Below are 229,895 nucleotides of genomic sequence, written 5' to 3'. Positions count from 1 at the left end.
CCGCGGCCTCCCGCACGATCGTGTCGGGGTCGTGCAGGTCCGCGTCCACGTACTGGGTGACGCCCTCGGGGGTGCTGGTGAGCAGGGCACGTGCGTGTGCTAGTACCAGGGGGTCGTTGTCGACGTAGACGATGCGTGCCCGCGGGTTGACCGACTGGGCGATCTGATGGGTGTTGTCGACGTTGGGCAGGCCGGTGCCGATGTCGAGGAACTGGGTCACTCCAGCTTCGCCCGCCAGATGGCGCACCGCGCGGGCGAGGAAGTAGCGGGCCGCGCGGGCGCCGTCCTCGATGTCCGGGTAGATCTGGCGGAACTCGTCACCGGCGCGCTGGTCGACCTCGTAGTTGTCCTTGCCGCCGAGCCAGTAGTTCCAGATGCGGGCCGAGTGCGGCACGGTGACGTCGATCTTGGCTTGGACTTCCGGGTCGCGGGTGGGCTCGTCCGACATGGAGTACCTCTTCTCGGGAGTGGGCCGGGCTCTGCGCCGTCACGATCGTAGAGGCCAACTGCCCTGCCGATGAGGGAGTTTGCGGGCGTGACGAGCGCGGGCCCGCCCGCGTCCCCGGCCCGGCCGCGGCGGTCCGGCCCGCACGCGGAGCGGTGAGGACGGTTCCGATTAACCCCGTTACGACCGATCCGACCCGAACCGGCGTTGTTCCCGGGGTTCTTCTGGTTTCCCGTCGTTTCTGAGTTTCCTCTGATTTCTCTCGGTGGCCGCTGTTGCCAAGGTGGGCAACACTGTCACCCAGGTGTGCAGAATTGTTCCTTTTGGTCTGCGATTTCTGCGGGTGAAGCCGCCGCGATTTGCCGTGCCCGGAACGTTCGCGGGCAATGCCGGGCAGCATCCGCCAGGTTCCGCTCACCAGCGGCGACAGAATGCGAGTGCCGAAGACGCGGCTGGAAGACGACCCCCGTACCGCCCGGATCACGCCCACTCCGCCGATTGCTGCAGGAACGAATCGCTTGGCACGTACATCCGGTAAAGCGGCAGGTCAAATACGTAAGAAATTTGAGCCAACGGTCCGGGCGCCGGCACTCGCCCCGCGTTCTCAACTTCCCTCAGCCCGCGCTTCCCACGCAGGGTGACGGCATCTACACTGACGCCGCGTCAACCGGCTCCACTTCTCATCGATATGTGAAAGCTGCGGTCAACCTATTGAGTACCCAATCTTTAACTGGCCGGACAGGGTTCAGACGTCAGACGGTGTGGCCCGCCGCCCTTTTACTGGCGGCTGTCGCGGTCATCGCGCAGATGGTCAGCTGGTGGACGCGGTCTCCCGCCGTAATGGCGAGCGGATCGGTCGCGGCCGTTGCGCTGCTGGCATGTCTGCCGCACCTGTGGCGGATGCACCGCGCGGACATCGACCATGCCGACCGCTCCGCTGAGCAGGCCGAGCATGCACGACGCGCCGCCGACGCCCAAGTCGCGTCGGAGAGGGCGCACTTGACGGAACAGTGGCAGACCTGGTCGCAGTCGCAGTTCGAGGCTTTCCACGAGTCGGTGGACACATGGTGCCGCGATCTGCGCACCGTGCTGACCGAGCGGCGGAAGCCGGAGGTCTCACTCCCCAGCCTGAGCCCGCAGACGGCGAAGCTGCTCAGCGGCGCACTCGACGAGGTCGACGAGGAGCTCGTGGACGTCCAGGACGCCTGCGAGCACGCGATCGTCTTCCTGGCACAGCGCCTGCAGACGGGCGGCCTGCAGATCCAGGAGAAGGCCGGCGGCCTGATGGACCGGCCCGAGCCGGGACTGCCCGAACTCGGCATCGAGATCGACCACTTGGCGACCACGTTCGCCCACCACGCGCAGAGCCTCCGCATCCTCGGCGGCTCGTGGACCGGCCAGCAGTGGCAGGAGACGGTCCCGCTCACGGACATCGTCCGTGCCGCGGGCGGCCAGATCACCGACTACCAGCGTGTGGTGATCGGCGGCGAACCCGACCTGGGCGTCAAGGACTTCGCAGCCGAGTGGCTCATCCACCTCGTCGCCGAACTCCTCGGGAACGCGACCACCTACAGCCCGAGCAGCAAGGAGGTCACCGCGCAGCTCGAGGCCGTGCCGTCGGGAGCGGTCATCCAGATCGACGACCGGGGCACCGGCATGACGGAGGCGCGCCTCCAGAAGGCCCTGGAACTGGTCGCGGGGCAGCGCGACGTCAGCATCCGCGATCTGCAGACGCCGCAGGTCGGCCTGGCGGTGGTCGGCAACATCGCGCGGCGCCTGAAGCTCCGTGTGAGCCTGGGACGTTCACCGTACGGGGGCATCCGTGCCGTCGTACTCGTGCCCATGGACCTGCTCGAAGCGATCGACCCGGTGTACACGATGCCCGTACCGGAAGGCACCGCAGGCCCGGCGGTGGACGAAGAGCCGGCCGAGCGTGCCGAGCGTGCCGAGCGTGCCGAGCGTGCCGAGCGGCGGCAGGAGAGCCCCCTCCCCGTCCGCAACCGGGCGCAGCGCGAGTCCTTCGCGCCCGCGCCGGCTCCCGAGCCCGAGCCGGCTCCCGCACTCGCCCCCGAACCCTCCGGGACCGGCGAGTCCCCGTCGGACGCCGAGCCCCCCGCGGTGGGACTGCCGCGACGGCGCTCCCCGCGTCACCAGCGCCCGGAGGCTCCCGCGGAAGCACAGCAGAACAGCATCGGCAGCGAGGACGACCCGGAGGCCGCCGCTTCGTTCATGAGCTCCTTCGTGCTGGGGGGCCGGACCTCTTCGCCCGATGACGAAACCGATTCGCCCCAGGGGGACGACGCCCGATGAGTCACGAAGCAGCTACGCACGACCAGTCCTGGATGCTCAGTGACGTAGCTGACGTCCCCGGTGTCCAGCACGCGGTGGTCCTCAGCGCCGACGGCCTCGTCCGGGCCCGCACCAGCGAACTGGGCATCGACGAGGCCGACACCCTGGCCGCGGCGGCGGCCGGGCTGCAGTCGCTGGGCATCAGCCTGGCGGGGCGCTTCGGCGAAGGGGGACTGAAGCAGCACATGGTCGAGTGGAAAGGCGGTTTTCTCTTCCTGCGCGGCGCCGGCGACGGTTCGAGACTCGCGGTGATCACCAGCAACAAGGTCGATCCGGGAGTGATCGCCTCACAGATGGTGCTGCAGGTGCAGCGGTTCGGCGACCACCAGGGCAGTCCTCCGAGGAGGCACTCCGTAACGTGACCGGACCGAGAGGACCGAGAAGGGGACCTGTACGCCCCTACGTGCTGACCGGCGGCCGTGCCCGTCCCCGTCAACGGCTGGCCGTGGAGACACTGCTGGAGACCGTCGACCCCGAGGGCACCGATCTCCCGGTGACCGCGAGCAGGCAGGAACGGATGCTGTGGCGGATGTGCCGGCACAGACTCTCCGTTGCGGAGTCCGCCGCGCACCTGGGCCTCTCGGTCAGCGTCGTCACGATCCTCGCCTGCGACCTGATCGACGCCGGCTACCTCGTCACACGTTCTCAGGTCCCCAAGGCGCAGCTTCCCGACGTGCACATACTCCAAGAGGTACTGGATGGACTCCGCAGACAACTCAGCGCCTGACGGGCGCTATCTGGCCCCCACCGTCGACCAGGCGCTGAAGATCCTCGTCGTCGGCTCGTTCGGGGTCGGCAAGACGACGCTCGTGGGGAGCGTCAGCGAGATAGACCCGCTGCGCACCGAGGAGACCATCACCCAGGCCAGCACGGGCGTGGACGACCTCTCCGGCCTCTCGGGGAAGACCGCCACGACCGTCGCGATGGACTTCGGGCGTATCACGCTCAACTCCAGGATGGTCCTGTACCTCTTCGGCACACCGGGGCAGCGGAGATTCTGGGACCTGTGGGAGGGGCTGGTCATCGGCTCGATCGGTCTGCTGGTCGTCATCGACACGCGCAGGATCGAGGACAGCTTCGAGATCCTCGACCAACTCGACGTGCGCAGCCTTCCGTTCGCCGTTGCCATCAACCAGTTCCCGGACTCCGTCCGCTACGAGGAAGCGGACCTGCGTGAGGCCCTCGATCTGCTTCCGGAGACCCCGCTCGTACACATCGACGCCCGTAGCCACCATTCGTCGACGCAGGCGCTGATCACCCTCGTCGAGTACGCCGCCCGCATCAAGGCCCAGGAGAAGGTTGCGTGACCACACCGGCACCGACGCGCCCGTACGGCTCGGAGAAGCTCGTCTCGCTGACGGAGATAACCCAGTCCCGGGACCCGCACAGCATCTACCACCAACTCCGTCTGCAGCACGGCCCGGTGGCACCCGTCGAACTGGAACCCGGAGTGCCCGGGTGGCTGGTGATGGGTGTGGACCAGCTGCGCATCATCACCGAACGCGAGGCGCTCTTCTCGCGGGACGCCCGCAACTGGCGCGACCTCAACGACGGAATCGTCTCGCCCGACTCGGGGCTGCTGCCGATGATGGCCTACCGGCCCAACGTCATCGGCGCCGACCAGCAGGAGCACCGGCGTCTGCGCCAGCCGCTGGACGACGGAGTCGGACGCATCAACCACCGCGCGCTGCGCCGTCAGGTGCAGCGGATCTGCAGTGAACTCATCGGCAGTTTCGCCCAGTTGGGCAAGGCGGACCTTGTCGCGGACTACGCGGCGTACGTGCCGATGCTGGCCGTCGCGAGCCTCTTCGGGCTGGACACCCGTCAGGGCCACGAGCTGCGGGCCGCTCTGATCGCGCTGTTCAGCAGCCAGACCGACTCCCAGGTCGGAAACCGCAGCTTCGAGCAGATCCTCTTCGACACGCTGCGGGAGCGGCAGCAGAACCCCACGGAGGATCTGACGACCGCCCTGATGAACCACCCGAACCTCCAGGACGATCCCGAAGTGCTCCAGTCCATGGTGGTGATGATCTCCGCGGGGAACGAGACCACCACGTGCTGGATCGCCCACACCCTCTACCGGATGATCACGGACACCTCGTTCGACGACCGTCTGCGCAGCGGCCAGCTCGGCGTCGACGACGCGCTCGACGAGGTGCTGTGGCGCGAACCGCCGATGACGCACATGCCCGCACGGTACGCGCTGCGCGACATCGAGCTCGGCGGCCAGTCCATCCGCCACGGCGACGTGCTCATCCTCGGGCTGTCGGCGGCCAATTCGGACCCGGCGCTCGCGCCGGGCGGACGGCGTCCGCCCAACAACCGTGCGCACATGGCCTATTCGGCGGGTCCGCACATGTGCCCGGCGCAGGACACCTCGCGCGTGATCACCCGTACCGCCGTGGACACCGCGCTGCACCTGCTGCCGGGCCTGCGGCTCACCGTCACGCCCGGCGAGATCAGCTGGAACCCCTCGCCCTGGACCCGCTGCCCGACCCAATTGCCCGTCGAATTCGCCGTTCCTCACGAGATCACCGCGCCGCCCGCAGCCCCCCGCCACATTGGAGAGACCGCATGACGGCAGACCAGGCATCGCCGACGTCCGGCGTACCGACCCTCGAACTCGACCCGCACGGCCGCGACCACATGGGAGAGGCCGCGAGACTGCGCGGGCTGGGACCGGTCGTGCGCGTCAAGCTGCCGGGCGACGTGGAGGCGTGGAGCGTCACGCGCCACGACCTGCTGGGCAAGCTGGTGATGGACCCGCGCATCTCCAAGGACTGGCACAACTGGGGCGCCATGCAGCGTGGCGAGATCCCCGACGACTGGCCGCTGATCGGCATGGTCAAGGTCACCAACATGGTCACGGCGGACGGCGCCGAGCACCGCCGGCTGCGCAAGCTCGTGAGCCAGACCTTCACGGCACGCCGCGTGGAGGACCTGCGTCCCGGCACGACCGAGATCGTCGAGAACCTGCTGGACGCGCTGCCCTCGCACGCCGACGCAGACGGCACCGTCGACCTGCGCAAGCACTTCGCGTACCCCGTGCCGATGCAGGTCATCAGCGACCTCTTCGGCATCCCCGACCACGAACGGCCGGAGCTGCGCGAGGCGGTGGACAAGATCTTCCGCTCCGACCTCTCGCCCGAGGTGGTCGGCGCCAACCAGATCGCCGTCTACCAGCTTCTCGCCCGCGTCGTCGAACTCCGCGGCAGGGAACGCGGGGACGACCTGACCAGCGCGCTCATCTCCGCGCGTGAGGCGGAGCCGGACGCGCTGACGGAGGAGGAACTCGTCGGCACCCTCCTCGTGATGCTCTCGGCGGGCCACGAGACGACGCTCAGCCTCATCGTCAACGCCGTACGGGCCCTGCTCACGCACCCCGACCAACTGGCCCTCACCCGGGGCGAGAAGGACATGTGGCCCGAGGTCGTCGAGGAGACGCTGCGGTGGGAGGCGCCCATCGGCAACTTCCCCTTCCGCTACGCGACGGAGGACATCGACGTCGCCGGCGTGACCATCCCCGCGGGCGAACCGATCATGGCGCCGTACAGCGCGGTCGGCAGGGACCCGCAGCAGCACGGTCCGGACGCGGACAGCTTCGACATCGCCCGTGAACAGGCACGGCACCTCTCCTTCGGGCACGGCGCCCACGCCTGTCTCGGGGCACCGCTCGCACGGCTGGAGGCCACCATCGCGCTGCGTGAACTCTTCGCGCGCTACCCGGACATGATCCTCGGGGCCGTCCCGGGCACCCTCGATCCGGTGCCCTCGATGTTCTCCAACAGCGTCACCACGCTGCCCGTGCGGCTGGGGAGGCCCGCCGGGTGAACCGGGCGGGGAGCGGCGGACGGAGCGGCTGACCCCGCGCCGTCCGCCGTCTCCCTGTCCCGGGCCACCGGCCCGGGGCGTCCCGGAACGGGGCCGGTTCGCCGGCCCGGTCGTACGTGGAGGGGGAACAGCGCCGCCGAGCGCCTGTCCCGCGTACGTACCGAAGAACGCACGTCCGCACGTAGCAGCTGCCAGAAGCACCACCCCAGGTTCTTCACGGAAGGCGCGACGACCATGCTCGACGGACAGGATCGCCCGGACAGAACTGCACCGCCCGGCCCCCCGCCGCGCCCGGGCCCGGCGGGAAGCCGCAGCAGACCACCCCGCCGCGGCCGGCCCGGCGGGCGACGCAGGGAGGCGGCCGCCGGAACCGTCACGGGGCCGCACGAGGCAGCGCTGGAGAGCCTCGAAGGCTGGCTGGCGTCACGGGGCCAGGGTCACGACCCGCTCGCCGAACAGCACCGCTGGGCGCTGCTGCCGCCCGGCAAGCTGCTGAGACCGGTGCTGCTGATGGAGTCGGCGGCGGCCGTCGGCGGCAGCATCGAGCAAGTCCGGCCCGTGGCAACGGGGTTCGAGCTGATGCACGCCGGCAGTCTCATACACGACGACATCATCGACGGGGACGAGGTGCGGCGCGGGCGCGAGGCCACCCACTGCCGCTACGGCGTGGACCGCGCCGTCGTCGGTGCCGACGCTCTCTTCTTCGCCGTCTTCGCGACGCTGGGGGAGTGCCGCCGGCGCGGCGTCCCCGACCGGCTGATCGCGGACGCCACGGCGGTCATCGCCGAAGCCGGACTGCGCATCACCCGCGGTGCCACGCTGGAGCTGGATCTCAGCGGCACGCTCCACGACGACACCGACGCGTATCTGGAAGTGGCACGGCTGAAGACCGCGGCCCTCCTGCGCGCGGCATGTCGCACGGGTGCCGTACTGGCCGGCGCGACCGCCGAACAGACCGCCGCGCTCACGGAGTTCGGGGAGGCGCTGGGAATCGCGTTCCAGATACGGGACGACCTGCTGCCGTACGGACGCGAACGCCGGCCGGGGACGAGGACGGAGACCGCGGCCGCCGGGAAGCCGCGCACCAGCGATCTGCGCAACGGCCGCCCCGTCCTCCCGCTGCTGCTGGCCCACCGGTACGGCGACGACGCCGAGCGGGCGCTCCTCGCAGAGCTGCTCGGCGCCGGGCAGGAGCGGTCAGGGGAGCGGTCGGGGGAGCGGGCGACGGTCCGCGCGTACGCCTCGCAGGAGGCCGGGGCGGATGAGGAGTCCCGGCAGGAACGCCTGCATCAACTCCTGGAGCGCACCGGTGCGTTGAAGGCCGCGCAGCACACCGCCGACACCCATCTGGACCGCTGCCGCGAGGCCCTCGAAGCCCTGCCGCCCAGTTCGCACCGGCAGCGTCTGGCCGCGCTGGCAGCCCGGTGCCACAGCCGCCGGCAGGCCGGGGACGAGGGGGCCGGGCGATGACGACGACCACCCGCCCGTCCGGGAAGGCGGCACCGGCCACCGCGGGAGCCGTCCTGTGGCTGCCGCGCCGGATCTGGCGCGAGATCTTCATCAGCTACCGCTTCAACAGCAACGACCTGTGGTCGACCGTCGTACCGGCCTCCTGTTTCGCCGCCGCGGCCGTCCGGTACGCGGGACTCGGGCCGTACGAAGCCGCGGTGACCCTCGCGGGTGCCGTGCCCTACTTCTGGCTCTTCATCTACGGATCGAGCCTCATCAACCAGATCACCGGAGTGGAGGAGGACCGCCTCAACAAGCCCTTCCGGCCACTGGTCACGGGCGACAGCAGCTTGGCCGGGGCGAAGCGCCGGCTCGCCGCCGTCCACGTCCTCTTCCCGGCGCTGGGCTGGCTCCTGGGCGTACTGGAGTGGGCACTGCTGTGGCAGCTGCTCTTCATGCTCCACTACGCGTGGGGCGGGCACCGTCACTGGTTCGCCAAGAACCTGCTGATCGCGCTCGGTGTCGTCGCGCAGCTCGCGGCGGCCTGGCAGATGGCGGCGCCCGTGACGGCTGCCGTGTGGCCGTGGATCGTCACCATGTGCGCGATGACGTTCCTGATCATCGGCGTGCAGGACCTGCGGGACGTGGAGGGCGACCGGGCCCTGGGCCGCCGCACGATGCCGATCGTCCTGGGTGATCTGCCGTGCCGCGTCTACTTCGCCGCGAGCTTCGTGGGGCTGCTGCCCGTCACACACCTCGTGATGGTGGCGCCCGCCGGGTTCCACTGGTGGACGGTCGCCATAGACGCCGCGCTGGCCGGGCTGAACCTGCTGCTGGCGGCCCGGGTGCTGCTGCTGCGCACACCTGCGCAGGATCACCGCACGCAGCGGGTGGTGGAGTGGTGGTACACCTTCGTGCTCGCCACGGCGGTCGTGCTGCTGTGACGAGGCCGCTCACGTGACGTCGGGGCGCGGGGGCGGGCCGATCGCCCCCCGCGCCCCGGCGCCCGTCTGAGAGGTCCGCCGCCGGGTACGCGGGTACGCGTCACACGGAACCGGACCAGCGACGCGACACCTTGAGGAGCGCCACCGCATGTCGAAGCCACCGCTTCCCGACGCCGCAGCCGATGTGCTGAAGAAGGCCAACCCGGCCGTCGTCACGACGCTGCGCCCCGACGGCCAGCCCGTCTCCGCGGCCACCTGGTACCTGTGGGAGCAGGGCCGCGTGCTGGTCAACATGGACGAGGGCCGCAAGCGGCTGGAGCACATCCGGGGCGACCCCCGCGTCACGCTCACCGTGCTCGACGAGAGCAACTGGTACACGCACCTCACCCTCATCGGACGGGTCGCCGAACTCCGTGACGACGAGGGCCTGACCGACATCGACCGGCTCGCCCGGCACTACCTCGGCAAGCAGTACCCGCAGCGGGACCGCCGCAGGGTGAGCGCCTGGATCGAGATCGACCGCTGGCACGGCTGGGGATCGATGAAGGACAGCGGCCAGGCGGGCTGACGCCCCCGGCCCGCGCCGGTGTCTACCGCCGGCCGGTGTCTACCGTCCGCCGCGGCGTCACCGTCCCTGCCGCGGCGCGCGGTTGAGAAGCCCCTCCCCGAACGGGGCTAACCCCGCCCCTTCCGCACGTACATCACCGTCCGGCCGGGTACGCGGGGACTCCCAGCACCAGTGCGCACGGGTGCACACCAGCACCGCAGCAGGAGGGAGCCGGACATGGCCAGCGCGGACGAGGAGGCGGTCACGACGGTCACGGGCCGCGCTGCCCGGGGAACGGTGGCGCAGCGCCTCATCGACGACCACCTGGTCGAGGGCGAGGCGGAGCCGGGCCGCGAGATCGGTCTGCGCATCGACCAGACCCTGACGCAGGACGCCACCGGCACGCTGGTGATGCAGGAACTCGAGTCGCTGGGCCTGGACCGGGTCCGTACCGAGGTCAGCGTCCAGTACGTGGACCACAACATCCTCCAGGCCGACGAGCGCAACGCCGAGGACCACGCCTTCCTGCGCTCCGCCGCCCGTCGATTCGGCCTCTGGTACTCCAAGCCGGGCAACGGCGTCTCGCACCCCACACACATGCAGCGCTTCGGTGTGCCCGGCAAGACCCTCGCCGGCTCCGACTCCCATACGTGCGCGGCGGGTTCGCTCGGCATGCTCGCCATCGGCGTCGGCGGCCTGGAGGTGGCGCTGGCCATGGCGGGGCGGCCCCTGTACGTACGCATGCCGCGGATCTGGGGCGTGCGGCTGACGGGGGAGCTGGCGCCCTGGGTGAGTGCGAAGGACGTCATCCTGGAGCTGCTGCGCCGGCACGGCGTGAAGGGCGCCGTCAACCGCGTCCTCGAATACCACGGCCCCGGACTCGACTCGCTCACCGCGATGGACCGGCACGTCATCGCCAACATGGGTGCGGAGCTCGGCGCCACGGCGAGCGTCTTCCCGTCCGACGAGGCCGTACGGACGTTCCTGCGAGCCGAGGGGCGCGAGGAGGACTTCACCCCTCTCGCGGCTGAACCCGGCGCCGTCTACGACCTGGACGAGGAGATCGACCTCTCCTCGCTCGAACCCCTGATCGCCCGCCCGTCCTCGCCGGGCAACGTGGTGCCCGTACGGGAGGTGGCCGGCCGGCCCGTCGACCAGTGCGTGATCGGCTCCTCCGCCAACCCGGGGCTGCGCGACTTCGCCGTCACCGCCGCCATGGTCGCCGGGCGGCGCACGGCCGACGGCGTCAGCCTCGACATCAATCCGACGTCACGCGAGATCCTCCAGGACCTCACCCGCGGCGGCGGCACCTTCGACCTCGTCGCCGCGGGTGCGCGGCTGCACCAGAGCGGCTGCCTCGGCTGCATCGGCATGGGCCAGGCGCCGGCGGTGGGACGCAACTCGCTGCGTACCTTCCCCCGCAACTTCCCCGGACGTTCGGGCACGGAGGAGGACTCCGTGTGGCTGTGCTCCCCGGAGACCGCGACCGCGTCCGCTCTGACCGGCGTCATCACCGACCCCCGCGACTGGGCGGCCGACGCCGGGGCCGAGGCACCGCAGATCACGCTGCCGGAGCGCGCGAGCGTGAACAGGCAGATGCTGGAGGCGCCCCTTCCCTTCGAGGAGGCCGTCAACGTCGAGCTGGAGCGCGGGCCCAACGTCTCGGCGCTGCCCGTGCTCGACGCGCTGCCGGACACGCTGGAGGGCCCGGTGCTGCTGAAGACGGGCGACGACGTCTCCACCGACGAGATCTCCCCGGCGGGCGCGCGGGCGCTGCCGTACCGCTCGAACATCCCCAAGCTCGCCGAATTCACCTTCACCCGCCTCGATCCTGACTACCCGCGGCGGGCGGCAGAGTTGGCTGCAGCGGACACGGGGGGCGGGCACTTCGTTGTCGGCGGCGACAACTACGGCCAGGGCTCCTCACGCGAGCACGCCGCGATCACGCCGCGCCACCTGGGGCTGCGTGCCGTCGTCGCCAAATCCTTCGCACGCATCCACTGGCAGAACCTCGTCAACTTCGGTGTGCTGCCGCTGGAGTTCCAGGACGGCGGCGACAGCGAGCGGATCAGCACGGGCGACGTGCTGCGCCTCGACGGGCTGCACGAGGTCTTCGGCCCCGACGGGGACGCGCGAGGCACGGAGCTGCGGCTGCGGAACGTCACCCGCGACGAGGAGTACGCCGTGCGGCACCGGCTCTCCGCCCGGCAGCGCGAGGCCGTACGGGCGGGCGGCATCATCCCGGCACTCGCCGCGGCGGACCCGGCGCGGTAACAGGCGGGCCGTCCTCCGGCCACCGGGATTCCGCGAGGCTTCCGTGGGCCACCGGGCTTCCGCCCCTCGTCCGTGCCGCGTCTACCGGGCCTCTTCGCGGCGCCTGCGCGGTCTGCTCGGCAGGGACACGTGGATGCGTTCGGCGACCCTGGCCAGCAGGGGATGGCGGTCCGACGTCTCGTGCGTGTAGCGGTCGAGTTCCTCCGCGAGCCGCGTGGAGCGCTTCTCCACGTCCAGTTCGTCGAGCATCCTGTCGATCTCGGCGAGCAGGGCGCCGTGCAGCTGCCACTGGCGGGGGTGGTTCTGCACGCCGGTGAGAAGCAGGTGAGCGATCCGGTCGCGGGCGTCCCGGGCGCCGGCGAGCTCCTCCACCAGCCGGGCCTCGGCCGTGTCCGCGTCGGAGCTGACGTCGCTGGTGATGAGGACGGCGAACGCCTTCACGGCGCCCGCCAGATGTGCGAAGAGCTCCTCCAGGGCGGCGGCCTCCTGGGGCGGGAAGAGCGGTTCGTTCAGCCGGCTCCTGGCGAGGTCTGTGAGTGTACGGGCCGTGACGCGGAGCACCACCACACAGATCTCCAGAGTGTCCAGGCCGGTCCGCAGTACGACCCGGGAGAGCAGGCCCTCCTTGACCCGGGGGTTGAGCTTCAGGCTCTCCTCGGCCTGCGCGAGCGAGGCGTCCACCTGCACGATGTCGTGGTCGAGGCGGCGTGCCTCCTCCAGCCGCGCCGCTGCGTCCTCCACCGGGGTGTGGCCGCCGAGCTCCTCGCCGATCCGCCGGAGCAGGCTGCGGAGGCGGCCGGCGAGGTCCTCGATGGACTCGCTCGCGGAGCGTGTCCAGACCGGCGGCACGAAGACCACGTTGAACAGCAGGCCCACCGCCGCGCCGATGAGCGTCTCCACCACCCGGTCCAGGGCGGTCTCCGCGACACGGCCCACGCTCACACCGAGGACGAGCATGGCGCTGATGGCGACCTCCGGCACGAACTCCTTCACCCGTACGAGATGACCGGCCGTCAGGGAGGCGAGGATCAGCACCCCCAGAGACCACCAGCTCAGCCCCACCAGAGTGCTGAAACCGACGGCGACCAGCACCCCCGCCACCACGGCGTTCACGCGCCGGACGCCGCGGGTGAGCGTGGCGTAGAGGGTGACCTGGACGACGAGGAGCGTGGTCAGCGGAGCCAGCAGCGGAACCTGGGCCTTGCTCAGCCAGAGAGCGGCCAGGTAGCTGAGTACGGCTGCCGCGGTGGACCGGAGGGTCTGGGTGACCGCGGGTTCGTTGCGGCGCCGGACGAGTTCGGCGAGGGGTTCGGGAACAGCCGGCACGCGGTGGCCCTTCCCGCTCCCGCACGGAAGCGGGCGCACGCCGGGCGCGTGCCACCCGAGTGGGCTTCGCCGCGGCCCTCCGTGGGGTGAGGAGAGCGGAGTGTCCCGGACGCCGCCGAGGGTCGGTACGTAATAAGGATCAGCCACTGATCTGCTGCGTCCGGCACGGGCGCGAGGGTGATGTCACATGAATCCCGTACGCACCGGGCGCCCCGTTCGTGCTTCTTCGCGCAGGCGTACACCGCCGCGGCGGCGGCAGGCTTCAACCCGGGGGGCGCAGGCGGGGGGACCGTCCGCAGCGCCCCGGTGCTCCGTACGGCGGGACACCGGGGACCCGCCCGCCCGCCCGCTCGCTCGCGAGTGCTGAGGACTGGAGCCATGACCAGAAGCGGACCGCAGAAGTACCCGGGTGCATCCACCTCGTACTGGTACGGCAAGAAGTATCCGGGCTCGGCGATGGAGACGAACGTCGTCGTCTGGCACTCCACCGAGGGCAGGAGCCTGCCGTCCTACGGGGGCGGCGGCTCGGCTCCCAACCTCACCGCCGTGCCCGACTTCGCGGCGGAGCGGCTGAAGTGGTATCAGCACTTCGACTTCGACGTCTCCAGCCGTGCCCTGGTGAACAAGGCGGGCGGCGTGGAGACGAACACGCTGAACGTGTGCCAGGTCGAGCTGGCCGGTACGTGCGACCGCAGGAATGCCGAGACGTGGAGGCTCGGCGGCCGCACGTACAGGGCGGGGACCGACTACCTCTACACCGGCGACCTGCCGGGCTGGGCCGTGCGCGATCTCGGGGCGTTCTGCCGGTGGGCAGGCGAGAAGCACGGCGTACCGCTCTCCAGCGGACTGACCTTCAAGACGTACCCGGACTCCTACGGCGCCAACGGCGTGCGCATGTCCGGGAGTCGCTGGAGCGGATTCCGCGGACACTGCGGGCACCAGCACGTACCGGAGAACGACCACGGCGATCCGGGTTCGTTCCCGATGACCGCCATCCTGAACGCCGCGAAGGGCGGCGCCCCGGACAGCGAGGAGGGCGACGGGATGCCCAGGCACAACAACCCGAAGGTGAAGGCCGCCAAGGGCCGCGTCGCGAACGACTGGCACACCCTCACCTTCACCAGCACGCCTCTCAGCGGCGGAGCGCACTACTCCGGCACGGTCTTCTTCCGGCTCAGGGGCGTCCCCGCGGGCGCCTCCGTCCAGGCCCGGTTCTTCGAGACCACAGGAGGCAGGCGGTCCAAGACGGGCGACATCGTCGAGCGGGCCGGCACCGAGGGCGACACGTTCGTCGACCTCAGCAACGCCGGTGCCTACTGCGACGCGAAGGCGACACTCGGCGCGGAGTACGTCGTCTTCGACCCGCGCGGCGGACGGCACGACCTGGTCTCCGGCCTCGGGCAGATCAACTACTGGAAGTGAGCGCGGTGAGCGCCGCCCCGGCCGCGTGCGTGCATGGCCGCCCGGGGGCTCCGGCCCGCGGCGTACCGGCTGCCGGATAAGGAGCGGTCCCTTGGACGCCACCACCTTCGGCGGGCTGCTCGGCGCTTTCGGCGGACTGGCCGCCGCGGTGGTGGCGTTCGTCGGGAAGCGGGGCGAGAACGCCCTCAACGGCTATTCGAGCCTCACCGACAACCTCCAGGAGGAACGCGACCGGCTCGACCGCCAAGTCGCCGAGAAGAACGCCGCACTTGCCGAACTCGCCGCCCAACGCGCCGCGGACCAGGTGGAGATAGCGCGCCTGCGCGGCCTCGTCATCCGACTCGGAGGGGATCTGCCGTGACCCGCGCACAGCGTGTACTCGCTCGCCGCTGGAGGCCCGTACTGCTGGCGTGCGTGCTGTTGGCCCTCGCCGGAGCCGTCGTCGCGATCTGGGCGCGCATCGACGAAGAGGCAGGCCGGGCACAGGAGTTGGCGGCCGAGGCCGAGCGGCGCGGTTCGGCCGTGACGACCCTCGCCGGGGACGTGCGGACGCTGCGCGCGCAGCTCCAGGCCGAGGGCGAGACGCCCAGGGCGCCCGACCCGTCGCGCGCGGTCGAGGACCTGCCGGACCGTACGGAGGTGCCCGTGCCGATGCCCGGCCGCCCCGGTGAGCGGGGCGCCGCGGGAGCGGACGGCGAGGACGGGGCTCCGGGCGAGGACGGCGCCCCCGGCGAGGCCGGTCCCCCGGGCGAGGACGGCCTCCCCGGTGCGCAGGGCCCGCAGGGTGAGCGCGGCCTGGCCGGGCACGACGGACGGGACGGCGCAACGGGCCCGCAGGGGCCGCCCGGTGAAGCGGGCGAGGACGGGAAGGACGGCGCCAGCGGTGAACAGGGCCCGCGCGGGGAGCAGGGGCCGCCCGGTCCCGCCTGCCCGGACGGCTACACGCTCCAGCCCCCGCCGGGAGACCCGGAGGCCCTGGTCTGCCGCCGCACCCCGGCCCCGGACGAGTCCCCTCCCGAGAGCCGGCCCTGAGCAGCCCCGGCGCGCTCACCTCCGTACACGGGCGCGGGCACCTCGACGCGGTGGCCCGGGACTCCCGGAACTCCCGGGCCTTCAGGACCGGAACCGTCCTCAAGGGTTCGTAGCGTCGCTGCCATGACGGACTCGCAGCAGGACATCCGGCCCTTCCGCATCGGCATACCGCAGGCTCAGCTCGACGACCTTCACGCACGGCTCGCCGGCACCCGCTGGCCGGACGAGCTGCCGGGTGTCGGCTGGAGCCGCGGGGTGCCCCTGAAGTATCTGCAGGAGCTCGCCGAGTACTGGCGGACGGTCTACGACTGGCGTGAGCACGAGGCGGCGCTCAACGAGCACCCGCAGTACACCACCACGGTCGACGGGCAGAACATCCACTTCCTGCACGTCCGTTCACCCGAGCCCGGCGCCACTCCGCTGATGCTTCTGCACGGCTGGCCCGGCGGCTTCACAGACTTCCTCGACGTCATCGGTCCGCTGTCGGACCCGGCGGCGCACGGCGGCGACCGGGCCGACGCCTTCCATCTGGTCGTGCCGTCGCTGCCCGGGTTCGGCTTCTCCACGCCACTGGCCGGGCCGGGCATGGGCTCGGCAAGAATGGCGGAGGTGCTGGCGGGAGTGATGTCCCGGCTGGGGTACGGGCGTTACGGAGTCCAGGGGTACGACACGGGCGCACTCGTCGGCCCCGGGATCGGCCGGCAGAACCCGGACCGTGTCATCGGCGTCCATGTGAACTCGCTGCTCACCTTCCCGGCAGGAGTGCCGGGGGAGATGGACGGTCTCAGCGACGTCGAGCAGCGGCGCCGGCATGCGATGGAGACCTTCAACGACGGCTATCTGCAGTGCAATTCCAAGCGTCCGCAGACGGTGACGTACGGGCTGCACGACTCGCCCGTGGGTCAACTCGCCTGGATCACCGAGAAGTTCAAGGAGCTCACCGATCCGGAGGACGGGCTCCCCGAGGACAGCGTCGACCGTGACCGGATGCTGACGGATGTCTCCCTCTACTGGCTCACGGGCACGGCCGGGACGGCGGCACAGATCTACTACGAGGAGATGTCCGCGAGCTCCTGGGACGACGGCACCGGCGACTGGGGCGACGGCTCCGGCGACTGGAGCGCCGCCGACGGTGACCGGGGCGCGGCCGGTTCCCCCGCGCCCGCCGTGCCGGGAACGCCGACCGGTGTGCTGGTCTCCGCCCGCGACGTGACCATCCGCCGCTGGGCGGAGCGCGACCACAACGTGGTGCGCTGGACGGAGTTGAGCCGGGGCGGCCATTTCCTCGCGATGGAGGCGCCGGATCTGCTGGTGGACGACGTCCGCGGGTTCTTCCGTGGGAGGACCTGAGGCGGCCGCCCGCGTGACGGGCCGCCGCACGTCCTGACCGGGCGGCGGGCGTGGCTGCGGACCGGGCATCGGGCCCGGGCAGCACGCGAGGGCGGCAGGCTTCCGGCTCGGTACCGTGCAGCGTTGCCGGCCCGGCACCCGGTAACGGGGCAGGGCCGGCACCCGGGCCCGGCCCTCAGTCCCGGTCGCGCAGCAACGCCAGCAGCAGACGGACGAGTTCGTCCACGACCTCGTCGAGTGTGGCGTCCACCCAGCCCGCGCCCCAGTCGTGCAGAAGTCCGTTCACGCTGCCGATGAAGGCTGCCGCGGCGATGCGGTAGTCGCGGTCGGCGGCCTCACCGCGCTCGACCGCGGCTGCCGCCTCTGTCCGTATCAGATCGACCCACCGTGCGCGGCGGGCCAGCCGTTGCTCGTCCATGCGCGCGCTCACGCCGACGATCTCGGTGAAGGTGATCCGCAGCCGGCGCGGGTCCTCGGTGAGGCTCGCCGCGTACGCGCGGAAGACGCGGCCGTAGCGTTCGGCGTACGGCATGCCCTCCGTGTCGGTGAGGGCTTCGACGACGGCCTTCTCGGACCAGTCGTTGACCTGCAGGTGAAGCATCGCGAGTACGTCCTCGAGGGTGCGGAACTCCTCGTAGAACTGACGGGTGGACAGCCCCGCCGCCTCGCAGAGGGCGGCGACGGACGTCGACCGGTAGCCGGGGCCGGCTCCGAAGAGCTGCAGCGCCGCGTCGAGAAACCTCTGCCGCCGCTCGGCCTGCCGCTCGCCGGCCGCCTTGCCCGCGTAGCGGCCGGTCGGCCGCCTGAGCCGTTCCACCACCGTTCTCCCTCGCTCGGGTGCGGGACATCTTCTCCCCCATGGGGGGTTGAAGAACCCCGGGGTCGACGTTACCTTCGGTAGTCCCAATGTGAAGAGGTTCCTTTTCACATTGGTCCGGCTGGGCGCCTCGCATGAAAACACCCGCTCAGACAGCATGCGGCGCCGACCTTGCACGGGAAGTCGCAGCCCAGCCGCCGGCCCTCTCCGCAGAGCCCCGCCGAACTCTGCGGAGAGGGTCAGGCACTCCCGTGCCCGCGCCGGTTCCGCTCGCAGCCGGCGGACGCAAGAGCCGCTACGCGAAGGAGAGCCATGCCCGTTTCCAGGACGTACTGCGCGGACGCGGGGACTCCCGCCTCCCTCCGTCCGCCGTGTGCGGCGCGCGTCAGGACCCGCCGCCTGCTGCCGTTCGCCGTCGCGACGGCCCTGCTCGCCCTGACCGCCACCACCGGCGTGGCCGCCGCCGCGCCCGGCCCCGGCGGCAAGGACGCGCCTGGCTCCGGCGGCAAGGACGCGCCGGGCCTGCAGGAAGTGATGTTCGTCGGCAACAACTGGGACGGCACCGCGGACGTGATCAAGTCCAAGGGCTCCTTCGAGAAGCTCGGGCGCATCAACGTCGTACCCGACAAGGAGGAGCGCCTGCGGGAGATCTACGCCAACCCCATCAAGCTCGCGGCCTTCCTCATCATCCGCAACGGCCCGGGGGAGGGGCACGACCAGCTCGTCGACGACATGTACTCGACCCCCGACGGGTCGGCGATGGTGGTCTCCCGCCCGAGCTTCGCCGACGTCGTCTCCATCGACGTCGGGACGGGAGAGCTCAACTGGCGCTTCCCCGTCTCCGGTTTCCGTTCCGACCACATGGCCGTCTCGCCCGACGGCCGGCGCGTGGCCGTCTCGGCGTCGACCTCCAACACGGTCCACGTACTCGACATCGAGACGGGGAAGGAAGCCGGGAACTTCAAGACCGGCGACAAGCCGCACGAGAACGTCTTCGCCAACGGAGGCAAGCACCTGTGGAACATGTCCATCGGCGATGTGCAGACCGACACCGACGACCCCTGGCTGGACTGGACGAAGGGCGACCGCAAGATCACGGTCGTCGACGCCGAGACCTTCGAAGAGGTCAAGGTCATCGACATGCGCGAAAGGCTCGATGCCTTCGGCCGCAAGGACTTCTCCGATGCGGTGCGCCCGGTGGCCTTCACGCCGGATGAGTCCAAGCTCTACTTCCAGGTCTCCTTCTTCAACGGCTTCTTCGAGTACGACGTGGCCGCGGACAAGATCACGCGTGAGAAGGTCCTGCCGAAGAACCCCGACACCAGCGAGGACCGCACCACCTGGGTCAACGACTCCCGCCACCACGGCATGTCGATGAGTCCGGAGGGCGACAAGCTCTGCATCGCCGGGACCATGGACGACTACGCCACCGTCGTGGACCGCGAAACCCTGGAGGAGGGCCCGGTGGTCACCGCCTCCAAGCCCTACTGGGCCACGGTCAGCGGCGACGGCAAGTCCTGCGTGATCTCGGAGGCGGGCAGCGACCAGGTCAGCGCCATCGACTTCGCCACCGGCGAGAAGACGGTCTCCGTGCCCGTCGGGGACCATCCGCAGCGCGTACGCATCGCCCATGTGCCGGAGGACTGGACGAGCCCGGCCGCACGCGACTGAGGACCTCGGCCGGACGCCGGTCCGGGCGCTTCGGCGCGCCGGACCGGCGGACGGATTCCGTTACGTGACCGTGTTGTTGAGTATGTAACCAAACACCTTCCGGATGTGTCTGAGTTGTGAAGGCTGCGGCCGGCTTCCTGCCCGGAGCAGGAGGCCGGGCCGGAGCGCCCCCCACAACTTCATAAGGAGAGACATGTTCCGGAGAGCCGTCGTCACCGCTGCCGCCCTGGCGGCCGCCGTCGCCTGGTCGGTCTTCCCCGCGAGCGCGGCCGCCGTCACCACGAAGGGCACCGGCTGGAAGCTCACGTCCGACCTGGGGGTCACGTCCGCCAGCCCGAGCAGGACGTACACCGTGACCTTCAAGACGGAGGCCCTGCGCAAGCGTTACACCCCGTATCTGCAGCCGGCCGTGCGCCAGGTCGAGGCCGCCGGTCTGCATCTGAGGATCGGCGGTGTCGAGCCCAACGACCCGTCCAGGTGCGGCCCCGCCTACCACATCCAGTTCATGGAGCTGTACCGGCCGCTGGGCACGCCGGGCTGGTCGCAGGGCATGCCCTGTCCCGGCCAGCCCCGCGGACTGGGCCGCGGCGGGCTCGTCGCCATCGACTCCGAGTACTGGGACGGCAGTTGGGTCATCGCGGACCACGTGCTGCGCAACACGGTCGTGCACGAGATGCTCCACGCGCTCGGCCTCGACCATCCCAACTCCGACCTCGACAAGGACGGTCGCGCCGAGCCCTACGAGTGCGTGGCCACCAGGTACGGCAACAGGCCGGTCATGTGCTCCCCGAACGGCGGCTACAGAACGGCCGCGAACAAGGGGCGGCTCACCGGCTACGACATCGACGGGATCAAGGCCCTGCTCAAGAACGCCAGGGCCCAGGGGATCAAGTAGCGCCGGTACGGCCGCCGGTGCCGTGAAGCCGCCGGTGGCCGTACCGCGGACGCGAGTCCTACAGCAGCCCGAAGTGCCGCAGATCGTCGGTGTACTTGGCGATCAGCGACGGCGGGAGGACGGGGATGCCGCCGTCCCCGCCCACCCCGGCGTCCCGCACCGCGGCGCCGAACCGGTCGGCGGGCACGCCCGCTCCGGCCACGGGCGTCATCGGTTCACGGAAGGCGTCCAGGAGCGGGAGCAGGGAGTGCCGCCGCTGCTCCGCCGGCAGACCCCGCAGGGCGGTCTCGAAGCGTGCGAACCACTCGGCGTGCCCTTCGATGTGCTGGATGCGCTGTCCGCTCTCGGCCAGCCAGTCCACGAAGGTGTCGAGCGAGACGCCGTCGTCGTGCGGATTGACGACGTTGTAGGTGTGGAAGCCGTCCGTCGTGCGCTCGCCGATCGAGGTGACGGCCTCGGCGGTGAAGTCGGCAGGCAGTCCGTCGAAGTGCGCGCGGGGGCGCCCGCCTTCGGGGCCGGCGCGGTAGAAGGAACGTGGCGCGACCCCCGTTGCGACGAGGCTGAGCAGCAGGCGCGTGAACATGTCGGGCACGTTGAGCTGCCCGCGGTACCGGCTGTGCGCGAGGATCATGTCGGAGCGGAAGACCGCGCAGGGCAGCCCGCACAGGTCGTGTGCCTCCCGGAGCAGCACCTCCGCCGCCCACTTGCTCGTGCCGTAGCCGCCGGCGTACGCCCCGTCGAGAGAGCGCACCGGGACGGCCGTACGGATGTCGCCGTCCTCGGCGAGGACCCCTGCCGGCTGCCCGGTGCCCACCGCCACGCTGGAGAGGAGGACGAAGCGCTTGATCCGGGTGGTGACGGCCATCCGGATCAGCTCGGCGGTGCCCGCCACGTTGGGGCCGAAGAGCTGGTCGTACGGGAGGACGTGGTTGACCAGGGCCGCCGGATGGACGATGAGGCCGACGTCCGCGGCGAGCCGCTGCCAGGTCTCCTCGTCCAGGCCCAGGCGGGGCTCGCCGATGTCACCGGCCAGCACCTGCAGCCGCGTACCGGACGCCAAGTCCCGGTAGCGGGCGAGGAGTTCCGCGTCGCCGCTGTCGAAGGCAGCGTCCAGCCGGCGGCGGGCGGCCTCGGCGCTGCTGCCGCGGACCAGGCAGACGAGGGTGCCGTCGGTCCCGGCCAGCCGCTGAAGCCATTCGAGGCACAGGAAGCGGCCGAGGTAGCCGTTGGCTCCCGTGAGCAGGACCGTGCGTGCGGGGCCGCTCCGCCGGGGGAGCTGCTTGGCGTCGTCGAGGACCCCGGCGTCGATGAACGCCCCGAGACTCAGGTCCTCGGCGCGTACCTCCTCGGCGTCCTGTCCGTGCACGGAGGCGAACGCGGGCCGGCCCGGGCCGGAGACCGGCCGGGCCTCGACGTACCGCGCGAGTTGCCGCAGGGCGGTTCCGGGGCTGATGACGGCCGAGACGGGGACGTCCACCTCGTAGATCTCCTGGAGGAGCCGGGAGAAGGAGAGCGCCGAGAGCGAGTCGCCGCCGAGCCCGGTGAAGTCGAGGTCCGGATCGACGTCGGTGTACGGGCAGCCCAGCAGGCTGCCGGCGGCACGCGCGACCGTCTCCAGCACCGGCCGGTCCCGTCCGTCGCGGCGCAGGGCGCGCAGCTCGTCCCGCTGCTGCGAGGCGAGGTCCGCGTACATCTGCTCCAGGCGCTCACCGTAGCGTTCCCTCGCCCGGGGGCGGGCCAGCTTTCCCGCGTCCGAGAGGAGGCCGTTCCCGACGCTGAAGGGCTCGGTCTCGACGACGAAGTCCCGTGGAATCTCATAGGACTTCAGGCCCGCCTCCTTCGCGGCCCGGCGGAGTGCCGTGCTCAGCGACGACTTGAGCGCGGCGGCGCTGCCGCCCGCCTGCTCGGCCGCCTCCGGCGTGGGCACGACGACGGCGAGGACGCAGGAGCGTTCGCTGCTTCCGTGTACGAAGATCTGCCGGACCAGCGGGCTGGCGGCGAAGACGGTCTCCAGGCGTGAGAGGGCCACCAACTCGCCCTGAGAGAGCTTCAGTACGTTCTTGGTGCGGTCCACGTAGACGAGTTCGCCGGGGCCGGTGCGGGCCATGATGTCGCCGGTCTTGTAGAAGCCGTCCTCGTCGAAGGCCTCCGCGGTCGCCTCGGGACGGTTGTAGTAGCCAGCCATGATCATTTCGGTCTTGACTCTCAACTCCCCCCGCGGATAGGGGGAATCGGTCCCGAAGTAACCCAACTCCGGTACGTCGACGAGCTTGTGGTCGATCACCGGGGGAGCCAACTTGTGGCCGGTGGTGATCATCCCGGCTTCCGTCGCGCCGTAGCCGTTCAGCGGCTTCAGCTCCAGACACGCCTCCAGGAAGGCCGCCGTCTCGGCGTCCAGCGGCGCGCTGCCGCTCATGACGCGCACGATCCGGCCGCCGAGGACCTTCTCCCGCATCTCGGTGAGCAACTCCGCCTCCACCGTGGGCGGGTCGCCGCCGGCGGCCAGGCGGCGGTCCACTTCGCTCCGGTACTGCTGGAAGATCATCTCCGAGACGCGGGGCACCAGCATGAGGTCCGTCGGGCGGGCGAGCGACAGGTCCTCGAACAGGGTGGACAGGTCGCTTCTCGCGGTGAAGTGGACGGTGCCGCCCGCGCTGAGCGTGCTGAAGAGCATGTAGCGCCCGGCGAGATGGCTCATCGGGAGGAAGTTGAGAGTGATCACCGGCGTGTCGGTGGTACGCCACGACGCGCCCCAGAGGTAGGTGGCCAGCCGCTGCGTGTACATGGCCCCCTTCGGCGTGCCCGTGCTCCCGGAGGTGTAGAGGAGCGAGCTCAGCGACTCCTGGTCCGTGTCGGTGCGCAGCGGCGCGTACGGCAGGGTGCGTCCGCGTTCGAGAATCGCGGCCAGCGGGTCGAGTGTCACCGGGGAACCGGCGGCCGCCAGCCGCCCCGCCGCCGCCTCGAAGCGCTCGCGGTGCTCGTCGGCGCCCATTTCGCAGTCGAGGACGAGCAGGCGCCGCAGCGACCCACTGCCCAGCGCCAACTCGACGGCGCCGTCGAGGAGTTCGAGGCTCGTCGCAAGTACGGACGGGTCCGTCTCCGCGACGAGCGGCTTCAACTCGGCGACGGTGGCACCGGCATGGAGCGGTACGGAGACGAGGCCCAGGTGGATGCATGCCATGTCGACCGTCGCGTAGTCGCCGCTGGTGAAGCCCAGCGTGCAGACGAAGTCCCCGGCATTCACAGGGGTCTTCGGGCATCCGGCTAAGTCGTTCGCGAGCGCCTGGACCCGTTCCGCCACGTCGCGGTAGGTGAGGGTGCGGAACTCCGGGAGCAGCTCGGCCGTCGTGCGGCCGGTCCGCGGGTCCGTCACCAGATTCTTCGCGCGCTCCGCGAAGGCAGGCCGTGCGGCATAGCCCTCCATGACCGTCGCCATGATCCGCGCGAGTCCGATGCCCGGCTCCCGTACCGCCGCGGTGACCTCGTCCAGCGGTACCGCTTCCCGGAACTGCCGGTCGCCGGCGAAGAGTTCGGCCATGCGGCGCTCGACCGGCGTGGGGTCCGCCGTCCTGCCGTCCACTCGGTGATCACCGTCGTTCCCGGGCCGCGCGTTCAATGCCATGCCGTCTCCTGCTCGGTGTCGGGGCGGTAGCGGTCGAACGGGAGACCCTATGCAATGAGCGACGCGGTGTGGCGGGACCGTGGCCGTTGTGCGCAGCCGGCGGGAGAGCGGCCCCGGCCGGAGCGCGGAGCCCCGCCTGCCCCGGACCGGGACCTCGCCGGGATGCGAGGGCGGAGGCGGAATGGTGCACTGGGGGCAGGGGCGTTCTTCGTCGTGCTCCCTGCGAATCGCACACGAAACGAGTGGACAGCGGCGACAGTCCTTTTCCCGGGCCTTCTGTCATGGCTGCTGTACGCCGCTCCACTGGAGCGGAGGTGCTTATGACCGGCCGCGTGGGAAAGACCAGGAACGTGTTCCTGGTGTGGCTCGTCTGGCCGTTGATCACCTTGGGCGTCTACCACCTCGTCTGGTATTTCAAGGTGAACCGCGAGGCGCATTCCCTGGATGAACGCATCGAGGTCAATCCCTGGCTGTCCGTGCTGGCCATAGCCCTCGGCTGGGTGCTGATCGTGCCTCCCTTCGTATCGGTCTACCGGACGGGCAGGCGCATCGGGCAGATGCAGCGCTCGGCCGGGACGGAGCCGACCTGCAACGGGTGGATCGGGCTTGCTCTCGTGTTCGTCTTCCACCTGACTCCGCTCTACTACCAGAGCGAGCTGAACCGGATCTGGGATCAGTACGAGTACGTCGCGGAGGGCGAGCGCATCACTTTGGCCGCCTGACGGGACGGGGCCTGCCCGCGGGCCGACTGCCCGCGTACGTCCCCTTCTTGGCGAACCGGCCGTCAAGGGGCGACGCCGGAGCCGGCCGGCGGGAGAGCATGCCGTGCACCAGCCCAGAACTCGGAGCCGGGAAGTCGCAGGGCATTCAGCCCCCCTCTGCCGTGTCAGCGGAGACAGGGCGGATCACCTGGTCCGGTCCGACGAGCCACACCCGTTCGCCCTGCGGACTCACCGTCAGCCCGAACGCTTCCGGCTCGGGCCGCCCGAGGTCGACATATTCGGCGTGCGCCGCTTCGACCTCGGACCACAGGTCGCGCGGCCCGTACTGCCACACCGGATCACCGACGTCGGCGATGGCTCCGGAGCCCGCCCGGTCCGTCAGCCACACCCGCACCCCGCCCTCGGTCTCGCCGTGCACGAGCTTCACGTCAGGCAGCCGCGCCCCGCCGTACAGGGCAAAGCCCAGCGTCAGCAGCGACCGCGGATCGACCGAGGACTCAGCCGTACGGGGCGGCGTCTCCTGATCCACCGGAACAGCCGCCGGCAGGCGGTGCGAGCGCATCGGCATGTAAGAGGCGCCGCCGCGGAAGTGCCCGGAGGCGGTGCCGTCGTCCTGCACGATCAGCTGTACCACCGCGCCTGACCAGAACTCGCGCGCCATGGGCGCCACGAGCACACCGCCCGGCCGCACTTGATCCATCAGGTCGAGCGGCACGTGCCGCAGCGCGCACGTGGCAATCAGCCGGTCGTACGGCGCGGCCTCCGGCCAGCCTTGCCCGCCGTCGCCGACGATCAGCGTCGGCGCGTACCCGGCGAGCCGAAGATGTGCGCGCGCCTGTTCCGCCAGTTCCGGGGCCAGCTCGATGCTCAACACCCGCTCGTCCCCGAGCCGTTCACACAGCAACGCCGCGACGTACCCGGTCGCCGTGCCGATCTCCAGCACCCGGTCGCCGTCGCGCACGTCCAGCAGGTGCAGCATCTGCGCGACCATCGACGGCATGCTGTTCGACGACGTCGCGACGCCGGGCCCGCCTTCCTGCCCGTCGTCGACCTGCGTCACCACGGGCCTGTCGCTGTAGATCAACGACAGCCGGTCGTGGTCCCGGATGACCGGCTCGCAACGCTCCGGGCCCTGCCGCCAGATCTTCGGCGGGATGAACAGCTCGCGCGGCACCTGCTCCCACACCTTGCGCCACTCCGGGGTCAGGAGGCCGCGCCCGCCCAGCAGGCGGACGAGCGCGGCGTGCCCCGGGTGACCCTGGGCTGTGCTGCTCATATCAGGCGCCGGCCTCGCTGTTGCTCGGACCGCCACCGTCGGGTGACGGGGGCTCGGGCGGCGGGGTCCACGGCTTGTCGGAGGGCCGGCCTCCGTGCTTGCCACCACTGTCGGCGGCAGTCGGGCATGTGAGCATCTGCTTCCTCCCTGTGTCGGTTGTACTCCTGTGCATCCCGCCCCGGGGGCGCGTCCGGTTTCCCCGGGGCGGGGGTCTGTGGGATCACTTGCGGGTCGTTGCCGTGCGGCAGCCCTTGCAGCGGTGGACTCCTCCGCCGAGGTCTTCCAACTGCCCGCCGCAGTGGGCGCAGTTCGCAGGCAGGTTCCGGTCGTCACGGCTGGGGCGGGTGGTGGCGTAGAGGATCGCGAGGCCGGTCAACAGGGCGCAGTAAGCGACTTGAGCGATTCGCTGCCTCATCGCGCGGCCTCTTGAGCCTCGAACTTGGCGATGTCCCCGGCCAACCAGTCGGGGGCGTCAAGGCGTTGGGCGCGACGGCGGGCATGCGTGATGCACGCGTAGAGGATGGCGCCGCCTGAACCTGTTTCGATCTGGCCGACCATGATGGCGCCGTTGCTGAGCGAGCCGCAGTCAATGCACGCCTTGGACATCACGACCCGGCCACCTGCGGCAGTTATGCGGGCAGACGCAGCGCGTCCCAGTGCATCCCTGCGTCCATCACTTCGGAGTCGAGCCCTTGGGGCAGCGACATCCATAGCGGTTCAGTGGATCTGGGCATGGAGAGCACGGCACACCCCTGGTCGCGTTCGCGGTTGGTGACGCGACCCACATTGGACCGGTGGACCGGTCCAGTCAAGGGATTCCGTTACTTCAAGAGCCCATTGTGTAGCGCTCTGTTACTTCCCACTGGGTGCTGTCCGTGATGCCCTCCTCGCAGACGAGGGCCCTTCCTTCCTGGTCGTACGCGGTGTGCAGAGTGATCCCCACCGCGCACGGCAGCGTCAGCGCGAGCAAGTCCGCCTCGTCTCGTGAAGCGAGGCGCACGGTGTACGTATCCGCGCCCTGGGCCGGCGGTCGGCCCGTCGCCCGAGTCACATAGTGGGTCGTGCCCTCGGCGATCGGCCCTTCGTCCGACAGCCGCGGGCATGCGTCAGCGATGTCCGGCGGGAACCAGGCAACGACGTAGCTGTGCGGCGAACCATCGTGCTCGACGACGAGGCGCGCCCGCCGCAACGCATCGCTGCCCACGGCGAGTTGCAGGGCCTCCCGGATGCGCTCAGGGGGAGTCTCCCGGGTCGGCTTGCCCAGCCGCTTGAACGGTCGCCCACCCGCGATGCGTGACCGGCTAGCACGGCGGCCCGCTGGCCGAGCTACCGACGTATCAACCACAGAGAAGCCGCTACCTTGCTTCGCGACCACAACGCCGTCGTGACGCAGGATGTCCATGGCCTTGATGACCGTGGCCCGCGAGACCTCGAACTGCTCGCACAGATCGCGCCCCGACGGCAGTACATCGCCAGGGCCGAACTCGCCCTCGGTGATCCTTCCCCGAAGGTGGTCGGCGATTTGCTCGTACTTCAGCTGCGGCATGGCTGACAGGTTAACCGGTCAGGTGATCGGTATTTCCGGGACGGATGCGGAGCGGCAGAATGCGCGCATGGCGATCGAGATTGCACCCGAGGTCATGCGCTTCTATGCAGCCACGATCAACGAGGCCGACCGTCTGTCGACCTCGGCGGACGGGACGCTGGAGATGGTGCGCACGCAGGAGCTGCTGCGCCGCTACCTGCCTGCGGCTCCGGCGAGTGTCCTCGACGTGGGTGGAGGCCCCGGTGCTCACGCGAAGTGGCTCGTCGACGACGGGTACACGGTGCATCTCGTCGACCCCGTGCCGCGACACATCGAGGCGGCCAAGCAGCTATCCGGGTGCACGGTCGAACTCGGCGACGCACGCGAACTCACCGCCGCCGATGCCTCGTTCGACGTGGTGCTGCTCCTCGGCCCGCTGTACCACCTTCTCGAACGCGACCAGCGTGACCGCGCGTTGGCCGAAGCCTGGCGCGTGCTACGCCCCGGCGGGCTCCTCGCCGCAGCCGGCATCAACCGGTACGCCTCGCTGTTCGAGCACACCGCATTCGCGCATCTACACAAGGACAGCGTCCGCGAGAGCATCGGAAACATCCTGGCCACGCGTATCCACGACGGTAAGAAGGCGTTCACTGCGGCGTACTTCCACAGTGGAGCCGAGCTGCGGGACGAGGTCGCCGAGGCGGGATTCGAGCACGCAGAGGTGTTCGGGATCGAGGGCCCCACGTGGGGGATGCTGAAGGCGACCGAGCAGTTCACCGGAGATTCCATCGTCGACTCGCCGCTGTTTGCGTCTGCGCTGACCGCGGCCCGGATGGCGGAGCCGTATCCGGATCTGCTGGCAGCCAGCTCGCACTTGCTCACCGTGGGGCGTCGTCCGGTGTAGCGAACGGCATGTGACAGATGAAATGCGTGGCGCAAGAATTCTGTTGCTTGTGGCACCCAATAGTTCAAGAGTCAGCTCTCCTTTCCAGGGCTCACTCACGCATTGCTCGGCCAAGCGAGATAAAAATGCTACAGAACCGTTGACAGTCGGTATGACCATGTAGAGAGTTTCCTCCATCGCACCCAGCCGGGACGCGGAACCGTCGCCCTCGCCGGACGGCGGGACGCCCCGCGGGCGGACGCCCGCGACGAGGCGCAGCGAGGAGGAGCGGTGAGTCAGTCCAGCGCACCGAGACAGAAGATGAGCAGGATCGCCGTCGCGAGCCTGGTCGGCACGACCATCGAGTTCTACGACTTCTTCATCTACGGCACCGCCGCGGCCCTGGTGTTCGAGAGCGTCTTCTTCCCCGCTCTCGGTACCGCGGCCGGTACGGCTGCCGCGCTCGCGACCTTCGGTGTCGCCTTCGTCGCCCGCCCGTTCGGGTCCGTCCTCTTCGGGCACTTCGGTGACCGCCTGGGACGCAAGAAGACCCTGGTCTCGACGCTGCTGCTGATGGGCCTGGCGACGGTTGCGGTCGGCCTCCTGCCGAGCACGGAGTCCATCGGTGCGGCGGCACCCGTCCTGCTGATCGCTCTGCGGATATGCCAGGGAGTGGCCGTCGGCGGCGAGTGGGCGGGGGCGACGCTGCTCACGGCGGAGAACGCGCCACGCGAGAAGCGCGGGTTCTACGCGCTCTTCCCCCAGCTCGGACCTTCCCTGGCGTTCATGCTGTCCAGCGCGACGTTCCTGGTGATCACGCTCTCGATGAGCAAGGCGTCCTTCGCCGCGTGGGGCTGGCGCATTCCCTTCCTGATCAGCATCGTGCTCGTCGTCGTCGGGCTCTATGTGCGGCTGAGGATCGAGGAGTCCGCCGTGTTCACCGCGACCGCCGTCGACAGGAGGTCCGACAGGCTGCCGATCGCCGCGGCGCTGACCCGTCAGCCTCGTGAAATTCTGTTCGGTGCGGGGGCCGTGGTCATGACGTTCGCGTTCTTCTACGTGAGCATGACCTACCTGACCACGTACGGCGTCGAGAAGCTCGGCCTGTCACTGTCGACCGTGCTCAGCATCGGCATCGTCGCCGGGCTGGCGTTCGCCGTGACCACGGTCATCGGATCGGTATGCTCCGACCGTTTCGGGCGGCGGAAGGTCATCATGACGGCCAACGCGCTGGCCGTTCCGGTCGCGTTGGCGCTGTTCCCCATACTCGATCTCGGGACACCGACGGCGTTCGCGGTCGGCATGTGCCTCCCCCTGGCCGTGGTGGGGTTGGGCTACGGGCCCGCCGGAGCGCTGCTGCCGGAGATCTTCTCCACCCGTCACCGCTACACGGGGGCGGGCATCGCGTACAACCTCGCGGGGGTGCTGGGCGGGGCCGTCACGCCCCTGGTCTCCTCGCAGCTCGCGGTGTCGTTCGGCGGGTCCGCCATGGGCTTCTACCTCGCCGCGATCGGGCTGGTCAGCCTGCTGAGCATACTCGCGCTACGGGAGAGCAAGGACAACGCGCTGGAGGGCACAGCGCTGCGGGAGGCCGCCACGGCGCCGGCCTCCACATGAGTCGCGGTGCCGTCGGCTCGCCTCTGCTGCTCACGCGGGCAGGGAGGCGAGCCAGCCGGTCAGGATGCGGTTGACCTCGTCGGGACGCTCCTGCTGGATCCAGTGCCCGCAGCCGTCGAGGACGTGGGACGAGACAAGGCCGGGCAGCGTGGTCGGGTACGCCTCGATCGCATCGGCCAGCCAGGTGGTGGAGGCGTCCAGACCGCCGCCGATGAACAGGGACGGCTGGGTCACGGGGGCGCCGTCGAAGCCGGCGAGGTCCTCCCAGTCCCTGTCCATGTTCCGGTAGCGGGCGAGCGGCCCGCTCATGCCGGTCCGCTCGAACTCCCCGGCGTAGATGTCGAGATCGTCCTCACCGAGCCATGCGGGCAGCCGGCCGGCGGGGAACCGGTCGCGCAGCGTCCCGCCCCGGCCGACGAAGTGCGGGTCCGGTGTGCCGGGTCCGGGCATGGTGTCGGCGGACAGGGCGGCGTAGAGGCCCGCGAGCCACCCGCGCACGTCGGGCTCGATCTCCGCCTCGGCCCGGCCGGGCTCCTGGAAGTAGGACACGTAGAACTCCTCTTCGCCGCCCATCCGCGCGAAGATCTCGCTGGGCCTCGGCCCGCCGCGCGGGGCGTACGGAACACTGAGCAGCCCCACCGCGGTGAACACGTCAGGCCTGACCAGGGCCGAGTTGGCGGCGATGGCAGATCCCCAGTCGTGGCCGACGATCACCGCGGACCGTTCGCCCAGGGCGTGCACCACCGCGGCGTTGTCCTCCACCAGCTCCAGCATCCGGTACGCGTCGGTCTGCCCGGGCTTGGAGGAACGGCCGTAGCCGCGTACGTCGACGGCGGCCGCGCGGTACCCGGCGGCGGCCAGCACCGGCAGCTGGCCGCGCCAGGAGTACCAGGACTCCGGGAAGCCGTGCACGAGCAGGACGAGCGGCCCGGTGCCCTGTTCCACCAGGTGGATCCGGCCCGCGGGGGAGGGGACCGACCTGTGAATGACGTCCGGGGCGGGATGCGGCATGAGACCTCCAGGGGCTCCCGGTCCGCGATGCGCCGTGACCGGTGAACCGATCATGCGGGGCCCCGAACGTGCGGCGCGAGTTCTGTTGCCGCTTCGGCAAACGGAGAGGCGGAGGCCCGGGCGGCCTTCTCGCGCCCGTTCCGCGTCGTTCCACGCGTCGTTCCAGCCGTCAGTAGAGGTGTCAGTCCACCTGTCAGCCCAGGTGTCAGTCCACGCGGCAGTCCGCCAGGTCGACCCGGGTCATCGCCTCCGGATAGCGGCGGGCGAATCCGGTGTAGACGCCGACCGCGTAGTCGATCCAGCCGTCCTCCCAGTCGTCCGGCAGCGGCTTCACCCGGGCCCGGGACCCCCAGCACCATGGAACGTTCCGGCACGGTGAGCCCCTCGGGCACCAGCGCCGCCGCTCCGACGACCGAACCGCCGTGCACGGCGGCCCGGTTGAGCACAGCCGACATCGAACCGACGAGACAGCGGTCCGCGATCGTGCAGCCCTCCAGATGGGCGTTGTGGCCGACCACGCTTCTCTGCACTTCACCCGGAAGGATGACAGGCTTCGGTTCACGTCATTCGCGGAGCCAAGCCACCAAGCGTCGTGGAGTCGGTCGCGACGTACTGGCGACCGCGGCTCGGGCTGCCGACTTGGCTCTCCTGACTTGTTGGGCGAGTCGGAATTCGTCGGCTTCACGGATGAGTTACTCAGAGCGGAACTCGTGCAACTCGAATCGCATGCCGCTCACTCCTCCTTAAGCCGAGCACGTCGCCCGGCCCCACTGATGCTGTGGGCTGCCCCAAGGTGAAGGTCAACTGGCGGACTCGGGCACGTCTTTGGGGCAGTCAGAGGCCATCCACTGACCGATCAAACGGGCTCGTCTGGTCGAAAGGGTCCTGATCGGTGATCGCGGGGCGATCGGCGCATGAAGCAGGGCTCGCGGTTGCTCGGGGTCGTCGAAGCCAACGAGCTGTTCCGGAGGCCCTGTTGCTGAAGTCTTTTCGTGCTCGCCTGTGTGGAGCCCAACTCGGGTTCTCTTTGGAGCTGGAGACTTGGCAGTCCGGCATCGAGGTTGATGTCAGTGGGTTCTGCGATCGTGTGCGTCGTGGATGAAGTCGTGGAACGTGTCGATGCACAGGACCGTGTGCTGGGGCCAGTGAGTCGGAGAGACGCCGTCCGGGAGGGCTGGCTGCACCGGATTGCTGTGGTCGTTTGTCACGACCTGCAGGGTCGGATCCTCGTCCATCGGCGTGCTGAGCAGGTGCCCCGATTCCCGGGACATTACGAGGTCGGAGTGGGTGGAGCCCTGGTAGCCGGGGAGTCTTATGAGCAGGCAGCTATCCGTGAGCTGGAGGAGGAACTGGGGGTGTCGGCGGCAGTACGCTTTCGGTTCAAGTTCCTTAACCGAAGTGGGCTGAGCCCTCACTGGCTTGGGGTGTGCGATGCCGTCGTTCCGCGGGCTGTCATCCCGAACACAAATGAGGTGGCCTGGCATCGCTGGCTGAGTGAGTCCGACCTTCCGCGGATCCTTCAGGAATGGTCTTTCACTCCCGATAGTCCGGAGATTCTGGATCGGTATTTCGCCGGTCGTGCCGATGGGACGTCTGCGCAGTGACCGTGCTTTTGAGCTGGGTCAGAAGGCTTCTGCTTACCGATGAACAGGGCTTTCTGGTCGGACGAGGTTCCTGATCGGATGATCGCCGGGAGCGGTGCATGCCGGCAGGGCCTCTTGGTAGTTCGGGGGGTGCGATCCCGTCCGAGCGTCCCAGGAGGCACTGTTGCCGTCCCCCTTCGCGCTCACGTGCGTGGGGTCCCGCTCGCCGTCACAAGCCGCGCGAGGAGTATGAGCTTCTCCGCGCGCGAGTCGCGGAGAAGCTCGGTCAGCAGCAGACTCTGGGGCTGCCATCGTTAGTCGGCCTCAGTGGGTAAGTGGATGGTCACGGCGTCTCCGGGGCACGAGGCTGAGGGATGCCCCCATCGACGGTTGGTCGGTGGACCCGCCGCTGGGTGTCGTCACGCTTTGCGCGCAGGAACGTGAGGGTGAGGTCGATACCTTCGATCTCGCCGACCCAGCCTTCGGCCTCGGCCCGTGCGCGACGTTCCAGAAGATCGGCTTCCAACTCATTCAGCCGGGTGAGCATCTTGGGATTGACGTGCAGCATCGGGCAGCGGATGCAAGCGTGCTCGTGCTGGCAAGCGAGGACTGCGCCCCCACGGTGACGTGGCCGATCAGCACGGCGTCGGGATGGATGTAGGCGTCGGCGCTCACCCGCGGGCTGACCCCGTCGAACGCGTAGACCGGCATGGGCTGTTCACTCCCTCTCGGGTTCGATCCCGTGGTAGACGCGGACGGCGTTCTCCCCGAGGACCAGCGGCACCGTGTCGTCGGACAGCCCGAGCCCCGCGACCGCGCGGGCGTTGACCGCGGTGCCGGGCACCCCCGGCCAGTCCGTACCGAAGATCCACTTACGGGCGAGCCTGTTCAGGTCGTGCCGCGCGTAGTACGACGGCAGGCGCTTGGGCGGCAGTCCCGACAGCTCGATCCACACATTGGCGTGGGAGAGCGCGAGGAAGGCCGCGGCGTCGTACCACCATCCGCGGCCCCCGTGCGCGAGCACGACGGTGAGGTCCGGGAAGTGCCTGAGCACCGGGTAGAGCTGCGCCGGGTCGGCGAGTTCGTTCATCGACCCCGGGAACGACGACGTACCGCAGTGGGTCACGAGCGGGACGTTCCGCTCGACGAGCAGCGAGTAGGCAGGGAAGAGGGCCGGGTCGTCCAGGCGGAACCCGCCGTGCACGGGGTGCAGTTTGAGCGCCGCAGCTCCGAGGTCGAGCTGCCGGCGCAGCTCCCGGTCGACGGGGAAGTGCAGATGCGGATTGACGTTCGCCACCGGGCGGAAGCGCCGCGGATTGTGCCCGACCAGGGGCAGCAGATCGTCGAACTCCTGGTAGCCCGTTGCCTTCGGGCTGTATTCGCAGAACAGCAGCGCGGTGTCGACGCCCTCGGCGGCGAACAGCTCGTCCAGCTTGGCCGGGTCCGGGTTCCCGTCCGCGTCCCATGCGAGTCCGAGTACGTTGTCGGGCCCGAAGTCGCGTGCCCACTGCGACCACGCCGGAGCGATCGACGACAGCAGCGGCACGTGCACATGGGCGTCGACCAGGAGATGGCCGTCCAGCATCGTGAACTCCCTCCGGTTGCGGGCCGGTTGTCCTAGTTTCCCGAGTGCTTCGCGACGAGCGGTGTGTCCACGCCGATGTCGCCTGTCAGCCGCGAGCCGCCGGGAGTGCCGATCGGTTCGTCACGTCCGGGCAGCGTCTCGGTGAAGAAGGTCTTGTTGTCCTCGATGAACTCCTGCTGCTCCTCCGGGACCCGGCGGTCCTGGGATATGGCCTCCACCGGGCAGACGGGTTCGCAGGCGCCGCAGTCGATGCACTCCTTGCCGTTGATGTACAGCTTGCGCTCGCCGACATAGATGCAGTCGACGGGGCATTCCTCGACGCAGGACTGGTCGGTGATGTCGATGCAGTCCGACATGATCACGTAGGGCATGGTTCCTCCTCCTGCTCAGGCCGCTGCCACGGTCGCAGTTCGTGGGGGTGCCTCGTCGGTGCTGTGACCGGGGAACAGCGAAGCCCCGGGGTCGAGGTGCACCGCCGCGTTGTTGACCGCGGTGGCCACTTCGCCGAAGCCGACAGAGATCAGCCGGACCTTGCCCGGGTACTGAGAGATGTCGCCCGCCGCGTACACACCGGCCATGTCGGTGGCCATCCTCGAATCCACCACGAGATGCCGGTTGTCGTGCAGGTCGAAGCCCCACTCACGCATCGGTCCCAGGTCGGCCAGGAAGCCGAGCGCCGCCACGACGCGCTGGGCGGGCAGCACGACGCGATCCTGGTTCTTGCCGGTGACCTCGACCCTCTCGATCGTTCCGTTGCCCGCGATCCCGGTCACCTGCGCGTCGGTGAGCACCGTGGCGCCGCAGGCGCGGACCGCGTCGACCGTGGCCGCGTGGGCCCGGAAGGCCGTCCGCCGGTGTACGAGCGTCACCGACCTGGCCACCGGCTTCAGCGCGAGCACCCAGTCGCACGCGCTGTCGCCGCCGCCGACCACGACCACGTCGGAGCCGGTGAAGTCGGCGAGTGAGGGCACGAAGTACGACAGTCCGCGGCCGAGGAAGTCCTCGCCCGCCGGCAGCGGCCTGGGCGTGAAGGTCCCGATGCCGCCGGTGACCACCACCGCTCCGCAGTCGACCACCGTGCCGTCGGACGCCGTCAGCCGGAAGCGGTCCGGGCCGTCGCCGCCCGGGAGGCGTTCCAGCTTCGTCGCCTGCCGGCCGAGGAGGTACAACGGGCCGTACCTGTCGGCCTGTTCGACGAGGTTGTCGACGAGTTCCCGCCCCCTGACGCTCGGGAAGCCGGCGATGTCGTAGATGGGTTTCTCCGGATACATCGCCGTCACCTGGCCGCCCGGCTCGGGCAGCGAGTCCACCAGCGCGACGCGCAGCCCGCGCACGCCGGCGTAGTAGGCGCCGTAGAGGCCGACCGGTCCCGCGCCGACCAGTACGAGGTCGACCTCGTGGCGGCCGCCGGGCCCGGTCTGCTCTCCGTCGGTCATCTGCTCCTCCTGCTCGGTCCTCGCGCTTCTCGCGCTTCTCGCGCTCACGCGGTGCTCGCCGCGCCGGACTCCTCGGCGGCGAGCCGGCGGATCTTGAAGCGCTGCAGCTTGCCGGTCGCCGTACGGGGCAGCGCGTCCACGCACACCACACGCCGGGGCGCCTTGAAGTGGGCGAGGCCGTCCCGGCAGAAGCCGATCAGCTCCTCCGGCGTGGCGGTGGCGCCCTTCCCGAGCACCACGTAGGCCACCGGCTTGTCCAGGCCCTCACCGTCCGGAACGCCCACCACGGCGGCCTCCGAGACGTCCTCGTGCTCGGCCAGCCGGTCCTCGACCTCGGCCGGGGACACCCAGATCCCGCCCGCCTTGAGCATGTCGTTGGACCGCCCCAGGCATGTGTAGCGGCCCTCCTCGTCCTGTACGTAGGTGTCGCCGGTGGCCAGCCAGTCGCCCTGGAACACGTGCCGGCTCGTCTCGGTGCGGCACCAGTAGCCGGACGCGATCGACTCGCCCTTGACGTACAGCGAACCGGGCTCGCCGGGCGGCCGGACGGCGCCGTGCTCGTCCCGTATCTGCAACTCGTAGCCGGGCACCGGGAATCCGCTGGTTCCGGGGCCGACGTCACCGGGCCGGTTCGACAGGAAGATGTGCAGGGCCTCGGTCGAGCCCAGGCCGTCGATGATCTCGACGCCGAAGCGGTCCCGCCAGCGCCGCAGCAGCGGCGCGGGCAGAGCCTCACCGGCCGAGACGGCCAGCCGAACCGACGACATCAGCTCCTCGGGCAGGTCCGCGGCGAGCATCCCGGCGTAGAAGGTCGGTACGCCGAAGAAAAGGGTGGGCCGGTCGGCGCTCACCCGTTCGGCGATCACGTCCGGCGTGGGACGGCGGGGCTCCAGGATCGTGGTGGCGCCGGCCGAGAGGGGGAAGAACGCCGAGTTGCCGATCCCGTAGGCGAAGAAGAGCTTCGCGACGGACAGGCACCGGTCCTCGGCACGAATCCCCAGCACCTGCCGCCCGTACGTCTCGCACACGTGCCGGATGTTGGCGTGCCGGTGCATGGCCGCCTTGGGCATGCCGGTCGTACCGGAGGTGTAGAGCCACAGCGCGGGTGTGTCCTCGCCCGTGGCGGCGGCCGGGCCGCCGTCGTCCGGTGCGACGCCGTCCAGCGCCTCGTCCCAGGCCAGCCGCACAACCCGCGCCGGCACCTCGGGTCGGGCCCCGCCCACCACGACGAGGTGGCTCACGTCGGGCGAGGCCGAGAGCGCCTCCGCGCACGCGTCGGCGAACTCGGACGTGCACACCAGTACGCGGGCGCCGCAGTCGGCGAGAATCGAACCGAGTTCCCTGCCGGTCAGCATCGTGCTCACGGGTACGGCGACCAGCCCCGCGCGGAACGCGCCCAGGACGGTGGTCAGCAGCTCCGGGGTGTCGGACATGCAGCACATCACCCGCTCGTCGCGGTGCATGCCCAGGCGCAGCAGCGCACCGGCCACGCGGGCGACGTCGCCGGACAGCTGCCCGTAGCTGATGTCAGCTCCCGCGTGACGCACCGCGGGACGGTCACCCAGGCCGCTGCCGAGATGCCGGTCGACGAGGTAGGTGGCGGCGTTGAAGGACCGTGGGGACTGCGGCGGCCGGGACGGCGTGGACATGGGCTGTTCGCCTCCTTCTTCCTCGGCGGCGGCCGCCGGTCAGACCCGCTTGACGTCGAAGTCGGCGCGCTTTCCCGTGCCGTAGCGTCGCAGCGCGCCCTCGGTGCCGGACGCGTTGGGACGGTTGAAGATCCAGTTCTGCCAGGCGGTCAGCCGCCCGAAGATCTTGGTCTCCACCGTCTCGGGGCCCACGAAACGGTGGTTGGCCTCCATGCCGGTCAACGCGTCCGGGGAGAGGGACGCGCGCTCCTCCAGGACGATCCGCAGTTCGTCCTCGTAGTCGATGTCGTCCAGCGCCATGGTGACGAGGCCGAGCCCGTCGGCCTCGTCGGCCGTCAGCCGTTCGCCGGTGCGGTCGAGCACCGTCCGCAGTTCCCCGTCGGCCGCGTAGAAGCGCGACTGCAGCCGCGTCAGGCCGTTGCCCATCGGGTAGGCGCCGTCGTTGGCGGTGCCGACGACGAGGGACGCCGGGTCGGCGCCGGGGTCGACGTCCTCGAACACCCCCGCCAGCATGTACTGCCGGTCGCAGGCCAGGGCGAGCTCCAGCAGCGTCCCCGCGAAGCAGCTGCCCGGCTCGATCAGCGCGACGAGGCTGCGGCTGGTGACGTCCAGGCGCTTGAAGGTGCGCTTGAGGTAGTGCCGGATCTCGTTGACGAACCAGTCGCCGGCGAGCGTGTCGAGCTGTGCGTCGTACGCCAGCACGGCGTCGGCGTCGCCCTTGGCGCGGAACACCCAGGTGCCGAGCTCCAGTTCGTTGGTGCGCAGCCGCAGGATCAGGTCGTCGAGCTCGCGGGCGAGCGCGAGCGGCCAGTAGTCCGCGCCCTGTTCGCGCACGGCGTCGGCGTCGGCGGGCGGCGCCCCGGCGGGCGCCTCGACGGTGATCTCGACCCGCCGCTGGTCGCGCAGCAGCTCCGCCTCGACGTGCGGGTACGTGATCGAGTCGCCGCTCTCCGTCCGGTCCAGGGCCGGCAGTGCGACGCCCTTCCCGTCCGCCGGGCGGTGGGAGGTCCTGGCGGCCTCCTCGGCGCGGGAGCGCACCTCTTCGTCGAACCGGCCGCGCGGAACCGCGGCGTCGACCAGCCGCCACTCGACGGCGGTCCTGCCCTTGATGCCCTCGCTCTTGGTGGCGAAGACGTCGGCCCGGTCCTTGCGGACGTGCCGCTTGTCCACCACCCGCGTCAGTCCCCCGGTGCCGGGCAGCACGCCCAGCAGCGGCACCTCCGGGAGGGCGACCGCCGAGGAGCCGTCGTCGACGAGGACGATCTGGTCGCAGGCGAGGGCGAGTTCGTAGCCGCCGCCGGCGGAGGTGCCGTTGACCGCGGCGATGTAGGTCTGCCCGGAGTGCCGTGTCGCGTCCTCGAAGCCGTTGCGGGTCTCGTTGGTGAACTTGCAGAAGTTCACCTTCCAGGCGTGGCTGGACTGGGCGAGCATCTTGATGTTCGCTCCCGCGCAGAACATCCGCTCCAGCCCGCCGGTGAGCACCACGGACTTGACCCGGGGGTGCTCGAAGCGCAGCCGCTGGACGGCGTCGTAGAGCTCGATGTCGACGCCGAGGTCGTAGGAGTTGCTCTTCAGCTCGTAGCCCGGGACGATCCCGCCGTCCTGGTCGACCAGCAGCGTGAGCGTGGCGACCTCGCCGTCGACCTCGAGCTTCCAGTGCCGGTAGCGCTCGGGCGAGGTGTCGAAGGAGACCGTGGGCGCGCCCTCGGCGGCCGGTGCCGCCTCCGGGCTCCCGGCGCCGGGGCCGGTGCCCTTGCCGGTCGGCTGGGTGCTGCTTTCGACCGCGGCGGTCATCTCGCTCCTCCAAGCGATCGGTGCCGTCTTCAGTCCATGACTCTACATTGCCATGGTTGGTCGTCAACAGTACGTAGCATGTTTTTACGTGCGGACGTCTGCGGTGCCGCAGGTCCGGGCTAGAATTCCGGTGCCCCTGACCCTTCCGAAAGGACTCATGGCCGTGGCCCCTGCCGGTACGTCTGTAGACGGAGCGTCTGTGGACGGTAAGTCCGTGGACCGTAAGTCCGCGGAGAGTGCGCCGCGCCCCCGGCGTTCCGGGCCGGGCTCGACCAGCGCGCGCTCCCTGCTGCTGACCGTGCTCGGCGAGTTCGTCCTGCCGAGCCGGGAGCCGGTCTGGACGGGCGCCCTGCTCGGGGCGCTGGACTCCCTCGGCATCGAGGAGAAGGCGGCACGGCAGGCACTGGCACGCTCGTCCACCGAAGGCCTGCTCGTGGCCGACCGGGTCGGCCGCCGTACCCGCTGGAGCCTGACGCAGAGCGGCGAGCAGCTGCTGGAGGAGGGCACCGAGCGGATCTATTCGTTCATGCGGCACAGCCGCCGCTGGGACGGCCGCTGGCTCGTGCTCGCGGTCACGGTGCCCGAGAGCCGGCGACGGCTGCGGCACAAGCTGCGCACCAGGCTCACCTGGGCGGGCATGGGATCACCCGCGCCCGGCCTGTGGGTGGTGCCCGACGCGGGACGGGCCGACGAGGTCCGCGCCATCGTGCAGGAGCTCGGCATCGAGGCCAGCACCATGTCGTGGAGCGGTCCTTCGGCCGGCATCGGCGACCCGCAGGACGTCGTGGCCGCCGCGTGGCCGCTCGACAAGATCGAGGTGGCCTACGGCGACTTCGTCGGACGGTTCGGCGGCATGCAGGTGGGCGACCAGCGGGAGGCGTTCGTGGCACAGGTGAACCTGGTGCACGAGTGGCGGCGCTTTCCAGCTCTGGACCCGGCTCTCCCGGCTGAACTGCTCGACCACGACTGGCCGGGCCCGGACGCCGCCACCGTCTTCCACCGCTGCCACGAACGCTGGCACCGCAGGGCGCAGACGTACTGGCAGCGCCTGTGCACCGGCGCGGACGACCGGTCCTGAACGCGGAGGGCCGTTCCCAGCCGAGGGCGGCCGGTCCTGAACGTGGCGGCGTCCGGCCCTCCGACGAGGGCCGGGCGCCGCCACGTTCAGGCGCTGAACGGTGCCTGGTGCTGTGACCGGAAAGGCTCGCCGGCTCGCGACGCCGGCGCGACACCTCGGCCCCCGGACTGCGTCCGGGCGGGGTCGCCCGGCGAAGCCAGGGGGCGTGCCCCCGGTGTTGTCGGAGTCGCCCGAGTACTCCCTCCCCCTGGCTTCGCATGGGGGACCCGAGGGTTTCGCATGGGGGACCCCAGTCCTGTGGCATGGGGGCGCCGGTACGAGAACGGCCCTCCGCCTTGCGATGCGTCCCCAGGGCCTGCGGCCCGGGGAGACCTCATGCACGGGACGCCGCGGGCTTCCGCAAACCTTCCCGGCAACAGCACCAGTGGCCCTCCCGGCAGGCTTTGCCCGTCGCGCCGCCCCGCGCGCCCCTCAGCCTTCGGCCGGGGGCGCCCCCACTCCGTGGGTGAGGTCCTCCCGTGCAGCGAGGGGGCTGCCCTCAGCGTCACCACGGACCGGACGACGCTCCTGGGTCCCCGGGCCGTGAGGCCCAGGGGGAGGCGAACGTCGCCGGTCACGGCGCTAGTTGTCCTCCTGCCAGAAGCGCACGTAGTCGAACTCGACGCCCATCTTGTTGATGCCCTGCGCGGGCGGCGCGATCCAGCCGGCGAACCTGCCCGGCTCGTACTCGGGCTTCATCAGTGACCGCACGTCGGCCCGGTCCTGGTCCGACGGGAGCCACTCCTCGACCCTGTCGTCCCACTGCTCCCGCGTCAGCACTTCGCCCTCGGGGCTCACATGCGCGCCGGCGTACACGCCGACCTCGCGGTTGAAGCCCTCGTGCGGCAGCGTCAGCCGGTGCGGCAGCCCCGCGTCCTCGAGCGCCTGGTTCCAGCGGCGGATGCCGTTCTCGCAGTCGGCGACGTACTCGTCGCGCAGGTCGAGGTTCAGCGCATTCAGCAGCGGGACGGTCTCGGTGACCAGCCGGCCGTTCTCGGGCTTGGTCATCTCCCGCGTCTGGTCCTGCAGTTGGTGGTCGTCCTTGCGGCGCCGCTCCTGCCAGCGGCCCTTGAGGCCCGCGGTGTAATAGGCGGCCGCGTTGGAGGACAGCTCGGAACCGAACAGGTCCATGGAGACCGAGAACTGCTGGTTCAGGTACTTCTGAATCACCGTGAGCGGGATGCCGCCGTGCTGCACGATGTCGTCGGTGCCGTGCTCCTTCATCAGCTCGGCGGTCCGCTCGACCACACGCTGGATGCCGGTGGTGCCCACGAACATGTGGTGGGCCTCTTCCTTCAGCATGAACTCGCAGGTGCGCGCCAGCGGGTCGAAGCCGCTCTCCTTCAACGTGCCGAGCTGGTACTTGCCGTCGCGGTCGGTGAAGTAGGTGAACATGAAGAAGTTCAGCCAGTCGGTCGTGTCCTCGTTGAAGGCGCCGAGGATGCGCGGGTTGTCGTAGTCCCCGCTGTTGCGGCGGAGCAGCTCCTCCGCCTCCTCGCGCCCCTCACGTCCGAAGTAGGCCTGCAGCAGGTAGACCATCGCCCAGAGGTGACGGCCCTCCTCGACGTTGATCTGGAAGAGGTTCCGCATGTCGTAGAGGCTGGGCGCGGTCGCCCCGAGCTGGCGCTGCTGCTCCACGCTGGCGGGCTCGGTGTCGCCCTGTACGACGATGAGCCGCTGCAGCTCGGCGCGGTACTCGCCGGGGACCTCGGTCCACTGCTTCTCGCCCTTGTGCTGGCCGAAGCTGATCTCGCGGTCGGGGTCGGTCTCGGCGAGGAAGACGCCCCAGCGGTACTCCTCCATGGGCACGAAGTCGTAGACGGCCCATCCGTCGCGGTCGATGGCGACCGCCGTACGCAGATAGACATCCTTGGTCGGCACCTGGGGGCCGAGGCTCTTCCACCACTCGATGAACTTCGGCTGCCAGCGCTCCAGCGCCCGCTGGAGCTTGCGGTCCCCGGCCAGGTCGACGTTGTTGGGAATCCGCTCGGTGTAGTCGATCCTGCTCACCGGGCCGGTGGGCTCGGGTGCGGCTCCGAGGCGGCCGTCAGTGGTCGTCATCCGCTCTTGCCCTTCTCTCCGGGGTCAGCCGTCAGCCGTTGGTCCACGGCATCGGTGCACGACAAAGGTCCACTGGAAAGTCCACTGCAATAGTCCACGACGAGGCACCGTCACGTCAATGGAATGTAGCACGTCGGATCAGTGCACAGTCCCCGTCAGCGCATCGAGGACGCGCGGGGACGCCTGCACGGCCGTGCGCTGCAGATGGTGCGTCACCGCACGCAGGCCGCCTTCCTCCTCGCCGCCTCCCGCCCGGCCGGGCCCGCCGTGCACAAGCTGCGGCATCGGCGTCCCGTGGCCCGTGCTCTCCGCGGCGTCCTCCCGGTCGAGTACGAGAATCCGCCCGTGGTGGGCGGCCGCGCCGAGCACCACCTCGCGTACGGCGTCCTCGTCGCAGGAGACCACCGAGGCGACCAGTGAGCCCTCGCCGCGGGCGAGCAGCTCCACCGCGTGCGCGGGGTCGCGGTAACCGATGAGCGTGCTCACCGGGCCGAAGGCCTCGACGGCATGCGGCTCCGCGCGGTCCGGGTCGTCGCAGCGAAGCAGCGTGGGTGCCATGAACGCACCCGTCGCGGCGTCCGCCCCGGCCACTTCGGCGGGCGGCCCGCCGCCGGCGACCACCGTTGCGGCGTTCTTCAGCCGTTCCACGGCCGCGAGTACGTCCCGGCGCTGTGCCTGTCCGGCCAGGGCGCCCATGGTCACGCCCTCGGCGCCCGGCGCCCCGACGACGGTCTTCGCCAGCCGCCCGTCGACCGCGCCGGACACCTGGTCCAGCAGCGCTTCGGGCACCAGCGCGCGCCGGATCGCCGTGCACCTCTGGCCCGCCTTGCAGGTCATCTCGTGCACGAGGGCGTCGGTGAAGAGCTCGAACTCGGGGGTACCCGGCACCGCGTCCGGTCCCAGCACGGAGCCGTTGAGCGAGTCGGCCTCGGCGTTGAAACGCACCGAGCGTGCGGTCACCGCTTCGTGCCCGCGCAGCTTTGCGGCCGTCGCGGCCGAGCCGGTGAAGGAGACCAGGTCCTGGCCGCCGAGGTGGTCGAGCAGGTCGCCGAGCCCGCCGCACACGAGCTGCAGCGCCCCGTCGGGGAGCAGCCCCGACTCGTCGAGGACGCGCACGGCGTGCACGGTGACGTAGGCGGTCTGCGTGGCCGGCTTGACGATGCTGGGCACACCGGCGATCAGCGCGGGAGCCAGCTTCTCCAGCATGCCCCAGACGGGGAAGTTGAAGGCGTTGATCTCGACCGCCGCGCCACGTCGCGGCGAGAGAAGGTGACGGCCGGCGAACGTGCCGCCCTTGCCGAGCGGTTCGGCCTCGTCCTCGGCGAGCACGTTGCCGTCCGGCAGCCGCCCCGCGCCCTTGCTCGCGAAGACCAGAGCCGTGCCGATGCCTCCGTCGACGTCGACGGAGGCGTCCGCCGCGGTGGCGCCCGTACGCGCGGACAGCTCGACCAACTCGCCGCGCCTCTCCTTCAGTGCGAGCGCGAGCTGCTTGACGAGTGCGGCGCGTGCGGCGAATCCGCTCCGCCTCAGCTCCGGGCCTCCCACTTCCCGCGCGTACGCCACGGTCGCCGCGGTGTCGAGGCCGTCGCTGGAGACGCTGACCACCGGCTCGCCGGTGACGGCGTCGCTCACCTCGGTTCCGAGGCCGCCGCCGGCCCACCACTCGCCCCGGGTCCAGCTCTGCAGTGTCCGTGCCACGAACTGCTCCTTCGTCGGAATCGCGGGTGGCCGCGGGCGGCTCTCCGGCCACCTCGACCCCGAAACACGCTACATATTCATGACGCTTCGCGTAAACAACGTGGCATTAAGAGTGCGCGTGCGGCTGTCCGCGCGGCACGCCGCCCCCGGGTCGCCCCTGACGCCCCTTTCGCCGGGACCCCGCCCCCGCTGCGTGGTAAGGAGATTCCATGGCATTGACCCGTGAGGAACGTGCAGAGTTTCTGGCCGAGCCGCTGATCGCCGCGCTGTCGGTGGACGCGGGAGAGAAAGGGCGCGCGCCGCTCTCCGTACCGGTCTGGTACGAGTACGAGCCGGGCGGCGAATTCTGGATCCTGACCGGGCGGGATTCACGCAAGGACCAACTGATCGCCAAGGCGGGCCGGTTCACGCTGATGATGGACCGCCTCGAACCCACCATCCGGTACGTGTCCGTCGAAGGCCCCGTCACCGGGCGGGAGCCGGCGACCCGTGACCGCCTCCATGCGCTCGCGGCCCGGTACCTTCCCGCCGACAAGGTGGACGCGTACGTCGACTTCGCCTGGGACGACCACGGAGAGCAGGTCATCCTGCGGATGCGGCCCGAGCGCTGGCTCTCCTCGGACCTCGGGCGGATCTGAACGGCACGCACGCCCCGTCCGGCAACGGGCGGGGCGTGCTCATTCATTGCACTGGTCGGTCTGCCTGCCTGTTCTGCCCGCGGGTCAGTCGAGCTTCGTGACGGCCGTCTTCGTCGTCTGCTTGAACGCGTCGACGGGGGCGTGCCCGAGGTTGCCCATCTCGCCCCAGCGGACCACGGTCACGGTCCTGCCGTCGCGCCCGACGCCGAAGAGGTGGACGCCGGGCTCGGAGTCGGGGATGGAGGTGTGCACACCGTAGACGTGCGCGCCGTCGCCGGCCGCAAGCCCGCCGTAGTCCTCCCACGAGGCGGTGCCGCCCGGTGTCTCACGCAGCCAGTCGGCGGCGCACGCGGCGACCGCCTTCCTCAGCGAGGCCGCCAGCCTGCTCGCCGCGGTGTTGTTCTTCGCGGTGACGGCGACCTGGGTGGCGTTGGTGTCGAACTCGGTGTGGAACTCGCGGTGGTGGCTCCTGCCGGCGGGCAGCGCACCGTCGACGCAGAAGGCCTCCGGGTCCGGCAGCCCGGCCGTCACCTTGCCCGCCCACCAGGGGGAGGACGAGTGCGGCGGCAGATCCGCGGCTGCCAGGAATCCCGGCACCGGGGCCTTCTTCCCCGTGCCGGCGGCCGCGGCGCCCGGGCTGCTCGCGGCGAGCGTGAGCCCCAGCGCGGAGAGCGCCGCGAGTGCGCCGAGAGCCGCGGAACGGAATCGATGTACGCGCATTTCGGAACCTTTCCCCCGTATCGGTACTGACGTCATGACAGACCATCAAGCATCCCGAAGGGTTGTGCACCGTGCGGCCGCGGCCCCGTCCGGCGGGCGGCACCGTTCCGCGTGCACCGTCCCGCGCGGCACCGCCCGCTCAGCGGCCGCAGCCCCCGTCCCGCGAGGGACGGATGTGCGGCCGGACGACGTCGGCGTACCCCTTCCACGCGTACGGATCGGTTCCGGCGACCAGCGTCACGTCCCGGAAGTCCCACTTCGCGGTGTGCGTCCCTTCCGGCGGGCCCTGCCAGGGCAGCAGCGACTGCGCGCTCATGTAGTGGTTGACCAGCGCCCGGCGCAGCCCGTGCCGGCCGGTGTTGGGCAGCGAGCGGTGCAGCAGGTAGCCGTCGAAGAAGACCACCGAGCCGGCCTCCACCTCCAGCGGCACGGCGTCCTCGTCCCGGTAGGGGAAGTCGTACGCCTCGATGGCGCAGTCGAACCGCTCGTCGTCGTGCTCACGGTCGGGATAGATCACGCCGGGGCGGTGGGAGCCGGGCAGCGCCCACAGGGCTCCGTTCTCGACGGTGGCGTCGTCGAGGGCGATCCAGGCGGCCGTGAGCGAGCGGTCACGGGTGGGGATGAAGTACTCGTCCTGGTGCCAGGCCTGCCCGGGCTTGCCCTCCCCCTTGGTGAAGAGCATGGACTGCATGGACTTCACGTCCGGGCCGATGAGCCGTGTCAGCACACGGACCAGCTCCGGGTGGGAGAGCGCCTGCCGGAGCACGGGTGAGATCTTGTGCGGCTGGTGTATGCACGCATAGCGGCGGAGGACCTCGCCGTCGTCGTCCCCCTCGTGTGACGCGGCGAGGCCGGTGATGTCGCCCGCCTCGCCGCGGAAGATGCGCAGCGCCTCGTCGTTGAGTCCGTCGACCTCGTCCCGCGTGAGGCAGCCGACGACGACGTAGCCGTCCCGGTCGAAGCGTCCGGTCAGGTCGTCGGGGGTGCCGGTCCCGGTGGGGGCTGGGGTGCCGGCGAGGCCGTACCTCGCCTTCCTCGTCGCTGTGGTCATGGACATACCGTGACCCGCCCCGGCCCCCGTATCCATGGCCGGAGCGCGCCTTAACATGGCGATTCGTGACCTGTTCCGTGGCGAAGGATCCCGCGCTGGCCGACTATCCGCCGGGGGCGACCTTCGGCCCCCGCCGGACGGACGACTTCGAGTTCGTCTGGCTGCTCTCCGGCTCCGCGCGCTGGCTGGAGCCGGAAGCCGGCCGGGAGCGGCCGCTCACCCCGGGCGAGGTGCTGCTGATACCGCCGGGCACTTATGACGCGTTCCACTGGAGCCCGGACGGACCGACCCGGCACGGGTACGTGCACTTCACCGCCGACTCGCCGGTGCGCGAACCCGTGGTCCGCCCGCTGGCGCCGCCCGCACCCACCGCGGGGCTGCTCGAGTATCTGCTCTGGCTTGCCGAGGAGCCTTCGCCGGACTGGCGCAGGCGTACGGAGGAGGTGCTGGCCCTGCTGCTCGACCTGTGCACCGCGGGACCGCTGCCGGGACCCGCGCCGTCGCCCGAACCGCCCGCCGTCGCCGCCGCGCTGGCACACGTGCGGCAGGTGTGGAGTGGCCGGATGCGGGCGATCCCGCTGGGCGAACTGGCCAGGGCCGCCGCGGTGTCCGACGCCCACCTCGCACGGCAGTTCAGAGCGGCCTTCGGGCTGACCCCGGTGGCCGCTCTGGAGGCGGTACGCCTGGAGAGGGCGGGGCTGCTGCTCTCCCGGAGCAACCTGTCGGTGACGGAGGCCGGGCGGGAGTGCGGCTTCGCCGACCCCCTCCACTTCTCCCGGCGGTTCCGTGCCGCGTACGGCCGGTCACCCCGCTCGTACCGGTCCGCCTTCGCGCCGGGCGCGGGCCCGGCGGGATCACCAGCGCTGCGGCGGCTCTCCCACCGGCTGGGCCTGGCCGGCGGTGCCGCGCCCTGACCGGCCCCGGGCAGCCTGCGGTCACGCCGGCCGTCACGCAGTGCGCGAGGAGTACGGTCGGGAAGAGAGTCCTCGCAGGCCCGACCGCCGCCGTGGTGGAGGGGATCATGACGGTCGACACCGAGCGCCGCCGTCCGGTTGAGCGCTTCGAGTTCAGTACATCCGACCCGGCAGTCGCCGCGTCCGTGACCAAGGACGCGTATTGCGACTGCAGGCAGTGGGCTGCGCCGGCCGATGACTTCACTTTCCGCTTCTGCCGTACGAGTGCCGGGGGCGTGAGCCTGGACCACCTCGTGCATTCGAACGACACGATCGCCGACTGCGACGTCATCGACGGTCTGATGTTCGTCTTCCTCGCGGGGGGCAGTTTCTCCGTCACATCGGGTGACCAGGAGGCGACGCTCTCCGTCGGCGGCACCGCCCTCTACCCCCCGGGAGTCCCGATCCGGCTCAGCTGGAACCGCCTGCGGGCGGAGTTCCTCAGGGTGCCCGCCGACGCCGCGGAACGTGCGGCCGCCGACCACGGCGCGGGCGGCGGGGTGCGCTTCCTCGGCACGCTGCCGGTCTCCGCGCAGATGGACAGGTTCTGGCGCTCCACGGTCGGCTTCGTCAGCCACCAGCTGGAGATGCCCGACAGCCCGCTGTCCTCTCCGCTGGTCAGGGACGAGATGGTCAATCTCCTCGGCGCGGCGGCGGTGCGGACGTTCCCGAACACCACCATGACCGCCGACTACCGGCCCGGGCCCGGCCAGGCCTCACCGGCCGCCGTGCGCCGTGCGGCCGACTTCGTCGAAGCCCACGCCGACCGTCCCCTCACGACGGCCGACATCGCGGCCGCGGCTTCCACCTCGCCTTCGGCCCTGCAGGCGGCCTTCGAGCGGCAATACGGCACCACGCCGCTCGGCTATCTGCGCCGGGTGCGCCTGGAGCACGCGCACCGCGAACTCCAGGCCACCGACCCCACCGGCGGGGCGACGGTCGCCGGCATCGCCACCCGCTGGGGGTTCCCCGAAGCCGGTGCCTTCGCCGCCCACTACCACGATGTGTACGGACAGCAGCCCGGGCACACCCTGCGAACCTGATTCCTCGGTGCGAGAAGCCCATGGCCATCACGACCGCGGATACGAAACCCCCGAGCCACGCGTTGCGACGGGACGTGTTCGAGACCACTGACCTCGACGCGGGCCGGGACTTCATGAGCGCCGCCTACGGCTCCTCCCTGCGGATGAAGGGCACGGAGCACAACCAGCTCGTCCGGCACGCCCGTTACGACTTCGGCTCGTTCTGGGTGGACGACGTGACGCTCTCCATGGAGACCGGCTACGACGCCGATCCGCTGGAACGCCTCGCGGTCGTACAGCCGAGGGCGGGCTGGGTGGAGCACGGCTGGGAAGGCGGCAGCGAACGCATCCTGCCGGGGGACGTCGCCGTCATCGCCCCGCCGGACCGGCCGTTCACCGCGCAGGCGCACAACCTGCACTTCGGCTCTGTCGTGCTGGACCTGCCGCTCCTCGAGCGGGCCGCCGGCTTCGCGGGCGACGAGCCGGGTGCCTCCCTCCGCTTCACCGGGATGAGGCCCGCTTCCGACGACCTCGCCGCGCACTGGGGGGAGACCGTCGAGGATCTGCGGGGCGTCCTCTCCGAGGCCCCGGACGCGATGCGTGAACCGCTCGCGGTCGGCAACGTGGCCCGTACCCTCGCGGCGAGCGCGCTGGACACATTCCCCAACACCGGGGGTCCCGAGCCCACTTCGGCGGACGGCGGGGACGCCACGGCCGGCGCCGTGCGCAGGGCGGTCGCCTTCATCGAGCAGAACGCGCACATCGACATCGGTCTGACCGAGATCGCCGAGGCGGCGCGTGTGTCGCCCCGGGCGCTGCGTGCGGCCTTCGCCCGTCATCACGACACCGGCGTATTGGGCTGCCTGAGGCGCGTCCGTCTGGACCGTGCGCACTTCGACCTTCTCGACGCCGTCCCCGGCGCGGGTGCCGGCACGGATGCAGCCGCCGCTCTCGATGCGGATGCGACGGTGGCGGCGGTCGCGGCGCGTTGGGGATTCGTGAGGCCGTCGAACTTCGCCGCCCACTACCACGACACCTTCGGCGTCAGCCCCGACGACACACTCCTGAGGTGAGGCACGGCGAGCTGCCCGCACGTACGCCACGGCCCGCGGCCACCTCGCGCAGGGCCGTGCGGTGCCCGGCGTCCGATCAGTTCGCTCCGAAGCGGTGGAGGCGCATCACGAAGCCCGTCGGCGGAGCACAATTCGGCGGAGCACGATCAGGACGCGAGAACTCCGAGCGGGAACAGCCCGAGAGGACGGGAAGAGGCCATGGCGGACGAAGAGTGGACGTGCGGCAAAGGGCTGGCCGCCAGTGCCGAACTGCCCGCGAGAATGGGTGAGTTGACGGACCGGCTGGCGAACGTGCTGCAGAACCACATGGGAGCCCTGCCCGTCGCGGATCCGGACGGCAAGCAGGAGCACGACGCCTACGGGCGGCTGGTGCGCGAGTACCGGGCGATCGCCTCGCAACTGGCCGCGGCTGCCGAGGCGATGGAGTCGTACCGCGGTCTGCCTGCGTGCCCTCACGACGAGGCCGTGATGGCGGAGCCGGCGGCACAAGAGGTCTTCGAGGCCCTGGTGCGCGCGGAGGACGAGCTTCTCGCGCTCCTGAAGCAGCGCTCCGAGGAGAATCACGCGATGCTCGGCGAGTGGGGCAGCCAGGGCGACGCGCCGCCGGGCGACGCCCGGTGACCCGCGAAACGCGTGCGGGCCACCGGGCGTACGAGTGGCGGGGTCACCGGGTCACCGGGTAACCGGTCAGCGGGTCACCTTGCGTCACCCGGCCGTCGGTGACGGTGCCGTCCTGCTGATCAGTCCTGGAAGACCAGGGTCCGCTGCCGGTCCGCCGCGCCCGCCGCGCCTTCGGCGAAGTTCTCCTCGACCTCGGCCTTCTCCGCCGCGTCGGGGTTGGGGTTGGTGCAGGACGGCCCGGCGGTCGACCCGGACATCAGGCTGGAGCACGGACCCGGCTTGATGTCGGGCAGACCGAGGATGTGGCCCAGCTCGTGCGAGGCGATCCGGGTCGTGTCGTACCCCTGCTGCACCGCCTCGCGGCCCATGTAGACGGTGCCGTTGCCGAGGCTGGTGGTGACGGCGCGCGGCCAGCCGTCGTCGGCGACGATTCGTACGTTTGCCTCCTCACCGGCCGCGGCCGGTTCGAGACGTACGCCGGTGACGCTGTCGTTCCATACCTTCACACCGTTGTCGACGGCCTCGGCGAACTCGGCGGACTCGCCGGCGTCGTAGGTGAGGACCTTGGGCGCGGCCGCCTTCTGGGGCGCTTCCGCCGGGCTGGCCACTGCCTGGCCGCCGAACAGGGCGAGAGCGGCCAGCGCCCCGACGATCGCCGCCCGGGCGCCATTACGGATCAACACATCAGCCTCCTGGTGGGGGACAGAGCTCAGGTGTTGCGTATTGGCGTGTTCATGCCCTGAAATGAGCGGGGGACTCCTGCCGGACGCAACTCGGCAGGCGGATTCTCAGCCACGCCCTCGCCGGCCGGAAGGGCTATTCACACTTGCGTCACGGAAAGTTGAGATTCCGTGACTCCTCCGTTGGTTGGCGCACGGCAGCGTTCGCCGTATGTCTGCAAGGCGTCGTCGTACCGCGCTCCTGGCCACCGCCGTCCCACTCACCGCCTGCACCGCACTGCTGGCAGGCTGCGGTGCGGTCCCGTCCACCGGCGACGGCGACGACGACACGGTCACCGTGATGACATGGGCGCCGGAGGGCACCCAGGCGACGAACATGCCCGGCATGCCCGCGATGGCACAGGCGTACGCGCGCTGGGTCAACGCCGAAGGCGGCATCAACGGCCGCCGGCTGCGGGTGCTGACGTGCAACGACCACAACGACACCGTGCGAGCCGCTCGTTGCGGCGCACGCGCCAAGAAGGAAGGCGTCGTCGCGGTCGTCGGTTCGTACAGCCAGCACGGCCGCTCCTTCATGCCCGCCCTTGAGAGTGCCGGCATCCCGTACATCGGCGGATACGGCGTCGCGGACCAGGAGTTCAGCAGCCCGTTCTCCTACCCCGTCAACGGCGGACTGCCGGCGCTCGTCGCGGGGAACGGCCGCCAACTGGCCGCCGGGGACTGCTCGCACGTCTCTCTCGTACGGCCCGACACCACCGTCGGGGACCAGCTCCCCAGGCTCATCGACGCCGGCCTCGCGGAGGGCGGCGCCGGGCCGGTCACGGACGTACGGGCGCCGGAGGACGCCACCGCTTACGGACGTCACGCACGCAAGGCCCTTGCCGACGCGAACGCCTACGGCGGCGGGACGGTCGGCACGGCGGCCCAGGGCGCCGCGGCGAACGGGCCGTGTGTCACGGCCGTACTGGGCGGACGCACGAACATCTTCTTCGACTCGTTCAGGCACCTGCAGAAGGACAGCCCGCCCGTGCGGACGGCGTCCGTGCTCGGCAGCGTGCGGCAGTCCCTCGTCGACCAGACGGGCGGTGCGAAGAGCCCCCTGGAGGGCGCTTTCGCGACAGGCTGGTACCCCGCGGACGGCGACCCCCGCTGGAAACCGATGAAGCACGTCATCCAGGAGCACGCCTTCGGCGACAACCGGGTGGACAGCTCGGACCCCGGCGTACAGACGACGTGGATCGCCTACACGGTGCTGAAACAGGTGCTGGAGTCCATGGACGACGGTGAGGACGTCACCGCCAAGTCCGTGCGGGGCGCGCTGGACAGGGGCGGGCCGGTCGACACGGGCGGCCTGACGCCGAAGCTGAACTGGAACTACGACAACATGCTCGCCGCTCGTGACTTCCCGCGCATCGTGAACACGATGGTGACCTACCAGCGGGTGCGGAACGGCCGCCTGACGAAGGTGCACGACGGCTTCGTGGACGTCCAGAAGACGCTGGAGCGAGGGTCTCCCGCATCCTGACGGCCCAGGTGTCCTCGGCGGAAACGCCGAGTCCGTACAACCATGGACGAACCTCGGATGTCTCTTGGATGACAGCAATACGGGCATCGGGTGCATTCGCGGCCACGGCATTCCACTCGCCGCGCCACCCGAGGGGCGTCGGCCGGTCCGCCGGTGGCTGAAGCAGGACGCGAACACGCGGCCCACGACACGTGACACGCGGCCTGGGAGACCAAGGAGGTTCTCCTGTGCGTTACCTGAGAAGCGTGGCCCTGACGGCCACGGCACTCCTCACCGTCGGCGGCGCCGTGATCGCGGCGCCCGCCGCACGGGCCGCCGTGCCCTTCCCGTCCATCGGCTGGCAGCAGCGCAACTGCGACTACGACGGGAACGGCTTCGACGACGTGCTGACCGGCGCCCCGGGCGCCACCGTGAGCGGCGCACGGGGCGCCGGATACGTCACCGTGCAGTACAGCTCGTCGAGCGGTCTCAGCACCACCGGCAAGCGCGTCCTCAACCAGAACACCGCGGGCGTCCCGGGCGGTTCCGAGGCCGGGGACGGCTTCGGGCGTGCGGTGGCCTCCGGCGACCTGGACAACGACGGTTACGACGACGCGATCGTCGGCATCCCCGGCGAGGACCTGGCGGGGTTGTCGGACGCGGGCGGCGCCACCGTCTTCTGGGGGTCGCCGAGCGGGTTGCGGGGGACCGACAGCACCTGGCTGGAGAACCCCGGACAGCCGCGGGCCGGCGCCGGCTTCGGGCGGGCGATCGAGGCGGCCCGGTACTTCTCCCCGGACCCGGCGGATCCGGACGCGGGCCTGCGCGACAGCATCGCCGTCCTGGAGAACGACACGCTGCTGTTCTTCACCTCACCGCCGGGAGCGGCGGCCGGGCAGCTGAAGCCGGCGGGCGACGGACGGACTCTGGAGGTCTCCCCGGGGGCCGGCCTCGCCCTCCGGAGCCTGACCCACGGCAACTACAACGAGGACCCGTGGGCGGACCTGGCCGTCTCCGGGGTGACCACCGGCGACCAGCCGGGCGCCGGCGCCACGCAGGTGCTCCACGGAGCCCCCGACATCGAGGAGATGGGTGACGGCGGCACCTTCGAGGGCGGTCCCGCGGCGGTCAGCAGCGACTTCAACCACGACGGCCAGGACGACCTGGCCATCGGCGACACGGGCGCCGGTTCGGCCCTCGGCGGATCCGTCTCCGTCCACCTGGGCCAGGGCGACCTGTCCGGACTCGGCCCGGACCCGGCGCAGACGTGGACGCAGGACTCCCCGGGCGTCCCCGGTAAGGCCGAGGCAGGCGACCTGTGGGGAGCCGAGATGTCCTCCGGCGACACCGACGGCGACGGACGCCCCGACCTCGCCGTCGGCGCTCCCGGGGAGGACATCGGCTCCGTCTCCGACGCGGGTGCGGTGTGGGCGCTGCGCGGCGCACCGGGCGGGCTCACGGCCACCGGAGCACGCAGCTTCGACCAGAACCACGGCAGCATCCCCGGCGTGGCGGAGGCCTCGGACCGCTGGGGCGGCCAGGTACGGCTGGTCGACGCCAACAAGGACGGCCTCTTCGGCCTGCTGGCGGCGGCACCGGGCGAGAACACCGACGACGGTTTCATATGGGTCCTCCCCGCGACGACGTCGGGGCTCGCCGCGAACGGCACGTGGACGTACGACGGCGCCCGCCTCGGCGCACCGGCCGCCGGCGCGCTGTTCGGCGCGGCGATCGACGAATAGCGGGCGGGTGTCGGGCGGGACGAAGAGCGGACGGGCGGCGTACGTCTCGCGAGCCCGGGTCCGTGATCGCCGGGATCACGGCCCCGGGGCGGGGGATCAGCGAACGCCGGGAGTGGTACCGGCCTCGCGCCAGGGCGCGAGGTCGAGCCCGGGATATCGCAGCGCCGTCCCGGCCAGTGTCTCCGCCGTCCAGTACGGATGCCCCGGCGGCGGGAAACCGAATGCCCCCAGCTGGCGCGGAGTGGCCCGCTCGACGAACCTGGACCAGTCCTCCTGTACGGCGGAATAGGCCCAGCCCCGTCGCTGGCCCCAATCGACGCCGGAGGAACGGAAGTTCAGGTGCATCGTGTACCGCGCGCCGCGCGGCGCGGCCATGGCCGTGGCCCGGTGGACGGTTCCGATCTCGAAGGCGACGACGGTCCCCGCCGGGCCCGACGCGGACACCTCCGCTCCGTACAGGTGCGGCCCTGCCTCGGAGCAGCCGCCGCTGCCGTCGGGGGAGCGGCTGCCGCTTTCGCGGCCGGGCCGCGGATAGCGGTCGGGCAGGGCGGGAAGGCCGGCTGTGTGCTTCCGGGAGACGAGGTGCGCCGGGCCGCACTCCTCGGGCACGTCCGCCAGGTACACGAACATCTCCAGCTGGCGGAAGCGCGGTTCGGTGCTGGGGACCACGAGGCTGTGTCCGAGGTAGTCGCGGTGCAGATCCTGCTCGTAGTCACTGGCGCCGGTGTACTTGGCCCAGGCCTCCGCTCCGTAGATCCGGCAGCCGTCGTCCTCCAGCAGCGTCCCGGCGAGCGCCAGGATGCGGTGGTGTACGGCGAGCAGGCTGATCTCCGTGCTCGCGAACGGGAAGTAGTCGATACCGGCGAACTGGTCGCCGATGAAGCGTTCGCGCCGCGGGTCGGTCGCGTCGTGGAAGCCGTCGGGTGACGGGAAGAGCAAGCCCAGTTCGTCCGTTGCCGGCTTCAGCTCCCCGGCCGGGATGAAGGCCGGCAGGATCACGAAGCCGTCCTCGGCCCACGCCTGTGCGGCTCCGCTGAGTTCCATCAGGCCAGGGTGATCACGGCAGGAGGCGCGGGCAACCGGTTTTCCCGGGGGTGCGCCGGAGCTGAAGCGGCGCCCGGGCGGCGGCCGTTGGGCGTGCGGGCGGCGCACGAAGAGTGGGCGGGCAGCGCGTGGCAGGGCCAGTTCAGCGCGTGGTCAGTGCGCGCGGAAGGCCTCCTTCAGCCACCAGGAGCCCTCCGTCGATGTGATCTTGGCGTCGACCAGCAGCGGGGTGCTTCGCGGTCCGTCCACCCAGCTGGCGACGGCCTCCAGATCGTCCTCGCCGCGCACGGTGACCCCGGTGTAGCCGAGGCCCCGGGCGAGGGCCGCGATGTCGGTGTCGGGGAACGTCACGGTGCTCAAGTCGGCGCCGTCACCGGCGAAATGGTGCACCTCGGCGCCGTACGCACGGTCGTTGTAGACGACGACCGCCATCGGCAGGCCCAGCCTGACGACGGTCTCCAGCTCCGATACGCCCATGAGCGCACCGCCGTCGCCGAGCGCGGCCACCGGAAGGCGGTCCGGTCTGGCGAGGGCGGCTCCGATCGCGGTGGCCAGGCCGAGCCCGATCGACTGGAACGCCTGCGTGAAGCAGAAGCCCTGTTCGTCCGGTACGGAGAGGAACATGGCCGGGTAGCCCATGAAGTTGCCGGAGTCGACGGCGAGCACGCGCTCGCGCGGCAGCAGTCCGTCGAGCCGGACGGACAGGGTGCGCGGATCGATGTTCCCGTCCGTGTTGCCGTCCGTGCTTCCGTTGGTGTTCCCGTCCGTCGAATCGTCCGTGTACGGCACGGTGTTCCAGGCCAGTTCGCTGCCGATGCGTGCCCGCAGCTCCTCGGAGCGGTAGCCCCGAAGGCCGTCCGCCGGCGGGTCCTCCGCGGCCGGCTGTCCGCCGCCGCCGGCGAGGAACACCGTCACCGCCGAAGCTGTCGCCGCCGTGTCGCCCACGATGCCGAGGGTGACGGGGCGGTGCGCGCCGATCGCCTCGGCGTCGAGGTCGACCTGCACCAAGGACGCGTCGGGGGCGATCAGCGCGCCGTGGCGCGTCGTCCACTTGTTCAGAGCGCAGCCCCAGCCGACGACGAGGTCGGCTCCCGAGATCAGTTCGGCGGCCAGCGGTGAGGAGAAGCCCCCAGAGACGTCCAGGGACCACGGGTCGCCGTGGAAGAGACCGCGTGCGACGGCCGACGTCGCGAGCAACGCACCGGTGGCGGCGCCGAGTTCACGTAGGGCATCCGCGGCGGGCCTTTCCCCCGCGGAGGGTCCCGGCCCGGACAGCGCGCCGCGTCCCGCGATGAATACGGGACGGCGCGATCGCATGAGCAGCCTGCCGAGCTCGGCCACCGCCTCCGCCGCGGGAGCGGGCCGGTGAAGCCGGGGCGGTTCGGGTTCGGGTTCGGTCAGCGGCAGGGGGACCTGACGGCTCTGCACGTCGACGGGGAGGTTCAGCACGACCGTGCGCCGCCCCGAGACGGCCAGCCGGCAGGCCCGTACGGTGTCGGCGACGGCCGTTTCCGGGCCGTGCACGCGCTCCGCCCGCGCGCCCACGGCGTGTGCCAACGCGTCCTGGTCGACGCGGAAGTTGGAGCGCAGGTCCGCCGCGGGTGTGTCCGCGGCCAGGACGATCAGCGGGGTACGGCTCTTGGCCGCTTCGGTGATGCCCGTCAGCGCGTTGGTCAGGCCGCAGCCCTGATGCACCGTGACGACACCGAGCTTGCCGGAGACTCTCGCGTAGGCGTCGGCCATGACCGCCGCGCCGCTCTCGTGCCGCGCCGCGACGTACCGGGCGCCCGCGGCGACCATGGCGCCGGTGACGTGGAAGTTTCCGCTGCCCACGACGCCGAACGCCCTGTCGGCACCGAGCCGGACGAGCGTACGGCCCACGGCCTCCGCGACGATCACCGGCGTCTCTCCCTTCCTCGCGCTCCGGGCGCGGCTACTTGCGCAGTGCGGGGATCAGCAGCATGGCGGCGGCTCCCAGCAGGGCGGGCGCCGCGAACGCGTAGAAGTTCGCGTCCAGTCCCCACCCGGAGGCGAGGATGAAGGCGCCGTAGATCGGCCCGAGGATGGCCCCCAGCCGCCCCACGCCGAGTGCCCAGCCGAGGCCGGTGGCCCGCATGTGGGCCGGGTAGAAGTTCGCCGTGTAGGCGTTCACCAGGATCGTCGTCCCGATCGTGCAGGCGCCCGCGATGCCCACCAGTACGAACAGCAGGAAGCTCGGCAGTTCGAAGCTCAGCAGGAAGATGCACACCGCGGCGGCGAGGAACATGCCCACCGTCACCGGTTTCGACCCGACGCGGTCGGCGAGGGCGCCGAACAGCGGAGTGCCGAGGATGGCGCCCAGGTTGAGCACGAGCAGGAAGGCCAGAGCCGATCCCAGCGGATAGCCCGCCTCCCGCATGATCTGCGCGAGCCAGGTGTTCAGGCCGTACACGAGCAGCAGCCCCACGCCGGTGCCGAGCCAGAACAGCAGCGTGCCGGCCACGTAGCGCGGGACGAACAGGGCCTTCAGCGTGGACAGTCCGCGAGGGGCGCTGTCCTGAGCCGGCGGCGGTTCCTCCAGCGTCAGGCCGTAGCGGGCGGCGAGGCTCTCGGCCTCCTCCCTGCGGCCCCGTGCGAGCAGGAAGCTCGCCGACTCGGGCAGCAGCCGCCACGCGACCGGGAGGAGCAGGACGCCCAGCACGACGCCGACCCAGAACATCGCGCGCCAGCCCAGTTGCGGGATCACGGCGATCGCCGTGAGCGCGGCCAGGATGCCGCCGACCGAATAGCCGGAGAACATCAGGCCGTTGGTACGGCTGCGGTGCCGCGGGTGTGCGTACTCGATGGTCAGCGCGATGGCGGTGGGTACGACGCCGCCGAGCCCCAGACCGGCCAGGAACCGCGCGAAACCGAAGAACTCCGGCGTCGGCGCGACCGCCGCCAGCGCCATGGCCGTCGTGAACCAGGCGACGCAGCCGAGCATGATGCGCCGGCGGCCCACGAGGTCGGTGACCGTGCCGGTCATCATGGCGCCGAAGAGCATGCCGACGAGCGCGTAGGCGCCGATGCGTCCCGTCTCGGCCTCCGACAGCTTCCACTCGGCCGAGCCGTCCAGGAGGGTGGGCACGACGGTGCCGTACACGATCAGGTCGTAGCCGTCGATGATGATCGTCGCGCAGCACAGGGCGACGACGAGGGCTCTGGAGCCGGTAGGGGCGGCAGGCTGCGGCTGCGGTGTCGTGGGGGAGGGGTCCGCGGAAGCAGGGTCAGAAGTCACGCGATCTCCGACTGGAGCGGTGCGTGCGCTCGTATGCGGCGCGCGCTGGGGACGGCATGGCCGGTGGAGGCCCTGGTGAGGCGCGTGGGGGGCCACAGGTAACCACGCACGGGCCCGGGGCGGAAGACTCCGCGTTCACCGGACCTGGCGGGGCGGGCGCCGGGTGCGGGCGGGCCCGGATCTCGCAGCGCCCCGCGTGCGGATGCGCCTGCCGGCGGTCGGTCGTACCTGTCCGTGCCTGTCCGTGCCTGTCCGTACCGGTCCGGCCCTGCCCGGCCGGCCCCGCCCGGCGCTGCGCGGTCCGGTCGTACCCGGCCCTGCCCGGCCTGGCGCGGGTCCGCCGGGTCCGCCGGTCAGTCGGGCCAGTCCGGCTTGCGCTTCTCCAGGAACGCCGCCATGCCCTCACGTGCCCCGGGCAGCCGGGAGGCCGCAGCCATCACCTCGAGTGCCAGCTGGTAGGCGTCGGCTTCGGGCCGGTCCAGCTGGGCGTAGAGAGTCTGCTTGCCGAGCGCCTTGCTCGCCCGGCTGCCCCGGGTCGCACGTGCGAGCAACTCCGCGACGGCGTCGTCGAGTTCGTCGTCGGGCACCACGCGGTTCACCAGGCCCCACCGTTCGGCTGTCGCCGCGTCGACGGCGTCGCCCGTGAGAGCCATCTCCATCAGCCGCTTCCTGCCGATGGAGCGGGCCACCGGCACGGCCGGCGTGTGGCAGAACCAGCCGCCCTGCCCGCCCGGCAGCGCGAAACCGGCGGACTCCGTGGCCACCGCCAGGTCGCAGGAGGCGACGAGCTGGCAGCCGGCGGCGGTGGCCAGACCGTGCACCCGTGCGACCACGACCTGCGGCACCGACTGGACGGTGTTCATCAGCTCGGTGCACAGCTGCAGCAGCTCGCGTACTCCCAGCAGGTCCCGGGACGAGACGTCGCCGAAGTCGTGGCCGGCGGAGAAGACCGGACCGTCCGCGGCCAGCACGATTCCGGTCGCGTCGCTCTCACCGGCCTCGGCGAACGCGTCGCGCAGCTCGGTGAGGTGTGCGGCGGTCAACGAGTTCCGGCGTCTGGCGCGGTTCATCGTGATCGTCACGGTGCCGTCGTCGCGCTTCACCAGGATGTGCTCGTAGTCAGCCACGCTTCCACCGTATCCCTCCGTGTCCCTCCGCGGCCTGGCCCGGCCGCGCCTGCCCGGCCGGGTCCGGTCCGGCGGCGTCGCTGCCGGCGGCGCTCGCGTACTGCTCTCCTCCGGGCTCTGTCCAGATGTGAGTGGTTTCCGCCCCTCGGGCTCCACGCCCTGCCCTGAGTGCGACGATGGCCAGGTCATGCATGCGGGAAGCGTTCTCAGGGCGTTGCGGGCGGGCTCGTTCGCGGCGGTCTGCGTGCTGCTCGCATCCGTGGGACACACGCTGATGTCCGGCGCTTCCGTGCCCGGCTGGATGCTGCTGCTCGCCTGGCTGGGGGCGGCGCTCCTGGGGTGGTCCCTCGCCGACCGCGAGCGCGGCCCGCTCCTCGTCGGCGCGTTGACGGTCGGTACGCAGGCGCTGCTGCACTGCGTCTTCTCGCTCGGTCAGGCGATGGCAGGCCACGGCGTTCCGAAGCATGGCCCGCTCGCCGACCGTTGGACCACGGCCCTGCTGGGTCATTCCGGCCAGTCCGGTCGCCCGGAGCCCGGTCTGCCTGCCGGTCATGGGTCGTCGCACTCCATGCACGGCGGCGGTGGCATGGAGCATCACGCGCCGTCCGCCGGTATGGACGGAATGGCGGCCGACGCGCATCACGCCCAGCACACCGGGGCGGCGCTGCCCGACCCCGGGAGCATGGACGGGATGGCGCACGGCGGCATGGCGCACGGCGGGATACCGGGCGGCACGACGGGGATGCTCGCGGCCCACCTTCTGGTGGCGCTGCTCAGCGCGTGGTGGCTGTGGGGCGGGGAGCGGGCCGTCTTCCGTGCCGTACGGGCGGCGTCGGTGCGGCTCTTCGCGCCGCTGGTGTCCGTCGTCGACGTGGTGCTGCCGGCTCCCGCCCCCGCGGTGTTCGCAGGCTGGCGGGAGCGTTCCCGTACACCACGGAAGCTGTTTCTGAGTCATGTCATCTGGCTGAGAGGTCCGCCGCGCGGCCGCGCTGTCTGACGGCAGCACGGCCCTGCGCCCCCGGCGACGACGTCCGGCTTTACCGGCCCGCCGCGCCGGAGCGCGACTTCACCGGTTCCGCCCCCATGCGGCGGCCGGACGACACGAAGGACTTCAGATGACGATGACCCCTGTCCGCGTGCGGGTGCGGTCCGCACCTGCCGCGCGGCCACTGACGACAAGAGCGGCCTGTTGCGCCTCAGCAAGCGTGCCGGCCCGGGCCTCCGGTCCCGTGCTCTTCGGGGCCGGACGGGCAGCGCTCGTCGGGGCCGGAGAGGCCCTCGGGGCGGCGCAGCCGGTCCAGCGGGCGTCCCACCGGCTCCGCGCCCGCGCCCGGTTCGCCGGCAGGCATGCGCTCGAGCTGCTCGGCCCGGTCCTGCCACCGGCGGCAGTCCGGGCATTCCGCGAGGTGTTCCCCGAGCCTCCGTTCTGTGACGCCGGGGGGCAGTGCCTCCTGGTCGAGCCGGGCGGAGAGCGCGGTGCGGGCTCGGGAGCAGTGCATGCCCCCATCCTCCCCGATCCCTGTGACAACGGGTGCGGGAGGAAACGGAATGCGTGAGGAGGTGGACGCGGAGGCGACCGCGTGGGCGCTTGCCGCCCGAGCCGGAGACGGGGAGGCGGCGCAGGAGTTCGTACGCGCGACGCAGCTCGACGTGCGCCGCTACGTCACGCACCTGAGCGGCGACGTTCAGGCGGCTGACGACCTCGTGCAGGACACCTATCTGCGTGCGCTGCGCAGCCTCCCGGGTTTCGAGGGAAGGTCCTCGGCCCGTACGTGGCTGCTGACCATCGCCCGCAGAACGGTGGCCGACCGTATCCGCACCAGTGCCTGCCGCCCGCGGCCGGCCGACACGGACGACTGGCAGACGGCGGTGGAGCGGACGCAGCCGCGCGGTCTGCCGGGGTTCGAGGAAGGGATAGCGCTGAGCGAACTGCTGGCGCTGATCGATGCGCCGCGGCGTGAGGCGTTCGTGCTCACGCAACTGCTCGGGTTGCCCTATGCCCAGGCTGCCGCGGTCATCGACTGCCCGGTGGGCACGGTGCGTTCCCGGGTGGCCCGGGCACGCGAGTCCCTCATCTCGCTGCTGGAGGAGGCGGAGGAGTCGGACCGCGCCGGAACGGGCGGCAGAGGTGCCGCCCTGGCCGGCTCGGCGGCGTGAACGGCACGGTGCCGTAACGGCACGGCGGTGGTCGCCCGGGGCGTGTTTCACGTGCCCGGGGACCACCGCCGCGTATCCGCGTCCGTCACGCCCTACCGGCCTCCCGCTTCCTCCAGCCCACCGAGCGCGGCGGGCAGATCGCCGGTGTGCAGTACGCCGAGTCGCTGCGTGGCCCGGGTCAGCGCGACGTACAGATCGCTCACCCCGTACTCGGCCGGTTCCACGACCAGCACCGTGTCGAACTCCAGCCCCTTCGCCTGCCGTGCGTCCAGCAGCACCACGTCGCGGGTGAGGTCGGGTTCGGGACCGTGCTCCGCGTCCGGAAGCTCCGCGGCGATCGAGGCGTGCAGAGCCGCCGGGGCGATGACCGCGACCCGTCCCGCCCCGTCACGGGCCTCCGCGGCCTCCCGTGCCACCGCTGCGGCGAGACCGCCCCCGGCCACCCGCAGGGCCCAGGGCCGCACTCCGGTCGACCGCACCGACTCCGGCGGCGTGAACGACGGGTCGTGTGCCCGCAGGAACCCGGCCGCGACCTCCATGATCTCGGCGGGCGTACGGTAGTTGACGCCCAGTCGTACCTGCTCCCAGCGGTCGCCGACGTACGGCTCGAGGATGCGTTCCCAGGAGCCGAGCCCGGCCGTCTCCGCCGTCTGCGCCGGGTCCCCGACGAGCGTCATCGAGCGCGTCGGGATGCGCCGCATCAGCAACCGCCAGGCCATCGCCGAGAGTTCCTGCGCCTCGTCGACGACGATGTGGCCGAACGCCCAGGTACGGTCGGCCGCCGCCCGCTCGGCCGCGCTGCGGCGGTCGGCCTCCTCGTGCCGTTCGGCCATCCGTTCGGCGTCGATGATGTCGTGCGCGGCGAGGACCTCGGACTCCTCGTCCTCGAACTCGTACGTCTCGGAGCCCCGGGACAGCTCCAGCACGCCCTGTGCGTAGGCGATCTGCTCCTGGCGTTCGGCCTCGGCCGCGGCGCGGGCCGCGCTGTCGTCCTCGCCCAGCAGCTCGGCGGCCTCGTCGAGCAGCGGCACGTCGGCCTCGGTCCACGCCCCGCCCTGCCGGCGGATCAGCCCGGCCGGCTCCTCGTCCAGGTGGACCGGCTCCGCGAGGAAGTCCGCGACGAACTCCTGCGGGGTCAGCTGCGGCCACAGCTCGTCGATGGCCGCGTGGACCCGCGGACTCGTCGCGATCTCCTTGCCCATCTGGGCGACGTCGTCGGGTTGCAGCAGGTTGGGGCCGCCGTACGGATCGGCGCCGATCCGCTCGGTCAGCTGCGCGGTCAGCTCGTCGATGACGTGGAAGGCGAAGACGGGCCTGGCCAGGTTGTGGGGCAGCTCGCTCGCGCGCGCACGGTGGCGCGCGTCCTCCGCCATGGCCCGCTCCAGGTAGAGCGTCCCGTAGTCGTCGTGGTCGATCTCCGTGGCCCACTCGGGCACGGTCTGCCGGTCGCGCAGCGCCTTCGCCAGCACACCGGCCATCGCGGCACGTCCCTTGACCTCGGCGGCGGCCGGGCTGTCGGTGCCGGTGGCCCGTACACCGGGGAAGAGTTCGCCGACGGTCGCCGGCAGCACGCCGGTCTCGCCCAGGGACGGCAGCACTTCGCCGATGTAGCTCAGGAAGGCCGGGTTGGGGCCGACGATCAGCACCGCCCTGCGGGCCAGCAACTCCCGGTGCTCGTAGAGCAGATACGCCGCCCGGTGCAGCGCGACGACGGTCTTGCCGGTGCCGGGGCCGCCCTCGACCACCATGACGCCCTGGTGGGGCGCCCGGATGATGTGGTCCTGCTCGGCCTGGATGGTCCGGACGATGTCGTGCATCCGCCCGGTGCGGGCCGCGTCCAGCGCGGCCAGCAGGACCTCGTCGGCGTCGGCGCCCTCGTGGCCGGTACGGGTCGGGTCGCTGAGGTCCATCAACTCGTCGTGGAGCGCGGTGACGGTGCGTCCTTCGGTGGTGATGTGCCGTCTGCGCCGCAGGCCCATGGGGGAGTGTCCCGTGGCGAGGTAGAAGGGACGCGCCACCTCTGCCCGCCAGTCGATCACCAGGGGTGTACGGGACGCGTCGTCCTGCCGGATTCCGATGCGCCCGATGTGGTGGGTACGGCCGTCCCGGAAGTCGAGGCGTCCGAAACAGAGCCCGTTCTCCTCCGCGTTGATCGCACTGAGCAGCCCGGACTGTTCCGCCACCAGCACATCCCGCTCGAGCCTGGCCTGGAAATTGTTCCCGGCCTGCGCGAGTGCGCCGCGTACCGACCGCTCGGCCTGCTCTCTCAGCTGATCGAGCCGGGTGTAGAGGCGGGTGATGAATTGCTGTTCCTGCCGCATTTCTTTGGTTGACAATTCTACTCCCGACGCGATATGGTGACCCTGTTGAACTTCTCCTCATGCCCCTTTTGAAGGACGCGAGTTGAGAGTCGCGAGCCGTGAAGGCATAAGGATTGAATATACGCAGAATCAAGCCCTGGATGTCAATTCATCCGGGGCTTGTTCTTTGAGGATTTCTTGAGGATTCACGCCCTGTGCGGGAGCGGCGCGCGGCAGCCCGGCCGTGACGTACCGGCGCTCCCGCCGGTACGGAGAGTGCCGAGGAGGCCACCGAGGCGAGCTGTCGGGGCAGATTCTCTGAGCCCTTGTCACATTCGGCGCCGGGCGCATTCACAAGCCCCGGTCGTTCAACGGGAAAGGAATTCCCGGAGCGGGAGCGGCATGTCTCCACCTGCCCGGAGCTGCTGTTTTGACATCCGTTCAACTCCCGTTGCATTCTCTCGGCTGGTCCCTGGGCCGAGTGCCCGCTCTTCCGAAGAGGTGTTTTTGTGAATCGGGTCACTCGCCCCGCCCTGCTTTCCATGATCTGCATATCCGCGCTGCTCGCCACGGGCTGGGGCAGCACGGCTCTGCAGGCCGCCGTCCCGGGTCAGGTTTCCGACGGGGGTTCTCCTCGGACGAACGGCGAACGAAGCGCCACTCCCGAACTCGCCGTCACCCGGGGCGGATCGGGGTCCGCCAAGGTCAGCCGCCCCTCGGCGGACGGGCGGCCGACCTCCCGCACGGAGCGGGACGTCACGCTCTCCTCCTACGACGCGAAGGCCGGCCGTGCGGTCCTGACCCACGGCGGGACCCGCGCCCCCGGAATCCGCAAGGGCGACGTGATCGCGAGCCCGCCCGCCGCCGCGGCACCCGCCGGCGCCCTCGTCAAGGTCACGCGGGTGCGTTCCGAGAGCGCCGGGAGGACCGAAGTCGCCACCGCCCCCGCGAAGTTGGCGGACGTGCTCGGCAGCTCGAAGGCCGAGGGGAAGATCCCGGTGGCGCCCTCCGCGTGGGACGTGACCCCGCAGCTCAAGAGTCTCGACGTGACGCGCGGCATCGCGGGGCGCGCGCAGGAGAGCTCCCCCCGGGGCATCGGCGGCGGAGCCGACGGCAGGAAGCTGCGCATCGAATTCGGCACCGAACTACCCATGTTCGGGGGGAAGCCCGGGCTGGAGCGCGAGACGAAGGTCGGCGGCTTCCTGGAGATGGCCCCCTCGGTCGGGTTCTCCTACGACGGCAAGGGCTCCGCCGACCCCGCGGACGCGTCCGCCTCGGTGAACGTCTCCGGTCCCTGGAAGGCAGGCTGGCGGATCAAGGGTCCCGTCAAGCTCCCTCGTACCGCGCCGCGCATCCCCATCGCCACGCTCGCCGCGTATCCCGTGGTCATGGTCGGCACGGTCCCCGTGGTCGTCGCCCTGAAGCTCAGCCTCGTCCTGGAGGTGCGCGCCGACGGCACGTTGAACGTCGACGTCGACCAGACCTCGGGCGGCTCGATGAAGGTCGGCACGCGGCACACCGAAGCAGCGGGGTGGAAGCCCGACAGGCACGCCGACGGCAAGACCCGTACGGGCGGAACCGCAAAGGTCTCCGGCAACGGCGAACTGCGCACGATGCTCGGCCCGGAGGCAAGCATCAGCCTCTACGACACCGTGGGCGTGGACGCGTTCTTCGGCCCGTACCTGCGCGCGAAGGCCCGGCAGCCCGAGCCGGCGTCCACGGTCGGCGAGAAGCGCGGCGGTACCTGGAAACTGAACGGCGGGGTCACCCTGGAGACCTCGCTCTTCGCGGGGCTGCCCTTCACGGTCATCGGAATCCGGCCGCAGGACCGCGTCGTCTTCCCGGTCGTCACCCGTGAGTGGCCGATCGCCGACGGCCGGATTCCGCCCGGCGCCTGACACTTGTCGGCCCGTTTCCCCGTAGCCCTGATGTCCCACGCCGTCCGACGCGACAATGGGAAAGCCGGGACGGCACAGGGGACTTGAGGGGGAAGGCATGCTGCCGGAGGCGTTGACGACGTTGGCGGGCACGGGTGCGGGGGCCTTGGTCGCGGCCATGGCGACGGATGTCTGGCAGGGGGCCCGGGGAGCGGTGGTGCGGCTGTACCGGCGCGGGGGCGAGGAACAACAGGCCGCTGTGGAGGGACAGTTGCACCATCACGACCTGATCGTGCAACGGGCGGACGACCCCGACCAGGCCAGGCAGCTGCTGTTGGGGCAGTGGCAGCGGGACTTCGCCCGGTTGCTGGACGATCACCCCGATGCGGCAGCCGAGTTGAGCGACCTGGTCGAGCAGATCCGGCGCGAGCTTCCGCAGGGGCGGGACCAGTGGGTGCAGACGAACATCGCGCGTGACCAGGGCACGGTGTACGGAGTGCAGGGCGGGAACGTCAATCACTACCACCAAGGGCTGCCTCCAGCGCCCGGCTCCAACGGCGGGGACGGCCAGTAGCGGTGGCGCCCGACTCCGCTGAGGAACGGGCGGGTTACGTGCAGGAAGTACGTGCCGAGGCCGGCTACGCCTATGGTGCGATGGGTGCGGACATCCACGTCTTCGGTGACGGCACGCCCGTGTATCTGCTGTTCGAGCGCGCACAGGTCACCGCTCCGGACTCCGCATGGCTGAGGGCCCAGCCCAGCCGGATGCTCGACGCACGCGCGGAGGTCGTCGGTTTCACCGGCCGTGAAGCGGAACTGCGGGCGCTGGTGGACTGGCGTGACGCGGAGGGCGCATTCGCGGTGCGCTGGCTGCATGGCGAGGGCGGCCAGGGGAAGACACGGCTCGCCACGGAGCTGGCCGCCGATGCACAGCGGGCGGGGTGGAAGGTGGTGGATGCCGTCCACGGCACGGACACCCATCCACCGGCCGAGGACAGCCAGGATCTCCGTCTCGACGGTTGCGCGGGGGTACTGGTTCTCGTCGACTACGCCGACCGGTGGCCCGTCACGCATCTGAGCTGGCTGTTCCATAACCGGCTGCTGCGGCACCGGGTTCCGGCCCGGGTCCTGCTGCTTGCACGCTCGGCCGGCGGCTGGCCGGCCGTCCGCGGCCGGCTCAACCGGCTCCGCGCGGGCGTCGACACCTCTGATCAGCATCTGCCGCCCTTGCCGGGCACCGGTACCGAGCGGGCGCAGCTGTTCGGTGCCGCCCGTGACAGCTTCGTGCGCCACTACCCTCAAGTGGAAAGGCCGGAGGCGACCGGACCGCCGGGGGCGCTGACCCAGCCGGACTTCGGGCTGACGCTGGCCGTGCTGATGGCCGCCCTGGTCGCCGTGGACGCTACGGCCAACGGCCGCCGGGCGCCGGGCGACATGGTCGGTCTGACCACGTATCTGCTGGACCGCGAACACGAGAACTGGCAGCAGCTGTACGAGAACTCCAGCGTGGGGCTCGACTACGGAACACCGTCCGAGGTGATGAAGCGCCTGGTGTTCACCGCCGGCCTCACCGGCCTCACCAGCCGGCCGGCCGCCGAAGCGCTCTTACGGAGCCTGCTGCCCGGCCTGCCGGCCGGGGAGCTGCTCGCGGATCACGCCGTCTGCTATCCGCCTCCCGGACCGGCGGGTGCCGGTGTGCTCCAGCCGCTGCTGCCCGACCGGCTCGCGGAGGACTACGTGGCACTCACCCTGCCCGGCAGCCCTGTCACCGCATACGCCACGGACAGCTGGGCTGCCACGGGCTGCGCCACGCTGCTGGCCCGCGATCGGGACGGCGTCGCGCCGACGTGGATCGCGCGTACGGTCACCTTCCTTGCCGCCGCCGCTGACCGGTGGCCGCATGTAGGCCATCGGCATCTCTACCCGGCGCTGGACCGTGACCCCGATCTGGCGGCCGCCGCCGGGAGCGCGGCTCTGGTGCACCTGGCCCAGGTCGAGGACGTGGACATGGCGATGCTGGAGGCGGTCGACGGCACGCTGAACAGCCGTACAGGAGATGCCGGCCACGCCGACCTGGATGTCGGAGCGGCGGCGACGTGCGAGCGGGTCACCCGGCACCAGCTGGTCACGGTCTCCGAACCCGGCCCGCGGATACGGCTGCTGAGCAGGCTGGGGCTGCGCCTGGCGTACGCGGGACGGCAGATGGATGCGCTCAACCCCTTGGAGGAGGCGGTGCAGACCGGCCGGCACCGAATGGCCGAGGGTGACCCCGACGTCATGCCGGGGCAGGCCGTCGCCCTGAACCGCCTCAGTCGCGTGGCGGCCGAACTGGGCATGACCGTGGAGGCGTTCCGCTTGGCCGCCGAGGCGGGCAGCATCGGGAAAGCGCTGGTCGGACACGATCCCGAAACTCACCTGCCCGCCCTCGCCGAGACCCTCTCGGGCGCCAGTGACCTGGCGGAGGCGCTGGGCCGGCCGGAGCTGGCCCTGGACCTCGCCGAGGAAGCCGTCGCCACCCATCGGCTCTTCCTGCGGACCGGCACCGGCACCGACTCCGCGCCTCTGCTGCACCGGCTTGCCGGGGCGTTGAGCATCCAGGGAGCACGGCTCCGCGAGCTCGGACGCTTCCTGGAAGCGGCGCAACCCACCATGGACGCGCTGGCGATCCACCGGAAGCTCGTGGAGTACAAACCGGCCGCCCATCTGGCCGACTTCGCACATTCCCTTCGTGATTTCGGCATCACGCAGTCCCAACTGGACAGGCGGGAGGGCGCGGCCGAATCCTTCGAGCACGCGTCAACCGTGCTGCGCCGCCTGGTCGAGCGCAATCCGGCCGCTCACCTGTCCGACCTGGCCGACGTCCTCGGCAGGCTCGGCAGCGAGCTTGCGGCACAAGGCCGTACGGGCGACGCGCTGAGCGTGACCGAGGAGGCGGTCGCGATCCACCGGCGGGAGGCGGAAGGCTCCTTGTCCCACACCGCCGGCCTCGCTGACGCCCTGCGTCTGCTCGGCCTCCGGCTGGCCGAATCGGACCGCACGGTGCAGGCCGCCGACGCGGCCACGGAGGCGATCACACTCCGCTGGGGGCTGGCGCGCACCAACCCGGTGGTCCATTCCCCCGCCCTGGCTGAGGACTTGGCCACCCACGGGCGTCTTCTGAGGCGTCTGGGGCGGTCCACGGAAGCGGAGAGCGTCCTGCGGCAGGCGGTGGACATTCAGCGCCTGGCGTGCGAACACGATCCGGGCCGGCAGCGGCCTCCGCTCGCCGGAATCCTGGACGAACTGGCAAATGCGCTCACTGACTTGGGCCGGGCGGACGAGGCCCGGACCGCCACCCAGGAGGCCACCGGAATCCGGCGGGACAACGCCCGGCGTTCTGTGCCCCGCCCGTCTGCCGCCGCTGCCTCCTCCGGCCTGGCCGGCTCCGGCTCACGGGAGCCGTCGAACCCGGCCGGAGGAACGATCGACGCCTCGGTGGCGCTGGAGACCGCCATCAGCACCAGCCGCCGGCTGGCGGAGGAGCACCCGAGCAGGCATCTTCCCGTGCTCGCCTGCGCTCTGAGCAACCTTGCCCAGCACCATTTCTCCGCCGGCCGGCCCGACGCGGCAGTCGAACCGGTGCGGGAGGCCACCGAGATGTACCGGCGGCTGGCCCAGGAGGACAGCGGGTACGTGCCGTTGCTCGCGCAGACACTGAACGGCCTGGGCTCCGCGCTGTACGCGCTGGACCGCTACGAGCCGGCCCTGGTTCCCATCGAGGAGGCCGGGACGATCTACCGCGGGCTCGCCGAGACCGACCCCGGCACGTACAAGGCGAACCTCGCCTCGTCGCTGGGGCGGATCGGCCTGATACTCGACAAGCTCGGCTTCGCCGACCGAGCGCGGAAGGCGCTGCTGGAATCGGCGGCACTGCGCAGATCGTTGCCGCCCGGCGAGGTGCCGGCTCCCTGAGGGCGTCTCCCGTGAAACAACGCGAGCGCGGAACCTTTGCGGAAGCCGGCACTTCGAGGACCCCGTGGTGCAGGGCCTCCCGCTTCAGCCCGTGCTCGCCAGCAGACCGGCGAAGCGAGTGACCGTCAGGTCGCCCAGATACGGGCCGATGATCTGGACCGCGAGCGGCAGGCCGTCGGAGGTGAAGCCCAGCGGGACGGTCGCGGCGGGCAGCTGCACCGGACCGGCCAGGTTCAGCCAGGTCGTCTGGTCCCAGTACGCGCGGCGCTCGCCGTCCACGATGATGTACCGCTCGGGCACGGGGAGTTCGGTCTGGTCCGGTGGGGCTGCCGTCGGGGCGGCGGGTGTGACGAGCACGTCGACGTCGCGGAAGTACGCGGCCCACTGCTGCCGCACGCGCCGGCGTTCGTCGTCGGCGAGCAGCCAGTCCCGGTGCCGGATCGTACGGGCCCGCAGGAACTGCGCCCCCGGTGACTGCTCACCGGGCGTCAGGGCACCGGCGGCCTGCACCTCCGCGGCGAAGGCGTCCGCGGAAGCGGAGGCCGACGTGGCGGAGAACATCAGGGTGCGGAAGAGGCGGTCGGACTCGGCCATGTCGACCGGCCTGGTGGTGGCCTCGATGCTCGCTCCCGCGTTCTGCAGGCGCTTGGCGACGCCTTCGAGCAGCTCACGGGTCGCCGCGTCCACGCTGCAGTACGGGTCGTCCGCCCACAGGCCGACCCTGAACTCGCCCAGATTGCCGTGGCGCGCGGCGGGGAGCGTCAGCTGCCAGCCGGCGCTGTCCTCCGGCGAAGGCCCCGCCAGCACCCCGAGAGCGAGTTCGAGATCGGCCGAACTGCGCGCGAGAGGACCGATGCTGAGCATGTCCGATGTCGCCAGCCAGCCGGGAGGCCGGGGGATGTGCCCCCTCGCGGGGACCACGCCGTAGCTGGGACGCAGCGAGTGGACACCGCAGTAGTGGGCGGGCAGCCGCAGCGAACCGGCCAGGTCGCTGCCGATGTCCAGAGGGCTCAGACGAGCCGCGACGGCCGCGGCCGGGCCGCCGGAGGAACCACCGGCCGTCCGCTGCGGGTCGTGCGGGTTCGGCGTCGTACCGAAGAGCGGATTGCCGGTCTGGATGTCCTGGCACATCGACGGTGTGTTGGTCTTGCCGATGATCACCGCGCCGGCCTGCCGCAGCCGGACCACGGCGTCGGCGTCCCGGTCCGGCACGTGCCCTTCCAGCTCGGCGGCGCCGCACGCGGTGCGCAGGCCTTCGGTCTCCAGCGAGTCCTTGACGGTGACGGGCAGCCCGAGCAGCGGACCGCCGGAGCCGCCACGCGAACGCTGCTCGTCCGCCCGGGCCGCCGCGTCCAGGGCGCCTTCGCGGTCGAGCGTCACCACCGCGTTGTGTTCGGGGTGGCGTGCGACGCGCTCCAGGTGGGCTTCCGTGAGCTCCCGGCTGGAGACCTCCCCCCGGTCGAGGGCGCGGAGTTGGCCGAGAGCCGTGTCGTGCGTCAGGTCCATGAAGGTGCGTTTTCCCCTCTTGCGGGTGCGGTCTCGAAGTGGGTGGCCATACGCAGCAGAGCCCGGACGTCGTCGTCCGGTGTGCGCACTTCCTCCCGTGTGTGTGCGTCGGCGTACTCCACCGGGTTCTGCGCCGTCTCCTCGCGCGCGGACGCGGTCAGCGCCGCGCGGATCTGGTCGGCGGTGACGGCGGATACCAGGTCGGCACCGGTGAGGCCGGCATCCCGCCGGTGCCGCTCGGAGGCATCCTTCACGGCCGCCTCCAGGAAGGGCTGCAGGGCCCATTGGCCGTCCCGGATCTCCACCGCCCGCCGGTAGAGATGCCAGGTGATGGCACGGACGCGCATCCGTGAACCCCGGACGGTACGGGTGGAGTTCAGGGCGATGGTGGGGACGGCCTCGTGCACCGCCTCCCACAGGGGTGCGAGACGCCGGTAGTCCCGCTGGGCGCGGAGCCAGGCACGTACGTGCGGAACGGCGTGCAGGGCCAGCGTCGGCACGAAGAAGCCGACCAGGGAGAGAGTGGTGCCGCCGTCGGCGCACAGCCAGGCGAACTCCTCGGCTGCGGGCGAGGGTTGGGGAAGCCCGGACAGCACGGCGACGACGTAGGCCAGCCGGACGGCGCTGTAGCCGAACGTCACGACCGCGCCCACTCCCACGATGCGCAGTCCGCGGGCGATCCAGATCTCGTCCGTACGGCGGGCGGCCCTCCAGCAGCCCACCGCGAGCACCGTCTCACCGACCGTGTAGGCCACGATGTACAGCGTCAGGTACGCCTGATAGGCGCCCGTGTGCACGTAGTTGACGGTGAAGCCCTGAGGAGTCGACCGGCCGGTCGGCGTGAGCTGGAAGAAGATCACCGCCAGCGCCGCGATGACGACCGCTCCGAGGGCCAGGCACAGCCGGGTCCGCCTGCGGGCCCGCTCCTGCGGCAGCGCCCAGTGGGCGAGCACGACGGGTTGCAGGGCGAGGAGGGCGACCACCGAGCCGAAGGCCGCGAGGATGCCTGTGGAGGGGCGTCCCGTCGCCTCGTCGAGTGCTCTCCAGACGGGTTCGAGCGACACCAGGAACGAGAGCGCCGAGAACCCGTAGACACCGGCGAGAGCCGCCAGCGCACGGTCTCTGACGAGGCGCCGGGGCGGCCAGAGAAGCAGCAGCAGACCGGTGACGGCCAGCGTGAGACATATGGGATGGAGCAGCTGTTGCACGGTTACCTCTGCCTCCTGCGGCGCAGCAGGGTCTCAGCGATGCGGTCGTCGCCGCCGATGTCAGGGCCCGGGTGGTGGATGTGCCGTTGCAGGTGTGAGGCGATCAGTTCGGCTTCCCTCTCGTCATGGAACTCGTAGTCGCTGCGGCCCAGCATCATCTTCACCACACCCGGATCGAGAGTGGTGACGAGACGGTCCGTCACCGGGTTCACGTCGCCAAGTGCCCGGCCCCCCTGGTGATTTCGCAGGATGTGAGCCGCCTCGTGCGCGATGATGTGGTCCTGGTGGGCACGGCTGGTCTCTTCGTTGACGAAGATGTAGTCGATGCCCTCCGCCGTGCGTATCCACATCCCGCACAGGCCGTCTCCGCTGTTCAGCGGCGCGGGTTCCAGCCGTATCGACCGGCCCGAACGTGACTCGATCGCGGGCAGCAGCTCGCGGATGCTCTCCGCCGGTGGGAGACCGAGGTCACGCACGAAGCGGCGGCATTCCCGCCGCAGGCTGCGCCGGCGTATCAAGCGGTGTCCCCCTCGCCCGAACCGGAATCCAAGCCTTCCTTCTCCCTTATGTGCTCGATGGTGGCGAGGACTTGCTCCACGCTCTGCGGCGACAGCCCTGCCGCACGGGCCGCCACGCGCTGCACGCCGCTGTCGCGGATGCGCCGGATGATCTCCAGCTCCTCGGAGACCTTCAGGGCCGTGCCCTCGTCGAAGAAATACGCGACCGGGACGCCGAAGAACTCGGCAAGCCCCTCAAGGTGCCGACGGGTCGGGTTGTCGCGCCGTCCGGTGCGCAACTGCCACAGGTAGACGTGGGAGAGCGTCGGTCCGCCGCGTTCCCGGAGCAGAGCGGCGACCTCCTGGTTCGTGTACGGGCCACGGTCAGGGGGGTGCACCATCTCGAAGAGCCTGTTCAGACGCTCACTGAAAGCATCCGCCGGCATACGACCTCCCGGGTGCCGAGATTAACGTGAGTTGACACTGTGAAGCAGGGCGTGCCATGTTGACGTCCTGCGATTAACTGAGGTTAATCGAGGCCTGGTTGGCCGTGCACCGCAGGAACACTACCGACGCCGTCCGTCCGGTGCCGCACCGCCCGGCGGCCCAGGGGGGAGCCGAGCGCACGACGCTCGTGATGCAGAGCCAAGGCCGCCCAGGCCAGCAGGACCCGGAGCACCGCCCGCACGGCCACGGGCCCCGCGCGGGGATGTACGGACCCCGCGCTCCACAGCGGGCTGCCGGGACTCCGCGGACCACGGGGGAGTCCGCGGAGTCCCCGGCAGCGCCCCGCTTGCGGCGCGGGCTTCTCAGGCCGACGTCCCGTGCGGGCTTCCCGTATCGGCTGTGCCCTTCTCGGCGACGCCGAAGGCGGCGACCTTGCGGACGGCGATGATCGCGACCGTCAGCAGGATGCCGCCCCAGGACAGGTCACCCGCGAGGCGCATCAGGCCGGCCGCCATGAGGAAGTCCAGCAGCAGCGGCAGGGCGACACGGATCGTGCGCGTGGCGGCGTAGGCCGCCAGGAAGGACACCACGCCCGCTGCGGTGATCAGCAGCGCGGCCGCCTCGATCGCCGCCCTCACCCGACGGCGCCCTGCGCCCGTCCGGGTCCGGCTCCCGCGTCCCGCTGTGGCTCTCCTTCAGCCTCGCGTTCGAGTTCGGCACGTTCATGGGCGATCTCACGGCCCAGGAAGTAGTTCAGCGCCGTCCGGATCGCGGCGATGGCGGCGAGCTGTCCGATCTCGGTGAAACTGGGCGCCACCGCGGTACGCAGCACATCGCCCGCCAACTGGAATTCGAGCCCCAGCACGAGAAACCTGCCCAGCGTCAGCCGGATCCGGTTGAAGCCCTTCACATGGCCCCTGCCACGCACCACGGTCACGATGAAACGGACGAACGCCCAGACCGCTCCCACAAAGATGATCAACGCGCCGGCGGTCTCCACCACCTGTACAAGGACCCCGATCGCCTCACGCAGATCCGACTCCGGCAATACCTCCCACGACAGGACCATGCATCGCGGATACCCGCCCGCCGCAGCCCGCTCCACCGAACGCCTGCCAGGCCCTTCCAATGGCAGACACCCGGCAACGGAGGCCGGGCACCGGGCGCCGGCCGTCCCGTTCCGGGTTCGGGGAGTGCCCGTACGCCGAGAGGTCAGCCGTCCCGTACGGGGCCGCTCGACCCCCTGGTGACGAGCCGGATGCTGAGCATCTCCTCCTTGGCGGGCCCCCCTTGCACGAGGTCGAGCAGCAGCCGCCCGGCGGCTGTGCCCTTCTCCACCAGCGGCTGCTGAACGGTCGTGAGCGGCGGGTCCGAGGCCGCCGCCTCGGGGATGTCGTCGAAGCCGGTGACCGTCAGATCGCCGGGCACGGAAAGCCCCCGTGCCCGGGCGGCGCGCAGTGCGCCGAGCGCCAGTTGGTCGGTGAGGCCGAGGAGGGCCGTGGGCCGGGGCTCGCTGTCCAGCAGCATGTGTGCGCCGGCCTCCCCTTCCTCGGGTGTGTTGCCGCGTTCCTGGGTGGTGATCGAGACATCCGGGACGGGGCCTTGGAGGAGCGCGTCGCGGATACCGCTGAAGCGTTCCTTGAAGATGCGGAAGGTGCTGGCCGCGAGCCTCTCGTCGCTGACCGGGCCCACGTAGTCGTCCGGGAGGAGCCGCGGGGTCAGGATGCCGACGTGGTGGTGTCCCAGCGCGGTGACGTGCTCGCCGATCAGACGCCCGCCGTGCCGGTCGTCGACGCCCACGAACGCGGTGCCGCGGATGCGCGGCTGGTCCACGAAGACGGTCGGCAACTGCCGTTCGAGTACGGCGTTCACCGCCTCGTGGTCCTCCGGCATCGAGTAGATGCACATGGAGTCGACCACCGCCTGCCGCAGCGTGCCGGCGATGTCGGCGTCCGGCGGTGACGGGAGCAGCAGCAGGCCGGCGTTCGCGCTCTCGCACTCGCGGGCCACGGCGCCGAGGAAGAGCACCGCGGCCGGATCGGAGAACGCGTAGGACAGCGGCTCGGTGAACAGGAGGCCGACCACGCCCGACCGGCCCAGCCGGAGCCGCCGGGCCGCCGGGTCGGGGCCCGGATAGCCGAGCCGGCGCGCCGCGTCGAGGATCTGCTCGCGCAGCTCGGGGCTGAGCCTCTCCGGCCGGTTGTAGGCGTTGGACACCGTGGCCCGGGAGACCCCGGTCATGTCCGCGACCGTCTGCAGCGTTACCCGTGAGCCGCCGCCGGCTCCTCTTGTGCGCATGTGGTGAGTGCTTACTACGAGGTGGGAGCCAGCCGGTCGGCCAGCGAGTGCAGGGCGCAGGCGAGCCGGAAGCGCATGCTCCGTCGCTTCTTGCGGGCAACGGACTTGCGGCTGCCGGGAGTTGGGTCCTCCTGCGTCGGGGCGTGCGGCAGCGCCGAGTGCGCGACGTCTTCCACGGCGCTCCGTACGAAAGAACCAGCCATGGAGTCGAACATAGCGCTTCCCCTTCGGTCGGGTTCAGTCGAGTTGTATCAATCGATTTACTAGATCGGTACACTTGTAGCCCTCGTGGCCCGGCCCTGTCAAACCGTATTCGTGCCATGAACACCCTATGTGCGGCACCGTGCACGGCCCCTTGACGCTCCGGCACAGTGCGCTATATCAATTTAGTAGATCGATTAACTGACTGGTTATGGCTGCTGCGGCAGCGGAGAGAGGAGCGTTCCGGATGACGTGGACACGGGCAGGCGAACTCGGCCGTCTCGGCGGCGAGTTGCTGCCCCTCGGCATGGGCTGCTGGGCGATCGGCGGCCCCTGGACCTTCGACGGCGCGTCCGCCGGCTGGGGAGACGTGGACGACGAGGAGTCCGTACGCGCCGTACGCACCGCCGTCGAGTCGGGCGTGACCCTGTTCGACACGGCGGACGTCTACGGCTGCGGGCACAGTGAACGTGTCCTCGGCAGGGCGCTCGCCCCGGTGCGGGACGACGTACTGATCGCCACCAAGGGCGGGTTGCTGTTCGACGAGGAGTCGCGCTCGGGCAGCGGTGCGGACGCCGCTCCCCGGTATCTCCGCGAGGCGGTGCGCGGCAGCCTCCGGCGGCTGGGCACCGACCGCGTTGACGTGTACCAGCTGCACGCCGGGGCGGACACCCCGCAGCAGGCGGAGGACGTGGTCGCCGTCTTCGAGGAGCTGGTGGCCGAGGGCGTGATCCGGGCGTACGGCACCAGCATCGACGACCCCGCGATCGTCGAGGTGTTCGCCGCGGGTGAGCACTGCGCCACCGCCCAGCACGAGTGCAACGTCTTCGGGGTGGACGACAGGGTCCTGGACGTCTGCCGTGCGTCCGGGGTGACGAGCCTGGGCCGGAGCCCGCTGGCCATGGGGCTGCTGACGGGCAAGTACAGCTCTCCCGGTGAGCTGGCGGAGAGCGACGTGCGGCGGGTGACCCCGCACTGGGACTACTTCAAGCCCGGCGCGATGGACGGCTGGCTGGACCGGCTCGCGCGGGTCCGCGAGGTCCTCACCAGTGAGGGGCGTTCGCTCGCCCAGGGCGCGCTGGCCTGGGTGTGGGCGCGCAGCGGGATCACCGTCCCGATCCCCGGGTTCCGTACGGCCGAGCAGGTGCGCGAGAACGCCGCGGCCCTCGGTTCCGGTCCGCTCGGCGAGCCCCAGCTCGCCCAGATCGACAAGCTCCTGGGCAGGTGACGGCGCGCCGGGCGGCGGGTGCGGGAACGCAACGACGTCGTCGGCATCGTGAACGCAGGAGGCCCGCGAGGCAGTTCGGCACGCGGACCGGCTGCCCGGCCGGCGACCTGGGGCCGGCTGACCATGGGGGTTGTGCCGGATCTGGATGCCGAAGCCCCGGACCTTGATCACAGGCTGGGGTCGCCCTTGCCAAACCCATCGAATATCGATAGATTCCCATCGTAGCTCGATGGAGGGGGAGGCATGGGAAAGCTGACAGTGCGTGCGCTGCGCGTCGTGATCGTGGCGCTGTTCAGCGGCTCGGCGTTCGTACAGGCGCTGATGGTGGCGCTGCTGGCCACCGGCTCGGAGGACGGGGAGCTCGCGCACCTGCGCGTCCCGATCGCCCTGATCATGGTTCTCGGCATCGTGACGGCCCAGGTCGTCATGGTCTGCGTGTGGCGGCTGGTGACGATGGCGCAACGCGGCACGGTCTTCTCCCACGCCGCCTTCCAGTACGTGCACATCGTGATCGGCGCGTTCGTGGCCGCCGCCCTCCTGGTGTTCACGCTCGCGGCCGTCCTGGCCCCGGGCGAGGCGGTCCCCCCGGGCGCGATCCTCATCATGGGCGGGGTCGGCGTGGCCGTCCTGGGGGTCGCACTCATCGTGCTCGTACTGCGGATGCTGCTCGCTCAGGCCGTCGCGCGCGACGCTGAAGCGGCACAGATGCAGGCCGAGTTGGAAGAAGTGATCTGATGCCGATCGCCGTCGACATCGACGTGATGATGGCCAAGCGCAAGATGTCCGTGGGCGAGCTCGCCGAGCGCGTCGGGATCACACCCGCCAACCTGGCGGTCCTCAAGAACGGCCGCGCCAAGGCCGTGCGCTTCGCGACTCTCGCCGCGCTCTGCGAGGCGCTCGACTGCCAGCCGGGAGATCTGCTGCGCTGGGAGCCCGAGGACGCGGCGGACGGCCAAGACGCATCCGGTGCCACGCGCCCCGGTGCCACGCAGGGGGTGCACCCATGACCGACGTACGCGGCAAGCGTGGCGGGAGCAGACCATGAACACAGCCGGCACCTCCTTCTCCTACCGGCCCGGGGTCACGGCCACCGCCGACGTACTGGTGGTCGGGGCAGGGCTGGCCGGGCTACACGTCGCCACGCTGCTCGCCCGGCAAGGCCATGACGTACTCCTGGCCGAACGGCGAAGCAGCCTCGGTCACGCGATCCGCACCACGGGAATCTTCGTGCGGAAGACGCTCGACGACTTTCCGCTGCCCCCGGAGCACCTCGGGCCGCCGATCCGGCGAGTGGTGCTCTACCCCCCTGGCCTGCGCCGCCCGGTCAGTCTGGTCAGTGACCGCGACGAGTACCGGGTGGGCGACATGGCGCCGCTCTATGCGGCCGCGGCAGATGTCGCCGCCGACGCCGGTGTGCGCATCGCACTGGGCACGAGCTACGCCGGCCGGCAGGGCGACACCTTCCGCCTGGTCGGCCGCGAAGGGCCGGCCTCGGTACGGGCACGCTTCGTCGTCGGTGCCGACGGAGCCCGGTCGAGGGTCGCCCGCGACCTTTCCCTCGACCTCAACCACCATGTGCTGGTCGGTGCCGAGGAGGTCTTCGGGCTGCCGGGGAACGACGACGGCGAGCCGCCGACCTTCCACTGCGTGCTCGACCCCTCGCTCGCCCCCGGCTACCTGGCTTGGGTGGTCAACGACGGGCAGCACGCCCACGTCGGCATCGCGGGCTATGCCGACCGCTATCCGCAGGGTCTCCGCGCGGCCTTGCAGCGGTTCAGTGCCTCGGCGCCCGGGCTGGCGGGCGTGGACCGTCCCGAGGTGGTGGAGCGCCGCGGAGGCCCGATCCCCGTCGGAGGCATGCTGCGCCGGGTCAGCTGCGCCGATGGGCTTCTTGTGGGGGACGCGGCAGGCGCGGTCTCCCCGCTCACCGCCGGCGGCCTCGACCCCTGCCTGCGGCTGTCGGAACTGGCAGCCACGGTCCTCGACGAGGCGCTGCGGGCCGGGAATCCGGAGGAGGTGCTGGCCGGCTACGACGGAGCCGCGCTGCGCGCCCACTTCCGGGGGCGGCTCATGATGCGCAGAGGGCTGGCCCAGGTGCGGACCCCGGCCATGGCGAGCGCGGCGTTCACGCTCCTGCGCACGCGGTTCGGCCGGGCCGCCGCCGGCCGTGTCCTCTTCGGCGACAGGTCCTTCCCCGCCCCCGTACACGAGTTCACGTGAGCGCACCTGGGTGCGCCGTTCAACCCCGCATGAACGGCTGTCTGAGGGATCATTGACGCCAGGAGCAGGAGGTCCGGCAGCGGAGGCCACGGTCATGATCACCATCGACGACATCCGTGACATCGCCTCGGGCCTGCCGGGTGCCTACGAACAGGCGTCCTACGGCGGGCAGCCGTCCTGGCGGACCAAGCCACGGGGGTTCGCCTGGGTGCGCGACGAGCCGGAGGCGCTCGTCGTGTGGGTGGGATCGGTCGAGGAGAAGCTCGCGCTGGTCGGCTCCGAGCCCGCCAAGTTCTTCACCACCTCCCACTACGACGGCTACCCGGTCCTCCTCGTCCGCCTCGAAGGCGTCGACCGTGCCGAGGCGGCCGAGCTGATCGAGGAGTCGTTCCGCCTCCGGGCCCCGAAGCGCCTCGTGTCCGAACTCGACGCCGGCTAGGGGGGCCCGGTGCGCCGCGCGGCTGGTCGCCCGCCACCCGCCCCTCGGCGGCCCTAACGCAGCCGTGCCGCGAAGCTCCGCCCGTACGCGTGCCGCGTGGCGACCTCGATGCGGGTGGCGCCGGGCAGCCTGGTGACGCGGACACCGTCGTCCGCGGAGACCGCGCGCAGGGAGCGGCCGTGCAGGGTGACCGTGACCGTGTCCCGTTCGGTGGTCGGATCCGCGACGGCGACCGTGGTGACGCCGTCACCGCCGCGCCGTACGAGCACCGACGCGGGACCGTCCATGGCGAGCGGCCCGGCGAAACAGGTGCCCGGCGCGAAGCTGTTGGCCGCGAGCAGTTCCAGGCCGCGGTGTCGGATCGCCTGGACGTCAGGGGTGTTGGCGAGGACCGTCAGCGGGCCGTGTGCGTAGCGGCGCAACTGCCGTTCGGTGGCGCCCGGGACCAGCGCGTAGGCCAGGGTGGTGGCGGGCGCGCCGGGCGGCTGCTCGAAGAGGACGCTGAAGACCTGCTTGGTGATCCGGGTGTCGGGGTTGGCGGCGTTGACGTCCTGGAGGCTGCGGGTGACGGTTTCGAGCGAGACGGTGGCCCGGGGGCCGCGGGGTGCGCCCGGGGCGTCGAGGAAGACGTAGCCGACGGCCGTCTTCTCGTCGGCGTTGGCGTACCGCAGCCACGCGAGATGCGCCGGGCCCGGGCGCCGCCAGGGCGTGCCCTCGCGCAGGCGTCCCGTGAGGGTGACGTCGTCCGATTCGGCGGCGATCCGGCTGTCCACGGTGGTGGTCACCGCCCGGCCCGCGGGGTCGTGCACCCCGGCCGCCAGCACCACGATCTCGTCGTCCAGCAGGAACCACGACTTGGTGGCGCCGGCGTTGCGGTAGGCCACGAAGTCGTCCGGCAGCCGCCCGGCCTGCTTCGCCGCCCAGGCGACGTCGTCGGACTGCACGAGCGACGCCGTTCCGTAGGCGCCCAGGGTGGCCCCGCCGGAGTGGGAGTCCGTGGCGCACGGGAAGTAGACGTAGGTGTTCTGCTTCTCGGACGAGGCGGTGAACCCGGCGTCCGGGTTGTCGTACCACTGGCTGCCGTACAGCTCGGGGACCGTCCTGCGGGTCTCCACCGGGGCGGTGACACCGGCCAGCCGGTACGGGGAGACGGCCGCGAAGTAGTCGACGCCGAAGGCGTGACTCTGGTCCTGCTCCGACAGGTACAGGTAGTGCGCTCCGTCGCCCTGGAACCACGGCTTGAGGTTCTCGCCGCTCATGTACTCGTACTTGCTGATCCGCCGTGAACTGCGGGCCAGTGCGAACGCCCAGCCGGGGCGGTGGTGGACGGTGCGGTCCATGGCGTTGAACGCCGTCGTGTACGAGGCCTCCCTGAGGTCTCTGGCGGGGACGGAGCCGTCGGCGAGGATGTCGGCGTAGCGGGCGACCGTCACGGGGGAGACGAACGCGGTCGGGTCCGGCGGCACCTTCACGGCCTCCCGGACGAACTTCACATACCCCTTGAGCGCTGTGGCGTCGTCGCCGGAGGAGTGGGCCGCGAGGTCGGTCACGGCCTCCAGCACGGTGGTCGCGTCGGCGTACCCGTTCTTGGCGCGGGACACCCCGCGGCCCTTGACCGCCTCCATCATCCAGCCTTCGAAGATCACCGGCGCGAAGCCGTCCACCACCCAGCCGCGCACCACCCCGGCCATGTCGTCCCGCGGCAGGTAGGCCGTACCGTCCAGGATCTTCAGCGTCTGCACGACACGGCTGAGCAGCCCGGTGCCGTACGTGCCGGTGTAGGCGACGGAGGCGTGCTGGATGAAGGAGCCGTCGGCGTAGAAGCCGTCGGTGACGCCGTGCCGGAGTTCGTACGGGTCGATCGTGGCGAGCACGGTGAGCTGGTCGGCGACGGCCTTGCTGACGCGGGCGTCGTCGCCGAGGGCGGCGCCCTGCATGATCCGGTCGGTGGTGATGTCGGCGAGGTTGGCGCCGGTGTGGAAGCGGGAGTCGAGGTCGACGTCGCCGTCCTTGCCGTTGCGCAAGTAGCCGTCCATCGCGGCGACGTAGGTGGCGGTGAGGTCCGGGCGGTGGGCGGCGAGCTGGTCCCGCAGCAGCACCAGGATCTTGCTGACCTGCTGGGAGATGCCGATCTCCCAGTTGTGCCAGTTGCCGTAGTACCCCTTGGACTGGTCGCCGTAGTAGTGGTCGTGGAGCCAGGTCAGGCCGTCGATGACGCGCCGCTGAACGGCCTCGTCGCCGTGCAGGGGGTTGGAGTCCGCGGGGGTGCGGGTGGCCAGCGCGATCTCGTAGAGGTACTGGAAGGACTTCGTCAGGTTCTTGTCGCTGGTGCCGAGGTCGCCGAGCCCCTGGAACAGCTCGCCGTCGCCTGCCGCGTCCATCGCCTCCAGACGGTCCTGCGCGGCGCCGGTGATGGCGGCCACCTTGCCGGCCACCTCGGGACGGGCGTCGACCTCGGCGGTGCCGGCCAGGACGGCGACGGTGTTGGCGGCAAGCCGGGCGAGATCTCCCCCCGGCCCTGCAGGGAGGTGCCCCGTGGACGGTTCCCCGGTGGCCGGGTCGCGCGGGACGCCTGCCGCCCGGGCGCGCAGCGGCTCGGCGAGGGCGAGCAGGGCGCTCGCGGGAACCATGGACAACAGGGCGCGGCGCGACAGCTCCATGGGGCTCTCCACTTTTCGACCAAATGCCGGAAAGGCTCGCCGTATCCAAGCAACGGGGTCCGGTGGTGTCAACGCGTCGGCACCGCCGGCACGGTCCGTTCCGGCCGCGGACCGCGGTTCGGGCCGGGGAAGTCCGCCCGTCTCAACTCTCCCCAGGCGCCGGGGCGTTGAACAAACGGAGCGAGGCCGCCGTGCCGCAGCGGGAGAGCTCGCGGAGCATCCGCAGCCGGTTCAGGGAGCCGAATCCCGATCCGTGTCCGCATTACGGCCACAACTCGCCACAGCCCTGGGCCGCGTTACGCCGTGGACCAGGGAAGTCCCTTCGCCAGGAAGAGAGTTGCATGGGCAGCACAGAGCACGGACGGCAAGGAGGGCACGGGGATACAGCCCCGAGGTCACCCGGCTCGGCGGCGCCGCGTCGCCGGGCTGGCTGACGGGACAGTCAGGAGGCGTGATCGTCCGCCGGGCGGATTCAGCCCCGCAGGACGGAGACCTTCCACGGCAGGCCCGCGCATCCGTGCGGGCCGGAGACTCGCACGGCGACCTCCGGCCAGGTGTGGTCCAGGTCGTGCTCGTCGACCAGTGAACCGGCGATCTTCTGGGGCGTGTTCGACGCGACCACCCGGCCGGTCGCGTTCACCAGTGCCGTCGGCGGATCGGTCGCCCCGACGGCGCCGAGCAGCAGTGATTCGAACGCGTCGGCCCGGATGTCGGTGGCCGCCACCCCGAGGAACCGTTCGCCGCAGCTCACCGGGTTGGCCAGCGTGAGCATGTACTCGTCGGTGCCCGAGTAGTCCACGTAGGGGCCGACGACCACCCGGTTCCCGGTCCGCCTCGGCAGCGCGAACCATGCGGCGGAGACGTAGTCGTAGAAGCCGACGCTGGCCGGATTGTGGTCCACCTCGAGGAAGGCCGGGGGGCCGTCGGGCCGGTTCTGCCACCACTCCAGCCAGTGCGACCGGTCCGCGAGCACGTCCTCGGCCAGGATCACACCGGTGCCGGCGATCAGCTTCGGCTGCTCCCGCAACCGCGCGAAGATCGGCTTCCGCAACGCGGTGAGCTCGTCGGCGCACAGAGCCCGGCCCTCGGCTTGCGACTGCTGGTGCAGCGCGCGCAGCGGGTCGGACAGCAGATCCAGCCAGCTGAAGACGTCGTCCAGCACCGCGGCGACCCGGTCGGCCGCGGTACGGATCTCCACCCCTTGAACGTCGGTCACTCCTCGCCCCCCTTCCCGGGCCGGCGGATGTGATGCACAGACATTTCTCCGGACAGGTCTCACGCGCCGGCAAGCCGAAGGTGGAACTCGATCAGCCGGTCGATGCCACGCCCGATGTGCCGCTCCACGATAGAGCGTGCGCGCGATCCGTCACCGTCCTCGACGGCCTGCAGAATCGCGAGGTGATCGGCGACCGCGTCCTTGTGCGCGACGGCCTCGCCGGAGGGCATCCACAGCAGCTCACCGATCTCCGCTTGAAGGGCGATCTCCTGGCGGGTGAGCCGGGAGGACTGCGCGGCGGCGGCGGTCTCGATGTGGAAGCGGCCGTCCGCCCGCCTGCGGTCACCCGGCGTACGGGCCGACTCCAGCTGGGCCACCAGCCGGTGCAGTGTGGCGACATCGTCGGGGCCGGCGCGTTCCGCGGCCAGCAGTGCGGCCGTCCCGGCTATCGCGAGGTGCTGGTCGCCGGTCTCCCGCAGCTCGTGCACGCTGCGTTCGCGCAATGTCTTGCGCAGCCGCTCCAGCGAAGCCTCGGCCGGTGAGCGGGCGAAGCTTCCGCCGCCTCTGCCGCGCCGCGTCTCCACCAACCCGTGGTGCCGCAGGGAGGAGAGCGCTTCGCGCAGCGTGACGGTGGCGACCTTGAGCTGCGCGGCCAGATCGGCCTCGCTCGGCAACTGCTCGCCGTCGCCGAGCAGACCGAGCGCGATGGCCTCACCCAGCCGCCGGGCCACCACCTCGGCGCGGCCGCCGTCCTCGAGCGGCGCGAAGGCCGCGTGCCGTGCCGCACCGGAAACGCCCTTGTCGTCCACGCACACCTCCTTCGCCCCGGCGGACGGCGTCCGAGTTGAGTCTGCGTTACGGCCGCACCGATCCTCCCATCGGGGGTTGCGGTTTGAAAGCTGGTTTCATATGTTTCAGCTGAAGCCAGTGACCCAAGTCACGCCCGGCGCCGCACAGTCAGTACCGATCCGTCGCCCACCACCACAGGCGTTCCTCGCCGCTTTGGAGTGGACCCATGACTGACACCCCTGCCAGGCACGAAACGGACGATCCGCCCCGGTCCGACGGTCACGGCAGTACCGAGGAGTTCGTCGAGCAGTGGAGCAACGCCGCGTACAACTGCTTCTCCTCCGGCCACAAGTTCTGCCGCGAGGTCTGCCCGGTCATGCAGGTGACCCGCAACGAGTCGTGGACGCCCACCGCGTTCCACGCCAACGTCGTGGCGATGGAGCAGGGCGAGCTCGAGATCGCCGACATCGCCGAGGACTACGTGAACTGCACCGGTTGCGGCGCTTGTGAACTGCGCTGCCCGAACACCTTGTTCACCGGCGACTTCTACCGGTTCCGTACCCGCACCGTGGACCTCGTGAAGGCGGTGCGCGCGCTGGCCGTGGACAACGACGTGCACCAGCAGGGGTGGCAGCGCTGGAACCTGCTCACCGACGAGCGCACCCACGAGCCGGTGCTCGGTGACACACCCGTCAGCCAGGAGCACGTGCGCGACTGGTCGGACGGGCTGAACATCCCGGTCGGCGGGGAGACGATCCTGTTCGTGGACTGCGAGGCGGCGTTCTACCGCACTTCGGTTCCCCGCGCGGTGGCACAGCTCCTCCAGCACGCCGGCTACGAGTTCGGGCTGATGAACGAGCAGTGGTGTTGCGGCGGACCGGCCGCGGAGATGGGCTACGTGGAACAGTCGAAGCGGTTCGCCCGGCACAACCTGGAGGACTGGCGGGCAGGCGGGGTCAAGCGCGTGCTGGTGCTCGACCCGCACGACTACATCACGTTCACCGAGGACTATCCGAAGTATTTCGGCGACGACTACGACATCGAGATCGTGCTGGTAGTCGAAGTGCTCGCCGAGATGATCCGGGACGGAAGGCTGAAGCCGGCGGTGCCCGTGGAACGGACCGTCACGTATCACGATCCGTGCCGGCTGAACAAGCGCAAAGGGGTCTGGAAGGAGCCGCGGCAGATCCTCTCCGCGATCCCAGGGCTCGTCTTCCACGACGTCGACCGGGTCACCCAGTGGTCCTACTGCTCGGGCGGCGGCGGAGGGCTGCCGATCGAGAAGCCCGAACTCACCGCGAGGATCAGCGAGTCCAGGGTGGACAAGGCGGCGGAGCTCGGCGTGGACACGCTGGTGTCCGCCTGTCCCTGGTCGGAGCGCCCGCTGAGCGAGGCGGGCGACGCCAGGCAGATCGACGTGACCGACATCCATGAACTGCTCGCCGAGTCACTCGGCATCGAGGTCGGGGGGAGTCGAGGACGATGACGGTCGCCCCGCAGCTCGCCGAACCGGTGCTGGACGACCTGCGCCAGGTCCTCGGCGACGAACACGTACTGACCGGCAAGGCGGCCCGCTTCAACCGGGCCAGGGTGCCGGCGCCGTTCCCCGTGCACCGCTGGGCCGAGCGCGTGCCCGACCTGGTCGTGCTGCCCGGCTCCACCGAAGAGGTCTCCGAGGTGGTGCGTATCGCGAACGCGCACCGCATCCCGATCGTGCCGCGGGACGGCGGCACCGGACTCACCGACGGAGCCGTGCCCCTGCGGCGCGGCATCGTCGTCGACGTCAAGCGGATGAACGGCATCCTGGAGATCGACGAGGTCAACCGCACCTGCACGGTGGGCGCGGGCATCAACATGCTCAAGCTGAACGAGGTGCTCGCGGCGTACGGGCTGATCTATCCCGACGACCCTGCCTCCTACCCGTGTTCGCTGGTCGGCGGCCGGATCGGCACCAGCGGCTGGTCGCTGATCGGCAGCCGCTACGGGCACTCCCGGGACCTGGTGCTGAGCTTCGACTTCGTACTGCCGACCGGCAAGGTGATCCACGTCGGCGACGGCGCGGGCCGCAAGCTCTCCAAGAGCTCCAGCGGATACCAGCTAAAGCACCTCTTCATGGGCCACCAGGGCACCCTAGGCATCGCCACGGAGGCCACGCTCAAGCTGTTCCCGAAACCGGAGGCGGAGCTCTCCCCGTTCTTCGCGTTCCCCGATTACGACAGCGCGTACCGGACCGTCGGCGAGCTGGCGCGCGCCGGAGTCGCCACCTTCGCCGGCGCGGTGCTGTTCGACGAGTGGAAGGTCGACTACCTGCGCCGGGACGACGAGGCGTACATTCCGCAGCCCGCCGACGTGCGGGCGCTGGTGTGCGCGGTGGCGTACGGCTACGAGGACGAAGTGATCGCGGGCGGCAGGCGGTTGATGCGCATCGCCAAGGAGAACGGCGCGCGCTACCTCGGCGACGAGGTGTCCGAAGGGGACTGGGCGGCCCGGCACGACCGCTACGCCACGCCGCTGCACGGGCGGGTCAGGTCGGGGCAGGTGGTGCCGATGAGCTGGCACTGCGAGGACGCCGCCATCAACTACAGCGAGCTGCCCCAAGTCCGCCTGGAATGGCACGAGATCGTGCGCAGGCTGCGCGAGCGTTTCGACATGTTCGACGACTGGGGCATGTTCACGTACACCAGCGCGAACACGGGCGTGGACTACCTCACCGAGATCGATGTCGGCATCTGGGAGCAGCGGCTCGACGACGAGTCCTGGGCCGCGTGGGTGCGGGCGAAGCGGGACATCGCGGAGGTCGCACTCCGCTACGGCGGCTCCATCAGCGCGTGCCACGGGTCGTGCCGGGAGGGCGAGGTCGACCTGGTGCCGCAGGAACTCGGCGGCGGATACGACGTGATGCTCGACGTCAAGCGAGCCATCGACCCGAACAACATCATGAACCCCGGCAAGTACGGACTGGACCGTGCCTACGAACCGGATGGAGGGAGCGGCTCATGAGCGCCTACCGCCACTCCGAGCAGTCCCGGCCGCCGGAGGCGAGACAGATCACCGAGGTCGCGATCGAGCGCTTCGACGACGTCTTCGAAGTCGACCCGAAGCTGATGAGCGTGCATGTGGTGCAACAGGTGTTCCCGAACTGGGACACCTTGCGCATCGTTGCGAGCCGGCACGATCACCTGGACTGGATGCACAGCCACTGGGCGGCCAAGGTGATCTCGGCGCAGGCTCTGCTGGACGAGATCGACGACTAGCACCCCGCCCACGGCCTTCGGCGTGGGTGGAGTGCCCCCTGCGAAGAACGAATTCCGCCACGAGTCCGACACGAGGACCGCACATGGTAGATCACGTCTCGCGCCGAGAGTCTCCCGCTGAGGAGCAGGCACCGTCCGGCCAGGATGACGCGTCCCAGCTCGAAGCACTCGGCTACCGTTCCGAATTCCGCAGGGAGATGAGCCTGTGGGCGAACTTCTCCCTCGGCTTCACGTATCTGTCGCCCGTGGTCGGCATCTACACGCTGTTCGGCTTCGCGCTGGCCACCGCGGGCCCGCCGATGATCTGGACCCTGCTGATCGTGGGGCTCGGCCAGTTGCTGGTGGCACTGGTCTTCGGCGAGGTGGTGTCCCAGTACCCGCTGGCCGGCGGGGTGTATCCGTGGGCCCGGCGGCTGTGGGGCAAGCGCTGGGCGTGGCTGAACGGCTGGGTGTACATGATCGCCCTGCTTGTGACGATCGCCAGTGTCGCGTACGGCTCCGGGCCCTACGCGTCGATGCTGTTCGGCCTGGAGTCCGGCACCGGCAACACGATCCTTTGTGCCCTGCTGGTGCTGCTGGTCGCCACTGTGATCAATCTCGGCGGCACCCGGACGCTCGGGATCGCCGCGATCATCGGTTTCGGCATGGAGATCCTGGGCGCGCTCGCGGTGGGCGGCTGGTTGCTGCTCAGCGAGCGGCATCACGGACTCGGCGTGCTCTTCCAGGACTTCGGCTCCGGGGGCGGCGGCTCCTACTTCACGGCGTTCCTGGCCGCGGGGCTGATAGGGATCTTCCAGTACTACGGGTTCGAGGCGTGCGGGGACGTCGCCGAGGAGGTGCCGAACCCCTCGCGGCGCATTCCGAAGTCGATGCGGATGACCATCTACGTCGGAGGGTTCGCCGCGACATTCGTGTGCCTCGCGCTGGTACTCGCCGTCCCGGACTTCGGCGCGGTGATCTCCGGCAAGGACGCCGACCCGGTCTCCACGGTGCTCGGTGCCGCCTTCGGCACGGCCGGCTCGAAGGTCGTGCTGCTGGTCGTGCTGGTGTCCTTCCTGTCCTGCGCGCTGAGTCTGCAGGCCGCGGCGAGCCGGCTGATCTACTCCTATGCGCGCGACGAGATGCTTCCGGGGAGCGCGGTGTTCTCCCGGTTCTCCGCCAGGCAGCACGTTCCCCCGTACGCCTTGCTGACCGCGGCGGTCGTGCCGGCGCTCGTGGTGCTCGCGTCCCGGCTGTCCGAGGACGCCACCGAGCGCATCGTGTCGTTCGCGGTGCTCGGCATCTACCTGGGATTCCAGATGGTGGTGTTCGCCGCGCTGCGCGCACGGCTGAAGGGATGGAGCCCGAGTGGACCGTTCTCGCTCGGGCGGTGGGGCCTGCCGGTGAACGTACTGGCGCTGCTCTACGGGATCGCGGCGATCGTGAACCTGGTCTGGCCGCGCACACCGGAAGCCCCCTGGTACGACAACTACCTCACGGCACTGTCGGGGGCGGTGGTGGTGGGTGCCGGGTTGATACTCCTGGTGACCACCCGGCCCTACGGCAGGAGCCAGGCACCGGCGGGTGACGCGATTCCGCAGCGGCCGGAGAGAACGGCCGCCCGCGAATGACGGACCGACGAGCGCCGCGCGACTTCGTCGCCCCCGGGCCGGGCCACACCGCGGACGGCTCCGGAAACGGCAAGACCCTGTCCACGTACCGACTTGCGGACTGCACCCACGTCAGGCACGTCATGTCCAATTCCGAACGCTAGGCCGAAAGGTGCGCACCATGAAGATCAGCTATGTGATGCTCCCGGACTACCCGATCGACGAGACCATCGAATCGATCAAGCTGGCCGACCGGCTCGGCTACTACGCCGCCTACGCCGCCGACGAGACCTGGCACAAGGACCTCTGGCTGCTGTTCGCGGCGGCCGCCGACAAGACGCAGAACATCAGGTTCGGACCGAACCTGTCACCGGTCACCCTTCGCGAGCCGACATTGATCTGCCAAGCCGCCGCCACTCTCGACGAGTTGACCGGCGGGCGAGCCGAATGCGTCATCTCCAGCGGCAACTTCGGGCTGCTCGCGCAGTACGGCATCGACTGGGCGAAGACCAAGCCGCTGTCCCGGGTCAAGGAGGCCCACCATGTGATGCGCACGTTCCTGGACGACGGCGCGATCACATTCGAAGGCGAGTTCTACAACTACACCGGGCTGTTCAGCTTCGCGCGTCCGGTGCAGGAGCGGCTGCCGCTGAAGCTCGGTGCGATGCGCGGCCCCAAGTCGTTCCAGGCGGCCGGCGAGATCTCGGACGGCGTGCACCACGCGCTCAGCTACACCCGGGAGGCGTACGACTACCTCGTGGACAACGTCAAGATCGGCGCGGAGCGCGCGGGCCGGGACTGGCAGTCGCTCGACATCGGCGCCTGGGTCGTGTTCGCGACGGGAGAGGACGGCGAGGCGGCGAAGCAGGCCGCACGTGCCATGGTCGGGTTGTACGCCTCGTCCATGCCGGCGGAGCAGCTGCGGCGCAACGACGTCGACCCCGACTCCCTGCAGGAGATCATCGCCGCTGTCGGCGCGGGCGACCTGCCGCGCGCCTACGAGCTGACCTCGCCGGAGCTTGCGGAGAAGCTGTCCGTGGCAGGCACCCCTGAGGAGTGCGCGGAGAAGATCAACCGGGAGATCCTGGCCAGCGGGGTGAACCACATGATCCTCGCGATCACCGATTCAGCGCTGGTGAAGGCGTTCTCCGGGATGGAGATGCCGGGTGTGCTGAGCATGGCCGAGCAGCTGCAGCTGGTGCACGACAAGGTCAAGCCGGCACTGAGCGCGTGACCACTCAGCTGGGAGCCTTCTGCTCACCGAGCGGGCACGGGCCCGCCGGGCGCCGGGCTCCCAGCGGAGGCGCACGTTCCCGGGGTGCCGGCCGGTCAGGGACGATCGGGACGGTCACGGGGGCTCTCGGCCCAGCAGGGGAGCGGGCGGGCGACGGTATGACGTCGCCGCCGGAAGACCGGTCGCACCGGGGACTCCGCGACGCCCCGTCAGCCGGCCTTCCGCGCCACACCTCCGTAGAAACCGATCTCGCCGGATCGGGCCGGCGGAGGAGTGTCCGGGCGCCAGAACGGCACCTGGGCCAGGCCCGGCTCGACCAGCTCGAAGCCGTCGAAGAAGCGCTCGACCTCGGCACGGGAGCGCAGATTGAGGGTGGCGGACGCCTTGTTGTAGACGGCCTGGGCCGCGCGACGGTCGGCGAAGTCGCCGGTGGCGTGCGAGAGCACCAGGAAGCTGCCGGCCGGGAGCGCGTCGCGCAGGGTGGCGATGGTACGGCGGGGCTGCTCCGCGTCCGTGAGGAAGTGGACGATGGCGACGAGGAGCAGGGCGACCGGCTCGCCGAAGTCGATGACCCGGCGGACGTCCGGGTGGTCCACGATGGCCTGCGGCTCACGAAGGTCGGCGAGCACGATGCTTGTCGTCGCGGAATCGCTGAGCACCGTACTGGCGTGCACGTTCACGATCGGGTCGTTGTCGACGTATGCGACGCGCACGTCCGGCGCCACTTCCCGGGCGATCTCATGAACGTTCGGCGAGGTGGGCAGGCCTGTGCCGATGTCCAGGACCTGGCGTACGCCGCTGCCGAGCACGTGTCTGACTGCGCGCTGCAGAAAGGCGCGGTTGGCCCGTACGCCGATCCGTACCTCGGGGGCGGCAGCGGCGAGTTCCTCCGCGGCCTGCCGGTCCAGCTCGTAGTTGTCCTTGCCGCCCAGCAGGTAGTCGTAGATCCGCGCAGGGTGCGGTCTGCTGGTGTCGATCTCCTCGCTGCGGAAGCCGTCCTGTCTCACACCGCGCTCCTCTCGACTCCAGGAAAGCTTTCCACATCGGCCAACTTCTGTTCGTACGTCGGCAGTTGGAAATTGCGGGTGATGCTGCAGGCATCCACATGTGCCGCCGAGGAAGACCCGGCCCAACATCGAGGTGGCCGCACCGGACGATGTTCGTCGCACGGTGCACGGCCCCCCGGTCCCATCTGGCACGCGAGTGTCACGGGCAGCCGTCATTCTTTGATCCGTACCTCGAGGTGGACCGGGGGACCGGTCAGCCGCCTCGGGCTCACACCGCAGAAGTACGTCGCCACAGCTCGACGAGCGAAGGGTCTCCCGTCACATCGAGGTCCTCGTAGCGTCCTCGGTTCCACAGGGCGCGGTACACCGTGGGGGATGAGCCGCTGATGGTGCAGTCGGCGGACACACTGCCGGTATCGGTCAGTTGCTCCACCCGCAACGGCTCCTGCGAGAGGTGGAGCAACCATGCGCTCGGCTGCCCGGTGTCCGAGGCGGTGTCGGTCGTCTGCACGAGCAGGGAACGTGGTTGTTCCGTACGCACCTTGCTTCGGGAACGGACGTGGAATCCCGCCAGGAGTTCGTCGATCCCGTCCGCGGCGAACTCAGCGGTGAACTCCCTTGGCCGGCCCCCGAGTGCACTCTCCGCGTCCACTCGGTGAATCGCGGTCTCGTGGGCCTGGCGCCTGGCCCAGAAGGCCAGGGGCGTCGGTGCGGGAAGGAACGTCCAGCACTCCAGATCCGCAGGGGCCGTGGTGAGCCTGTTCAGCAATCGCAGGTGCCCCTCGCGGAACCAGTCCGCGAGGGCGTCGACGTCGTCGGGAGCGCATATCTCGATGGGCCGGCCCTCCGTCTTGCCATCGAGGTAACCGACGGCCCAACGATGCACGCTGCCGGTGTGGGCGACGAGATCGCGTACGCGCCACTCGGGGCAGGTGGGCACCAAAGTGTCCCACCCCGCGCGCACAGAGCTGTCAACCAGCACCTCGCCGTCCCGACGCAGCGCCTCGATGAAGCCGGCGATTTCCACGAGACTTTGCACCATCCTCAGGCACTCAGAGTGACGTTCCGCTGCCTGCACAGGACAGTAGTGCTCGCGTGCGCTCCTGCACATGGGGTGGACCGGGCGGCCTCAGTCCTGAAAACCCTCGTGGCAGCGACGTCACCGCGGGTTCAGATCCCCCCGACTCCGCGCTGAGAGCAGGCAACCCGGCTCCGGCCAGGGAAGCCGGCCGAAGGGCCAGCCCCGGCGGATACTCCCGCTGAGCCGGCCCTTCGCTGTGTGCCCCCGGCAGGATTCGAACCTGCGACACCCGCTTCAGGAGTGATGTAGGGCGAGTGACAGCTGACCTGCGCGAGCGCATGCCGGCCCAGTGACCGTCAACTTGCCCTTGAGACACCCGGTTTCCCCGTGAGTCTCCGTCTCATCCGGCATGCGACTGGCACAGGTGACCATCTCGTTGCGAGCTATGGGCACGACGGTCGATGGGGACGGCTGAGGGCGTGTGCCGAGCCTCCTGCGCCGGGTGCGGGCCACCCACGGTCGCGGCGGTTGCTGTACTTCGCTGTTGTACCGCAGTGCCCGCCGAAGGGAGGGTTCCCCGGGCCTCCCGGGCTGCGACTCAGCGGCGGAGCAGGAGCATGGCGGCATCGTCGACAAGTGGGCCGCCGGTGTGTGCGACGACGTCACTGCGCAGGGCCTCCAGCGCGCTGGTGGGATCGGGCGTCCTCAGCAGCGAGGCTCGATCTCCGAGTGGGTAGAACTGGCCGACGGCGTTGCGTGCCTCTGTAGTGCCGTCGGTGTAGAGCAGCATCTGGTCGCCGGGACCGAGTTCGACGCGGTGCGGCGTGGGGTGGCCGCCTCCGATGTCGGTGAGGCCGAGCGGGAGAGCGGGCTCCGCCGGTTCCGCGAAATACGACGTACCGTCCCTGCGGACGATCAGCGGTGGCGGATGGCCGTAGTTCAGGAGAGTCACGGTTCCGTCTGCATTCACTTCGGCGAGGATCACTGTTGCGAAAGCACCCTCCGGAAAGTGCCGTAGCGCAGCACGTTCGAGGCACTTGCCCACTTCGGGCAGCGTGTCTTCGTCGTAGGCGGCGACCTGGTGCGCGCCGAGCACCACGGAGGCCCTCTGAACGGCGTTCAGTCCCTTGCCTTGAACGTCGCCCACCACGGCTCGCACCCCGGCACGACTCTCGATCGCTTCGTAGAAATCTCCCCCGATCTGAACATCCCGCGTCGCCGAGCTGTAGGACACAGCGAGCTGAAGGCCGTCCGGCGTCTCGGGCAGTTCCCGCAGCAAGATCCGATGTGCCACCTGCGCCACCGCACGGACGCGGGCCAGCCGTTCCTCCTGGCCTTGCCGCAGACGCGTGGCCAGCAGCCCCGCCATGCTGGTACCCAACACTGCGATCAAGGCGGTCACCCCGCGGGCGGTCCCGAACAGATTGTCGTACACGCTGAGCAGCATGCAGAGGGCCAACGACAGCAGTCCCACAGTAGCTACGTGGAGCATCCCGCCGGTCAAGGTGGCGAACGCCGGGCCGAGCGCGAGCAGCGGGAGCAGGCCGAGAGGGCGGCCAGCGGCCAGATCCGCGGCTGCAGCGAGCGCTATGGCGATGTACGGCAGTAGGAACAGAACAAGATTGCCGTCGTCGCGCGGTCTCATCGGCACAGGAGCGCTCACAGGAATGAGAAATTCGTCAAGGACACATCGCTGAACTTCGTCACTTTAGACTGAGACGACTTCCTGACAGAGGAGCGACGAGTAGGTCGCCCGTGACCGGACCATCGCGGATGGGCTCGGGCTGATGATGACCAGGATGGGGCACAGCACCTCACGTGCCGCGCTTATCTACCAGCACATGACCGGCCGATCCGAGACGCTCGCGGAGATGGTGAGCCCGCTCTGTAGTGGCACGGGTGTGGCACGCGCCCGACCAAGCAGAAGGACCAGCTCTGGGAGATGATCCCGCTGAGCCGGCCCTTCGTCGTGTGCCCCCGGCAGGATTCGAACCTGCGACACCCGCTTTAGGAGAGCGGTGCTCTATCCCCTGAGCTACGGAGGCGGGGCTCGGTGGAACCCTGGGGAAGGCCCCGATCGGGGCTGCCTCGGGTCACGCGAGCTCCTGGTCGCCCCATGAGGGCGACCCTGGACAGGTTAGCCGATGGCCCGGCGTGGTGATGCACGCGCTGGTGCGCAGGCGGTCCCAGCAGCTGCCGGGAGGCTTCACCGCAGGCATGGGAGAGCTGCCCGGACGGCTCCGTCGTCCTCTTCCCCGTCGAGATGTGCGGGGTCATCCGGGGAGCCTGCGGCGGAGGTCGTCCTCCCGCATCGGTGTGCCGGGCCCTCGTCGGCTGCGGCGGGCCGTACCGGACGTCGAGCGTCCCGGTGGGCACCGCCCGCCGCACGAGCGCAGAGAACCTCGGACTACATCTCCGTCCAGGTGAAGGCGACATCGTCACCGGCGGAGAGCTTGTGCTGGCAGCCGCCCACGGATGTGGCCTGGCCGTTGACGGAGATGTTCCAGTAGGCCTCGGCGGTCTGGGCGTCGCCGTCGATGCTGGTCACGAAGTAGTCCTCGAAGGAGGCGTACCAGGTGCCGTCCCACGGGAAGTCCTCGGCCTTTGCGGCGTCGTCGAGGGCGGCTGTGGGTGTGGCCCCGGGTGAGGGGTTGGCGCCGTTGTTGGTGCCGTCGCACTTGTGGCTGCCGCCCGTGGCGGCGGTGACGGTGTGCCCGGTCGTCTGGAGGTCTCCGTCGTAGACGGAGCCGTCAGGGCCGGTGACGGTGAGGTGGACCGATATCGGGGCGGCGGCTTCCGGCGTACGGGCCTGGGCTGCCGTCGGGGCCCACATGGTGAGGGCGAGGCCCAGGACCGAGGCGGCCACCGGAAGCCCGAGGAATCTTCGTCGCATCAGTAACTCCTTCTTGTAGCGCGCCGCGAGGGCGCAGGGATGGGGCGGAAGGGGGGGGGTGGTTCAGGAGGTGCGCCCGCGGCGACGCTCGAGCACCAGGGCCGTGCCGCCGATGAGGAGGGCCACCGAGATGCCGGCGGCGGGCAGCACGGTGGTGCCGCTGGATGCCAGGCTTCCGTCGGGTCCCTCGGTTGAGGCTCCCTCGGAGCCGGCATCCGAACCGCCGCTGTCGGAGCCGCCGTTCGCCGAGCCGTCCGGGCCGGAACCTCCGCTGCCGCCGTCGTCACCGCCCGTGGAGCCGCCGTCGCTGGAACCTCCGTCGGAGCCACCGCTGTTGCCTCCGTCGGAGCCGCCGTCGCTGCCACCGGAGTTGCCGTCTCCTGGTGCGCAGACGATGTCGCTGAGACCCGGCTCGGCGTCCGCGCCGTCCACCTCGATCAGGGACTGGCCGGCGAGGGCCGGTATGACTTGAGCTGTGGCGCGCAGCGCGGAGCCGTCCGCGACGGGCTTCATGTAGCCGACGGCTCCGCGGTCCGCGGCTTTCGCGTCGCAGCCGAGCTGCATCGTCTTCAGCCAGGCGACGCCCTTGGCCGCGGCCTGCTCGCGTTCACCGGCCTTGAGCGCCTGCACGGCGAGCGCGGTGGTGTTGGAGTTGGCGGCCGATTCCGGCTCGCCGTAGGCGAATCCGCCGTTCTTGTTCTGGCGCTTCTCCAGCCAGTCCAGTGCGGGCGCGACGTCGTCCTCGCGCTCCGCGGCGAGGAGTGCCTGGACGGCCAGCCCGGTGCTGTCCACGTCGGACTTGCACTTGGCCGGGTCGCTCTTGAACGTGAGCGGATAACCGCCGTCCTTGCAGCGGGACTTGGCGAGGAAGTCCGTCGCCTTCTCCGGAAGCGAGCCGGCGCGGTCGAGACCCAGCACAGCGAGGGACTGCGTGAACTGGTTGGACATGTCGCCGGAAGCCGTGTCGTCGGTGAAGCGACCGCTGTCCTGCATGCGGTCCTTCAGCGTCTTGACGAGGTCGACGTCGCCGAAGGCCCCCGCGTCGCGGTGCTCGACCCCGGCGACGAGGGCGAGCTTGGCCGCCGCCCCCGCGTTGACGTCTCCCTTCACGCCTCGGCTGATGTACTCCTCGGCGTGATCGGCGAGCCAGTCGGTGGCCTTGTTCGCCGTGTCGCCTCCCGTGCCGCTGGCGGCCAGCCCGATGACGATGTCGGCGGTCAGACCGTGGTCGCCGGAGGCGTTGGTGCCCTTGGAGAGCTTGGAGGCGGCTCAGGTGGCGGCTGCCTGCGGGGGCGAGGTGTCGCCGGGGGGTGCGGCCTGGGCCGGGGTGGCCGACACGGCGGTGAACGCGAGGGCGGACAGAGCCGCGGCTCTGCCCAGCGAGGCGCGATTCATGACGTGAACTCCTTTACGAAAGGGCGGCGCGGGCGAGCGGGCTTGCCGTCGACGGGCGCGCGGTCGGACGAACTACGGGTGAAGGTGACGGGTGCCTCGAAGGCGGCACGTCTGTTGGCACGGCGCAGCGTTGCCAGGACGGCTCGTCCGGTGAGGACGATGGCGATGAGATTGGTGACCGCGCGGCCGGTGTCCCACCCGAAGGTGGAGCTGGCAAGGGTGAAGATGAGGAAGGTGTGCAGGTTCTCCGGCACGGAGGCGTCAGGGTCGAAGGACAGCTGGGTGTCCGGGCCGGCCGTGAAGGGCCAGAACCACATGTTCATGATGAAGCCGAACGTGTAGGCGGCGACGACTCCGTAGGCCGCCAGCATCGCGATCTCCCACCGGCCGGAGACCCTTCGGGGGAGCAGCCCGGCACCCAGTCCGATCCATGCCGAGCAGACTATCTGGAACGGCAGCCAAGGCCCGACCCCCGCGGTCAGCAGGGCCGAGGCGAACAGCGAGATCGCTCCGAGCGCGAAGCCGAATCCCGGGCCGAAGACCCGTCCCGCGAGGATCAGCAGGAAGAACACGGTCTCGATGCCGGCGGTGCCGGCGCCCAGCGGCCTCAACCCGGCGTTCACAGCGGCGAGGACGCCCAGCATCGCCAGAGCCTTGGTGTCGATGCCTCCCGACGACAGCTCCGCCAGGACCACGGCGAGGACCACCGGCATGGCGAGGATGAACAGCAGCGGCGCGTCGGCGGAGTGGGCGTTCGCCTCCGGCTGCGGGGGTGCGAACAGCGGCCAGAAGAACATGGTGAGGCCGGCCAGGCTCGCCAGGGTGAGCACGACGGCGGTGCGGGTGCTGATCCTGAGGGCGGACGTGCGGTGTCCGGGCGGGAGGCTCGCCCGTCTTCGGCGCCGCGGCCCCCGTCCGCCGGTTCCGGCTGGATTCATGCGGATGCCTCCTGGGGTGCCAGGGCAGCGGCCACCTGATCGACGGTCAGCCAGGTCTGGGGGTGAAGGATCTTGCTCACCTGCGGCGCGAACGCCGGGGAGGAGACCACGACGTCCGCTGTCGGACCGTCGGCCACGACCTCTCCCTCGGCCATCACCACGACCCGGTCGGCCGCGCCGGCAGTGAACTCCACGTCGTGGGTGGCGACCACGACGGACCGTCCTTCCCCGGCGAGGGCCCGCACGGACTCGGTGAAGCGGCGCTTGGCGTGGTAGTCGAGGCCCCGCGTCGGTTCGTCCAGCAGCACCACCTCGGGAGCGGCGACGAGCTGGACGGCCAGCACCAGCGCGAGTTTCTGGCCTTCCGAGAGGTCGCGGGGGTGACGGTCGCCGGGGACACCCGGGGCCAGGCCGTCCAGCAGCTGCCGGCACGCTCCAGGTGTCGCGCCGGCTTCGGTGTCCCCTTGCGCGCACTCGGCCTCGACGGTCTCCAGGTAGAGAAGATCGCTCGCCGTCTGCGGCACCAGTCCGACCAGGGCACGGGCCGCGCGGGCGGAGAGCTCGCCGGGATCGCTGCCTGCCACGTCGACGGTGCCGGAGCGCCGGGGCCCGGATCCCTGGAGAGCCCACAGCAGCGACGACTTGCCCGATCCGTTGCGGCCCATCAGGGCCACGACCTCGCCCCTCCGCAGTTCCAGGTCGACGTCCCGTACAGCGATCAGCGATCCGTACGACACGACGACCCGGCGGGCCGTCAGACCTGCTCCGGATTCCGGCCCGCGCTGGGTCGACGCGGTCGATGGGACGTCGGGCAGCTGCGGGGAGAGACGTTCCCGGAGGCCGGCGGCCTGACGGCGCGCGTCACGTACGGACAGCGGCAGCGGACGCCACCCCGCCAGCCGCCCCAGGTGCACCACCGGGGGTGCCACGTCGCTGTCCAGCATCAGCTCGGCCGGATCTCCGTCGCGTACGCCGCCGTCGCCCGTGAGATGCACCAGCCGGTCCGCGTACTGCAGCACCCGTTCCACGCGGTGCTCGGCCACCACCACGGTGGTGCCGAGATCGTGGACGAGTCTGACGACGGCGGCGAGTACCTCTTCGGCGGCGGTCGGGTCGAGCGCCGAAGTGGGTTCGTCCAGCACCAGCACCTTCGGATGGGTGGTGAGGACGGAGCCGATGGCGACGCGCTGCTGCTGCCCGCCCGACAGCGTCCGCAGGGCACGGTGCCGCAGTTCGGCGATGCCCAGCAGATCGAGCGTCTCCTCCACTCGCTTGCGCATCACCTCCGGGCGGAGACTCAACTGCTCCATCCCGTAGGCCAGTTCCTCCTCGACGGTGTCGGTGACGAAGCCGGCCAGCGGGTCCTGTCCCACGACTCCCACGAGATGGGCGAACTCCTGCGGCGGGAAGTCACGGGTGTCCTGGCCCGCCACCTCGACACGGCCGTGGAGATGGCCCCCTGTGAAGCGCGGCACCAGCCCGTTGACGGCGCCGAGCAGGGTGGACTTCCCGACCCCGGTGCGGCCGGTGACCAGGCAGAGCTCACCTTCTCCGATGCGGAGGTCCATATCCCGCAGGACGGCCTCGTCCGCACCGCTGTAGGTGAAGGTCACCTCGTCGAACGTGATCAAGAGACGGTCTCCTTGCTGGTCTCCCGCCGGGCGTTCTCCTCAGCCGCGGGGTGGGTGCGGGCAGGCTCGTCGTGTTCTGGGCCGGCCCGTTGTGGAGGCGTGAGCGCGGGCGGCGGAGTGAGCCAAGCCGGAAGAAGACCCACCAGCACGGTGAGTGCGGGCAGCAGCCCCAAGGTGGGCCAGGTCATCGGGGACAGCGAGGGATACAGATCGGCCGGATCGACCTTCGTCGTCACGTACATCAGCGCACCGGCGGTGACACCGGCGGCCACCGTCAGCAGCTCCGCCGTGCGCCAGCGGTCCGGCCGGTAGCGGCTGCGCCGCACCCGTCTGCCACCCAGCAGGAGCCCCGCGGTCGCCACTGCCAGCCCGGCCAGCAGCGCGGGCGCCCCCAGGTATGCGGGCACCGAGGAGTCCATGACGCCGTACAGGCCGGCGCACACGCCCAACAGGCCGGTGAGGACGAGGAATCCGGTGAGCAGCCGGGCGGCGGGTGCCGTACGGCCCGTGCGGCCGTAGCCGTGTGAGGCCATCGCCGCCGCCAGAGCCAGCGAACGCGTCAGGGCGTCTTCCAGGACGGGGATGAGGATGCCGCGCAGCGCACGCATGCCGCGCTGGGTGCCGCCCCGGAGCCGCCGCGCACGGCGGATGCGCTGCACGCTCTCCACCAACTGCGGCGCGACGCTGAGCGCGACGACGACGGATGTGCCGATCTCGTAGAGCGCGCCGGGCAGCGCCTTGAGCATCCGTTTCGGATTGGCCAGGGCGTTCGCCGCACCGACACACACCAGCATGGTGGCCAGACGCAGCCCGTCGTACAGACCGCTCAGCAGCTGCTCGGCGGCCACCGGCCCGAACAACCGTATCCCGGCGGTCCATTCGGGCAGCGGGACCTCAGGGAGCGTGAACAGGACGGTCTCTCCCTGCCCTCCGCCGAAGACGATGCGGAAGACCACGCGCATGAAGACGATGAAGGCGCCCAGAAGGAGATACATCCGGAAGGCCAGCGCCCAGGGTGCGTCGCCTCGCCGCTGTACCACTACGTATCCGCAGACGGCGACGATGAGCAGAAGCAGCAGGGGGTTCGTGGTCCGGCTGGCGGCGGTGGCCATTCCGAGGGCCCACAGCCACCACGCTCCCGGATGCAGGGAGCGCGGTATCCGGAAGCGGGCGGTGAGGCCGGCGGTGATGCGGGACGAGGACATGTGTGCTCAGTCGGCCTGTTCCGCCCGGGCCGCGCGGCGTCTGCGCCAGGCCGTGGCGCCTGCCGCCGCGGCGACCAGCACGACGGCGCCGATGGATGCCACGGTCCCGGCCGGCACCCCGCCGTCCCTCGCGGGGTCCGCGGTCTTCAGCCCGTCGCCGCCTGTGCCCTCCGTGCCGTCGGGCCCTGCGGCCGAGCCTTCCGAACCGGCCTCCGCATCCTTCGACTTGGACGGCTTCGCGGACTTCTCGTCCTCCTTCTTGCCCTTGGAGTCGTCCTTGGTCTTCGATTCCTCCTTCTTCTTGCCGTTCGCGTCGCCGGGGCCGCCCTTCCCGGCGCTGGCGGACGACCCCCCTGACGAACCTGCATCGTTGCCGCCGGAACCCGACGAGCTGCCACCGGAGTTGCCGCCACCGCCCGTGCCCCCGCCTCCGGGCCGCCGGGGTGCGACACCCGGGGGAGGGCTGGTGGACTGTGACTCGTCCTTGGAGAAGGACCATCCCTCGAAACTCCCCTTGGGCGGCGTCCGGTTCGTCACCCCGGAGTCGCTGTACTTCCAGCTGCCTCCGTTGGAGGAGTGCCAGTAGGACCAGTAGGCCGAGGTCGGAGGCGTGTCGATGCACGGCTCGGTGTCCGCTCCCGGCTTGCCCTCGATGCGGCAGATGAAGGCTTCGCCCCACCGGTTGGTGCCGGTGATCTTGAAGCCGGCGTTCTTGAGCGCTGCCAGGCCGGTGGACTGACTTCCGTGAGCACAGCGGATGACGGTGCCTCCGCCGAGGTCCTGGAAGTCGACGACGACGGTGACGCCGTCGCTGGTCTTGCAGTAGCCCGAACTGCCCTTGGCCGCCTGGGAGGCCGCCGCGGACGCCGACGGACTGAGCGCCGGTGACGTCCCGACGAGAACGGCAGCGGTTGCGGCGAGGGCCGCGGTCTTCGCGGCACCGGGTCTGACGCCGGGCATGGGGAGAAGTCCTTCCGGGCAGGCCGCATCGGGCCCCTGCCGGAGGCGTCCCGCAAAATGGCCCCGTACCTGCATTCGTGCGGTGGTGACGAATGCGGCAGGGGCCCGGAACGGCTCAGGAGGGCTCCACGCTGCAGACCATGACAGTGAGAAGCGGTGCACGTATCGCGCCGGGTGGTCCGACTCGCGGCTGAGGGTGCTCAGCCGCTCACGGTTGCAGGTCAGTGCCGGAATCCCACCGGCTTTCCCCGGGCGCGTACGCATTGAGTTGTCGGTGTCCATTCATGCGTGGACGTACCCGCATCGTACGGGCCGGCGAACTGCTACCGCCAGACGGCGATTTCAGGCCTCGTTCCCGGCGCGGCCCTCGTCCGGCGGTTGGGACGGCGCCGTGCCGAAGGCGCCGGGGGTCAGGCAGTGGTCAACGCGCGGACGTCCTCAACGATGCCGTCAGATGCCGTCAGATGCCGGCCGCTTCTCGACCCGCGCGAGATCCGCCGGGCGGGCGCCGGTGGTGAAGCGCCGCTCGGGGCGGAACTGGTCGCGGGTCGCCGAGGAGCCCGAAGCGTTGGCAGGCCTGTTCGGCCAGCACGGAGTCGTCGCCCACGGCCTGCCATCAAGTGGCCCAAGTCCTTGGCGCCGTCCGTAAGTTCCCGGTTCTTGCACGCCTCGCCGTGGGCGTGGAGGGCGGCGTTGATGCGGGTGCCGACTCGTCCGTCGGACGGCGACTGCGTCTGTGCTGCAAGTGACATCGCCGGCCGGGTCGTTGGCGGCTGTCTCCCGCTATCTCCCGCCGTTCGGCCCTTCGACCGGGTAGGGGATCGTCGTACGCCGGTCGGGGTCGACGGCGAGGCGTCCGCCGGCCGGTGGGCGGGCGCGCTGCGCGCAGTCGCGGCGTTCGCAGATGCGGCAGCCCAGGCCGATGGGTGTGGCCGCCGCGGGGTCGTCGAGCGCGACGCCTTCGGCATAGACGAGGCGCTGGGCGTGCCGCAGTTCGCAGCCCAGGGCGACAGCGAACTCGGCGCGCGGCGCACGGTGCCCGAACCCGCCTCGCGTCACGGTGCGTGCGACCCAGAAGTACCGCTTGCCGTCCGGCATTTCGGCGACCTGCGTGAGGATGCGGCCCGGGGCGGAGAACGCCTCGTAGACGGTCCACAGCGGGCACGTACCGCCGAGCCGTGAGAAGTGGAAGTCGGTGGCGGACTGGCGCTTGGAGATGTTGCCCGCACGGTCGACACGCAGGAACGAGAACGGCACCCCGCGCCGCCCCGTGCGCTGGAGCGTGCTGAGCCGGTGGCAGACCGTCTCGAATCCGACGCCGAAGCGCGTCTGGAGCATCTCCACGTCGTAGCGCAGCTCCTCGGCTGCTGCGTGGAAGGCGGTGTACGGCATGAGCAGCGCGCCCGCGAAGTAGTTGGCCAGCCCGATACGGGCGAGCCCCTTGGCCTGAGGTGAGGCGAAAGTGGTGCTGTCGGCGAGCGCGTCGAGGAGCCCGTCGTGCTCCAGCATCGCGAGTTGCGTGGCGAGCTGGAAGGCCTGCTGCCCCTCCGTCAGATAAGGGGAGAGGAAGAGCAGCCCGCGCTCGCGGTCGAAGCGGCGGGTGGACACGGCACGCTCGGGGCTCGACTGGACGATCTTGATGCCGTGCCGCTCGGTGAACAGCTCCCGCAGCACTGTGGCCGCCGAGCGGGCGGAGTCCAGGCCGAGATTCGCCACGGCCCGCTCCGCTTCGTCGTCCAGCGGGCCGAAGTGGTTGTGGTGGGCGTAGAAGAAGTCGCGCACCTCGTCGTGCGCCTCCAGCGGCGGCAGGGCCGCGGAGGGGTCGCCGGAGGCGAGCGCGGCGACCTGCTCGGAGGACTCGCGGTAGCGCCGGTGCAGCGCCACCAGGGCCCGGGCCGCTTCGGGGTGGTCACGGGCCACCTCGCCGGCTTCCTCGGGGCTCACGGTCACCCCGCTCGCCTCGTCGGCCAGGGCTGCCCGGAGATCCGTGGTGAGGCGCTCCTCGTCGGCTTCGGAGAAGAACTCCGCCTCCACGCCCAGCACTTCGGACAGGCGGAGCAGAACGGCGGCGGTCAGCGGGCGCTGGCTGTGTTCGATCTGGTTCAGATAGCTGGTGGAGATGTCCAGGGCGCGGGCCAGCTCGACCTGGTTCATGCCGTGCTGAGCGCGGAGCCTGCGCAGCTTGGCATGAGCGTAGATCTTCCGTGCCGGGGGCCGTCCCATGTCGCCGTTCCTCCCGAATCCCGGGCCCTGCTGTCCAGCCGTCGTTGCCAAGCTAGCATCCGCTGAATTTGCAAAATTCGCAGATTCGCAGGTACGGCACGGAGAGATTCCGCAGATTGGGCCAGTCGCGCTGGACGGCGACATGGAGCAATGCTCGGTTGCGAAGGATGTGTACGAAGCACCGTCGCGCCGAACGAGGAGTCCCGTGATCGACCACCAGGTACGTGTCCACCCCAGCGCCGACCGGCTGCCGCGCGAGGAGCAGCTCGCGTGGAAGCTGGCGGCCGTCGCCACCGGCACTCAGGAGACCGGCGCGATCGACCCGCAGGTCACCGCCATGGCCGTGAACCGCGTGATCGACAACGCCTCGGTCGCCGTGGCTTCGCTGCGCCGCCGGCCGGTCGCCGTCGCCCGCACCCAGGCACTCGCGCACGCCGGCGCGCCCGGCGCCTCGGTGTTCGGCACCGCGCCCGGCGTGCGGGTGTCCCCGGAGTGGGCGGCCTGGGCCAACGGCACGGCTGTACGGGAGCTGGACTTCCACGACACCTTCCTGGCAGCCGATTACTCCCACCCCGGGGACAACATCCCCCCGCTGCTGGCGGTCGCCCAGCACACCGGACGCTCCGGCGCGGAACTGCTGCGCGGCGTCATCGCCGCCTACGAGATCCACGTGGCGCTGGTGAGGGGCATCTGCCTGCACGCCCACCGCATCGACCACGTGGCCCACCTCAGCGCCGCCACCGCCTGCGGACTGGGGGCACTGCTGGGGCTGGAGACCGCGACGGTGTACCAGGCCGTCCAGCAGGCCGTGCACACCACGACCGCGACGCGGCAGTCCCGCAAGGGCGAGATCTCCTCGTGGAAGGCGTTCGCCCCGGCCTTCGCCGGGAAGGCCGCGATCGAAGCGGTCGACCGGGCGATGCGCGGCGAAGGAGCACCGTCCCCGGTCTACGAGGGCGAGGACGGCTTCCTCGCCTGGATGCTGGACGGGCCCGAGGCGGCGTACACCGTCGCACTGCCCGAGGCGGACGAGGCACGGCGCGCGATTCTCGACACCTACACCAAGGAGCACTCCGCCGAGTACCAGGCGCAGGCGGTCATCGACCTGGCGCGGCGGCTGCGCGAGCGCACCGGCCCCCTCACCGGCGTCCGGGAGATCGTGCTCCACACCAGCCACCACACCCACAACGTCATCGGTTCGGGCGCGAACGACCCGCAGAAGTACGACCCCGGGGCCAGCCGCGAGACCCTGGACCACTCGGTGCCGTACATCCTCGCCGTCGCTCTGGAGGACGGCGAATGGCACCACGAGCGTTCATACGCGCCCGAGCGGGCCCGGCGCGCGGAGACCGTCGCTCTGTGGCGGAAGATCTCGACCGTCGAGGACCCGGAGTGGACCCGCCGCTACCACGACCCGGACCCGAACAAGCGGGCCTTCGGGGGGCGTGCCGTCATCACGCTGGAGGACGGCACCGTCATCGAGGACGAACTGGCCGTCGCCGACGCGCACCCGGCGGGGGAGCGCCCCTTCGGCCGCGCACAGTACGAGGCCAAGTTCCGCACCCTCGCCGAGGGAATCGTCGAACCCGGCGCCCAGGACGCGTTCCTGACAGCCGCCGGGCGCCTGGCCGAACTGGACACGACCTCTCTCGCGGACCTGTTCCCGGCCGTGGACACCGAGGCCGTCGCGGCATACGACGCCACGCTTCCGAAGGGGCTGTTCTGATGCTGCACACCCGCACGACGCCCGCACAGCGCCGCCGGGCACTGCGCGAACGGCTCGCCACCGGGCGCCTGTTGACCATGCCGGGCGCCGTCAACCCGTACTCGGCGAAGCTGATCGAGGAACACGGGTATGAGGCCGCGTACCTCTCAGGCGCGGTGCTCGCCGCCGAACTGTGCCTGCCCGACATCGGGCTGACCACCTCCGCCGAGGTCGCCGCACGCGCCCAGCAGGTCACACGGGTGACCGACCTGCCCGTTCTCATCGACGCCGACACGGGCTTCGGCGCTCCGGTCAACGCCGCCCGCACCGTCCAGCTCTTCGAGGACGCCGGCCTCGCGGGGCTGCACCTGGAGGACCAGACGGCCGTCAAACGCTGCGGCCACCTCGACGGCAAGACCCTGGTCACGCGGGAGGAGATGGTCCAACGCGTACGCGCCGCCGCGGAGGCCCGACGCGACCCGGACTTCCTCCTGATGGCCCGCACCGACGCACGGGCCGTGGAGGGAATGGACGCGGCGATCGACCGCGCGAAGGCGTACGTCGACGCCGGTGCCGACGCCGTCTTCCCCGAAGCTCTCGCCGACGAGGCCGAGTTCGAAGCGTTCCGCAAGGCCGTGGACGTGCCGCTGCTCGCCAACATGACCGAGTTCGGCAAGACGCCGCTGCTGAACACCCGCACGCTTCAGGACCTCGGCTACGACATCGCGCTCTATCCCGTGACCTTCTTCCGGCTGATGAACGGGGCGGTCGAGGACGGGCTGCGCACGCTCGCCGCCGAAGGCACACAGGAATCGCTGCTGCCGCGCATGCAGACCCGCTCCCGCCTCTACGAGGTGCTCGGCTACGCCGACTACACGGCCTTCGACTCCGCCGTGCACGACTTCACGCTGCCACCCGGCGCCTGACCGGGACCCACACGGAGGCATACGAACATGACCACCACTGCATCCGACATCCGCAGGGGCCTCGCCGGCGTCGTCGTCGACACCACTGAGATCTCGACCGTCATCGAGGCGACCAACTCCCTCACCTACCGCGGCTATCCCGTCCAGGACCTGGCCGCCCGATGCTCGTTCGAGGAGGTCGCCTACCTGCTGTGGCACGGCGAGCTCCCGACGACGGCGCAGCTGGCGGAGTTCCGGGCACAGGAGCGTGCCCTGCGCCCGCTGGACCGCACCACCGCCGAACTCCTCGCGCGCGTCCCGGAGACCTGCCACCCGATGGATGTCCTGCGTACCGCCGTCAGCTTCTTCGGCGCCGAGGACCCCACCGAAGGCGACGACAGCCCCGAGGCCAACCGCGCCAAGTCCCTTGCCCTGCTGGCCAAGCTGCCCGTCGTGGTCGCCGCCGACCAGCGTCGGCGGCGCGGACTCGGCCCCATCACCCCGGACACATCTCTCGGCTACGCCGAGAACTTCTTCCACATGTGCTTCGGCACCGTGCCCGAACCCGAGGTCGTGCGCTGCTTCGAGATCTCACTGATCCTGTACGCCGAACACAGCTTCAACGCCTCGACGTTCACCGCACGCGTCGTCACCTCAACCCTCTCCGACCTCTACAGCGCGGTCACCGCGGCCATCGGCGCACTCAAGGGGCCGCTGCACGGCGGCGCCAACGAAGCCGTGATGCACATGCTCAACGAGATCCGTGACCCGCAGCGTGCCGCCGAGTGGCTGGAGGAGGCCCTGACGACCAAGCGGAAGATCATGGGCTTCGGCCACCGCGTCTACAAGCACGGCGACTCCCGCGTCCCGATCATGCAGGAGGCAACCGACCGGCTCATCGCCCGCTCAGGAGATCCCGGGACCACGCGGTTGGCTGCGCTGCACGCCGCCCTTCGCGACGCCATGATCAGCCGCAAGGGCATCCACCCCAACCTCGACTACCCGGCCGGTCTCGCGTACCACCTGATGGGCTTCGACATCCCGGCGTTCACGCCGATCTTCGTGATGAGCCGAATCACCGGGTGGACGGCCCACATCACCGAACAGCTCGCGCACAACGCCCTGATCCGCCCACTCGCCTCGTACACCGGCGTGGAGCAGCGGGTCGTCCCGGTCGCGTCCTGAGGTCCCGTTTCCCGCGGGCTGGTCAGCGGGACAGGGCGCAGTCCCCGCAGAGGGCCCCGTTGCGGTCCGGTGCGGCACGGTAGATCAGGCAGCAGCTGCGGCGCCGGAAAGTTCCGTCGGGGGTCGTGGTGCCGGCTTCGCGTAGTGGGGACCGCTCCAGGAGGAGGCTCGTGAGGGTGCGGGTCCGTGCTGAGAGTTCCGGGCGGGAAGATGTGATCATGGTCGCCGCTCCGTTGACGGCCGAGGCGGTGTTGCCCCACAGGATGTGCCGGGATACGGAGAACTCCGCCATGGCATCGGCGAGTTCGCGCAGCGGGCCGTCCAGCAGACGGCTGCTCAGTTCGTCGGCGATCCCGGTCGGCGAATCCGCGTGGCCGTCGGTGAAGGCGTCGCCGGGCAGGGAAAGGGGGCCCGGGCCACCGATCACGGGTTGCCACCGCAGATCCGCGAGGCCGGACGCAAGTACCAGACCGTGCAGCACCGCGGCGGCCAGGGCGGGAGAGACCAGTCGGGCGGCCAGTCCCAGGTGGGCGACGGACGCGGCGACCCGCGTTTCGACCGCGCCGGGCGGCTGCCCGCCGGCCGCGGCCAGCGAGTCCCGCACGCCTGTCACCCGGGCTTCGAGCAGGGGCCGGGAGAGCGGCTGCCAGGGTCCGGGCGGCTCGGTGCCGGGCGGGTGGGCCTGTACGGCGAAGAACGGACCGAGCGCCGTGACCTCCTCGACCACCGCTCTGACCGTGTAGGGGCTGGTCATGCCGGGAGCTGCGCGCCGACGACGTGGAGGCGGAACGCGAACGGCACGTCCGCCGGGAAGCCCGGGGAAACGGTGTCATCGCCACTTCGACGAGGCGCTTTCCCACGACTCGGCCAGGCACTCCCGTCCTGGAATGTCGGTGTTGTACGTGGCCGGCATGGCGTTACGGCCCCGGCGCTTGCCATCACGGTGCGCCTGCTCCGACCTCGACGACTTGTTGCGCGCATCTCGGCACGGCTCGGCATCGCGATCCTTCCCGGGGTGTTCTCGCCCCCAGCCGGTGGACGGCGACGGGTCAGTCTCCTGACTCCCGGATCACCGCTCGCCCCTGTCTTCCAGTCTTTGCGACCACAGGGCGTGGCCTTGCTGGGGTCCGCTCCCCGATCACAGTGGCGCGACCGTGCCGGAATCACACCGGCACCCTGAACCCCGTCGCCCTGCCTCGTCATTGTGACGCACGGCCGGCAGCCCGCCCGTCAGCGCGGGTTCGAGGCCGATCGGCCTGGACGGCACCCGGATGGAATGATGGCCCGTGACATGGCGACGGCGGTCGGAGGAAGCCGGTGTGAATCCGGCGCGGTACCGCCACTGTGATCGGCGAGCGGATCCCCGACACGCCACCGCCCCGGGCGGGGTGGGAAGGCCGGGACGAGCCTTGACCCGAGAGCCAGGAGACTCACCCGTCGCCTCCTCGACGTGCCGGGGCGGATCTCCCCGGAGAGAGGGAGGGTTCGGCGTGCCTGAGGCATCGGTCGATGAGGTGTCCGGCGAGGCGGAGGCAGCGGAGACGACCGGCCGTGCGCCGTGCCGGATCGTCGTGTGCCGGGACTGCTGCTGCGGCAGCCCCAAGGTGACCGGACTGGATCACGCGGCGCAGACGGCTCGCCTGCGGGAGGAGGCGCCTGTTCGCGTGTCCGGCTGTCTGGACGTATGTGACCAGGCCAACGTCATCGTCGTACAGCCTTCCGCCGACGGCCGTGCCGCCGGCGCCCGGCCCGTCTGGCTGGGTCTGGTCAACAGCGCGGACGCGACCGAGGACGTCACCGCCTGGGTCCGGGCGGGCGGCCCCGGCATCGCTCCGCGGCCGGAGATCCTCGACCTGCACGCCATCGCGCCGCCGCGACGGGGGCTTGCCGGGAATCGTCGCGCTGCGCCCCCGATCCGTGATCGGGGGCAGTGAAACAGCCCCCGCTACCGGCTCCCGGAGCCGCGCACCGCGGGTACGGGCCGGCAGGCGGCTTCTCCGCAGCGGCGGGGCCGGCGGGCGTTCGGCCCGGCAGCCCTCAGCTCCACGAGGTGTGATGCCTGTCACATCTCTGTGGATGAGTGTTCCGGAACCCCACTCGCCCTCCGCCCGACTACCTGCAGGCACCCCATGCCTCGGGGATGCGACGGGAGCACGGAGAGGAACAGCATGGTGACCAGCACGGCGACCACGCCGGAGTTGGAGGAGTCACCCTCCGATGCTCCGGCCACCGAAGCGACAGGGACACGGGCGGGCATCCGGGCGCTGCTGCTGCGCCTGCACTTCTACGCCGGGGTCTTCATCGCGCCCTTCCTGCTCGTCGCGGCCGTGACCGGCCTGTTCTACACGGCGATGCCGCAGGTGGAGAGGACGCTGTATCAGCACGAGTTGAAGGTGACCCCGGATGGCGACCCGGACCGGCTGGCCGTTCAGGTGGCGGCCGCGAAGAAGGCCGTGCCGGACGGCGAGCTGGTCTCCGTGACGACCGGGCCGGGCCCCGAGGACAGTACGCGGGTCGTCTTCGAGGAGCCGGGGCTGAAGGAGGGGTACACGCGGACGGCCTTCGTGAACCCCTACGACCACTCGGTACTCGGCACGCTGGAGACCTTCGGGCAGTGGCTCCCGGTTCGCGCCTGGTTCGACGATCTGCACCGCAACCTCCACCTCGGCGACTTCGGCCGGAACTACAGCGAGATCGCGGCGAGTTGGCTGTGGGTCGAGGTGGGCGGCGGGCTGGTGCTGTGGATCGGGATGCGCCGCTCGCGCCGGAAGCTGCGGGGCACCCTGCTGCCGGACCGGTCGGCACCCGCCGGGCGCCGCCGGGTGAGGTCCTGGCACGGCGCGGTCGGGCTGTGGGCCGCTGCCGGTCTGCTGGGCCTGTCGGCCACGGGACTGACATGGTCCGCATACGCGGGTGCCAACATCACGCAGCTCCGGGAGCAGTTGAACAGCCCCACGCCGGAGGTCGCGGCCACCGTGCCCCACGCCGATCACACCGGCGGCTCGGGGAAGCCGGGCGGCCGGGACATCGGCTTCGACGGCGCCGTCCGTGAGGCACGGGAGGCCGGACTCGGAGGCGTCCTGGACATCACGCCCCCGGCCGACAGCGGCAGTGCGTATGTCGTGAAGGAGAACACGCGCTCCTGGCCCGAGCGGCAGGACTCCGTGGCGGTCGCGCCGGACTCCGGGAAGATCACCGCGACCCTCCGATTCGACGACTACCCGCTGCTGGCGAAGCTGTCCCGGTGGGGTGTGGACGCGCACATGGGCCTGCTGTTCGGCCTGGTCAACCAGATCGTGCTGGCGCTGCTGGCCATCGCGCTGATCGCCATGATCTGTTGGGGATACCGGATGTGGTGGCTGCGCCGGCCCACGCGAGGTGCCGACGCCGGCCGGCGGCCACGGCCCGGACGGGCTCCGGCGCGGGGCGCATGGCGCCGCATTCCGGGACGGGTGCTGGCTCCCGCCGCCGTCGTGACCGCGCTGGTGGCGTACTGGCTCCCTTGGCTCGGCATTCCGCTTCTGCTGTTCATGACCGTGGATCTGGTGACGGGCCGGATGCGCCGCAACCGCGAGCCGAAGGAGGTGGGCGTGTGATCTCCGCACCCGGCCTGCGCCTGATACTCACCGCCGCACTGGCGGTGCTGGCGGTCTATGCACTGTGGCGGGCTGTCCGCGCTCCTCGGCTCGCCGGGGGAGTCTCACACCTTCTGCACGCCGCCATGGCGGTGGCGATGGCCGTCATGTGCTGGCCGCAGGGCATGGACGTACCGGCGGTTCCGCAGGCGGTCTTCTTCGTGGCGGCGGCGCTGTGGTTCCCGGTGGCGGCCGTTGCCGGCGGGCCCGGGGGCACCGGCCGCTCCCGTGCGCAGAAGGTCCTCGCGGCGTTGCCGCACACCGCGGTCATGGCGGGCATGGCGTGGATGCTCCACGCGATGGACGAGTCGATGGGCGCTTCCCCGCACGCCTCAGGCGCGGCGGGGCACGGTGCGTCGGGCGGTCACCACGCTGCCGCGCCGGCGGACCTGGCGGCGATGTCGCTGCACGGCAGCGGTCAGCAGACCGTCTCCTGGATCCTGGCCGCCGCCTTCGTGGCGCTGTGCCTGTGGTGGCTGGCACGGGGGTTCGACGCGGCGCGCAGTCCGGCGCCGGTCTCCGCCCGGCCCGCCGCCTCCAGCAGTGCGCAGCAAGTGCCCGGCGATCTTCTGTGCCACGGCGTGATGGCGCTGGTGATGGCCGTCATGTTCGTACTCGTCGCCTGAGCCGAAAGCCTGCTCTCCGCCCGGCGGGACCCGCCGGTCAGCGAAGTTCTCCGGGGCGGACGGCGACGGCCTGGACGGTGACGGGCCGCAGATCCTCGAAGTGGAGGGTGAAGCGGACCCGTTCGCCTGCCTTGATCCTCGGCGCGGGCGTGACCATGACGTTCAGCGAGTACGGCGACATGCGCAGGGTGCCGTGCGGGCGGACGGAGATGTACGGCACCATCGTCATGCTCCGTGCGCCCCCGCCTGTCGTCACGTTCCGGCTCAGCATGGTGCGGCTGCCCTGCTCGGTGGTGACGCCGGTCAGCCGCTCGCTCACATCACCGGTGTTGCGGATGGTGAAGAAGGCGGAGGTGGCGCCTTCCCGCAGTGGTGTGAAGATGCGGCCCTGTGTGACCTCCAGCCCGCGCGGCGCTCCGGCATGGCCCGCGGTCGTCCACGCCGTCAGCGCCGCCAGAGCAGCGATACACGTCGCGATCGGAACGACCGCGGCCCGCAGCGAGTTCACGAGTGCCTGTGCGTTTCCGGTCCTTGCAGGCGAGTTCATGCCGTCTCCTGGAATCCGGTCCCGAGCCGGGACGGTGTGCGAGCTCGGCCTCCGGGCGCGGGGCTCCACGTGCGCAGCCGGAGGCTGTTGCCGACGACGAGCAGTGAACTGGCGGACATGGCGGCCGCGGCGAACATCGGGTTGAGCAGGCCGACCGCGGCCAGCGGCACGGTGACGAGGTTGTAGCCGAAGGCCCACAGCAGGTTGGCGCGAATGGTGCCGAGGGTCTGCCGCGCCAAGTGCACCGCGTCGGGCAGCGCTTGGATGTCCTCGCGGGTGAGCGTGATGTCGGCGGCGCCGATGGCGGCATCGGCGCCGCCGCTCATGGCGATGCCCAGGTCCGCCTCGGCGAGGGCCGCGGCGTCGTTGACGCCGTCCCCCACCACGGCCACCCGGCTGCCGTCCTCTTTCAGCCTCTTCACCAGCGCCGCCTTGTCCTCCGGGCGTACCGCCGCGTGGACGTCGGTGATGCCCAGCCGCGCGGCGACGGCACGTGCGGTGGCTTCCGCGTCCCCGGACGCCAGAACCGGATCCAGTCCGAGACGGCGCAGGCGGTCCACGGCACGGTAGGCGTCGCTGCGCAGTGCGTCTCCCAGACGGATGACGCTGTCCGGTACGCCGTCGACCGTGACGAGCACCGCTGTGCTGCCTTCATCCTCGGCCGTCCGCACGGCGTCACGCAGCGGACCGGGAAGGCCGTACTCGTCGTGCGGGCGGCCGACCTGCACGGCCCTGCCTTCGACGTTCGCCTTCACACCCTGCCCCGGGACGTCGGTGAACTCCGTTGCACGAGCCAGCGGTTGTGCCTGCTCCAGACCCACAGCGTGGGCAGTGATCGCGGCGGCGAGCGGGTGCGCGGACGCTCGTTCGACCGAAGCGGCCAGGCGCAGGGAACCGGCCGCGTCGGCGCCGTCGGAGGTGGTGACGCCGAGGACGCTCATGCGTCCGGTGGTCAGCGTGCCCGTCTTGTCCAGCACCACGGTGTCGACGCGGCGCAGCGACTCCAGCGCCCTCGGTCCGCGGACGAGGATGCCCAGTTGCGCGCCGCGGCCGGTCGCCGCCAGCAAGGCCGTGGGCGTGGCCAGGCCGAGGGCGCATGGGCAGGCCACGACGAGTACGGCGACCGCCGCCGTGATGGCGGATTCGGCCGCGGCCCCGGCACCGAGCCAGAAGCCGAGGACGGTGACGGAGACGGTCAGCACGGCGGGGACGAAGACGGCTGCGATGGCGTCGGCGAGACGCTGCACCTTCGTCTTGCCGGTCTGTGCCTCCTCCACCAGACGTGTGATGCGGGCGAGTTGAGTGCCGGCCCCGACGACGCTCGCCCGTACTTCGAGCAGGCCGCCGGAGTTGAGGGCCCCGCCGACGACCCGTGCACCGGGGCCCGCCTCGACGGGACGGCTCTCCCCGGTGATCAGGGAGAGGTCCAGCGCCGAATTGCCTTCGACGACGGTGCCGTCCGTCGCCACGCGCTCCCCGGGCTTGACCAGGAAGTGGTCGCCGACCTGGAGTTCACCGATCGGGACGCGCCGCTCCTCGCCGTCCACGAGCAGGAGGGCGTCCTTGGCGGCGAGTTCCGCGAGAGAGGTCAGCGCAGAGCCCGTACGGTGCCGGGCCCGGCTCTCCAGCATGCGGCCGGTGAGGACGAACAGCGGGACGGCGACGGCCGCTTCCAGATAGATGTGAGCCGTACCGCCGGGGGAGGGCAGCAGCGTGAAGGGCATCGTCATGCCGGGGACGCCCGCCCCGCCACCGAAGAGGGCGTAGCACGACCACGAGAAAGAAGCGGCGACTCCGAGCGAGACGAGCGTGTCCATGGTGGCCTCGCCGTGCCGCAGCCCGCGCAGGGCGCGCCGGTGAAAGGGCCAGGCGCTCCACGTCGCGACGGGAGCCGCCAGGGTCAGGCACAACCACTGCCAGTTGCGGAACTGCCAGGCGGGGACCATCGACAGCACCAGCACGGGTACGGACAGCACCAGCGTGACCATGAGCCGGTTCCACGCCTGCTCGTTGGTCTCCCCGCCCGGGACGGGAGCGGCTGAGGGCCCGCCTCCGGCCGCGCCGCCGGCGCCCGGAGACGGTGCGGGCTCCGGGAGGCTCGCCGTGAACCCAGCCCCCTCCACAGTGGTGATCAGTTCTGTGACGGGGAGAGAGGCCGGGTGGTCGATCATGGCCCTGCCGGTGGCGAGGTTGACCGTCGCGGAGACCCCTTCCAGCCGGCCGAGCTTCTTCTCGACCCGGCCCACGCACGCCGCGCACGTCATCCCCCCGACGACCAGCACGCTGCTGACGGGCGGGGACTTGTGCGTGGCGGCGTCCCCGGACGCCCGCGCGGGCTCCTGAGGTGAAGCCGCGCCGGGCTTGCTGTCCGTCACCGTCCTGCCTCCTGACGCGGAGGAAGCCTCAGGCCGTGCGTGTCGTGCCCCTCCCCGTGCTCGCCCGTCTTCGGACCGCCGGGGTCCCCGTGGATCGGCCGCATCCCCGGTGCCACCGGTCCGGCGACGGCACCGGCCGCGTAGGAGACCGCGAACAGCACCGCCAGCAGCAGCACGAACCCGGCCACGGCCGGTGCCGGCAGCCACCGCCCGAAGGCGGAGGCGGATGCCTCGGGGGTTCCCTCATGGACGGGGTCGGTCATGGGTCCTCCACGGATCGGGGGAACGACGTCGGGCCGCAGCGCCGGAGCCCCCCCGTGGCCCTTGGCATGAGCCTTCTGCGTTCCACCATCCTGTCGGGTGCGGGGACCGGCTGGTTCCCCGCGGCACGTGTGGCGTGGATCACCCAGAGGGGCCGGCGGGAGTGAAGCGCGGGCGCACAGAGCGAATCAGCTCACGGACGGCTCGTCACGGCGGGAACTCACCGCGCACGCAGCCCGACTCCTGCAGAGGTCCGGAAGCCAGGAGCGGCGCGTGGCCGCAGCCGCAGCGGAGACGGAGAGCATCAGTGAGGGCGCAGCACGAACCGCCGCAGTCGAATGGCGCAAGCGAGGAAGTCCGGCCGGGGAACGCGGCGCTGACGGCGCTGCTGACCTGCGCGATGGCGTTCTCCATGATGCAGCTGTTCCTTCTGGGGGCGCTGGGGCCCCGGCTCGTGGGTGAGTTGGGCATCTCGCCGACCGTTCTCGGTCTGACGACGACCTTCGGGTTCGGCACGGCCGCAGTGCTGTCGCCGCTGGGCGGCCGGCTGGTGGACCGGGTCGGGCCGCGGCGCTCCACGGTGGCCCTGCTGCTGGTCGCCGCCGCATCCCTCGCGCTCATCGGTTCCGCGCCCGGAGCCGGTCTGCTGCTCGCGGCGGTCTCGCTCGGCGGTCTGCCCCAGGCGCTGGCCAATCCCGCCACCAACAAGGCCGTTCTGGCCGCTGTCCCACCGGACCGACGGGGACCGGTCACCGGGATGAAGCAGTCCGGCGTCCAGCTCGGCGCGTTCGCCGCGGGGTTTCCACTGGCCGTCCTGGCCGGGAGCGTCGGCTGGCGAGGCGCCGTATGGACGGCGGCCGGGGCCGCCGCGGCTGCGGCCGCCTGGGCCGCGGTGGCGCTGCCACCGGACGCACCTTCCCGGCGACCGGGCCTGAGCCACCCGGTGATGTTCAGGGGCACCGTCGCGTGGCTCGCGGGCTTCTCGCTGCTGCTGGGCTCGGGGATCGCCTCGGTCAACACGTATCTCGCGCTGTACGGCAGCAGAAGCCTGGGCCTGGATGCGACCGCCGCCGCCGCTCTCGTGGCGGTCCTCGGCGTGGCCGGAATCGCCGGCCGCGTGGGCTGGTCGAAGGCGGCAGGGGGACCGGGACGTGCCGAGGTGCTGCCCGCTTGGCTGGCGGCAGGTGCGGTCGGCGCCGCGCTCCTGCTCGCCGGCGCCGCTCAACTGCACGCCCTGGTCTGGGCGGCGGCGGTGGCCGTCGGGGTGTTCGCGGTCTCGGGCAACGCCGTGTCCATGGTGCTGGTGATGAAGCGTGCCGTGCAGGGCCGCGCAGGGATGGATTCCGCTCTGGTCTCGGCGGGCTTCTTCGCGGGGTTCGCAGTGGGACCACCGCTGTTCGGGGTGCTGCTCGAGGCGGCCGGCTACGTACCAGGATGGCTGCTGGTGGCGGCGGAGTTCGCCGGGGCCTGCGCGATCGCGGCACTGTGGGCCCTCCGTGACCGCCGCGGCAAGGCGGCTTCGGCATGACCCGTGAGTCGTGGGCAGCGCCGGCGCTGGAGGCGGTCCTGTCACGAGCGGTCCTCACCCGGGACGAAGTCGCCCATCGTTTCCCCTTGTTCGCCGACCCGGAGAGCGGACGGTGGACCACCAGCCGCCGGGGGTCCTGGACCGGCGGGTTCTGGTCCGGCCTGCTCTGGCTGCGTGCGAGGCACACGGGCGCGCAGCGCGACCGGACCGTGGCGTGGGGGACCACGGACATGCTGGCGGACAGGCTCTCCGACGACACCGCCACGCGGGGGCTGATCCACTGGTACGGCACGGCCCTGGCGTCGGGGAGACGCGCGGATGAGCTCAGGGAGCGGGCCGGCCATGCCTGCCTCGCCGCAATGGACCCCGAACTCGGCCTGGTGCCATGGGGTTCGGCGTTCGGCGGCCCCCGTCTGCTGGCGCGCGCCGACGCCGTACCCGGCATGGTCCCGCTGCTCTCCTCCACCAGGCCCGGAGGGGATGCGGCGGCACTGTCCCATCTGGAAAGGCACCTCGAACTCTGCCTCAGCCAGGAGCCGTTGAGACCGGCCTGGCGCTACGAGGCCGCTTCCGGCTGGGAGCCGTGCGATGAGCCTGCGCCCGGCTGGAGCCGCGGCAGCGCGTGGCTGCTCCTCGCGGTCGCCGACGGGCTGGCCCGGCTTGCCCCCGGGCACGGCGCGGAATCCCGGTTGAACACAGCGGCGGTGCGGCTGACGGCCCACTGGATGCGGCCCCCGGACGGATCACTCATCCCTCTCGCCGAGCCCGGCAGGCCCGGGAGCCCCCTCGACACGTCCGCGGCGGCCGTCGCAGCCGTCGCGCTGCTGAAGATCGCCGCGGTTCAGGAGCGCAGGGAGCTGCATGAGCAGGCGACGCTGATCCTCCGGACCCTCGTACGGGAGCACACGACCGGCGGCGGCAGCGGCGCCGACGCGTACGACCGTCCTGCCGGGATGCTCCTGGACGGCTGCTACGACGCCGGCAACGGGATCGCCGTGCGGCACGAGCTGATCTGGGGCGACTTCTTCCTGGCCCTCGGACTCGCCGTCCTCACCGGCCTCGTCGGCGTCAACGAGACGTGAGAGGCGGGCAAGCCCGGGTCTCCCCTCAGCGCAGGCGGAGCACGCGCCGCGCCACGGACGTCATGTGCAGCTCGTCCGGCCCGTCGAGGATGCGTGCCGCGCGGCCCGTGCGGAAGAGCGCCGGCAGCGGAGTGCCGGGGCCCAGCCCCTCCGCTCCGTGTATCTGGATCGCGGCGTCCGCCACCTGCTGCAGCATGCGAGCCGCGGCCACCTTGGCGAGGCCGACCTCCACATGCGCCTCGTCTCCCGCATGGATCCGCGCGACCGCTTCGTGGACGAGCGGGCGGGTCGTACGTATCGCGAGCAGCGCCTCGAAGACGTGCCGCTGCACCAACTGCTGTTCCCCCAGCAGGACTCCGCGGGCCCCGGTCCGTTCCGCGGCACGCTCCCGCATGAGGCCGAAGGCGCGCTGGGCCTGGCCGAGCCACCGCAGGCACCGCAGAGCGCGTCCCAGTTGCAGACGCTCCGACGCGACGGCGAGGGCTTTCCCCCGGTCGCCGAGCAGATGGTCGGCAGGCACCGTGACGTGGTCGAACTCGATCTCCCACTGTCCGCCGGCACCCATGACGGGCAGCTCCCGTACGACGCGGAACCCGGACGCCGATGTGGGGACCAGCAAGAGGGACAACCCCTCGCGGTCGCCGGCGAGGCCGTCGGTCCGTGCGAGCACGGTGACCAGGTCGGCTCCGGCGGCCCCGGAGGTGAACCACTTGCGGCCGCTGATCTGCCAGCTCCCGTCCCCCTGTTGCACCGCCCGGGTGCGGACGGCAGGAGGGTCCGTGCCGGGAACCCCCGGCTCCGTCATGGCGTAGCAGGCACTCATCTCCCCGGCCGTGATGCGGGCGGGATACTCCCGCCGCACACGGTCGGAGCCGTGGCGCTGCAGCATCAGCACGTCCAGGAGCGGCGCGGACCCGAGGGCGACGGGACCGTGGTCGCTCGCCCCCTCCGCCTCGGCGAGATGAGCGTGCTCCGGCAACGCGACTCCCTGCCCGCCGAGTTCGGCGGGCAGCGGCAGAGCCCACAGTCCTTCCCGCCTGGCCTCGCGCTGAAGTCCGCGCATGGCGGCGGCGGCAGGCTCGCCGCCCGCATCCAGGACCTGCTCCCGCGGCATCACACGGCTGCTGACGAAATCCGCGACCCGGTCTGCCAACTCGACGTGTCCGACGGGGCATCCGGGGCGGCCGTGCCCCGTCCGGCCGAGACTCTCCACCGCATTCTCCTGATCGTCGGGAACCTCTCGGTGAGGCGGTACGACTGCCTCTCCGTGGAACTGGTCGGGCGCGAGGGCTCCCGGGTTCCCGCGTCGCGGACGCCCGGCGCTCGCCATCGGCCGCGTCAGGAGAGGACAGGAGAGGAGAGGCATGGCATCACCGACCGTCAGGCGTACGGGGCTGCCCCTGGACGGCCTCAGCCTGGAGGCTTCGTCGCCGCCGGGCACGAGCGGGCTCGTGAGCGGCCATCTCCGTCTCCTCGGGGCGGAGGCCGAGCCCCGGCGAACGACTCCGGACGTCCCCGGCCGGATCACGGCATCCGGTGACGGCTTCGGCCCCGTCGAGGTCCGGATGCACGCCGTGAACGAGGCGAGCGGCGTCGTGGACGAGGCAACAGCACAGGCCGCCACCGGAATCATGGCCGTGCACGGGAGGCGGGACGGGCAGCCACGGGGGCTGGCCCTCGACTACGTCTCGGCTGCCACGGGCCTGCTGGGGGTGCAGGGCCTGCTGGCCGGCCTGCTCGCGGAGGCCCGCGGCATGCGGGCGCACCAGGTGACGACGAGTCTGCCGAGGGCCGGTCTGCTGTCCGTCTCCCAATACCTCGCAGCCGAAGGGGCGGACGAGGAGGAGGCGTGTGAACTCTCGCCGGGCGGGCCGCCGTTCTCGTCCGCCGACGGCACGGTCTTCGAGCTCGAGACGCTCGACCCCACGGCGTGGGCCGCCTTCTGGCAGGCCCTGGGGGCACCAAGGGACGCCGTACGCAGCGGCTGGCGCCCCTTCCAGTTCCGTTACGCGACAGCCTGCGCACCGTTCCCCGAAGTCCTGCATGCGACGACGCGCGACAAGTCCTGGCAGAGCATCCGGGCGGCCGCGGACGACTCCGGCGCGCAGGTGTGCGCACTGCGTGCCGTGGCGGACCGTGCCGCCGAACACGACGGTGCGGCGCCCTGGAGGCTGACCGAGCTGGGAGCCGGCCCGTACGAGCCCACTCGTCCGGAAGCGGGTACCGCCCCCCTGGCCGGGGTCACCGTGCTCGAAGCAGGGCGCCGCATCCAGGCACCGCTCACGGCGCACCTGCTCGGCCTGCTCGGCGCGGAAGTGATACGGATCGAACCGCCCGGCGGTGACCCGCTGCGCGGCATGCCGCCCGCCTGCTCGGGCGTCTCGGCCCGGTGGCTGGCGCTCAACCGCGGCAAGCAGGCGGCGGAGGTCGACATCAAGTCCCCGTCGGGGCGGGAGCGTCTGCGGGAGATGGCCGCCGAAGCGGATGTCTTCGTGCACAACTGGGCGCCGGGGAAGGCCGCACAGCTCGGCCTCGACGCAGGCGACCTCGCGGCCGTGAACCCGTGCCTCGTCTACAGCTGCACGAGTGGCTGGGCAGGCCGGCTGCAGAACGCCCCCATGGGCACGGACTTCATGGTCCAGGCACGCACAGGCATGGGCGAGGCCGCCCGCCCCTCAGGCGAACCCCCGGCTCCGTCCCTGATGACCCTGCTCGACGTCATGGGCGGTCTGCTCGGCACGGAGACCGTCCTCGCCGCGCTCCTCCAGCGTGAGCGGTACGGCCACGGGGTGCGTGCCGACTCCTCACTGCTCGGCGCGGCCGACATCCTGCTGGCCCCCGCCCTGCGCCGGGCCGCGGAGGGCCGTGGCACCCGGCGCCCGGCCGGGTTCCGCCGGCCGTTGCGTACCGCCGACGGCTGGGTGGCACCCGCTGACGCACACGCGTCCGAAGCCGCCGGCCACGACCTGAGCGGTCTGACCACCGCGGACGCCGTCGACAGGCTGCGCGCACACGGACTGGCCGCCACCGCCGTCACCAACCGCCTGACCTCGCTGGACCACGATGCCCGCTTCGCCGGCCTGATCCGGCGCGACCGGCACGGCGCGTTCGCCGTCCCCGACCCCTGGAGCTTCGCGTGACCCTCGTCCTGCACGACCTCCTGCCCGCACGGCAACGTCGTTCGTGGGCTGCCGACGGCACCTGTCCCGATCTTGACCTCTACAGCCTCTACCGGTCCCGGCAGATCGCGGACCCGCACCGGACCGCGGTGATCGACGCCAAGGGCAAGCTCTGCTACGCGGCCCTGGACCGAAAGGTGCGGCGTCTGGCAACCGGCCTCGGCGAACTCGGCATAGGCCCGGGTGACGTGGTCGGCGTCCAGCTGCCCAACGGCCGCGACGCGGTGATCGCCGACCTGGCCCTGGCCGCGGTCGGAGCGGTCGCTCTGCCGTTCCCCGTCGGCCGCGGCAGCCTCGAAGCGGAGTGCCTGTTGCGCCGCGCCGAAGCCGTCGCAGTCATCGCCGTCACGGAGCACCGCGGCAGTCACCACGCGGCCGAACTCCAGGAGCTCGCCCCGGCGTTGCCCGCCCTGCGCCACGTCATCGCCTGCGGCCCGGGCGACGCCCCCTGCGGCACCGTGCCGTATTCGGCGCTCCTGCGTACGGATCCGGCGGCCTTCACCCCGGCACGTCCCGACCCCGACGGCCCGGCCCGCATCCTGGTCTCCTCGGGTTCCGAGTCGGAACCCAAGATGGTCGCCTACTCGCACAACGCCCTCGCCGGCGGCCGTGGCAACTTCCTCGGCTCGCTGCTGCTCGACGACGCGCCGCCCCGCTGCCTCTTCCTCGTGCCGCTCGCGTCCGCCTTCGGCTCCAACGGCACCTCGGTCACCCTCGCCAGGCACGGCGGCACGCTGGTGCTCCTCGACCACTTCACACCGGAGGGCGCCCTCGCGGCGGTCCGGAAACACGAACCGACCCACGTCCTGGGCGTACCGACGATGGTGCGCATGATCCTCGAAAGCCTCGACAAGGAAGGCCGGAGCGGGACCGAACCCGCGGGACTCCCTTCACCGGCAGCTCTGGTGCTCGGTGGATCGGTGCTGGACGAGACCACGGCGGCCGGCGCCCGCCGCGCCTTCGGCGCCCCGGTCGTCAACCTGTACGGGTCGGCGGACGGCGTCAACTGCCATACCGGCCTGGACGGTGAAGTACCTGAGACCGCGGGAAGCCCCGCTGTCGTCGCAGGCAGGCCCGACCCGCGCGTGGCCGACATCAAGATCGCCGACATCGATTCGAAGGACCTCACCGAGGCACCGGGCGGAAGCGTCGGGGAGATCATCGCCCGCGGCCCGATGACCCCCATGTGCTATGTCGGCGCCCCGGATCTGGACGCCCGCTACCGCACGCCGGACGGCTGGGTCCGCACAGGGGACCTCGGATTCCTCGACGACGACGGCATCCTCCACGTCGTCGGACGGCTCAAGGACGTCGTCATCCGCGGTGGCGCCAACATCTCCCCGGCGGAGGTCGAACGGGAGCTGTCCTCCCATCCGCTCGTCCGGGACGTGGCGTGCGTGGGGGTCCCGGACGACCTGATGGGTGAACGGCTCGCGGCCTGCGTCGTCACCCGAGGCGACGACGCCCTCGGCCTCGAAGCACTGTGCCGGCACCTGACCCGGCGGGGTCTGGAACGGCGTAAGCACCCCGAGCGGTTGCTGCTCGTGCAGGAACTCCCGCTCACGCCCGCGGGCAAGACCGACCGGGCGGCCCTGCGCGACCGGCTGATGAAACTGGGCGGGCCCCGGGAGGGGACGGCACCCGTACCCGTGGCGGGACCCGCATAGAGGGAGGGGGCCGCGGCCCTCGGCTGTGCCTGGGCTGCCGCCCCCGCCTCCGAATGCTTCAGCTCCCGCTCAGGACATGGCGTTCCGCAGCTCGGCGGCCGCCTTCCGGTAGACCGGCCAGAGCTCCAGATCCTCACCCGGGTAGTTCGCGACCTTCACCTGCTTCGCGTCCGAATCCGGCAGGACGGTGCCGGTGGACATGTGCTCGTTGTCCACGACGAGTCCGGGCTTCTTCTTCGACAGCTTCGAAAGCTGGCCGGCGGTCACGGCCTCCGGCCCGAACGTGCCCGCGATCTTCGCCCCTGCCATCCGGGCGGACCAGACGGTGAAGACCTGGCTGACCGCCGTCGGCCGCTCACCGTCCTTCCAGGAGGACTTCAGCTGCGAGGACAGCTTGCCGTACTTGGCGCCGAAGTCCTTGTTCCACTTCCTGGCCATGTCCTCGGTGCCGAACTTCCCGGCGAGGCGCGTCACTTCGGACTTCACGTTGCGCGGGTCGTTGTCGAGCTTCGTCTCGACGAGCTCGGCCTTCGAGCCCGCGGCTTCCTTGATCTTCGCCGCGTACGGCTCGAAGGGTGCGTAGAGCACGTAATCGGCCTTGGCGACGGTCGCGAGATCCGTGGGCTTGGGGTCGTAGTCGGGTGCGTGCTGTACCGACTGCGGCACGATCACCTTCACGTCCTCGGCACCTGCCGCCTTGGCGAACGCCCCCTCCCACGTGGTGGTCGCGACCACCACGGGTCCCTTGCCCTTCTCGTCTCCGCCGTTCGATGCGGAGCCGGACGAGCCGCCGCAGCCGGCCGTGAGGGAAATCGCGGCACTCAGTGCGAGGAAGGAACTGAAACGGACGCGGTTGAGCGCCATGAGGTGACTCTCCGTTCGGGTATGAGGTGAACTGCAATGACGACCAACCCCGCCGCCAGGACGAGGACGGGGCCGGGAGGCAGGTCCAGGGCAAGAGCGGCGAGGAATCCCGTCAGATTGACGACGACGCCGATCGCAACGGCCCACAGCGTGATCGACTTGAGCGACGTGCCAAGACGCCGGGCAGCGAGCGCGGGCAGCAGGGTCAGGGCATCGACGAGCAGCGCGCCGGTGAGCTTGATCGCCCCGGCGACCGCCACGGCGACCAGAACCAGGAGCACGAGCGTCAAGGCACGTACCGGCACGCCCGAGCACAGTGCGAGCTCCCGGTCGTAGAGCAGCAGCGACACCTCCCGGCGCCGCCACAGGAAGAGAGCGCAGACCGTGACCGCGAGGGTGCCGAGCACCCATACGTCGGCGGAGCCCACGGAAAGGATCGAACCCCACAGCAGCGCGAAGGCGCCGGAGGCGTTGATGCCCGCGACGGACAGCACCAGCAGGGCGGCGGCGATGGCGAGGCTCATCAACAGGCCCATGGCGCCGGACAGTCCGTCCGGTGTACGGGCCAGGGGCGCCACGCCGGCCCCGGCCAGGGCACAGGCCACAAGCGCACAGAGCACGGGGTCGAGCCCCGTCAGCATGCCGACGGCGATGCCCAGCAGAGCGACATGCATCATCGCGAACCGCACCGGCATGATGTCGAGCCCGACGATCACCACACCGATCACGGGCAGGCCCAGCGCCGCCAGCAGCAGAGCGAGAGCGGCGCGCTGCACCGGCACCAGCTGCAACAGGGCCCCGACGTCGGCCACCACGGTCACCCGGCCTCCCGCAACCGTCCGGCCGCCATCTCCAGCACCCGGTCGCACCGGTCCGCCATGGTGCGGTCATGGGTCACCACGAGCAGGGTGACGGGCAGTGAAGTGAGGACGTCGGCGGCCTCTTCCTGCCCTTCGAAGTCCAGCGCCGCCGTGGGCTCGTCGGCGAGAACCACTCCGGCACCGGCGGCGACGCAGCCCGTCGCCCGGGCGAGATACATCCGCTGCAGCTGTCCGCCGGACAGGGTCCGCAGGGGCCGGTCCGTCAGGCCTCCCACCCCGAGCCGCACGGCGGCTTCGGCAGCCGCTCCCGGCGCGTTGCTGCTGGCGAGCAACTCGCCGGCCAGCAGCGGGAAGCGGCCCGGCACCGGCTTCTGCGGAATCCATGCGCACGAGCGGCGGCGCCAGGCCCACTCGGCGTTCGAGTCCGCTCCTCTCCCGCCGACATCGATGGTGCCCGTCCACTGCCGGTGCAGGCCCAGCACGCAGCGCAGCAGTGTCGTCTTGCCTGATCCGTTGGTCCCGGTCAGGGCGACCCGCTCTCCCGCCACGACCTCCAGATCCACACCGGAAACTGCCTCGACCTTGCCGTGACGGCATGCGACGTCCCTCAACGTCACACCCAGACCGCCCATGCTGTGCCCTTCGAACGCCTCGTCACGTGTGGCACGGCGGGGCGTCCGCTGTGCCGTACGTGAGTAGTCGGACGGGCAGGGGACTCGGTTCCTGCGCCGGGCTTCGCCTTCACGCCGTACAGGCCCGCGGCTTCAGGAGACGGACCCCGGTGGGCGGGGCTCGGTGGACGGGCCGGTGGACCGGGGGCGTCGGGGCTGCGCGGAACCCTCGGTCGACGCCCTGTCCGCCTCAGGCCGTTGCCGCGAGGGTGTCGGTCAGCTTGCGCAGTGCCTGGTCGAGTTGGTCCGCGGGGATGCCGCCGCCCTGGGCGACGTCGTCGGTGCCGCCGCCGCGGCCCTGGAGGGCCTCCTTGACCAGGGTGCCGGCGGAGAGGCCGGCTGAGCGGGCGGCGGGGGTGAGGGCGACGGCCATGAGGCCCTTGTCGCCGTCGCGTGCGGCGATGGCGGCGACGCCGGGGCGGCCCTGGGGGAGCTTGTCGCGTACGGACCGGGCCAGCCGCCGCGCCGCGGGCCCGTCCCCCTCGATCACTGACGCGGCGAGAAGTGCGCCGCCGATCTCCCGGCTGCCGGCTGCCAGTTCGGCGGCCCGCGCCGCGTTCTCACGCTCGCGCAGCCGCTGATTCTCCTGGTCGGCCGCCTTGAGACGGCCGAGGAGGGTGGCGATGCGGTCGGGGAGTTCGGCACGCGGGGCCTGGAGCTGTTCGGCGATACGGGAGACGAGGTCCCGCTCGCGTGCCAGGTGGCCGAACCCCTCGTTGCCCACGGCTGCTTCGAGACGGCGCATGCCGGCACCGACGGAGTACTCGGCGGTGAGGGCGACGACGCCCACCTGGGAGGCGTGAGCGACGTGGGTGCCGCCGCACAGTTCGCGGGACCAGGCTCCGCCGATCTCGACGACCCGTACCTGTTCTCCGTACGTCTCGTCGAACAGGGCGAGTGCGCCCGCCTGTCTGGCTTCGGGCAGCGTCATCCACCGTACGTCCACGGGCAGATCGCGGCGCAGCGCGCGGTTGGCGGCCTCTTCGATCTCGCTGCGGGCGGAGGCGCTGAGCGCCCCGCGCCAGGGGAAGTCCAGGCGGAGGTGGCCGGGGCGGTTGTAGGAGCCCGACTGCAGGGCTCCCGGGCCGAGGATCTCGCGGAGTGCGGCGTGCAGGACGTGGGTGCCGGAGTGTGCCTGCCGCGCGCCGAGCCGCCACTCGGGGTCGACGGCCGCGTGAACCGGGTCGCCGGCGGCCAGTTCCCCCGCGGTGACGCGGACTTGGTGGACGACGAGACCGGGCAGGGGGCGTTGGACGTCGAGGACGTCGGCCTCCACGGACGCGCCGGTCAGATGCCCCGCGTCGCTCTCCTGACCGCCCGACTCGGCGTAGAAGGGCGTGCGGTCCAGGACCACCGTGACGATGTCTCCCGTACGGGCGACGGGCAGCGTTCCGTCCGTGCCGAGCAGGGCGAGGACGCGGGAGTCGGTGGTGAGGGCGTCCCAGGCGCGCCAGTCGGTGGGGCCGTGTTCGCCGAGTACGGTGCGCAGTTCCGAAGTGTTCACCGTGCTGCCGGACTTGCGGGCGCGGGCGTCGGCCCGGGCGCGTTCACGCTGCTGCGACATCAGCTCGGTGAAGCCGTCGCGGTCGACGGTGACGCCCTGCTCGGCGGCCATCTCCAGCGTCAGGTCGATGGGGAAGCCGTACGTGTCGTGCAGCATGAAGGCCTGCGAGCCGGGGAGCGAACTGCCGCCTTCCGCCCGGACCTTGGCGACGGCGGTGTCGAGGATCGTCGTGCCCTGGCGGAGGGTGGAGCGGAAGGCTTCCTCCTCGGCGTACGCCTGGTCGGCGATCCGCTCGAAGGAACCGGCCACCTCGGGATAGCTCTGCGCCATCAAGTCGCGGGCCACGGGCAGCAGTTCGGGCAGCGCGGGGTCGTGGTGGCCGAGCAGGCGCATGGAGCGTACGGCCCGGCGCAGGATGCGGCGCAGGACGTAGCCGCGGCCCTCGTTGCCCGGGGTGGTGCCGTCCGCGAGGAGCATCAGCGCCGTACGTACGTGGTCGGCGACGACGCGGAGCCGTACGTCGCCGTCCTCGTCCGATCCGTAGGCCACGCCTGTGAGCCGGGCGGCCCGTTCGAGGACGGGCCAGGTCTCGTCGATTTCGTAGAGGTTGCCGACGCCCTGGAGGAGCGTGGCCATACGTTCCAGGCCCATTCCGGTGTCGATGTTCCGGCTGGGCAGTTCGCCGAGGATCGGGTAGCCGGACTTGCCGTGGCCCTCGCCTCGTTCGTACTGCATGAAGACGAGGTTCCAGAACTCCATGTACCGGTCCTCGTCGGCGTCCGGCCCGCCCGGCTTCCCGAAGGCCGTCCCGCGGTCGTAGTACAGCTCCGAGCAGGGACCGCATGGCCCGGGGACGCCCATGGACCAGTAGTTGTCCTCGTCCCCTCGGGAGACGATGCGCCCGTCCGGCAGCCCCGCGACGCGCCGCCACAGGGCGCGTGCCTCGCTGTCGGAGTGGTGGACCGTGACCCAGATCCGCTCCGGCTCCAGGCCGTATCCGCCCTCGGCGACCGGCTTGGTGGACAGCTCCCAGGCGAAGGCGATCGCCTCCTCCTTGAAGTAGTCGCCGAAGGAGAAGTTGCCGTTCATCTGGAAGAAGGAGCCGTGCCGTGTGGTCCGGCCGACCTCCTCGATGTCCAGGGTCCGCACACACTTCTGCACGCTTGCCGCCCGCGGCCAGGGGGCGGGCGTCTCACCCGTCAGACAGGGCTTGAACGGCACCATGCCCGCGTTGACGAAGAGCAGCGTCGGGTCGGGCGTGGGCAGCGGGGCGCCGGGGACCACCGTGTGCCCTCGCTCGGCGAAGTAGTCGAGGAAGCGGCTGCGGATCTCGGCGGTGCGCAAGGCGACTCCGGGCGGTGGGAGCGGTCGGGCGGTCAGGCGGTCCGGGCGGTGAGAAAGTCAGGAAGTCGGCCGGTCAGAAGGGGAGTTCGGCCGGATGGCCGGGACCGAGGAAGACGGCGGAACCGCGGCCCGACGGGGCCGGGTGGGTCGCCTGGCGCCATCCGAGCCGCCGGTAGAAGCGCAGGGCGGACTCGGCGCGGACCGAGGTGAGCAGCCAGCACCTGCCGTCCGGAACAGCACTGGTGACGGCGGCGAGCAGCGTCCTGCCGACCCCTCGCCTCCGGGCCGCCTCGCCGACGGCGAGCTCGTCGACCTCCAGGCCCGCGCACAGCCACTCCGCGGTGCGCCGGGCTCCCAGAGCCGCCGCGGCCTGGGGGTAGCAGCGTCCGGACGGGAACGGCGACGGAGTGGTCCAGGCAGCCGCGAAGCCCACCACCTCGGCCCCCTTGAGCGCCAACGCCCCAGTGAATCCCGGCCGTTCGACGTCCGTTGTCAGCCGCTCAAGGTATGCCGCCGCCTGATCGTCGCTCTCCTCCCAGGGCGGGGAGCCGAACGACTCCTTGTAGACCTTGCGTATCCCCGTCGCATGCGACAACAGCGTGGCGCCGTCGACGAGTTGGACATCGATGGTCATGCGGCCGCCCGGCCCGGGACCGTCGACGGCTGCAGTGCCGCGAACTCCAAAGGCGCCGACGGATCGACGGACACGTCGAGCGGTGCCGGCGCGGCGTCGGCGCGGACGAGCAGGTCCCCGACGGCGGCGATCATCGCGCCGTTGTCGGTGCACAGCCGCATGGGCGGCACCCGCAGCGCGATCCCCGCCGTACGGCAGCGCTCCTCGGCGAGGGCCCGCACCCGGGAGTTGGCGGCGACGCCCCCGACCACGACCAGCGTGTCCACACCGTGGTCCCTGCACGCGGCAACGGCCTTGCGGGTCAGCACATCGGCGACGGCCTCCTGAAGCGCGGCGGCGCCGTCCGCGACGGGCAGGGCGTGCCCGCTGCCGCGGATTCCCTCGGCCCAGCGGGCGGCGGCGGTCTTCAGCCCGGAGAAGGAGAACGCGTACGGATCGTCGCGGGGACCCGTGAGCGGCCGCGGGAAGGAGACCGAGGCGGGGTCGCCGTCCCGTGCCGCGCGGTCGATGGCGGGCCCGCCGGGATAGGGGAGGCCGAAGACGCGGGCGACCTTGTCGAAGCACTCGCCCGCTGCGTCGTCCAGGGTGTCGCCCAGGTGCACGATCGGCTCGCCCGCCAGGTCGCGGACGAGCAGCAAGGACGTATGGCCGCCCGAGACGATCAGCACCATGCACGGGTCGGGCAGCGGGCCGTGCTCCAGCATGTCGGCGGCCACATGGCCTGCCAGATGGTGCACGCCGTGCAGCGGCACTCCCAGCGAGTACGCGAGGCTCTTCGCCGCGGCGACCCCGACCTGGAGGGCGCCCGAGAGCCCCGGGCCCGTCGTCACCGCGACGGCCCCGACGTCCCCGAAGCCCAGCCCCGCCTCGTCCAGCGCCTGCCGGATCACGGGCTGCACGGCCTCGACGTGGGCGCGGGCGGCGATCTCCGGCACCACCCCGCCGAAGCGCGCGTGCTCCTCCATGCTCGACGCGAGCGCGTGCCCGAGAAGCCGCCCGTCGCTCACCAGCCCGGCTCCGGTCTCGTCGCAGGACGACTCGATTCCCAGCACGACTCCGGAGGCCACGCTGCTCCCTTCCGGCCTTCTGCCTTGACTGCCGCAGTTGCAAACTCTTTGCAATAAGACTACGGCAGGCAGGGCGCCGGGAGCGCGGGTTCGAGCGGCGCAGCAGGTGAGCGCCCGTGATCCGGCCGTACGGGGCTGCGGGGCCGTGGCTCTGGACGGGGCACCGGAGGCCCTGCGGGTACGGAGCCCGCCTCAGGCGGCCCCGTACTCGTAGAACCCCCGGCCCGCCTTCCGGCCCAGCAGCCCCGCCTCGACCATCCGCTTCAGGAGGGGCGGCGGTGCGTACAGGGGCTCACGGAACTCCTCGTATAGGGACTCGGCGATCGCCGCGACGGTGTCGAGGCCGATGAGGTCTGCGAGCCTGAGCGGGCCCATCGGATGTGCGCACCCGCGTTCCATGCCCTCGTCGATGTCCTCGGGGCTTGCGAAGCCGGACTCGGTCATGCGTACGGCGGAGAGCAGATACGGGACGAGCAGGGTGTTCACCAGGAATCCCGCGCGGTCCTGTGAGCGTACGACGTGCTTGCCCAGGACGCCGGACGCGAACTCCTCCGCGGCGGCCAGCGTGCGAGGAGCGGTGTGCAGCGTCTCGACGACCTCCACGAGGGGCATCACGGGCACCGGGTTGAAGAAGTGCAGCCCGACGACTCGTTCGGCGTTGCCGGTGGCCATGGCGAGGCGGATGACCGGCAGGGAGGAGGTGTTGGTGGCCAGGATCGCGTCCGGGTCCCCGACGGTCTTGTCGAGGACGGCGAACAGCTCGGTCTTCAGTTCCGGGTTCTCGGAGACGGCTTCGACGACGAGTTGGCGGTCGGTGAGGCTGTCCAGGTCGGCGGTGAAGACAAGGTGCGCCAGGCCGGCATCGGCCTCGGCACGGTCCAGTTTGCCCCGCTTGACGGCGCGTTCCAGGGAGGCGGTGATCCTCTCCCGGGCCGACTCCGCCGCTGCGCGGTCCACTTCGCACACGACGGTGTCCAGTCCGGCGCGGGCGCAGACCTCCGCGATGCCGGTGCCCATCTGGCCGCCGCCGACGACTCCCACTCGCTCGATGGGTGCGGTCATGAGTCCACCTCCGTGGTGTTGCTGCGACGGACGAGGTGGCGCTCGTAGGCGTCGACGGTGAAGAAGCCGGGCAGTTCGCGGGCCAGAGCCGTACGGACGAAGATGTCGCGGGCCTCGGCCGACAGTGCCGAAGGGTCCTCCTTCGCCAGGGCGGCGCATTCGTCGTCGAGCAGGCCGAGGACGGTCTCCCGGCTGACTGCTCCGTGCTGCTGCCACTGCCAGATCTGGCAGCGGGCGATCTCCGCGGTCGCGGCGTCCTCCATCAGCCCGTAGAGGGCGACCGCGCCCTGACCGCGCAGCCAGCCGTCGAAGTACCGCAGGGCGACGGCGATGTTGCTGCGGACGCCCTCCTGGGTTGGAGGACCGGCGGTGCGGCGGACGGCGAGAAGGCCGGCGGCCGTGACCGCCACGTCCTCACGCGTGCGTTCGATCTGGTGCGGGCGCTCGCCGAGCACGGAGCCGAACGTGTCGCGGCAGGCGGGCACGAGAGCGGGATGGGCGACCCAGGAGCCGTCGAAGCCGTCTTCCGCCTCACGCTCCTTGTCGAGCCGGACACGGGCGAGGGCCGCTTCGCGGGAGGCCTGATCGCCGCTGGGGATCTGGGCGGCCATGCCACCGATGGCGTGCGCACCGCGCTTGTGGCAGGTGCGCACGAGCAGTTCGGTGTACGCGCGCATGAAGGGTGCGGTCATGGTGACCTTCGCCCGGTCGGGGAGTACGAAGTCGGGGCGGTGCGCGAAGTTCTTGATGAGGTTGAAGAGGTAGTCCCAGCGGCCGGCGTTCAACCCCGCGCTGTGGTCCCGCAGTTCGTAGAGGATCTCCTCCATCTCGAACGCGGCGGTGACCGTCTCGATGAGGACCGTGGCGCGGACGGTGCCGCGCGGGATGCCCAGCAGGTCCTGTGCGAGGACGAAGATGTCGTTCCACAGCTTCGCCTCGTAGTGGTTCTCCAGCTTCGGCAGGTAGAAGTACGGGCCGCTGCCCGCCTCGATCTGTCGCTGTGCGCAGTGGAAGAAGTACAGGCCGAAGTCCACCAGCGGTGCGGGGACCGGGCGGCCGTCGACCAGCAGGTGGTCCTCGGTCAGATGCCATCCGCGCGGCCGCACCATGATCGTGGCCGGGTTGCCGGCGACGCGGTACCTCTTGCCGTTCTCCGTGGTGAAGTCGATCCGCCGCTCGATGGCGTCGAGCAGGGTGAGCTGCCCGCCGATGATGTTCTCCCAGGTGGGGGAGGTGGCGTCCTCGAAGTCCGCCATCCACACCCGCGCACCGGAGTTGAGCGCGTTGACGGCCATACGGGGCTGCGGCGGGCCGGTGATCTCGACTCGGCGGTCGGTCAGCCCCGGCGCGGGCGGCGCCACCCGCCACCCGGGATCGTCCCGCACGGCGGACGTGGCGATCGAGAAGTCGAGCGAACAGCCGGACGCCAGGCGCAGGGCGCGGCGGCGACGCTCGGCCAGCACGCTGTCGCGGCGCCCTGCGAAAGCTGCGTCCAGGCGGCCGATGAACTCCAGGGCCTCAGGGGTGAGGATCTTCTCGAAGCGGTCGCCGGGAGGGCCGGACACCTCGACGTGGTGAGTGGTGGGGGAAGCGACAGACATGCTGGTCTCCTGAACAGGTCTGCTGGGAGCTGCTGCTGAGATGCGGCGGTGAGGGGGCGGGGGCGCGCCCCCTCACCGGTACGGGAGTCCGGGCCGTGACGCGGGGAGGCATCCGGCCCGAACGGCCTTTACTTGAACTGCTGTTCTTCGGTGGAGCCGCGCAGCGCGGTGGTCTCCCCCGTGGGGTTGACGGCCGTGCTGACGAGGTCGAAGTAGCCGGTGCCGACTTCGCGTTGGTGCTTGACGGCGGTGAAGCCGTGCTCCTGCGCGGCGAACTCCCGCTCCTGCAGCTCGACATAGGCGGTCATGCCCTCGTCGGCGTAGCCCCGTGCGAGGTCGAACATCCCGTGGTTGAGGGAGTGGAACCCGGCCAGGGTGATGAACTGGAAGCGGTAGCCCATGGCGGCCAGCTCCCGCTGGAACTTGGCGATCTGGTCGTCGTCCAGGGCCGACTTCCAGTTGAAGGACGGCGAGCAGTTGTACGCCAGCATCTGGTCCGGGTGGCGGGCGTGGATCGCCTCGGCGAACTGCCGTGCCTGCTCCAGGTCCGGCGTGCCCGTCTCCATCCACAGCAGGTCCGCGTACGGGGCGTAGGCCAGACCGCGCGCGATCACCGGTTCCATGCCGGGACGGACGCGGTAGAAGCCCTCCGCGGTGCGCTCGCCGGTGGCGAACTGCGCGTCCGTCTCGTCGATGTCGCTGGTGAGCAGGTTCGCGGCGAGCGCGTCCGTGCGCGCCACGATCACGGTGGGCACGTCGGCGATGTCGCTGGCCAGCCTGGCCGCGTTGAGGGTGCGCACGTGCTGGGCGGTGGGGATCAGCACCTTGCCGCCGAGGTGGCCGCACTTTTTCTCGGAGGCGAGCTGGTCCTCGTAGTGGATGCCGGCGGCGCCCGCTTCGATGAGGGCCTTGGTCAGTTCGAAGGCGTTGAGCGGGCCGCCGAATCCGGCTTCCGCGTCGGCGACGACCGGAGCGAGCCAGTCGGTCGTGTCGCCGGCGTCCTCCGCGGTGGCGATCTGGTCGGCGCGCAGCAGGGCGTTGTTCACGCGACGCACCACGGAGGGGACGGAGTTGGCCGGGTAGAGGCTCTGGTCCGGGTATGTCTGTCCGGCCTGGTTGGCGTCGGCGGCGACCTGCCAGCCCGACAGGTAGATCGCCTGGAGTCCCGCCTTGACCATCTGGACGGCCTGGCCGCCCGTCAGCGCGCCCAGGGCGTGGATGTAGTCGCGTTCGTGCAGTTGCCGCCAGAGCCGCTCCGCGCCGCGCCGGGCCAGGGTGTGCTCCTCCTGGACGCTGCCCGAGAGCCGGATCACGTCCTCGGCTGTGTAGGTGCGTTCGGTGTTCTGCCAGCGCGGATCGGCGGCCCACCGCTGTGCCAGCCGTTCCGCCGCCGTGGTCCCTGAGTCCGCCATGCCTTCTCCCGGAGTCGTATCGAGGTGTGTAAAGAATGCGAAGAGAGTGCACTGGGTGACACTCTTTGGTGTGCGGCTGGTCGGCTCCGTCCGGGTACGTGAGACGATGTATCGGACGGAGGTGAGCCGAACTGACCGGGATCTCCGATGTCAGGGCCTTATCGTGCCCGGTTCTTCGGTCCGGGCACCGAGTGGCCGACCAGCCGCACAACCCAACATGGCAGTGGCACTGAGTGCCGTCCACGGTGGCACGAAGCCAACTTCTGCGAATCTTCCCAGGCTGTTTTGCGAAGGTTGCCAATCAATGGCTGCGTACGATGGGGAAGGCTCGTCCGCCCAGACGGCGGATGCGCGAAGTCCGGACCGGGAAGAGAGGCAGCCGATGAGCAAGACCTACGCGGGCCCCCGGCTGCGCCGGCTGCGTGAGGAGCGGCAGCTCAGTCAGGCGGCCCTGGCCCGGCTGCTGGAGATCTCCCCGAGCTACCTGAACCAGATGGAGCACGACTCCCGGCCGCTGACCGTGCCCGTGCTGCTGCGCCTGACCGAGACCTTCGGAGTGGATCCGGGCTTCTTCTCCGAGCGCGACACCACACGTCTGGTGGCGGACCTGCGCGACGTACTCGCGGAGGAGGTGACCGCCGCCCGCGTGTCGCCGTCCGATCTCGCGGAACTGGCCTCGCGTCAACCAGCCGTGGCGGAGGTCCTGTTGGGGCTTGGACGCCGCAACCAGTCCCTGACCGAGAGGCTGGACCAGCTGCGTCCGCGGGACGGGACGGGCCACGACGTCACAAGCCGCGGGCCCCACGAGGAGATCCGCGAGTTCTTCTACCGGCGCCAGAACTATCTGCACGAAGTCGACCTGGCCGCGGAGGAACTCGCCGCCGAGGCCGGGGTGCGTCCCGGCGAGGTGCGCCAGGCGCTGGCGGCACGCCTCACCGAACGGCACGGCGTCCGCATCGCCTCCGACGCCGAAGAGATGCACCGCTACGATCCGGCGCGGCGCGTGCTGCACCTCTCGCCGACGATGCGCCCCGGGCAGCAGGCCTTCCGCATGGCGACCCAGCTCGCCCTGCTGGAGCACGACCGACTGCTCGGCTCACAGGCGTCCGAGGACTACGAAGAAGGCTCTCCCACCTGGTCGTTGGCCCGGATCGGGGTGGCCAACCACTTCGCCGGCGCGCTGATCCTTCCCTACCGCGCCTTCCATTCCGCCGCCGAGGAAGTGCGGTACGACATCGAGCGGCTCACCGACCGCTTCGGCGTCGGCTACGAGACGGTGTGCCACCGGCTGAGCACGCTGCAGCGTCCGCGGCTGCGGGGCGTGCCGTTCTCGTTCGTACGGGTCGACCGGGCCGGCAACATGTCCAAACGGCAGTCCGCGACCGGCTTCCACTTCTCCCGCGCGGGCGGCACCTGTCCGTTGTGGAACGTCTACGAGGCCTTCTCCTCACCCGGCCGTATCCATGTACAGCTCGCCGAAATGCCCGACGGTCACCGCTACTTGTGGACGGCCCGCACCGTTCACCGTCACCGCGGCGGCTGGGGCGAGCCGGGCAAGACCTTCGCCGTCGGGCTCGGCTGCGAGATCCGCCACGCGGACCGGCTGGTGTACTCCGACGGTCTCGACCTCGGCAACAACGCCGCCGCCACCCCCATCGGCATGGGCTGCCGCATCTGCGAACGGGTCGCCTGTCCGCAGCGCGCCGCGCCGCCCCTGGGGCGGCAGTTGGCGGTGGACGAGAACAGCACCACCTTCGTGCCGTATCCGGTGGAGCCGGAGGGCCACCGAGGCGTCTGACGCACCCGTCGGGTTCACACCGCTGTGCGCCGTGCCTCCGCGGAGGTGACCTCGGCGCCGGCGGTGACGCCGTGCAGGACGTGCGCGAGGATCTCGGCGCCCCGTACGACGCGTGGCCCCGGCCGGTTGAAGTACGCGGGGCCGTCCACGACCCACACCTGTCCGGCCCGTACCGCGGGCAGCTCGGCCCAGCCGGGCAGCCGCGTCAGCAACTCCCGCTCGGACTCGGTGCGTTCAGGGCTGAGCCCGCACGGCATGAGCAGTACGACGTCCGGCTTCGCGGCCCGCACCGTCTCCCAGTCGACCGGCTCGGTGTGCTCTCCGGGCTCGGCGAGCAGTGCCTCGCCTCCCGCGATCCGGATCTGCTCGGGGACCCAGTGGCCCGCGGGCCACAGCGGGTCGAGCCATTCGACGGCCGCCACCGTGGGCCGGGCCAGGCCCGAGACGGACTTCCGCACCCTCTCCAGCCGCTCGCGGAGCAACGACGTGCGGCGGGAGCCCTCGAGCGGCACGCCCAGCTCCCCGCCCATGCGCTCGACGCAGTCGAGTACGTCCGTCAGCGTACGGGGCTCCAGGCTCAGCACCGTCGGGCCGCTCTCCAGGGAGCGGACGGCACCGGCGACGCTGCTGTAGGAGACGGCGCACACGTCGCACAGCTCCTGCGTCAGCACGACGTCCGGGGCGAGTTCGCCCAGCTTCTCCGTGTCGAGCGCGTAGAGCGACGATCCGCCGTGTTCGGCGCCGCCGACGGCCTCGGAGATCTCCCGGCTGCCCATGAGGTCCGCGTCGAAGCCGGCCGACGTCACGACCGGTACGCCCGCCAGCGGGCCGGGCGGCCAGTCGCACTCGTGTGTACGCCCCACCAGGGCGTCGGTCAGGCCGAGTTCGGCCACGATGTCCGTTGCGGCGGGAAGCAGCGAGACGATGCGCATCCCGGAACCGTACTGCCCGGCGTAGTGGCATCCTCGGCCGCCGGCGGCTGCATTGCCCCACTAAACGGGGAATCCGCCGCACCTATCCCTGTGAAACGGGTGTGGAACTCTCGTAACCACTTCGGGGGGCATGCAACCACGCGACGCGGTCAGGGCGTGTTCCCCGGAGTGCCTGGGGACAGGGCAGAGGCCGCGCGGGTTCACGCGTAGCAGGAGGCGATGAGTCTCTCGGAGCAGAGAGACCGGCTCATCGCGTCCGCCACGCCTCGGCCCTGCTCCGCCAGGAATTCGTACCCCAGGGACCGGAGCGTAATGAGTCACGCCCACGCACCCGCCCCCACGAGCCATCGGCAGGGCGGTCCTCGTAAGGAATCGCCGTCGAAATGGACGGCGTTCGCCGTCCACACGGTCGCCGACATCGCAGCGGCTTTCGTGGCCCTGTGGATCGTTCTCCACCTGTCCGGCGCCGACAAGGCCAACTTGTTCGTCCAGTACGTGGAAGACATGGCGTACTGGATCGCCGGCTGGTCCCAGAACATCTCCGCAGCGCAGAACGAGCACCTGATCCTCGCCCTCAACTACGGCCTGCCCGCCCTCGTTTACCTCTTCATCGGACACGGCATCGCGGCGAGGACGAGACCCGGCCGCGTAACCGGAGAACGAGAGGGGCGCACCGCACGGCAACCCCTGGCCGGATGAGACCGGGGGCCGGGAGAGGGCAGCGTTCGCCGCTCTCCCGGCCCCCGGCCCGGGTGGGTGTCAGGACGCCGGCAGTTCCGCCCTCACCGTCGCGGCCGCCGCGACGAGGTTCTCCAGCGAGGTACGGGTCTCGGGCCAGCCGCGGGTCTTCAGGCCGCAGTCGGGATTGACCCACAGCCGCTCGGCCGGAATGGCCTCAAGTCCCTTGCGCAGGAGGGCCGCTGCCTCGTCGGCGCTCGGGACGCGCGGCGAGTGGATGTCGTAGACGCCGGGACCGGCTTCGCGCGGGTAGCCGTGTGCCGCCAGTTCGCGGGCCACCTGCATGTGCGACCGGGCCGCCTCCAGGCTGATGACGTCGGCGTCGATGTCGTCGATGGCCTGGATGATGTCGCCGAACTCGGCGTAGCACATGTGCGTGTGGATCTGCGTGGCCGGCCGCACGCCGCTCGTGCTGAGCCGGAAGGACTCCGTCGCCCACTCCAGGTAGGCGGGGCGGTTGGCGGCACGCAGCGGCAGGGTCTCGCGCAGCGCGGGCTCGTCGACCTGGATGACCGACGTGCCCGCCGCCTCCAGGTCCTGGACCTCGTCGCGCAGCGCGAGGGCGACCTGCCGGGCGGTGTCCCCGAGGGGCTGGTCGTCGCGGACGAACGACCAGGCCAGCATGGTGACCGGGCCGGTGAGCATGCCCTTGACCGGACGCTGCGTGAGCGACTGGGCGTACGTCGTCCAGGGCACGGTCATCGGCTCGGGGCGGGAGATGTCGCCCGCCAGGACCGGGGGCCGTACGTAGCGGGTGCCGTAGGACTGCACCCAGCCCTGCTGTGTGGCGAGGTAGCCGGTGAGCTGCTCGGCGAAGTACTGCACCATGTCGTTGCGTTCGGGCTCGCCGTGCACCAGGACGTCGATCCCGGCCTTCTCCTGGAAGGAGAGCACCTGCTGGATCTCGGTCTTGATGCGCTCCTCGTAGCCGGCGGTGTCGATCTTCCCCTTGCGCAAGTCGGCGCGGGCGGTGCGCAGTTCGGTGGTCTGCGGGAAGGAGCCGATCGTGGTCGTCGGCAGCAGCGGCAGCCCGAGGTGTTCCCGCTGGGCCTTCGCACGCTCGGTGTAGGGCTGGGAGCGGCGTCCGTCGGCGTCGGTGATCGCCCCTGCCCTGGCCCGTACGGCGGGGTCGTGGGTGATGGCCGATCCGGCGCGGGAGGCCAGGTCGGCCCGGTTGGCGGTGAGGTCCGCCGTGATCGAGTCGGTGCCGCCGCTGAGGCCCTTGGCGAGGACGGCGACCTCGTTGGCCTTCTGCCGGGCGAAGGCGAGCCAGCGCAGGATCTGCTGGTCGATGTCCCGCTCGGCGCCCGTGTCGATCGGTACGTGCAGCAGCGAGCAGGAAGCGGCCACGTCGACCCGGTCGGCGAGACCGAGCAGCGTGCCCAGCGTGGAGAGCGACTTCTCCAGGTCGTTGATCCAGATGTTGCGGCCGTTGACCACGCCGGCGACCAGGCGCTTGCCCTTGAGCCCGCCGGCCTTGGCCAGATCGTCGAGGTTCGCGGCGGCGGCCTCGGTGAAGTCGATCGCGAGGCCCTCCACGGGTGCCTTGGCCAGGACCGGCAGGGCCTCGCCGAGGCGGTCGAAGTACGAGGCGACCAGCAGCTTCGGACGGTCCTTGAGGGCCCCGAGGTCACGGTAGGCGCGGGACGCCGCGTTCAGTTCGGCGGCGGTGCGGTCCTGGACGAGGGCCGGCTCGTCGAGCTGGACCCATTCCGCCCCGGCCGCGCGCAGGTCCGCCAGGACCTCCCCGTAGACGGGCAGCAGCCTGTCGAGCAGTGTGAGCGGGTCGAAGTCGGCGGCGACACCCGGGGCGGGCTTGGACAGGAGCAGATACGTGACGGGGCCGACCAGGACGGGCCGCGGGGTGTGGCCGAGGGCGAGAGCTTCCTTGAACTCGGCGACCTGCTTGGTGCTGTCGGCGGTGAACTCTGTGCCGGGGCCGAGCTCGGGGACCAGGTAGTGGTAGTTGGTGTCGAACCACTTGGTCATCTCCAGCGGCGCCACATCCTGCGTGCCCCGTGCCATGGCGAAGAACCCGTCGAGGGCGTCCGCCGCGACGGCGGAGCGGTGGCGTTCAGGGACGGCGCCGACCATGACGCTGGTGTCCAGGACGTGGTCGTAGTAGGAGAAGTCCCCGGTCGGGACCTCGTCGATGCCGGCGTCGGCCAGCAGCTGCCAGTTGGAACGACGCAGGCCCGCCGCGGTCTCCCGGAGGGAGTCCGCGGTGACGCGGCCCTTCCAGTAGCCCTCGATGGCCTTCTTCAGTTCCCGGTTCTGGCCCTGACGGGGGAAGCCGTACACGGTGGGCCGTGCTGCCGCGGCTGCGGACTTCGCTGTCACGAACTCTCCTTCGCGAACGATTCGGACGTGCCCCGGTGAGGGAGGAGAGCGCGAAGGAAACACGGCACCGGACGGCAGGGCACACGGTCGTGTGCGGCTGTGCGTCTGGTGCTGTGGTCGCCGACCCGCCCTCGAGGTCACTGGGACACCGCACGTGAACGGTCACATGCGGGCAACGGGCAGGTCTTCGGACTCGCGGGCACGTCCGCTTCGAAGGCGGACGCCTACTGGCCGTCGCTTCCCGGGCCCGCTCGGGCCCAGTGCGTATGACGGCGTTCGTTCCCACTCACCGCTGCGGGGCAGTCCCGGAATTCCACCGGGTTCCCTCTTGCGACGTGCCTGCCTGGCGGGCAGGACGAACCAGCTGCGGTTTCAGACTAGGGCGGAAAGAGCCAGTACGGAACACCGCCCCTCGTCCGCCCTGCTCCCGGCGGTGCCGGTGCGGCCCAGCCCCGCTGTACGAACCGCTCGCCAAGTTGATTAGGTTAGGCTAACCTAATCAACTCGTACGGGAGTGATACGGCGCTTCCGGCCATCACGTGTCAGGGAGGCGACGCATGGCGCGGGTTCCGAAGGTTCTCGCCGACTACGCGGAGCGACGCGGGTTCACGACGAGCGTGACGTCCGTCGAACGCCCGTCTCCTTCGCTGCTGCGCGTCACCTTCCAGAGCCCCTCGCTCAAGTCCCGGAGTGTCTCGCCGTGCGACGTCACGGCGTTCCGCGTGCGCGGCAGCGAATTCCGCCACTACACACCCGAGTTGCACGACCCGGACGCCGGCACGGTCACCGTCCTCTTCCACCACCACGGCCGCACCGGTGCTCCCGGACTGGCCCTGATCGAATCGCTCGTGCCCGGCGAGGAGATCATCTGGTGCGGGCTGGAGTCGGCGAGAAGTTTCCGCTGGACCTCGCCGGGAGCGGCACTCGCCATGGGGGACGCGAGCACGCTCGGGCTGATGGCGGGGCTGACGGAACGGGCGAACGCGGAGGGTGCACGGCTGCTCGTCGCCGTCGAGACCGAACCGCCGGACTGCGACTACGTCCGCACGCTGCTCCCCGGCGCGGTCGTCCTGGCCGCGGGCGAGGAGCACGGCGCCGCGCTCGACGAGTGGCTGAGCGGTGCCGGCGAGCACGTCCGCGCTCTCGCGCCGCAGACCGTCTACCTCGCCGGGCACGGGGGCTCGATACAGCGGCAACGCGACGTGCTGCGCACGCGGTACGGCCTCGACAGACGTGCCGTCCGCACCCAGCCGTACTGGGCGACCGGCCGCACCGGACTCTGAACAGAGGACTTACGGACGCCCGCGCGGGCGTTCATCCGCCGGTGCCGGGCTCCGGCGGGTGCAGGAAGCGGAACCCGGGCGGGGGGTGCATCAGGAAGTCGTGGTGGGAGATGTTCCACGCATACGCGCCCGCCAGAGCGAACACCGCCCTGTCGCCCGCCCGGACCCCTGCTGCCGGCGCGCGCCGGGCCAGTACGTCCTTGGGGGTGCACAGCTGCCCGGTGAAGGTGACGCGGTCGTCCTGCGCGGCCGGACGGGGCAGCGAATGCGGCCAGCGCTCCACGGCGAGGACCTCGGCCGGCTGGTCGTGTCCCTTCGCCGCAGGCGTACGCAGATGGTGGGTGCCGCCGCGGACCACCGCGAAGTCCTCGCCCTTGCTGCGCTTCACATCCAGCACCTCGGTCGCGTACCAGCCGCAGTACGCCGTCAGCGCCCGCCCCGGCTCGATCCGCAGTACGGGGCCCGGGTACCGCTCGGCGATCCGGGCCATTCCCGTACCGAAGGCGGACCAGTCGAAGCGTGCCGCCGGGCGGGAGTAGTCGACGGCCATGCCGCCGCCGACCGTGAGTTCGCGCAGCCGGACGCCGCACCGCGCGGCGAGGGCGGAGGCCTCGGCGACGACCTCCTCGGTGAGCGCCAGCTGTGCGCCGGCGCCCAGACCGCTGGCCAGATGGGCGTGCAGGCCGGCCAGTTCCAGGCCGGGCAGCGAGCCGTCGCGGAACATCCGCAGGGCCTCGGCCGCCGCTGCCGGTTCCATGCCGAACGGGGTGGGACGGCCCCCCATGGCCAGGGCGCTGCCGGCCAGGGCGTCCGCGGTGACCGGCGGGTCGAAGCGGACCAGCACGCGTGGCCGTGCTGTCGTCCCCGTGTGGTGACGGGCGGTCAGCCGGGCGAGGAGCCGCAGTTCGTGGAGACTCTCCACGTGGAAGCGCCGCACACCGGCGGCCAGCGCCGACGCGATCTCCTCCGGCGTCTTGCCGGGGCCGCCGAAGGCGAGCGGCCGGTCGTGAACAGCGGCGCGTACGTGGGTGAGTTCACCGCCGGAGGAGACCTCGAACCCGTCCGTGTACGGTGCCAGCGCCCGCAGGATCTCCGCCTCCGGATTGGCCTTGGCCGCGTAGTACAGCTCCACCGGCTCCGGGAGGGCCGCGCGCACGGCGGCCGCGTGCTGCCGCAGCGCGCCCAGATCGTAGATGTAGCAGGGCAGTTCGTGGGGGGCGAGGGCAAGGGCCGCGTCCCGCACGGCAGGGGTGAGCAGGCTCAACTCGCGGGTTCCTCCGTCACGTTCGCGTCGGTCAGGGGGGAAGGCAGGCGGACGTAGCGGGCTTCGCGGTCGGGCGCGCGCTGCCAGCGCGTGAGCAGATTGGCCTTCGCGGGCAGTGCCTCGCCGGCGAGCAGCGACCGCAGCAGGGGCGGCTCGCCGAGGTTCGCGGCACACCGGGCGAGGGTGTCCCGTACACGCCGCCACAGGGCCGGCTCGGTGCCGGGGTGCAGGTCGGCGACCGCCGCCAGCGTCTCGGCGAGATGGTTGACGAACAGGCAGTAGACCACCCGGTCCCAGCCATGACGGACGTCGTAGGTGAGCATGCGGGCGACGTCCCCGGGCAGCGCGGCGAGCGCGTCGCGGTGCGTTCCCGTCACCAGTTTCGTGCCCTCCAGGTCCCGGAAGACCACCCGCACCGGCGCACCGTCCTCGTCGACGCAGACGACGACGTTCTGCAGGTGAGGTTCGAGGATCAGCCCGTGGACGAAGAACGCGGACAGCACCGGCGGCACGACGAGGTCCACGTACCTGCCCCACCAGTCGGTGGCGGCGGACGGGCCCGCCCCGTCCAGCAGCGCGGCGACGCGCCCCGGACCGGTGGGGTACTCGTCCGCAAGTGCGGCCGCCAGCAGGGGCGTTGCCCCGGCGGGCACATGAGGCCCGAGACCTTCCCGGACGATCACCCCGAAGCCTTCCAGCAGCGCCCGGTCCGCACTGCCGTCGGGGCCGCGCAGCGCGAGGCTGCGGTAGGCGGGTTCGCGGAGCACGACCGCGCCGGGGTGGCGCACGGCCATGTCGTCGAGCGTGGGCCCGAGCAGCCGGGTGAGGGCAACCGCCCCGGCGAGTTCGTAATGGGCGTTCTTCCGCAGGCAGTTGGTGATCCGTACGTCGAGGCTGAACTTCAGGAACGCGGTGCCGTCGTGGACGGTACGGACCGACGCGGTCGGGGTGACGGGGGGGCCTCCGGTGCCGAGGTCGAGCACATCACCGCGCGCCACGGCGGACGCGAAGCCCGGGTGCCGGTGCAGCAGCCGGAACTGCCATGGGTGTGCGGGCAGCAGCTTGAACCCGGCGGGGGCCTCTCCGGCCCGGTCCAGCGGTGTGAGCGCACCAGGTTCCGCGGATTCCTGTACGACGAAGTCCTCACGCACGGCGAGCAGTCGGAGCGGGAAGCGGGCGCCCTCCTCGGGCGCGTACGCAGCCCAGGTCGCGGGGTCCGCACCATGCGCCTTGGGGGTGGGGTGGAACCGGTGGCCGAGGAGCAGCGACTGCTCGCTGCCGAGATAGGCGGCAAGCCACCCGCCGGTGCGCGGCGGACGGCACGGCGGCGTACGGGGGCGGGCGAGCGCGCTGCTGACGGCCCGGTGGCTCGCCGCGACCTGGCCGAGGAACTCGTCGTTGCGGGTGCCGGTGCGCAGTGAGAGCTCGGCGTGCACCAATGCGGCCAGCCGTCGCCAGCCGATCCGCGTCCACCCCTTGGGCTTGTGTTCCTGCACGGGGCCGGTGAAGCGATGGGCGCCGGTCAGGGACGTGCGGCGCAGCGCCACCCGCAGTCCGGCACCTGTGAACGGGAATCGCAGCAGAAGGCGGCCGTCGGTGATCCTCCGTGTCTCCTCGTCCGTCATCTCGCGCAGCACGCAGTTGAGGAGGGTGTGGACGACCGCCTCGTCGGCGCTCGGCAGCACGGCGGGGGCGGGAACCGGCGGCTGGGCGGTGGTGGTGCCGGACATGGGTGGTCAAGCCTTCCGCAACAGGTAGTTGGGGCCAGTGGTGTAGTGCTTGTTGATGTCGGCGGCGCCGGACCGTGCCTTCGTCAGGAGCGTTCCGGCCGTGACCATGGCTTTGACGGGCAGTTCGGGCGCCTCCAGCACTTCGGAACGCAGCACGGCGGCCGCCGTACGGTGCGCTGCGGCGAGCCGCTCCACGGCTTCGGCCAGCCGCCTGCGTACGAGGCCGGTCAGGGCTCCGCGCGCGGAGGAAGTCCCCAGGCCGGGGCTGAACGCCCATGCGCCCGCGCACAGATGCACGGTGACGGTGGTGAACAGGTCGGTGACCGGTCCGTCCTCGGTGACGCAGATGCGCGGGTCGTCGAAGCCGAGGCGCCCGTGGCCGACGCCGGGGAGTGCGCGGCGCAGCCGGACGGTGTTGACGCGTGGTCCGTCGTTGTCCTTGAAGAGCAGCCGCGGGCCGGGGCCGCCGGAGCCTCCGAGGACGAGGGAGACGTTCTGCTGGTGGGACTCCAGGGCGATGCCGTAACCGAAGAGTGTGGTCTGCCAGTCCAGCAGGAGCGTCAGCAGCGCGTCGAGGAGGGCGGCGACGTCGCCGCCGTGGAAGCGGTCGGCGAGCGAGCCGATGACCGGGCGGCCGTCCGGGCCCGGGGCCGCCAGCGCGGCCAGCGGTACGACGACGCAGTCGTCCAGGACCGGCGGCAGGCGGCGGACCAGCACGGACATCAGTTCATGACCCGCTGACGCGTAGCGGGTCTCGTCGGCGAGCAGCACCCGGCCGCGGAACCGCGGTTCCCGCTCGATGACCCGTTCCAGCAGCCTCTGGCAGGCGGCTCCGTCGCGCAGCGTGCCCGGCCGTATCGAGCGCCGGTTCAGCAGGCCCAGCGTGGAGGTGGGCAGGGGCAGTTTGAGGTGGGTCCCGGGGTGACCGGCCAGGGCGACGGTCCGCATCGACAGGGTGGGGACCGCCTCCAGATACGGCTGCTCCAGCAGGGTGGCCCGCCCGCGCAGGCCGGCCGCGTCCAGGGCCTCTTCGAGCGGCCGTCCGGCGGTGGCGGGATGCACCGGCAGCAGCACATGGCTTCGCGTCCGTTCGCGGGGGAGTTCCCCCTCACCCGGGCCGCACGGACCGGGGCCGCCCGGAACGGTGCCGCCCGGAACGGGCAGCACGGGACCCGGGACCGGACCGCCCGCTGCTCCACGGCCCGCTGCTCCGCCGCCTGCCACGGTGACGTCCTCCGCGGGCAGGGCGAGCCACCGCAGCCGGAACTCCGGATGGAACTCCGGTGCCCAGGACCGCAGTTGATGTGCCGTCATGCCGGGCCGCGCCCGGGAAGCGGGATACACGGGGTGGTCCGTGCGGGCCGCGAGAGCGTCGAAGGCGAGTGACGCGGCAAGACCCTGCCAGTGCGCGGGATCCGCACCGTGGCGGGCCGTGACGTGTGCGTGAAGCTCGTCGCGGGTCGCGGCGTGCAGCCGGCGGGCCAGCAGGTCCGCGCGGCACTCGGCTGCGAAGGCGTCGAAGCCGCGCCGGTCGGCGGGGTCGGCCATGGCGGAGAGTGCCGTGAGCACGTCGGTGACCGTCGTCAGGTCGGTGCCCTCCGGCTCCCGGCGCAGCAGCGGCAGACGGGCCGCCATCGTGCACTGGAACCCGTCGTCGCGTACGGGCAGCAGCAGGGCACGCCTCCCGCCCGCGGCGAGCCGCAGCCAGCGGCCGTCCGCGGCACCGATCACGGCGGAGCGGGTGCGCAGGCCGGCGACGTCCTCGCGCAGGAGTGCGCTCAGCACCCGCAGCAGCAGCTCCCGTTCGGCCGGACAGTCGCTGAGCACGGGCGCGGGCGCCGCCGGGGCCGCAAGATCCGCCGGGATCGCCGGTGCCGTCGGGGCGGGTCCCGGAGTCAGGGGCCCGGGACCTGTGCTCACGGGGTGATCTCCCACCGCTGCGCGGCGAGGAACTCCTCGGCGGCGCGGTCCACGGCGTGCTGGTCGGTGCCGGTGGTCCGCAGGACACCCAGGTAGTCGCGGTTGGTGTCGTAGAGGTCGTGGCGCTCTCCCACGGCACGCAGCGGCCGGTAGGCCAGCCGCACTTCTCCTTCCCGTACGTCACAGGCGCGGGGCGCGGCGGTGAGGGTGCCCCCTCGGTCGGCGCACGGATAGTCGATCCGTGCCGCCCCGGCTGTCCGTGCGACCGGCTCCGGCGGCAGCGGAACACCCAGGTGGGCATCGAGTACGTACTCGAAGAGCGGGATGTCGAGCAGGTCCGCGAGCAGCAGATCGCCCTGGTCGCCCACGGCGCGGTAGTTGACCTCGATGATCCGGGCGCGGCCGCCGTCGCCGGTCACGAACTCGGTGTGACAGGCACCGAGCCCGACGCCGAGCACGCCGAGCTGGGCGAGGACCGATTCCCTCACCGGCGCGGGATGCCGGTGGACGTACGTCATCTGCCGCTCGACGAAGCAGGGCGGCGGGGACAGACGGGTGCGGAAGCCACCGAGGTCGTGCAGACGGTCCCCGTCCCCAAGGGTCTCGAGGGTGTGCAGCTCGCCGGGGAGGTACTCCTCCACCACCAGTGCGGCACCCGGGCGCCGCTCCCTGATCTCCGCGCACCGCCGGGCCAGTTCCGCGGTGCTGCCGGCCAGGAAGACGTCCTCACTGGCCACGCCCTCGCGCGGCTTGACGACGCAGGGGAACGGAACCTCCAGCGCCCGCAGACGGGACGACAGCTCGTCCCCGGCGGTGATCTCGGCGGCCCATACGGTGTCGGCGCCTGCCGCGGCGAGGTGCCTGCGCATTTCGGCCTTGTCCTTGGTCCGTAACGCGGCGCGCCAGTCCTTGGCCGGCAGCCCGAAGTAGTCGGCGGCCAGCGCGGCCTGCATCTGCAGATGGTCGCTGTTGGTGAAGACCGCGTCGGGAGAGCGGTGACCGGAGATCCGGGCGATCACCGAGGCGACGTCCCTCACGTCGCAGCCCAGCACCTCGACGGGGGCGGTTCCGGGACCGTCCGGGAGGGAACCGGTGTGCTCTTCGGGACGGTCGGTGAGCAGCGTGACACGCAGGCCCCGCCGCCGGGCAGCCGGCAGGAAGCCGCAGGTGACCGAGTCGGTCGGGTTCAGGGCGAGCAGGTACAGCTGCATGTCGGAACCCTTCCGGCGCTGTTCGACGCGAGCCGGAGCCGAGCTTAAGTTAGGTAATCCTAAATTTGCCAACTCGCCGGGAGGCGGGGAGGGTTCACGCAGGACCGTGTGAGTAAGGTTCGCCTTACCTGGTGGCGCAGCATGCTCGCACACCGCTGCCGTCAAGACCGGTCAGAACCGCGAGGAGCCCCGTTGAACCTGGCCCCGGCGTCGGCCTCCGCACGAGGCGTCGAGAGCTGCTGCACCCTGCTCACCGAGACCTACACGCGCCTGAGCGCGCTGAGCCCCACGCTCGGCCTTCACATCGTGCCCGCCCCTTCCGGGATCGGGCAGGACTGGGCCGCGCTCGGTGAACTGGCCCGTCACCCGCAGATCCTCGACGTTCTGCTGGAGGCGGAGACGGCACGCCACACCGGCCGTTACGGGACCGCGCAGCGCCCCGACGTCGTGGCCTCCCGCGTGCTGCACCGCCTCCTGTGGTCCACCTGTCTGCTGCTGAGCGGGCCCTGGTATCTGCAGCGCAGAGTGCCGCGTCTGCGCCCGCAGGATGTCCGGATCAGCCGCCGGGACGAAGCCTGCCAAGTCGTGCCGGGGGGCTTCGCATGCCTGCCGGACGATCCCGCGGCCTCGCTCCCCGGCGCGGTCGTCCTGCCGGACCAGGGGGCCCTCGACCAGGAGCTCCGCACCGCCGCCTCCGACCAGGCACGGCTCCTGATCGCGGCGCTCGGCCCCCGGCTCCGGCGCGGGCCGAGGGCGCTGTGGGGCATGGCCGAGGACGATCTCGTCGCCGGCATCTGGCATCTCGGCCGCGCGACAGGGGACGAGGAGAAGGCCGTCGCCGCGGCCGGCGAACTGCTGCCCGCTCCGGTCCCGCCGTTCCCCGCGGGCGCCGGCTTCCGCCGCCTGCACGGCGGCGACGGCACTTCGTACCCGACGCGTACCCGTACCGGATGCTGCCTCTTCTACGCGATCTCGCCCGGCGAGGCGTGCGCCACCTGCCCGCGCACCGGGGACGCGGACCGGCTGGCGCGCATCGGCGCCGGATAGCCCGGTCCCGCGGGCCCTTGCGGGCAGCGGGCCTTCGGCCGTGCCCGTGCTGCCTGATCAGGCTGTTGAAGGACACGGGGACGAGCCTCCCGCTACGCTGACGGCCGCGCCGCAGACCGATCCCGGCGACGGCGGCGCGCACGCCATACCGGAGGTACCTCACCAGTGCCGACCAGCGAAACAGCGCCGCCCCGCGCCGACGGCGGCGGCCAAGGCGGTGACCACGGCGGCGACCACGGCGCCGCGGAGGCCCGCGGCGCGGAGGGCCAGGGAAGCCGGCGGGTCAGCTCGTCCCTCGTACTGACCGTGGTGCTGCTCCTGGTGATGCTGCTGCAGGCTCCGATCGGCCGGGCGCTGTCCGCGCCGCTGATGCAGAGCTGGATGACGGTGTTCGTCGCGATCGTGGTCCAGGCGCTGCCGTTCCTGGTCCTCGGGGTGCTGCTGTCGGCGGCGATCGCGGTCTTCGTTCCCGCGTCCTTCTTCGTACGGGCGCTGCCGAAGCGGCCCGCCCTGGCGGTGCCGGTGGCCGGGGTGGGCGGTGTGGTTCTGCCCGGCTGCGAGTGCGCTTCCGTGCCGGTGGCGGGGGCGCTCGTACGGCGGGGCGTCACTCCCGCCGCGGCGCTGACGTTCCTGCTGTCCGCTCCCGCGATCAACCCGATCGTGCTGACCGCCACCGCCGTGGCGTTCCCCGGCGATCCCGAGATGGTCCTGGCCCGCTTCGTGGCGAGTCTGCTGGTGGCCTGCGCGATGGGCTGGCTCTGGCAGCGACTGGGCCGTACCGAGTGGATGCGTCCACCGGCCCGCCCCGCTTTCGACGGCCTCGGCAAGGGGGCCGCCTTCTGGGGATCGGTACGGCACGACGTGATGCACGCCGGCGGCTTCCTCGTCGTCGGTGCGATGGCCGCGGCGACGCTCAAGTCCGTGGTGCCGGAGAGCTGGCTGCAGGCGGCTGCCGGCAATCCCGTGGTGTCGGTGCTCGTCCTCGGGCTCCTCGCGGTGCTGTTGTCGATCTGTTCCGAGGCCGACGCGTTCGTCGCGGCCTCCTTGACCCAGTTCTCGCTCACCGCGCGGCTGGCGTTCCTGGTCGTCGGACCGATGATCGACCTGAAGCTCTTCGCCATGCAGGCGGCCACGTTCGGCCGCGGGTTCGCGCTGCGTTTCGCTCCCGTCACCTTCGCGCTGGCAATCGCGGTGTCGGCCCTTGCCGGGGCGGTGCTGCTGTGAACCGGCAGGCGCAGGCCGCGGTGCTGTTCCTCATAGGCGTGGCCGTGCTGCGCGCCAGCTTCACCGATCTCTACCTGCGCTATGTGAAGGCCGAGTTGCGGCCGCTGCTGATGGTCGCGGGAGCCGTCCTGATCGTCGCCGCCCTCGCCACCGTCTGGTACGAACTGAGAGCGCTGCGGGCGGCGCGGAACGGTGCGGCCGAGGGTCACGGGAGCAGCGGGCATGACGGCCACGGACACCGGGAGCCGCGGGTCTCGTGGCTCCTCGTTCTGCCGCTGCTGGCGCTGATCCTGGTCGCCCCGCCCGCTCCCGGCTCCTACAGCGCCATGCGCGCCGGTACGGCCCTCAAGCCGCTCCCCGCCTTCCCCGAACTCCCCGCCGGCGGCACCCTCCGGCTGGGTGTCGGCGACTACGCCGGGCGCGCCGCCTACGACGACGGACGCAACCTCCGCGACCGGCGGATCAAGATGACAGGCTTCGTCGCCCTCGACCGCGGCGGCGCACCTCACCTGACGCGCATGACCCTCAACTGCTGCGCCGCGGACGCCCAGCCCGTCAAGGTCCGGCTCTCGGGACGGCTTCCTCCGACCCTGCAGCCGGACACGTGGCTGGAGGTCACGGGCACCTACAGCAGCAAGCGGGCCAAGGACCCCGTCAACGGCGGAGTCATACCGTTCTTCGACGTCACCCGGGCCGCACCGGTCAAGCCCCCGTCCGACGAGTACGAAGGCTGAGCGGGCACTCCACGGCCGCGGGCCGCCCCGCAGTTGCCGGGCTCTCCGCGGAACCGCCGGCTCCGGCAGGGACCGGCCGGGCAGCCGCCCAGCGCGTCACAGGGTCACGTCGTCACAGGGTCACGTCGGGCCAGCCGAAGGCGGCACGCGCCTTGGGCGGCAGCGGCCCGGCGCCCACGCCCTGCAGGTCGCGGTCGGCGGCGCGCATCATCTGCCGGCCGAGCTCGGCCATGGCGCGGCTGGCGGCGAGTTCGTCACCGATCTCCGGGATGTCCACGTCCTCGGGATTGCAGCGCGCGACGCCTCTGCCGGTGAGCGTCGTCTCGCCGGTGTCGAGTACCGCACGCGCGGTCGTCGTGCCCTCGTCCTCGTAGAGGAAGATCCGTACGTTCCATTCGCGTGTGTTCGGCATGGTGACCTCCTGGGTGTCGGGCCGTCAGACCCGCTGCGGAGCGAGGATCTCGCTCTCGATCCGGTGACGGACCTGGTCGGACAGTGCCTTCAACCGGTCGGAGAAGGCAGGTCGTGGTGCCGTGGGCCCGGTGATCCGCCGCGCCTCGGGCGGCAGTTGGGCGAGGTCGGCGGTGAACCGTTCCCGTGCCTCCCGCAGCGGCGGTGCCTCGCTGACGCGCCGTCCGTTCCGCATCACGGGGCGCATCAGGGGCCGTTCGCCGGAACCGGGCTGCTCGGACCGCAGGGCGATCACGTCCGAGCAGCCGTGGCTGCGGAAGATCTGCTTCGCTCCGGGTGCGGTGGTCTTCGCCGAGGACAGCTTCATGACGGGGCGTCCGCCGTAGGCGACCAGCTTGTACGCGGAGTCCAGGTAGGGCGCGTCGGCCGAGACGCCCATCCGCGTGCCCACGGCGTAGACGTCGATCGGTGCGCCCGCGCGCACCAGCCGGTCCACGGCGTACTCGTCGAGCCCGCCGCTCGCCACGATCAGTACGTCCGTCAGGCCAGCCGAGTCCAGGATCCGCCGCGCCCGTACCGCCTGCTCGCCCAGGTTGCCGCTGTCCAGCCGTACCGCCGAACCGGCGGCCGTCCCATGGGACTTGAGCACCCGGGCCGCGGTGCGCACGCCCGCGTCCGTGTCGTAGGTGTCGACGAGGAACGTCACGGGGTGGTCCGGATGGGCGCGCGCGAAGGCGCGGAAGGCGCCCTCCTCCGAGGAGAACGCCTCCACGTAGGAGTGGGCCATCGTGCCGATCGCGGGCAGCCCGAGCGACGCGGCGGCGTCCACGTTGCTGGTGCCCGCGAAGCCCACGACGGCGCCCGTCCGCGCGGCCTCGTATCCCGCCGCGAGCCCGTGGGTCCTGCGCATCGAGAAGTCCATGACGGGACGTGCCTCCGCGGCGAGCACGCACCGCGCCGCCTTGGAGGCGACGGCCGTCTGGTGGTTGACCAGATTGAGCAGGTACGTCTCGACGAGCTGGGCGACGGGCAGCGGCGCGGTGACCTCCAGCAGCGGCTCGTTCGCGAAGACGACGGTGCCTTCGGGGACGGCGCGCACCTCGCCCTTGAAGGCCGTTCCGAGCAGCGGCACCAGGTCGCGGGCGGGACGGCCGAGAGCCTTGCCGAAGGAGTCCAGGTCCTCGGGTCCGATGCGGAAGCCGCTGAGGTAGTCCAGCGCGGGTTCGAGCCCGGCGGCGACGAGGAAGCCGCGCTCGGGCGGCAGGTCGCGCACGAAGAGGCTGAAGGTCGCGGGCTCCGTCATCCCCTCGCGTACGTAGGACATGGCCATCGTCAGCTCGTACAGGTCCGTCTTCCTCGCCTCGGACATCTGTGAGCACCTCCTGGGGGTACGGGCGGTGGGCCGTGCGGCCGCGCCCGTCTCAGTCGTGCGGCACGACCGCGACCGGCGTACGTGCGTGGTGCATGACGGAGTGGGCGACGGTGCCCACATGTGTGCCGAGCCGCGAGCGCCGGTTGCGGCGGCCCACGATCAGCATCGACGCCTGCGCGCCAGCCTCGACCAGCAGCCGCGAGGGCTGCCCGATGACGGCGTCGGCCTGCACCTTGACGTCGGGCTGCGCGTCCTGCCACGGGCGCAGTGCCGCGGCGAGCGCCTGGTTCTGGGCGGCGAGCAGCTCGTTGGTCATCGCGGGCGGCACGGGCAGTGGCCGCATGCCGTACGTAGGGGGGAGGTCCCAGGCGTGCACGACGCGCAGCGGCGCCGAGTGGCGTGCCGCGGCGTCGAAGGCGAAGGCGATGAGTTCGTCGCAGGGGCGGCCGAGGTCGAGGCCGAGCACGATGTCGCCGCCGGGGGTCTCGGACGCGGGGTAGCCGGCGCCGGATACGGGGCCGGCGTGGGCTTCGCCGCCGTCCTTGCCGTGGGGACGGGCGCGTACGAGGACGACGGGGCACACGGTGTGCGCGACCGTGGGCAGCGCCGTCGAGCCGACGATGAAGCCGAGCAGGGTGCCGAGGCCGCGTGAGCCGAGCACGAGCAGATCGGTCTCGGCGGAGGCGTCCGCCAGAACGTGGGCCGGGCGCCCGGCGACCATGTCGACCGTGACGGCCAGTTCGGGCATCCGGGCGTTGAGATCGTCGAGGGCTTCGTTCGTGATCGTCTGTGCCCATTCCCGTTCGACTTCGTCGTCCGCTATGGGCGAGTAGGGATACGCACCTGTCTCCCGGACCTGGATGAGCTGCAGCGTGACCCCCCGTGCGAGCGCCTCCCGGGCCGCCCAGTCGACGGCGGCCAGGCTCTCGCGCGTGCCGTCCAGGCCCACCGTGACGTACTGGAACATTGGCGTTCTCCCTCCAGGGCCGGGGCCCCGCACGCCGCGTGCGTCCTCAGTCAAAGCCTCCTGCGGGCGGGCGGCACGACCGAGGGGCCGGGCGGACCAGAGGAAGGGGCCGAAGGTCCCTGTACGGGCGCGGGGCACCGGGGGCCAGGCTGGTTCCAGGGTCCCGGGGTGCGCGTACGCACGGACCGGTCCGGGACAAGGGGGCCGAGAAGGGGGCGGAGGGACACGGGAGGAGCGTGGCCATGAAGGCGCTGGTCTTTCACGAGCCAGGCGGTGCCGCCTGGGAGAGCGTCGCCGACCCGGACGTCCAGGACTCCCAGGACGTCGTCGTACGGGTGGAGACCACCACCCTCTGCGGGACGGACCTGCACATACTGAACGGCGACGTCCCGGCGGTGCGGCCCGGCACGGTCCTGGGACACGAGGCAGTCGGCGAAGTGGTCGAGGCGGGCCGCGACGTGCGGACGGTGCGTCCCGGCGACCGCGTCCTGGTCCCCTGCATCACCGCCTGCGGCCGCTGCCGTTACTGCCGCGAGGGCTCCTACGGACAGTGCCGCGGCGGCGGTGGCTGGATTCTCGGGCACCTCATCGACGGCACGCAGGCGGAGTACGTACGCGTGCCCTTCGCCGATCATTCACTGCACCTGCTGCCGGGCGGCATCGACAGCCAGGACGCGGTGCTGTTCGCCGACGTCTATCCCACCGGCTACGAGGTCGGCGTGCTGAACGGGCAGGTAGGTCCCGGAGACACCGTCGTCGTGGTCGGGGCCGGGCCCGTCGGGCTCGCCGCGATCGCCACGGCGCGGTTGTACTCGCCGGACAGGGTCGTCGCCGTCGATCTGACCGCGGGGCGGCTGGAGGCGGCGGGCCGTTTCGGCGCGGACGCGAAGGTGCTCGCCGCGGACAAGCCCGAACAGCTCGTGGAGGACCTCACGGACGGTCTGGGCGCGGACGTGACGATCGAAGCGGTCGGTGCGCCGGAGACGTTCGAGATGTGCACGCGCATGGTGCGGCCCGGCGGCCACGTCGCCAACGTCGGCGTGCACGGCAAGCCCGCGGCCCTGCACCTGGAGGATCTGTGGATCAAGGATCTGACGATCCGGATGGGCCTGGTCGACACCTCCTCCACACCGATGCTGCTGAGCATGCTCGCGGCGGGACGGCTGCCGGCGTCCTCGATGATCACGCACGTCTTCGAACTGGCGGCGGTCGAGGAGGCGTACGAGGTGTTCGCGGGCGCGGCGGAGACCGGCGCTCTGAAGATCGCGCTCAAGGGGGAGCAGATCTACCGGGCGGACAGCTCCTCGCTGGTGACCCTGGCCGGCAGCCGGGCGGTCGGCTGAGACGGGGGCGGAGCGGGCCGGGGGCGGTCAGTCGCCGGGTGCCGTGCCCAGCGGTCCGTACAGGTCGAGCAGCCTGGTGCGGGCCGCGTGCAGACGCCGCGCGACGATCCCGGCGACCTGGTGGTAGAGCGCCCGCCCGAGCACGGCGTCCTCCTCGCACAGCGCCCGTACTTCCTTCGCGTCGAACTCCAGCGCCCGCACCGGTGCGAACGCGGAAGCGCCCAGGTGCCAGACGTACGGCGGGAAGAGCCAGGACCAGCCGAGCAGATCGTCCGTCCCGAGCGTCTCGACGGTGGCGGCGCGGCGTCCGGGGACGTGGATGTCGAGCGTGACGGAGCCGCTGCGGATGATCCAGAACCTGTCCGCCGGGCGGCCCTCCTCGAAGATGCGCGTGCCGCCGGGGAAGTGCGCCTGTCCGCCCAGCTGGAGGAGCCGGTCGCGGCCCTCGGGCGGCAGCGCGCTGATCAGCCGCGGATGTGCAGTGGTGGACATGGGTTCACGATGTGGCGGGCCCGCGGGGGCCGCAACTCGGGCCGCCGGTCACGGCGCTGGTGGCGGCGTGCCTGAGTCCTCCGGGTGGTGGAGGTCGAAGGCCGGGGACTCGGAGCGGATGCGCGGCAGCGCGTCGAAGTTGTGCCGCGGCGGAGGGCAGGAGGTGGCCCACTCCAGGGAGCGCCCGTATCCCCACGGGTCGTACACCTCGACCTTCGGCGCGGAGACGGCGGTCCGCCACACGTTGTAGAGGAAGGGCAGCGTCGACAGGCCGAGGATGAACGCGCCGATGGTGGAGACCATGTTGAGGGCGGTGTATCCGTCGGCCGCCAGATAGTCCGCGTACCGGCGCGGCATCCCCTCCGCCCCGAGCCAGTGGTGGACGAGGAAGGTGGTGTGGAAGCCGGTGAAGAGCGTCCAGAAGTGGATCTTGCCGAGGGTCTCGTCGAGCATCCGCCCGGTGAACTTCGGCCACCAGAAGTAGAAGCCGGCGAACATCGCGAAGACGACCGTCCCGAAGACGACGTAGTGGAAGTGGCCCACGACGAAATAGCTGTCGGTGACGTGGAAGTCCATCGGCGGCGACGCGAGCAGCACGCCCGTCAGGCCGCCGAAGAGGAACGTGACGAGGAAGCCGACGCTCCACAGCATCGGCGTCTCGAAGGACAGCGAGCCGCGCCACATCGTGCCGATCCAGTTGAAGAACTTCACGCCGGTGGGCACGGCGATCAGGAACGACATGAAGGAGAAGAAGGGCAGCAGCACCCCGCCGGTGGCGAACATGTGGTGCGCCCAGACGGTCACGGACAGACCGGTGATGGCGATGGTGGCCCCGACGAGACCGACGTACCCGAAGGCCGGTTTGCGGCTGAAGACGGGGAAGATCTCGGTGACGATCCCGAAGAACGGCAGCGCGATGATGTAGACCTCCGGATGGCCGAAGAACCAGAACAGGTGCTGCCACAGCAGGGCGCCGCCGTTCGCCGCGTCGAAGATGTGCGCCCCGAACTTGCGGTCCGCCTCCAGCGCGAACAGCGCGGCGGCCAGCACGGGGAACGCCAGCAGCACCAGCACGCTCGTCAGCAGGATGTTCCACGTGAAGATCGGCATCCGGAACATCGTCATTCCCGGCGCACGCATGCAGATGATCGTGGTGATGAAGTTGACCGCACCGAGGATCGTGCCGAAGCCGGAGAGCGCCAGGCCCATCACCCACAGGTCTCCGCCGATGCTGGGGGAGTGGTCCCCGTCGGAGAGCGGGGTGTAGGCGAACCAGCCGAAGCTCGCGGCGCCGTCGGGCGTGAGAAAGCTGATGACCGAGATCAGGCCGCCGAAGACGTAGAACCAGTACGACAGCATGTTCAGACGGGGGAAGGCGACGTCCGGCGAGCCGATCTGCAGCGGCATGATCGCGTTGGCGAAGCCCGCGAAGAGCGGCGTGGCGAAGAAGAGCATCATGATCGTGCCGTGCATCGTGAACGCCTGGTTGTACTGCTCGGCGGAGATCAACTGCATTCCCGGGCGGGCCAGTTCGGCCCTCATCGCCAGCGCCAGCAGACCACCGAGGAGGAAGAAGACGAAGCCGCTCGCCATGTAGAGAGCGCCGATCTTCTTGTGGTCCGTCGTCGAGAGCCACACGACCAGCACGGCGCCGGGCTTGCGGCGGCGGCTCCCCGCCCGCCGTGCGTCCTGCGGCGGCGGTCCGGTCACTACAGGCATTGCGCGGCCCTCTCGGTCACTGTCCGTCCCGTGCGCCGGCAGGACACCGGCTGCGGGTCCGGCGGTTCGGGCACCGCCGGACGCCAGGACGTTCGTACCGTCCGGCCCGCAGGAACGCGGCATTTCACCCGTACGTGGGCCGTTCGCGGAGGCCGTGCGACGTCGGTCACACCGGGGACGGAACCGGCGGCACGCGGGTACGCGGGGGCCCGCCCGGCGATCAGCCGAAACCGTCGAACACTTCAGGGGGCATCCGTGGCGCAGGCCCAGGCCCAGGCCCGGGGGCAGGCCCAGGACCAGGCGTCCGCACCGTCACAGCCGGCACCGGTGGCGTCGCAGGGGCCTGCCGCACGCGCGTCGCAGTGGCTGCGCAGAGCGAGGCACGCGAACGGCCAGGAGCGGCACACGCTGACGCTGATCGCCAAGTGCACGCTCGTCGCGAGCATTTCGTGGGTCATCGCGCACGTCGTGATGAGGGCGCAGATGCCCGCGTTCGCTCCGTTCTCGGCGGTGCTGATCATGCAGATCACGGCGTACAAGTCGGTGCTGCAGGCGCTGCGCTACGTCGTCGCCGTGACGGTGGGCGTGTCCCTCCAGGGGTTCTTCGGCGCCGTGGCGGGCCCGAATCTCGTGAGTTTCGTACTCGTCGCCCTGGTCGCGGTGACCATCGGGCGGTGGGGGCGGCTCGGCGAGCAGGGTCCGCAGGTCGCGACGGCCGCCTTCTTCGCCTTCTCCACCTACGCGGCAGCGGCCAGCCAGAGCCAGGGCCTCAAGGAGCTCGGGCAGATCGTCCTGCTCGTCCTCATCGGCTGCGGCGTGGGCGTGGTGGTGAACGTGCTGGTGCTGCCGCCGATGCGCTACCGCAGCGCGGAGCACGGCATACACGCCCTGGGCCGGAGCCTGTCCGACCTGGCGTCGGACATCTGCGCCGCCCTCCGCGAGGGCGAATGGGACAAGGAGCGTACCGAGCACTGGCGCCGCCGCGCCAAGCAGCTCGGGCCCATGGCCGCCCAGGCGCAGGCGTCCGTACGCACCGCCTGGGAGAGCACCTTCTACCATCCTCGCCGGCTGCTGCGGCGGCACCGCGGCAGCACCTCGTTCACCGCCTATCAGCAGCTCGCCGACGCCCTGGAGCGGGTCACCCACCAGATGGCGTCGATGACGCGCAGCTTCGACCAGTGGCACGAGGCCGGTGAGAACCGGGATCACCGCGAGTTCATGGAGCGCTACGGGGACTTCCTCGCCTGCTTCGCGGACATCGCCGGGATCTTCGGCCGTCTCGACGAGGACAGGCTCACCGGGCAGCTGCGGGAGCTGCGCGCGGCCGACGAGGAGGCGCGCGGGGCACGCGACCGGCTCGCCGACGCGGCCGAGAACGGATCGTCGCTGCCGCTGAGCGACCCCTCCCGGCCCTTCGGGATCCTCCTGGCGGAGGCCGTACGGCTGCTGGACGAGGTCGAGCACACCTGCCAGGTGATGGAGCAGGCCGTCGGAACGCCGGCCCCGCGTGCGGAGGCGGCGAAGTGCCCGGCGTGAGCGGCCGGTTGCCTGGACCGGCCATGCCGGCGGTCGGGCACCGGCTCCGGATGGCCGGGATTCAGCCGCCGACCCGGTGCCGGCCAGGGAGCCGCCGCGCCGGACCGGGGGACTGCCGGCGGGTGCGCCGGACCTGTCCGACCCCGCGGTCAGTCCGCTGAACGGCAGCATGGCCGGGCTTCCCCCGCCCAAGGACTTCGCCGGTACCCGAGGGACTTCGCCGTACCCGGGAGGTCCCGCTCGCCGATGGGCGGAAGGCGCGGGAGCAGCTGCTCGCGCGCTCCGGACGGGCAGGCGGGCGGACGTGACACCGGAAGCCCGACGCCCGACAGCGGGTGTGTCGGAACCGCCGCTCGCGGTCACCCGGGCCACGGGGACGGACGGCCCGGAAGCGGACGGCCACGGACGGAACGGAACGTGCGGACCGGAGGCCCCGGCCCGTACGGACCCCGACCCGAAACCGGTCCGCGGACCACCGGGACGGAACCGAACCGGAGGGGATGGCAGGAGCGATGCGCTACGAGGACTTCACCGGACAGGTGCAGGCACGAGCCGACCTCGGGAGCAGGCAGGCGGCGGAACAGTCCGTACGCGCGACCCTGGAGACCGTCGGGGAGCGGGTGCCCGACGGGGTCGCCGCGCACCTGGCGGCACAGCTCCCGCACGAGGCGGCCGAGTCGCTGCGCCGCGTCGTCGCCGTACACGAGACCTCGCCGCATGAGCGCGCCGAGGGGCGCGTCCGCGGGGAGCGCTTCGACCTGCCCGTCTTCGCCGGGCGGGTGGCATGGCGGGCTGAGACGTCCGAGGAGGAGGCCCTGCGCCGCGCGGGCGCGGTCCTGGAGGTCCTCGACGCCGCCGTGGCGCCCGAACTGATGCGGAAGCTGGAGGACGTCCTTCCGGCGGACATCCGTGACGTGCTGCCCTCGGGGCGCGCGAGCGGCTGAACGGTACGGCGGCGAGGGCGGGCGACCGACGGACGAGACGACCGACGAACGAGACGACCGACGAACGAGACGAACCACGAACGAGACGAACGACGAACGAGACGACGTACGGACGGCGGACGGCCCGACGCGACGCCCGCACCGACGGGCACCTGGCGGACGTTCCACGAACGGGCGACGAACGGGCGACGAGAGGAACCCCTGATGACTCCTGACCCCTCCACCGAAGGCACAGGCGGCACGTCGGCCGCGGGCGCGGGCGGCGCCGGGCTGCGCGTGGTCGTCGTCGGCGCCACCGGCAACGCCGGTACGAGCGTGGTGCGAGCCCTCGCCGACGACCCGCAGGTCGGCTCCGTGCTCGGCGTCGCGCGCCGCACGCCGGGCTGGTCGCCGCCGAAGACGACATGGGCCTCAGCGGACGTCGGCCGCGAAGATGCCCAGCGGGACGGGCGCTCCGACGGCCTGACCAGGCTCTTCCGCGGCGCCGACGCGGTCGTGCACCTCGCGTGGCTCTTCCAGCCGACGCACCGTCCCACCACGACCTGGCGCACCAACGTGCTCGGCAGCCTCCGCGTCTTCGCCGCCGCAGCGGAGGCGGGGGTGCCCGCACTGGTGCACGCCTCGTCGGTGGGTGCGTACTCGCCCGGGCCGAAGGACCGTCAGGTGGACGAGAGCTGGCCGACGCACGGCTGGCCCGAGGCCGCCTACTGCCGCGAGAAGTCCTATCTGGAGAGGGCGCTGGACAGCTTCGAACTCGACCACCCGGACATCCGCGTGGTGCGCATGCGTCCCGGCTTCCTCTTCAAGGAGGAGGCGGCGAGCGAGCAGCGCCGCCTGTTCGCGGGGCCGTTCCTGCCGCAGCGCCTCGTACGGCCGGGACTGGTGCCGCTGGTGCCCGGCCTTCCCGGTCTGCGGATGCAGACGCTGCACACCGACGACGCCGCCCAGGCCTACCGCCTCGCCGTCACCGGCACGGCGCGCGGCGCCTTCAACCTCGCGGCCGATCCCGTCGTCGACGCGGATGTGCTCGCCGGGCTGCTCGACGCCCGTGTCGTACGGATGCCGCTGCGGCCGGTGCGTACGGCGCTCGCGGCGGGCTGGCACTCCCATCTGCTGCCGGCTTCCCCGCACCTCTTCGACGCCGTGCTGCGGCTGCCGCTGATGGACACGGGACGCGCGAGGCGGGAGCTCGGCTGGACGCCGCGGTGGACGGCCGACGAGGCGGTGGCGGCCTTCCTCGGCGGACTGCGGAACGTGGCGGGGACGGACACGCCGCCCCTGCGGCACAAGCTGCGCGGCGGCCGCCTGCGGGAGCTGCGGACGGGCGTGGGAGAACACCCCTGACCAGCGGCTCAGCTCCCGCCGGCGCCGAACGGCCGGCGGCTCAGCTCCGGCCGGCGCGTGACGGGCCTCCTGTGGGCGCGTCGGTCAGGTACGCCAGGTGGTTGCGGACCTCGACGACGCCGTACACGCCCCACGTCAGCCGGTCCACGAGCGGCAGCAGGGCCCGGCGCTCGACGATGCCCTGGAGCGTCACGCGGCCGTCGGTCACCGTGACCCTCACCTGAGTGGGTCCGATGCCGAGGGTGCGGTCCAGGACGTCGCCCGCGATCTCCTGCCGTACGGCACGGTCGGGCCGTACGAACACACGCAGGAGGTCCGCCCTGCTGAGGAAGCCGACGAGCCGGTCCGTACCGTCCACGACGGCCAGCCGTTTGACGCGGCGGCGGTCCATGGTGCGGGCGGCCTGCGCGACGGGCCAGCCGGGGCGGGCGGTGACCGCGGGGCTCGCCATGATCTCGCCCGCGGTCACGGCGGCGTACGACGGCCGCCTGCGGGAGGCGGGAGCGGGGCCGGGACCGGTGCGGCGGGGAGCGTACGGACCGGGGCCGCCGTCCGCCCGGACGGTGGGCACGGCCGCGCGCAGGTCTCCGCGGGAGACGACGCCCACGGGGCACCCTTCGTCGTCGACGACCGGGACGGCGGTTATGGCGTGCTCGTCCAGCAGCCTGGACACCTCGCCGGCGGCGGTGCCGCGGTGGACGCGGACGCCCGGCTCGGCCATCAGCTCGCCGACGGTGCGGTTCGGCATCGGCCCCACCTCCCAGGCCTTCCCCGGCTCACCCGAGCTGCCCGAGGTCCCAAGCCCTCCCCGAGGTTCAGTGTCCGCTCGGGACGGTGCGTGAAGGAGGGGCGGAGGAGTCCCGATGTGCCGCCGGTCGTCCCGTACGCGCGGGGCCGCCCGGCCGCCGGGGACGGCCGCTCCGGTGCCGTTCGGCCTATTCAGCGGCTACTGTTTGGACTAGAGAAACAGACAATTCCTCCCAATCCGTGCGGAGGGCCGATGAGCAACAGCGGCGCTGTGCATGACATGGACGGCGGAGGTCCCGGCCATCTGCCCCGTATGCAGCTCGACGACCTGCTGGAGGAGCTGCAGGTGCGGATCGATGCGGTACGCGGCACACGGGACCGCATCCACAGCCTGCTCGACGCGGTGCTCTCCGTCGGCCGGGAGCTGGAGCTCTCCCAGGTGCTGCGGCGGATCGCCGAAGCCGCCGTGCTGCTCGTCGACGCCGAATACGGCGCACTCGGAGTGATCGGGGAGGACGGAAACCTCTCCGAGTTCATCCCCGTGGGCGTGACCGAGCAGGAGGCCGAAGCGATCGGCTCGCTGCCGACGGGTGGCGGACCGCTGAGCGAACTGGTCCGGAACCCGCTGCCCGTGCGGCTGCCCGAGCTCGGCCGGCATCCGTCCTCGCCGGGCTCTCAGCCGGACAGTCCCTCGATGCGTTCCTTCCTCGGGGTGCCGATCCGGGTACGGGACGAGGTGTTCGGCAACCTCTACCTCGCCGAGAAGCGGGACGCCGGGGAGTTCGACAGCGAGGACGAGACGGTGCTGTCGACCCTCGCGGCGGCGGCGGGCGTAGCCATCGAGAACGCCCGGCTCTACGAGGAGGCGCGCTACAGCCAGCGCTGGATGGAGGCGAACGCCGAGGTCACGCGGGCCCTGCTGTCCGGGGTCGGGGAGCGGCGCGTACTCGGGCTGATCGTGGAGCTGGCCCGCACCATCCTCTCCGCCGATCTCGGCGTCCTCGCGCTCCCGGAGGAGGGCGGGCGGGCCCTCCGGGTGGCGGTGGCAGCGGGCACGGACGCCGAGCACCACAGGGGGCTGCTGCTGCCCCGTGAGGGCTCCTTCGCGGGTGCCGCGATGGACGCCGGGAAGGTCACCACGAGCGCCGACGTGGAGCACGATCCGCGGATCACGGCCGGACCGCCGCGCTGGGCCGGGCTCGGCCCCGCCGTGGCGGTGCCGATGATCGCCGAGGACGCCGCCAGCGGCGTGCTTCTCCTCGCCCGCGCCAAGCCCCGCCCGCCCTTCGCCGAGCCGCAGATCGCGCCGCTGAGCGCCTTCGCCGGGCAGGCGGCAGTGGCGATGGAACTCGCGGAGCGGCGCCGTGACGCCGAGCAGATCACGCTGCTGGAGGAGCGCGACCGCATCGCCCGGGACCTGCACGACCTGGCGATCCAGCGGCTGTTCGCGACGGGCATGACGCTGCAGAGCGCCGTACGTTTCGTGGACCACCCCAAGGCGGGCGAGCGGCTGCTGAGAGCCGTGGACGACCTCGACGCCACCATCAAGATCATCCGCTCGACGATCTTCGGGCTGCGCGCGCACGACAACGACTCGGGCGGCGAAGGCTTGCGCAGCCGCGTGACCGAGGCGGTGCAGGACGTCTCGTCCGCGCTGGGCTTCACGCCCGTGCTGCGCATGGAGGGCCTGCTTGACACGGATGTGCCGGACGGGGTCGCGGACGAGGCCGTGGCGGTGCTGCGGGAGGCCCTGTCGAACGTCGCGCGGCATGCGGGAGCGAACAGGGTTGAGGTGGCGGCGGAGACGACCGGGGAGGCGTTCACGCTCACCGTCGCGGACGACGGCACCGGAATTCCGGAAGGCGCTCACCACAGCGGGCTGCAGAACCTGGCCGACCGCGCCGAGCGCCTGGGCGGCGACATGCGCCTCGGCACGCCCTCCGGCGGCGGTACGAGAGTGACGTGGCGGGTTCCGCTGACCGGCACCGGAGCGGGCGGCGCCACGGGAGAGCCGGCGAACGGCGGCCGGCCGGCGGAGCCGGGCGAGCCGGCCGACGGGGCGGAGGGCTCGATCGGACGGATCGGGCCGGTCGGCGGCTGAGCGCGGCTCCTCGGCGGCGGGCCGTCGGGCGGGCGCGGGCGGGCCGGGTGCCCGGGGCGGCGGTCTGCGGGCTCGGCCCACCGGCCGGTGGGGCGGCGCCCGCGGCACCAAGCGGCACCCGGCGGCGCCCGGGCCCCTCGGGCGCTGGGGCCATCAATGGCGGCGGTGTCCGTTCCGCTCCTGCGCGTGCGCCTGCGTCGCGAGCACGGCCCGCCTGCATGTGCCGAGCCCGTCGGGCTCAGCGTCGGGCGGGGCGCGGGCGGCCGGGTGCCGGGAGGGGTAGTCGGTGGCCTGGCCCCCGGCCGATGGGGCAGCGCCCCCGGGAGACGTGAGCGGCCGGCGGAGCCGGCGAGCCGGGCGACCGGGCGGGGTGACTGTGAGCTGCGAGGCTGAGCGGGGCTCCTCGGCGGTTGAGCGTTGGGCGGGCCGGTGCCCGGGGGCAGTCTGCGGTTTCGCCCCCACTGGCCGGGGGAGCCGGGCGACCGGGCGGGGACTGTGGGCTACGGGGGAGAGCGGCGCTCCTCGGCGGCGGGCCGTCGGGCGGGCGCGGGCGGGCCGGGTGCCCGGGGCGGCGGTCTGCGGGCTCGGCCCACCGGCCGGTGGGGCGGCATCGGCGGCGCCAGGCGGCGCCCGCGGCACCAGGCGGCGCCCGGCGGCGCCCGGGCCGCCCCCCGCGGCGCCGGGCCCGTCAGTGGCGGCGGTGTCCGTTGCGCTCCTGCGCGTGCGCCTGCGTCGCGAGCACGGCGGCCTGAACGCGCCGCTCCACGCCGAGCTTGGCCAGGAGCCGCGAGATGTGGTTCTTCACCGTCTTCTCCGACAGGAACAGCCGGTTGCCGATCTCCTGGTTCGTCATCCCCTCCCCGATGAGGTCGAGGATGTCCCGCTCGCGCGGCGACAGGCCCGCGAAGGCGTCGTCCTTGCCGTCCTCCTCGCGGGCGTCCGGGCCGCGCAGGCTGCCCATGAGCCGGGCCGTGGTCGCCGGGTCGAGCATGGACTGGCCCGCCGCGACCGTGCGTACGGCCGAGACCAGGTCCGAGCCTTTGATCTGCTTCAGGACATAACCCGAGGCGCCGGCCATGATCGCGTCCAGCAGTGCCTCGTCGTCGTCGAAGGACGTCAGCATCAGGCACGCCAGTTCCGGCATGCGGGAGCGCAGCTCACGGCAGACGGTCACGCCGTCGCCGTCCGGCAGCCGCACGTCCAGGACTGCGACGTGCGGACGGAGCGCGGGCCCGCGGGCCAGCGCCTGCTCGGCGGTGGCCGCCTCGCCGATCACGTCGATGTCGGACTCCGCCTCCAGCAGGTCGTGCACGCCGCGCCGTACCACCTCGTGGTCATCGAGCAGCAGGACCCTGATGGGGTTCTGCTCGGAGTACGTCCGCAGTTCGCTCATGTCGCACTGCTTCCCCTCGCAACGGGTGCTGCCCGCATCCTCGCCCCGCCGGGCACCGCCCGAATAGGGCCGAACGGCCCCAGGCGGGCAGCGGAGGGGGCCACTCGTACCACCATCGGTGGACCTTCCGGCCCCCTTAGCGGGCGGCCCGCCGGTCACCTCGCTCACGTGTCCGGTCTGCCGTCGTGAGGGGAGTCGGCACATGAGGACGAGGAGATGGCTGTGGCGCTGGCGGAACAACCCGCTCAAGCGCCGCTCCGACCGTGCCGAGGCGTGGGCGGGGCTGGCCGCCGGGCTGATCATGGCGGTGACCGCGCCGCTCACGGGTGCGCTGGCCTCGGACGCCGTCGCGGGCAACCTCCGCGACCAGCCGGGCCTCCACCGGACGTCCGCCGTACTGCGTGAGGACGCGCCCACGACGGACGGCGTCTCGACCGTCTCCGACGACCCGACGGTGCTCACCGAGGTCAGCTGGGAGACCGCGGACGGCCGCTCGCGGTCCGGCCGGGCGCCGGTCGAGACGGGCACGCCGGAGGGCACACGCGTCCAGCTGTGGCTGGACGGGCGGGGCATGCCGCACCAGCCGCCGCCCGACGCGACCGAGGTGAGCGTCGAGAGCGGCGCCGCGGGAGGCGCCGTCGCGGTGGGGACCTGCTTCCTCGTGGGAAGCGGCGCGTGGGTGGTGCGGCGCAGGCTGGACGCCGGACGCGACAAGGACTGGGAACGGGAGTGGGCCACGGTCGGTCCGAGATGGAGCAAACGGGACTAGCGCCGGGTCCGGCCGAGCCCCGGATTCCCCTCGGAACGGAGCCGAGTCCCCTCGACACGGACTTGAGTCACGGGACGGACCCGAGTCACGGGACGAACTCGAGCACTTCCCCCACCGGGCGGCGCGGCGTCGACCGCCCCAGCGATCCGAACCCCAGGCGGACCACCATCTGCACGGGGCCCGCGCCCCACACCGGATCGCGCAGCAGCCATCGCAGCTCGGAGCGCTCCAGCGCCTGCGTGGCCAGTGAGGTCGCCAGTCCCTCCCGCGTGGCCATCAGGAGCATCCGCTCCATGGCCTGCCCCGCCACCAGCCAGTCGGCCGGATGGTCGTGCTCGGTGCACAGCAGCCCGAGATGCGGCATGTGCTCGAATTCAGCCGTACCGGGGCCGGAGCCCGGATCCTGCCCCGGACCGGAACCCATGCCGGAACCGGGATCAGAACCCGGGCCGGAGTCACTCCTTCCGCGGGCGAAGTCCCGCACCGGCGCCCTGCCGTCTCCCTTGCGGGGGCCGAACCTGTACTCCGGCACGCCGTCCGCGACCGCGTCCGAGAGCTTCACGCCCGTACGCACCCACCTCTGCTCGTCGGGGTCGCCGGTGCGCGCCGAGCTCAGCTCCGCCTCCTCGATGACGTCGAGCACGAGCGACAGGTGCCAGCCGGAGAGGAACTCCAGCACCGCACCCTCGGCGCGCGCCTGCTCCACCAGCACCTTCGCCAGCGCGGCCGGTATCGGACGTTCCGCGAAGGGGTAGCGACTCGTGCGCCGCTCCGCGATCGCCGTGTACAGGAGCGGCAGGTCCGGGTCGAGCGCCCCGGCCGTCTCCCGCAGCGACAGGGCCGCCAGGGTCTGCCGGTCGTCCGGGTCGGGCAGCAGCGTGACGACGGGACGGAATCCGGCGTTCTGCGCCGCGACCCGCAGATTGAACAGGGCCGCCCCGCAGCCCAGGTGCAGCGCACGCAGCTGCGGATCGGCGAGCGGCATGGCGCGCTCCGCGTCCATGCGCAGCGTCAGGGCCTCACTGCGGCGGCTGTAGCGGAAGGTCCACGGCTGCGCATTGTGCATCGACGGCGCCATGCATGCGTCGCGGACAAGGCTCTCGACCACCTCGCCGCGTGCGAATGAGGTGGAAGGCATGAGCTCTCCCTGTGCTTCTCTCCTCGGCGTTACTGGCATGAGCCGCCGGTCGCGGCTCCGGACCCCGGCGCCGGGCACCGGTCCGGGCCGCGTGCGCGTTCTCACCCGCCAGCCTCCTGCCGGCGCGGGACGGCGCCGAGGGCCCGGGAGGTCCCGATGAAGGGCCGAACGTCCCCTTGTGACGGGAGAGCGGCCGGTGGTGCGCACAGAACGTCGTGCGCACAGCACAGCGCCCCGTCCACCGGAAGGGCTCCGGTTCCGGTGGACGGGGCGCTGCCGACCGGCCGGCTCTCCGCGGCCGGGCGCGTCGGCCGCCACGCGGCCGGGCCCTGTCAGTAGCTGAGCCCGTGCCCGAATTCGTAGAGCGTCCCCTCGTCCTCGTCGAGGGCCGGGATGCTGACCGGCAGCTTGCCGCTCGGGTTCACGTCCCCGTACAGCGCGCGTACGACGGAGTCCAGCGACGGCTTCCCGTACGAGAACGTGGCGAGGCAGGCCGGCACGCCGGGGAAGCGGCGGATGTCGTAGGCGTTGCGCACCGCGACCGCCACGACCGGCTTGCCGGTCTTCACCAGCGCCTTGACCAGATCGGCCTGGGCGGCGCCCTTGTCCTTGGCGGACGCGGCGGCGTTGGTCAGCACGACCGTCACGTCGTGGTCGCCGGCTGCGGTGACGGCGTCCTCGATCTGCGTCGCGCCGGGCGTCGCGCCGGTCGCCAGCGCGGTGGCCTCCTGGCCGGACCGCTCGCCGACCGTACGGGCGAGGATGCCGACCCTGTCGGTGTCCCAGCCGGTGACGAGCACGGTACGGGCTCCCGGGGAGAGGGGCAGCGTGCCGCCTTCGTTGCGTACGAGCGTGACCGTGCGGTCGGTGATGCGGGCGGCGTCCGCGATGTGACGCCGGCTGCCGACGACGCGGGCGGCCCGGTCCTCGTCGACGTACGGACGCGGGAAGAGGCCGCCGCGCAGCTTGTGTTCGAGGATGCGGAGCACCGACGCGTCGACCCGGTCCTCCGGCACGTCGCCGCTCTCGACGGCCTTGAGCACGGCGGCGTGCGCCGTGTCCGCCTTCGGCGCGAGCACGAGCTGGTCGCAGCCTGCTTTCAGGGCCCGTACGGGGGCGACGTCCGGCGGGAAGTCCTCGGTCGCGCCGCCCATGTCCAGGGCGTCGGTGACGATCAGGCCGCGGAAGCCGAGCTCCTCGCGCAGCAGCCCCGTCACGATGGGCTTCGACATGGTGGCCGGGACGCCGCTGGAGTCCAGGGAGGGGACGACGATGTGGGCCGTCATGATCGTGTCGACGCCGCGGGCGATGGCGGCGCGGAAGGGCGGCAGGTCGATCTTCTCCAGCTCTTCGCGCGTGTGCTTGATCACGGGAAGGCCCGTGTGGCTGTCGACGTCGGTGTCGCCGTGACCGGGGAAGTGCTTGGCGGCGCTGGACACTTCGCCGCGGTGGTAGCCGCGCACGGACGCGGCGACCAGGTCCGAGCAGAGGGCCGGGTCGGAGCCGAAGGAGCGGACGCCGATGATCGGGTTGTCCGGGTTGATGTTGACGTCGGCGACGGGCGCGTAGTTCTGGTTGATGCCCATCGCGGCCAGCTCGGTTCCGATGATCTCGGACGAGCGGCGGACGTCGCCGCGTGAACGGGCCGCTGCCAGCGCCATGTTGCCCGGCAGCTGCGTGGCCGGCTCCAGCATGCGGTAGACGACGCTGCCGCCCTCCTGGTCGATGGAGACCAGGAGGGGAATGCGGGCGCCGGTGCGGAGGGCGGCGCGCTGAAGGCCGTTGGAGAGCCCGGCGATCTGGCGGGGCTGCTGGAGGTTGTCGGGGCCGCGGCGTGCGTCGAAGTAGATGACGCCGCCCGGGCGGTACTTGGCGACGACCTCCGCCGGCGTCGAGACCCCGTACAGCTCCTTGTTCTTGTCGTGCGCGGAATCCGCCGACTTCCCGTAGACCTCGACGACGAAGAGCTGCCCGATCTTCTCCTTCAGCGACATGCGCCCCAGCAGGGCGCGGGCGGCCCGCCGCGTACGCGCGTCGTCGGCGGCCGTGGCCGCGTGCGCCGTGCCGGACGGGAGGGCGGTGGCCGCCGCGATGCCGGCTGCTCCGGCTGCTCCGGCGAGGATCTGTCTGCGGGTGGTGGACTGCGGTGGCGGCGTCTGCTGCATACGAGTGCTCCTCACAGGGGGCCACATGGAGCCGGGCATACGGGCCTACAGGCATACGGGAGCGCACATCGTTGCAGCGGGGCGTATGGAGGGCCAGACGCCGCGCTGATGTTCATCGGTCCAGACCACTGGCGGACGGGGTGCCCCTCACGCGTGGGCGTGCGGAGCGTGGGCGGCCCCGGGCGCGGGCCGGGGCTCGGTCCGGTGCGGGCGGGGTTCGGGCCGGGTTCGGTCCGGTGCGGGCCGGGTCGGTCCGGGTGCTGGCGCGGTCCGCGCGGGGCGCGCCGCCCCGCACGGGTCGGGTCAGACCGCGAGCCCCTCCTTCAGTCCCCGGGCGATGCGGACCACGCGTTCGGTCTGCACCCGCGCAGCCGTACGGGCGGTATCGCCGACCGGGTTGTCGCCGTGGGCGTCGGTGTGCGAGGTGCCGTACGGGTTGCCGTCCACGAACTTCGACGGGTCGGTGTATCCGGGGGCGACGACGATGCCGCCGAAGTGGTGGAAGGTGTTGTAAAGGGCGAGCAGCGTCGACTCCTGGCCGCCGTGCGGGGAGGCGGAAGAGGTGAATCCGCTGTAGACCTTGTCGGCCAGCCTCCCCTGCGCCCACAGACCGCCGAGCTGGTCGAGCACCTGCTTGAGCTGGGACGAGACGTTTCCGAAGCGGGTAGGCGTACCGAAGAGTACGGCGTCGGCCCACTCGACGTCGTCGGGGGAGGCCTCGGCCGTCCCGGCGGTGGCCTGCTGGTTCTCGGCCCACGCCGGGTTGGAGTCGATCGCGGACTGCGGCGCCAGTTCGGGTGCGCGGCGCAGCCGGACCTCGGCGCCCGCCTTCTCCGCGGCTTCGCCGATCTCCCTGGCGAGGGCGGCGACGGTGCCGGTCGAGGAGTAGTAGATGACGGCGACCTTGAGCTGGGCAGAGGCGGCGTCGGCCGGAGTCGGGGTGCTCATGGAACTCCTGTCCAAGTGACTTGCGGTTTCTCTGTGCTGCGGTGCCACCGGCACGCGTTTGTACACGTCCCTCAGCGCGGGGAGTCGTTGAAGTCGCAACTTCCCCGTCCTTCGGCAGTCAATCACTGTGACGCCGGCCCCGGTCGGTGCGAGTGGTGCGAGTGATGCGGGCGATGTGACTGTCTTGCGGCGAGGTGGGCCGTGTGAGTGATGCGAATGGTGGCCGACAGGCAGGGACGCGGTTTCCGTGGCCCGGTCGGAGATTGGCCGGATGCGGCCCCGCCGCTTCCGCATCGGGCCCTGAGGTCCCGCGTCCGGCACCCGCGGGGCTCGCGAACTGCCTGAGAGCCGCCTTTTTCCGTGCAATCCGGCCCTACGTGCAACCAATCGCGCCTCAAGGCCGTCTGTAGGGGGGAGAGCGGTCAGTCACGCTTGCCCGGCAGGCGTGACGAACGGTGCCGATGACGGCGGACGGCTCGCCGCACGGATCCCGGATCCCGGAGCACGGGCCTCGCCCCGGACGACGGATCGGCCACGGAGTCCCGGACTCCCGGACTCCCGGACTCCACGCGGCGCCTTCGGATCATCCCCCGGCACCCGCTCCGACCAGTGCCCCAAGGCCCCCATCCGCCACAGGCCGCTCCCTGGCGGCCGGACAGGGTACTGCATGATCAGGAAAATGACGCGGCGGTTGGGAATTAAGTCCGGTTTCCGCTCGTTGTTTCCTACGGATGGGGGCACCCGGGCAGTGCCCGACCCAAGCCACCGACCAGATTGATTTGAGTCCACTCGCAAGGGAGCACGCATGGCAACCCGTGCCGTCGCCCGTCGTCAGGCCGCCGCGACCGGTGCCACTGACACGGCAAGCAGTGTTCGCGCCGCAGGCAGCGAAGTCGCGGACCGCGACCTGGTCGGCATGTATCTCGACGAGATCGCCCGTACACCGCTGCTGGACGCGGCAAAGGAAGTGGAGCTGTCCCTCGCCATCGAGGCGGGGGTATACGCCCGGCGAATACTGGACAAGGACGAGGAGCCGCTGAGCGGCGACTCCGCGAGCGCGACCGCGACCCGCGAGGAGCTGGAAGCGATCGTCGCCGAGGGGGAGCGCGCCAAGGACGTCTTCATCCGTTCCAACCTCCGTCTCGTCGTGGCCGTGGCCCGGCGGTATCCGCGCAGCGGACTGCCCCTGCTGGACCTGATCCAGGAGGGCAACGCCGGCCTGGTCCGTGCCGTCGAGAAGTTCGACTACCGCAAGGGCTTCAAGTTCTCCACGTACGCGACGTGGTGGATCCGCCAGGCCATCACGCGCTCCATCGCCGACCAGTCCCGGACGATCCGGCTTCCCGTGCACCTTGTCGAGGAGCTGGGGCGCATCCGGCGCGTCCAGCGCGAGTTCAACAGGGAGCACGGGCGCGAGCCGGAGCCCGAGGAGGTCGCGGCCGAGCTGAGCTCCACGCCCGAGCGCGTCGTCGACGTACTGGACTGGGCACGTGACCCGGTCAGCCTGAACATGTCCGTCGACGAGGAGGGTGAGACGCAGTTCGGCGACCTGCTGGAGGACACCTCCGCCGCGTCGCCCGAGCAGTCGGTGCTGACGCTGCTGCGCCGCGAGGAGCTGGACGGGCTCATCGGCCGTCTCGACTCCCGCACCGCCTCCATCATCAAGGCCCGTTACGGCATGGTCGACGGGCGGGAGCGGACCCTCACGGAGGTGGGCAAGCAGCACGGGCTGACCCGTGAGCGCATCCGGCAGATCGAGAAGCACGCCCTGCTGGAGCTGAAGAAGCTCGCGTCGGACACCGGCTTCGACGCGGCCGCCTGACGGGCGACAGAAGGACAACCGCACAGAGTGAACAGCGGCTCGGCTCGATGAGCCGCTCCCAGGACGAGTCCCGGTGCCTTCCCCCGAGCGCCGGGACTCTTCTCTTGCCCCGGCCCCTGGCGCCCGGGCGTCCGCGCGTGGCGAGTGCCTGTCCGTACGCCGTAGCCGCGTCGTAGCCCTACGTCCGTACTCCGTAGGTCCGTACGTGTCTGTTCGCATGCCCAGGTGTGTTTACTTTCGGCGCATGTGCTCGTAACGTGCCCGCGAAGTCACACGTTCGGGCAGCGGAACGGAACTGAAGTCACATGTACGCACCGGAGCGCCAGCAGGAGATCCTCCACCTCGCGCGTGAGCGGGGCCGTGTGGAGGTGCTCGCGCTCGCGCAGGAGTTCCAGGTCACGGCCGAGACCGTCAGGCGCGACCTGAAGGCTCTTGACCGGGCCGGCGTCATCCGGCGCGTGCACGGCGGCGCCATCCCGGCAGGCCGGCTCGACTTCGAGCCCGATCTGAACGAACGCGAGGCCTCGGCCCCGGACGAGAAGGACCGCATCGCGCAGGCCGCCCTCGGCGAACTGCCCTCCGACGGCAGCGTTCTCCTCGACGCCGGATCCACCACCGGGCGCCTGGCCGCGTCCGTACCCGTCGACGCGGCGCTCACCGTCGTCACCCACGCCCTCCCGCTGGCCGCCCGGCTGGCCGACCATCCGGGCATCGACCTGCACATCGTCGGCGGGCGCGTACGCCACCGCACCCGCGCGGCGGTCGACGCATGGGCCCTGCGCACGTACGGAGAGATCAACGCCGACCTGCTCTTCCTCGCCACCAACGGCTTCTCCCTGGAGGGCGGACTCACCACCCCCGATCTCGCCGAGGCGGCGGTCAAGCGCGCGGTCATGGGAGCGGCGCGACGGGTCGTGCTGCTCGCCGACTCCACCAAGTACGGACGCGAGCACTTCGCCCGCTTCGGCGGCCTCGACGACGTCGACCTGCTCATCACCGACACCGGCCTCAGCGCCGACGACGCCGAAGCAATCGAGCGCAAGGGTCCCCAGGTGAGGCGCGTATGAACGACGACCGGACCGGCGACCGTACGGGTGGTCGGGCCCGCGACGGGATGGATGGCCGGAGCGGCGGCGGGACCGATGCCAGGAGCGGCGGCCCGTCGGCTGATGGACGTGTGCCCAGGGCCGTCGTCACCGTCACCCCCAACCCGAGCCTTGACCGTACGTACGAGGTCGACCGTCTGGCGCGGGGAGCCGTGCTGCGCGCCGCCGCCGACCGGGTCGACCCCGGCGGCAAGGGCGTCAACGTCTCACGTGCCCTGGCCGCCGCCGGGCGGAGCACCGTCGCGGTGCTGCCGCTCGGCGGGCCCGAGGGAGCGCTGCTCGCCGAGTTGCTGGGGCGGCGGGGCATCGAGGTGGCGGGCGTCCCCGTACGGGAGTCGACCCGTGTCAACATCTCGCTCGCCGAGCCCGACGGCAGCCTCACCAAGATCAACGCCGCCGGTCCGGAGATCAGCTCCGACGAGGCCGAGGCGCTCATGGAGACCGTGGGGGAGCGCGCGGCAGGAGCCGGCGCCGCCTGGATCGTCTGCTGTGGCAGCCTGCCGCGCGGACTGCCGCCCGCCTGGTACGCGGGGCTCGTCGCACGCGCTCACGAGCAGGGCATACGTATCGCCCTGGACACCTCGGGACCTGCCCTGTCCGCCGCCCTGCGGGAGCGGCCGGACGTCGTGAAACCCAACGCCGACGAACTCGCCGAGGCCGTCGGCCGCCCCCTCGCCACCGTGGGCGACGCGCTGAAGGCCGCCGAGGACCTTCGGCACGCGGGCGCCGGTGCGGTCCTCGCCAGCCTCGGAGCCACCGGGCAGCTGCTGGTCGACGCCACCGGCACATACTTCGGCTCCGCCCCGTCCGTAGCCGTACGCAGTGACGTCGGCGCCGGCGACGCCTCGCTCGCCGGCTTCCTCGCCGCGGGAGGTGCCGGTGCCGGTCCGCAGGCACTGACCTCGGCAGTCGCACATGGCCTGGCCGCGGTGCAGCTGCCGGGCAGCGCGATGCCGCGCCCGGCGGATCTGCACCCCGACGACGTCACCGTGACGACCGAACCGCCCCTGGACCACCCCCTGGGCCGGCCTCCGGGCCCGCCCCTGGGCCATGCCCTGCCCGACAGCGCCGATGGAGCCGTGCGATGAGTCAGTTGATCAACGCGGATCTGGTCGACCTCGACCTGGCCGCGGACACCAAGGAAGAAGCCGCACGTTCGCTCGCCGGGCGAATGCTCGCGGAAGGCCGCGTAACCGACCTCGAAGGGTTCCTCGCGGACGTCGCCGCCCGGGAGGCCCAGATGCCGACCGGCCTCGAAGGCGGCATCGGCATACCGCACTGCCGCAGCGCACACGTCACCGAGCCGACGCTCGCCTTCGGCCGCCCTGCCCGCCCCGTCGACTTCGGTTCCGCGGACGGGCCCGCCGACCTGGTCTTCCTGATCGCCGCCCCCGACGGGGCCGACAGCGATCACCTCGGCATACTCTCCAGCCTCGCCCGGCACCTGGCGGACGAGGACTTCACGGGAGCCCTGCGCACGGTCACCCACCCCGCGCGGGCCGCGGCCCTCATACGGGGCGACATACGGGGCGACACACCGTCGGCTGAAGCCGCATCAGGGGCAGTCGGCGCCGGAGCGGCCGGAGCGGCCGAAGGGGCCGGAGGAGCGGGAGGAGCGGGACGGGCCGGAGCGAGCGGGGCCGCGCCCGGAGAGCCGCCGTCTCCCGAGGAATCCCCGTCGGCTCAGCCGCCTGCGCCTGCGCCTGCTCCTGCGTCGGAGCAGGACAGTGGCGACGGCCGGGAGGGCCGCCCCTTCCGCATCGTCGCCGTCACCTCCTGCCCCACCGGGATCGCGCACACCTACATGGCGGCCGAGTCCCTGGAACGGGCCGGGCGGGAGGCGGGAGCCGAAGTCTCCGTGGAGACCCAGGGATCCGCCGGATTCGACCGCATCGACCCCGCGGCCATCGACGCCGCGGACGGAGTGATCTTCGCGCACGACGTGGAGGTCCGGGAGAAGGAACGCTTCGCGGGCAAGCCGACCGTCGACGCGGGAGTGAAGGCCGCCATCAACCGTCCCGCCGCACTCATCGCGGAAGTACGGGGCAAGGCCGAGCGCGGCGAGATCTCCGGGCCCGCCCGCACCGGCTCCCCCGTGGACGCCGCGGGCGAGCCCGGGGACGGCTACGGCACCCGGCTGCGCAAGTGGCTGATGACCGGCGTGAGTTACATGGTCCCGTTCGTCGCCGCGGGCGGTCTGCTCATCGCGCTCTCCTTCGCGATCGGCGGTTACGGGATCGCCGAGGCCAAGTCCGTCGCCGACCACTTCGCGTGGACCGAACTCTCCAGCTGGGCGGCCCTGTTCAACCAGATCGGCCAGCTCGCCTTCAGCTTCCTCGTACCGGTGCTCGCGGGTTACATCGCCTACGGCATGGCCGACCGGCCCGGCCTGGTGCCCGGTTTCGTCGGCGGCGCCGTCGCCGTCGAGATCGAAGCGGGCTTCCTGGGCGGCCTGGTCGCGGGCCTGCTGGCCGGCGCCCTGGTGATGGCGGTCCAGCGGATCGCGATCCCGCCGGTGTTCCGCGGCATCATGCCCGTGGTCGTCATACCCCTGCTCTCCTCGGCCGTCGTCGGCACGCTCATGTTCCTGCTCATCGGCAAGCCCGTCGCCGGTGCCCAGAAGGCCATGACGGACTGGCTCGGCGGCCTCACCGGCACCAACGCCGTCCTGCTGGGCCTGCTCATCGGGCTCATGATGTGCTTCGACCTGGGCGGCCCCGTCAACAAGGTCGCCTACACCTTCGCCACCGGGGGCATCGCCACCTCCGACCCCGGCAACGGAAGCCTGACCGTGATGGCAGCCGCCATGGCCGCCGGAATGGTTCCTCCGCTGGGCATGGCCCTCGCGACTGTCGTACGCGGCAGGCTGTTCACCACGGCCGAACGCGAGAACGGCAAGGCGGCATGGGTGCTCGGTGGCTCCTTCATCACCGAGGGAGCCATCCCGTTCGCCGCCGCCGACCCGCTGCGCGTCATCCCCTCCTCCATGGCGGGCGGCGCGGTGACGGGCGCGCTGACGATGGCCTTCGGGAGCACGCTGCGGGCACCGCACGGCGGTGTCTTCGTCGTGCCGCTCATCGGCTCCCCGCTGCTGTACCTCGTCGCGATCGCGGCGGGCACGATCGTCACCACGGGGCTCGTCCTCCTCCTCAAGGGAACCCGCTCCCGCGGGGATGCGGCCTCCCGCGGTACGGGCGGGCAGCCGAAGGACCGGAGCAAGGAACCGGCCGCAGCGACCGCGGCCGCCTGAGCGGTCCCCTCCCGCCTGCGGCGACGCCGCGGCCCTCGCCGCGCTGCCCGTCGCGCCCCGCGGCGGGGCTCCCGGATCACCGGTCAGCGGCTCACCAGGAGGGGCGGACGGGCCCCCTTGGCGCGAGCCGCGTCAGGTCGGCGACCAGCTCCCCGAAGCGCTTCTCACCGAGCTCCTCTCGCCATGGCGCCACCGCCTCCCGTGCGGCCTGATCGGCGGCGCGGGTGGCGGCCCGGCCGTCATCCGTCAGCTCCAGGAGCCTCGCGCGGGCGTCGTGCGGGTGCGCACGGCGCAGCACGTATCCCTTGCCGACCAGTTCCGCGACCAGTTGGGCGGCCGCCTGCTTGGTCACTCCCAGGTGTTCGGCCAGGTCGGCCGTGGTGGCGCCACCGCTTGAGATGCGGGCGAAGGCGAAGCCGTGCACGGGACGCAGGTCGTGGAATCCCTGCTGGGACACGCGATCGTGGATTTCCTGCACCAACTGCCCGGAGAGTGCGAGTACGAGCGCGGAGAAGGTCAGAGGGGTATCCATGGGGCTTGACTATATATAGACAGCTTGCTTGTCTATATGGACAAGCAAATTGTCTAGTTGGAGGCCCGGCATGCCCGTCATCCGCAGTACCGAGGCCGTCGTGCACGAAATGCACGGCGCCCGCTTCACTTCCTACGTCAGACCGGCGACGGGCAGCGAGGAACTCGCAGCCTGGCGCGGTGAGATCCCGCCTGGCACGGCGGCACCGGTTCACGTGATCAGCCACGAGGAAGCGTTCTACGTCCTGTCCGGTCGGCTGCGGCTCACCATCGACGACGAGACCGCTGAACTCGGTGCCGGCGACGCGGCGGTGGCTCCCGCAGGTTCCGCGCTGGCGGTGGCCAATCCGGCCGACGAGCCCGCGCAGATGTGGGTCACGACCCGCGTCGGCCTCCGGGCCGAACTGGCCGACGGCACCATCCTCACGCCGCCTTGGGCCAGTTGACGCACGGAGCGGCAGTCCCTCGCCGGGCCGGCCTGCCGCCCGTGCGGTCCCCGTCGGATCAGCATGGGCGGCCGTATCGACGGTCCCCGCCGTCCGTACCGGTCCAGCCGTCCCTGTCAGTCCCGTCGCTCGTACACGTCCCGGTAGGACGGGAAGACGCCGCCCGGGCCGTCCACTCCCTCCGCTGCGAGCACCGCCTTTGTCACGGACCGCGTCAGGACATCCGCTGACGCAGCCAGGACGTCGTTCAACTCGCCTTCCGCCAGAGGGCGTTCGCAGGTGGCCAGGCTGAAGACGGTGTCTCCGTCGTGCATGAGGTGCACCGGCCGCACCGCGCGCGCCAGCCCGTCGTGGGCGGTGCCTGCCGTCTTCTGTGCCTGTGCGCGGGTCAGCGCGGCGTCCGTGGCGACCACCGCCAGCGTCGTGTTGAGCGGGGGACGCAGCACACCTGCCGCCCGCCTGCCCGTCTCCTCGCGTGCCTCCGCCAGTCTGCGCTGTGCCTGTGCGTGCACGCCCCCGTCCGGCACAGGCGGAAGCCCGTCCCACATCTCGCCGTAGAGCACCCCCGTGGCCGGGTCCACCGCCGAACCGGCCGCGTTGACAGCGGCGATCGCAGCGACGGTGACTCCCGAGGGGAGCACGGTGCTCGCGGTGCCCGTACCGCCCTTGAGGCCACCCACCACCGCACCCGTGCCCGCACCCACGTTGCCCTGCGGGACGGGCGAACCCGGCCCGGTGGCCGCCGCGGCCTCCACGGCTTCCCGCCCCAGCTCCGGGCCCGGACGGGCCTGCCAGCGACCGCCACGCCCCAGGTCGAAGAGGACGGCCGCCGGGACGACGGGCACCACCTGCGCCGGATCCGGCCCCACCTGAACGCCGCGGCCCTGCTCCTCCAGCCAACTGACCACGCCCGAGGCGGAGTCGAGCCCGAAGGCGCTGCCACCGGTGAGCACCACCGCGTGAATGCGTTCCACCACGTTCCGCGGGTCCAGCGCGTCCGTCTCCCGTGTGCCCGGGCCGCCGCCACGGCAGTCGACACCGGCGACCGCGCCGCCCTCCGGAGCCAGCACCACGGTCGTGCCGGTCAGCCAGCCCGGGTGGCCGGCTCCCGCGCGCTGTGCGTGGCCGACCCGCATGCCCGGTACGTCCGTCAGAGCGTCCTGAGTAGTCATGCGCCATGGATACCAGCCGTACGGGAACCCCGTACGCTGCATGCATGACCACCGGTTCGCAGCAGCCCGCCGACCCCGCCGCGCGGCTCCAGTTCGACGATCCGCTCAGCCTCCGCTCAGCGGACGACACCGACAGCGGGTGGGGCGAAGTCCGGGCCGGCGAGGGCGGCTCCGCGGGGGCCGCGTCCGGCGGTGGGCAGCAACCGGACGGCGCCGCGGACCTGGCCCGCTTCCTGGAGGAGAAGCCGCCCCACCACCTGTGAGGCCCGGCTACGGCTTCTCCGTGCTCACCCCGCGCCCGCCGCCGTCGCGCTGCTGCCCCAGTGAGCCTTCCGTATCCGCACTGCCGCCGGAACCGGCCGCGACCTCCGTGCCGCCGGACCTGCCGTCCGAGCTCCCGCGCTCCGAGGCGAGAAGGTCGCGGATCTCCGTCAGCAGGTCGACCTCGCTCACCTCCGGGGGTGCTTCCGGGGTGGTCTTCTTCGCCGCCAGCCGCTCCTTGTACCTGGTCATCGGAAGGATCATGAGGAAGTAGACGACCGCCGCCGTGATCAGGAAGGTCAGGGTGGCGCTGAGCACCGGACCCCAGTTGACCGGGACCCCGCTCGTCACTTCGCCCGTCGTCTTGCTCGTCTCGCAGGGCGCCTTCAGGCAGAAGCTGTACTTCTCCAGGTCCTTCGTGCCTATCGCGCCCACGAGCGGATTGATCAGGCCCTTGACGAGGGAATCGACGATCTTGCTGAAGGCCGTGCCGATGACGACGGCGACGGCCAGCTCGACCACGTTGCCGCGCATCAGGAATTCCTTGAATCCCGTCAGCAGGCCCTTCTTCTCGCTCTCCACAGCTGTCACGCTCTTCGACCTGTCTCTTCTCGACTCCTGTGCGGTACGGACGCCGGCGCGTGACGCGGGAGGAGCTAGGGCTCAGCACAGCGTCACCGCCAGCCTGCCGGAGGCCCCCGCACCGGCGAGTGCGGCGGCCTTCTCACGAGGCACTCTGAGGACGACGAGCGCTCCGTCGTGCCCCGCGCCGGCCGGGTCAGTCTCCACGGACCTGGGCACTCGATCCACCCGTGCGCCCCTGGCCACCACCCTGGCCGCCTCCGTCCCGTCGGAACCGGCGATCACATCGACCCGGTCTCCGGGACGCAGGAGCCGTACCGCTCCGGCATCCGCGATCCGCACCGGAGCGGAGACCACGGAAGCGGACCTCTGCCCGCCCGCGGACTGCCCATGTGCCCGCTGGGCGGCGGCAGTCGGGGCGGGAGCGGCTTCCCGGCCCCGTCCGGAGCCGTCGGCCCCGCCGCCCTCGCCGGAGGCGACCTGGCCGGCCAGCGCCGCGGCCGCGACGGCGAGCACGGCGGCCGTGAAGCGGCGCTTTCCGCGCACGATCCGTGGCAGACGGTGTCTGCCGCGCAAGCCGGGGCGCACAGGTGTGAGTTCCGGCACCACGCACGGCCCTGGAACCGGGCCGGAGCCGCGACGGCGGCCGTCCGGTCGCACCACAGGACCGCTCCGTCCGCCCTGGTGCTCCCCGCCGTCACCCTCCCCGTCAGGGCCCACGCCGTCATGGCGCGACTCGAAGTCCCGGGGCATCACGATCACCGCCTGCCGTCTGAGCGCCGGAGATTCCGTCTTCCGGTGCCAGACTGCAGGCTTCGCCGCGCTCCAGGGGAAATCAGCTGAAATCTGTGGACAGGCGGCCAGTTGTGGACAACCCGGTCACCCGTCCCGGGAAGCTTGGGCACACCGCGTGCGCTCTCCCTGCCCCCTGTCCCTGCCTGATGCGCCCCGCCGGCCCTGCGGTCCCGCCGTCCCAGCCAGTTCCCCTGGCCTTCTGAGCCCGCCAGTTGCCCCTGGTTCCGCTAGCCCCGCTGGTCCCGCAGCGCCCCGGGGAGCTCGATCCCCGGATCGATCCCGCCGAGTGCCTGCGCGCAGTCGCAGTCACGCTTCTCGGGCAGCTTCGCGACGGCGTCGAAGAGCACCTGCCGCAGCCGTCCCACGTTCTGCCCGAACACGCGCAGCACTTCCTCGTGTGAGACGCCCTCGCCCGTCTCCGCCCCCGCGTCCAGGTCTGTGACAAGGGCCAACGAGGAGTAGCAGACCCCCAGTTCGCGGGCGAGGACGGCCTCCGGGTGCCCGGTCATGCCGACCACGGACCAGCCCTGCGCCGCGTGCCACCGGGACTCGGCACGGGTGGAGAAGCGGGGCCCCTCGACCACGCACAGCGTGCCGCCGTCCACCGCGTCCCAGCCGTGTTCGCGAGCGGCGGCCAGCGACGCCTGCCGTCCGGTCGCGCAGTACGGGTCGGCGAAGGTCAGATGGACGACGTTCGGTACGGACCCGTCCGGCAGCGGCTCGCCGTCGAAGTAGGTCTGCACACGCGACTTTGTGCGGTCCACCAGCTGGTCCGGTACGAGCAGCGTCCCCGGGCCGTACTCCGGGCGCAGGCCGCCGGCGGCGCACGGGCCCAGCACCTGCCGTACTCCGACGGAGCTCAACGCCCACATGTTCGCGCGGTAGTTGATGCGGTGGGGCGGCAGATGGTGCTTGCGGCCGTGCCGCGGCAGAAAGGCGACGCGGCGCCCGCCCAGCTCGCCCATGAAGACCGAGTCGCTCGGTGCTCCGTACGGAGTCTCGACCGCGACCTCGGTCACGTCGTCGAGGAAGGAGTAGAAGCCGGAACCGCCGATGACGCCGATCTCTGCCTGTGCGCTCATGCGGGTCACCCTACGGGCAGCGGGCGGAGGCGCGCTGCCGGGCGTTCAGGCCCGGCGCAGCACCCCTCCCGTTCCACGGCACGGCCTTCCGGGCACACCGCCCGAGTGCCGCCGGAGCCGGGCCTCAGGCCGAAGTGCCCGCCTTGCTCGCGCTCTTGGAGCCGGAGCCGGAGCCGTTGCCACCGGACGAGCCGGACGAGGAGCCCGCCTTGGCGGAGTCGGAGGAGGACGACGAACCGGAGGAGTCCGAGGAGCCCTGCGAACCCGAGGACGAGTCGCCGTTGCTCGTGGAGGACGACTCCGAGGACCCGGACGACGACTCGGACGCCCCGGAGGACGCGGACGACTTGCCGGCGCCCGAAGACGAACTGCGGCTGTCGTTCCGGTAGAAGCCGGAGCCCTTGAAGACGATGCCGACCGCGGAGAACACCTTCTTCAGGCGTCCGTCGCAGCTGGGGCACTCGGTCAGCGAGTCGTCGGTGAACTTCTGCACCACCTCGAGGCCCTCGCCGCACTCGGTGCACTGGTACTGATACGTCGGCACGTTCTCCTCCTGGCACTCTTACTCGGTGAGTGCTAACGACGGTCCATAGTGCAGCATTCCCGTCCGTCAGTCCACCGGGACAGGGGCACGGTGACCGACCCCACCCCCGGACGGCCGGTCGCCCGTGCCGACGGCCAGCCGCCGCCGGAACGCGACGAGTGCGGCCAGCGCCAGCCCCGTACCGGCGAGGGGTGCGAGGAAGCCCGCTCCGGCGCCCGCGGCGTCCGCCAGCCGGCCCGCCGCCATCGACCCCGAGGCCTGCCCGAGCGCCACGGCGCCCGTCAGCCAAGTGAAGGCCTCCGTGCGGTACGCCGCGGGAACCAGCAGTTCCACCAGCGTGAAGCCGGCGATCACCGCCGGAGCGACCCACAGGCCGAGGACCAGCCCCAGGCCGCCCAGCAGGGGGAGCCACGGCGCCAGTTGGGCCGTCACGGCCAGGGTGAGGGCGGCCAGGACGAGCAGCGGGTAGGCGATCAGCAGCCGGACGTCCGCGCCGCGTCTCCAGCGCACCGTTCCGACGGCCAGGGCGGCCGACATGTTGCCCGCGGCGAAGACGCCGTACAGCACGCCGTTGAGTTCCGGGGCACCGGCGGACTCCGTGACCGCCGCGACCGAGACCTGCATGCCGCCGAAGACGGTGCCGACGCCGAGCAGTACGGCGATGAGCACGGGCACGCCCCGCACGCCGAGCGCCGAACCGCGCCTGCCCCCGCCGTCGTCCGCTCCGCCGCGCCGTCCCCCGGCCCGTCCCGTACGGACCTTCGGCTGGGTGCCGCGCTGCGCGGCGAACAGCAGGCCGCTGACCAGGATCAGGACGGCCTCCGCGATCAGGCCCGCCGCGGGGTGCACTCCCGTGCACAACGCCGTCGCCAGTACGGGCCCGACGACGAAGCTGAACTCGTCCGTCACCGACTCGAAGGCCGCCGCCGTCGTCATGAGCGACGAGCCGCCGCAGTCGCGGCCGCCGGCGGCACCACCGGCGGCAGCAGCCTTGCCGCCCCCGCCGTCCGTTCCCCCCAGGCATGCCGACCAGCGCGCCCGCACCATCGGGCTGATCTGCGGAATGCTCGCACCGGCCGGCACGGCGGCCGCGAAGAGCGCCCACAGCGGGGCCCCGCGCAGCGCCAGCACGACCAGCGCGGAGACGGACAGCGCGTGCAGCAGTACGAGCGGGACCAGCACGGCTCCCTGCCCGAACCGGTCGGTGAGCTTGCCGCCCTGCGGCGCGAGCAGAGCCATCGAGACGCCCGTGGCGGCGGTGACGATGCCCGCCGCCCCGTAGGAGCCGGTGGTGTGCTCGACGAGCAGAACCGTGCCGACTCCGAGCATCGCGATCGGTTGCCGGGCAAGGAAGCCCGGTATCAGGAAGCGCCATGCGCCTGGTGTGCGCAGCAGGGCGCCGTAGCCGCCGCGGCTGTCGCGGGTCGCTGTGGCCGGGGTTGCCACGGCCGGGCCTCTCTGCCGCCTGGTAGCGCGCTGCTCGCGCCGAAGGCTGTCCTCTCGCGCGGCGCCTGCAGGCCGCGCCAGCCCTGCGTCAGGCGGGAACGGTGAATTCTTGTACCCACAGGAGGATAACGGCGATCCGCGCACCGGGCCCTCGTGAACCGGTCCCGAGAACGGCCTGGAAACCACCCCCGAAGCCGGCCCGGACACCGGCCCCGAAGTCGGACGCTCTCACCGCGGACCTGGCCGGGCGGCTCCGCCCACGCCCGCGTCCCGGTCACGCCCCTGCTCAGCGCTGCGGCTTCTCCCGCAGCCAGCCCGCGAGCTTGCCGCCCCGGCCGACCTCCAGCAAGCGGTTCTCCGTGCTGTCCCGGACGGGGTCCGTCGCCACGACCAGCAGCTCGTCGCCGTGCCGGAGCATCGTCGTGGGCAGCGGTACGAAGCTGCTGCCGTCCCGTACGACCAGGGTGACGGCGGCGCCGGGCGGCAGGCGCAGCTCGGTGATCTCGACGCCGTGCATCTTCGAGTGCTCCGGGATCGCCACCGACAGCAGGTGCCCCCGCAGCCGTTCCAGCGGCGCCGACTCGATGTCGAGGTCCAGCGGCTCCTCGCTGTCGCTCAGATTGAGCTTGCGCGCCAGCCAGGGCAGCGTCGGCCCCTGCACGGCCGTGAAGATGATCACGAGCATGAAGACGATGTTGAAGATCCGTTCGCTGCCCTCGACCTCGGCGACTCTGGGGATCGTCGCCAGCACGATCGGCACCGCTCCACGCAGCCCGGCCCAGGACATCAGCGCCTGGTCCGGCCAGCGCAGGCCGAACGGGAGCAGGCTGATCACGACCGACAGCGGGCGCGCCACCACCGTCAGTACGAGCCCCACGCCGATGGCCGGCCAGAAGTCGTCGACCAGGTCGTGGGGGGTCACCAACAGACCCAGCAGCACGAAGAGTCCGATCTGGGCGATCCATGCCAGCCCGTCGGCGAAGCCCCGTACCGCCGGCCGGTGCGGCAGCTTCGCGTTGCCGAGGATCAGGGCCGTGACGTACACCGCGAGGAACCCGGAGCCGTGCAGCATCGCGCCGCTCGCGTACGACAGAACGCACAGTGCCATCACGGCGATCGGATAGAGGCCGGACGAGGGCAGAGCCACCCTGCCGAGGCTCTGCTCGCCCAGCTTGCCCACCGCGAGCCCGACGATCAGCCCGATGGCCAGCTCCAGCAGGATCTCGCCGATGAGCACATACCAGACGACCGAGGAGAAGTCGGCGGCCGAGAAGGAGACGACGAGGATGACGACCGGTGCGTCGTTGAAGCCGGACTCCGCCTCCAGCACTCCCGCCAGCCGCTTCGGCAGCGGCACCTTGCGCAGTACGGAGAAGACGGCCGCGGCGTCGGTGGAGGAGACCACGGCGCCCACCAGCAGAGCCGTCTGCCAGCTGAGGCCGATGAGGTAGTGGGCGGCGCAGGCGGTGACCATGACGCTGACGGCGACGCCGACGGTCGAGAGGACCGCGGCGGACGGCACGCACGGGCGGATCTCACGCCACTTGGTGCTCAGCCCCCCTTCGGTGAGGATCACCACGAGGGCCGCGTAGCCGAGGGTGCGGGTCAGTTCGGCGTTGTCGAACTGCACGCCGAGACCGTCCTGCCCGAGCGCGATGCCGATCCCGAGATAGACCAGAAGGCTGGGAAGCCCGCTGCGTGAGGAGAGCCTTACGGCTGCGACCGCGAAGAGAAGGACGAGCGTGCTGAGAAGGAGCAGTTGGTTGAGGCGGTCGACACTCAGGGGCAGATCCTCTCTCTCGATCGAACGGTGAAGTCCCTTGCAGGTCCGCCAGTTCGTTCGTGTGGCTAACAATTTACCATTGCTTGAATGTCCCGGAGGGCCGGGCGACGGCTCCCTGTGTAGCGCCGCTGCGGCTCCGCCTATGGTTGGTCCGGCGTGGCTCCGTTCGCTCACGTTCCGGTCCTCACGCCCAAGGTCCACCCTGCCCTCGAAGGACAGCGATGCCCGCCAAGAAGACCTCGCGACGCGCCCGCCTGATCGTGATCGCAGTCGTGCTGCTGCTCGTGGCCGGTGTCGGCGGCGGGACGTTCTGGACGGTCAGCACGGTCCGCGACTCCTTCCCGCAGACCACCGGTTCGCTGAAGCTCAAGGGCCTGGAGGACCCGGTGACCGTGCAGCGCGACCGCGAGGGCATCCCGCAGATCTACGCCGACAGTTCGTCGGACCTGTTCACCGCGCAGGGGTACGTGCAGGCGCAGGACCGCTTCTGGGAGATGGACGTGCGGCGGCACACGACGTCGGGTCGGCTGTCGGAGATGTTCGGCCCGGGCCAGGTGAAGACGGACGCCTTCCTGCGCACCCTCGGCTGGCGACGCGTGGCCGAGCGTGAGTACGCCGGGCTCTCCGAGGAGACGAAGGCCAACCTCAAGTCGTACACCGCGGGCGTCAACGCCTACCTCAAGGACCACAAGGGGTCCGCGGCCTCCCTCGAGTACGCCGCCCTCGACCTCGACACCGGCTACAAGCCGCAGAAGTGGGACCCGGTCGACTCCGTGGCCTGGCTCAAGGCGATGGCCTGGGACCTGCGCGCCAACATGTCCTCCGAGATCGACCGCGCGCTCATGGCGGGCCGCCTGTCCCGTCAGCAGATCGAGGACCTGTACCCGGCGTACCCGGCCGACCGGAACAAGCCCGTCACCGAGGGCGCGGTGGACTCGCGCAGCAAGGAGTTCGACCCCGAGGGAGGCGCCGCCGCCTCGCCCGACGCCGGCCCGGGTGCGCAGCAGGCCGTACGGAGCGCCGGCTCGCAGCTCAGTTCCGTCGCCACGCGCCTCGACAAGATCCCCTCACTGCTCGGCCCCAACAACAGCGGGATCGGCTCCAACTCGTGGGTGGTCTCCGGGAAGCACACGACGACCGGCAAGCCGCTGCTCGCCAACGACCCGCACCTCGCACCCCAGTTGCCGTCCATCTGGTACCAGATGGGGCTGCACTGCCGGACGGTCACCAAGTCGTGCCCGTACGACGTCTCAGGGTTCACCTTCGCGGGGCTGCCCGGCGTCGTCATCGGCCACAACCAGGACATCTCCTGGGGCATGACGAACCTCGGCGCCGACGTGACCGACCTGTACCTGGAGAAGTTCAGGGACGGCGGATACCTGTACGACGGCAGGCGCCGCTCGTACAAGACCCGCGAGGAGGTCATCAAGGTCGCGGGCGGCAAGAGCCGGAAGATAACCGTGCGCGAGACCAACAACGGCCCCGTGATCTCCGACCGGAACACCGAGCTGCGCAAGGTCGGCGAGGAGTCCCCGGTGGACAACGCCGCACCCGACCGGGGCGACGGCTACGGAGTCTCCCTGCGCTGGACGGCGCTGAGCCCCGGCAAGACCATGGACTCCGTCTTCGCGATCAACAAGGCGTCGGACTTCAAGGAATTCCGCGCCGCGGCCCGCGACTTCGAGGTCCCCTCGCAGAACCTGATCTACGCCGACACCAAGGGCAACATCGGCTACCAGGCGCCCGGGCGCATCCCCGTCCGCGGCGCGGGCGACGGCCGCTACCCGGCGCCCGGCTGGGACCCGCGCTACCGCTGGAAGGGCTACGTGCCGCAGAAGGCGCTCCCCTGGGAGTACAACCCGAAGCGCGGATACATAGTCACCGCCAACCAGGCCGTCGTCGACGAGAAGAAGTACCCCTACGTACTGACCAAGGACTGGGGCTACGGCACCCGCAGCCAGCGCATCAACGATCTGATCAGCTCGAAGACCGCGGACGGCGGCAAGATCTCCATGGGCGACATGCAGACCATGCAGATGGACAACAGCAGCGAGATCGCCAAGCTGCTCGTGCCGTACCTGCTGAAGATCGACATGGAGGACGAGTACGTCCGCGAGGCCCAGCGGCTCCTCGAAGGCTGGGACTACACGCAGGAGCGCGACTCCGCACCCGCCGCCTACTTCAACGCGGTCTGGCGCAACCTGCTGCTCCTCGCCTTCGGCAACAAACTGCCCAAGGAGCTGCGGGTCAAGGGCGACTGCATCAACGTCCGCCCCTCCGACGAGTCGGGCCCCGTCGACGACCTCGACGGCAACACCCGCCTCGTACGCGAGTGCGGCGTGCGTGACACGGCCTCCGGGCAGCCCGACGGGGGCGACCGCTGGTACGAGGTCGTGCGCAAGCTCATCAAGGACGAGAACAACGACTGGTGGAAGACGCCCGGCAACGACGTACGCCCCGGCGACCGGAACCGCGACGAACTCCTCGCCCACGCCATGAAGAACGCCCGCTGGGAGCTGACGTCCAAGCTCGGCAAGGACATCGAGTCCTGGAGCTGGGGCCGCCTGCACCACCTGATGCTGAAGAACCAGACCATAGGAACCGACGGCCCGGGCTTCATGCAGTTCCTGCTCAACCGCGGCCCCTGGGACCTCGGCGGCGGCAAGGACGCCGTCAACGCCACCGGCTGGAACGCCGCCGGCGGCTACGACGTGGTCTGGGTGCCGTCGATGCGGATGGTCGTCAACCTCGACGACTTCGACAAGTCCCGCTGGATCAACCTCACGGGCGCCTCCGGTCACGCCTACAACCCCAACTACGTCGACCAGATGGACAAGTGGTCCGAAGGCGCGCTGCTGCCCTGGGCGTTCAGCCAGCGTGCGGTCGAGAAGAGCACCGAGGAGAAGATGGCGCTGACGCCGTAGGGCCCTCCGGGCCCGAACGGCCGCCGAGTCCGCGCGCCGCGCCGTGCGGGCGGCCGGGCACCGGCCCGGTGCGGCGCGGTGCGTGTGGTGCCCGCCCACGTGCCGGCGTACGCGGGTGCGGCTTCGGCGCCGCGCTTGCACCCCCAGCTCGTGGTGCCGTGCCCGTCCCCGCGGAACGCCGTGCCTGGTCGGCCCGGCTGCAGCGGCCCGCCGCGCGGGCAGCCCGCTCGACGCCCGCCGTCGTAGCCGACCGTCCCCTGGCTTGCCGGGAAGCGGCCCCGGTTGCGGCGGACAAGAGCCGCTCCTCACCCGGGTCAGCCACCGTCGCGGAGAGCGGGGTTCTCCCGTGGCCGGAGTCGAAGGAGAGCGCCACTGCGGTTGTGCCCAGGCGCCGTCCGGCCCGCGCGGCGGGAGCAGCCCGCCGCCCGGCGCGTACGGCGTCGACGTGGCCACGCCGGACGGATTCGGGCAACTGCCACGAGGAGGTGGGCCGGGGTCGTGTGCGGACATGCTGCCTCCCGCACGACCTCCAGCTGCCCGACCGTCACGTCGGCGCTGGGGGTCTTCCGGCGCAGCGTGGGGGCCCCGCCGGGACATCCACCCGGACCGCGAGACCCGGAGGGAACCACGTTCGGACTGATCTGCGTGCACGGCGCTCGCAAGTCCGGCCCCGAGCAAGCCCGGCTCTCGCCACCCGTGCGGCAGCGGCGGGCGACCGACCACGGGGCCGAGGGACCGGCGGGACGCAGTCGCGGGCCCGCGGCACCCGTCATGATGCGGCGGGCCTGCCGGACATGGCCCACCGCTGGTACGGCGGGGCAGTGAAGCGATGGATCGTCGGCCCGGCCCGGCCCGGCCCGGCCGCGTGGCGGCCGCGTGCGCGGGCGCGGGCGTGGGCTCGGCGGCCCGCCGCCGGTTGGCTCCCCGCCGAGCGTTCGGTTCCTCTGCCGGGACGGCCTACCCGTGGTGCGGCGGCGGCGCCGTGAAGCGGTGGACGGCCGAGGGCGTCACCGCCGCGGCCACCGGCAGGTCGTGCGGCTCCGCCGGCACGCTGCCGAGGAGCTCGGCGTCGTACAGCAGCACCGCAAGCGCCGGGCGCGCACCCGCCGCCCCGATCCGTGCCAGCACGCGGTCGTACGAGCCCCCGCCGCGCCCCAGCCTGATGCCCGTCCCGTCGACGGCCAGGCCCGGGAGCAGCACCGCGTCCGCCTCCGTCACCGCTTCGGGGCCCAGGCGCGGCCCGTCGGGCTCCAGCAGTCCGCGGCCGGCGCGCACGAGCCTGTCCTCGCCCTCGTACACACCCCAGTCCAGGTCGTTGTCCGGGAGCAGCACCGGCAGCAGCACCCGTACGCCCTGAGCGCGCAGCGCCTCCAGCAGCGGTTTGGTGCCGGGCTCCCGGCCGACGGAGACGTACGCGGCGACAGTGCGCGCCTCCGACAGTTCGGGCAGCTCAAGGGCGCGTTCGGCGAGCACGGCGGCCGTCTCCTCCGCGTCGCGTGCCGTCAACCGGGCCCTCACCGCGAGGATGCTGTCCCGCAACACGTGCTTACTAGCGTCGAGTTCTCCCACCGCCGCCTCAGCTCCCTTCCGTGTCGCCGGTGTTGCTCGTACCGCCGCATATCCGAACGAAGCGTTACCTTCTGCGCAAAGCCACCGGTTATCGTGCGGGGCATGACTGAATCCCGCGCACAGATCACCAAGGCTGTCATCCCGGCAGCGGGGCTGGGCACCCGCTTCCTGCCCGCCACCAAGGCCACGCCCAAGGAGATGCTTCCGGTCGTCGACAAGCCGGCGATCCAGTATGTGGTCGAGGAAGCGGTCACCGCCGGGCTCTCGGACGTTCTCATGATCACCGGCCGCAACAAGCGTCCCCTCGAGGACCACTTCGACCGCAACTACGAACTCGAGCAGGTGCTGCGCGACAAGGGCGACGCCACGCGGCTCAGCAGGGTCGAGGAGTCCAGCGGCCTGGGCACCATGCACTACGTGCGCCAGGGCGACCCGCGCGGTCTCGGCCACGCCATCCTTTGCGCGGCGCCGCACGTGGGCGACCAGCCCTTCGTCGTGCTTCTGGGAGACGACCTCATCGACCCCCGCGACCCGCTGCTGACCCGGATGATGCGGGTGCGCGAGGAGCACGGCGGCAGCGTCGTGGCGCTCATGGAGGTCCCGCCGGAGAGCATCCACCTCTACGGATGCGTGGCCGCTGCGCCCGCCGGCGAGACGGACGTCGTACGGATCTCCGACCTGGTGGAGAAGCCGCCGGCCGAGGACGCCCCGTCCAATCTCGCGATCATCGGGCGCTATCTGCTGGACCCGGCGGTCTTCGAGGTGCTGCGCAAGACCGAGCCGGGCCGCGGGGGCGAGATCCAGATCACCGACGCCCTGCAGACCCTCGCCGGTGAGCCTTCCCTGGGCGGCCCGGTGCACGGCGTCGTCTTCCGCGGCCGCCGCTACGACACCGGTGACCGCGGCGACTATCTGCGGGCCATTGTCAGGCTGGCATGCGAACGTGAGGACCTGGGCCCGGACTTCCGGGACTGGCTGCGCGGCTTCGTAACCGAGGAGATGTAAGAGCTTGAGCGAGACCTGGTCGGTCGAGGAGCACCTGGACGACATCCTCAGCAGCGTCCGCCCCCTTGAGCCCATCGAGCTGCAACTGCTCGACGCGCAGGGGTGCGTGCTCGTCGAGGACGTGGCGGTGCCCGTCTCCCTTCCGCCGTTCGACAACAGCTCGATGGACGGCTATGCGGTGCGTACCGCCGATGTCGAAGGCTCATGCGAGGAGTTCCCCGCGGTGCTCACCGTCATAGGGGACGTCGCCGCGGGCGAGGGCGATCTTCCGGTCGTGGAGCGCGGCCAGGCGGCCCGCATCATGACGGGTGCCGCGCTGCCGCCGGGTGCCGAGGCCGTCGTCCCCGTGGAGTGGACCGACGGCGGGCTGGGCGGCGGCCCGGTCGAGACGATGAGCGCCCGCAGCACCGACCCGGGGGGCGCCGCCGGGGAGGTCCGCGTGCACCGCCCCGTCGAGCAGGGGCAGCATGTCCGGCCCCGCGGCAGCGACGTACGGGCAGGTGCCGTGGCCCTCAGCGCCGGCACGCTGCTCGGCCCGCCCCAGGTCGGCCTGCTCGCGGCGATCGGCCGCGGCACGGTCACGGTGCGGCCGCGCCCCCGCGTGGTGGTCGTCTCCACCGGCAGCGAACTCGTGCAGCCCGGCGAGCAGTTGGGCTCCGGCCAGATCTACGACTCCAACAGCTACGTGCTGACGGCCGCCGCCCGCGACGCCGGTGCGATCTCCTATCGCGTGGGCGCCGTCTCCGACGACGCGGACACCCTGCGTTCGACGATCGAGGACCAGCTGATCCGCGCGGATCTCGTCGTCACCAGCGGCGGGGTCAGCGTCGGGGCGTACGACGTGGTCAAGGAGGTGCTCTCGCAGGTCGACGGCGGCAGCGGCAGCGTGGAGTTCCGGCGGCTGGCGATGCAGCCCGGCAAGCCGCAGGGCTTCGGCCTGATCGGTCCGGACCGCACGCCTGTGCTCGCCCTCCCGGGCAACCCGGTCAGCGCGTACGTCTCCTTCGAGCTCTTCGTGCGTCCCGCGGTGCGAGCCCTGATGGGCCGGGCGTCGGTGCGGCGCGAGACGGCGCGGGCCCGGCTGGAGACCGACGAGGCACTCACCTCCACGGACGGCAAACGCCAGTTCCTGCGCGGCAGTTACCTTCCGCCGGCGGCGGGGGAGGCGAAGGGCGTCGTGCGTCCCGTGGGAGGCGCCGGCTCGCACCTGATCGCCGCTCTGGCCCAGGCCAACGCCCTGATCGACATCCCGGAGAAGACGACTCGGATCACTCCCGGGGAGGAAGTGACCGTGGTGCCGCTGGACCCGTAGGCAGTGCCCGACCGTACGGGCCGGGCCGCCGAGGCGGAGCCAGGGCGCCGCAGGCCCGGTACCGTATCCGGTCACAGGGACGGTTCCGGGAGCACGATGAGCAGCGCAGAACAGCAGCACCTCACCCACATCGACGAGGGCGGGGCGGCACGCATGGTGGACGTCTCCGCGAAGGACGTCACCGGGCGCACCGCCCGCGCGGCCGGACGTGTGCTGGTCTCCCCGAGAGTCGTCGAGCTGCTGCGCGGCGAGGCCGGCGAGGGCCTGCCCAAGGGCGACGCCCTGGCCACGGCCCGCATCGCGGGCATCATGGGAGCCAAGCGGACCCCGGATCTGATTCCCCTGTGCCATCCGCTCGCGGTGTCGGGCGTGACCGTGGATCTGTCGGTCACGGACGAGGCCGTCGAGATCACCGCACAGGTGAGGACGACGGACCGTACGGGCGTCGAGATGGAGGCGCTGACGGCGGTGACGGTCGCTGCCCTGACCGTCGTCGACATGGTCAAGGCAGTGGACAAGGCGGCCGTCGTCTCGGACGTCCGCGTGGAGGAGAAGAGCGGCGGCCGCTCCGGGAACTGGAGGCGCGCAGCGGCTGTTCCTCCCGGTGCGCGCGGCGGCATCGACAGTACGGAGAACCGGCCCGGTGAGCCCGCTGAGTCCGCTGAACGCGGAGAGCACGGTGAGCGCGGCGAGCCCGGCCTGTCCGGCGAGAAGGAGTCCGGCGTATGAGCCCCGCCCTGCAGCCCTACCGTGCCCTCGCGGTCACGGCGTCGAACCGCGCCGCCGACGGCGTCTACGAGGACACGGGCGGCCCGTTGATCGTCGAGAGCCTCTCGGCCATGGGCTTCGACGTGGCAGGACCAAGCGTCGTACAGGACGGCGAACCGGTCGCGGAGGTGCTCGGCGCGGCCGTCGCTGCCGACTACGACGTCATCGTGACCACCGGCGGCACCGGCATCGCGCCGACCGACCAGACCCCCGAAATGACCCGCCGCGTACTCGACTACGAGATCCCGGGCATCGCCGAGGCGATCCGCGCCGAGGGCGCGGGGAAGGTGCCGACGGCCGCCCTCTCGCGTGGCATCGCGGGAGTCGCCAACACCACTCTGATCGTCAACCTTCCCGGTTCCTCGGGCGGGGTGCGTGACGGACTCGCCGTGCTGGGACGGCTGTTGGTGCACGCCGTGGACCAGATCCACGGCGGTGACCACCCCAGAGGGGACCTCAACTGAACGCGTCCTGGCCGATCGTGCTGACGGACGGTGCGACCACCCTCCGTCCGATAAAGCTGCGCGACCAGCGTGCCTGGCGCGAGGTGAACCAGCGCAACCGCGAATGGCTGCGCCCCTGGGAGGCCACCATCCCGCCGGCGCCGCCCGGGCTCACGCCGCCGAACCGTCCCTCGTACCGTCAGATGGTCCGTCATCTGCGCGCCGAGGCGCAGGCCGGCCGGATGCTGCCGTTCGTCGTGGAGCATCAGGAGCGCCTGGCGGGCCAGTTGACGGTCGCGGGGATCACGTGGGGATCGATGTGCTCGGGCCACATCGGCTACTGGGTCGACCGTGCGGTCGCCGGCCGGGGCGTGATGCCGACGGCCGTCGCCCTCGCCACGGACCACTGTTTCCGTACGGTCGGACTGCACCGCATCGAGATCTGCATCCGGCCCGAGAACGCACCGAGCCGGCGCGTGGTGGAGAAACTGGGCTTCCGCGAAGAGGGGTTGAGGCCTCGTTATCTGCATATCGACGGTGCGTGGCGCGACCATCTCGTTTTCGCCCTGACCGCCGAGGAAGTGCCCGAAGGACTCCTCACCCGGTGGCGCCGCACGGCTCCCGGCGCCTCCCGAAAATGAAATAGACGTTCGATATTACGGTGCCGGTCCTGAACACCCCCTGCGCCACGGCGAATTGAGTTCGTCTGGGTTTCCGCGGTCAACAGCGGTGAAAAACATGGAGAGATCAGCCGGATCGTGCGACACACCGCCGTATTTGGCAGATGGCTGCGGCCAAATCCCTCTACCGTGTGAGGGTGAACAGCAGTGGCCTCATCTACGCAGTCATCGTCGGGGCCTGGGCTGCCTACCTGGTGCCGATGTGGCTCCGCAGGCAGGACGAGCTGAACGAATCCCGTCCGACGGAACGCTTCAGCACCGCCATCCGTCTGCTGTCCGGCAAGGCGGCGATGGAAAGGCGCTACGCGAGGGAGACCGAGCGCCGCGACGGTGACGTCGAAGTGCCCGGCGAACTCGGCGACGAATTGGCTCCCGACGGCAGCCGTCCCGCCGAGCGCCATGACGAGTACGACGGCGTTCCGGAGGGAGCGGTCGCCGCCGACGCCGCCGCCGTCGAATCCGTGGACGTACGGGCCTACGCCGATCCCAAGACCATCGTGGGCGAGGGCGTCACGGGCACGCCCACCGAGGTGCTCGGCGCCTCGGGCCGCGCGGAGGGAGCCGGAGGCGACTCCGGCGGCCGGAGCGGAAGCGCTGGGGGTACCGCCCAGGCCGAAGGCCAGGGGGGAGGACGGAAGTCCGCCGAGCGGGACGGCGCGGAGCGCAGCAAGGCCGAACGCGACAAGGCCCGGCAGAAGAACAAGCGGGCCAAGGTCCTCGCCCGGCGCCGCCGCACCACGATGGTGCTCTTCCTCGCCTTCACGGCGGGGGCGATCGTCGCCGCCGTGGGCGGGTTCGCGTTCCTCTGGGCTCCGGGCGCACCGGGCCTGCTGCTGAGCGCGTACATCGTCCACCTGCGTGTGACCGAACGCCGCCGCTTCGCGGCCACGATGGACAAGCGGCGGCGAGTGGAGTCCGCTGCGCAGGAGCGGCACGCTCCGCAGGCCGGGGACGACGAGGCGGCCGCGAGAACGGGCGGAGGCGCCGAGACCGAAGCCTTCCACGGCCCCGCTACGGCCGCCGGCCACACCGCCTCGCAGGGCCCGGCACCGGAGCCCGCCGCGGCGCACACCGAAGAACCCGCGGCGATCGACCGCCGCGCACTGGTCGAGCAGACCGACCACGCGGAATGGGTCGACCAGCAGCGCCACGGCGACCGCGAGTCCACCGAGGGCTGGGATCCCGTACCGGTGCCGCTGCCGACGTACGTCAGCGCTCCCGTCGCCCCGCGCAGCACGCGCGGAGTCGACCTGGAGGCGCCCGGCACGTGGAGCTCCGCCCGCTCCAGCAGCGCGAGCGGTGAGGCGCCGGCAGCCTCGTCCGGGGGCTCGGGCGGCTCCGCTTCAGCGGGCTCCGGCAAGGAGCAGGACGACGATCCGGCCACCCCGTCCCGTCGCGCGCGCGGACGGCGCCAGACCCCTCTCTTCGACCAGTACGAGGGCGACGACCGCCCGCGCGCAGCCAACGAGTGACCCGCGGCGACCGCCGTCGCCGCGGGCCCGGCACAGCGGCACGGCACCCGCGATCAGCGCCCTGCAGCGCGATGACCAGCACCGGAACCGATTACCGCCCGGCCGGGCGGGGATGCTAAGGTTTCACCCGTCGCAAGGGCCTGTGGCGCAGTCCGGTAGCGCATCTCGTTCGCAACGAGAGGGTCAGGGGTTCAAATCCCCTCAGGTCCACTGCGGGCCGTTCTTGAGCTAGCTGGAGAACGGTTGACGAGATCCCGTTCGATCATGGAGATCGGACGGGATTCTTGCGTTTCTGCGGTCCGTTCCAGGCGTGTTCGGGGTGGTGGGGTGGGGCGTGCAGGGCTGGAAGACCCCCGGGGCGGGATCCGGGCCTTCGTTGCTGCGGCCACCGCAGCGGAGAATGCTCCCGCGCCTGGCTGCTGCGTCACCGGCCGAAAGGTGGCCCCGGGCCCGCGGCACCGGCTTGAGTAGACGCAGCACGCCCTGTAGGGGTTCGTTGATTGTTCTGTCGGTCCCCAGGACTGTTCTGATCCTCGCCTGACACACCCTCTAGCCTTCGCGGCTGGCGCCTATGAGGACGTAGCACATGAGTGCCGGTTTGTCGCTCTTGTTGTGCCACGCGTGGCGGGTCCCTTGCTGGACTACGAGGGCGCCGGGAGTGAGTTTGACTTCCTTGCCGTCGTCGAGTTCGAGGTGGAGTTCACCTTCGAGACAGACGCCGTAGTCGATGCTGTCGGTGGTGTGCATGCCGGGGTTGTCGGCTTCGAACACATCGAGCAAGCCGGGGAGTTTTTCGGCTCCCTCAGCGGCGGTCGCGTCGGGGTCGCCGGTGGGTTCGGGTTCGGAGGAGTGGGGGGCGAATCGGAGGAACAGGACACGGGTACCGCCGGGGCCGGGGAAGAAGGGGAAGGTCTTCGGTTCGTGGGGTTCAGTGCCGACGGTGGTGCCGCCGTCGTCCGTACCCCACATCGTGTAGAAGGTGCCGGGGAAGGCGGCGATGGTTGTTGGGGCGGCGGGTTTGTCGGTGACGAACACGGAGGTGCCGTCGGCTTCACGGTCGGTGACGATCAGGCGGGGTTCGATTGCCATGGCGTTACGCGCCTTTGGTGAGTTGGCTACTGATTGTCGGCGATGTCGGCCCGGAGTTGTTGTTTGGAGAATTTCCCGGTGGCGGTCTTGGGTATCTCGTCGAGGAAGAACACCTGGTCGGGCAGCCACCAGGAGGCCACGCGGGTGCGCAGGTGATCGCGTACGGCCTCAGCGGTGGGCGTCGCCCCGGAGTGGGCGACGACGCAGGCCACTGGGCGTTCGCCCCATTTGGCGTCGGTGACACCGATAACAGCGGCTTCGGCGACGTCGGGGTGGTCCATGATGGCGTTTTCCAGTTCGACCGAGGAGATCCATTCACCTCCCGATTTCACGAGGTCTTTGGTGCGGTCGACGATGCGCACGTAGCCATCACGGTTGACGGTGGCCACGTCACCGGTGCGCAGCCATCCATCGTCGGTGAACGCGTCGGTCGCGGCTTCCGAGCCGAAGTAGTGGGCGGCGATGGTGGGGCCGCTGGCTTGCAGCTCACCGGGCGTGCGGCCGTCCCAAGGTGCTTCGCGGCCGTCGTCGCCGATGATGCGGACCTCGGTGAGCGGGATGGCTGGCCCAGGCGTGCCCAGCAGCGCGCGCTGCTGCTCGCGCGTGCTCCCGTCATGCACAGTGCCGATGCGGGAGGTGGTGACCACCGGGCTGGTTTCGGTCATGCCCCAGGCGTTGGTCAGCGGCACGCCGATGCTGTCCTGGTAGGCGCGGGTGAGTGCTTCGTCGACCGCGCCACCGCCGCTCACGATCTGGCGCACGGCGGACAGGTCGTGCTGGTCGAGCAAGGGCAGCAGTCCGCGCCAGATGGTGGCCACCGCGGCGCCGAACGTGACCTTGTGGCGGGCGAGCATGCCTGCCAGTTCCGGTGGGGTCATCGCCGGTCCGGGGAGCACGAGGTCTGCACCGCAGAGCATGGCGCTGTAGGGCAGGCCCCAGGCGTTGACGTGGAACATCGGCACGATCGGCATGATTACGTCACGTTCGTTGATGCCGAAGGTGTCGACCATCAGCAACAGGCTGGCGTGCAGGACCATCGAGCGGTGGCTGTAGAGCACACCCTTGGGGTTGCCGGTGGTGCCCGAGGTGTAGCAGAGCGCGGCGGCGGTGTTTTCGTCGGCGACGGTGAACTCCCGCCCGGTGTCCCCGGACCGGGCAAGGAGGTCTTCGTAGTCGACGATGCGCGCGTCGTCGGGGATCTCGGCGTCGCTGCCGTCGTCCATGACCACCACCGCGCGCACGGTGGTGAAGGTGTCGACCAGGGGCCAGATGGTGGGCAGGATGGAGCGGTCGATGAACAGGACGTCGTCAGAGGCATCGTTGACGATGTAGGTGATCTGTTCGCCGAAGAGCCGGTGATTGACGGTGTGCAGTACTCGCCCTGTGCAGGGCACCGCTAGATACAGCTCGGCGTGACGGTGGCTGTTCCACGCGAATGTGCCCACCCGAGCGTCAGTTGGTACGCCGAGCTCGTCGAAGGCGGCGGCCAGGCGCCGAACCCGCGCGCAAATGTCGGCCCATGTCGTGGTCATCTCTCCGTCGATGCGGCCGGACACCACGGTCTTGTGCCCGAAGTAGCGTTCGGCCCGCCGGAAGACGTGGGGGAGGGACAACGGACGGTCCTGCATCAAGCCGAGCATCGGTGGAGCACCTTCTCTTTCGGATTCGCCGACGACCCCGTCGGAAGGAATGGCGATTGCGGAGTGGGAACCCGACCGTTGGGTCCGACGTCAGTGCGTGCACACGAAGCTCGCGGCGCTGTCCGGATCGCCGGCGCGATACCTGGGCCAGTCCGGATATCCGCAAAGTGGACGAGTGCGGTTGTGGTCGGTGTCGGCCACGATCGGATTCGCGGGCGGCTGTCCCCGTTCGACCCACCGCTCGAGCGCGGAGAGCGAGTCCCAGCCGGCGGCGAACGCCGGCGTGCCGTAGTTTGCGTGGTTCGCCCCGGGCACGAGGTAGTACCGCATGAACTTGCTGGTCGACCGGGGGCCCAGCACATCGCGCACTCGCTGGTGGTAGTCGCTCGTCGAGCGGGGAGACACCAGCTCGTCCGCAGCGCCGTGGATCAGGATGAGCTTGCCGCCGGCGCGGGCGAACGGGCGGAGATCCGCGTTGTTGCGATCCTGGATCGTGGACAAGTAGCTGATTCACTTGAGCCACTTCCCGGGATTTCGGGGATCGACGTCGAGAGAGTCATGGGCAGGGTCTCGTGTCAGGAAGTACTTGACCCATTGCTCCCAGTACTGCATCCCGTAACCGCTCGTCACCGGCATGGGATTGGCCGGCGCGGTTGTGCCGAACCCGAGGAACGGGGTCCTCATGTCGGCCCCCTCGAGGAACGGGAAGCCCGGGTATTCGGTCTCGCCACTGGCGATCCGGTACGGCCACCTGAACGGGGAGGACATGGCGACCACGGCCCCGATCTGAGGATCCGACAGACAGGTCGGACCGTCTTCCTCACCGCCGGGGCAGCGGAGTGCATGAGGATCGAAGTGGCAGCCGCCCGGGTTCGAGACGACGTCGTCCTCGACACCGTCCAGACGGTCACACGCGTTCACGACGCTGTTGTAGAGAAGCGTCTGCTTTTCGGGTCCGGGGAACGCACCGGGCCGGGACAGGACCTGCGCCAGATACCCCAGGTCCAGGACCTCACTGAGGTTGTTCCAAGCGGGATAGGCGGAGATCACCCCATCGAATGCCTCCGGCCACCGTTGAGCGACGATGAGAGCTTCGCGGCCGCCTGTCGAGCCTCCTGCGAAGTAGACCTCGACGGGCTTTGTTGCGTAGGCGTGCCGGATGAGGAACATGCTCGCGTCGCGCGTCTTCTTGAGTGCGTCACCGGCAGCGAAGTTGCTCACGGCCTCGTCGTTCATCCCGAACGACCCGTCCAAACTCGGCGGGGATGCCGGGTCTTGCTGGTGGCCGGAGTCGCTGGCGAATGTCGCGTACCGCCGGGCCAGCGGCGCGGGCCGGCCCGTGGGGCCGAACGGCACATTCGCCGTCAGGTCGGGAACGGTGCCGTTGTAGCCGCCACCACCGAACATCGTCGCCTTGCGATTCCAGCTGTGAGGCAAGGCGGCGCGCATCTTGATAACGGGCGCGGCCGGATCAACGGGAAAGATGTCAGCGTCGACCTGGCAGTACTCAATCGTCTCGCCACTGACACGGCTGGTCATGACCGAGGCCGACGTGACGCGACCGCCGCGCGTCGGCAGACTCATCACCGATGCCGGAATGTTCAGCTGATCCAGTCCTGCGCACCTCGGCACCGTCGTCGAGGAGCCAGCCTCGGTGGAGGTTGTTGCGACGGCGGGGCCGGCACCGAGGAACAGGGTCGCGCCCGCCGCGAGCGCAGCGAGGCGACGGTACCTTGCGCCCCTTGCCGGTGTTCTGCTCACGCTGGCCTCTTCTCTGAGTCGCGTAGGCACGGGGTGCCGCTCGGCACCGGCCCTCAGCGGTATAGGTGCGTGCCCGGAATGGCGTGCGGATCGTTGCGGACCTCAGCGGAGTTCGTCTCGGGCAGGAACCACGCGCTGGCGAAGGTGATCAGCCCCATGGCCGCGATGTAGGCGGCGACCGGCATGGTGCTCCCGGTCTTTGCGATGAGTGCTGTCATGAGGAACGGTGTGCCGCCGCTGACGATGATCGCGGAGAGTTGGTAGGCAAGCGATGCGCCCGAGTAACGAACGCTGGGAGCGAAGAGCTCACCGAGGAAACTCGCGATCGGGCCGTAGGTGAGGCATTGGAATACGAAACCCACCATCACCGCGACGAAGATCAGCGGCAGCGACGCGGTATCGACGAGCCCGAAGTAAGGGAAGGCCCATACGGCAACGCCCATACCACCGACCAGGATCAGCGGCCGACGCCCCACCCGGTCCGAAATGTGACCGGACCAGGGGATGGTCACGACCATGGCCACGGAACTGATCAGGACGATCGCGAGCAGAGAGTTGCGGTCGAGTCCGAGAGAACCGGTGCCATAGCTCAGGAGCCCCGAGATGCTGACGTAGAAGAGACTGTTCGTGGCTGAGAGGAGCCCGCAGCCGAGAAGGATGGTTCCCCACTTATTCCGAACAACCTGCGCCAGCGGAGCCCGGACCACTGCGCTCTCCGACCCCGACGCCTCTCGTTGCAGCTCGCGGAACTCCGGCGTGTCCTCCACCTTGGCCTGGATGTAGAGAACCACCACGAACATCACGACGCTGACCAGGAAGGGGATGCGCCAGCCCCAGCTGAGGAAGGCGTCATCCGGCATCAGGCCACTGGCAGCCACGAAGATGAGGTTCGAAAGGATCACGGCAACGGGAACACTGGTCTGCCCGAAGGTTCCGGCGAAGCCGCGCCGCTTGGGGCTGGCGGACTCGGTGAGCAGGAGCACGATGCCACCCCACTGGCCGCCGGCCGCGAGCCCCTGCAAGAAGCGCAGCGTGACCAGCAGCGTCGGGGCCAGCACACCGACGGTCGTCGCGCTGGGGAGGCAGCCGATCAGGAAGGTCGCGGCCCCCATGAGCGCCAGACAGGCGACCACGACCGGCTTGCGTCCGTATTTGTCACCGAAGTGTCCGGCGAGCACCCCGCCGATCGGGCGCGCCACGAAGCCTGCCCAGAACGTGCTGAAGGCGAGGAGGGTCCCCGTCAGTTCCGAGGAATGCGGAAAGAACACACGGGGGAACACCAGCGCGGCTGCCGTGCCGTAAAGGAAGAAGTCATACCACTCGATCGAGCTTCCGATGAGCCCCGCAGTCAGCAGCTTGCGGAAGCCTCGGCGTCGAGTTGTGGACGAACCGGTATCAACGGGGCCGGAGTGTTCTTCGGGTTGAGCGAGCGGGGCTGCCATACATGCCGCCTTCGTCGATAGCACAGGCGAGTGATGGCGGTCATATTATGGCGCCGCTAACTGACGGTTGAGGTACGTATCATCCACACCTCACGCTGGTTCGGTGGGTCTTTCTTTCACCTGATGCGAAGGAGGTGGCGTTGTGGTCAGCGACCCCGGTGGCGAGGCGGAGTCGTACTCCCTGCTGCGCCGGCAGCGCGAGCTGGCGTCGTTGTATGCGACTGCCAAGTCGCTCACTGCGCTGGGCGAGCTCGATGAGGTGCTGCAGTCCATCGTCCACCACGCCCACGATCTGATCGGTACGGACTTCATCTACCTCTCGCTTGTCGGCGCGGACGGCAGACTGTCGGCCAAGGCATCGGAGGGAACGATCTCTCCCTCGTTCCTCGCGGCGGGCATACCGGCGGGTGTGGGGCTTGGCGGCAAGGTACTGGCCTCCCGGCGCCCGCACTGGGTGCGCAATTACATCAACTCGACTCTTATCGAGCACGATCCGAACTTCGACCGCCTGGCCGCTACCGAGGCACTCGTCGCGCTTCTCGGTGTGCCACTGGTCATCCGAGGTGAAGCGGTGGGCGCCCTGTTCGCCGCGGACCGCTCGGAGCGATCCTTCCAAGCCGACGAGATCGCGCTGCTGAGCGCATTCGCCGATCACGCAGCGGTTGCCCTCGACAATGCCCGTCTCTACGAGGCGAGCCGGAATGCCCTGCACGAGCTGCAGATCGCGTACGGGAAGATCGAGGAACACGTGGCCGTGATGGAGCGAGCGCAGGCGATCCACGAAGCCTTGACCGGGGTTGTGCTGGGGGGCGGGACGCCGGGCGATGTCGCGCAGCTTCTCGCCGATCAACTCGGGGGAAGCGTCGCGCTCTTCGACAGGGCCGGCGCCGCTCTCGTTCGCCGAGACTCGACGTCGAGTCCGTGCCGGACTCCATCGGAGATCGACCTGGCCGATGTCGTCAAGAACGCACACGGCTCGGGCCGCTGCACGACGTGGGTCGATCCCGACGGGGTGGCCCGCAGCGTGGCTTCGATCCAGGCAGGCGACAGCTACCTCGGGGCACTGGCGTGGACCCGAGAGGGAGCCGCGGACCGCGGCGCCCCGGACGACATGGACCTGCGAACCCTCGAGCGGGCCACCCACATCCTGGGGTTGCTCATCCTCAAGGAGCGGGCCGTTGCCGAGGCCAGCGAGCGATTGAGCGGAGAGCTCCTGACCGAGCTCATGGTCGGCAGCCCCGGGATCAGTCCTGCTCAGCGCGCCCGCACCCGGGCTCGCAACATCGACGCCGACCGCCTGGATCTGGTCCTCGTCGCGGATTCCCCCACGATGTCGTCAACGGATCTCTCGCGCCACCTGCACGACATCGCCCGAGACCGCTCAGGGCTGGCCGGCGAACATCTGGGCAGGGCGACCACGATTCTCCACAGCGTCGACGACGACCGGACCGTCGAGGACGTCCATTGTCGACTGCGTCGCACGCTGGGTGGCCCCGTGGTCGTCGTCGGAGAACGGGCGGTAAATCATGACTGGTCACGCGCCTTCTCCCTGGCCAGCCGTTGCAGTGCTGTGATGCGAGCAATCGGCCACACCGACCTGGGCGCCACAACGGGTCGATACGCCCTCTACGCCATGATCTTCGACACCGAACGGGTCCGCGAGCTCGAAGGTTTCATCGCCGACTCCATAGGCCCGCTCCTTGACCACGACCAGCGACGTGGCACCAACCTCGTCGACACCCTCAGCGCCTACTACGGCCATCGTGCCAACGTCGCGGCGACCGCCCGAGCGTTGCACGTGCACGTCAATACGCTGCTCAAGCGACTGGACCGCGCCAGCAACATTCTCGGCTTCAACTGGCGCCACGAGAACGGCCTGGAACTGCAACTCGGACTTCAGCTGCACCAACTGAGGCAGGACACGGCCCACGCGTGACACCGCCCACCCATGGGCAAGGGAGCGTCTCCAGCAGGTCTGTCCGATGACCGGCTCTGGTGCTGGTTGAGTGATTCCCTGTCCCGTCGAAACGATCGAAACGCCGTGCTCCGCCGGCATCAAGGGTGATCAGCACCCGGCCTACGACCTCATGGCCGCCGCCGGGACGATCGAATGGGTGCTGGCGGCCGAACTCTTCCGAGGCCCCTCGCGGCCGTCACAGCGAGCGCGGCTCACCACTGCGTGCGGCCCGGCGGCGAGCCGGGCCGCGTCCCCGGTGGGTGCGGGAGCCTGTGAGCTCTAGGGATAGAGCCGTACGGAGTTCGTCGACGTAAGGTTCGTCCACAGGCCCGTGGTGCAGTTGTTGACGTCGAGGTCCCACGCAACGCTTCCCGTGCCGTCGTACCCCGTGAGTCCCCTGACCCCGGCACCGCCCGTCTGGCAGTTCTTCACGGTGTAGTCGCCGATGAGGTTGGCCACGTTGTACGTGCCGTAGCGGTAGAAGCTGTACACCATGGGGTGGTTGGAACTGCCGTCCCAGATGTCGCCCTTGTAGATGCAGACGTAACCCGAGTTGCAAGGGGCCGTCCGCGTCTCCTGGGCGGCAGCCGCCGTGGAAGTCGTCGCGGCCGGTGCCGCGTACGAGGCCGTGGGTGCGGCGAGGGCCGCGGCCCCCGCCAGCGTGAACGCGCCGGCCGTCGCGGCGGTGCGAAGACGCCATCGTCTGGTCGTGCGGATGCGGTTCGTCATGGTGCTCTCATTTCCCGGAGTCGGTGGGTATGGCGGGCCCGCGCGGAGTCCGGCCGCTCAGTGCGCGTGAGCGGAGGTTCCGTTCCGGCGGGGGACCCGGAGATCTGACATGACGTTAGGCGATGGCAATAAACAAGCTCTAAATGATGATTAGGCACCTTTCATCCCCGGTGGGTGGTTCAGCTCGATGGACTCTTCGTGGCGGCCGGCGGTGCTCCTCCGGTAAGCGGCCGAGCGGCGTTCACCGGCTCCCGTACGGCAGCAGGGCCATCTCGCGGGCGTTCTTGATCGCCCGTGCCATCTGTCGTTGCTGTTGTGCGCTGATCCGGGTCACGCGGCGGCTGCGGATCTTGCCCCGGTCGGAGATGAACTTCCGCAGGAGGTCGGTGTCCTTGTAGTCGATGTAGGTGATGCCGGCGGCGTCCAGGGGATTGCGGCGGGACTTGACGGGCTTGCGGGCGGCGTTTTGACGGGGCACAGGATCTCCAGGGGTGAGATTCGGGGGCGGGCGGCTTCAGATCGCGTGATCGAGAAGCGGAGCGAAGGTGGGCGGCAGCCGCCGCCAGGCGTCGGGACCTGCGGCGTATTCGGCGTCGGTCAGCAGGCACGACTCGAGGACTTCCCCGAGGCCGTCGCGGTCGAGGCCCGGTGAGGTGAAGACCAGGTGCTGGCAGCGGTCGCCGTTCTCGTCGTGCCAGTCGAGTGCGGCGGCCGCTCTGCGTTCCGGAGGCACCATGTCCCAGGCGGCGTCGGGGAGTGCGGCCAGCCAGGGGCCCGCTTGCTCGACGCTGAGTGCGCCGCCGGCCGCGTCCCACCCCAGCAGGGTGTCGGGGCGGTCGGCGAGCCAGAAGCGTCCCCGGCTGCGTGCAGCGGCGCAGGTCAGGTCCTCGAGCGCCCGGTAGAGCCGTTCCGGGTGGAAGGGACGGTCGCGGTGCCAGACGTAGGTGCTCACCCCGGAGTCGTCCGCCTCCTGCGGCAGCAGTGCGCAGGCGGGGTCCTGAGCCGCGGCGGCGGCACGCACGTCGAAACCGGCGAAGGCGGCGGCCGCCAACTCACGGGATGCCGCGTGTACGTGGTGCGCGGTGGGATGCAGCTGGTTCAGCAACGCCGCGTCCTCCTCGTCGGCGTCTTCGCTGTCGACGAGGGCGAGCACGGGGGCGTATTCGAGCTGGCGGGCGAAGGTGTCGGCGACGGTGCGCTGATCGGTGGCGGCAGCCGCGAGGCCGGCGTCTGCGAGGTCGTCGCCGTTGCCGAGGCAGGGCAGGACGAGGGCCGGGTCGACGGCCGTGACGACATTGGTGAGGACGACGTCTTCGCCGTGTGCGGCCACGACTTCGGCCATCGCCTTGGGCTCGACGGAGTCCCACAGTTCCACGACGGCGAGCCGGGTGATGCCGTCCGTGGCCAGCCTCTCCAGTTCGGGGATCAGGTCCTGGCGGAGGGCGCAGCAGGCGCAGTCGTTGACCAACGGTGCCTCTCCCGCGTGCAGTTCGCCGGCGGCGCTGCGTATCGTCCGCCGCACCGTTCCGTGTGAGGCCGTCGAGTGGTCGTGGTGCAGCGCGACGCTGCCGGGCACGGCCCGCAGCAGCCGGTCCACGACCTCGGTACGTGCCTCGGAGTGCAGCCCGCAGGCGATGACGACGGGAAGCTTCGGCCGGCTCTCCATCAGCGCGCCTCTCGGCGGCCGTAGCGGCGCTCGAAGCGCTCCACCCGCCCTGCTGTGTCCAGGACGCGGGCTGTGCCGGTGTAGAAGGGGTGGCTCTTGGAGGAGATCTCGACGTCGATGACGGGGTAGCTGTTGCCGTCCTCCCAGTCGATCCTCGTGTCGCTGGTGACGGTGGAGCGGGTGAGGAAGGCGAATCCCGCGGCCTTGTCCCGGAAGACGACGGGACCGTAGTCGGGGTGTATGCCCTGCTTCATGGCGCTCTCCTTTGCGTGGGGCTCGGTCGCGTGGGCTCTCAGCGGGTCTCGCGGAAGTCGACGTGGCGTCGGGCGACGGGGTCGTACTTGCGCAGGGTCATGCGGTCGGGGTCGTTACGGCGGTTCTTGCGGGTCACGTAGGTGTAGCCGGTGCCGGCCGTGGACCGGAGCCTGACGATCGGACGTAGGTCGTTGCTTGGCATGCGTGTAGTATATGGAAATGATTTCCATTAACAAAACCATGAGCCACGAGAGGCAGGTCACCGCATGTCCGCCCGCTGCCAACTGACCGGCGCCGAGCCCCGGTTCGGCAACACCGTGTCCCACTCGCACCGCCGCTCCCGCCGGCGCTTCGACCCCAACATCCAGCGCAGGCGCTACTGGCTGCCGAGTGAAGGCCGCCATGTGCGGCTCACCCTCAGCGCGAAGGGGATCAAGACGGTCGACGCGATCGGCATCGAAAGGGCCGTCGCGCGAATCCGCGCACGAGGAGGGAAGGTCTGATGGCGAAGAAGAGCAAGATCGCCAAGAACGAGAAGCGAAAGGCCGTGGTGGAGCGGTACGCGGCCCGCCGGGCCGAGTTGAAGGAGATACTTCGCCGCCCGTCCTCGACGGAGACGGAAAGGGCGGCCGCTCTGCGTGAGTTGCGCCGTCAGCCCCGCGACGCCAGCGCCACACGGGTGCGCAACCGTGACGCCGTCGACGGGCGCCCGCGCGGTCACCTGCGGGCGTTCGGACTCTCACGCGTGCGCATGCGCGAACTCGCACACAAGGGATACCTGCCCGGGGTCACCAAGTCCTCCTGGTGATCCCCGTCGGCCTCTGGGCATCGATGGCGACCGCGGACGGTGAACCGGCCTGCGTCGGTCGTGCGTCGCCTTGGCGGAAAGGCCCCCGTCAGCGCTCCGGGCAAAGGTCCGGAGCGCAATGACGGGTTCCTTCGGGGGTCATCAGTGGTCGTCCCAGTGGCCCTGGTGTGCGGCGTGCCGGTGTCCGTCGTGTACGTAGTCCACGTGGTCGCCGTGCGGCACGGCGACGTGTCCGCATCCTTCGCCGTGCATGTGGTCGTGGCCGGAGTGTTCCCGGTGCTCCTGTGCTTCGCATTCGTCGGTGTGATCTTCGTGAGGGCGGTGCAGATGCCCGTCGTGTGCGTAGTCCATGTGGTCGCCGTGCGGTACGGCGACGTGTCCGCATCCTTCGCCGTGCGTGTGGCTGTGGCTGTCGTGGACGCGGTGCTGTGTCGTTGTCACGTTGCTCAACTCCGTTTGTGATTCGCGGCATCGAAGACAGCCGGGCTTGAGGCAGCCGGCGGCCGAGGAATTCGGTGCGCAGAGTGTGGGATGTTGATGAAGCGTGTCACGAGGGTGATACGGAAACAGCTATTGACGCACGTGTCGAAAACCGACAGCGAATGTCGGATTCATGTTGTGAATACTCCCCGGTATGACGTGGTCGTTCTTGTTCCAAAGCCCGTCGGGTGGGCGGTGCCCTTGATCAATCCTGGGCATGCACGCCGTTCCGGCCGGGGCTCGGTCCGTGCCGAGTCGGGGAGCAAGGCGAGATCGATGCTTCGGCAGTTCAGCCGGGGGTGGAGGAAGACTCGGGCCCCGGTGCGACACCTCGGTGGCTGATGGTGAGCCGTCCGCCGCTGTCGCGGGTGATTTCCGTCTCGGTTCCGAAGACGTTCCTCAGATTCTCCGCAGTGAGTACGTCGTGCGGTATTCCTTCCGCGGTGACCTTCCCCTGGTTCAGCAGGATGAGCCTGTCGCAGAAGCGGGCAGCGAGAGCCAGGTCGTGTACGGCGACCAGAACGGTCTGGTCGGTGGCGGCCAGCATCTCCATGAGTTCCAACTGGTACCTGATGTCCAGGTGGTTGAGGGGTTCGTCCAGAAGAATTCCCCAGGGCTGCTGGGCCAGCGCGCGTGCGACGTGGGTCCGTTGTTGTTCTCCGCCGGACAGCGTCCTCCACGTACGGGTGGCGAGGCCGGTCAGGCCCATGTGTGCGAGGGCGGCGTCGATGATGAGGCGGTCCGTGGAGTTGAGGCCGCGCCACCGGTCGCGGAAGGGCGTGCGTCCCAGAGCGACCACGTCGGCGACCCGCAGTTCGCCCGCGGTGTGGGAAGTCTGCCCGACGAAGGCGATGTGCTGGGCGATCCCGCGAGGGCCGAACACCCTGATGTCGTGCCCGTCGTAGCGGACGGCACCATGCGTCGGCTTGAGCAGCCCCGCGGCGCACCGCAGCAGCGACGACTTTCCCGAGCCGTTGGGGCCTATGAGCCCGACGGTCTCCCCGGACGTGACCGTGAAGTCGACGCCCTCGATGATGGTCTTGTTCCGGACGGTCCAGCCGACCTGTGCGACGTCGATTCTCATAGTCCTCCCCGCTTACGGAGGATGACGGCGAAGACCGGGGCGCCGATGAGCGCCGTGAAGACCCCGGCCGGTACCTCCTGGGGCGCGAACGCGACCCTTGCCACCGCGTCCGTGACCACCAGGAACACCGCACCCCCGAGAGCCGAGAACGGCAGCAGGGACCGGTGCAGAGGCCCGACGAGGAACCGTACGCAGTGCGGGACGATGAGCCCCACGAACCCGATCGCACCCACGAACGCGACGGCTACCGCCGTGAGCAGCGCGGTCGCCACGAGCAGCACGTTCTGCATCGTCCGTACGTTGATGCCGAGCGATGCCGCGGTGTCCTGACCGAAGGCGAAGCCGTCCAGTGCCGTGGAGCACGACCACAGGACGAACAGCCCGGCCGCTGTGACGGTTGCGCAGATCGCCACCCCGTCCCACCGGGCGGAGGCCATCGAGCCGAGGAGCCAGTGGGCCACCGCCCGTGTCGTCTCCGCATCGCCGGACGCCATGACGATGAGCGAAGTGAGCGCCATGAACAACTGCCCCACGGCGACACCCGTGAGCAGAATCCGCACGGAGTCCAGGCCGCTGCGGCGCAGCAGAAACATCAGCAGGCCGAACGATACGAGCGCGCCCGCGAAGGCCCCGCCCGTCACCCCGAGCGAACCGGCGCCGATGCCCAGGACGACGACCGATACCGCGCCGCTGGAGGCGCCCGAGGAGACCCCCAGGAGATAGGGATCGGCCAGGGCGTTGCCGGTCACGGCTTGGAGGACCGCTCCGCACGACGCCAGAGTCGCGCCCACGAAAGCCGCCAGAAGGACTCGGGGTATGCGCAGATCCCAGATGAGGGAGTCGACGAGCGGGGGCAGCGGTTCGACTGCCAGACCGAGCCGGCTCCCCAGCACCCTGCCGAGGTCGGCGTATCCGATGTCGCTGATGCCGATGCGTACCGAGACCGCCATCGAGAACACGAGGAGCGCGACGCCACCGAGGAAGAGTGCGGGCCGGAGCATCCCGGGGCCCGGCTCGGCCCGTTGCGGCCGATGGTCGTGGTGCCTCCCGCTCGGTGCCGTAGCGCCGCGGTGGGACGGATGGAGCAGCGATGCCGTGCTGTGTGCGGTCGCCCGCGCTGCCGCGGAATCCGGTGCGGCCTCCGCCTGATCGACACGATCAGCGGGCATACCCACGGTCCTTCATTTCGTCCGCGAGCAGACCGAGCGTATGGGTGCTGCGTACGGACGGATCCATCTCGATGCCCGGCACGGTGAGAACCCGCTTGTTCCGCACCGCTGAGAGCTTCGACGTCACAGGGTCCTCGCGCAGCATGCGCAGCTTGTCCTCGGCGCTGTCGCCCGGCTGTCCGAGTTCGGGGATGTCGCCGAGCACGATCAGGTCCGGGTCACGGTCGGCCACTGCTTCCCACGACACCTCGGGCCACTGCTCGTCGACGTCGGCGAAGGCGTTCTCGGCGCCCACGAGCCTGCTCATCTCACTCGGCAGACCCCCCTTGCCCGCGACATACGGCGCACCCTCGAACACCGAGTAGATCCATACGACAGAAGGCTTGCCCTTCACCTTCTTGCTGACGGACGCCGCCCGCTGAACCTGCTTCTTCTGGCTGTCGATCAGCTTCTGAGCGCGGTTCTCCGTCCGGAACATGCGACCGAGGTTCTCGTAGTCCTTGAAGAGAAGGTCGAACGGAGTCATGCCCGCCCTGCTGTGCCGCGGGCAGTCGACGGCACTCACGTACGTGGGCAGGCCCGATTCCTTCAACTCCTCACGCGTGCCGACCCGGTCCTTGCTGTAGAGCTCGGCGAAGGAAGCCACCGCCAGATCGGGATTGGCTGCCCGAAGCTGTTCACTGGTGAGGGTCTTGGGGCTGAGCACCGGCACCTTCTCGTAGTCGGCCCGGTACCGGGGCGCGATGCTCGTCTTCAGGTACGAGGTCCCTGCCATGCGGTCGGCCATGCCGAGCGCGAGCAAGGTCTCGGTCGAGGACTGGTCGAGGGTGACGGCCCGGCTGGGCACTTCGGGCACCGAAAGTGACTGCCCGCAGCTGCGTACGACCGTGCCGGCCTTCTTGTCGCCGCCCGCTGAGGGGTGAGGCGCGCCCGAACACGCCGTCGCCCCCAGGGCAAGTGCCAGCACGACCGTGATGCGTATGCCCTTGGACATGGTCCTCCATCTACTGCGGCTCTGATGCAACTGAGTCCTGAACGCAACTGTATCTGGCAACGATTGTCGTTACACCCATGCCAAGCCCCTTGCGGAGCGGGCGCCTTGCTGTGCGATTCACGGCTGTGGTGGGGCAGGGTGCACCGGGTGACGGGGACCCCGCCGGAAGCCTCCGGTCAGGTGGAGACCGGGCTGGACAGTAGGGCCCCCACGGCCACTGTCCAGCCCGGCGACCTCACCTGTGCGCGGCAGGCAGCTGCTCGGGGTGGTCGTGTTCGCAGTCGTCGTCGATGCCCAAGGTCTCCCACCCCGGGAAGGAGTCGGCGGACGGGACGCTCTCCTGCCTGTCATGAGGCAGCCGGGCGAGGCTTCGTGCGGTGGCGCGGGGTGCAATCCGGTGCCGATGAAGACCAGTTCCTGCCCCTGAGGGTGTGGGAAAGTGGGCGTCCCGGCACGCTGGATGAAAATGGGTCCCATTAGCAATGCTGTTTCCCGGATGCCGCTGCTCGCGGGAGGGAGAAGGGCCGCCCCGCTGGTCAGCGTGCGTCCGCGCTGAGCAAGGTGAGGATGCGGGTCGTGCGCTCGCCGGTGTGGGCGTCCCTGCCGTGCCAGCAGCGGTAGTTGTCGAGAATCAGGATGTCCCCCTCCTCGAGCGGGAACCGGGGGAGGGTGCTCTCCAGTGCGCCGACCCTCTCCTCGAAGCGGGCCAGCATGACCTTGATGTGCTCCTCGTCCGGGTCCCGGTGCAGCGGCACGGCGCCGTCGCTGCGGCGCACGATCCGGCGACCGGAGCGGGTGTACTCGACGTGCCTGCCCGCGCGAGGAGTCGAGGGCAGGCCCCGCAAACCGCCCCATGCTCCGTAGAAGTCGACGTCGGTGCGCGTCAGGAAGTCCCACAGCTCCGGATCCGCGGTTCGCAGAGTGTCCACGAAGCGGTACGCATCGGCCACGAACGACTCTCCCCCTGACAGCGGCGGCCGCGTGAGCTGTACGAGGGCGTAGTCCTCATCGGGGTGGCGCCGCCTCGTGGGCACTCCGGCCAGGTCCACGACGATGTCGAAGCTGTCCGCGTGCAGGTGCACCGGCGACCCTTCGGACGAGGACCGCTGACGCTGCGGAAAGAGCTGCCGCAGCTGCTCGCCGAGGGCGAAGGCTGCGGCGACGGTGAGGGCCCGCGGAGACGGGGTCTGTCCCGTGAGGACGACGGCGCCGTCCCGGGCGAGGCAGCGTGAGACGGCGTCGGCGCACTCCATGTCGAGTCGTTCGGGGACCAGTCCGGCATCGGCCGGGGCCGTGAGCATCTCCTGCATTGCTGTTCGTATCCCTTCGAGTGGTTCCGGAGGTTCATCGATGCGTGCGGTTTGGCGGGGCGGAGCCCTCCGGCCGCATGTGGCCTGGTCAGTGTGGTTGCCCGGACAGGAGCTCCATGTTCCGACCACTGGACCGCTCCCGCTCCGGCCTCTCCCTCAGGCCGTGAGCATGGGGTCGGCGGCGGGAGCGCGCACGCCGGGGAAGCTGAGCGTGCGGTAGACGGCGACACCGCCGGCCAGTTCGGCGCATGCCCGGGCCGCCTCCATGGCCCTGCGCGTGCAGGACGGGTCCCGGGAGTCCAGGAGCACTCCGAGGGTCGTGCCGCTGTGCCCGACGGCCACACCGAGACCGCCGACCTCCCGGCAGATCTCCCGCATCGGCTCCAGCGACCGCTTGTACCGCAGCGGCTGATTCATCAGCGCGCTGCGGGTCGCGACCCTGCCCACTTCCGCCAGGTCGTGACGCGGAACGGCGGCGGCGAGCCTGTCCAGCAGACGGGCGTACTCGTAACCCTGCGCTGTGGAGAAGGACTTGGGGATGCGGTTGTAGGCGACGGTGTCGACCGCGCCGCCCTCGTCGATCCCCACCACGGTCATCGCCGGAAGGGATCCGAGGACTGCCCGCAGCCGCACCGCACGGTGGTGGAACGCGACGATCCCCGGGTAGAGCACGCCGTCCGTCGGCTCGATACGGGCCAGCAGCCGCTCGATCCTGGCGGGAGGCATCGGCGTACCGAGGGTCTTCGCCAAGGCTCGGGCAGTGGCGACGAGGTCCGCCGAGGAACTGGCCAGCCCCTTGCCTTCGGGGATGACACTGCTGACGGTCAGTACGCCGCTGACGGGGCGGCGCTCCTCCTCGGCGATCAAGTGCGCCAGCTGCAGAGCTTTCTTCTTGTGTACGGGCCGTACCGCGATTCCGTCGGCTGCCGGGTCCTGACGGAACGTCGCCATGCTCCACCGGGCGACCGGCAGGGTCACCAGGAAGTCGCCGCCATCTCCCGGCAGCACACCCTGCAGCAGCTCGCCGAAGGTGCCGAAGGCCGTGCCCGTGCCCTGCAGCCCCTGTCGCGGTGTCACGTCGTGGGAGAGCTTCACGTGTTCCTCTCTTCTTCCTGCATCACCTGCTCGTGGCCGCAGTTGTGCGACCGCACGAGTGCGTGTGGCCGAGAACCGCCGAGCACCAGCCGCGGCCGACTCGATGTCACATCCCGGTGAAGGCGGCTGAGGTTCAGGGACCGCTCACGTACGGACCCGGCTGAACGGCCATGCGGGGGCAGGGGCTTCTCGCGTACGCGTGAGGTCGGTTGACGGCTGTGGCGATGCCGGCACCGGGCACCTACGCCGGGGTGACGACCGGTGGTGAAGATGAAACTGATAATCGTTCTAACTCATCCGACCGTGATGAGGCAAGTCGGTGCTGCATGTGCCCGGGTGTCCGCCGGTGTCCGAGGTTCTCGCTGTTCTGGCGGCAGTGGGTGGCGAACGAAAAGTGCTCTTGACAATCATTTCCATGTAGTCGATGCTCGCTGACGCAAGGCAGCCGCTCGGATTCAGCCGTCCCGTACCGGGGTGTGCGCCACCCCCGGGCAAACCCCGCGAGAACTGCGGCGGGAAGCCTCGGAGTTCGCCTCCTGCGGGAGGCGCGCGTCATGACGAGGCAGTGCAGTCGGCCGGGACCCGCAGGAAGAGACCCAGCAGGAGGAGCCATGGGCGAGCAGAACCGTACGAGGACAGCACTGTCCGCTGACGATCCGGCCGTGGGCAGGGCGTGGGCTCTTCATGAAGCCCTTCCGCAGACGCTTCCCGCGGACGAGATCATCGCCCTGAACACTCCCAAGGCGGACCTGCACACATGGCGCACATACGCCTACCGGGACTGGACGTTCGAAATGCCTCCGGGCGTCTTCACGCCGGGGGAGACGAGCCGGATGATCCACGACCGGATCCTGGACGGGACCATCCCCGTCAGCGGCAGGTCGTACGCCGCCATGGGGGTCGGCCTCGGTGTCGAGGCGGTCGTCGCCGGGCTCCGCGGGGCGAAGGAGATCCACGCGATGGACATCGATCCGGAGAGCGTCCGGGCGATGACGGAGGTCTACGAGCGGATCGTGGGGGACCGGCCCGGGACCCTCTTCCACCCGTGGGTCTCCGACCTGTTCGAGAGGGTGCCCGACGGGGCGCAGTTCGACGTCGTCACGTTCAACCCGCCCGCCGTGCGGGAGACGGTGAGTGAGGACCCGGCCGTCGTGCGGAACGTGTGCGTGGGCATAGGCATCGTGCGGCGGTTCTTCGACCAGATCGTGCAGCGCAACCTGCTGGCTGAGGACGGCGAGATCTACTTCATCGTCTCCAACACCTCCGAACTGCGGAACATCGTCGCGTACGCCATCGAATCCGGGTTCCTCCCGGAGGTGATCCACCATCAGACGTGGGACACGGACGAGGTGCAGACGTTCCTGTTCGAGCTGCGCCGAAGCGCAGCGGTCTGACGGGCGCGGGGGATGCACTCACATATCGCGGAAGCGATCAAGCAGCCCGATCTGATCCGTCTCCAGCCGGATCTGATCTGCCTGCGTTTCGAGACGATGAAGATCTACTCGGCGCTGGGGGCGGTTCGCCATCTGCTCGACTCGGGGGCCGTGAAACCGGGCGACACGCTCATCGACAGCTCCAGCGGCATCTACGCGCAGGCGCTGGCGCTCGCGTGCCACCGCTACGGGCTCAAGTGCCACATCGTGGGCTCCACGACCGTGGACCGGACGCTCCGTGTGCAACTGGAGATACTCGGCGCCACCCTGGAACAGGTCGAGCCGTCGAAGAACCTGCGGCTGGACCAGGAACTGCGGGTTCGGCGGATCGCGGAAATCCTCGAGGAGAACCCGTCGTACCACTGGATGCGGCAGTACCACGACGAGATCCACTACTACGGCTACCGAGAGGTCGCCGACGTCATGGACAGGGAAATCCCCGCGGGGCCGGTGACGTTGGTGGGCGGCGTCGGTTCGGGTGCGTCGACGGGAGCCATCGCCACCTATCTACGGGATTCCGGCAGGGACGTGTCCGTCGTGGGCATTCAGCCTTTCGGCAGCGTGACGTTCGGGTCGGAGCACGTGCCGGACCCGGACATGATCATCGCCGGGATAGGCAGCGCCATCGAGTTCAGGAACGTCAGGCACGACCTGTACGACAGGATCCACTGGGTCAACTTCGAATGCGCCCTGTCGGGGTCCGTCGAACTGCTGCGCAGCACCGGCGTATTCGCCGGGCTGTCGGCCGGGGCGGCGTACCTGACGACCCTCTGGGAACGACGCGGGAACAGCTCGCGCACGTACGTCTTCATCGCGGCCGACACGGGCCACCGCTACGTCGAGGACGCGTACGCCCAGCACCGCGGAGCCAAGGGCATCGAGACCCTGAGGCCACACGAGATCACGTCCCTCGACGAACTGAAACCCCCCTGGTCGGCGGCCTCCTGGCGTGACATGTCCCGCCCGGCGCACGGCAGTTGACGCCACGGCCCCGCAAAGAACCCGGCCGGCCCGAACGGGCGGCCTCCTGCTCGCAGAGCAGCCGGCAGCACACCCACCACTCGACGAGAGAACTGAGAATGCCCTACCCGAAGCCGCACACGGTCGCGGAACTGACCGAGGGAATACTGGAGGGTGCCTACGGCCCCGATCCGAAGGACGTGACCGTCACCAGCGCCTTCTGGCTCTATCACACGACGCGGCTGGCGGGCAGCGAGGTCACGTATCACAACCACTATCTCCTGCTGCGCGTGGGAGAGAGCTTCGGCGCGTGCTCCTTCGAAGCGGGCGAGCTGAGCCCCGAGTTCTGCGAGAACGCCTCCGGTTTCACCCTGGAGACGCTCCTGCGCAGCGAGTCCACCTGCGTGCGCATCGCCGCTCTGGACGCCTATCTCTCCCGGGTCCGGCCGCACCGGGACGCCGGTGAGGCCGAGCCGGTCACGCTGCCCACGGGAACGCCGGAGATACGGGCGAGGGCGCGGGACGCCGCCATCGCCGGACTCCTCGACCTCGATCCGGGCGCCAAGGTGGCCCTGATCGGTGTGGTGAATCCACTGATCGAAGCGATACGCGACCGGGGAGGCGTCGCTCTGCCCTGTGACCTGAACCTGCGCACCACGCAGTGGGGCGAGCCGGTCTCGGACGACATGACCGAGGTCCTGAAGCAGGCAGACGCCGTGGTGGCGACCGGGATGACCCTCGGCAACGGCACGTTCGACCTGATTCTCGAGCACTGCAGGCAGAACGACGTGCCGCTCGTGGTCTACGCACAGTCCGGCAGCGCCGTCGCCCGCGCGTTCCTGGCCGGCGGCGTCACCGCCCTCTCCGCCGAGGCCTTCCCCTTCTCGCAGTTCAGCGCGGACGCGACCGTCCTGTACCGCTACCGGGCCGGCAGCTCCGCGGCGGCACTCGAGGAGGCATCGTGAGCAACGGCGCCGGGACTTCACAGATGAAGCGCGACGACCAGGACACCGGCGAGCAGCTTCCGGGCGACCTGAAGATGACGCGCACACTGTGGCCGATACTGCTGGCCTCGGCTGTCGGGCTGCTGCCGTTCACCATCTTCAGCACATATCTCGTACCGATCGCCGGCGAGTCCGGAAGCAGCGTCGCAGCGATGGGCGGACTCCGCGGACTCGGGGGCCTCGCCGCCCTGTTGGTCGGTACGGCACTGGCGCCGCTGATCGACCGGGTCCCCAAGGAGTGGGCCGCTGCCGGCGGGCTCGGAGTGCTGGCGGTCTCGGCCGCTCTCGGAGCGAGCGGCGAATACGTCCTTCTCGTGGCGTTCTGCCTGCTCGTCGGGGCTGGGACAGCCGTACTCAATCCGGCACTGACGGCGGCGGCAGCCGACCGGTTCGGTTCCGGGAAGGCGGCCAGCAGGGCGGCGACGCTGGTCACGGCCACCCAGTCCATGACGGCGATGCTGGCGGCGCCCGTGATCGCGCTGCCCGCGGTGTTCTGGGGATGGGAGGGGGACCTTCTCGCGGTCACAGCAGTCTCGCTGCTGCTCGCGGCCATCCTGCTCTCACGGCGCGGGCGTTCCGTCGAGGAGGAAGAAGCGGCCGACGGCGGCGAGAAGCTGAGCTACTTCGCCTCCTTCAAGGCGCTCGCCGCGGTGCGCGGTGCCGTGCCGCTGCTGCTGATCTCCCTTCTCCGCACGGCGGTGTTCATGGGGTACCTGGCATATCTGGCCGCGTACTACGACAGCCGATTCCAACTCGACCCCGGACTCTTCTCGTTCGTCTGGACACTCAGCGGTGCGTCGTTCTTCGTCAGCAACCTCCTCACGGGACGGCTGACGAACTCCGCCCAGCCCCGGGTGCGTACGGAGCACCTGCTGATCCTCGGCCTTGTCGCGGCCATGGCCTCCGTCGTCGGGTTCTACTTCACGCACTGGCTTCCGCTGGCTCTTGCGCTCACCTCGCTCCACGCGGCCAGTCACGCGGTCGTCGCGGCATGCGCCGTGAGTCTGCTGGTGAGGCGCTGCGGGGCGCTGCGCGGGTCCGCGTTGAGCATCAACGCCGCCGGGATGAGCCTCGGCGTCTTCGTCGGCGCTTCTCTGGGCGGCGCCGGGCTCGGCCTCGCCGGCTATCCCGGGATCGCTCTGGTCTTCGGAGCGCTCACGGCGGCGGCACTGGGAGCCGCCTTCCTGGTCTCGCGGCTCTCCGGCGACGAACCCACCGGCGACGAACTCACCGGCGACGACGGCACGGAGAACCCCGATTCGTCCGACACGTCCACGACCCCGTGACCGGCTCCCTCACGACGGACTCCCCGTCCACCATCCGTTCCGGAAAGGACTGCGTATGCGCCCGTCAGCATCCCTCGCGGCGACGGTGAGCAGCGATTCCCACATCCCGGAGGGGAAGCCGGGTCAGGCTCCCGGCGCCCGTGGTTCCGAGGCCTCGGCCTCACGCATGAGGCTGACGACGGCCTGCGTCGTCCTCTTCGCTCTGCTGCTCGTGTCGGTCGTCGTCGCGATCGGCCTCGGAACCGCGGTGATCACGCCCGCCGACACCGCCCGGTACCTGTGGGCGGCCCTGAGCGGCGGGAAGATCGGCGCGGGCGAGGCGTCGACGTACCAGATCGTCTGGGAGATCCGCACGCCACGTGTGCTGCTGGCCGCACTCGTCGGGGCGGGGCTGAGCACCATCGGTGTCGCCGTCCAGGCGATGGTGCGCAACGCGCTGGCCGACCCGTACGTCCTGGGCGTCTCGTCCGGAGCGTCCGTCGGTGCGGTCGGCGTCACCGTCACAGGAGGACTCGCGGGGCTCGGGGTCTACGCCATGTCCGCCGGAGCCTTCCTGGGCGCGCTGGCGGCATCCGCCCTCGTGTACGCCGCTGCCGCCGGCCGGGCCGGGATGTCCCCGCTGCGTCTCATCCTGACGGGCGTCGCCATGGCGCTCGGTTTCCAGGCCGTGATGAGCGTGATCATCTATCTGGTCCCCAACAGCGAGGCCACCAGCACGGTTCTGTACTGGACCATGGGGAGCTTCGGTGCCGCGACGTGGGCGGCTCTGCCCGCCGTGGCGCTGGCGGTGGTGCTCGGGTTGTCCGTGTTGAACCGCTGCAGCCGCGCCCTGGACGTGATGGCGCTCGGTGACGAAACGGCGGCGAGCCTGGGCGTCGACCCCGACCGGCACCGCAAGGGGCTCCTCGTTCTCGTCTCGCTCGTGACCGGTGCCATGGTCGCCGTGAGCGGTGCCATCAGTTTCGTCGGCCTGGTCATGCCCCACTTGGTGCGCATGGTCGTCGGGTCCACGCATGCGCGGGTTCTCGCGGTCAGTCCGCTCGTCGGAGCCGTCTTCATGGTGTGGGTGGACCTGGTGGCCCGGACGCTGGTGGCTCCGCGGGAACTGCCTCTCGGGGTCATCACCGCTCTGGTCGGCGTCCCGGTGTTCGTCACGCTGATGCGCCGCAAGGCCTACATGTTCGGAGGCCGTTGACATGGACCTCACCCTCGATCAGCTCTCCGTCGTCACCGACGGCAAGAAGCTCCTGAGCGACCTCTCCCTGAACGTGCCGGACGGCCGGTGCGTCGGCCTCGTCGGACCCAACGGAAGCGGCAAGTCCACCGCGCTGAGGTGCATCTACCGTGCCCTGCGCCCGAGTTCCGGTGCCGTGCGGATCGGTGAGGAGGAACTCTCCCGTCTGAGCATGCGGCGAAGTGCCCAGGTGGTTGCCGCCCTCGCTCAGGACGGGGAGGTCGAACTCGACTTCACCGTCGAGGAAGTCGTCGCTCTCGGCCGTACGCCCCACATCCGGGGCAACCAGGTGCTCAGTGCCAGGGAGCGGGAGCTGTGCGAGCGGGCCATGGAGCAGCTCGACATCTCTCACCTGGCCCGGCGGGGCGTGCTGACGCTTTCGGGAGGCGAGCGGCAACGCGTTCTCGTGGCCCGCGCTCTCGTCCAGGAGCCGAAGATCCTCGTGCTCGACGAGCCGACCAACCACCTCGACGTACGTCACCAGGTGGAGCTGCTCTCGCTGCTGCGCCGCACCGGCCTGACCACCTTGGTCGTCCTGCACGACCTCAACCTCGCCGCAGCGGCCTGCGACCGGCTCGGCGTGCTTTCCGAAGGACGCCTGGTCGCCTCCGGGACTCCCGAGAAGGTCCTGACGCCGGAGATGGTTCACGACGTCTTCGGTGTCCGCACCACCGTCGTCAGCCACCCGCTGACGGGCGATCCGCAACTGCTGTACTCCCTCACCCTCACCCCTTCATCACCGAACGGAAGTGACACGTCATGCACTCCACCCGGCCACTGAACTCCGCACGGCGACGCGCCGTCATGGGGTCGACCGCGGCTGCCGCACTCCTGCTCACGGGATGCGGTGCCGATGTCGCAACCGACGGGAAGAAGTCTGAGAAGGCCACCGTCAAGAGGTGCGGAGAGCCGGTCGAATACACCGTTCCCAAGCGCACGGTCGCCTACGAGGGCGGCAGCGCCGACAAGCTCTTCAGCCTCGGACTGACCGACCACGTGTACGGCTACGTGATGCCACCGGCCAACCCTCCCGTGAAGGAGTCGCCGTGGGCGTCCGAATACGCCAAGGTGAAGAAGCTCAGCGACGATCTCCTGAACAAGGAAGTCGTCGTCGACGCGAAGGCCGACTTCGTGGTGGCCGGCTGGAATTCCGGTTTCAGCGACCAGCGCGGCATCACACCCGAGATCCTCGACAAGCTCAAGATCCAGAGCTTCATGCACACCGAGAGCTGCTACAACTACCCGAAGCACCCTGAGAAGAAGAAGCCCTTCGAAGCTCTGTACACCGACCTCGAACGGCTCGGGAAGATCTTCAAGGTGGAGGAGAAGTCGAAGAAGGTCGTCGACGACCTCAGGCAGCGCGAGAAGGCCGTGTCCGCAAAGGCGCCCAAGGGCGATCCCGTACCGGTCTTCCTCTACGACTCCGGCACCGACCAGCCCTTCACCGCGGGAAATCAGGTCCCGCCGAACGACATCATCGAGAAGGCCGGCGGGAAGAACGTCTTCTCGGACCTCGACCAGCGCTGGACGCAGGTGAACTGGGAAAGCGTCACCAAGTCCGAGCCCGAGGTCGTCATCATCCTCGACTACGGCGACAAGCCCGCCAAGAAGAAGATCGACTTCCTCAAGAAGTCACCGCAGACCAGGGAACTGCCCGCAGTGAAGAAGAACAACTTCTTCATACTCGACTACAACGAGGGCATCAGCGGCCCCCGCAACATCGACGGCCTGGAGAAGTTCGGCAAGTACCTGCGGAACCTGGACCGCTGACCTCGGCAGGGGCCGACGTCCGCGCGGCAGGACATCTGCGGCCCCCGTCGGCTTCCTGGCCGGGAGGCCGCGCTGCCCCCGGCACGCTCGTTCACCGCCGGGGGATGGGCCAGCCCGTGATCCTCTTCGGCGGCGGTGGCGCCCAGCTGCCGACCTTGGAGGTGCTGAGACCGAGCCGTACGAGGGACTCCGCGAGGGCGACCCCCGCCGTGACACCGTCGACCACCGGCACCCCGACCTCGGCCTGTACACGCTCGGCAACGCCCGCCATGCCCGCGCACCCCAGGCAGATGACGTCGGCGCCGTCGGCCTCCACCGCCCAGGTCACCTCCTCGACAACGCGCTCACCAGTACGTTCGAGATCGTCCTCCAGGTCGAGAACCGTCATCTCGGTGGCGCGGACCGAGGCGCACCGGGACGCCAGCCCGATCAGCTGCAACCGGTCGTGGATCTGCCCCCTGGTGCGCCGCAGCGACGTCACCACGGAGAAGCGCCGGCCGAGCAGGCAGGCCGTGTGCGCGGCGGCCTCGGTGATGTCCACGACCGGTTTGCCGAGGAGTTCGGCCACGCCCTCCTTGCCGTGTTCGCCGAATCCGGCCAGCACGACTGCGTCGAAAGGTTCCCCGACTGCTTGGAGGCGGTCCATCACGGCGACCGCCGAGAGGTAGCTCTCGAAGTTGCACTCCACGGATTCCGGCCCGAACTCCGGTGTCACCGCCACGATTTCGGTCCCGGGCGCGGCGGCCTTCACCGCCTGCTGGCGGATGGCCTCGGTCACGCTCCCGGTCGTGTTGACGTTGGCGACGACGATGCGCATGCGGCTCCTTCAGGGTTCGTTGCCGTGGAGTGGCGACGACCGGCCGCCGCCCGCACGGCCGGCTCAGTGGATTCCGGCGGCGACAGTGCTCTGCCCCAGGTGTTCGCCCGAGACGTCGGTGAAGGTCTGGTTCCTGTCCGCGACCACGAAGTAGAGGACCCCGGCCAGCACGGCACCGATGAACCAGGAGAACGCCGAGAGGACCTCGAAGGCGGGCAGCAGCGCGAGCACGGTCGCGATCGCGGCGGACGGCAGGAAGGCGATCAGCGCACGGGGGTTGAAGCCTCGGCGGTAGGCGTACTCGCCGTCCGGGGCCGTGGTGTAGAGCTGGGGGACGTTGATCCTCGCCCGGCGCAGCAGCCAGTAGTCCACCATGATCACCCCGAACAGCGGGCCGAGGACGGCGCCGAGTCCGGCGAGGAAGACGTTCACCACGGTCGGGCTGTTGTAGAGGTTCCACGGCAGTACCGCGACGGCAAGCACGGCGCTGATGATCCCGCCGCGACGGAAGTTGATGTACTTCGGCGCGAGGTTCGCCAGGTCGTACGCGGGCGAGACGAAGTTCGCGACGATGTTCACGCCGATGGTGGCGAAGGCGAACATCACCGCCCCGACGACCAGGACGAACGTATTCGGCACCTTCGCAATGATCTTGGCAGGGTCGGTGATGATCTCACCGAAGAGGGTGTACGCCCCGGCGGTGACGATGATCGAAACCATCGCGAACGCGGTGAAGTTCACCGGAAGTCCCCAGAAGTTGCCCCTGATGACCGAGCGGGTGTCGGGCGAGAAGCGCGAGAAATCGCAGAAGTTCAGCATCAACGTGCCGTACGTGGAGATCGTCAGCCCGGCGGCGCCGAGCATCTGCCACCACATCGCCGAGCCCGTCAGCGCGTCCGGCGGTGTCCACGAGATCCGGTCACCGGCGAGCACGACGATCCACACCGCCATCGCCAGCATGACGAGCCAGACGGCCGGGCCCGCCCAGTCCTGGAACTTGCGGATGATCTCCATGCCGAAGCTGAGGATCACCAGTTGAACCGCCCAGAGTCCGATGAAGCAGATCCATCCGAGGCTGGACAGGCCCAGAATCGAGTCCTCGGTCATCGGCCTCAGGCCCGGATCGATGCGCAGCGCGAGCACGACCACCGCGAGCGAGGCGAGGTAGGTCTGGATGCCGTACCAGGCGATGGCGATCACGGCACGGATCAGCGCCGGGATCTGCGCGCCGTGGATGCCGAAGCTGATGCGGGACATCACGGGGAACGGCACCCCCGTCTTCTGCCCCATGCGTCCCATCAGGTTCATGCCCCAGAACACGACGAGGATCCCGATGAGCAGGGCGAAGAACGAGGGGACGGCACCGAGTCCGATCGCGAACAGACCGGCGGCGAACGTGTAGTTGCCGATGTTGTGCACATCGTTCATCCACAGCGCGAAGATGCTGTACGTCTTCCAGCGGCGTTCGACGGGCGGCGCGAGGTCCTCGTTGTACAGACGTGAGCTGAGAGGCAGGGCCGGGTGATGAGGTGGCGGCTCCAAGGAGGTCACCGCGGTTGTGGCGTGGGCGTGCTCAGGAGACATGGCTGCTCCTAGTTACCGCGAAACGGATGCTTTCTTCCGCCATGCGAAAGTATATTTGAACGTATACGTAAGCTAGGAGTGGTCGGCTCCGGGGTCAAGAGTTGACGCACAGGATGAGCGCACGGACCTCGCCGCGCCATGACGAGCCGGAACTCGCCCGACCCCTCGGCACCCCGGGTATCGAGTCTCGCTGCGATCAGGGGACCTCCCTGTGATCAGGGGACGGGACCTTCCTGTGGTCAGGGGAACCTCCCTGCCACGGGCAGCGGAGTTCGTGACCGGTCCCCTGCCCGTACGCCTGTGAGCGCCGGGAGGCAGCCTCAGTACAGGACGCGGTCGAGGACCATCATGCGACTCGACCGCACGTGCCGCCGCGCCACGTCCTGCGCCCGCTCCACATCCCCGGCCACGACCGCGGCGTGCAGTTCCTCGTGCTCGCCGCACACCCGGTCGGGCTCCCGGTTGATCCGGAACAGCCACGCCAGACGCCCGTGCAGCGGCTCCAGCATGGACGCGAGCACCTCGTTGCCGGACAACACGACGAGCTGGTCGTGGAACTCGGCGTTGGCATCGGACATCGCCTCGACCTCACCCGCCTCCCACGCGCGGCGTGCCCGGCCGGCCAGCTCGCCGAGCCGGTCCGCGGTCTCCGAGGGCGCACGCTCCGCCGCCAGCCTCGCCGCCAGCACCTCCAGTGCCTCGCGGACGTCGAAGAGCTCCTCGACCTGCCGGCGGCCGAGACTGCGTACGAAGACCCCGCGCCGCTGCGGCAGCACGTCGACCAGACCCCCGCTCTGCAACATGCGGATGGCTTCGCGCACCGGCACCCGGGACACACCGAACTCGGCGGCGACCTCCTGTTCGAAGATCCGGTCGCCCGGCCGCAGGACGCCCTGACTGATCCTGGCCTGCAGCGCGTCGTGGACCTGGTCCCGCAGCGGTGCGCGCCGGCCGGAACCGCCCGAGCCGGATCGCAACCCGGACTTCCCCGGAGCGGGGTCCTCAGCCACGGACACAGAGCCTCCTCAGGTGCCTCCTCAGGTGGTCGCACCCCAGCCTAAGCTCTGCGCCCGGGACCTGGCCGGGGTGTGCGGTGCCGGGGTCGACCGGAGCAGCGGTCCGGCCGCACGCCGCCGCGCTGCGGCCCGGTGCCGGGGCTCATGCGGCCTTCGCTGCCCCGCGGCAAAGCCGTCCTCCGGAGGACGAGACGGTCCTGAGGCGGCAGGCCGGTGCCTTGCTGGAGAGCCCGGACGGGACCGGCGCCCGGAGGAGGGGCCGGGATACCGGCCGGTGCCGGAAAGCGTGGAGTTCCGGCACTGCGCGCCGACCGTACGGGCGGTCTCTAGGGAGTGACGAGCGTGATCTCGGTGGCCTTGACGCTGGTCCACACGGGAGTTCCGTCCGCCAGGCCGAGTTCGGCCGCGGCCTGCGGGGTGATCTCGGCGACGAGATCGGGGACTTGGTCCGAGGCGACGACGACGCGGAGGCGGCTGCCCACGGCGGTGATCTCCCGGACGGTTCCGGGCCAGTTGTTGCGGGGGCTGCCGGAGGGACGTTCGCGGTGCAGGGAGACGGCCTCGGGGGCGATGATCGCCAGCGTCGTCGTCCCGGGCGTCGCGGGGTCGGCGGCGACGAGGGTGCCTCCGGCGGCGAGTGACAGCGTCCCGTCCGAAGTGGCCGTGCAGGTCCAGGCGTTGCGGCCGAGCATCCGGGCCACCCAAGGGGAGCGGGGGTGACGGGAGACCTCGCCGGGGGTGTCGTCCTGAAGGGTCCGTCCGTCGTCGAGGACGAGTACGCGGCCGCCGAGCGAGATGGCCTCGACCGGGTCGTGGGTGACCATCAGGCATACGCCGCCGAAGCCTTCGAGATGTGCGCGCAGCATGCGGCGCACCCGGGCGCGGGTGGTCTGGTCGAGCGCGGCGAGCGGCTCGTCCAGGAGCAGCAGCCGGGGCCGGGCGGCCAACGCCCGTGCGAGGGCGACGCGTTGGGCCTGGCCGCCGGAGAGCTGCGAGGGCCTGCGCCGTGCGAGGTCTCCGACGCCGAGCCGGTCCAGCCACTCCTGCGCGCCGCGGCGTGCCTCGGTCCGTCGTACGCCCTGGGTGCGCAGGCCGTACGCGGTGTTCGCGAGGGCGCTCAGGTGCGGGAAGAGCGCTCCGTCCTGCGGCACCCAGGCCACGCCGCGGCGGTGCGGCGGCAGGTTCGTGACGTCCACGTCGCCGAGGCGCAGTCGGGCGTGGGCCCGCGGGGTGAGTCCGAGGAGGGCGCGCAGGAGCGTGGTCTTGCCGGCGCCGTTGGGCCCGACGACGGCGATGGTGGTGCCGGCGGGAGCGTCAAGGGTGACGTCGTTGAAGCCGCTGACCTCCGCGCGGAGCGGCGACTGCCGCTGCGGGGCCGAGGGCGCCGCCGTGGTGGCGACCGGTGCGTCGGGGGTGACTTCCGCCGGTTTCTCGTTCTCTTCCGCAGGCCGGTCGTCCGCGTTGCCGGGCCGGGCGGCTCCGTTGCCGGGCCGGGCGGCCGTGGTGCCCGTCCAGCGGCCGCGCAGTGCGACGAGGACGGCCATGGCGACGGCGAGAAGCAGGAGCGAGACGGAGGTGGCGGCCTGCGGCTGGTCCTGGAGGAGCAGGTAGACCTCCAGGGGGAGAGTCTGCGTCGTCCCGGGAAGGTTGCCGGCGAAGGTGATCGTCGCGCCGAACTCGCCGAGCGCCCTGGCCCAGGTCAGTGCGGCGCCGGCGGCGAGACCCGGTGCGACCAGCGGGAGGGTGACGGTGAGGAACACCCGTACCGGGGAGGCGCCGAGGGACGCCGCGGTCTCCTCGTAACTCGTGCGCAGCCCCGCGATGGTGCCCTCCAGGCTGATGACCAGGAACGGCATCGCGACGAACGTCGCGGCGACGACGGCGCCCGAGGTGTGGAACGGCAGGACGATGCCCAGGTCGTTCTCCAGCCACGGCCCGAGGAGGCCCCGGCGGCCGAAGCCGAGCAGCAGCGCGACACCGCCGACCGTCGGTGGCAGCACCATCGGCAGCAGCACGAGCGAACGCACCAGAGCCTTGCCGGGGAAGCTGACGCGGGCCAGCAGCCAGGCCAGCGGTACGCCGAGTACGAGCGACAGCCCGAGCGCGCAGAAGGACACCAGCAGCGACAGCCGTAGCGCGACGGTGACCTCGGGGCTGGTCAAGTGCGTGCCGAGTTCGCCCCATTCGGTGCGGGCGAGGATGCCGGTCAGCGGCAGCAGCAGGAACGCGATCGCCAGCAGGGCCGGCACCGCGAGGGTGACCGGGGTGCGGGTGCCGGGGGCGCGCGGGCGGCTCATCGACGCTTCCAGAGGGGGAGTTGACGGGTTCTCAGTGCGGACGCGGGCTGTGCGGCGACGCGTGTCACCGGGCGGCCCCGGAGTTCCACGATCACGTCAGTGGCCTCACGATCACGTCAGGGCTTCTGGAAGCCCGCGTCCCGCAGGAGCTTCTGCGCCTCCGGGGTGCTGAGCCACTTCACGAAGCCGGCCGCGGCCTTGGAGTTCTTCGACGACTTCAGGGTGGCGGCGGGGTAGGAGGCGACGGCGTTCTCCTCATCGGGAATCCTGATCGCGTCGACCTTGCCGGGGACAGTGGCGGCGTCGGTCCTGTAGACGATGCCCGCGTCGGCCTCTCCCAGCTCGACCTTGCTCAGGACGGCCCGGACGTTGGCTTCCTGGGAGACCGGGTTCACGTCGGCCTTCTGCCTGTCCAGGACCTGCCGGCTGTAGCGGCCGACGGGCACCTCGGGAGCGGCGAGTACGACTTTCAGCTTGGGGTCGGCGAGGTCCTTGAGGTTCCCGACCTTCTCCGCGTTGCCCTTGCGGGTGACGATGACCAGTCGGTTCTTCGCGATGACGGTCGGCTTGCCGGCGTCGGACTTCAGCCCGTCCATGGTCTTGGTGTCGGCGGTGACCAGGGCGTCGGCGGGGGCGCCCTGCCTGACCTGGGCGGCTAGTTCCTGGGAGCCGGCGAAGGAGAACTTCAGCTTGGTGCCCGGGTTCTCCTTCTCGTACGTCCTCCCCGCGGTCTTGAAGACGTCGGTGAGTGAGGAGGCGGCCAGGACCGTCAGATCGGCCTTCGGGGCGCCACCGGGCTCGCTGTTGGTGCCGCCGTCCTTCTGGCCGTTTCCGCAAGCGGCGAGCGGCACAAGGAGGGCAGCAGTGAGAACTGCGGCGGCAGTGCGTCGTGATGTGACCGTGGACGACGTGGACGACATCGAAGTTGAGGCTCCTTGGGGGTGAACAGCCTGGGGAGGGGGACGGCTCCCGTGCGGTCAAGTCCGGTGCGGTGCGGTTCGGTTCGATTCGGTGCGATTCGAGTCCGGTCAGGGGCGGTCGATGTGCACGCTGGTCGACTTCACGCGGGCGGTGGCCTCCATACCGACTTCCAGGCCCAGCTCCTCGACCGCCTCGCGGGTCAGGAGCGACACGAGCCGGTGGGGGCCGGCCTGGATCTCCACCTGCGCCGCTACGTCGCCGACCTTGACGGCGGTCACGATGCCGGGGAAGGCGTTCCGAGCGGAGGTGTATGAGACCCCGTCCTCACCGATGCCGCCCTGGCCCACCTCCACGGAGAAGGCGGCCAGGTCCTTGCCCTCGATGAGACGCCGGCCCCCGTCGTCGCGGTGGGTCGCGACTCTGCCGGCGTCGGCCCACCGGCGGGCCGTGTCGGGGCTTACGCCCAGCAGGCGAGCCGCCTGACCGATCGTGTAGCTCTGCATGAGTGCAAGGTATGCGGGCGATCTCGCATCTGCAAGACATCGGGAGAAGTCGTATGGCAAATGCAATCCGCCTTCAGTCAATGCATCGCAGCTGCGGAACTGCGCCCGGTCCGGCGTCGCTCTCGGCCGGGACGGCGCCCGGTCACTTCAGTTCGCCGGGGTGACCTGGGGCGGCATCCCGGCGGAAGTACTGTCCCGGGGTCAGGCCCACGATGCGGTGGAACGCCGCGACGAAGGAACTCCCCGACATGTATCCGACACGGCGGGCCACGGACTCGACCGGCCTTCCCTCGGCGAGCAGCGGCATCGCCAGCTGCATCCGCAGCCGCTCCCGCCACCTCCCGAAGGTCATCCCCGTCTCCGAGGCGAAGAGGCGTGCGAGGGTGCGCGCGCCGGCGCCCGTCCCCGTGCTCCACTCCTCCAGGGTCCGGTTGTCCGAGGGGTCGTCGATCAGGCCCTGCGCCACGACGCGGGCCCGCTGGTCCTGGGGTCTCGTCAGCGCGAGGTTCGCCACCGAGACCGGGGCCAGTACGTCGAAGAGCACGGCCTCGGCACGTCGACGGGCGTCAGGGGCGAGGTCCGTACGCCGCAGGTGACCGATGAGAGCTCGCAGCAGCGGACCCACCCGCACGACCGTCGGCTCCGTCCACGGCACCGGGCAGCCGTCCGGCACCACGTAAGGGCTGCGCATCAGGGCTGCCCCCACTGCCCCGGTCGCGTGGGAGACACCTGCCGGGATCCAGAGGGCCAACGACGGCGGCAACAGCCAGGTGCCCAGCTCGGTCCGGACCCTCAGCATGCCCCTGTCGCACCACGCCAGCTGGTGCTCCGGATGCCGGTGCGGGGGAAACCAACTTCCCCTCTCCATGGTGAAGTCACCGACGACGAGGGCCGCTGCGGGGCCGACCGATGCGGAGTCGTGTCCGGATGGCGACATGAACCGGCAGCCTAGCCCGTGGTGGACATGGACCGGACGGTCGTAACGTCGCCGCATGCCGATGAACAAGGCACACCGCAAACTGTGCAGTTCCGCAGAGTGGGCACGAGCCGTGGAGGAACGCATCCTCCCCTGGGCGCTCGAAGACGTCGAACTGGGCGATGACGTACTGGAGATCGGCCCTGGCTACGGAGCGAACCTCCGGGTCCTGGTGGAGAGGGTGCCCCGCCTGACCGCGGCCGAGATCGACGAAGGCACGGCGCGGCTGCTGCAGGAACGGTGGGGCGGCCGCGCCGGCATCCTGCACGCCGACGCCACGTCGCTGCCCTTGCCGGACAGCAGCTTCTCGGCGGTCGTGTGCTTCACGATGCTGCACCACGTCCCCACCGGGGCACTCCAGGATCAGATCTTCGCCGAAGCCTTCCGGGTGCTGCGACCGGGCGGCGTCTTCGCCGGCAGCGACAGCCAGAGCAGTCTTCGCTTCCGGCTGCTGCACTTCCGCGACACCATGAATCCCGTCGACCCGCGGCACCTGCCCGGCCGTCTGACCGCCGCGGGGTTCACCGGGACGGCGGTCGACCGGCATGCCCAGGGCCGCAGCATCCGCTTCCGGGCCCGCAAGCCGCGGATCTGAACCCGCCTCGCGTCAGGCAGGCTCCCGGCCCCTCAACGGACGCCAGGGGCAAGGGCTTTGCCGGCGGGCGCCTGAGGAGCATGGGCCAGGGCCCGTTCGTCAGAAGGCGAGAGTCACCAGTGTCGTCGCGTAGATCACGACGAGGACGGTGCCGTCGAAGCCGAGCCTGAACCAGCCCCGGCGCTGGCGTACGAGCAGCCCGCCGAGAACGACGGCAGTCATCACCAAGGCGGCGCTGGTGAGGAAGAGTTCGTCCCGGCCCGCGGAGTGGAACAGCGACCCCTGGGTGTATGCGAGGTCGCCGACGACGAGGTTCAGGACGTCCAGGCAGTTCCCGCCGATGATGGCGGCGACGGCCAGCGTGACGGCGCCTCGGCGCACTGCCGCGATCGCCGTGACCGTTTCCGGCAGGGCGTTGATGACGCCCATGATGCCGGCGCCGACCAGGCCGGGTTTCAGGTCGGTGCCGGAGAGGACCCCTTCTGCACTGCGTGTGACGACCCAGCCGCCGACGACCACGACCAGGGCGATCCCGAGGAACTCCGCCCAGAGCAGCCTGCCGTGGCGCTCCTCGGCGCGCCCTTCTTCCTGCGGCACGTCCGGCACGGTCTCCTGCGTGCGCACGGCTCGCCACATGGGTACTTCGCTGCTGTGGATGAGCCGCAGGCCACCAGCGTAGAGAAGGACGAGCACCACTGATCCCGGGTGCACGCCGAGCAGGGTGACGTCAGGGCTGAACGTCGCCATCAACGTGACGCCGAGCAGTCCCGTCAGGAGGCAGCCGAAGAGGATGTTCTGCAAGGAGGCCGCAGCGTGTTCCAGGTTGGCCCGCCGGTAGAAGGCGTCGGCGGCGACGACGGCGAGTGTCTGCGCGGCGATGCCTCCCACCGCGTTGCCGTAGGCGAGCTGCGGTTGATCGTCCGCCGCGCTGACGCCGGTCATGACGATGCCGGAGAGGCTGGTCACCAGTCCGAACAGGACCGCCCCGAACACGGCCTCGCCCCAGCCGGTCCGGTCTGCCAGGACGTCTCCGAGAGTCGCCAGGCGGACGCTGCTCAGCACGGTAAGCGCACCGGCCGACAGCAGTGCCACCACGCTCCACGTCAGGGACCACTGATCGGTCAGTGCGAGCACGCTGCTCCTTCGTTCCGGTGGGCGGGTCTCGTTCCGTGGTTCCCACGGAACGAGAACATCTGCACCTGTACGCCGGACAGTTGACGCCGGGGACCTCTCATGGGCATGTGTGTGTGATCCACGTCGCCCGCCCCCGGCAGCACGGCCCTGGCCTCCTGCACCCGCCAGGGAATCGGTTTACTATCCTTTTACTGTGGCGGAGGGTAAGTTCCTCCGGCCGTCCCCGACCCGAGAGTGAGCAGCAGTCCCGCAATGGGTGAGCCTCCTAGTCCCAGCCGTGCCATGCCCGTTCCGACGCCGCGACTGACGGGGGTGGCACGGTGACCGAAGTGCTTCTGCTCCTTGCCGCCGTCGCGCTCACACTCGCATGTGCCGTCTTCGTCGCCGCCGAGTTCTCCCTGACCACCGTCGAACGGGGCGAGCTGGAGCGTGCCGCCCAGGCCGGTGAACGCGGCGCTCCGGGTGCTCTGCGTGCCGTCAAGCGCCTCACGTTCCAGCTGTCGGGCGCGCAACTGGGCATCACCGTGACATCGCTGGTCATCGGCATGCTCGCCGAGCCGTCCCTGGCCGTGCTGCTGCAAGACCCCCTCACGCTCGCGGGTCTGCCCGGCACCGCCGTGAGCACGGTGGCGACCGTGCTGGGCGTGACACTGTCCACCGTCTTCCTGATGGTCGTCGGCGAACTCGTGCCGAAGAACTGGGCGATCTCCAGCCCCCTGGCCGTGGCCCGCATCGTCGCCGGGCCCCAGCTCGCCTTCACCGCGGTTTTCGCCCCGCTGATCAGGCACCTCAACAACACGGCCAACCGGCTGGTCCGCCGTGCCGGACTCGAGCCGGCCGAGGAGCTCGCCTCCGCACGGTCGCCGGAGGAACTGGTCGCGCTCGTACGGCACTCCGCGCGC

201 protein-coding genes, 2 tRNA genes, 1 pseudogene and 3 riboswitches (2 of these 207 running past the window's edge) are annotated in these 229,895 nt (G+C 70.9%); of the genes and pseudogenes, 92 read left to right on the top strand and 112 right to left on the bottom strand.

What is annotated here, in order from left to right; translation table 11 throughout:
• Nucleotides 1–448 carry the 5' portion of an SAM-dependent methyltransferase gene (locus AN215_RS08735; protein ID WP_070013152.1) on the bottom strand. The gene continues 365 nt to the left of window position 1, outside the view, so only the first 448 of its 813 coding nucleotides appear in the window; its start codon is at nt 446–448; its stop codon lies beyond the left edge, outside the window.
• Nucleotides 449–1,285: 837 nt separating this feature from the next.
• Between AN215_RS08735 and AN215_RS08730 the strand changes: the two genes are divergently transcribed.
• From AN215_RS08730 to AN215_RS08685, 10 genes are all read left to right on the top strand, one after another.
• Complete coding sequence (locus tag AN215_RS08730) at nt 1,286–2,755, top strand: ATP-binding protein (RefSeq protein ID WP_070013153.1); 1,470 nt, start codon at nt 1,286–1,288, stop codon at nt 2,753–2,755.
• Entirely contained in the window at nt 2,752–3,156 is a 405-nt protein-coding gene (locus tag AN215_RS08725; RefSeq protein WP_070013154.1) for a roadblock/LC7 domain-containing protein, read from the top strand. Before AN215_RS08730 ends, AN215_RS08725 begins: the two co-directional genes overlap by 4 nt.
• A complete protein-coding gene (locus AN215_RS08720; RefSeq protein WP_070013155.1) occupies nt 3,153–3,521 on the top strand; it encodes a DUF742 domain-containing protein in 369 nt (122 codons plus the stop codon). Before AN215_RS08725 ends, AN215_RS08720 begins: the two co-directional genes overlap by 4 nt.
• On the top strand, nt 3,493–4,101 hold the full coding sequence (locus tag AN215_RS08715; RefSeq protein WP_070013156.1) for a GTP-binding protein: 609 nt from the start codon (nt 3,493–3,495) through the stop codon (nt 4,099–4,101). Before AN215_RS08720 ends, AN215_RS08715 begins: the two co-directional genes overlap by 29 nt.
• On the top strand, nt 4,098–5,372 hold the full coding sequence (locus AN215_RS08710) for a cytochrome P450 family protein (RefSeq protein ID WP_420856219.1): 1,275 nt from the start codon (nt 4,098–4,100) through the stop codon (nt 5,370–5,372). Before AN215_RS08715 ends, AN215_RS08710 begins: the two co-directional genes overlap by 4 nt.
• On the top strand, nt 5,369–6,625 hold the full coding sequence (locus tag AN215_RS08705; protein ID WP_070013157.1) for a cytochrome P450 family protein: 1,257 nt from the start codon (nt 5,369–5,371) through the stop codon (nt 6,623–6,625). Before AN215_RS08710 ends, AN215_RS08705 begins: the two co-directional genes overlap by 4 nt.
• Before the next feature lie 234 nt (nt 6,626–6,859).
• The gene (locus AN215_RS08700; RefSeq protein WP_070013158.1) at nt 6,860–8,095 is read left to right on the top strand and encodes a polyprenyl synthetase family protein; all 1,236 of its coding nucleotides are present in this window, start codon (nt 6,860–6,862) and stop codon (nt 8,093–8,095) included.
• On the top strand, nt 8,092–9,018 hold the full coding sequence (locus tag AN215_RS08695) for a UbiA family prenyltransferase (protein ID WP_070013159.1): 927 nt from the start codon (nt 8,092–8,094) through the stop codon (nt 9,016–9,018). Before AN215_RS08700 ends, AN215_RS08695 begins: the two co-directional genes overlap by 4 nt.
• Before the next feature lie 148 nt (nt 9,019–9,166).
• Nucleotides 9,167–9,586, top strand: coding sequence for a PPOX class F420-dependent oxidoreductase (locus tag AN215_RS08690; RefSeq protein WP_070013160.1), 420 nt, complete (start codon nt 9,167–9,169; stop codon nt 9,584–9,586).
• A 216-nt stretch (nt 9,587–9,802) separates the two neighbouring features.
• A complete protein-coding gene (locus AN215_RS08685; protein ID WP_070013161.1) occupies nt 9,803–11,839 on the top strand; it encodes an aconitate hydratase in 2,037 nt (678 codons plus the stop codon).
• 81 nt (nt 11,840–11,920) lie between these two features.
• Here AN215_RS08685 and AN215_RS08680 read toward each other — a convergent pair whose 3' ends face one another.
• Nucleotides 11,921–13,165 (bottom strand): FUSC family protein, encoded by a 1,245-nt coding sequence (locus AN215_RS08680; protein ID WP_070013162.1) that lies wholly within the window; start codon nt 13,163–13,165, stop codon nt 11,921–11,923.
• A 378-nt stretch (nt 13,166–13,543) separates the two neighbouring features.
• Between AN215_RS08680 and AN215_RS30035 the strand changes: the two genes are divergently transcribed.
• The 4 genes from AN215_RS30035 to AN215_RS08660 all read left to right on the top strand — a co-directional run bounded on the left by AN215_RS30035 (nt 13,544) and on the right by AN215_RS08660 (nt 16,969).
• The gene (locus tag AN215_RS30035; protein ID WP_070013163.1) at nt 13,544–14,587 is read left to right on the top strand and encodes a hypothetical protein; all 1,044 of its coding nucleotides are present in this window, start codon (nt 13,544–13,546) and stop codon (nt 14,585–14,587) included.
• A gap of 91 nt (nt 14,588–14,678) precedes the next feature.
• Nucleotides 14,679–14,948 (top strand): hypothetical protein, encoded by a 270-nt coding sequence (locus AN215_RS08670; RefSeq protein WP_070013164.1) that lies wholly within the window; start codon nt 14,679–14,681, stop codon nt 14,946–14,948.
• Nucleotides 14,945–15,619, top strand: a complete 675-nt coding sequence (locus AN215_RS08665; RefSeq protein ID WP_070013165.1) for a collagen-like domain-containing protein — start codon at nt 14,945–14,947, stop codon at nt 15,617–15,619. The genes AN215_RS08670 and AN215_RS08665 overlap by 4 nt, the downstream gene beginning before the upstream one ends.
• A 123-nt stretch (nt 15,620–15,742) precedes the next feature.
• Complete coding sequence (locus AN215_RS08660) at nt 15,743–16,969, top strand: epoxide hydrolase family protein (RefSeq protein WP_070013166.1); 1,227 nt, start codon at nt 15,743–15,745, stop codon at nt 16,967–16,969.
• Nucleotides 16,970–17,144: 175 nt separating this feature from the next.
• On the opposite strand, the gene AN215_RS08655 is transcribed toward AN215_RS08660, so the two are convergent.
• On the bottom strand, nt 17,145–17,789 hold the full coding sequence (locus AN215_RS08655) for a TetR/AcrR family transcriptional regulator (protein WP_070013167.1): 645 nt from the start codon (nt 17,787–17,789) through the stop codon (nt 17,145–17,147).
• A gap of 309 nt (nt 17,790–18,098) precedes the next feature.
• On the opposite strand from AN215_RS08655, the gene AN215_RS08650 reads away from it, so the two are divergent.
• Together AN215_RS08650 and AN215_RS08645 are read left to right on the top strand one after the other, a co-directional pair.
• On the top strand, nt 18,099–19,457 hold the full coding sequence (locus AN215_RS08650) for a YncE family protein (RefSeq protein WP_245694349.1): 1,359 nt from the start codon (nt 18,099–18,101) through the stop codon (nt 19,455–19,457).
• A gap of 193 nt (nt 19,458–19,650) precedes the next feature.
• Nucleotides 19,651–20,352 carry a zinc metalloprotease gene (locus AN215_RS08645; protein ID WP_070013168.1) on the top strand — a complete coding sequence of 234 codons (702 nt, stop codon included), beginning with the start codon at nt 19,651–19,653 and terminating at the stop codon, nt 20,350–20,352.
• A 58-nt stretch (nt 20,353–20,410) separates the two neighbouring features.
• Here AN215_RS08645 and car read toward each other — a convergent pair whose 3' ends face one another.
• On the bottom strand, nt 20,411–23,974 hold the full coding sequence (car, locus tag AN215_RS08640; RefSeq protein ID WP_245694347.1) for a carboxylic acid reductase: 3,564 nt from the start codon (nt 23,972–23,974) through the stop codon (nt 20,411–20,413).
• 332 nt (nt 23,975–24,306) lie between these two features.
• Between car and AN215_RS08635 the strand changes: the two genes are divergently transcribed.
• Entirely contained in the window at nt 24,307–24,696 is a 390-nt protein-coding gene (locus tag AN215_RS08635; RefSeq protein WP_216093866.1) for a DUF4234 domain-containing protein, read from the top strand.
• Nucleotides 24,697–24,841: 145 nt separating this feature from the next.
• Here the strand turns inward: AN215_RS08635 and AN215_RS08630 are convergent, their stop codons facing one another.
• From AN215_RS08630 to AN215_RS08620, 4 genes are all read right to left on the bottom strand, one after another.
• Nucleotides 24,842–25,972 (bottom strand): methyltransferase domain-containing protein, encoded by a 1,131-nt coding sequence (locus AN215_RS08630; protein WP_070013170.1) that lies wholly within the window; start codon nt 25,970–25,972, stop codon nt 24,842–24,844.
• 220 nt (nt 25,973–26,192) lie between these two features.
• On the bottom strand, nt 26,193–26,387 hold the full coding sequence (locus AN215_RS29495; protein ID WP_139140702.1) for a hypothetical protein: 195 nt from the start codon (nt 26,385–26,387) through the stop codon (nt 26,193–26,195).
• Nucleotides 26,384–26,581, bottom strand: coding sequence for a hypothetical protein (locus AN215_RS08625; protein ID WP_070013171.1), 198 nt, complete (start codon nt 26,579–26,581; stop codon nt 26,384–26,386). The genes AN215_RS29495 and AN215_RS08625 overlap by 4 nt, the downstream gene beginning before the upstream one ends.
• 217 nt (nt 26,582–26,798) lie before the next feature.
• Entirely contained in the window at nt 26,799–27,518 is a 720-nt protein-coding gene (locus AN215_RS08620) for a GntR family transcriptional regulator (protein ID WP_070013172.1), read from the bottom strand.
• A gap of 67 nt (nt 27,519–27,585) precedes the next feature.
• Here AN215_RS08620 and AN215_RS08615 point away from each other — a divergent pair, with 67 nt between their 5' ends.
• Both AN215_RS08615 and AN215_RS08610 read left to right on the top strand, forming a co-directional pair.
• Nucleotides 27,586–28,401 (top strand): class I SAM-dependent methyltransferase, encoded by an 816-nt coding sequence (locus tag AN215_RS08615; RefSeq protein ID WP_070013173.1) that lies wholly within the window; start codon nt 27,586–27,588, stop codon nt 28,399–28,401.
• A gap of 270 nt (nt 28,402–28,671) precedes the next feature.
• Nucleotides 28,672–29,997 (top strand): MFS transporter, encoded by a 1,326-nt coding sequence (locus tag AN215_RS08610; RefSeq protein ID WP_245694345.1) that lies wholly within the window; start codon nt 28,672–28,674, stop codon nt 29,995–29,997.
• 30 nt (nt 29,998–30,027) lie between these two features.
• On the opposite strand, the gene AN215_RS08605 is transcribed toward AN215_RS08610, so the two are convergent.
• Nucleotides 30,028–31,008, bottom strand: coding sequence for an alpha/beta fold hydrolase (locus AN215_RS08605; protein WP_070013175.1), 981 nt, complete (start codon nt 31,006–31,008; stop codon nt 30,028–30,030).
• Nucleotides 31,009–31,213: 205 nt separating this feature from the next.
• Nucleotides 31,214–31,342, bottom strand: coding sequence for a hypothetical protein (locus tag AN215_RS30625; RefSeq protein WP_275520830.1), 129 nt, complete (start codon nt 31,340–31,342; stop codon nt 31,214–31,216).
• A gap of 730 nt (nt 31,343–32,072) precedes the next feature.
• Here AN215_RS30625 and AN215_RS28480 point away from each other — a divergent pair.
• Nucleotides 32,073–32,612, top strand: coding sequence for an NUDIX domain-containing protein (locus AN215_RS28480; protein WP_079122823.1), 540 nt, complete (start codon nt 32,073–32,075; stop codon nt 32,610–32,612).
• Nucleotides 32,613–32,988: 376 nt separating this feature from the next.
• On the top strand, nt 32,989–33,252 hold the full coding sequence (locus AN215_RS29765) for a hypothetical protein (RefSeq protein ID WP_070013177.1): 264 nt from the start codon (nt 32,989–32,991) through the stop codon (nt 33,250–33,252).
• Between the two features lie 57 nt (nt 33,253–33,309).
• On the opposite strand, the gene AN215_RS08590 is transcribed toward AN215_RS29765, so the two are convergent.
• From AN215_RS08590 to boxC, 5 genes are read right to left on the bottom strand one after another with little or no spacing between them, the layout of a single operon-like run.
• Entirely contained in the window at nt 33,310–34,176 is an 867-nt protein-coding gene (locus tag AN215_RS08590) for an amidohydrolase family protein (RefSeq protein ID WP_070013178.1), read from the bottom strand.
• Between the two features lie 32 nt (nt 34,177–34,208).
• Entirely contained in the window at nt 34,209–34,547 is a 339-nt protein-coding gene (gene fdxA, locus AN215_RS08585; RefSeq protein ID WP_070013179.1) for a ferredoxin, read from the bottom strand.
• A 15-nt stretch (nt 34,548–34,562) separates the two neighbouring features.
• Nucleotides 34,563–35,612: an NAD(P)/FAD-dependent oxidoreductase gene (locus tag AN215_RS08580; RefSeq protein ID WP_070013180.1), complete on the bottom strand. Its 1,050-nt coding sequence runs from the start codon at nt 35,610–35,612 to the stop codon at nt 34,563–34,565.
• A 44-nt stretch (nt 35,613–35,656) separates the two neighbouring features.
• Nucleotides 35,657–37,261 carry a benzoate-CoA ligase family protein gene (locus AN215_RS08575; RefSeq protein WP_070013181.1) on the bottom strand — a complete coding sequence of 535 codons (1,605 nt, stop codon included), beginning with the start codon at nt 37,259–37,261 and terminating at the stop codon, nt 35,657–35,659.
• A 39-nt stretch (nt 37,262–37,300) separates the two neighbouring features.
• Nucleotides 37,301–39,055, bottom strand: coding sequence for a 2,3-epoxybenzoyl-CoA dihydrolase (gene boxC, locus AN215_RS08570; protein WP_070013182.1), 1,755 nt, complete (start codon nt 39,053–39,055; stop codon nt 37,301–37,303).
• Nucleotides 39,056–39,269: 214 nt separating this feature from the next.
• On the opposite strand from boxC, the gene AN215_RS08565 reads away from it, so the two are divergent.
• Nucleotides 39,270–40,133, top strand: coding sequence for a PaaX family transcriptional regulator (locus AN215_RS08565; RefSeq protein ID WP_070013893.1), 864 nt, complete (start codon nt 39,270–39,272; stop codon nt 40,131–40,133).
• A gap of 621 nt (nt 40,134–40,754) precedes the next feature.
• Here the strand turns inward: AN215_RS08565 and boxB are convergent.
• Both boxB and paaZ read right to left on the bottom strand, forming a co-directional pair.
• Nucleotides 40,755–42,233 carry a benzoyl-CoA 2,3-epoxidase subunit BoxB gene (boxB, locus tag AN215_RS08560; RefSeq protein WP_070013183.1) on the bottom strand — a complete coding sequence of 493 codons (1,479 nt, stop codon included), beginning with the start codon at nt 42,231–42,233 and terminating at the stop codon, nt 40,755–40,757.
• A 138-nt stretch (nt 42,234–42,371) separates the two neighbouring features.
• A complete protein-coding gene (gene paaZ / locus AN215_RS08555) occupies nt 42,372–43,931 on the bottom strand; it encodes a phenylacetic acid degradation bifunctional protein PaaZ (RefSeq protein ID WP_070013184.1) in 1,560 nt (519 codons plus the stop codon).
• A gap of 209 nt (nt 43,932–44,140) precedes the next feature.
• Here paaZ and AN215_RS08550 point away from each other — a divergent pair, with 209 nt between their 5' ends.
• Nucleotides 44,141–44,569 carry a pyridoxamine 5'-phosphate oxidase family protein gene (locus AN215_RS08550; RefSeq protein ID WP_070013185.1) on the top strand — a complete coding sequence of 143 codons (429 nt, stop codon included), beginning with the start codon at nt 44,141–44,143 and terminating at the stop codon, nt 44,567–44,569.
• Nucleotides 44,570–44,653: 84 nt separating this feature from the next.
• Here the strand turns inward: AN215_RS08550 and AN215_RS29095 are convergent, their stop codons facing one another.
• Together AN215_RS29095 and AN215_RS08540 are read right to left on the bottom strand one after the other, a co-directional pair.
• Complete coding sequence (locus AN215_RS29095; RefSeq protein ID WP_070013186.1) at nt 44,654–45,289, bottom strand: hypothetical protein; 636 nt, start codon at nt 45,287–45,289, stop codon at nt 44,654–44,656.
• A 139-nt stretch (nt 45,290–45,428) separates the two neighbouring features.
• On the bottom strand, nt 45,429–46,340 hold the full coding sequence (locus AN215_RS08540; RefSeq protein WP_079122988.1) for a phytanoyl-CoA dioxygenase family protein: 912 nt from the start codon (nt 46,338–46,340) through the stop codon (nt 45,429–45,431).
• A gap of 65 nt (nt 46,341–46,405) precedes the next feature.
• Between AN215_RS08540 and AN215_RS08535 the strand changes: the two genes are divergently transcribed.
• The 4 genes from AN215_RS08535 (at nt 46,406) to AN215_RS08520 (ending at nt 50,009) form a co-directional block, all read left to right on the top strand.
• Complete coding sequence (locus AN215_RS08535; RefSeq protein ID WP_139140701.1) at nt 46,406–47,254, top strand: helix-turn-helix transcriptional regulator; 849 nt, start codon at nt 46,406–46,408, stop codon at nt 47,252–47,254.
• Between the two features lie 107 nt (nt 47,255–47,361).
• Nucleotides 47,362–48,336 carry an AraC family transcriptional regulator gene (locus AN215_RS08530; RefSeq protein WP_245694344.1) on the top strand — a complete coding sequence of 325 codons (975 nt, stop codon included), beginning with the start codon at nt 47,362–47,364 and terminating at the stop codon, nt 48,334–48,336.
• Nucleotides 48,337–48,410: 74 nt separating this feature from the next.
• Nucleotides 48,411–49,388 carry a helix-turn-helix transcriptional regulator gene (locus AN215_RS08525; RefSeq protein ID WP_070013189.1) on the top strand — a complete coding sequence of 326 codons (978 nt, stop codon included), beginning with the start codon at nt 48,411–48,413 and terminating at the stop codon, nt 49,386–49,388.
• A 198-nt stretch (nt 49,389–49,586) separates the two neighbouring features.
• Nucleotides 49,587–50,009 (top strand): hypothetical protein, encoded by a 423-nt coding sequence (locus AN215_RS08520; RefSeq protein WP_070013190.1) that lies wholly within the window; start codon nt 49,587–49,589, stop codon nt 50,007–50,009.
• 119 nt (nt 50,010–50,128) lie between these two features.
• Here AN215_RS08520 and AN215_RS08515 read toward each other — a convergent pair whose 3' ends face one another.
• Nucleotides 50,129–50,692 carry a snapalysin family zinc-dependent metalloprotease gene (locus AN215_RS08515; protein ID WP_070013191.1) on the bottom strand — a complete coding sequence of 188 codons (564 nt, stop codon included), beginning with the start codon at nt 50,690–50,692 and terminating at the stop codon, nt 50,129–50,131.
• A 208-nt stretch (nt 50,693–50,900) separates the two neighbouring features.
• Between AN215_RS08515 and AN215_RS08510 the strand changes: the two genes are divergently transcribed.
• The gene (locus tag AN215_RS08510) at nt 50,901–52,214 is read left to right on the top strand and encodes an ABC transporter substrate-binding protein (protein WP_070013192.1); all 1,314 of its coding nucleotides are present in this window, start codon (nt 50,901–50,903) and stop codon (nt 52,212–52,214) included.
• 227 nt (nt 52,215–52,441) lie between these two features.
• Nucleotides 52,442–53,935, top strand: a complete 1,494-nt coding sequence (locus tag AN215_RS08505; protein WP_070013193.1) for an FG-GAP repeat protein — start codon at nt 52,442–52,444, stop codon at nt 53,933–53,935.
• A 96-nt stretch (nt 53,936–54,031) separates the two neighbouring features.
• Here AN215_RS08505 and AN215_RS08500 read toward each other — a convergent pair whose 3' ends face one another.
• The 4 genes from AN215_RS08500 to AN215_RS08485 form a co-directional block, all read right to left on the bottom strand.
• Nucleotides 54,032–54,979 carry a phytanoyl-CoA dioxygenase family protein gene (locus tag AN215_RS08500; protein ID WP_070013194.1) on the bottom strand — a complete coding sequence of 316 codons (948 nt, stop codon included), beginning with the start codon at nt 54,977–54,979 and terminating at the stop codon, nt 54,032–54,034.
• A 153-nt stretch (nt 54,980–55,132) separates the two neighbouring features.
• Entirely contained in the window at nt 55,133–56,878 is a 1,746-nt protein-coding gene (locus AN215_RS08495) for a thiamine pyrophosphate-binding protein (protein ID WP_070013195.1), read from the bottom strand.
• Between the two features lie 34 nt (nt 56,879–56,912).
• Nucleotides 56,913–58,235 (bottom strand): MFS transporter, encoded by a 1,323-nt coding sequence (locus AN215_RS08490; RefSeq protein WP_079122819.1) that lies wholly within the window; start codon nt 58,233–58,235, stop codon nt 56,913–56,915.
• Between the two features lie 353 nt (nt 58,236–58,588).
• Nucleotides 58,589–59,362 carry an enoyl-CoA hydratase-related protein gene (locus AN215_RS08485; RefSeq protein WP_070013196.1) on the bottom strand — a complete coding sequence of 258 codons (774 nt, stop codon included), beginning with the start codon at nt 59,360–59,362 and terminating at the stop codon, nt 58,589–58,591.
• A 187-nt stretch (nt 59,363–59,549) separates the two neighbouring features.
• Here AN215_RS08485 and AN215_RS08480 point away from each other — a divergent pair, with 187 nt between their 5' ends.
• Nucleotides 59,550–60,359 carry a hypothetical protein gene (locus tag AN215_RS08480; protein ID WP_070013197.1) on the top strand — a complete coding sequence of 270 codons (810 nt, stop codon included), beginning with the start codon at nt 59,550–59,552 and terminating at the stop codon, nt 60,357–60,359.
• 199 nt (nt 60,360–60,558) lie between these two features.
• On the opposite strand, the gene AN215_RS08475 is transcribed toward AN215_RS08480, so the two are convergent.
• Nucleotides 60,559–60,861, bottom strand: coding sequence for a zf-HC2 domain-containing protein (locus AN215_RS08475; protein WP_070013198.1), 303 nt, complete (start codon nt 60,859–60,861; stop codon nt 60,559–60,561).
• Between the two features lie 49 nt (nt 60,862–60,910).
• Between AN215_RS08475 and AN215_RS08470 the strand changes: the two genes are divergently transcribed.
• Nucleotides 60,911–61,519 (top strand): sigma-70 family RNA polymerase sigma factor, encoded by a 609-nt coding sequence (locus tag AN215_RS08470; RefSeq protein WP_070013199.1) that lies wholly within the window; start codon nt 60,911–60,913, stop codon nt 61,517–61,519.
• Between the two features lie 92 nt (nt 61,520–61,611).
• Here the strand turns inward: AN215_RS08470 and AN215_RS08465 are convergent, their stop codons facing one another.
• The gene (locus tag AN215_RS08465) at nt 61,612–63,840 is read right to left on the bottom strand and encodes a HelD family protein (RefSeq protein ID WP_070013200.1); all 2,229 of its coding nucleotides are present in this window, start codon (nt 63,838–63,840) and stop codon (nt 61,612–61,614) included.
• A gap of 521 nt (nt 63,841–64,361) precedes the next feature.
• Between AN215_RS08465 and AN215_RS08460 the strand changes: the two genes are divergently transcribed.
• The 3 genes from AN215_RS08460 to AN215_RS08450 all read left to right on the top strand — a co-directional run bounded on the left by AN215_RS08460 (nt 64,362) and on the right by AN215_RS08450 (nt 69,647).
• The gene (locus AN215_RS08460; protein ID WP_070013201.1) at nt 64,362–65,717 is read left to right on the top strand and encodes a hypothetical protein; all 1,356 of its coding nucleotides are present in this window, start codon (nt 64,362–64,364) and stop codon (nt 65,715–65,717) included.
• Nucleotides 65,718–65,814: 97 nt separating this feature from the next.
• Entirely contained in the window at nt 65,815–66,270 is a 456-nt protein-coding gene (locus tag AN215_RS08455; RefSeq protein ID WP_079122818.1) for a hypothetical protein, read from the top strand.
• Nucleotides 66,271–66,308: 38 nt separating this feature from the next.
• Nucleotides 66,309–69,647, top strand: coding sequence for a tetratricopeptide repeat protein (locus AN215_RS08450; RefSeq protein WP_139140700.1), 3,339 nt, complete (start codon nt 66,309–66,311; stop codon nt 69,645–69,647).
• Between the two features lie 84 nt (nt 69,648–69,731).
• On the opposite strand, the gene AN215_RS08445 is transcribed toward AN215_RS08450, so the two are convergent.
• From AN215_RS08445 to AN215_RS08410, 8 genes are all read right to left on the bottom strand, one after another.
• Nucleotides 69,732–71,153 carry an amidase gene (locus AN215_RS08445; protein WP_070013203.1) on the bottom strand — a complete coding sequence of 474 codons (1,422 nt, stop codon included), beginning with the start codon at nt 71,151–71,153 and terminating at the stop codon, nt 69,732–69,734.
• Nucleotides 71,144–72,361: an MAB_1171c family putative transporter gene (locus AN215_RS08440; RefSeq protein ID WP_070013204.1), complete on the bottom strand. Its 1,218-nt coding sequence runs from the start codon at nt 72,359–72,361 to the stop codon at nt 71,144–71,146. Before AN215_RS08440 ends, AN215_RS08445 begins: the two co-directional genes overlap by 10 nt.
• A 2-nt stretch (nt 72,362–72,363) precedes the next feature.
• Nucleotides 72,364–72,837, bottom strand: coding sequence for a M78 family metallopeptidase domain-containing protein (locus AN215_RS08435; RefSeq protein WP_070013205.1), 474 nt, complete (start codon nt 72,835–72,837; stop codon nt 72,364–72,366).
• A 38-nt stretch (nt 72,838–72,875) separates the two neighbouring features.
• Nucleotides 72,876–73,259, bottom strand: coding sequence for a helix-turn-helix domain-containing protein (locus AN215_RS08430; protein WP_245694343.1), 384 nt, complete (start codon nt 73,257–73,259; stop codon nt 72,876–72,878).
• A gap of 408 nt (nt 73,260–73,667) precedes the next feature.
• Nucleotides 73,668–73,943 (bottom strand): hypothetical protein, encoded by a 276-nt coding sequence (locus AN215_RS08425; RefSeq protein ID WP_070013207.1) that lies wholly within the window; start codon nt 73,941–73,943, stop codon nt 73,668–73,670.
• Nucleotides 73,940–74,374: a DUF1622 domain-containing protein gene (locus tag AN215_RS08420; RefSeq protein WP_070013208.1), complete on the bottom strand. Its 435-nt coding sequence runs from the start codon at nt 74,372–74,374 to the stop codon at nt 73,940–73,942. The genes AN215_RS08425 and AN215_RS08420 overlap by 4 nt, the downstream gene beginning before the upstream one ends.
• A gap of 143 nt (nt 74,375–74,517) precedes the next feature.
• A complete protein-coding gene (locus AN215_RS08415; protein ID WP_070013209.1) occupies nt 74,518–75,603 on the bottom strand; it encodes a LacI family DNA-binding transcriptional regulator in 1,086 nt (361 codons plus the stop codon).
• 14 nt (nt 75,604–75,617) lie between these two features.
• On the bottom strand, nt 75,618–75,806 hold the full coding sequence (locus AN215_RS08410; RefSeq protein ID WP_139140699.1) for a hypothetical protein: 189 nt from the start codon (nt 75,804–75,806) through the stop codon (nt 75,618–75,620).
• 245 nt (nt 75,807–76,051) lie between these two features.
• Between AN215_RS08410 and AN215_RS08405 the strand changes: the two genes are divergently transcribed.
• The 5 genes from AN215_RS08405 to AN215_RS08385 all read left to right on the top strand — a co-directional run bounded on the left by AN215_RS08405 (nt 76,052) and on the right by AN215_RS08385 (nt 79,691).
• Nucleotides 76,052–77,032, top strand: a complete 981-nt coding sequence (locus tag AN215_RS08405) for an aldo/keto reductase (RefSeq protein ID WP_070013211.1) — start codon at nt 76,052–76,054, stop codon at nt 77,030–77,032.
• 243 nt (nt 77,033–77,275) lie between these two features.
• Nucleotides 77,276–77,767 (top strand): DUF2975 domain-containing protein, encoded by a 492-nt coding sequence (locus AN215_RS08400; RefSeq protein ID WP_070013212.1) that lies wholly within the window; start codon nt 77,276–77,278, stop codon nt 77,765–77,767.
• On the top strand, nt 77,767–78,039 hold the full coding sequence (locus AN215_RS08395; protein WP_070013213.1) for a helix-turn-helix domain-containing protein: 273 nt from the start codon (nt 77,767–77,769) through the stop codon (nt 78,037–78,039). Before AN215_RS08400 ends, AN215_RS08395 begins: the two co-directional genes overlap by 1 nt.
• Before the next feature lie 34 nt (nt 78,040–78,073).
• Nucleotides 78,074–79,252, top strand: a complete 1,179-nt coding sequence (locus AN215_RS08390; RefSeq protein ID WP_070013214.1) for an FAD-dependent oxidoreductase — start codon at nt 78,074–78,076, stop codon at nt 79,250–79,252.
• Nucleotides 79,253–79,346: 94 nt separating this feature from the next.
• A complete protein-coding gene (locus AN215_RS08385) occupies nt 79,347–79,691 on the top strand; it encodes an MmcQ/YjbR family DNA-binding protein (protein WP_070013215.1) in 345 nt (114 codons plus the stop codon).
• A gap of 53 nt (nt 79,692–79,744) precedes the next feature.
• Here the strand turns inward: AN215_RS08385 and AN215_RS08380 are convergent, their stop codons facing one another.
• The 3 genes from AN215_RS08380 to AN215_RS08370 form a co-directional block, all read right to left on the bottom strand.
• The gene (locus tag AN215_RS08380) at nt 79,745–82,351 is read right to left on the bottom strand and encodes a polysaccharide lyase family 8 super-sandwich domain-containing protein (RefSeq protein WP_070013216.1); all 2,607 of its coding nucleotides are present in this window, start codon (nt 82,349–82,351) and stop codon (nt 79,745–79,747) included.
• Between the two features lie 472 nt (nt 82,352–82,823).
• Nucleotides 82,824–83,567 (bottom strand): cache domain-containing protein, encoded by a 744-nt coding sequence (locus AN215_RS08375; RefSeq protein WP_139140698.1) that lies wholly within the window; start codon nt 83,565–83,567, stop codon nt 82,824–82,826.
• A 59-nt stretch (nt 83,568–83,626) separates the two neighbouring features.
• Nucleotides 83,627–84,376 carry a FadR/GntR family transcriptional regulator gene (locus AN215_RS08370; protein WP_070013218.1) on the bottom strand — a complete coding sequence of 250 codons (750 nt, stop codon included), beginning with the start codon at nt 84,374–84,376 and terminating at the stop codon, nt 83,627–83,629.
• A 206-nt stretch (nt 84,377–84,582) separates the two neighbouring features.
• Here AN215_RS08370 and AN215_RS08365 point away from each other — a divergent pair, with 206 nt between their 5' ends.
• The 5 genes from AN215_RS08365 to AN215_RS08345 all read left to right on the top strand — a co-directional run bounded on the left by AN215_RS08365 (nt 84,583) and on the right by AN215_RS08345 (nt 90,433).
• Nucleotides 84,583–85,842: a (Fe-S)-binding protein gene (locus tag AN215_RS08365; protein ID WP_070013219.1), complete on the top strand. Its 1,260-nt coding sequence runs from the start codon at nt 84,583–84,585 to the stop codon at nt 85,840–85,842.
• Nucleotides 85,839–87,356 (top strand): FAD-binding oxidoreductase, encoded by a 1,518-nt coding sequence (locus AN215_RS08360; RefSeq protein ID WP_070013220.1) that lies wholly within the window; start codon nt 85,839–85,841, stop codon nt 87,354–87,356. Before AN215_RS08365 ends, AN215_RS08360 begins: the two co-directional genes overlap by 4 nt.
• The gene (locus tag AN215_RS08355; RefSeq protein WP_070013221.1) at nt 87,353–87,610 is read left to right on the top strand and encodes a hypothetical protein; all 258 of its coding nucleotides are present in this window, start codon (nt 87,353–87,355) and stop codon (nt 87,608–87,610) included. The genes AN215_RS08360 and AN215_RS08355 overlap by 4 nt, the downstream gene beginning before the upstream one ends.
• Nucleotides 87,611–87,693: 83 nt before the next feature.
• Complete coding sequence (locus AN215_RS08350) at nt 87,694–89,220, top strand: APC family permease (RefSeq protein WP_070013222.1); 1,527 nt, start codon at nt 87,694–87,696, stop codon at nt 89,218–89,220.
• Between the two features lie 160 nt (nt 89,221–89,380).
• Nucleotides 89,381–90,433 carry an LLM class flavin-dependent oxidoreductase gene (locus AN215_RS08345; protein WP_070013223.1) on the top strand — a complete coding sequence of 351 codons (1,053 nt, stop codon included), beginning with the start codon at nt 89,381–89,383 and terminating at the stop codon, nt 90,431–90,433.
• A gap of 209 nt (nt 90,434–90,642) precedes the next feature.
• Here AN215_RS08345 and AN215_RS08340 read toward each other — a convergent pair whose 3' ends face one another.
• From AN215_RS08340 to AN215_RS08285, 12 genes are all read right to left on the bottom strand, one after another.
• On the bottom strand, nt 90,643–91,440 hold the full coding sequence (locus tag AN215_RS08340; protein ID WP_070013224.1) for an SAM-dependent methyltransferase: 798 nt from the start codon (nt 91,438–91,440) through the stop codon (nt 90,643–90,645).
• Nucleotides 91,441–91,708: 268 nt separating this feature from the next.
• Nucleotides 91,709–92,467, bottom strand: a complete 759-nt coding sequence (locus tag AN215_RS08335) for a maleylpyruvate isomerase family mycothiol-dependent enzyme (RefSeq protein WP_070013897.1) — start codon at nt 92,465–92,467, stop codon at nt 91,709–91,711.
• A 592-nt stretch (nt 92,468–93,059) separates the two neighbouring features.
• On the bottom strand, nt 93,060–94,106 hold the full coding sequence (locus tag AN215_RS08330) for a PP2C family protein-serine/threonine phosphatase (protein WP_070013225.1): 1,047 nt from the start codon (nt 94,104–94,106) through the stop codon (nt 93,060–93,062).
• A gap of 327 nt (nt 94,107–94,433) precedes the next feature.
• Nucleotides 94,434–94,506, bottom strand: a tRNA-Arg gene (locus tag AN215_RS08325).
• Nucleotides 94,507–94,868: 362 nt separating this feature from the next.
• Entirely contained in the window at nt 94,869–95,354 is a 486-nt protein-coding gene (locus tag AN215_RS08320; RefSeq protein WP_070013226.1) for a DUF4430 domain-containing protein, read from the bottom strand.
• 63 nt (nt 95,355–95,417) lie between these two features.
• Nucleotides 95,418–96,464 carry a prenyltransferase/squalene oxidase repeat-containing protein gene (locus AN215_RS08315; RefSeq protein ID WP_070013227.1) on the bottom strand — a complete coding sequence of 349 codons (1,047 nt, stop codon included), beginning with the start codon at nt 96,462–96,464 and terminating at the stop codon, nt 95,418–95,420.
• 159 nt (nt 96,465–96,623) lie between these two features.
• Complete coding sequence (locus AN215_RS30620; protein ID WP_275520821.1) at nt 96,624–96,749, bottom strand: hypothetical protein; 126 nt, start codon at nt 96,747–96,749, stop codon at nt 96,624–96,626.
• Nucleotides 96,746–97,687: an ECF transporter S component gene (locus AN215_RS08305; protein WP_079122817.1), complete on the bottom strand. Its 942-nt coding sequence runs from the start codon at nt 97,685–97,687 to the stop codon at nt 96,746–96,748. The genes AN215_RS30620 and AN215_RS08305 overlap by 4 nt, the downstream gene beginning before the upstream one ends.
• On the bottom strand, nt 97,684–99,318 hold the full coding sequence (locus AN215_RS08300) for an ABC transporter ATP-binding protein (RefSeq protein WP_070013229.1): 1,635 nt from the start codon (nt 99,316–99,318) through the stop codon (nt 97,684–97,686). The genes AN215_RS08305 and AN215_RS08300 overlap by 4 nt, the downstream gene beginning before the upstream one ends.
• Nucleotides 99,315–100,523, bottom strand: a complete 1,209-nt coding sequence (locus AN215_RS08295; RefSeq protein WP_079122816.1) for a CbiQ family ECF transporter T component — start codon at nt 100,521–100,523, stop codon at nt 99,315–99,317. The genes AN215_RS08300 and AN215_RS08295 overlap by 4 nt, the downstream gene beginning before the upstream one ends.
• Nucleotides 100,524–100,529: 6 nt before the next feature.
• Nucleotides 100,530–101,483 (bottom strand): hypothetical protein, encoded by a 954-nt coding sequence (locus AN215_RS08290; protein WP_070013230.1) that lies wholly within the window; start codon nt 101,481–101,483, stop codon nt 100,530–100,532.
• 783 nt (nt 101,484–102,266) lie between these two features.
• Nucleotides 102,267–103,706 carry a short-chain fatty acyl-CoA regulator family protein gene (locus AN215_RS08285; protein WP_070013231.1) on the bottom strand — a complete coding sequence of 480 codons (1,440 nt, stop codon included), beginning with the start codon at nt 103,704–103,706 and terminating at the stop codon, nt 102,267–102,269.
• Nucleotides 103,707–103,911: 205 nt separating this feature from the next.
• Here AN215_RS08285 and AN215_RS08280 point away from each other — a divergent pair, with 205 nt between their 5' ends.
• From AN215_RS08280 to AN215_RS08270, 3 genes are read left to right on the top strand one after another with little or no spacing between them, the layout of a single operon-like run.
• Nucleotides 103,912–105,432, top strand: coding sequence for an MmgE/PrpD family protein (locus AN215_RS08280; protein ID WP_070013232.1), 1,521 nt, complete (start codon nt 103,912–103,914; stop codon nt 105,430–105,432).
• Nucleotides 105,432–106,337, top strand: coding sequence for a methylisocitrate lyase (gene prpB / locus AN215_RS08275; protein WP_070013233.1), 906 nt, complete (start codon nt 105,432–105,434; stop codon nt 106,335–106,337). Before AN215_RS08280 ends, prpB begins: the two co-directional genes overlap by 1 nt.
• A gap of 27 nt (nt 106,338–106,364) precedes the next feature.
• Nucleotides 106,365–107,501, top strand: a complete 1,137-nt coding sequence (locus tag AN215_RS08270) for a bifunctional 2-methylcitrate synthase/citrate synthase (protein WP_070013234.1) — start codon at nt 106,365–106,367, stop codon at nt 107,499–107,501.
• A 22-nt stretch (nt 107,502–107,523) separates the two neighbouring features.
• Here the strand turns inward: AN215_RS08270 and AN215_RS08265 are convergent, their stop codons facing one another.
• Complete coding sequence (locus AN215_RS08265) at nt 107,524–108,255, bottom strand: (2Fe-2S)-binding protein (protein ID WP_070013235.1); 732 nt, start codon at nt 108,253–108,255, stop codon at nt 107,524–107,526.
• Nucleotides 108,256–108,531: 276 nt separating this feature from the next.
• Nucleotides 108,532–108,703, bottom strand: a riboswitch (cobalamin riboswitch).
• 105 nt (nt 108,704–108,808) lie between these two features.
• Nucleotides 108,809–108,933: riboswitch (cobalamin riboswitch) on the top strand.
• 82 nt (nt 108,934–109,015) lie between these two features.
• On the opposite strand from AN215_RS08265, the gene AN215_RS08260 reads away from it, so the two are divergent.
• The 3 genes from AN215_RS08260 to AN215_RS08250 all read left to right on the top strand — a co-directional run bounded on the left by AN215_RS08260 (nt 109,016) and on the right by AN215_RS08250 (nt 111,762).
• Nucleotides 109,016–109,435 (top strand): hypothetical protein, encoded by a 420-nt coding sequence (locus tag AN215_RS08260; protein ID WP_070013236.1) that lies wholly within the window; start codon nt 109,016–109,018, stop codon nt 109,433–109,435.
• A 234-nt stretch (nt 109,436–109,669) separates the two neighbouring features.
• Complete coding sequence (locus tag AN215_RS08255) at nt 109,670–111,097, top strand: PepSY-associated TM helix domain-containing protein (protein ID WP_070013237.1); 1,428 nt, start codon at nt 109,670–109,672, stop codon at nt 111,095–111,097.
• Nucleotides 111,094–111,762, top strand: a complete 669-nt coding sequence (locus tag AN215_RS08250; protein ID WP_070013238.1) for a DUF5134 domain-containing protein — start codon at nt 111,094–111,096, stop codon at nt 111,760–111,762. The genes AN215_RS08255 and AN215_RS08250 overlap by 4 nt, the downstream gene beginning before the upstream one ends.
• A gap of 37 nt (nt 111,763–111,799) precedes the next feature.
• Here the strand turns inward: AN215_RS08250 and AN215_RS08245 are convergent, their stop codons facing one another.
• From AN215_RS08245 to AN215_RS08235, 3 genes are all read right to left on the bottom strand, one after another.
• A complete protein-coding gene (locus AN215_RS08245) occupies nt 111,800–112,309 on the bottom strand; it encodes a copper chaperone PCu(A)C (RefSeq protein ID WP_070013239.1) in 510 nt (169 codons plus the stop codon).
• The gene (locus tag AN215_RS08240; protein ID WP_070013899.1) at nt 112,306–114,573 is read right to left on the bottom strand and encodes a heavy metal translocating P-type ATPase; all 2,268 of its coding nucleotides are present in this window, start codon (nt 114,571–114,573) and stop codon (nt 112,306–112,308) included. Before AN215_RS08240 ends, AN215_RS08245 begins: the two co-directional genes overlap by 4 nt.
• A 107-nt stretch (nt 114,574–114,680) precedes the next feature.
• Entirely contained in the window at nt 114,681–114,947 is a 267-nt protein-coding gene (locus AN215_RS08235; protein ID WP_070013240.1) for a hypothetical protein, read from the bottom strand.
• 305 nt (nt 114,948–115,252) lie between these two features.
• Between AN215_RS08235 and AN215_RS08230 the strand changes: the two genes are divergently transcribed.
• Entirely contained in the window at nt 115,253–116,473 is a 1,221-nt protein-coding gene (locus tag AN215_RS08230) for an MFS transporter (protein WP_338057913.1), read from the top strand.
• A complete protein-coding gene (locus AN215_RS08225) occupies nt 116,470–117,555 on the top strand; it encodes a sugar ABC transporter permease (RefSeq protein WP_070013241.1) in 1,086 nt (361 codons plus the stop codon). Before AN215_RS08230 ends, AN215_RS08225 begins: the two co-directional genes overlap by 4 nt.
• Nucleotides 117,556–117,580: 25 nt before the next feature.
• Here AN215_RS08225 and AN215_RS08220 read toward each other — a convergent pair whose 3' ends face one another.
• On the bottom strand, nt 117,581–118,768 hold the full coding sequence (locus AN215_RS08220; RefSeq protein WP_070013242.1) for an acyl-CoA dehydrogenase family protein: 1,188 nt from the start codon (nt 118,766–118,768) through the stop codon (nt 117,581–117,583).
• Nucleotides 118,769–118,919: 151 nt separating this feature from the next.
• On the opposite strand from AN215_RS08220, the gene AN215_RS08215 reads away from it, so the two are divergent.
• A complete protein-coding gene (locus AN215_RS08215) occupies nt 118,920–120,695 on the top strand; it encodes a CoA transferase (protein ID WP_070013243.1) in 1,776 nt (591 codons plus the stop codon).
• Nucleotides 120,692–122,401: a class I adenylate-forming enzyme family protein gene (locus AN215_RS08210; RefSeq protein ID WP_070013244.1), complete on the top strand. Its 1,710-nt coding sequence runs from the start codon at nt 120,692–120,694 to the stop codon at nt 122,399–122,401. The genes AN215_RS08215 and AN215_RS08210 overlap by 4 nt, the downstream gene beginning before the upstream one ends.
• Before the next feature lie 69 nt (nt 122,402–122,470).
• On the opposite strand, the gene AN215_RS08205 is transcribed toward AN215_RS08210, so the two are convergent.
• The 9 genes from AN215_RS08205 to aceA form a co-directional block, all read right to left on the bottom strand.
• Complete coding sequence (locus AN215_RS08205) at nt 122,471–123,265, bottom strand: metal ABC transporter substrate-binding protein (protein ID WP_070013245.1); 795 nt, start codon at nt 123,263–123,265, stop codon at nt 122,471–122,473.
• Nucleotides 123,223–124,086, bottom strand: a complete 864-nt coding sequence (locus tag AN215_RS08200) for a metal ABC transporter permease (RefSeq protein WP_070013246.1) — start codon at nt 124,084–124,086, stop codon at nt 123,223–123,225. Before AN215_RS08200 ends, AN215_RS08205 begins: the two co-directional genes overlap by 43 nt.
• Nucleotides 124,083–124,718: an ATP-binding cassette domain-containing protein gene (locus AN215_RS08195; RefSeq protein ID WP_070013247.1), complete on the bottom strand. Its 636-nt coding sequence runs from the start codon at nt 124,716–124,718 to the stop codon at nt 124,083–124,085. Before AN215_RS08195 ends, AN215_RS08200 begins: the two co-directional genes overlap by 4 nt.
• A 229-nt stretch (nt 124,719–124,947) precedes the next feature.
• On the bottom strand, nt 124,948–127,605 hold the full coding sequence (alaS, locus tag AN215_RS08190) for an alanine--tRNA ligase (protein WP_070013248.1): 2,658 nt from the start codon (nt 127,603–127,605) through the stop codon (nt 124,948–124,950).
• Nucleotides 127,606–127,678: 73 nt separating this feature from the next.
• Nucleotides 127,679–128,239: a GNAT family N-acetyltransferase gene (locus AN215_RS08185; RefSeq protein ID WP_070013249.1), complete on the bottom strand. Its 561-nt coding sequence runs from the start codon at nt 128,237–128,239 to the stop codon at nt 127,679–127,681.
• Complete coding sequence (tsaD, locus tag AN215_RS08180; protein WP_070013250.1) at nt 128,236–129,306, bottom strand: tRNA (adenosine(37)-N6)-threonylcarbamoyltransferase complex transferase subunit TsaD; 1,071 nt, start codon at nt 129,304–129,306, stop codon at nt 128,236–128,238. The genes AN215_RS08185 and tsaD overlap by 4 nt, the downstream gene beginning before the upstream one ends.
• Nucleotides 129,307–129,498: 192 nt before the next feature.
• On the bottom strand, nt 129,499–130,368 hold the full coding sequence (locus tag AN215_RS08175) for a 3-hydroxybutyryl-CoA dehydrogenase (RefSeq protein ID WP_070013251.1): 870 nt from the start codon (nt 130,366–130,368) through the stop codon (nt 129,499–129,501).
• Complete coding sequence (gene aceB / locus AN215_RS08170) at nt 130,365–132,011, bottom strand: malate synthase A (RefSeq protein WP_420856234.1); 1,647 nt, start codon at nt 132,009–132,011, stop codon at nt 130,365–130,367. The genes AN215_RS08175 and aceB overlap by 4 nt, the downstream gene beginning before the upstream one ends.
• A gap of 86 nt (nt 132,012–132,097) precedes the next feature.
• The gene (gene aceA, locus AN215_RS08165) at nt 132,098–133,381 is read right to left on the bottom strand and encodes an isocitrate lyase (protein ID WP_070013253.1); all 1,284 of its coding nucleotides are present in this window, start codon (nt 133,379–133,381) and stop codon (nt 132,098–132,100) included.
• A gap of 382 nt (nt 133,382–133,763) precedes the next feature.
• Between aceA and AN215_RS08160 the strand changes: the two genes are divergently transcribed.
• A complete protein-coding gene (locus tag AN215_RS08160) occupies nt 133,764–135,179 on the top strand; it encodes a short-chain fatty acyl-CoA regulator family protein (protein ID WP_070013254.1) in 1,416 nt (471 codons plus the stop codon).
• Between the two features lie 14 nt (nt 135,180–135,193).
• Here AN215_RS08160 and AN215_RS08155 read toward each other — a convergent pair whose 3' ends face one another.
• Nucleotides 135,194–136,111, bottom strand: coding sequence for a cobalamin-binding protein (locus tag AN215_RS08155; protein ID WP_070013255.1), 918 nt, complete (start codon nt 136,109–136,111; stop codon nt 135,194–135,196).
• Nucleotides 136,112–136,423: 312 nt separating this feature from the next.
• On the opposite strand from AN215_RS08155, the gene AN215_RS08150 reads away from it, so the two are divergent.
• Complete coding sequence (locus AN215_RS08150; RefSeq protein ID WP_070013256.1) at nt 136,424–136,810, top strand: hypothetical protein; 387 nt, start codon at nt 136,424–136,426, stop codon at nt 136,808–136,810.
• Nucleotides 136,811–136,870: 60 nt separating this feature from the next.
• Here AN215_RS08150 and metE read toward each other — a convergent pair whose 3' ends face one another.
• A complete protein-coding gene (metE, locus tag AN215_RS08145; RefSeq protein WP_070013257.1) occupies nt 136,871–139,189 on the bottom strand; it encodes a 5-methyltetrahydropteroyltriglutamate--homocysteine S-methyltransferase in 2,319 nt (772 codons plus the stop codon).
• A 161-nt stretch (nt 139,190–139,350) separates the two neighbouring features.
• Nucleotides 139,351–139,569: riboswitch (cobalamin riboswitch) on the bottom strand.
• Between the two features lie 177 nt (nt 139,570–139,746).
• On the opposite strand from metE, the gene AN215_RS08140 reads away from it, so the two are divergent.
• On the top strand, nt 139,747–140,472 hold the full coding sequence (locus tag AN215_RS08140; protein WP_070013258.1) for an SIP domain-containing protein: 726 nt from the start codon (nt 139,747–139,749) through the stop codon (nt 140,470–140,472).
• A gap of 31 nt (nt 140,473–140,503) precedes the next feature.
• Here AN215_RS08140 and AN215_RS08135 read toward each other — a convergent pair whose 3' ends face one another.
• Genes AN215_RS08135 through AN215_RS08120 form a run of 4 tightly spaced genes read right to left on the bottom strand, consistent with a single transcriptional unit; the run spans nt 140,504 to nt 146,597 of the window.
• Nucleotides 140,504–141,736 carry a type III PLP-dependent enzyme gene (locus AN215_RS08135; protein ID WP_070013259.1) on the bottom strand — a complete coding sequence of 411 codons (1,233 nt, stop codon included), beginning with the start codon at nt 141,734–141,736 and terminating at the stop codon, nt 140,504–140,506.
• Nucleotides 141,733–143,466, bottom strand: coding sequence for an IucA/IucC family protein (locus AN215_RS08130; RefSeq protein WP_070013260.1), 1,734 nt, complete (start codon nt 143,464–143,466; stop codon nt 141,733–141,735). Before AN215_RS08130 ends, AN215_RS08135 begins: the two co-directional genes overlap by 4 nt.
• 6 nt (nt 143,467–143,472) lie before the next feature.
• Nucleotides 143,473–145,386, bottom strand: coding sequence for an IucA/IucC family protein (locus AN215_RS08125; protein ID WP_420856221.1), 1,914 nt, complete (start codon nt 145,384–145,386; stop codon nt 143,473–143,475).
• Complete coding sequence (locus AN215_RS08120; RefSeq protein WP_070013261.1) at nt 145,383–146,597, bottom strand: ATP-grasp domain-containing protein; 1,215 nt, start codon at nt 146,595–146,597, stop codon at nt 145,383–145,385. The genes AN215_RS08125 and AN215_RS08120 overlap by 4 nt, the downstream gene beginning before the upstream one ends.
• A gap of 192 nt (nt 146,598–146,789) precedes the next feature.
• Between AN215_RS08120 and AN215_RS08115 the strand changes: the two genes are divergently transcribed.
• From AN215_RS08115 to AN215_RS08105, 3 genes are all read left to right on the top strand, one after another.
• A complete protein-coding gene (locus AN215_RS08115) occupies nt 146,790–147,644 on the top strand; it encodes a (2Fe-2S)-binding protein (protein WP_070013262.1) in 855 nt (284 codons plus the stop codon).
• Between the two features lie 300 nt (nt 147,645–147,944).
• Nucleotides 147,945–148,868: a permease gene (locus tag AN215_RS08110; RefSeq protein ID WP_070013902.1), complete on the top strand. Its 924-nt coding sequence runs from the start codon at nt 147,945–147,947 to the stop codon at nt 148,866–148,868.
• The gene (locus tag AN215_RS08105) at nt 148,865–149,602 is read left to right on the top strand and encodes a TIGR03943 family putative permease subunit (protein ID WP_070013263.1); all 738 of its coding nucleotides are present in this window, start codon (nt 148,865–148,867) and stop codon (nt 149,600–149,602) included. The genes AN215_RS08110 and AN215_RS08105 overlap by 4 nt, the downstream gene beginning before the upstream one ends.
• Before the next feature lie 112 nt (nt 149,603–149,714).
• Here the strand turns inward: AN215_RS08105 and AN215_RS08100 are convergent, their stop codons facing one another.
• Genes AN215_RS08100 through AN215_RS08090 form a run of 3 tightly spaced genes read right to left on the bottom strand, consistent with a single transcriptional unit; the run spans nt 149,715 to nt 152,352 of the window.
• Nucleotides 149,715–150,014 (bottom strand): DUF1876 domain-containing protein, encoded by a 300-nt coding sequence (locus AN215_RS08100; RefSeq protein WP_028437174.1) that lies wholly within the window; start codon nt 150,012–150,014, stop codon nt 149,715–149,717.
• Between the two features lie 24 nt (nt 150,015–150,038).
• Nucleotides 150,039–151,382 (bottom strand): nicotinate phosphoribosyltransferase, encoded by a 1,344-nt coding sequence (locus AN215_RS08095; RefSeq protein ID WP_070013264.1) that lies wholly within the window; start codon nt 151,380–151,382, stop codon nt 150,039–150,041.
• A 52-nt stretch (nt 151,383–151,434) separates the two neighbouring features.
• Nucleotides 151,435–152,352, bottom strand: a complete 918-nt coding sequence (locus AN215_RS08090; protein ID WP_070013265.1) for a universal stress protein — start codon at nt 152,350–152,352, stop codon at nt 151,435–151,437.
• A gap of 242 nt (nt 152,353–152,594) precedes the next feature.
• Between AN215_RS08090 and AN215_RS08085 the strand changes: the two genes are divergently transcribed.
• A complete protein-coding gene (locus AN215_RS08085; RefSeq protein ID WP_070013266.1) occupies nt 152,595–153,695 on the top strand; it encodes an alcohol dehydrogenase catalytic domain-containing protein in 1,101 nt (366 codons plus the stop codon).
• Nucleotides 153,696–153,722: 27 nt separating this feature from the next.
• On the opposite strand, the gene AN215_RS08080 is transcribed toward AN215_RS08085, so the two are convergent.
• Both AN215_RS08080 and ctaD read right to left on the bottom strand, forming a co-directional pair.
• Nucleotides 153,723–154,187 (bottom strand): cyclic nucleotide-binding domain-containing protein, encoded by a 465-nt coding sequence (locus tag AN215_RS08080; protein WP_070013267.1) that lies wholly within the window; start codon nt 154,185–154,187, stop codon nt 153,723–153,725.
• Between the two features lie 48 nt (nt 154,188–154,235).
• Nucleotides 154,236–155,906 carry an aa3-type cytochrome oxidase subunit I gene (gene ctaD / locus AN215_RS08075; protein WP_070013268.1) on the bottom strand — a complete coding sequence of 557 codons (1,671 nt, stop codon included), beginning with the start codon at nt 155,904–155,906 and terminating at the stop codon, nt 154,236–154,238.
• A 255-nt stretch (nt 155,907–156,161) separates the two neighbouring features.
• On the opposite strand from ctaD, the gene AN215_RS08070 reads away from it, so the two are divergent.
• From AN215_RS08070 to AN215_RS08060, 3 genes are all read left to right on the top strand, one after another.
• Nucleotides 156,162–157,442, top strand: coding sequence for an FUSC family protein (locus tag AN215_RS08070; RefSeq protein WP_245694342.1), 1,281 nt, complete (start codon nt 156,162–156,164; stop codon nt 157,440–157,442).
• Nucleotides 157,443–157,942: 500 nt separating this feature from the next.
• Nucleotides 157,943–158,386, top strand: a complete 444-nt coding sequence (locus tag AN215_RS08065) for a DUF2267 domain-containing protein (RefSeq protein WP_338057912.1) — start codon at nt 157,943–157,945, stop codon at nt 158,384–158,386.
• A gap of 204 nt (nt 158,387–158,590) precedes the next feature.
• Nucleotides 158,591–159,730 (top strand): NAD-dependent epimerase/dehydratase family protein, encoded by a 1,140-nt coding sequence (locus AN215_RS08060; RefSeq protein ID WP_070013270.1) that lies wholly within the window; start codon nt 158,591–158,593, stop codon nt 159,728–159,730.
• Between the two features lie 40 nt (nt 159,731–159,770).
• Here AN215_RS08060 and AN215_RS08055 read toward each other — a convergent pair whose 3' ends face one another.
• A complete protein-coding gene (locus AN215_RS08055; RefSeq protein WP_070013271.1) occupies nt 159,771–160,478 on the bottom strand; it encodes a CBS domain-containing protein in 708 nt (235 codons plus the stop codon).
• A 252-nt stretch (nt 160,479–160,730) separates the two neighbouring features.
• On the opposite strand from AN215_RS08055, the gene AN215_RS08050 reads away from it, so the two are divergent.
• Nucleotides 160,731–162,578, top strand: coding sequence for a sensor histidine kinase (locus AN215_RS08050; protein ID WP_070031130.1), 1,848 nt, complete (start codon nt 160,731–160,733; stop codon nt 162,576–162,578).
• 688 nt (nt 162,579–163,266) lie between these two features.
• Here the strand turns inward: AN215_RS08050 and AN215_RS08045 are convergent.
• A complete protein-coding gene (locus AN215_RS08045) occupies nt 163,267–163,971 on the bottom strand; it encodes a response regulator (protein ID WP_070013273.1) in 705 nt (234 codons plus the stop codon).
• 202 nt (nt 163,972–164,173) lie between these two features.
• Between AN215_RS08045 and AN215_RS08040 the strand changes: the two genes are divergently transcribed.
• Nucleotides 164,174–164,740 (top strand): Rv1733c family protein, encoded by a 567-nt coding sequence (locus AN215_RS08040; RefSeq protein ID WP_070013274.1) that lies wholly within the window; start codon nt 164,174–164,176, stop codon nt 164,738–164,740.
• An 85-nt stretch (nt 164,741–164,825) separates the two neighbouring features.
• Here the strand turns inward: AN215_RS08040 and AN215_RS08035 are convergent, their stop codons facing one another.
• The 3 genes from AN215_RS08035 to wrbA form a co-directional block, all read right to left on the bottom strand.
• A complete protein-coding gene (locus AN215_RS08035) occupies nt 164,826–165,878 on the bottom strand; it encodes an Acg family FMN-binding oxidoreductase (RefSeq protein WP_070013275.1) in 1,053 nt (350 codons plus the stop codon).
• A 332-nt stretch (nt 165,879–166,210) separates the two neighbouring features.
• Nucleotides 166,211–168,043: a glycoside hydrolase family 3 protein gene (locus AN215_RS08030; RefSeq protein ID WP_070013276.1), complete on the bottom strand. Its 1,833-nt coding sequence runs from the start codon at nt 168,041–168,043 to the stop codon at nt 166,211–166,213.
• Nucleotides 168,044–168,346: 303 nt separating this feature from the next.
• On the bottom strand, nt 168,347–168,991 hold the full coding sequence (gene wrbA / locus AN215_RS08025) for an NAD(P)H:quinone oxidoreductase (protein ID WP_070013277.1): 645 nt from the start codon (nt 168,989–168,991) through the stop codon (nt 168,347–168,349).
• Between the two features lie 805 nt (nt 168,992–169,796).
• Here wrbA and AN215_RS08020 point away from each other — a divergent pair.
• From AN215_RS08020 to AN215_RS08005, 4 genes are all read left to right on the top strand, one after another.
• Nucleotides 169,797–170,813: a sigma-70 family RNA polymerase sigma factor gene (locus AN215_RS08020; RefSeq protein WP_070013278.1), complete on the top strand. Its 1,017-nt coding sequence runs from the start codon at nt 169,797–169,799 to the stop codon at nt 170,811–170,813.
• 305 nt (nt 170,814–171,118) lie between these two features.
• Complete coding sequence (locus tag AN215_RS08015) at nt 171,119–171,880, top strand: DeoR/GlpR family DNA-binding transcription regulator (RefSeq protein WP_070013279.1); 762 nt, start codon at nt 171,119–171,121, stop codon at nt 171,878–171,880.
• A complete protein-coding gene (gene pfkB, locus AN215_RS08010) occupies nt 171,877–173,007 on the top strand; it encodes a 1-phosphofructokinase (protein ID WP_245694341.1) in 1,131 nt (376 codons plus the stop codon). Before AN215_RS08015 ends, pfkB begins: the two co-directional genes overlap by 4 nt.
• Nucleotides 173,004–175,169, top strand: coding sequence for a PTS fructose transporter subunit IIABC (locus AN215_RS08005; protein ID WP_070013281.1), 2,166 nt, complete (start codon nt 173,004–173,006; stop codon nt 175,167–175,169). Before pfkB ends, AN215_RS08005 begins: the two co-directional genes overlap by 4 nt.
• 91 nt (nt 175,170–175,260) lie before the next feature.
• Here AN215_RS08005 and AN215_RS08000 read toward each other — a convergent pair whose 3' ends face one another.
• On the bottom strand, nt 175,261–175,701 hold the full coding sequence (locus tag AN215_RS08000; protein WP_070013282.1) for a MarR family winged helix-turn-helix transcriptional regulator: 441 nt from the start codon (nt 175,699–175,701) through the stop codon (nt 175,261–175,263).
• A 70-nt stretch (nt 175,702–175,771) separates the two neighbouring features.
• Between AN215_RS08000 and AN215_RS07995 the strand changes: the two genes are divergently transcribed.
• Nucleotides 175,772–176,146 (top strand): cupin domain-containing protein, encoded by a 375-nt coding sequence (locus tag AN215_RS07995; RefSeq protein WP_070013283.1) that lies wholly within the window; start codon nt 175,772–175,774, stop codon nt 176,144–176,146.
• A gap of 116 nt (nt 176,147–176,262) precedes the next feature.
• Here the strand turns inward: AN215_RS07995 and AN215_RS07990 are convergent, their stop codons facing one another.
• Complete coding sequence (locus AN215_RS07990) at nt 176,263–177,318, bottom strand: P1 family peptidase (protein WP_070013904.1); 1,056 nt, start codon at nt 177,316–177,318, stop codon at nt 176,263–176,265.
• Between the two features lie 44 nt (nt 177,319–177,362).
• Here AN215_RS07990 and AN215_RS07985 point away from each other — a divergent pair, with 44 nt between their 5' ends.
• Nucleotides 177,363–177,581 (top strand): hypothetical protein, encoded by a 219-nt coding sequence (locus AN215_RS07985; RefSeq protein WP_070013284.1) that lies wholly within the window; start codon nt 177,363–177,365, stop codon nt 177,579–177,581.
• A 7-nt stretch (nt 177,582–177,588) separates the two neighbouring features.
• On the opposite strand, the gene mscL is transcribed toward AN215_RS07985, so the two are convergent.
• The 6 genes from mscL to AN215_RS07955 form a co-directional block, all read right to left on the bottom strand.
• On the bottom strand, nt 177,589–178,161 hold the full coding sequence (gene mscL, locus AN215_RS07980) for a large conductance mechanosensitive channel protein MscL (RefSeq protein ID WP_070013285.1): 573 nt from the start codon (nt 178,159–178,161) through the stop codon (nt 177,589–177,591).
• Nucleotides 178,162–178,242: 81 nt separating this feature from the next.
• On the bottom strand, nt 178,243–178,707 hold the full coding sequence (locus AN215_RS07975) for an RcpC/CpaB family pilus assembly protein (protein WP_245694340.1): 465 nt from the start codon (nt 178,705–178,707) through the stop codon (nt 178,243–178,245).
• Between the two features lie 476 nt (nt 178,708–179,183).
• Nucleotides 179,184–180,038, bottom strand: a complete 855-nt coding sequence (locus tag AN215_RS07970) for an S-methyl-5'-thioadenosine phosphorylase (protein ID WP_070013286.1) — start codon at nt 180,036–180,038, stop codon at nt 179,184–179,186.
• A gap of 124 nt (nt 180,039–180,162) precedes the next feature.
• A complete protein-coding gene (locus AN215_RS07965) occupies nt 180,163–180,582 on the bottom strand; it encodes an FmdB family zinc ribbon protein (protein WP_070013287.1) in 420 nt (139 codons plus the stop codon).
• A gap of 66 nt (nt 180,583–180,648) precedes the next feature.
• Nucleotides 180,649–182,028, bottom strand: coding sequence for an MFS transporter (locus AN215_RS07960; protein WP_070013288.1), 1,380 nt, complete (start codon nt 182,026–182,028; stop codon nt 180,649–180,651).
• A gap of 286 nt (nt 182,029–182,314) precedes the next feature.
• On the bottom strand, nt 182,315–183,817 hold the full coding sequence (locus AN215_RS07955; protein ID WP_245694448.1) for a potassium/proton antiporter: 1,503 nt from the start codon (nt 183,815–183,817) through the stop codon (nt 182,315–182,317).
• A 215-nt stretch (nt 183,818–184,032) separates the two neighbouring features.
• Between AN215_RS07955 and AN215_RS07950 the strand changes: the two genes are divergently transcribed.
• Nucleotides 184,033–186,735, top strand: coding sequence for a penicillin acylase family protein (locus AN215_RS07950; protein WP_070013290.1), 2,703 nt, complete (start codon nt 184,033–184,035; stop codon nt 186,733–186,735).
• A gap of 957 nt (nt 186,736–187,692) precedes the next feature.
• Here AN215_RS07950 and AN215_RS07945 read toward each other — a convergent pair.
• Complete coding sequence (locus tag AN215_RS07945; protein WP_070013291.1) at nt 187,693–188,304, bottom strand: 5-formyltetrahydrofolate cyclo-ligase; 612 nt, start codon at nt 188,302–188,304, stop codon at nt 187,693–187,695.
• A gap of 102 nt (nt 188,305–188,406) precedes the next feature.
• On the opposite strand from AN215_RS07945, the gene galU reads away from it, so the two are divergent.
• The 7 genes and pseudogenes from galU to AN215_RS07910 all read left to right on the top strand — a co-directional run bounded on the left by galU (nt 188,407) and on the right by AN215_RS07910 (nt 194,194).
• Nucleotides 188,407–189,309, top strand: a complete 903-nt coding sequence (gene galU / locus AN215_RS07940) for a UTP--glucose-1-phosphate uridylyltransferase GalU (protein WP_070013292.1) — start codon at nt 188,407–188,409, stop codon at nt 189,307–189,309.
• A gap of 4 nt (nt 189,310–189,313) precedes the next feature.
• Nucleotides 189,314–190,621 carry a molybdotransferase-like divisome protein Glp gene (gene glp / locus AN215_RS07935; RefSeq protein WP_070013293.1) on the top strand — a complete coding sequence of 436 codons (1,308 nt, stop codon included), beginning with the start codon at nt 189,314–189,316 and terminating at the stop codon, nt 190,619–190,621.
• A 96-nt stretch (nt 190,622–190,717) separates the two neighbouring features.
• Nucleotides 190,718–191,209, top strand: a pseudogene (gene moaC / locus AN215_RS07930) (cyclic pyranopterin monophosphate synthase MoaC); the annotation flags it as partial.
• 137 nt (nt 191,210–191,346) lie between these two features.
• Entirely contained in the window at nt 191,347–191,853 is a 507-nt protein-coding gene (locus tag AN215_RS07925) for a MogA/MoaB family molybdenum cofactor biosynthesis protein (RefSeq protein WP_070013294.1), read from the top strand.
• A 14-nt stretch (nt 191,854–191,867) separates the two neighbouring features.
• Nucleotides 191,868–192,473, top strand: coding sequence for a GNAT family N-acetyltransferase (locus AN215_RS07920; RefSeq protein ID WP_070013295.1), 606 nt, complete (start codon nt 191,868–191,870; stop codon nt 192,471–192,473).
• A gap of 176 nt (nt 192,474–192,649) precedes the next feature.
• Complete coding sequence (gene sepX / locus AN215_RS07915; protein ID WP_070013906.1) at nt 192,650–193,984, top strand: divisome protein SepX/GlpR; 1,335 nt, start codon at nt 192,650–192,652, stop codon at nt 193,982–193,984.
• Between the two features lie 136 nt (nt 193,985–194,120).
• Nucleotides 194,121–194,194 (top strand) — tRNA-Ala (locus tag AN215_RS07910).
• Between the two features lie 339 nt (nt 194,195–194,533).
• Here AN215_RS07910 and AN215_RS07905 read toward each other — a convergent pair.
• The 5 genes from AN215_RS07905 to AN215_RS07890 form a co-directional block, all read right to left on the bottom strand.
• Nucleotides 194,534–195,073, bottom strand: coding sequence for a cupin domain-containing protein (locus tag AN215_RS07905; protein ID WP_070013296.1), 540 nt, complete (start codon nt 195,071–195,073; stop codon nt 194,534–194,536).
• A gap of 26 nt (nt 195,074–195,099) precedes the next feature.
• Nucleotides 195,100–196,713 (bottom strand): long-chain fatty acid--CoA ligase, encoded by a 1,614-nt coding sequence (locus AN215_RS07900; RefSeq protein ID WP_070013297.1) that lies wholly within the window; start codon nt 196,711–196,713, stop codon nt 195,100–195,102.
• 90 nt (nt 196,714–196,803) lie between these two features.
• A complete protein-coding gene (locus tag AN215_RS30850) occupies nt 196,804–197,214 on the bottom strand; it encodes a tannase/feruloyl esterase family alpha/beta hydrolase (protein ID WP_420856222.1) in 411 nt (136 codons plus the stop codon).
• A 9-nt stretch (nt 197,215–197,223) separates the two neighbouring features.
• Nucleotides 197,224–198,474, bottom strand: coding sequence for a tannase/feruloyl esterase family alpha/beta hydrolase (locus AN215_RS30845; protein WP_420856223.1), 1,251 nt, complete (start codon nt 198,472–198,474; stop codon nt 197,224–197,226).
• Between the two features lie 53 nt (nt 198,475–198,527).
• Nucleotides 198,528–199,916, bottom strand: coding sequence for an MFS transporter (locus AN215_RS07890; protein WP_070013298.1), 1,389 nt, complete (start codon nt 199,914–199,916; stop codon nt 198,528–198,530).
• 142 nt (nt 199,917–200,058) lie between these two features.
• Here AN215_RS07890 and AN215_RS07885 point away from each other — a divergent pair, with 142 nt between their 5' ends.
• Nucleotides 200,059–201,852: a helix-turn-helix domain-containing protein gene (locus tag AN215_RS07885; RefSeq protein WP_070013299.1), complete on the top strand. Its 1,794-nt coding sequence runs from the start codon at nt 200,059–200,061 to the stop codon at nt 201,850–201,852.
• A 300-nt stretch (nt 201,853–202,152) separates the two neighbouring features.
• Here AN215_RS07885 and AN215_RS29760 read toward each other — a convergent pair whose 3' ends face one another.
• The 5 genes from AN215_RS29760 to rpmG form a co-directional block, all read right to left on the bottom strand.
• On the bottom strand, nt 202,153–202,602 hold the full coding sequence (locus tag AN215_RS29760) for a hypothetical protein (protein WP_070013300.1): 450 nt from the start codon (nt 202,600–202,602) through the stop codon (nt 202,153–202,155).
• A 241-nt stretch (nt 202,603–202,843) separates the two neighbouring features.
• Entirely contained in the window at nt 202,844–203,080 is a 237-nt protein-coding gene (gene rpsR / locus AN215_RS07875; protein ID WP_070013301.1) for a 30S ribosomal protein S18, read from the bottom strand.
• A gap of 36 nt (nt 203,081–203,116) precedes the next feature.
• Nucleotides 203,117–204,268: a CobW family GTP-binding protein gene (locus AN215_RS07870; protein ID WP_070013302.1), complete on the bottom strand. Its 1,152-nt coding sequence runs from the start codon at nt 204,266–204,268 to the stop codon at nt 203,117–203,119.
• The gene (locus tag AN215_RS07865; RefSeq protein ID WP_070013303.1) at nt 204,268–204,522 is read right to left on the bottom strand and encodes a type B 50S ribosomal protein L31; all 255 of its coding nucleotides are present in this window, start codon (nt 204,520–204,522) and stop codon (nt 204,268–204,270) included. The genes AN215_RS07870 and AN215_RS07865 overlap by 1 nt, the downstream gene beginning before the upstream one ends.
• Before the next feature lie 38 nt (nt 204,523–204,560).
• The gene (gene rpmG / locus AN215_RS07860) at nt 204,561–204,725 is read right to left on the bottom strand and encodes a 50S ribosomal protein L33 (protein WP_070013304.1); all 165 of its coding nucleotides are present in this window, start codon (nt 204,723–204,725) and stop codon (nt 204,561–204,563) included.
• Nucleotides 204,726–204,789: 64 nt separating this feature from the next.
• Between rpmG and rpmB the strand changes: the two genes are divergently transcribed.
• Both rpmB and rpsN read left to right on the top strand, forming a co-directional pair.
• The gene (gene rpmB / locus AN215_RS07855; protein WP_070013305.1) at nt 204,790–205,026 is read left to right on the top strand and encodes a 50S ribosomal protein L28; all 237 of its coding nucleotides are present in this window, start codon (nt 204,790–204,792) and stop codon (nt 205,024–205,026) included.
• The gene (gene rpsN / locus AN215_RS07850; RefSeq protein WP_070013306.1) at nt 205,026–205,331 is read left to right on the top strand and encodes a 30S ribosomal protein S14; all 306 of its coding nucleotides are present in this window, start codon (nt 205,026–205,028) and stop codon (nt 205,329–205,331) included. The genes rpmB and rpsN overlap by 1 nt, the downstream gene beginning before the upstream one ends.
• Before the next feature lie 141 nt (nt 205,332–205,472).
• On the opposite strand, the gene AN215_RS07845 is transcribed toward rpsN, so the two are convergent.
• From AN215_RS07845 to AN215_RS07820, 6 genes are all read right to left on the bottom strand, one after another.
• Nucleotides 205,473–205,772, bottom strand: a complete 300-nt coding sequence (locus tag AN215_RS07845; protein ID WP_070013307.1) for a hypothetical protein — start codon at nt 205,770–205,772, stop codon at nt 205,473–205,475.
• Between the two features lie 328 nt (nt 205,773–206,100).
• Nucleotides 206,101–206,895 carry an ABC transporter ATP-binding protein gene (locus AN215_RS07840; RefSeq protein WP_070013308.1) on the bottom strand — a complete coding sequence of 265 codons (795 nt, stop codon included), beginning with the start codon at nt 206,893–206,895 and terminating at the stop codon, nt 206,101–206,103.
• Nucleotides 206,892–207,896, bottom strand: a complete 1,005-nt coding sequence (locus AN215_RS07835) for a FecCD family ABC transporter permease (protein ID WP_070013309.1) — start codon at nt 207,894–207,896, stop codon at nt 206,892–206,894. The genes AN215_RS07840 and AN215_RS07835 overlap by 4 nt, the downstream gene beginning before the upstream one ends.
• Nucleotides 207,897–208,053: 157 nt before the next feature.
• Nucleotides 208,054–209,058 carry an ABC transporter substrate-binding protein gene (locus tag AN215_RS07830; protein ID WP_070013310.1) on the bottom strand — a complete coding sequence of 335 codons (1,005 nt, stop codon included), beginning with the start codon at nt 209,056–209,058 and terminating at the stop codon, nt 208,054–208,056.
• Between the two features lie 536 nt (nt 209,059–209,594).
• Nucleotides 209,595–210,368 carry a TauD/TfdA family dioxygenase gene (locus AN215_RS07825; RefSeq protein WP_171904153.1) on the bottom strand — a complete coding sequence of 258 codons (774 nt, stop codon included), beginning with the start codon at nt 210,366–210,368 and terminating at the stop codon, nt 209,595–209,597.
• Nucleotides 210,369–210,524: 156 nt separating this feature from the next.
• Nucleotides 210,525–211,463: a GHMP family kinase ATP-binding protein gene (locus AN215_RS07820; protein WP_070013311.1), complete on the bottom strand. Its 939-nt coding sequence runs from the start codon at nt 211,461–211,463 to the stop codon at nt 210,525–210,527.
• Nucleotides 211,464–212,074: 611 nt separating this feature from the next.
• On the opposite strand from AN215_RS07820, the gene AN215_RS07815 reads away from it, so the two are divergent.
• The 7 genes from AN215_RS07815 to AN215_RS07785 all read left to right on the top strand — a co-directional run bounded on the left by AN215_RS07815 (nt 212,075) and on the right by AN215_RS07785 (nt 219,150).
• A complete protein-coding gene (locus AN215_RS07815) occupies nt 212,075–212,857 on the top strand; it encodes a class I SAM-dependent methyltransferase (protein ID WP_216093867.1) in 783 nt (260 codons plus the stop codon).
• Nucleotides 212,858–212,869: 12 nt separating this feature from the next.
• Nucleotides 212,870–213,877 (top strand): pyridoxal-phosphate dependent enzyme, encoded by a 1,008-nt coding sequence (locus AN215_RS07810; protein ID WP_070013312.1) that lies wholly within the window; start codon nt 212,870–212,872, stop codon nt 213,875–213,877.
• 98 nt (nt 213,878–213,975) lie between these two features.
• Entirely contained in the window at nt 213,976–214,821 is an 846-nt protein-coding gene (locus tag AN215_RS07805) for a Rossmann-like domain-containing protein (RefSeq protein ID WP_070013313.1), read from the top strand.
• On the top strand, nt 214,818–216,146 hold the full coding sequence (locus AN215_RS07800) for an MFS transporter (RefSeq protein ID WP_245694339.1): 1,329 nt from the start codon (nt 214,818–214,820) through the stop codon (nt 216,144–216,146). Before AN215_RS07805 ends, AN215_RS07800 begins: the two co-directional genes overlap by 4 nt.
• A 166-nt stretch (nt 216,147–216,312) precedes the next feature.
• Nucleotides 216,313–217,341: a FecCD family ABC transporter permease gene (locus tag AN215_RS07795; RefSeq protein WP_070013909.1), complete on the top strand. Its 1,029-nt coding sequence runs from the start codon at nt 216,313–216,315 to the stop codon at nt 217,339–217,341.
• Nucleotide 217,342: 1 nt separating this feature from the next.
• On the top strand, nt 217,343–218,161 hold the full coding sequence (locus AN215_RS07790; protein ID WP_070013314.1) for an ABC transporter ATP-binding protein: 819 nt from the start codon (nt 217,343–217,345) through the stop codon (nt 218,159–218,161).
• Entirely contained in the window at nt 218,140–219,150 is a 1,011-nt protein-coding gene (locus AN215_RS07785) for an ABC transporter substrate-binding protein (protein WP_070013315.1), read from the top strand. Before AN215_RS07790 ends, AN215_RS07785 begins: the two co-directional genes overlap by 22 nt.
• A gap of 91 nt (nt 219,151–219,241) precedes the next feature.
• Here AN215_RS07785 and AN215_RS07780 read toward each other — a convergent pair whose 3' ends face one another.
• From AN215_RS07780 to AN215_RS07750, 7 genes are all read right to left on the bottom strand, one after another.
• Complete coding sequence (locus AN215_RS07780; protein WP_070013316.1) at nt 219,242–219,967, bottom strand: aspartate/glutamate racemase family protein; 726 nt, start codon at nt 219,965–219,967, stop codon at nt 219,242–219,244.
• 63 nt (nt 219,968–220,030) lie between these two features.
• Nucleotides 220,031–221,551, bottom strand: a complete 1,521-nt coding sequence (locus AN215_RS07775; protein ID WP_070013317.1) for an NCS1 family nucleobase:cation symporter-1 — start codon at nt 221,549–221,551, stop codon at nt 220,031–220,033.
• Nucleotides 221,552–221,871: 320 nt separating this feature from the next.
• On the bottom strand, nt 221,872–222,561 hold the full coding sequence (locus tag AN215_RS07770; RefSeq protein WP_245694338.1) for a GntR family transcriptional regulator: 690 nt from the start codon (nt 222,559–222,561) through the stop codon (nt 221,872–221,874).
• Nucleotides 222,562–222,893: 332 nt separating this feature from the next.
• Nucleotides 222,894–224,864 carry an ABC transporter permease gene (locus AN215_RS07765; RefSeq protein WP_070013318.1) on the bottom strand — a complete coding sequence of 657 codons (1,971 nt, stop codon included), beginning with the start codon at nt 224,862–224,864 and terminating at the stop codon, nt 222,894–222,896.
• 116 nt (nt 224,865–224,980) lie between these two features.
• The gene (gene modA, locus AN215_RS07760; RefSeq protein ID WP_070013319.1) at nt 224,981–225,784 is read right to left on the bottom strand and encodes a molybdate ABC transporter substrate-binding protein; all 804 of its coding nucleotides are present in this window, start codon (nt 225,782–225,784) and stop codon (nt 224,981–224,983) included.
• A 108-nt stretch (nt 225,785–225,892) separates the two neighbouring features.
• Complete coding sequence (locus AN215_RS07755) at nt 225,893–226,288, bottom strand: TOBE domain-containing protein (RefSeq protein ID WP_070013320.1); 396 nt, start codon at nt 226,286–226,288, stop codon at nt 225,893–225,895.
• A gap of 142 nt (nt 226,289–226,430) precedes the next feature.
• Nucleotides 226,431–227,225, bottom strand: coding sequence for an AraC family transcriptional regulator (locus AN215_RS07750; protein WP_070013321.1), 795 nt, complete (start codon nt 227,223–227,225; stop codon nt 226,431–226,433).
• 55 nt (nt 227,226–227,280) lie between these two features.
• Between AN215_RS07750 and AN215_RS07745 the strand changes: the two genes are divergently transcribed.
• Complete coding sequence (locus AN215_RS07745) at nt 227,281–227,859, top strand: class I SAM-dependent methyltransferase (protein ID WP_070013322.1); 579 nt, start codon at nt 227,281–227,283, stop codon at nt 227,857–227,859.
• Between the two features lie 99 nt (nt 227,860–227,958).
• Here AN215_RS07745 and AN215_RS07740 read toward each other — a convergent pair whose 3' ends face one another.
• Entirely contained in the window at nt 227,959–228,993 is a 1,035-nt protein-coding gene (locus AN215_RS07740; protein WP_245694337.1) for a sodium:calcium antiporter, read from the bottom strand.
• Between the two features lie 320 nt (nt 228,994–229,313).
• On the opposite strand from AN215_RS07740, the gene AN215_RS07735 reads away from it, so the two are divergent.
• On the top strand, nt 229,314–229,895 hold the 5' end (the start) of the coding sequence (locus AN215_RS07735; RefSeq protein ID WP_070013323.1) for a hemolysin family protein. Its footprint extends 750 nt past the window's final position; the window shows 582 of its 1,332 coding nt (coding positions 1–582); it begins with the start codon at nt 229,314–229,316; its stop codon lies off the right edge, out of view.

Origin of the sequence: Streptomyces abyssalis (assembly GCF_001751365.1) — a bacterium.
GTDB lineage: Bacteria > Actinomycetota > Actinomycetes > Streptomycetales > Streptomycetaceae > Streptomyces > Streptomyces abyssalis.
The sequence above is the reverse complement of the archived record's forward strand: the minus strand, read 5'-3'. Positions and strand labels throughout refer to the sequence as shown.

Bases quoted from the DNA above. Each gene is read 5' to 3' on its own strand.
- AN215_RS08470 (WP_070013199.1), top strand. From the start codon at position 60,911: ATGCGTGAGGAGGTGGACGCGGAGGCGACCGCGTGGGCGCTTGCCGCC.
- AN215_RS29495 (WP_139140702.1), bottom strand. From the start codon at position 26,387: ATGAGGCAGCGAATCGCTCAAGTCGCTTACTGCGCCCTGTTGACCGGC.
- AN215_RS08140 (WP_070013258.1), top strand. From the start codon at position 139,747: ATGGCGCGGGTTCCGAAGGTTCTCGCCGACTACGCGGAGCGACGCGGG.
- AN215_RS08365 (WP_070013219.1), top strand. From the start codon at position 84,583: ATGACTGACACCCCTGCCAGGCACGAAACGGACGATCCGCCCCGGTCC.
- AN215_RS08705 (WP_070013157.1), top strand. From the start codon at position 5,369: ATGACGGCAGACCAGGCATCGCCGACGTCCGGCGTACCGACCCTCGAA.
- AN215_RS08005 (WP_070013281.1), top strand. From the start codon at position 173,004: ATGAGTCAGTTGATCAACGCGGATCTGGTCGACCTCGACCTGGCCGCG.
- AN215_RS08395 (WP_070013213.1), top strand. From the start codon at position 77,767: ATGCCGATCGCCGTCGACATCGACGTGATGATGGCCAAGCGCAAGATG.
- AN215_RS08540 (WP_079122988.1), bottom strand. From the start codon at position 46,340: ATGACCACAGCGACGAGGAAGGCGAGGTACGGCCTCGCCGGCACCCCA.
- AN215_RS08040 (WP_070013274.1), top strand. From the start codon at position 164,174: ATGAGGACGAGGAGATGGCTGTGGCGCTGGCGGAACAACCCGCTCAAG.
- galU (WP_070013292.1), top strand. From the start codon at position 188,407: ATGACTGAATCCCGCGCACAGATCACCAAGGCTGTCATCCCGGCAGCG.
- AN215_RS08465 (WP_070013200.1), bottom strand. From the start codon at position 63,840: ATGCGGCAGGAACAGCAATTCATCACCCGCCTCTACACCCGGCTCGAT.
- AN215_RS07870 (WP_070013302.1), bottom strand. From the start codon at position 204,268: ATGGAGAGCCGGCCGAAGCTTCCCGTCGTCATCGCCTGCGGGCTGCAC.
- wrbA (WP_070013277.1), bottom strand. From the start codon at position 168,991: ATGAGCACCCCGACTCCGGCCGACGCCGCCTCTGCCCAGCTCAAGGTC.
- AN215_RS07780 (WP_070013316.1), bottom strand. From the start codon at position 219,967: ATGCGCATCGTCGTCGCCAACGTCAACACGACCGGGAGCGTGACCGAG.
- AN215_RS08270 (WP_070013234.1), top strand. From the start codon at position 106,365: ATGACCACCACTGCATCCGACATCCGCAGGGGCCTCGCCGGCGTCGTC.
- AN215_RS08360 (WP_070013220.1), top strand. From the start codon at position 85,839: ATGACGGTCGCCCCGCAGCTCGCCGAACCGGTGCTGGACGACCTGCGC.
- AN215_RS07840 (WP_070013308.1), bottom strand. From the start codon at position 206,895: ATGAGAATCGACGTCGCACAGGTCGGCTGGACCGTCCGGAACAAGACC.
- AN215_RS07805 (WP_070013313.1), top strand. From the start codon at position 213,976: ATGCCCTACCCGAAGCCGCACACGGTCGCGGAACTGACCGAGGGAATA.
- AN215_RS30620 (WP_275520821.1), bottom strand. From the start codon at position 96,749: ATGAATCGCGCCTCGCTGGGCAGAGCCGCGGCTCTGTCCGCCCTCGCG.
- AN215_RS08355 (WP_070013221.1), top strand. From the start codon at position 87,353: ATGAGCGCCTACCGCCACTCCGAGCAGTCCCGGCCGCCGGAGGCGAGA.
- AN215_RS08385 (WP_070013215.1), top strand. From the start codon at position 79,347: ATGATCACCATCGACGACATCCGTGACATCGCCTCGGGCCTGCCGGGT.
- AN215_RS08460 (WP_070013201.1), top strand. From the start codon at position 64,362: ATGATCTGCATATCCGCGCTGCTCGCCACGGGCTGGGGCAGCACGGCT.
- AN215_RS08095 (WP_070013264.1), bottom strand. From the start codon at position 151,382: ATGTCCGAGGCGAGGAAGACGGACCTGTACGAGCTGACGATGGCCATG.
- AN215_RS07900 (WP_070013297.1), bottom strand. From the start codon at position 196,713: ATGCTCGGCTTGATGCAGGACCGTCCGTTGTCCCTCCCCCACGTCTTC.
- AN215_RS30035 (WP_070013163.1), top strand. From the start codon at position 13,544: ATGACCAGAAGCGGACCGCAGAAGTACCCGGGTGCATCCACCTCGTAC.
- AN215_RS29760 (WP_070013300.1), bottom strand. From the start codon at position 202,602: ATGACGAACCGCATCCGCACGACCAGACGATGGCGTCTTCGCACCGCC.
- AN215_RS08055 (WP_070013271.1), bottom strand. From the start codon at position 160,478: ATGCCGAACCGCACCGTCGGCGAGCTGATGGCCGAGCCGGGCGTCCGC.
- AN215_RS08305 (WP_079122817.1), bottom strand. From the start codon at position 97,687: ATGAATCCAGCCGGAACCGGCGGACGGGGGCCGCGGCGCCGAAGACGG.
- AN215_RS07985 (WP_070013284.1), top strand. From the start codon at position 177,363: ATGACCACCGGTTCGCAGCAGCCCGCCGACCCCGCCGCGCGGCTCCAG.
- AN215_RS29095 (WP_070013186.1), bottom strand. From the start codon at position 45,289: ATGCGCGTACATCGATTCCGTTCCGCGGCTCTCGGCGCACTCGCGGCG.
- AN215_RS08000 (WP_070013282.1), bottom strand. From the start codon at position 175,701: ATGGATACCCCTCTGACCTTCTCCGCGCTCGTACTCGCACTCTCCGGG.
- AN215_RS08015 (WP_070013279.1), top strand. From the start codon at position 171,119: ATGTACGCACCGGAGCGCCAGCAGGAGATCCTCCACCTCGCGCGTGAG.
- rpsN (WP_070013306.1), top strand. From the start codon at position 205,026: ATGGCGAAGAAGAGCAAGATCGCCAAGAACGAGAAGCGAAAGGCCGTG.
- AN215_RS08605 (WP_070013175.1), bottom strand. From the start codon at position 31,008: ATGCCGCATCCCGCCCCGGACGTCATTCACAGGTCGGTCCCCTCCCCC.
- AN215_RS08345 (WP_070013223.1), top strand. From the start codon at position 89,381: ATGAAGATCAGCTATGTGATGCTCCCGGACTACCCGATCGACGAGACC.
- AN215_RS08035 (WP_070013275.1), bottom strand. From the start codon at position 165,878: ATGCCTTCCACCTCATTCGCACGCGGCGAGGTGGTCGAGAGCCTTGTC.
- AN215_RS08235 (WP_070013240.1), bottom strand. From the start codon at position 114,947: ATGACCGACCCCGTCCATGAGGGAACCCCCGAGGCATCCGCCTCCGCC.
- AN215_RS08660 (WP_070013166.1), top strand. From the start codon at position 15,743: ATGACGGACTCGCAGCAGGACATCCGGCCCTTCCGCATCGGCATACCG.
- AN215_RS07905 (WP_070013296.1), bottom strand. From the start codon at position 195,073: ATGGCAATCGAACCCCGCCTGATCGTCACCGACCGTGAAGCCGACGGC.
- aceA (WP_070013253.1), bottom strand. From the start codon at position 133,381: ATGGCGGACTCAGGGACCACGGCGGCGGAACGGCTGGCACAGCGGTGG.
- AN215_RS08510 (WP_070013192.1), top strand. From the start codon at position 50,901: ATGTCTGCAAGGCGTCGTCGTACCGCGCTCCTGGCCACCGCCGTCCCA.
- AN215_RS08185 (WP_070013249.1), bottom strand. From the start codon at position 128,239: ATGACCATCGATGTCCAACTCGTCGACGGCGCCACGCTGTTGTCGCAT.
- AN215_RS07755 (WP_070013320.1), bottom strand. From the start codon at position 226,288: ATGCAGAGCTACACGATCGGTCAGGCGGCTCGCCTGCTGGGCGTAAGC.
- AN215_RS07810 (WP_070013312.1), top strand. From the start codon at position 212,870: ATGCACTCACATATCGCGGAAGCGATCAAGCAGCCCGATCTGATCCGT.
- AN215_RS07750 (WP_070013321.1), bottom strand. From the start codon at position 227,225: ATGTCGCCATCCGGACACGACTCCGCATCGGTCGGCCCCGCAGCGGCC.
- AN215_RS08060 (WP_070013270.1), top strand. From the start codon at position 158,591: ATGACTCCTGACCCCTCCACCGAAGGCACAGGCGGCACGTCGGCCGCG.
- AN215_RS08715 (WP_070013156.1), top strand. From the start codon at position 3,493: ATGGACTCCGCAGACAACTCAGCGCCTGACGGGCGCTATCTGGCCCCC.
- AN215_RS08400 (WP_070013212.1), top strand. From the start codon at position 77,276: ATGGGAAAGCTGACAGTGCGTGCGCTGCGCGTCGTGATCGTGGCGCTG.
- AN215_RS08320 (WP_070013226.1), bottom strand. From the start codon at position 95,354: ATGCGACGAAGATTCCTCGGGCTTCCGGTGGCCGCCTCGGTCCTGGGC.
- AN215_RS08480 (WP_070013197.1), top strand. From the start codon at position 59,550: ATGCATGCGGGAAGCGTTCTCAGGGCGTTGCGGGCGGGCTCGTTCGCG.
- AN215_RS08645 (WP_070013168.1), top strand. From the start codon at position 19,651: ATGTTCCGGAGAGCCGTCGTCACCGCTGCCGCCCTGGCGGCCGCCGTC.
- AN215_RS08295 (WP_079122816.1), bottom strand. From the start codon at position 100,523: ATGTCCTCGTCCCGCATCACCGCCGGCCTCACCGCCCGCTTCCGGATA.
- boxB (WP_070013183.1), bottom strand. From the start codon at position 42,233: ATGACGACCACTGACGGCCGCCTCGGAGCCGCACCCGAGCCCACCGGC.
- AN215_RS08150 (WP_070013256.1), top strand. From the start codon at position 136,424: ATGAGTCACGCCCACGCACCCGCCCCCACGAGCCATCGGCAGGGCGGT.
- AN215_RS07970 (WP_070013286.1), bottom strand. From the start codon at position 180,038: ATGAGCGCACAGGCAGAGATCGGCGTCATCGGCGGTTCCGGCTTCTAC.
- AN215_RS08685 (WP_070013161.1), top strand. From the start codon at position 9,803: ATGGCCAGCGCGGACGAGGAGGCGGTCACGACGGTCACGGGCCGCGCT.
- AN215_RS08030 (WP_070013276.1), bottom strand. From the start codon at position 168,043: ATGCAGCAGACGCCGCCACCGCAGTCCACCACCCGCAGACAGATCCTC.
- AN215_RS08195 (WP_070013247.1), bottom strand. From the start codon at position 124,718: ATGGGCGGTCTGGGTGTGACGTTGAGGGACGTCGCATGCCGTCACGGC.
- AN215_RS08130 (WP_070013260.1), bottom strand. From the start codon at position 143,466: ATGTCCGGCACCACCACCGCCCAGCCGCCGGTTCCCGCCCCCGCCGTG.
- AN215_RS08695 (WP_070013159.1), top strand. From the start codon at position 8,092: ATGACGACGACCACCCGCCCGTCCGGGAAGGCGGCACCGGCCACCGCG.
- AN215_RS07775 (WP_070013317.1), bottom strand. From the start codon at position 221,551: ATGTCTCCTGAGCACGCCCACGCCACAACCGCGGTGACCTCCTTGGAG.
- rpmG (WP_070013304.1), bottom strand. From the start codon at position 204,725: ATGCCAAGCAACGACCTACGTCCGATCGTCAGGCTCCGGTCCACGGCC.
- AN215_RS08120 (WP_070013261.1), bottom strand. From the start codon at position 146,597: ATGCAGCTGTACCTGCTCGCCCTGAACCCGACCGACTCGGTCACCTGC.
- AN215_RS07830 (WP_070013310.1), bottom strand. From the start codon at position 209,058: ATGTCCAAGGGCATACGCATCACGGTCGTGCTGGCACTTGCCCTGGGG.
- AN215_RS08650 (WP_245694349.1), top strand. From the start codon at position 18,099: ATGCCCGTTTCCAGGACGTACTGCGCGGACGCGGGGACTCCCGCCTCC.
- AN215_RS08445 (WP_070013203.1), bottom strand. From the start codon at position 71,153: ATGGACCTGACGCACGACACGGCTCTCGGCCAACTCCGCGCCCTCGAC.
- AN215_RS08330 (WP_070013225.1), bottom strand. From the start codon at position 94,106: ATGAGACCGCGCGACGACGGCAATCTTGTTCTGTTCCTACTGCCGTAC.
- AN215_RS08390 (WP_070013214.1), top strand. From the start codon at position 78,074: ATGAACACAGCCGGCACCTCCTTCTCCTACCGGCCCGGGGTCACGGCC.
- AN215_RS07745 (WP_070013322.1), top strand. From the start codon at position 227,281: ATGCCGATGAACAAGGCACACCGCAAACTGTGCAGTTCCGCAGAGTGG.
- AN215_RS08205 (WP_070013245.1), bottom strand. From the start codon at position 123,265: ATGGCGCTCAACCGCGTCCGTTTCAGTTCCTTCCTCGCACTGAGTGCC.
- AN215_RS08065 (WP_338057912.1), top strand. From the start codon at position 157,943: ATGGCAGGAGCGATGCGCTACGAGGACTTCACCGGACAGGTGCAGGCA.
- AN215_RS08725 (WP_070013154.1), top strand. From the start codon at position 2,752: ATGAGTCACGAAGCAGCTACGCACGACCAGTCCTGGATGCTCAGTGAC.
- AN215_RS08620 (WP_070013172.1), bottom strand. From the start codon at position 27,518: ATGCCGCAGCTGAAGTACGAGCAAATCGCCGACCACCTTCGGGGAAGG.
- AN215_RS08045 (WP_070013273.1), bottom strand. From the start codon at position 163,971: ATGAGCGAACTGCGGACGTACTCCGAGCAGAACCCCATCAGGGTCCTG.
- AN215_RS07990 (WP_070013904.1), bottom strand. From the start codon at position 177,318: ATGACTACTCAGGACGCTCTGACGGACGTACCGGGCATGCGGGTCGGC.
- AN215_RS08245 (WP_070013239.1), bottom strand. From the start codon at position 112,309: ATGAACTCGCCTGCAAGGACCGGAAACGCACAGGCACTCGTGAACTCG.
- AN215_RS07765 (WP_070013318.1), bottom strand. From the start codon at position 224,864: ATGAGCCGCCCGCGCGCCCCCGGCACCCGCACCCCGGTCACCCTCGCG.
- AN215_RS08240 (WP_070013899.1), bottom strand. From the start codon at position 114,573: ATGACGTGCGCGGCGTGCGTGGGCCGGGTCGAGAAGAAGCTCGGCCGG.
- AN215_RS28480 (WP_079122823.1), top strand. From the start codon at position 32,073: ATGTCAGTGGGTTCTGCGATCGTGTGCGTCGTGGATGAAGTCGTGGAA.
- AN215_RS07790 (WP_070013314.1), top strand. From the start codon at position 217,343: ATGGACCTCACCCTCGATCAGCTCTCCGTCGTCACCGACGGCAAGAAG.
- AN215_RS07925 (WP_070013294.1), top strand. From the start codon at position 191,347: ATGAGCCCCGCCCTGCAGCCCTACCGTGCCCTCGCGGTCACGGCGTCG.
- pfkB (WP_245694341.1), top strand. From the start codon at position 171,877: ATGAACGACGACCGGACCGGCGACCGTACGGGTGGTCGGGCCCGCGAC.
- AN215_RS08255 (WP_070013237.1), top strand. From the start codon at position 109,670: ATGGTGACCAGCACGGCGACCACGCCGGAGTTGGAGGAGTCACCCTCC.
- AN215_RS08520 (WP_070013190.1), top strand. From the start codon at position 49,587: ATGGCGGACGAAGAGTGGACGTGCGGCAAAGGGCTGGCCGCCAGTGCC.
- AN215_RS08700 (WP_070013158.1), top strand. From the start codon at position 6,860: ATGCTCGACGGACAGGATCGCCCGGACAGAACTGCACCGCCCGGCCCC.
- AN215_RS08085 (WP_070013266.1), top strand. From the start codon at position 152,595: ATGAAGGCGCTGGTCTTTCACGAGCCAGGCGGTGCCGCCTGGGAGAGC.
- AN215_RS08455 (WP_079122818.1), top strand. From the start codon at position 65,815: ATGCTGCCGGAGGCGTTGACGACGTTGGCGGGCACGGGTGCGGGGGCC.
- AN215_RS08175 (WP_070013251.1), bottom strand. From the start codon at position 130,368: ATGACCGCACCCATCGAGCGAGTGGGAGTCGTCGGCGGCGGCCAGATG.
- AN215_RS07950 (WP_070013290.1), top strand. From the start codon at position 184,033: ATGCCCGCCAAGAAGACCTCGCGACGCGCCCGCCTGATCGTGATCGCA.
- AN215_RS08615 (WP_070013173.1), top strand. From the start codon at position 27,586: ATGGCGATCGAGATTGCACCCGAGGTCATGCGCTTCTATGCAGCCACG.
- AN215_RS08730 (WP_070013153.1), top strand. From the start codon at position 1,286: ATGGCGAGCGGATCGGTCGCGGCCGTTGCGCTGCTGGCATGTCTGCCG.
- AN215_RS08290 (WP_070013230.1), bottom strand. From the start codon at position 101,483: ATGCCCGGCGTCAGACCCGGTGCCGCGAAGACCGCGGCCCTCGCCGCA.
- AN215_RS08155 (WP_070013255.1), bottom strand. From the start codon at position 136,111: ATGCGCATCGTCTCGCTGCTTCCCGCCGCAACGGACATCGTGGCCGAA.
- AN215_RS08100 (WP_028437174.1), bottom strand. From the start codon at position 150,014: ATGCCGAACACACGCGAATGGAACGTACGGATCTTCCTCTACGAGGAC.
- AN215_RS07865 (WP_070013303.1), bottom strand. From the start codon at position 204,522: ATGAAGCAGGGCATACACCCCGACTACGGTCCCGTCGTCTTCCGGGAC.
- AN215_RS08530 (WP_245694344.1), top strand. From the start codon at position 47,362: ATGACGGTCGACACCGAGCGCCGCCGTCCGGTTGAGCGCTTCGAGTTC.
- AN215_RS07785 (WP_070013315.1), top strand. From the start codon at position 218,140: ATGCACTCCACCCGGCCACTGAACTCCGCACGGCGACGCGCCGTCATG.
- ctaD (WP_070013268.1), bottom strand. From the start codon at position 155,906: ATGCCTGTAGTGACCGGACCGCCGCCGCAGGACGCACGGCGGGCGGGG.
- AN215_RS08690 (WP_070013160.1), top strand. From the start codon at position 9,167: ATGTCGAAGCCACCGCTTCCCGACGCCGCAGCCGATGTGCTGAAGAAG.
- AN215_RS08020 (WP_070013278.1), top strand. From the start codon at position 169,797: ATGGCAACCCGTGCCGTCGCCCGTCGTCAGGCCGCCGCGACCGGTGCC.
- modA (WP_070013319.1), bottom strand. From the start codon at position 225,784: ATGTCGTCCACGTCGTCCACGGTCACATCACGACGCACTGCCGCCGCA.
- AN215_RS07835 (WP_070013309.1), bottom strand. From the start codon at position 207,896: ATGCTCCGGCCCGCACTCTTCCTCGGTGGCGTCGCGCTCCTCGTGTTC.
- AN215_RS08285 (WP_070013231.1), bottom strand. From the start codon at position 103,706: ATGGGACGGCCCCCGGCACGGAAGATCTACGCTCATGCCAAGCTGCGC.
- AN215_RS08405 (WP_070013211.1), top strand. From the start codon at position 76,052: ATGACGTGGACACGGGCAGGCGAACTCGGCCGTCTCGGCGGCGAGTTG.
- AN215_RS08380 (WP_070013216.1), bottom strand. From the start codon at position 82,351: ATGGAGCTGTCGCGCCGCGCCCTGTTGTCCATGGTTCCCGCGAGCGCC.
- AN215_RS08215 (WP_070013243.1), top strand. From the start codon at position 118,920: ATGGCATCACCGACCGTCAGGCGTACGGGGCTGCCCCTGGACGGCCTC.
- AN215_RS08550 (WP_070013185.1), top strand. From the start codon at position 44,141: ATGGCATTGACCCGTGAGGAACGTGCAGAGTTTCTGGCCGAGCCGCTG.
- AN215_RS08475 (WP_070013198.1), bottom strand. From the start codon at position 60,861: ATGCACTGCTCCCGAGCCCGCACCGCGCTCTCCGCCCGGCTCGACCAG.
- AN215_RS08050 (WP_070031130.1), top strand. From the start codon at position 160,731: ATGAGCAACAGCGGCGCTGTGCATGACATGGACGGCGGAGGTCCCGGC.
- AN215_RS08160 (WP_070013254.1), top strand. From the start codon at position 133,764: ATGAGCAAGACCTACGCGGGCCCCCGGCTGCGCCGGCTGCGTGAGGAG.
- boxC (WP_070013182.1), bottom strand. From the start codon at position 39,055: ATGACCGCCGCGGTCGAAAGCAGCACCCAGCCGACCGGCAAGGGCACC.
- AN215_RS08410 (WP_139140699.1), bottom strand. From the start codon at position 75,806: ATGGCTGGTTCTTTCGTACGGAGCGCCGTGGAAGACGTCGCGCACTCG.
- AN215_RS07815 (WP_216093867.1), top strand. From the start codon at position 212,075: ATGGGCGAGCAGAACCGTACGAGGACAGCACTGTCCGCTGACGATCCG.
- rpmB (WP_070013305.1), top strand. From the start codon at position 204,790: ATGTCCGCCCGCTGCCAACTGACCGGCGCCGAGCCCCGGTTCGGCAAC.
- AN215_RS08080 (WP_070013267.1), bottom strand. From the start codon at position 154,187: ATGTCCACCACTGCACATCCGCGGCTGATCAGCGCGCTGCCGCCCGAG.
- AN215_RS08575 (WP_070013181.1), bottom strand. From the start codon at position 37,261: ATGTCCACGCCGTCCCGGCCGCCGCAGTCCCCACGGTCCTTCAACGCC.
- AN215_RS08350 (WP_070013222.1), top strand. From the start codon at position 87,694: ATGGTAGATCACGTCTCGCGCCGAGAGTCTCCCGCTGAGGAGCAGGCA.
- AN215_RS08090 (WP_070013265.1), bottom strand. From the start codon at position 152,352: ATGTTCCAGTACGTCACGGTGGGCCTGGACGGCACGCGCGAGAGCCTG.
- AN215_RS07995 (WP_070013283.1), top strand. From the start codon at position 175,772: ATGCCCGTCATCCGCAGTACCGAGGCCGTCGTGCACGAAATGCACGGC.
- AN215_RS08225 (WP_070013241.1), top strand. From the start codon at position 116,470: ATGACCCGTGAGTCGTGGGCAGCGCCGGCGCTGGAGGCGGTCCTGTCA.
- car (WP_245694347.1), bottom strand. From the start codon at position 23,974: ATGGCATTGAACGCGCGGCCCGGGAACGACGGTGATCACCGAGTGGAC.
- AN215_RS08265 (WP_070013235.1), bottom strand. From the start codon at position 108,255: ATGACCAGCCCCTACACGGTCAGAGCGGTGGTCGAGGAGGTCACGGCG.
- AN215_RS07795 (WP_070013909.1), top strand. From the start codon at position 216,313: ATGAGGCTGACGACGGCCTGCGTCGTCCTCTTCGCTCTGCTGCTCGTG.
- AN215_RS08580 (WP_070013180.1), bottom strand. From the start codon at position 35,612: ATGACCGACGGAGAGCAGACCGGGCCCGGCGGCCGCCACGAGGTCGAC.
- AN215_RS07825 (WP_171904153.1), bottom strand. From the start codon at position 210,368: ATGCAGGAGATGCTCACGGCCCCGGCCGATGCCGGACTGGTCCCCGAA.
- fdxA (WP_070013179.1), bottom strand. From the start codon at position 34,547: ATGCCCTACGTGATCATGTCGGACTGCATCGACATCACCGACCAGTCC.
- prpB (WP_070013233.1), top strand. From the start codon at position 105,432: ATGCTGCACACCCGCACGACGCCCGCACAGCGCCGCCGGGCACTGCGC.
- AN215_RS07890 (WP_070013298.1), bottom strand. From the start codon at position 199,916: ATGGCAGCCCCGCTCGCTCAACCCGAAGAACACTCCGGCCCCGTTGAT.
- AN215_RS08630 (WP_070013170.1), bottom strand. From the start codon at position 25,972: ATGAGCAGCACAGCCCAGGGTCACCCGGGGCACGCCGCGCTCGTCCGC.
- AN215_RS08590 (WP_070013178.1), bottom strand. From the start codon at position 34,176: ATGCTGGACGGCCATCTCCTGGTCGACGCCCATGTGCACGTGCCGCTG.
- AN215_RS08415 (WP_070013209.1), bottom strand. From the start codon at position 75,603: ATGCGCACAAGAGGAGCCGGCGGCGGCTCACGGGTAACGCTGCAGACG.
- AN215_RS08420 (WP_070013208.1), bottom strand. From the start codon at position 74,374: ATGGTCCTGTCGTGGGAGGTATTGCCGGAGTCGGATCTGCGTGAGGCG.
- AN215_RS08500 (WP_070013194.1), bottom strand. From the start codon at position 54,979: ATGGAACTCAGCGGAGCCGCACAGGCGTGGGCCGAGGACGGCTTCGTG.
- AN215_RS08430 (WP_245694343.1), bottom strand. From the start codon at position 73,259: ATGGTGCACCCCCCTGACCGTGGCCCGTACACGAACCAGGAGGTCGCC.